138 protein-coding genes, 2 tRNA genes and 1 pseudogene are annotated in these 184,265 nt (G+C 56.1%); 75 read left to right on the forward strand and 66 right to left on the reverse strand.

Annotation, left to right across the window (positions count from 1 at the left end; all coding sequences use genetic code 11):
* The first annotated feature begins 24 nt into the window (after positions 1-24).
* A complete protein-coding gene (locus HMPREF3039_RS13300; protein ID WP_067571453.1) occupies positions 25-1,386 on the forward strand; it encodes an aspartate aminotransferase family protein in 1,362 nt (453 codons plus the stop codon).
* Here HMPREF3039_RS13300 and HMPREF3039_RS05920 read toward each other — a convergent pair.
* Entirely contained in the window at positions 1,366-5,010 is a 3,645-nt protein-coding gene (locus HMPREF3039_RS05920; protein WP_067571450.1) for an SIR2 family protein, read from the reverse strand. The two genes, HMPREF3039_RS13300 and HMPREF3039_RS05920, sit on opposite strands and share 21 nt — an antisense overlap.
* A gap of 29 nt (positions 5,011-5,039) precedes the next feature.
* On the reverse strand, positions 5,040-5,999 hold the full coding sequence (locus HMPREF3039_RS05925; protein ID WP_067571455.1) for a tyrosine-type recombinase/integrase: 960 nt from the start codon (positions 5,997-5,999) through the stop codon (positions 5,040-5,042).
* A gap of 773 nt (positions 6,000-6,772) precedes the next feature.
* Here HMPREF3039_RS05925 and HMPREF3039_RS05930 point away from each other — a divergent pair.
* From HMPREF3039_RS05930 to HMPREF3039_RS06000, 14 genes are all read left to right on the forward strand, one after another.
* A complete protein-coding gene (locus HMPREF3039_RS05930) occupies positions 6,773-7,480 on the forward strand; it encodes a prepilin-type N-terminal cleavage/methylation domain-containing protein (RefSeq protein WP_215841561.1) in 708 nt (235 codons plus the stop codon).
* Positions 7,481-7,500: 20 nt separating this feature from the next.
* Positions 7,501-8,304, forward strand: a complete 804-nt coding sequence (locus HMPREF3039_RS05935) for a prepilin-type N-terminal cleavage/methylation domain-containing protein (RefSeq protein ID WP_147549579.1) — start codon at positions 7,501-7,503, stop codon at positions 8,302-8,304.
* A gap of 27 nt (positions 8,305-8,331) precedes the next feature.
* Positions 8,332-9,402 (forward strand): PulJ/GspJ family protein, encoded by a 1,071-nt coding sequence (locus HMPREF3039_RS05940; protein ID WP_067571461.1) that lies wholly within the window; start codon positions 8,332-8,334, stop codon positions 9,400-9,402.
* A 146-nt stretch (positions 9,403-9,548) separates the two neighbouring features.
* Positions 9,549-10,238, forward strand: coding sequence for a lipoyl protein ligase domain-containing protein (locus tag HMPREF3039_RS05945; protein ID WP_067981932.1), 690 nt, complete (start codon positions 9,549-9,551; stop codon positions 10,236-10,238).
* Between the two features lie 24 nt (positions 10,239-10,262).
* Positions 10,263-11,249 carry an aldo/keto reductase gene (locus HMPREF3039_RS05950; protein ID WP_067571466.1) on the forward strand — a complete coding sequence of 329 codons (987 nt, stop codon included), beginning with the start codon at positions 10,263-10,265 and terminating at the stop codon, positions 11,247-11,249.
* Positions 11,250-11,660: 411 nt separating this feature from the next.
* Positions 11,661-13,889, forward strand: a complete 2,229-nt coding sequence (locus tag HMPREF3039_RS05955) for a sodium-translocating pyrophosphatase (RefSeq protein WP_197457891.1) — start codon at positions 11,661-11,663, stop codon at positions 13,887-13,889.
* Between the two features lie 147 nt (positions 13,890-14,036).
* Positions 14,037-14,264, forward strand: coding sequence for a hypothetical protein (locus tag HMPREF3039_RS05960; RefSeq protein WP_067571468.1), 228 nt, complete (start codon positions 14,037-14,039; stop codon positions 14,262-14,264).
* A 584-nt stretch (positions 14,265-14,848) separates the two neighbouring features.
* Positions 14,849-16,255, forward strand: a complete 1,407-nt coding sequence (locus HMPREF3039_RS05970; RefSeq protein ID WP_067571471.1) for an anthranilate synthase component I family protein — start codon at positions 14,849-14,851, stop codon at positions 16,253-16,255.
* Entirely contained in the window at positions 16,239-17,831 is a 1,593-nt protein-coding gene (gene trpD, locus HMPREF3039_RS05975) for an anthranilate phosphoribosyltransferase (protein ID WP_067571473.1), read from the forward strand. Before HMPREF3039_RS05970 ends, trpD begins: the two co-directional genes overlap by 17 nt.
* Positions 17,821-18,606: an indole-3-glycerol phosphate synthase TrpC gene (locus HMPREF3039_RS05980; protein ID WP_067571475.1), complete on the forward strand. Its 786-nt coding sequence runs from the start codon at positions 17,821-17,823 to the stop codon at positions 18,604-18,606. The genes trpD and HMPREF3039_RS05980 overlap by 11 nt, the downstream gene beginning before the upstream one ends.
* A complete protein-coding gene (locus tag HMPREF3039_RS05985; protein WP_067571478.1) occupies positions 18,603-19,250 on the forward strand; it encodes a phosphoribosylanthranilate isomerase in 648 nt (215 codons plus the stop codon). The genes HMPREF3039_RS05980 and HMPREF3039_RS05985 overlap by 4 nt, the downstream gene beginning before the upstream one ends.
* Positions 19,247-20,422: a tryptophan synthase subunit beta gene (gene trpB / locus HMPREF3039_RS05990; protein ID WP_067571480.1), complete on the forward strand. Its 1,176-nt coding sequence runs from the start codon at positions 19,247-19,249 to the stop codon at positions 20,420-20,422. Before HMPREF3039_RS05985 ends, trpB begins: the two co-directional genes overlap by 4 nt.
* A 13-nt stretch (positions 20,423-20,435) precedes the next feature.
* Positions 20,436-21,221 carry a tryptophan synthase subunit alpha gene (gene trpA / locus HMPREF3039_RS05995; RefSeq protein WP_067571482.1) on the forward strand — a complete coding sequence of 262 codons (786 nt, stop codon included), beginning with the start codon at positions 20,436-20,438 and terminating at the stop codon, positions 21,219-21,221.
* Between the two features lie 378 nt (positions 21,222-21,599).
* Positions 21,600-31,082: an autotransporter-associated beta strand repeat-containing protein gene (locus HMPREF3039_RS06000; protein WP_067571484.1), complete on the forward strand. Its 9,483-nt coding sequence runs from the start codon at positions 21,600-21,602 to the stop codon at positions 31,080-31,082.
* A 129-nt stretch (positions 31,083-31,211) separates the two neighbouring features.
* On the opposite strand, the gene HMPREF3039_RS06005 is transcribed toward HMPREF3039_RS06000, so the two are convergent.
* The 3 genes from HMPREF3039_RS06005 to ykgO form a co-directional block, all read right to left on the reverse strand.
* A complete protein-coding gene (locus tag HMPREF3039_RS06005; protein WP_067571486.1) occupies positions 31,212-31,625 on the reverse strand; it encodes an OsmC family protein in 414 nt (137 codons plus the stop codon).
* A gap of 406 nt (positions 31,626-32,031) precedes the next feature.
* Positions 32,032-33,171, reverse strand: a complete 1,140-nt coding sequence (metX, locus tag HMPREF3039_RS06010) for a homoserine O-acetyltransferase family protein (protein ID WP_067571719.1) — start codon at positions 33,169-33,171, stop codon at positions 32,032-32,034.
* An 86-nt stretch (positions 33,172-33,257) separates the two neighbouring features.
* On the reverse strand, positions 33,258-33,422 hold the full coding sequence (ykgO, locus tag HMPREF3039_RS06015; protein ID WP_065529996.1) for a type B 50S ribosomal protein L36: 165 nt from the start codon (positions 33,420-33,422) through the stop codon (positions 33,258-33,260).
* A gap of 318 nt (positions 33,423-33,740) precedes the next feature.
* On the opposite strand from ykgO, the gene HMPREF3039_RS06020 reads away from it, so the two are divergent.
* Together HMPREF3039_RS06020 and HMPREF3039_RS06025 are read left to right on the forward strand one after the other, a co-directional pair.
* Entirely contained in the window at positions 33,741-35,669 is a 1,929-nt protein-coding gene (locus HMPREF3039_RS06020) for an LpxL/LpxP family acyltransferase (protein WP_067571488.1), read from the forward strand.
* Positions 35,670-35,744: 75 nt separating this feature from the next.
* The gene (locus tag HMPREF3039_RS06025; RefSeq protein ID WP_067571490.1) at positions 35,745-36,044 is read left to right on the forward strand and encodes a hypothetical protein; all 300 of its coding nucleotides are present in this window, start codon (positions 35,745-35,747) and stop codon (positions 36,042-36,044) included.
* A gap of 19 nt (positions 36,045-36,063) precedes the next feature.
* On the opposite strand, the gene pflA is transcribed toward HMPREF3039_RS06025, so the two are convergent.
* Genes pflA through HMPREF3039_RS06040 form a run of 3 tightly spaced genes read right to left on the reverse strand, consistent with a single transcriptional unit; the run spans position 36,064 to position 42,052 of the window.
* Complete coding sequence (gene pflA / locus HMPREF3039_RS06030; RefSeq protein WP_067571492.1) at positions 36,064-36,852, reverse strand: pyruvate formate-lyase-activating protein; 789 nt, start codon at positions 36,850-36,852, stop codon at positions 36,064-36,066.
* 13 nt (positions 36,853-36,865) lie between these two features.
* Positions 36,866-39,133: a formate C-acetyltransferase gene (gene pflB, locus HMPREF3039_RS06035; protein WP_067571494.1), complete on the reverse strand. Its 2,268-nt coding sequence runs from the start codon at positions 39,131-39,133 to the stop codon at positions 36,866-36,868.
* 48 nt (positions 39,134-39,181) lie between these two features.
* The gene (locus tag HMPREF3039_RS06040) at positions 39,182-42,052 is read right to left on the reverse strand and encodes a glycosyl hydrolase 115 family protein (RefSeq protein ID WP_067571496.1); all 2,871 of its coding nucleotides are present in this window, start codon (positions 42,050-42,052) and stop codon (positions 39,182-39,184) included.
* Positions 42,053-42,373: 321 nt separating this feature from the next.
* Between HMPREF3039_RS06040 and HMPREF3039_RS06045 the strand changes: the two genes are divergently transcribed.
* A complete protein-coding gene (locus tag HMPREF3039_RS06045) occupies positions 42,374-43,153 on the forward strand; it encodes a GDSL-type esterase/lipase family protein (RefSeq protein ID WP_067571498.1) in 780 nt (259 codons plus the stop codon).
* 97 nt (positions 43,154-43,250) lie between these two features.
* Positions 43,251-45,038 (forward strand): sialidase family protein, encoded by a 1,788-nt coding sequence (locus HMPREF3039_RS06050; RefSeq protein ID WP_067571500.1) that lies wholly within the window; start codon positions 43,251-43,253, stop codon positions 45,036-45,038.
* A gap of 202 nt (positions 45,039-45,240) precedes the next feature.
* On the opposite strand, the gene HMPREF3039_RS06055 is transcribed toward HMPREF3039_RS06050, so the two are convergent.
* Complete coding sequence (locus HMPREF3039_RS06055; RefSeq protein WP_067981918.1) at positions 45,241-46,548, reverse strand: ankyrin repeat domain-containing protein; 1,308 nt, start codon at positions 46,546-46,548, stop codon at positions 45,241-45,243.
* A gap of 192 nt (positions 46,549-46,740) precedes the next feature.
* Here HMPREF3039_RS06055 and HMPREF3039_RS13675 point away from each other — a divergent pair, with 192 nt between their 5' ends.
* The 5 genes from HMPREF3039_RS13675 to HMPREF3039_RS06075 all read left to right on the forward strand — a co-directional run bounded on the left by HMPREF3039_RS13675 (position 46,741) and on the right by HMPREF3039_RS06075 (position 50,216).
* Entirely contained in the window at positions 46,741-47,049 is a 309-nt protein-coding gene (locus HMPREF3039_RS13675; protein WP_167506723.1) for a hypothetical protein, read from the forward strand.
* 125 nt (positions 47,050-47,174) lie between these two features.
* A complete protein-coding gene (locus HMPREF3039_RS06060) occupies positions 47,175-47,975 on the forward strand; it encodes a Cof-type HAD-IIB family hydrolase (protein ID WP_067571505.1) in 801 nt (266 codons plus the stop codon).
* Between the two features lie 82 nt (positions 47,976-48,057).
* Entirely contained in the window at positions 48,058-48,246 is a 189-nt protein-coding gene (locus HMPREF3039_RS13680; protein WP_067981915.1) for a hypothetical protein, read from the forward strand.
* Positions 48,247-48,439: 193 nt separating this feature from the next.
* Positions 48,440-48,820, forward strand: a complete 381-nt coding sequence (locus HMPREF3039_RS06070; protein WP_067571508.1) for an NADH-quinone oxidoreductase subunit A — start codon at positions 48,440-48,442, stop codon at positions 48,818-48,820.
* A gap of 235 nt (positions 48,821-49,055) precedes the next feature.
* A complete protein-coding gene (locus tag HMPREF3039_RS06075) occupies positions 49,056-50,216 on the forward strand; it encodes an MFS transporter (RefSeq protein WP_067571510.1) in 1,161 nt (386 codons plus the stop codon).
* Between the two features lie 223 nt (positions 50,217-50,439).
* Here the strand turns inward: HMPREF3039_RS06075 and HMPREF3039_RS06080 are convergent, their stop codons facing one another.
* Positions 50,440-51,900 carry a hypothetical protein gene (locus HMPREF3039_RS06080; RefSeq protein ID WP_197483318.1) on the reverse strand — a complete coding sequence of 487 codons (1,461 nt, stop codon included), beginning with the start codon at positions 51,898-51,900 and terminating at the stop codon, positions 50,440-50,442.
* A gap of 578 nt (positions 51,901-52,478) precedes the next feature.
* On the opposite strand from HMPREF3039_RS06080, the gene HMPREF3039_RS06085 reads away from it, so the two are divergent.
* The gene (locus tag HMPREF3039_RS06085; protein ID WP_147549568.1) at positions 52,479-52,709 is read left to right on the forward strand and encodes a hypothetical protein; all 231 of its coding nucleotides are present in this window, start codon (positions 52,479-52,481) and stop codon (positions 52,707-52,709) included.
* 525 nt (positions 52,710-53,234) lie between these two features.
* Positions 53,235-58,961 (forward strand): autotransporter outer membrane beta-barrel domain-containing protein, encoded by a 5,727-nt coding sequence (locus HMPREF3039_RS06095; RefSeq protein WP_167506722.1) that lies wholly within the window; start codon positions 53,235-53,237, stop codon positions 58,959-58,961.
* A 127-nt stretch (positions 58,962-59,088) separates the two neighbouring features.
* Here HMPREF3039_RS06095 and HMPREF3039_RS06100 read toward each other — a convergent pair whose 3' ends face one another.
* From HMPREF3039_RS06100 to HMPREF3039_RS06105, 3 genes are all read right to left on the reverse strand, one after another.
* Entirely contained in the window at positions 59,089-59,328 is a 240-nt protein-coding gene (locus tag HMPREF3039_RS06100; protein WP_067571518.1) for a hypothetical protein, read from the reverse strand.
* A 616-nt stretch (positions 59,329-59,944) separates the two neighbouring features.
* Entirely contained in the window at positions 59,945-60,286 is a 342-nt protein-coding gene (locus HMPREF3039_RS13690; protein WP_147549562.1) for a hypothetical protein, read from the reverse strand.
* A 333-nt stretch (positions 60,287-60,619) separates the two neighbouring features.
* Positions 60,620-60,704: transfer RNA gene (locus tag HMPREF3039_RS06105), tRNA-Leu, on the reverse strand.
* 103 nt (positions 60,705-60,807) lie between these two features.
* Between HMPREF3039_RS06105 and HMPREF3039_RS06110 the strand changes: the two genes are divergently transcribed.
* Entirely contained in the window at positions 60,808-61,263 is a 456-nt protein-coding gene (locus HMPREF3039_RS06110) for a hypothetical protein (RefSeq protein WP_067571520.1), read from the forward strand.
* 31 nt (positions 61,264-61,294) lie between these two features.
* Here the strand turns inward: HMPREF3039_RS06110 and HMPREF3039_RS06115 are convergent, their stop codons facing one another.
* Positions 61,295-61,675, reverse strand: coding sequence for a hypothetical protein (locus HMPREF3039_RS06115; RefSeq protein ID WP_067571522.1), 381 nt, complete (start codon positions 61,673-61,675; stop codon positions 61,295-61,297).
* A gap of 86 nt (positions 61,676-61,761) precedes the next feature.
* On the opposite strand from HMPREF3039_RS06115, the gene HMPREF3039_RS06120 reads away from it, so the two are divergent.
* The 13 genes from HMPREF3039_RS06120 (at position 61,762) to HMPREF3039_RS06180 (ending at position 80,852) form a co-directional block, all read left to right on the forward strand.
* Complete coding sequence (locus HMPREF3039_RS06120; RefSeq protein ID WP_067571524.1) at positions 61,762-63,894, forward strand: excinuclease ABC subunit UvrB; 2,133 nt, start codon at positions 61,762-61,764, stop codon at positions 63,892-63,894.
* A gap of 106 nt (positions 63,895-64,000) precedes the next feature.
* Positions 64,001-65,548 (forward strand): MGH1-like glycoside hydrolase domain-containing protein, encoded by a 1,548-nt coding sequence (locus tag HMPREF3039_RS06125; RefSeq protein WP_067951992.1) that lies wholly within the window; start codon positions 64,001-64,003, stop codon positions 65,546-65,548.
* Positions 65,549-65,647: 99 nt separating this feature from the next.
* On the forward strand, positions 65,648-65,857 hold the full coding sequence (gene rpmI, locus HMPREF3039_RS06130; protein WP_012420592.1) for a 50S ribosomal protein L35: 210 nt from the start codon (positions 65,648-65,650) through the stop codon (positions 65,855-65,857).
* 151 nt (positions 65,858-66,008) lie between these two features.
* Positions 66,009-66,392: a 50S ribosomal protein L20 gene (gene rplT, locus HMPREF3039_RS06135; protein ID WP_067571526.1), complete on the forward strand. Its 384-nt coding sequence runs from the start codon at positions 66,009-66,011 to the stop codon at positions 66,390-66,392.
* Positions 66,393-66,714: 322 nt separating this feature from the next.
* On the forward strand, positions 66,715-67,158 hold the full coding sequence (locus HMPREF3039_RS13695) for a hypothetical protein (protein WP_147549559.1): 444 nt from the start codon (positions 66,715-66,717) through the stop codon (positions 67,156-67,158).
* 246 nt (positions 67,159-67,404) lie between these two features.
* Entirely contained in the window at positions 67,405-69,213 is a 1,809-nt protein-coding gene (locus HMPREF3039_RS06145) for a hypothetical protein (RefSeq protein ID WP_067571530.1), read from the forward strand.
* A gap of 225 nt (positions 69,214-69,438) precedes the next feature.
* Positions 69,439-71,088, forward strand: a complete 1,650-nt coding sequence (locus tag HMPREF3039_RS06150; protein WP_067571532.1) for a hypothetical protein — start codon at positions 69,439-69,441, stop codon at positions 71,086-71,088.
* 63 nt (positions 71,089-71,151) lie between these two features.
* On the forward strand, positions 71,152-73,008 hold the full coding sequence (locus HMPREF3039_RS06155) for a hypothetical protein (RefSeq protein WP_147549556.1): 1,857 nt from the start codon (positions 71,152-71,154) through the stop codon (positions 73,006-73,008).
* 466 nt (positions 73,009-73,474) lie between these two features.
* On the forward strand, positions 73,475-74,824 hold the full coding sequence (locus tag HMPREF3039_RS06160; protein WP_231863858.1) for a hypothetical protein: 1,350 nt from the start codon (positions 73,475-73,477) through the stop codon (positions 74,822-74,824).
* 326 nt (positions 74,825-75,150) lie between these two features.
* Positions 75,151-76,731, forward strand: a complete 1,581-nt coding sequence (locus HMPREF3039_RS06165; RefSeq protein WP_147549550.1) for a hypothetical protein — start codon at positions 75,151-75,153, stop codon at positions 76,729-76,731.
* A 97-nt stretch (positions 76,732-76,828) separates the two neighbouring features.
* Positions 76,829-78,274, forward strand: a complete 1,446-nt coding sequence (gene rseP / locus HMPREF3039_RS06170) for an RIP metalloprotease RseP (protein ID WP_067981900.1) — start codon at positions 76,829-76,831, stop codon at positions 78,272-78,274.
* Between the two features lie 40 nt (positions 78,275-78,314).
* Positions 78,315-79,748 (forward strand): DUF6056 family protein, encoded by a 1,434-nt coding sequence (locus tag HMPREF3039_RS06175; RefSeq protein WP_067571540.1) that lies wholly within the window; start codon positions 78,315-78,317, stop codon positions 79,746-79,748.
* Positions 79,749-79,961: 213 nt separating this feature from the next.
* A complete protein-coding gene (locus HMPREF3039_RS06180) occupies positions 79,962-80,852 on the forward strand; it encodes a hypothetical protein (RefSeq protein ID WP_067981896.1) in 891 nt (296 codons plus the stop codon).
* Between the two features lie 63 nt (positions 80,853-80,915).
* Here HMPREF3039_RS06180 and HMPREF3039_RS06185 read toward each other — a convergent pair whose 3' ends face one another.
* Positions 80,916-84,068 (reverse strand): UvrD-helicase domain-containing protein, encoded by a 3,153-nt coding sequence (locus tag HMPREF3039_RS06185; RefSeq protein WP_067571544.1) that lies wholly within the window; start codon positions 84,066-84,068, stop codon positions 80,916-80,918.
* Position 84,069: 1 nt separating this feature from the next.
* A complete protein-coding gene (locus HMPREF3039_RS06190; RefSeq protein ID WP_067571546.1) occupies positions 84,070-86,949 on the reverse strand; it encodes a PD-(D/E)XK nuclease family protein in 2,880 nt (959 codons plus the stop codon).
* 357 nt (positions 86,950-87,306) lie between these two features.
* Between HMPREF3039_RS06190 and HMPREF3039_RS06195 the strand changes: the two genes are divergently transcribed.
* Positions 87,307-87,900 (forward strand): glycosyltransferase family 25 protein, encoded by a 594-nt coding sequence (locus tag HMPREF3039_RS06195; RefSeq protein WP_067571548.1) that lies wholly within the window; start codon positions 87,307-87,309, stop codon positions 87,898-87,900.
* Between the two features lie 135 nt (positions 87,901-88,035).
* Here the strand turns inward: HMPREF3039_RS06195 and HMPREF3039_RS06200 are convergent, their stop codons facing one another.
* The 4 genes from HMPREF3039_RS06200 to HMPREF3039_RS06215 all read right to left on the reverse strand — a co-directional run bounded on the left by HMPREF3039_RS06200 (position 88,036) and on the right by HMPREF3039_RS06215 (position 98,659).
* Positions 88,036-88,980, reverse strand: a complete 945-nt coding sequence (locus HMPREF3039_RS06200) for a DMT family transporter (protein ID WP_231863859.1) — start codon at positions 88,978-88,980, stop codon at positions 88,036-88,038.
* A gap of 118 nt (positions 88,981-89,098) precedes the next feature.
* On the reverse strand, positions 89,099-95,434 hold the full coding sequence (locus HMPREF3039_RS06205) for an alpha-2-macroglobulin family protein (RefSeq protein ID WP_067571550.1): 6,336 nt from the start codon (positions 95,432-95,434) through the stop codon (positions 89,099-89,101).
* Between the two features lie 315 nt (positions 95,435-95,749).
* Entirely contained in the window at positions 95,750-96,934 is a 1,185-nt protein-coding gene (locus HMPREF3039_RS06210; protein ID WP_067571552.1) for an iron-containing alcohol dehydrogenase, read from the reverse strand.
* Positions 96,935-96,985: 51 nt separating this feature from the next.
* On the reverse strand, positions 96,986-98,659 hold the full coding sequence (locus tag HMPREF3039_RS06215) for a hypothetical protein (RefSeq protein WP_147549547.1): 1,674 nt from the start codon (positions 98,657-98,659) through the stop codon (positions 96,986-96,988).
* A 114-nt stretch (positions 98,660-98,773) separates the two neighbouring features.
* Between HMPREF3039_RS06215 and HMPREF3039_RS06220 the strand changes: the two genes are divergently transcribed.
* The 3 genes from HMPREF3039_RS06220 (at position 98,774) to HMPREF3039_RS13700 (ending at position 100,606) form a co-directional block, all read left to right on the forward strand.
* Positions 98,774-98,848 (forward strand) — tRNA-Arg (locus HMPREF3039_RS06220).
* A 754-nt stretch (positions 98,849-99,602) separates the two neighbouring features.
* Positions 99,603-100,028: an RHS repeat domain-containing protein gene (locus tag HMPREF3039_RS06225; protein ID WP_067571556.1), complete on the forward strand. Its 426-nt coding sequence runs from the start codon at positions 99,603-99,605 to the stop codon at positions 100,026-100,028.
* 311 nt (positions 100,029-100,339) lie between these two features.
* Positions 100,340-100,606, forward strand: coding sequence for a hypothetical protein (locus HMPREF3039_RS13700; protein WP_147549544.1), 267 nt, complete (start codon positions 100,340-100,342; stop codon positions 100,604-100,606).
* A gap of 222 nt (positions 100,607-100,828) precedes the next feature.
* Here HMPREF3039_RS13700 and HMPREF3039_RS13705 read toward each other — a convergent pair whose 3' ends face one another.
* Positions 100,829-101,014, reverse strand: a complete 186-nt coding sequence (locus HMPREF3039_RS13705) for a hypothetical protein (protein WP_147549541.1) — start codon at positions 101,012-101,014, stop codon at positions 100,829-100,831.
* A 443-nt stretch (positions 101,015-101,457) separates the two neighbouring features.
* Here HMPREF3039_RS13705 and HMPREF3039_RS06235 point away from each other — a divergent pair, with 443 nt between their 5' ends.
* The 3 genes from HMPREF3039_RS06235 (at position 101,458) to HMPREF3039_RS06245 (ending at position 104,150) form a co-directional block, all read left to right on the forward strand.
* Positions 101,458-101,955 carry a hypothetical protein gene (locus HMPREF3039_RS06235; protein WP_067571559.1) on the forward strand — a complete coding sequence of 166 codons (498 nt, stop codon included), beginning with the start codon at positions 101,458-101,460 and terminating at the stop codon, positions 101,953-101,955.
* Positions 101,956-102,432: 477 nt separating this feature from the next.
* A complete protein-coding gene (locus HMPREF3039_RS06240; RefSeq protein ID WP_067571561.1) occupies positions 102,433-103,209 on the forward strand; it encodes a hypothetical protein in 777 nt (258 codons plus the stop codon).
* 17 nt (positions 103,210-103,226) lie between these two features.
* Positions 103,227-104,150, forward strand: a complete 924-nt coding sequence (locus tag HMPREF3039_RS06245) for a hypothetical protein (RefSeq protein ID WP_067571563.1) — start codon at positions 103,227-103,229, stop codon at positions 104,148-104,150.
* Positions 104,151-104,177: 27 nt separating this feature from the next.
* Here the strand turns inward: HMPREF3039_RS06245 and HMPREF3039_RS06250 are convergent, their stop codons facing one another.
* The 3 genes from HMPREF3039_RS06250 to HMPREF3039_RS06260 all read right to left on the reverse strand — a co-directional run bounded on the left by HMPREF3039_RS06250 (position 104,178) and on the right by HMPREF3039_RS06260 (position 106,251).
* Entirely contained in the window at positions 104,178-104,621 is a 444-nt protein-coding gene (locus tag HMPREF3039_RS06250; RefSeq protein WP_147549538.1) for a hypothetical protein, read from the reverse strand.
* A 116-nt stretch (positions 104,622-104,737) separates the two neighbouring features.
* On the reverse strand, positions 104,738-105,262 hold the full coding sequence (locus HMPREF3039_RS06255; protein WP_067981885.1) for a hypothetical protein: 525 nt from the start codon (positions 105,260-105,262) through the stop codon (positions 104,738-104,740).
* Between the two features lie 80 nt (positions 105,263-105,342).
* Complete coding sequence (locus tag HMPREF3039_RS06260; RefSeq protein WP_067571569.1) at positions 105,343-106,251, reverse strand: hypothetical protein; 909 nt, start codon at positions 106,249-106,251, stop codon at positions 105,343-105,345.
* Positions 106,252-106,376: 125 nt separating this feature from the next.
* On the opposite strand from HMPREF3039_RS06260, the gene tsaB reads away from it, so the two are divergent.
* From tsaB to HMPREF3039_RS06275, 3 genes are all read left to right on the forward strand, one after another.
* Positions 106,377-107,045: a tRNA (adenosine(37)-N6)-threonylcarbamoyltransferase complex dimerization subunit type 1 TsaB gene (tsaB, locus tag HMPREF3039_RS06265; protein WP_067571571.1), complete on the forward strand. Its 669-nt coding sequence runs from the start codon at positions 106,377-106,379 to the stop codon at positions 107,043-107,045.
* Positions 107,046-107,119: 74 nt separating this feature from the next.
* Positions 107,120-108,262, forward strand: a complete 1,143-nt coding sequence (locus HMPREF3039_RS06270; protein WP_067571573.1) for a citrate/2-methylcitrate synthase — start codon at positions 107,120-107,122, stop codon at positions 108,260-108,262.
* A gap of 73 nt (positions 108,263-108,335) precedes the next feature.
* Positions 108,336-108,983 carry a DUF2238 domain-containing protein gene (locus HMPREF3039_RS06275; protein ID WP_067571575.1) on the forward strand — a complete coding sequence of 216 codons (648 nt, stop codon included), beginning with the start codon at positions 108,336-108,338 and terminating at the stop codon, positions 108,981-108,983.
* A gap of 19 nt (positions 108,984-109,002) precedes the next feature.
* On the opposite strand, the gene HMPREF3039_RS06280 is transcribed toward HMPREF3039_RS06275, so the two are convergent.
* Positions 109,003-109,479 carry a TrmH family RNA methyltransferase gene (locus HMPREF3039_RS06280; protein WP_067571725.1) on the reverse strand — a complete coding sequence of 159 codons (477 nt, stop codon included), beginning with the start codon at positions 109,477-109,479 and terminating at the stop codon, positions 109,003-109,005.
* An 80-nt stretch (positions 109,480-109,559) separates the two neighbouring features.
* Between HMPREF3039_RS06280 and HMPREF3039_RS06285 the strand changes: the two genes are divergently transcribed.
* Complete coding sequence (locus tag HMPREF3039_RS06285) at positions 109,560-110,123, forward strand: ribonuclease H-like domain-containing protein (RefSeq protein WP_067571578.1); 564 nt, start codon at positions 109,560-109,562, stop codon at positions 110,121-110,123.
* A 20-nt stretch (positions 110,124-110,143) separates the two neighbouring features.
* Complete coding sequence (locus HMPREF3039_RS06290; protein WP_067571580.1) at positions 110,144-110,446, forward strand: hypothetical protein; 303 nt, start codon at positions 110,144-110,146, stop codon at positions 110,444-110,446.
* Between the two features lie 60 nt (positions 110,447-110,506).
* On the opposite strand, the gene smpB is transcribed toward HMPREF3039_RS06290, so the two are convergent.
* The 3 genes from smpB to HMPREF3039_RS06305 form a co-directional block, all read right to left on the reverse strand.
* Positions 110,507-110,965 carry an SsrA-binding protein SmpB gene (gene smpB / locus HMPREF3039_RS06295; protein ID WP_067571582.1) on the reverse strand — a complete coding sequence of 153 codons (459 nt, stop codon included), beginning with the start codon at positions 110,963-110,965 and terminating at the stop codon, positions 110,507-110,509.
* 93 nt (positions 110,966-111,058) lie between these two features.
* The gene (locus HMPREF3039_RS06300) at positions 111,059-111,280 is read right to left on the reverse strand and encodes a DNA-directed RNA polymerase subunit omega (RefSeq protein ID WP_067571584.1); all 222 of its coding nucleotides are present in this window, start codon (positions 111,278-111,280) and stop codon (positions 111,059-111,061) included.
* Between the two features lie 72 nt (positions 111,281-111,352).
* Positions 111,353-111,919, reverse strand: a complete 567-nt coding sequence (locus HMPREF3039_RS06305) for a pseudouridine synthase (protein ID WP_067571727.1) — start codon at positions 111,917-111,919, stop codon at positions 111,353-111,355.
* A gap of 93 nt (positions 111,920-112,012) precedes the next feature.
* On the opposite strand from HMPREF3039_RS06305, the gene HMPREF3039_RS06310 reads away from it, so the two are divergent.
* Together HMPREF3039_RS06310 and HMPREF3039_RS06315 are read left to right on the forward strand one after the other, a co-directional pair.
* The gene (locus HMPREF3039_RS06310) at positions 112,013-112,795 is read left to right on the forward strand and encodes a hypothetical protein (protein WP_067571586.1); all 783 of its coding nucleotides are present in this window, start codon (positions 112,013-112,015) and stop codon (positions 112,793-112,795) included.
* 103 nt (positions 112,796-112,898) lie between these two features.
* The gene (locus tag HMPREF3039_RS06315; protein ID WP_067571588.1) at positions 112,899-113,354 is read left to right on the forward strand and encodes a nucleoside-diphosphate kinase; all 456 of its coding nucleotides are present in this window, start codon (positions 112,899-112,901) and stop codon (positions 113,352-113,354) included.
* Positions 113,355-113,492: 138 nt separating this feature from the next.
* On the opposite strand, the gene HMPREF3039_RS06320 is transcribed toward HMPREF3039_RS06315, so the two are convergent.
* From HMPREF3039_RS06320 to dusB, 7 genes are all read right to left on the reverse strand, one after another.
* Positions 113,493-114,314, reverse strand: a complete 822-nt coding sequence (locus HMPREF3039_RS06320; protein WP_067571590.1) for a glycosyltransferase family 2 protein — start codon at positions 114,312-114,314, stop codon at positions 113,493-113,495.
* 24 nt (positions 114,315-114,338) lie between these two features.
* Positions 114,339-115,268, reverse strand: coding sequence for a glycosyltransferase family 2 protein (locus HMPREF3039_RS06325; RefSeq protein ID WP_067571729.1), 930 nt, complete (start codon positions 115,266-115,268; stop codon positions 114,339-114,341).
* A 131-nt stretch (positions 115,269-115,399) separates the two neighbouring features.
* Positions 115,400-116,065 carry a prepilin-type N-terminal cleavage/methylation domain-containing protein gene (locus HMPREF3039_RS06330; RefSeq protein ID WP_067571592.1) on the reverse strand — a complete coding sequence of 222 codons (666 nt, stop codon included), beginning with the start codon at positions 116,063-116,065 and terminating at the stop codon, positions 115,400-115,402.
* A gap of 20 nt (positions 116,066-116,085) precedes the next feature.
* Positions 116,086-117,354, reverse strand: a complete 1,269-nt coding sequence (locus HMPREF3039_RS06335) for a type II secretion system F family protein (protein ID WP_067571595.1) — start codon at positions 117,352-117,354, stop codon at positions 116,086-116,088.
* A 66-nt stretch (positions 117,355-117,420) separates the two neighbouring features.
* Positions 117,421-119,079, reverse strand: a complete 1,659-nt coding sequence (locus HMPREF3039_RS06340; protein WP_067571597.1) for a GspE/PulE family protein — start codon at positions 119,077-119,079, stop codon at positions 117,421-117,423.
* 28 nt (positions 119,080-119,107) lie between these two features.
* Positions 119,108-120,754 carry a GspE/PulE family protein gene (locus HMPREF3039_RS06345; RefSeq protein ID WP_067571599.1) on the reverse strand — a complete coding sequence of 549 codons (1,647 nt, stop codon included), beginning with the start codon at positions 120,752-120,754 and terminating at the stop codon, positions 119,108-119,110.
* Between the two features lie 220 nt (positions 120,755-120,974).
* Positions 120,975-121,976 (reverse strand): tRNA dihydrouridine synthase DusB, encoded by a 1,002-nt coding sequence (dusB, locus tag HMPREF3039_RS06350; protein ID WP_067571601.1) that lies wholly within the window; start codon positions 121,974-121,976, stop codon positions 120,975-120,977.
* 137 nt (positions 121,977-122,113) lie between these two features.
* Here dusB and HMPREF3039_RS06355 point away from each other — a divergent pair, with 137 nt between their 5' ends.
* Positions 122,114-122,746, forward strand: a complete 633-nt coding sequence (locus HMPREF3039_RS06355; RefSeq protein WP_197457892.1) for an ankyrin repeat domain-containing protein — start codon at positions 122,114-122,116, stop codon at positions 122,744-122,746.
* A gap of 131 nt (positions 122,747-122,877) precedes the next feature.
* Here the strand turns inward: HMPREF3039_RS06355 and HMPREF3039_RS06360 are convergent, their stop codons facing one another.
* The 10 genes from HMPREF3039_RS06360 to larC form a co-directional block, all read right to left on the reverse strand.
* The gene (locus HMPREF3039_RS06360; protein ID WP_067571605.1) at positions 122,878-123,393 is read right to left on the reverse strand and encodes a YlbF/YmcA family competence regulator; all 516 of its coding nucleotides are present in this window, start codon (positions 123,391-123,393) and stop codon (positions 122,878-122,880) included.
* A gap of 94 nt (positions 123,394-123,487) precedes the next feature.
* Positions 123,488-124,357, reverse strand: coding sequence for a hypothetical protein (locus HMPREF3039_RS06365; protein ID WP_147549535.1), 870 nt, complete (start codon positions 124,355-124,357; stop codon positions 123,488-123,490).
* A 302-nt stretch (positions 124,358-124,659) separates the two neighbouring features.
* Positions 124,660-125,826 carry a pyridoxal phosphate-dependent aminotransferase gene (locus HMPREF3039_RS06370; protein WP_067571608.1) on the reverse strand — a complete coding sequence of 389 codons (1,167 nt, stop codon included), beginning with the start codon at positions 125,824-125,826 and terminating at the stop codon, positions 124,660-124,662.
* Positions 125,827-125,996: 170 nt separating this feature from the next.
* Positions 125,997-127,562, reverse strand: a complete 1,566-nt coding sequence (gene murJ, locus HMPREF3039_RS06375) for a murein biosynthesis integral membrane protein MurJ (protein ID WP_067571610.1) — start codon at positions 127,560-127,562, stop codon at positions 125,997-125,999.
* A gap of 9 nt (positions 127,563-127,571) precedes the next feature.
* Positions 127,572-128,663, reverse strand: a complete 1,092-nt coding sequence (locus tag HMPREF3039_RS06380) for an adenylyltransferase/cytidyltransferase family protein (protein WP_067571612.1) — start codon at positions 128,661-128,663, stop codon at positions 127,572-127,574.
* A 149-nt stretch (positions 128,664-128,812) separates the two neighbouring features.
* A complete protein-coding gene (locus HMPREF3039_RS06385) occupies positions 128,813-129,457 on the reverse strand; it encodes a superoxide dismutase (protein WP_067571731.1) in 645 nt (214 codons plus the stop codon).
* 218 nt (positions 129,458-129,675) lie between these two features.
* Positions 129,676-131,166 (reverse strand): glycoside hydrolase family 10-like protein, encoded by a 1,491-nt coding sequence (locus HMPREF3039_RS06390; protein ID WP_231863864.1) that lies wholly within the window; start codon positions 131,164-131,166, stop codon positions 129,676-129,678.
* 75 nt (positions 131,167-131,241) lie between these two features.
* A complete protein-coding gene (larB, locus tag HMPREF3039_RS06395) occupies positions 131,242-131,997 on the reverse strand; it encodes a nickel pincer cofactor biosynthesis protein LarB (protein ID WP_067571614.1) in 756 nt (251 codons plus the stop codon).
* Positions 131,994-132,809, reverse strand: a complete 816-nt coding sequence (gene larE, locus HMPREF3039_RS06400) for an ATP-dependent sacrificial sulfur transferase LarE (protein ID WP_067571616.1) — start codon at positions 132,807-132,809, stop codon at positions 131,994-131,996. Before larE ends, larB begins: the two co-directional genes overlap by 4 nt.
* Positions 132,781-134,010: a nickel pincer cofactor biosynthesis protein LarC gene (gene larC / locus HMPREF3039_RS06405; protein ID WP_082780677.1), complete on the reverse strand. Its 1,230-nt coding sequence runs from the start codon at positions 134,008-134,010 to the stop codon at positions 132,781-132,783. Before larC ends, larE begins: the two co-directional genes overlap by 29 nt.
* A 267-nt stretch (positions 134,011-134,277) precedes the next feature.
* On the opposite strand from larC, the gene HMPREF3039_RS06410 reads away from it, so the two are divergent.
* Positions 134,278-135,222: a polyprenyl synthetase family protein gene (locus HMPREF3039_RS06410; RefSeq protein ID WP_197483321.1), complete on the forward strand. Its 945-nt coding sequence runs from the start codon at positions 134,278-134,280 to the stop codon at positions 135,220-135,222.
* A 358-nt stretch (positions 135,223-135,580) separates the two neighbouring features.
* Here HMPREF3039_RS06410 and HMPREF3039_RS06415 read toward each other — a convergent pair whose 3' ends face one another.
* Together HMPREF3039_RS06415 and HMPREF3039_RS06420 are read right to left on the reverse strand one after the other, a co-directional pair.
* Entirely contained in the window at positions 135,581-136,945 is a 1,365-nt protein-coding gene (locus HMPREF3039_RS06415; RefSeq protein ID WP_067571622.1) for a POT-type proton-dependent oligopeptide transporter, read from the reverse strand.
* A 152-nt stretch (positions 136,946-137,097) separates the two neighbouring features.
* On the reverse strand, positions 137,098-138,873 hold the full coding sequence (locus HMPREF3039_RS06420; protein WP_082770074.1) for a peptidylprolyl isomerase: 1,776 nt from the start codon (positions 138,871-138,873) through the stop codon (positions 137,098-137,100).
* A 317-nt stretch (positions 138,874-139,190) separates the two neighbouring features.
* Here HMPREF3039_RS06420 and sufT point away from each other — a divergent pair, with 317 nt between their 5' ends.
* Entirely contained in the window at positions 139,191-139,736 is a 546-nt protein-coding gene (gene sufT / locus HMPREF3039_RS06425) for a putative Fe-S cluster assembly protein SufT (protein ID WP_067571626.1), read from the forward strand.
* 4 nt (positions 139,737-139,740) lie between these two features.
* Complete coding sequence (locus tag HMPREF3039_RS06430; RefSeq protein WP_067571627.1) at positions 139,741-140,214, forward strand: hypothetical protein; 474 nt, start codon at positions 139,741-139,743, stop codon at positions 140,212-140,214.
* A 167-nt stretch (positions 140,215-140,381) separates the two neighbouring features.
* On the opposite strand, the gene HMPREF3039_RS13715 is transcribed toward HMPREF3039_RS06430, so the two are convergent.
* The 13 genes from HMPREF3039_RS13715 to nuoD all read right to left on the reverse strand — a co-directional run bounded on the left by HMPREF3039_RS13715 (position 140,382) and on the right by nuoD (position 154,629).
* Positions 140,382-140,534: a hypothetical protein gene (locus tag HMPREF3039_RS13715; RefSeq protein WP_156469846.1), complete on the reverse strand. Its 153-nt coding sequence runs from the start codon at positions 140,532-140,534 to the stop codon at positions 140,382-140,384.
* Positions 140,535-140,536: 2 nt separating this feature from the next.
* The gene (locus HMPREF3039_RS06435; RefSeq protein WP_067571629.1) at positions 140,537-141,424 is read right to left on the reverse strand and encodes a DUF3472 domain-containing protein; all 888 of its coding nucleotides are present in this window, start codon (positions 141,422-141,424) and stop codon (positions 140,537-140,539) included.
* A gap of 348 nt (positions 141,425-141,772) precedes the next feature.
* Positions 141,773-143,155 carry an NADH-quinone oxidoreductase subunit N gene (locus HMPREF3039_RS06440; RefSeq protein ID WP_067571631.1) on the reverse strand — a complete coding sequence of 461 codons (1,383 nt, stop codon included), beginning with the start codon at positions 143,153-143,155 and terminating at the stop codon, positions 141,773-141,775.
* A gap of 46 nt (positions 143,156-143,201) precedes the next feature.
* On the reverse strand, positions 143,202-144,626 hold the full coding sequence (locus HMPREF3039_RS06445) for a complex I subunit 4 family protein (protein ID WP_067571633.1): 1,425 nt from the start codon (positions 144,624-144,626) through the stop codon (positions 143,202-143,204).
* Between the two features lie 21 nt (positions 144,627-144,647).
* On the reverse strand, positions 144,648-146,480 hold the full coding sequence (gene nuoL, locus HMPREF3039_RS06450; protein ID WP_067571634.1) for an NADH-quinone oxidoreductase subunit L: 1,833 nt from the start codon (positions 146,478-146,480) through the stop codon (positions 144,648-144,650).
* Positions 146,481-146,504: 24 nt separating this feature from the next.
* Positions 146,505-146,822: an NADH-quinone oxidoreductase subunit NuoK gene (nuoK, locus tag HMPREF3039_RS06455; RefSeq protein ID WP_067571636.1), complete on the reverse strand. Its 318-nt coding sequence runs from the start codon at positions 146,820-146,822 to the stop codon at positions 146,505-146,507.
* Between the two features lie 26 nt (positions 146,823-146,848).
* Complete coding sequence (locus tag HMPREF3039_RS06460; RefSeq protein ID WP_067571638.1) at positions 146,849-147,604, reverse strand: NADH-quinone oxidoreductase subunit J; 756 nt, start codon at positions 147,602-147,604, stop codon at positions 146,849-146,851.
* Between the two features lie 36 nt (positions 147,605-147,640).
* Positions 147,641-148,204, reverse strand: a complete 564-nt coding sequence (locus HMPREF3039_RS06465) for a NuoI/complex I 23 kDa subunit family protein (RefSeq protein ID WP_067571640.1) — start codon at positions 148,202-148,204, stop codon at positions 147,641-147,643.
* A 30-nt stretch (positions 148,205-148,234) separates the two neighbouring features.
* Positions 148,235-149,503, reverse strand: a complete 1,269-nt coding sequence (locus HMPREF3039_RS06470; RefSeq protein ID WP_067571642.1) for a complex I subunit 1/NuoH family protein — start codon at positions 149,501-149,503, stop codon at positions 148,235-148,237.
* 35 nt (positions 149,504-149,538) lie between these two features.
* Positions 149,539-151,275 (reverse strand): NADH-quinone oxidoreductase subunit G, encoded by a 1,737-nt coding sequence (locus HMPREF3039_RS06475; RefSeq protein WP_067571643.1) that lies wholly within the window; start codon positions 151,273-151,275, stop codon positions 149,539-149,541.
* A 48-nt stretch (positions 151,276-151,323) separates the two neighbouring features.
* A complete protein-coding gene (gene nuoF, locus HMPREF3039_RS06480; RefSeq protein ID WP_067571645.1) occupies positions 151,324-152,724 on the reverse strand; it encodes an NADH-quinone oxidoreductase subunit NuoF in 1,401 nt (466 codons plus the stop codon).
* 30 nt (positions 152,725-152,754) lie between these two features.
* The gene (locus HMPREF3039_RS06485; protein WP_067952003.1) at positions 152,755-153,336 is read right to left on the reverse strand and encodes an NADH-quinone oxidoreductase subunit NuoE family protein; all 582 of its coding nucleotides are present in this window, start codon (positions 153,334-153,336) and stop codon (positions 152,755-152,757) included.
* 48 nt (positions 153,337-153,384) lie between these two features.
* A complete protein-coding gene (nuoD, locus tag HMPREF3039_RS06490; protein WP_067571736.1) occupies positions 153,385-154,629 on the reverse strand; it encodes an NADH dehydrogenase (quinone) subunit D in 1,245 nt (414 codons plus the stop codon).
* A 481-nt stretch (positions 154,630-155,110) separates the two neighbouring features.
* On the opposite strand from nuoD, the gene HMPREF3039_RS06495 reads away from it, so the two are divergent.
* The 10 genes and pseudogenes from HMPREF3039_RS06495 (at position 155,111) to HMPREF3039_RS06540 (ending at position 166,571) form a co-directional block, all read left to right on the forward strand.
* Positions 155,111-155,671 (forward strand): TerD family protein, encoded by a 561-nt coding sequence (locus HMPREF3039_RS06495; RefSeq protein ID WP_067571738.1) that lies wholly within the window; start codon positions 155,111-155,113, stop codon positions 155,669-155,671.
* A gap of 42 nt (positions 155,672-155,713) precedes the next feature.
* Positions 155,714-156,343, forward strand: a complete 630-nt coding sequence (locus HMPREF3039_RS06500) for a stress protein (RefSeq protein ID WP_082770073.1) — start codon at positions 155,714-155,716, stop codon at positions 156,341-156,343.
* Positions 156,344-156,501: 158 nt separating this feature from the next.
* The gene (locus HMPREF3039_RS06505; protein ID WP_067571649.1) at positions 156,502-157,053 is read left to right on the forward strand and encodes a TerD family protein; all 552 of its coding nucleotides are present in this window, start codon (positions 156,502-156,504) and stop codon (positions 157,051-157,053) included.
* 5 nt (positions 157,054-157,058) lie between these two features.
* A pseudogene (locus HMPREF3039_RS06510) lies at positions 157,059-157,717 on the forward strand (TerD family protein).
* A 6-nt stretch (positions 157,718-157,723) separates the two neighbouring features.
* On the forward strand, positions 157,724-158,362 hold the full coding sequence (locus tag HMPREF3039_RS06515) for a vWA domain-containing protein (RefSeq protein ID WP_067571651.1): 639 nt from the start codon (positions 157,724-157,726) through the stop codon (positions 158,360-158,362).
* Positions 158,363-158,761: 399 nt separating this feature from the next.
* Positions 158,762-159,400: a vWA domain-containing protein gene (locus HMPREF3039_RS06520; protein ID WP_067571653.1), complete on the forward strand. Its 639-nt coding sequence runs from the start codon at positions 158,762-158,764 to the stop codon at positions 159,398-159,400.
* A gap of 204 nt (positions 159,401-159,604) precedes the next feature.
* Positions 159,605-160,642, forward strand: a complete 1,038-nt coding sequence (locus HMPREF3039_RS06525) for a TerY-C metal binding domain-containing protein (RefSeq protein WP_067571655.1) — start codon at positions 159,605-159,607, stop codon at positions 160,640-160,642.
* A gap of 9 nt (positions 160,643-160,651) precedes the next feature.
* Positions 160,652-162,124 carry a PP2C family serine/threonine-protein phosphatase gene (locus HMPREF3039_RS06530; RefSeq protein ID WP_197457122.1) on the forward strand — a complete coding sequence of 491 codons (1,473 nt, stop codon included), beginning with the start codon at positions 160,652-160,654 and terminating at the stop codon, positions 162,122-162,124.
* Between the two features lies 1 nt (position 162,125).
* A complete protein-coding gene (locus HMPREF3039_RS06535; protein WP_067571657.1) occupies positions 162,126-163,601 on the forward strand; it encodes a helix-hairpin-helix domain-containing protein in 1,476 nt (491 codons plus the stop codon).
* A gap of 54 nt (positions 163,602-163,655) precedes the next feature.
* Positions 163,656-166,571, forward strand: a complete 2,916-nt coding sequence (locus tag HMPREF3039_RS06540) for a cation-translocating P-type ATPase (protein WP_067571659.1) — start codon at positions 163,656-163,658, stop codon at positions 166,569-166,571.
* Between the two features lie 945 nt (positions 166,572-167,516).
* Here the strand turns inward: HMPREF3039_RS06540 and HMPREF3039_RS06545 are convergent.
* Positions 167,517-168,938 (reverse strand): polysaccharide deacetylase family protein, encoded by a 1,422-nt coding sequence (locus HMPREF3039_RS06545; RefSeq protein ID WP_067571661.1) that lies wholly within the window; start codon positions 168,936-168,938, stop codon positions 167,517-167,519.
* A 226-nt stretch (positions 168,939-169,164) separates the two neighbouring features.
* Here HMPREF3039_RS06545 and HMPREF3039_RS06550 point away from each other — a divergent pair, with 226 nt between their 5' ends.
* Positions 169,165-170,778 (forward strand): putative Na+/H+ antiporter, encoded by a 1,614-nt coding sequence (locus tag HMPREF3039_RS06550; protein WP_067981868.1) that lies wholly within the window; start codon positions 169,165-169,167, stop codon positions 170,776-170,778.
* A gap of 23 nt (positions 170,779-170,801) precedes the next feature.
* Entirely contained in the window at positions 170,802-171,404 is a 603-nt protein-coding gene (locus tag HMPREF3039_RS06555; protein ID WP_067571663.1) for a riboflavin synthase, read from the forward strand.
* 28 nt (positions 171,405-171,432) lie between these two features.
* Here the strand turns inward: HMPREF3039_RS06555 and HMPREF3039_RS06560 are convergent, their stop codons facing one another.
* Together HMPREF3039_RS06560 and HMPREF3039_RS06565 are read right to left on the reverse strand one after the other, a co-directional pair.
* A complete protein-coding gene (locus HMPREF3039_RS06560) occupies positions 171,433-171,678 on the reverse strand; it encodes a hypothetical protein (RefSeq protein ID WP_067571665.1) in 246 nt (81 codons plus the stop codon).
* Positions 171,679-171,769: 91 nt separating this feature from the next.
* On the reverse strand, positions 171,770-172,645 hold the full coding sequence (locus HMPREF3039_RS06565; protein ID WP_067571667.1) for a 50S ribosomal protein L11 methyltransferase: 876 nt from the start codon (positions 172,643-172,645) through the stop codon (positions 171,770-171,772).
* A 71-nt stretch (positions 172,646-172,716) separates the two neighbouring features.
* Between HMPREF3039_RS06565 and HMPREF3039_RS14350 the strand changes: the two genes are divergently transcribed.
* Positions 172,717-172,890, forward strand: coding sequence for a hypothetical protein (locus HMPREF3039_RS14350; RefSeq protein WP_156469845.1), 174 nt, complete (start codon positions 172,717-172,719; stop codon positions 172,888-172,890).
* A 620-nt stretch (positions 172,891-173,510) separates the two neighbouring features.
* On the opposite strand, the gene HMPREF3039_RS06580 is transcribed toward HMPREF3039_RS14350, so the two are convergent.
* Positions 173,511-175,370: a 4-alpha-glucanotransferase gene (locus HMPREF3039_RS06580; protein ID WP_067571673.1), complete on the reverse strand. Its 1,860-nt coding sequence runs from the start codon at positions 175,368-175,370 to the stop codon at positions 173,511-173,513.
* Between the two features lie 212 nt (positions 175,371-175,582).
* On the opposite strand from HMPREF3039_RS06580, the gene HMPREF3039_RS06585 reads away from it, so the two are divergent.
* Entirely contained in the window at positions 175,583-176,200 is a 618-nt protein-coding gene (locus tag HMPREF3039_RS06585) for a hypothetical protein (RefSeq protein ID WP_067571675.1), read from the forward strand.
* Between the two features lie 134 nt (positions 176,201-176,334).
* Here the strand turns inward: HMPREF3039_RS06585 and rimO are convergent, their stop codons facing one another.
* Both rimO and HMPREF3039_RS06595 read right to left on the reverse strand, forming a co-directional pair.
* On the reverse strand, positions 176,335-177,693 hold the full coding sequence (gene rimO, locus HMPREF3039_RS06590) for a 30S ribosomal protein S12 methylthiotransferase RimO (protein WP_067571676.1): 1,359 nt from the start codon (positions 177,691-177,693) through the stop codon (positions 176,335-176,337).
* Positions 177,694-177,720: 27 nt separating this feature from the next.
* Entirely contained in the window at positions 177,721-179,157 is a 1,437-nt protein-coding gene (locus HMPREF3039_RS06595) for an NfeD family protein (RefSeq protein ID WP_067571678.1), read from the reverse strand.
* A 238-nt stretch (positions 179,158-179,395) separates the two neighbouring features.
* Between HMPREF3039_RS06595 and dnaG the strand changes: the two genes are divergently transcribed.
* Genes dnaG through HMPREF3039_RS06610 form a run of 3 tightly spaced genes read left to right on the forward strand, consistent with a single transcriptional unit; the run spans position 179,396 to position 184,097 of the window.
* Entirely contained in the window at positions 179,396-181,204 is a 1,809-nt protein-coding gene (gene dnaG / locus HMPREF3039_RS06600; RefSeq protein WP_067571680.1) for a DNA primase, read from the forward strand.
* Between the two features lie 59 nt (positions 181,205-181,263).
* Complete coding sequence (gene rpoD, locus HMPREF3039_RS14545) at positions 181,264-183,324, forward strand: RNA polymerase sigma factor RpoD (RefSeq protein ID WP_067571682.1); 2,061 nt, start codon at positions 181,264-181,266, stop codon at positions 183,322-183,324.
* A 38-nt stretch (positions 183,325-183,362) separates the two neighbouring features.
* Positions 183,363-184,097 (forward strand): M15 family metallopeptidase, encoded by a 735-nt coding sequence (locus tag HMPREF3039_RS06610; RefSeq protein WP_067952006.1) that lies wholly within the window; start codon positions 183,363-183,365, stop codon positions 184,095-184,097.
* The last annotated feature ends 168 nt before the right edge of the window (positions 184,098-184,265 follow it).

Consider the following 184,265-nt stretch of genomic DNA (forward strand, 5'->3'; position numbering starts at 1 on the left):
CTAAATGAGTGATAACTAAATATTATGGAGGAAAATGATTTAAATAGAATTGATAACACTTATGGTTCACAGGGAGACACTTCGTCCAAAAGAAATCCTAAAAAATTTTTCTATGGATCAACAGACCACTTCCTAATTGATGAAAAGGGAATTAAATACCTAGACTTCCAAATGTTCAATAGTGCTGCAAATTTTGGATATAGAAGTCCTATTCATATGAAAACTGTTCATGATCAAATAAAAAAATTACCCTGTCTCAGTTCTGAATTTTTGAGTGAGGAAAGAGTATTGCTATCTGAAAAAATCTGTCGTTCAATTGAGAAGAGTTTCAATCTACCCGGAAGAGTCCATTTCAGCGTAGGAGGTGCCCAAGCAATTGACACCTCTCTTATGGTTTTAGGTGCATATACAGGGAAAACAAGAGTGTTTGCTTTTGAAGGGAGTTATCATGGACGTACCATTGCAGCTACTCAAATAAGTGCGAGCTATAGATACCGTAGCAATTTCAGAGGAACTACAAACAGCATCTTCATACCATTTCCATATTGCTACAGATGCCCCTATAATAAAAAATATAATGACTGCAATTATTATTGTGTTGAACAAATTAGGCGCATGTTTTTATCGACATCTTTTGGTTTAACAGATTCTCAAGGGAGAACGGATATGGCCGCGTTTATTGCGGAACCTGTGTTGGGTAGAGGTGGCTATATTCCAGCACCCTCACTATATTTCAAAAAGTTAAAAGATATTCTAGAAGAATATCATATTTTATTCGTTGCTGATGAAATTCAAATGGGATTCTATAGGACAGGGACTATGTGGGCTTTCGAAAATTACGACATTGCTCCAGATCTCATTGTTTTTGGCAAGGCGCTTACGAATGGTTGCTACCCTCTATCAGGAGTATGGGCCAAAACTCCAATATTGGACCAAGAAAATTGGCCCTCAAGCTCTGCACAGGCAACTTATGGAGGATCTCCATTAGGTTGTGCCTTAGGCAACGCAACTTTCAATTTGTTGGAAAATCAGCCAATGAGATTCATTATTAAAGAAAAAAGTTCTAAAATTTACAAAATACTTCAGAATTTAAAAGAACAATATGACATCATAGGCAATATCAACAATCTGGGTTTTACATTCTCTTTAGATATTGAATACGAGGGTAAACCAGCACCTTCTCTGGCCAACTCAATAGTAGAAACGGCATTATTTCCTAAAAAACTGTCCCATGGTCTTATTATCACACAGGGGGGACTATATGATAATATGATCATGATGTCTCCCCCTATCTTTATCAAGGATGAAGAAATTAATTTATTCGGGCAACTCATTTTCAGTATCTTCGAACATGTCTATTCCGATTTAATGAAACGGTCGAAGTGAAAACACATGCCTGATAGCATCATGGATGCTCTGAGCCTCAATAATCTTCTTCAATATACTGTAGAATTGATTTCTATGATCAGATAACACGGTAAGAAAGAAATGGGCTATATTAGCCCATTCTAAATCTTCTATTTGCCTATATCCAATTTGCGGGTCAATACGAATCTTTAATTTTCCGATTTCATCATCGCTGAGCTCACAACCATGTGTTCTTAAATATTGCAATGTTTGAAGAGGGTATCTGTGATAACACTCGGCGAGCACTCTGATATACGCTCTTCGTATGAGAGGGTCATTGGATTTTGCAATAAGAGGCAAATAGGAAAAGCCTTCTTCAGGCCACAACATTATATGAGAGGACAATGCATGAATAATACGTAGCGCCTTGCTTATTTCTCCATTCTCCAAGAATTTCTTCAAGTACGAAAAATATAAGGAACCGTCTATCGGATGACAACTCTTCTGGTACCGGCAATAATTTAATGATTGTCTTCTTGCGGCAGGCTGAAGATAAATATAAGACGCTATCGGATTAAAGCCATCTTCAAAGATTTTGTCAAAATCGTCATTCATATTCCTCCATTGGCTCCTAATAAGTCCAGGTGCATACTCCAAAATCCGGGACCAGTGTTCAAGTACCCTTTCGAAATATGTATTAAAATCATGTGTATACAAAACTTCATTGACTACAAATAAGTAAAGAAGGGTAGCTAGCATAAAATCCACTTCTTCTGGAGAGGTATCTTTATTGAACGATTCAAATATTTTTTTCCAGAAATCTATTGTTTTTTCTAAATCATTCTTTGAAGATAAAATAAAGGCTAGTTTACAAAGATGAAATTCACAGTTATTACCTATTTTTGTTATATATTTTTTAAACCATTCATAATGATTTTCATTTAAAATATTACCATTTTCCAAATGTTCGAATAATGATATAAAATATTTTTTATTTTTTATATCACTATTAAAAAATGCTTGAATTTCTAATGACGATGCATTAAAAAATAATCGATTACAAAATTTCAAAATATAATCCGCAAACGATTTACAATCGTTTTCCGAATATGAATTTGCATAAAGAAATATGATGGGAGAAATTTCTTTAATCAATTTTTCATGTTCTGATTTATTCTGATTAAACGGTCCCAGTTTTTCAACAAAGCTAAAACACCGGATCATTTTTTTCCAGACAGGAAGACATGGATCGTTAAAATATCCGGCAAATGGTGCATCTAATAGTAGATTAACTTCTTTTTCCAATGAGCAGTAATAATCCAAAATGTAATCTGTTAAAAATATTTCCGCCTCCAGAGAAGAAAGATCCTCACGGTTATGGATGATTTTTTGAAATAGATGCATGCCATTTTCACGTGGAAGATGAACGATGATCAAATTAAGACTGCGAATTAGCTCTGTCTCTAATTCTTTGATTCTTTCCTCTTGCAACACATCTTCCAATAAATAATTTAATAATGGAGGATTATCAATAGATAATTCTATTAAAACTTCTTTAATGAACAGAAAAAGAGTATCCTTACTTATTAAGAAGTCATATTTATCTTGTGCAAAACAAGTATAAAGAGCATCTTCCAGAGTATTCACCTCATCTGGATTCAATAGGAAATACATTTTAGCAGCCGAAATCATCAAGGGTTCATCCTTATAATTGGCTATAAAATTCTGCAACCCTCGAAACGTAGAAATATCGGGAGCATCTCCAAATCCAAAAGATTTGGATAAAAAATATTCATGATACCTGTCATGCGAGAAACGCAATTTTCCCGCATCTGTTCTTGTCACAAAGCCCAGATCTATCAATTTTTGTTCTAATTCATCGGCTTTTGAAATACAGCAAAAATTTTTTAATGTAAAAGTTTTATTTTCACTAAAGCACTTGAGCGCTATGTTCGATAAGCTGCTTTTTATTAAATTTATATGAACAATGCTGCCACATGTAGCGAGCTTGTCCTCAATACTATATTCAAAGACATGTAAAAGAGATTGACGCATGTCCATCGTATCAATTTTGTTACAAATAGCATTGAAAAAGAACGGGTCTCGCAACTGTTCGTATCCCATTAATATGGCTGTTTTGTCCAAAACGTTTAAATTTGAATCGGACAACCTAGAAAGTGCTTCATTGAATTCTTCATGGGAATATGAAGTAATATTTATTACGGAATAAACTTTATCCACTCCTTCTCTGTTGAGAATCTTATTGAGAAAAAAATGATCTACATCTTGATAAACTTTGTGCCAGACTTCCTCTCGTATGGTAATAATAAGCCTTATAGGGCTGTTAGGTTTAAGTTGCAGTATAAGTCTTAATGTATTTCTGAAAAGATCGACACATTCTTTTATGGAAGAACAATATTCATTTAATCCATCGAGAAAGATGATTAGATGGTGGTTTGTTTCTACTAGCCAATTTTCAATGGAAAAAATAACAGAAGCTGCTTCACTTCCTATTCCTCCTAGACTTTCTGCTATATAAACATCAAGTTCTGGCTTATCCAGACTTTTAGCTTTTATAAAAAAGAAAAGATTACGATCGGAGTTTTTTTGCCAATTGCAAGTATTAATTCCAATAATTGATTTACCTACACCACTCTTACCCGTTATAATCAATAATGGACGATTCGATATTAAAAAATCATTTATATGAATTTCCGCTTTTTTTCTAGGTATAGGTTTCTTAAAAAATGCCAACGAAAGATGGTCATTATAAAATTGTTCTTTAAAATATTCTAATCTCCATTTAAAAAGTTTCTCAATAATCGTTGGAGAAAATCTCAAAAATGATGGTTTATTAAGTATGGACTTTGAGACATTTTCAATAAATGAATCAAAAGTTGACTGTACAAATCTAATTTTATGACCAAGTTTCAGAAATAAAGGAGATTTTTTATCTAATCTAATATTACAATCATATATATAATCCTTTTTTGCATTTTTTTCAATGATTTCAACAACTTTGTCATCAAAGCCACTATATCCCGCCATGATTAATGTATGAGATTTCAGTATTTCTTTAAACAAGATCAAGATGTCGTGGTCATAATTGCCCTTCTTTATTTCTTCTCTTGTAAGCACGATATGGCTTCGCGCTGAAAGATCTCCATGCAGTTTTATGTAGGGAACGAGAAAAGAATTGGAATGATGAAAATCATATGGCTTAGATATTCCAGGACTAAATATTTGAAATACTGGAAGTCCTAGAGATTCGGCTGCCCGTTCGAGCATGTTGTCAAAGTTTGTAGTGATGATGGCATTGATTATCCTTTTTTGAGCCATCAAAACTAAAATCTTATATGCATCGGACGGTTCGAGTTGTTTCAATCCTTGAAAGAGCTGATCAATAATATGAGCCCTGTTTTCAGGTTGAATTAGGTTTTCAAAATAGCTGTCGAATATTTCATCGATAGTCTGTTCTGGTGTATGAACAAAAATGGGACGATTCTTGGCGTATTGTTGGCAAAAGTTTCTTTTAAAAGTTGAAAAAGATATACCGCCGGAACTTATGTCTGCTCCGGCTCCTAAAAAAAGGGCTATTTTAGGACTTCCTAATGGATTTTTAAATTTTTCTAAGAATATGGAACTTAGCTCTTCAATAGTCATTTCCTCCATAATATTTAGTTATCACTCATTTAGGAGAAGATTCTTAACCTTCTCCTTGGATGAAAATTTTGGAGAATGACTTTTTGTTTGGCGGTGCTGACGTGGGTGTAGATTTGGGTGGTGGCGAGTGAGCTGTGGCCGAGAATGGTTTGGATGTATTTGATGTCTACCCCTTCTTCCAAGAGGAGGGTGGCGAAGGTATGGCGGAATGTATGGGGTGTTACGGGTTTGAGGATGCCGGATTTCAAGGCCAGTTTTTTGATCATGATTCTTACCGACTGGGAGGAGAGGTTATGGCCCCTCCGGTTGATGAAGAAGCATGTGTTTGGCCGCGATGAGGACAGGCAAAGGCGCTGGTATTCCCGCAGGGCTTCCAGAATGGCCTCCTGGCATATTTGGATGACACGCTCCTTGCCGCCTTTTCCATAGACTTTGATGAAGCCGTTAGCGAGGTTTACGGAGGAAAGGCGCAGGGCACATAGTTCCGATACCCGGATGCCGGTGCCGAATAAGAGTTCTACTACCGCAATGTTGCGGATGATTTCCTGATACTGGTATCCCGTTTTGCCGGAACAGGCGTTTTTTTCCCGGTAGAGTGTCGTCAGGATGGAAGTTACTTCCATGGAGTCCATCACGGGAGGGAGCAGGAAGGGGACCTTGATGTTGATTTTGAGTTTCCGCATGGGGTTGATGAAGTCGTCGTCTTCCATTTCAATGAAGTTCAGCATGGCTTTGAGCGTGGCCATTTTCCTTTTCATGGTTTTGGGCTGGAAGCAGGACAGCGATTTGACGTATTGCTTCAAGTCTTCCGCGGAGATGGAAGGCAGGGAGCAGACCGACCTTTGATTGATCATGAAGCCGGCGAATTGCCGCAAGTCGGTTGCGTAGGCTTTCAGGGTCTTTTCACTGAGGTTTTTTTCATATTGGGAATGGAACAGGAATCGTTCGATGGTTTTTTCCAATAGCGATGAGTGTGATGTATTTGGCATGACGGAACGGAATAGTGAGAGTGCCGCACGGGTGCAAGGTCCTTTTTGTGCCTGAATCAGGCAGGGAGGTTCGAGCCATCGGACAGGCGCAGTAAAAAAGCGGGAAATAAAGGGAAAAGGGTGGCCTGCAAAGTCGGGGAGGAGCGGTTTTCATGAATAGGACGAAAAAGAAAATGGCGGGCAGATTTTTACTTTTTCCCGCAAGCCGATTTTTCATGAAGCAAAGGAGGCATGAGGCCGTTGGTCCACGTCCTGCTGAGTTTATTTCCCCTGTTCTGCGTTTTCCGATGGAGAAAGGCTGCCTTCTTGTCCGGAAGAGAGTTGGGTAAATTAACTTCTTTAAACTGTTGTTGCCGTAAGGGAAGACGTTGCTTCCATCCGATTGCAGGAAAGGAAAAAGGAAGTTTCAGGGAGGGCTCCCCCCGGGCACCGCTGAGTAAGTTTGTGATTCTTTCCGGTCTGATTTTCTTTATCCCTGTTTTTTACGGGAAGACAGTGGCATGAAAGGATAGGGGAACTTCCGGAGAGGCCACATTAGGGGATATCGGAGAACTTTCCTTCCTATCCCCCTTGGATTGTGGGGATTGACCCAGCCGGAAATGTTGTTTTTCCGGACGGATGATGCCGGCAGGAGTTACCGGGTGATGAATACCCTGTGGAATTTTATTGGAGTGCGGACATTTTCGGCCTCCCCGTTTCTCAAAAAATGATTGCCGTGGCCGTGTGAAATGGGTAGCATACCAAAAATCGTTGTTCAATCCTGCATGACCTGTATGAGAAATTTTTCCGCACATTCCAGAGCTGCACATTTTCGTTTTTCCGCAGGGGGCAAAGGGTTTACCTTGGTGGAATTGATCGTCGTCATCACCATCATGGTTGCCATGATGGCTCTTGCCGCCAGCATGCTGAGAGGCGGCGGCCGGGCGCAGGGGCTCCAGTCCGCTGTTGAAATGGTGGACGGCATGGTGCAGGAGGCCCGGCTGGATGCCATGGGCAAGGGAACCTGGAGCCGCCTGATTATTGTCAGCACCCCCGACGACGCGAGCCGGAATATGCGCACCCTGGGCGTGATGTCCAAGAATACGCGCACCGGCAAGTGGCACCTTGTCAACCGCCTGCAGACGCTTCCCGCCGGATTTTATATCAGCCCCACCTACAGCACCCTGCTGGAAGGTTCGGGCAAGTCCAGGGCCAAAAGCACGTACAAGAGCTTTTCCAGCCGGGACGGACAGGATACCGTCAATCTGCCCGGCAACGGCCTGACCGATATTTATTTCATCGAGTTTGACGAGGAGGGCCGCATGTCCCAGCCGAATGCTCCCACCCGCCTGGTGGTGGTTTCCGGCTCTGCCGGGGACGGCAAGGAAGAACGCCCCTCCCCCATGACGGACGGCAAGCCGGGGCTGGCCGGCGGCATCGTGATTTATCCCAAGGGCAATATAAGCCGCCTGAGGACGGATGAGCAGGTGATTCCCCAATAATTTTACAGGATTTTATTACCATGTTGACCAATTGTATGAAACAGGTTCGTTCCAAAGGGTTTACCCTGACAGAGGTGGTGCTTGCCATCGGCGTGGTCGGGGTGCTGATCGTGGTGTTTATGGCCATGTTCATCCCGGCCAGGAGAACGGTCCAGGCCGCCCTGACCATTCGTGAGGCGGACCGCATCGTCCATGCCCTGACGGCGGAGCTTGGAGAGCTCCGCAATTCGGAACGGGCGGCGGGCAATGCAAAGAAGTCTTCCCCCGGCAGGTATGTTTCCGCCTTTGACAAGGCTTTTTACTGGATGCAGTTTACGGCAAAGCCCGCCACCACCATTCTGGTGTACAATTACCGGGCGGATTTGTCCAAGCCCGTGCGCAAGGACGGGACGCCCCAGCCCTGGCTGGAGGACGGCGGCAGCATTCCCGGCAAGAATTCCGCCGTGGTTACAGGCGTATGCCTGGCGAACAACAAGGACCGCTGGAATGATTTCAAGGCCCTGGTAGGGCCCGTGTTCGCGGTGCGCATGACCCAGCTGGTGGTGGAGCGCATGGATTCCAACGCCTACGGCTACAAGCTGGCTCCCAAGTACGCCGTGATTTCCAACCCCTACAACCGCGGCCGGATCATTACGGACCCGTCCCAGTACGTGTACACGGCGGAGAAGGGGGGCGGCGGCCTGAATCTGCCCTGGGGGGCGGAAGTGCTGTACCAGGCGGAGTTTTTCCAATTGCTGAATACGGACCCGGAACGTTTGCAGAATACAACGTGGGAGAATTTGAAGACGCCGGTGTTCACGCGCAATCTTGCTTTCCGCCGTTAACCGCATCATCAAGATACTGAAAGAATCATGAAGACATTTGCCAAAATCAAATCCGGCGCGTTTACTCTGATTGAACTGCTGGCGGCCATGACGATCACGACGATTCTTGTGCTTGTGATCGTGGCGCTGACGTCCCGCGGTGTGGATATCTGGAGATGGGTGCTTCAGGACGTGCGGACGACGACCCTCGCCCGTACGGCGATGGATACCATGACCAAGGATTTTGAGAGCATGCAGTTCCGCCCCGGAAACCCCTTTGAATGGATGCTCGTGCAGAGGGACAGCGATCTTGCCGGCCGTGGCGCCCGGACCGCCTCTTCCTCCCAGGGCAGGGGCCGCAGGCCTTCCGCCGCAGAGTCCCGCGTCAATATGATGACCATGGGGCCGGAAGGAGCCAAGATTACGAATGCCTCCCAGTTGATTTTCTTTACCACGCCCACGGACCGCAATCCGGCCAAGTCCAGCATGGACATGAGGAACGACCGCATCATCGGCGACGTGAATTGCGTGGGCTACAAGCTGCTTTACCGTGACCAGATTCTGGACCGGGACGCCACGTCCGAGTCGGACGGGTTCCCCGTATATGCCCTGTACCGCAATCTGGTGAGTGCGGAGGATACCGTGCGGGACCTTCTGGGCAAGGAGGACCTTTGGGCCGCCTATTCCCGCTTCCAGCAGGATGAAACCATTCCCGCCAATTTCCTGGTGGAGAATGTGGTGGAAATGACCCTCATTTTTGAGGTAGATTACCAGAAGAAGATCGGCAGTTCCGGCAGCAACAAGTCCGACAAGGATGCGACGCAGAGGGCGTCCGTCCTGATTCCCGTCATGACGACAGGCGCCAACCGCCTGGGGTCCTGCTCCCAGATGGACGTGTACGGCAACCGGCTGGACGTGATCGGCAGCGGCATGAATATTGACGATTTAAAGTCGGGCCGCGTCACCGGAGTGACTATTTCCATGACGGTGGTGACGGATGAAGGCATGGCCCTGGTGGACCAGATACGCAAGGGGCGTCCCGCTCCCTCTCCGGAGGAGTTTTTCGAACGTTATACCAGATCCTTCACCCAGCGCGTTTCCCTTCCCCTGAGCCATTAGGCCCAAGTCCGGAACAGCCGGCGGCCGCCTGTTTTCACGGTGCCCCGCCTTTTCCGGAGCGGCATTCCCTACCTTATTGTTAACCCTGTTTCCGATCTATGCCGGGATTTGCAGATGTTGTAGGCAATTTGCCTCCGTTGCCGGAGATGATTCTTTGGCGCGATCCCGTGGCCAGAAGCGCAGCGGAAGCCATGGCCGTGGATGAGGCCCTGCTGGAGTGGGGGGAATCCGCCGTTCTGCGGATATACCGGTGGGGGGAGCCTGCCGTGACGTTCGGCTATTTTGACGAGGAGGACACGGCCAGGAGGATTTTCCCCGGAGAGGAGTTGCATTTTGTCCGCCGCTGGACGGGCGGCGGCATTGTGGATCACCGGCAGGATATTCCCTTTACCCTGGCCATGCACCGTAGAGACGGGCAGGGGCGCCCTTCAAGCGCCACCTTGTACCGGTGGATTCACGGGGCGCTGGCCCGCGTGCTGAAGGATTGCGGCGTGGAGTGCGTGATGCTGGCCGGGGACGCGCCCGATGGAGGCCGCGCCTGTTTTTCCAGCCCCGTGACCAGTGACTTGGTATTGCCTTCCGGGGAAAAACTGGCGGGCGGGGGCCAGAGGCGCGTGCGCGACGGCGTCCTCCACCAGGGCAGCATCCAGAATTGCCGCCTGCCTGACGGCTGGGACGTGATGCTTGCCTCCCGCCTGGCGGATACGCATATGCTGCGTACGGATTCCTCCCTTTTCCCCGGCATGGCCGCCCGTGTGGCGGAACTGCTTTCATCCAAGTATTCCACTGAAGAGTGGAGAAACGGCGTTCGTCACGGCCGTTCCGCTCATTCCTGATTAATCCCATTGAATTGAAAGACCATGAGTTATTTGCCTGATCCGGAACGTTATGCCGGTACCGATTACCGCCGCTGCGGGCGATCGGGATTGCTGCTGCCCCCCGTGTCGCTGGGGCTGTGGCACAATTTCGGTGCGGAGTCCGATTACGAGAACGCGCGCCGTCTTGTTCACGGCGCTTTTGATTCCGGCATTACCTATTTTGACCTGGCAAATAATTACGGGCCGCCCCCCGGTTCCGCGGAAGAGTGCTTCGGGCGCATTTTCATGCAGGATTTGTGCCGTTACCGCGACGAATTGGTGATTGCGACCAAGGCGGGGCATTTGATGTGGGAGGGGCCGTACGGGGACTGGGGCTCCCGCAAGCACATGCTTGCCAGCCTGAATCAGTCCCTTTCCCGGATGAAGCTGGATTATGTGGATATTTTTTACGCGCACCGATATGATCCGGAAACTCCGCTGGAAGAGACGGCGGGGGCTCTCGTCACGGCGGTCCAGTCCGGAAAGGCCCTGTATGCCGGCATTTCCAAATTCCCGGCGGAACAGACCAGGCAGATCTGCGCCATGCTCCAGGAAGCCCGCGTGCCATGCCTGGTGCACCAGCTCCGGTACAATATGTTCAACCGGGAGCCGGAGGCGGGAGTTTTCTCCGCCATCCGGGAGGAAGGGCTCGGCTGTGTGGCATTTTCCCCTCTGGCGCAGGGAATGCTGACGGATCGTTATCTGGAGGGCATTCCCGCAGATTCCCGCGCGGCGGGGGCTTCCGTCTTCCTGACGGAAGAACGCGTGCTGCAGCATAGGGACAGAATCCGCCGCCTAGCAGCCCTGGCGCGGGATCGCGGCCAGAGCCTGGCGCAGATGGCCCTGGCCTGGGTATTGAGGGATCCGGTCGTGACCACCGCCCTTATCGGGGCCAGCCGCCCCGCCCAGATCAGGGATTGCCTGGGTGCGTTGAAGAATACGCGGTTTTCTCCGGAGGAACTGGCCGCCATTGACAGCACGGCTGATTGACGTACGGGGCTTTTCCTCCCGCGGTTTTGGGCTTTGCCTGCCGGGAAAGGGATAAACAGAATGCCTCAGTGGAGCGGAATGTTCCCGGAAAGCGGCTGGCAGGAATACCCTCCCTGCCCGGCGCGTGATGGATTTGCCGCATCGTGGACGACGGCGGAGGGTGGTCCACGCCCGGTTGCGCGTCCTGGGAGCAGAAGCGGCGGAAGCTTGGAAAAACAGTTTTCACGGAGGCAGGCCATGCTTTGGATTAATCCTCGCAGAACTTGCTTCTTCCTTGTTCCCTTCCGGTTTCGCATCCGTCCTGGTCTTTCCGCAGGAAGGTGAATTTTCCGTCCCGGACAGCGGTTTTTTCTTGGAGTAAAGCCGGGGGAGTGCTATTTTCCTACCACTTTAATTTAAAGTGTACTGACAATGATAACCATCCAGGATTTATTTTGGCTCATCCCATCGGCTTCCGTGCTGGCCCTCGTTTTCGCGGGCGTGTTTTTTTACCGCATGAAGGCCCAGGATGAGGGGAACGAGGTCATGAGAATGATCGCCAAGCATGTTCGCAGCGGTGCGATGGCCTACCTACGGCAGCAATACAAGATTGTTGCCATTTTTTTCGTGCTGATCACGGTCGTTTTCGCCTTTCTGGCCTACTGCCTGCACATTCAGAATCCCTGGGTGCCTTTCGCGTTTATTTCCGGCGGCTTTTTCTCCGGCCTTGCCGGGTATATCGGCATGAAGACGGCCACGTACGCTTCCGGCCGCGTGGCGAACGCCTGCCGCCATTCCCTGGACGCCGGCCTCCAGATTGCCTTCCGTTCCGGCGCCGTTCTCGGCCTGACCGTGGTGGGCCTCGCCATGCTGGACATCGGCGCCTGGTACTGGATTCTGGACTGGTTTTATGAGGACATGGAGCTTTCCACCCGCCTGGTGGTGATCACCACGACGATGCTGACCTTCGGCATGGGCGCCTCCCTCCAGGCCCTGTTCGCCCGCGTGGGCGGCGGTATTTTCACGAAGGCCGCGGACGTAGGCGCGGACCTGGTGGGCAAGGTGGAAGCGGGCATTCCTGAAGACGATCCCCGCAACCCCGCCACCATCGCGGATAACGTGGGCGACAACGTGGGCGACGTGGCCGGCATGGGCGCGGACCTTTACGAGTCCTACTGCGGTTCCATCCTGGCTTCCGCCGCCCTGGGCGCGGCGGCCTACATAGCCGTGCCGGACATGGCGATCAAGGCCGTTCTCACCCCCATGCTGATTGCCGCCCTCGGCACCATCCTTTCACTCCTGGGCGTGTATGCGGTGCGCGTGAAGCGCGGCGCTTCCCAAACGGAACTGATGGCCGCCCTGAACCGCGGCATCAACCTCAGCTCCTTCCTGATCGCCATTGCCTCCGCCTTCCTGCTCCAGCTCATCGGGCTGGACAACTGGGCCGGCATCTGGGGCGCGATCGTGACCGGCCTGGCGGTGGGCATCATCATCGGAAAGAGTACGGAGCATTACCCCTCCCATGATTCCTACCCCTGCCGCAAGATCGCCCACAGCGCGAAGACCGGCCCCGCCACCGTCATTATTTCCGGCATCGGCATCGGCATGATTTCCACCTGCATTCCCGTGATTACGATCGTGGTGGGCACCGTCCTGGCCTACGGCATGGCCTCCGGGGACTGGCATTTTACCGGGGCCGAGATGAGCAAGGGCCTGTACGGCATCGGCATCGCCGCCGTGGGGATGCTTTCCACGTTGGGCCTGACGCTGGCGACGGACGCCTACGGTCCCATTTCCGATAACGCCGGGGGCAATGCGGAGATGAGCAAGCTGGACCCGGAAGTACGCCGCCGCACGGACGCCCTGGACGCCCTGGGCAACACGACGGCCGCCACGGGCAAGGGCTTTGCCATCGGCTCCGCCGCCTTGACCGCCCTGGCCTTGCTGGCTTCCTATATTGAGGAATTGAAGATTTCCATCCTGCACTGGAGCGAGGCCACCGGAAATACCATGTACAAGATCAATGACGCCGTGAGCGTAGAGGTGTCCAAGATCACCACCTGCACCCTGTCCGAGTTCATGGGCTATTTCCAGGTGACCCTGATGAATCCGAAGGTGCTCATGGGCCTGTTCGTGGGCGCCATGATGTCCTTCCTGTTCTGCGGCCTGACCATGAACGCCGTGGGCCGTGCCGCTGAAAAGATGGTGAAGGAAGTGCGCCGCCAGTTCAAGGAAATCAAGGGCATTCTGACCGGGGAGGCGGAACCGGATTACGTGCGCTGCGTGGAGATTTCCACGGCGGGCGCCCAGCATGAGATGATTTGGCCGTCCGTGCTGGCGGTGATTACTCCCATTTGCATGGGGCTGGTGTTCGGTGTTCCCGGCGTGTTCGGCCTGCTGGCCGGCGGGCTGGCCTCCGGCTTCGTTCTGGCCGTGTTCATGGCGAATTCCGGCGGTGCGTGGGACAACGCCAAGAAGTACATTGAGCAGGGCCATGTGGGCGGCAAGGGCTCGGAAAGCCACAAGGCCGCCGTCATCGGCGACACGGTGGGCGACCCCTTCAAGGATACGTCCGGCCCCTCCCTGAATATCCTGATCAAGCTGATGAGCATGGTGGCCATTGTCACCGCCGGCGTCAATATCGCCGTGACCCTGTTCTAAACCGGGTGCTTGCTGCATCATGATAACGGGAGTGCCGGGTAACCGTCGGCGCTCCCGTTTTTTATATAGGGAAAGTATCTGCCGTTCAGGGAAGAACGCTGTTTTTTTCTTCTTGATTCGGTTTTCCTGCGGTGTACAAGGGGAGTCATGAGAACTACCCTGCTTTTATTGCTGACGGCCTGCCTTGCTTCCGCCTCTCCGGGAGAAGAAACGCTGAAATCCCTCCTTCAGGAACGGGAACAAATCCTGGTCAGGATGGATGACTTGATGAAGGAGCGCTACAAGTCCGGATTGTGCCATTGGACGGAGACTGTTTCCGCCAGATTGCAGCTTCTGGAGTTCCGCCGCGACCATGCCGCTTCCCTCAAGGAGTGAATAGCCTTCCAAAAGGAAATTGTGGCTCTCCGTGAAGAGAAATACCGTGTGTTTCAGAAGTCACTGGAGGCGGATCCTTCCCTCCGGCTGGAAGCATACCGCTCACAGGAGGCAGAGCTTGCCGCCAAATGCCGCCTTCTGGAAATGGAAAGCCGTGCGGGGGGAGAGAAACAGTAGCCGGTGCATCCGGGGCGGAAACAGGCGTCCGGAGACTGTGAATATTACGGCGGCCGGTTCTTCCGTTTTTTGACGTTCCTTTTTCCGCACCCTGTGGAGAGGGCTCTTTTTCGCCGGCTGGCAGGAAGGGCTGTCTGGATTTTTTTCTGCCATTGACGAAAAGTTTTTTTGACAAGGGCGGGGGAGAGGAGTAATAAACGCGCAGATGCCATTCAGCACAGTACAGCCCTTTTTTAGCAATACCCGTTATTACGGCAACGGGTATTGGTGGCGTGTACCCATGTCCGGACGGGGGAATCCCGATGTGCAGTAGTGGCGTTCAGCTATGATAATTTTCTAGAACTGCTTTGATTCCTCCGAGAGTCAAAGCAGTTTTTTTTATTTTCAACTTACACAATGATCCATCCATGCAACCACCATCCATCATCACCCTCCAACAACACAGCCGGCGCCTGAGCGCCGACCTGGAGACGCCCATCAGCCTGTTCCTGAGCCTCACCCGGGACCAAACCCCCGGTCTTCTGCTGGAAAGCGCGGAGGTGGACGGCAAGTGGGGCCGCTACAGTGTCATCGCCTGCGATTACCTGATGACCGTTTCCTGTGTGGACGCCCGACTTTCCCTGACCGTCAGCGACGAGCGGCTGGCCTCCTTGAAGGAGCTGGACGGCATGCCTTATCTGGACGGGCTGCGCGCCCTGATGCAGCGGCTGGAACTGGTGGGCGACGACAAGCGGCAGGCCCCCATCACACGGGCTTTGTATGGCTACTTCGGGTATGAAACGGCCGCCCTTTTCCAGCCCAAGCTGGCGCAGACCATTCCGCCCTCTTCCGCGGAGTCCTGCCTGGTGCTGGCCGGCACCGTGATCGTGTTTGACCACCTGTACAACCGCCTTACCCAGATCAGCCTGGGCGAACACCGCGACCTTGCCCACGCACCCCTGCACGAGACGGAAGAGCCCTCCATCGGGGAGGTCACGCGCACGCCGGACCAGGCGGACTACATGAAGGGCGTGGAGCATATCAAGGAGCTGCTGCACGACGGGGAGGCCATCCAGGTAGTGCTTTCCTCCCAGGCCTCCGCGGAGTTCCACGGGGACGCCTTCACGCTGTACCGCCGCATGCGCAGCATCAACCCTTCCCCGTACATGTTTTTCATGAGCCTGCCGGGCGTCACCCTGTTCGGTTCCTCCCCGGAGCTGATGGTGCGCTGCACGGACGGCAAGCTCCAGCTTTCCCCCATTGCCGGAACGCGCAAGCGCGGCAGGGACGACGAGGAAGACGCCGCCCTGGCCGCCGACCTGCTCAAGGACCCCAAGGAGTGTTCCGAACACGTGATGCTGGTGGACCTGGGCCGCAACGACCTGGGCCGCGTCGCCAAACCCGGCTCCGTGAAGCTGGAAAGGCTGATGGAGATTGAACGTTTTTCCCACGTGATGCACATGACTTCCCGCGTGACCGCCCAGGTGAACGACGGACTGGACGCCATCGACATTCTCGGCGCGGCCTTCCCCGCCGGAACGGTGAGCGGCGCACCCAAGGTGCGCGCCATGGAAATCCTGGCGGAGGAGGAACCCTTGCCGCGCGGCCCGTATGCCGGGTGCATCGGCTGGCTGGGGCTGGACAAGAATGGTGTGCATATGGATTCCGGCATCACCATCCGCAGCATGTGGGTGAAGAATGGCCGCATCCACTGGCAGGCGGGCGCCGGCATCGTGTATGATTCCGATCCGGCCGCCGAATGGCAGGAGTGCATGAATAAAGGCAGGATTATTGACGTGATTTTGAAAGGAGAAGACCATGTTTCTGTTCATTGATAATTACGATTCCTTTTCGTGGAATCTGGTGCAGGCGTTTTATTCCCTGGGCCGCAAGCCCGTGGTGTACGCGAACGACGATCCGCGCATTCTGGACCTGGCAGCCAGCCCGGAACTGGAAGCCGTGTGCATTTCCCCCGGCCCCAGCCATCCGCGCAACGCAGGGCTGTGCCTGGAGTTCCTGAAGCGCCTTCCCGCCGCCGTTCCCGTGCTGGGCGTATGCCTGGGCCACCAGCTTCTGGGTTATTTTGCCGGGGCGGAGGTTTCCCGCGCTCCGTACGTGATGCACGGCAAGAGTTCGGACATCATCCACGACGGCACCGGGTTGTTCACAGGACTTCCCAATCCCATGACCGTGGGCCGCTACCATTCCCTGGTGGTCCAGTCCAAGGAGGACGAACCGAATCCCCGGTTCACCGTCACTTCCCGCGGTCCGGAAGGGGAGGTTATGGCGCTGCGCTACAACGACCGCCCGTGGGTGGGCATCCAGTTCCATCCGGAATCCATCCTGACGCCGGACGGTCTCCAGCTTCTGGGCAATTTCCCGGACAATGTCGTTCCCGCCGGCCAGAAGGAGAAGCGGATCAACCGCATTCTGGATACGCTGGCCGCCGGGCAGGACCTGACGGCGGACATGGCCGCCGCCGGTTTTGCGGATATCATGGACGGGCGCATGACGCCGGCCCAGGCGGGCTGCTTCCTGATGGGCCTGCGCATGAAGGGGGAAACCCCGCTGGAAATGGCCCACGCCGTGGGCATTGCCCTGGGCCGCGCCAACCGCGTGGAAGGGCTGGAAGGCGACTGCATCGACGTAGTCGGCACGGGCGGCGACGGCCGCAGCTCCTTCAATTGCTCCACCGCCACGTCCCTGACGCTGGCGGGCATGGGCTACAAGGTGGTGAAGCACGGCAACCGCGCGGTGTCCTCCTCCTGCGGGTCCGCGGATGCGCTGGAAGGGCTGGGTTTCCCGCTGGACGTGGCTCCGGAGGATGTGCAGCATCTGCTGGACGAACGGAATTTCGCCTTCCTGTTCGCGCCGAATTTTCATCCCGCTTTCCGCAACGTGGGGCCCATCCGCAGGGAGCTGGGCATCCGCACCCTGTTCAACCTGCTGGGCCCCCTGATCAATCCGGCACGCCCCACCCACATTCTGCTGGGCGTGGCCCGTCCGGAACTGGTGGAACTGCTGGCGGAAACCCTCAGCCAGTCCCATATCCGCAGGGCGGCCGTGGTGTACGGCGCCGGAGGGTATGACGAGGTGACGCCACTGGGGCCCACCAAGATGATGATCGTGCACAACGGGAAGCTGACGCCCATGACGCTGGACCCCGCCGATTACGGAATCCAGCCCTGTGATCCCGGGGAGCTGGCCGTCCATTCCAAGGCGGAGGCGGTGGCCGTGCTGAAGGATATTCTGGCGGGCAGGGGCCCCCGCGCCATGATGGACATGGTGATTCTGAATGTGGGCGTAGCCATGTTCCTGCTGGAGGACCACATGGACCTGGCCGTCTGCATGGCGAAGGCCCGTGAGGCCGTGTGCGCCGGCGTAGGAAGGAGAACACTCCATGTTGCTTGACCGGTTCAGGGAGGCCAAGGCGGAGGAAATCGCCCTGCTCACGGACCTGGCGTCCCGCCGGGAACTGCCGCGCCCCTGGAAGGGGCGCAGGCCGGATTTCCTGAAAGCGATTGCGGAGACGCCCGCCGGGCAGCCCGTGGCCGTGATTGCGGAATTCAAGCAGGCGTCTCCGTCGCGCGGCGTCATTGCCCAGGGATTGAAGCCGGAAGATGTGGCGGAACAGTATGCCGCCGCCGGGGCCTCCTGCATTTCCGTGCTGACGGAGGAACAGTTTTTCGGCGGCCGCATCGGGTATCTGGAACGCATGCACCGCACCGGGGTTCCCATGCTCCGCAAGGATTTCATTTTCCACCAGCTTCAGGTGATGGAGACGGCTTCCACCCCGGCTTCCGCCCTGCTGCTCATCGTGCGCCTGACGCCGGACGCACGGGAACTACGTGTTTTGCGGGAACAGGCGGAAGCCTACGGCATGCAGGCCGTTGTGGAGATTTTTGACGAGGGGGACCTGGCGCTTGCCCGGGAATCCGGAGCACGCATCATCCAGGTGAACGCCCGTGACCTGGATACGCTGGAAACGGACAGGCAGGCCTGCCTGGACCTGGGGAAGCTCCGCCGGGACGGGGAAGTGTGGATAGCCGCCAGCGCCATGAGCGCCGGGGAGCATCTCAGGGAAGCCGCGGAAGCGGGCTTCCAGGCCGTACTGATGGGCACAGCCCTGATGGACGGCGGAAAGCCGGGTGAAAAACTGGCTGCAATTTTAGAAGAAACAAGATGAAGAAACATTCATTCGCAATCAAGGTGTGCGGGATTACCCGCCAGAGTGACCTGTCAACCGCCATGGGGATGGGGGCCCACTTCTGCGGGTTCGTATTCCACCCCAAAAGCCCGCGCTATATCGCGCCGGAACGCGCCGCGGCGCTGGATTCCGCGCTGATCCGCCGCGTGGGCGTGTTCGTGAACCAGGATGCGGAGCAGATCATGGACATCATGAAGACGGCCCGGCTGGAATTCGCCCAGCTCCACGGCACCCAGTCCCTGGACTGCGCGCGCCGGATCGGCGCGGGAAAAGTCATCCGCGTTCTGTGGCCGGACAGTTACGATTCCCTGGACGCCCTGCAACGGGAAATGGACCTCTGGGCGGACAGCTGCTCCTGGTTCCTGCTGGATGCCGGCAGGCAGGGCGGCGGCCACGGAACCGCGCTGGACTGGAAGGCGCTGGCTTCCCTGAAATCCCCGCGTCCCTGGTTCCTGGCCGGCGGTCTTTCCTCCGCCTCCCTGAACAGGGCGCTGGAACAGTGCACCCCGAACGGCATTGACCTGAATTCCGGCGTGGAGGCCATTCCCGGCCAGAAAAGCCCGCAAAAGCTGCTGGCGGCGCTCAAGCCCCTTATTTCCTACACACCTTACCACATCGCATGAATAACAAAGAAGGATACTTCGGCAATTTCGGCGGCCGTTTCGTTCCGGAGGCATTGCGCCCCCCCCTGATGGAACTGGAACAGGCCATGGATACCATCATGCAGTCCCCGGCGTACCGGGATGCGTTGCAGGACCTGCTGGTTAATTACGCGGGCAGGGAAACGCCCCTGACGTTCTGCCCCCACCTCTCGGAGAAACTGGGCTTCCGCCTGTGGCTGAAGCGTGAGGACCTGCTGCATACGGGCGCACACAAGATCAACAACGCCCTGGGCCAGGCCCTCCTTGCCCGGATGATGGGGAAGACGCGCCTCATCGCGGAGACCGGGGCGGGCCAGCACGGCGTGGCTACGGCCACGGCGGCGGCGCGCCTGAAGATGGCTTGCACCGTTTTCATGGGTGCGGAGGATGTGGAGCGCCAGTCCATGAACGTGATGCGCATGAAATTGCTGGGTGCGGAAGTCGTTCCCGTGGACAGCGGTTCCCGCACGCTGAAGGACGCCATCAACGCGGCCCTGCGCTACTGGATTTCCCATCAGGCGGACACTCTGTACTGTTTCGGTACGGCGGCGGGGCCCCATCCGTTCCCCACGCTGGTCAGGCAGCTTCAGTCCGTCATCGGCCGGGAGGCGCGCGCCCAGATGCTGGAGCGTGCCGGAAGGCTACCGGACGTGGTGGTGGCGTGCGTGGGCGGCGGCTCCAACGCCATCGGCATGCTCCACCCCTTTGTGGAGGATGAGGATGTGCGCCTCGTAGGCGTGGAGGCCGGCGGCACGGGCGAGCCCGGCTGCTACAATTCCGCCCCCATCAATCTGGGGAGCCCCGGCGTGCTGCACGGCCATGTGACCATGCTTTTGCAGGACGGGGACGGCCAGATACAGCCTTCCCATTCCATTTCCGCCGGCCTGGATTATCCCGGCGTGGGGCCGGAGCATTCCCATCTGGCGGAAATCGGCCGCGTGCATTACGGCGTCATTTGCGACGCTTCCGCCCTGAATGCCTTCCAGGCGCTCACGCGGGAGGAAGGCATCATTCCGGCGCTGGAATCCTCCCATGCCGTGGCGTGGGTGCTGGACCACGCGGAAGAGCTTCCCAAAGGGGGGGACGTGCTGGTCAACCTTTCCGGCCGCGGGGACAAGGACCTGGGAATCGTTAAAAAATATCTGAACATTTAATTGCCGCCTTTTCATGAATACTACGCAGAAATCACCGTTGCAGGAAGCCGTTGAACAGGCCCATGCCAGGGGGCGCCGCGCCGTCATTCCATTCATCACCGCCGGTTTTCCGGACATGGATTCCTTCTGGACGCATCTGGCGCGCATTGACGCGGCCGGGGCGGACATCATCGAGATAGGCGTTCCGTTTTCCGACCCGGTGGCGGACGGCCCCGTTATTGAAGACGCCTCCCGGGACGCGCTGGCCCGCGGGGTCAGCCTGAAATGGATTCTGGACGGCCTGAAAGCCCGCAAGGGCCAGTTTTCCGCCAGGCTGGCATTGATGGGCTACGTGAATCCCTTTTATCAATACGGCCTGGAAAATCTGGCACGGGACGCGGCGGAAGCGGGCGTTCACGGCTTCATCGTGCCGGACATGCCGCTGGAGGAATCCGGCATGTTCAGGAAGGCCTTTGCTCCTTACGGCCTGACGCTTGTGACGCTGGTGGCTCCCAACACCTCCGTGGAGCGCATGAAGGAATACAAGCCATGCACGGAGGGGTTTGTTTACGTGGTGTCCGTACTAGGCACTACGGGAGGGAAGACGGAGCTGGCGCAAAGCGTGGCGGAGACCATGCGCCGCGCCCGTTCCGTGTTTGACGTCCCGCTGGCGCTGGGTTTCGGCCTCCAGACGCCGGACCAGTTGGAGGCCCTCCCGGAAGACGCCCGTCCGGACGCCGCCGTGCTGGGAAGCGCCCTGCTGAAGCACATTGCCGCAGGGGGGGACGCGGGAGAATTCCTGAAGCCGTGGACGAGATAAGACGCTGACACTCCTGTTTTTTGACAGGTTTCCTTTCCGGGGCCTTGTGTGGGGGAAAACCGCACAAGGCCCCGTTTTTCTGGCACAGAGGAGGAAGTGGAGAGTCGGGTAAAAAAAGTTTGTCATACTTAGACAAAAGTCCGTCTATGATTAACGTGATAAACGTGAACTCATTGACTGGTATTTCAGCACTGGAAATATTTGTTAGATGAAGTGGGTATGTTTGTTTTCCTGTAAAATTTTTGGAGAATTTTTCGTGCCGGGGAAGTTTTCTTTTGACGGAAAAATGAGAGTTCCGTATTTATGACGATAAGCTATACGATTTGCCTCATTTAAGGTCGTTGTCTAACTTATAGAAATCTAGAAAACACACATCATATGAAATTGAAACTGCCTCTGCGTTTGCTGGCCGCACTAGTGACTTCCTTTACCGGAGTTACTGTCGGAACCGTTACTGTAACCGGTCTTGCCGGCATTGCCGTAACCGTGTCGCTCTCTCCGGCGCTTGGAGCGGACATCACATTTGACGGCACCCAGGTAACAGTGCCGGCTGGAGGCTCCGTGTCTTATGACGCAGGAAACGTAACCGCATCCACAACTCTCCAATTTTCCGGAGCGGGCACGGCCACGATCACGAATTTGAACGGCGACGCCGCGGACGCCGTCCTGAGGGTAAACCGGATAGCCAGTGGCGGCGCCAGTCTTTCTTCATTGATTTTGAATGGTCCGGGTACGTTCAACGGTGTGATTTCCATGTATTCCAACACGACCGGCGGTACCCGGAATAATATTCTGGAACTCAACCATGCCCTGGCGGCACAGAACGCCACCATCAGGCTGGGCGGCTACAGCTATGCGGCGGGGGCTTCCGTGCTGCAGGCGAACGTGGACACCAGCATCAGCAAGCTGGAACATGACAATGTGGCCGCCCTGATCACCGGGGAAGGAACCACTCTGACCATTACCGGAGATTCCTCTTCCTACGGCGGCAGTTTCGGCGGTTCCATCACGGTGGATTATGCGGGGGGAGGGATTTTTACGCTGGGCAACTCCAACAAGGATACGGCCCTGACGCCCGCCGCGTCTCCGGACGCCACCCTTAAAATCAGCAGCGGCACGCTTTCCCTGTATTCCGGGAACGTCAACTGGACACAGAAACTCGTCATGGGGGACAATACGGTGCTGACCGTGGAGGACGGACCGCCCGTCAGCGGGTACTATAGCTACGATGCCAATTCCATCAACGGCAACGGTTTTACGTTCTCCGGGGAAGCCACGTTCGGTAGCGGCGTCAACATGACGACCGAGTACGGCAAGAATATCAAGTTCACGGGAGTGCTCACGGCGGCCGACGGCTTCACGATCAGTGGCCCGGACAGTGAATACACGTATTACACGTTGTCCAATACGGAAAACCAGCTCGGGGGAACCATCGCCATCACCCGGAATTCCACCTCCCTGGGCATCAACGCCTCCGGTTCCCTGGGAACCGCGGCCGTCACCACTACTTCCGGCAGCCAGTACATTACGTATTACGGTACGGCGGGAGATGCGGTTGACGTCATTGACAATTCCATGACCGGAGCGGGCAATTTCATGGTACAGTCCGGCTGGGTGCATCTCACGGAGAATGTGGCGCTCACGGGAACTTATACGGTCAATTCCGGGGCGGTCCTTTCCAAGGCGGGAACCGTCAACGCCGTGCTTGCCGGAGGCAGGCTGGACGCGGGCAATGGCAATCTGACGGTAACGGGAATTAGCGGCAGCGGCATGATCGCAGCTTCCTCCGGAACTATGAATTTCCAGAATGCCCTTACTGTGGAAGAGGGCATGGGCATTCTCGCCAACGGCACGGGGAGCATCACGGGGAGCGTTACCGTGGACGGCGGCCGCCTGTATTATACGTCCATGGACAACGTTTCTTCCGTTCTGCAGAGTGTAACGTTTACGTCCGGCCTGATCGACTTTTCCCTTTTCCAGGAATTCCAGGACCTGTACGGTTCGGACGCCCTGATAGGCCAAACTTATGATCTGGGCGTCAACTTGGGCAACGGGTTCACGCTGGCGGACATTGATGAATCCCTGTACACCATCAGCAATTCCTCCGGAAAAACCGTCATCACGTTTACGGGCTCCGGCGCTTACGATACGGTGTGGGACCCCGCCTGGGGACTGGGGAGCGCTCCCTCTTCCGCGGCCGGCACTCTGGCGGACCAGCAGACCATGGCCCTGTACGGCATCCGCGGCTCTTCCATGCAGGACGGCTTCGGTTCCGTGAATGTCGTGACCGGAACGGGAGAAGGCCTGACGGGCGTGACCCTGGCCGGCGGCTATTATAATGCCGGCGCCACCGCCGAGGGAACGACTATCACCACAGGTATCTGGACGGATGTAAAAGCCGGGGATTATAACATCATCATCGGCGGCAGCTATGCCAACAACTGGGGCGGTACCGGCGCGTGGAACGTGACCGGGGACATCCATACCCAGATTCAGGGGGATTCGGTCGTGAACTGGGTGGTGGGCGGCAACTACAAGGACGGACTGAACGCAACCGTCACGGGGGATATTTACGTGTCCGTGGACGGCAATGCCGTGATCAAGGGCTCCCTGGTGGGCGGCGGCACGGCGGCCCACAATTCCATCAACACCATTGACGGCAGCACGTACGTCGTCGTGCGCAGCATGCAGAGCGAGACGGACGAGACCATCACACTCAGTTCCGTGGCCAGGGGCTTCATCATCGGCGGCAGCGCGTATGAAACCAATACCGTCTCCGGGGGAACGATCTCCGGAAGCACCAACGTGACGATTGATTTGGGGAATGCGACCGGCAATTTCGTCAAAAGCATTGTGGGCGGTTCCCATGCGGGGGGCACCGGCACCAGCACGACCAGGGCCTTTTCCATCGGCGGGGATACAAACGTGAGTATCATCGCCTCTTCGGGAGCCGTTTTCACGGGCAATATTTATGGCGGCTCCTATGCCGGGGGCGGCGGTACGGGGAACGCAACGGTAGGCGGCAATTCCACGCTGACCCTGGACGGCGGCACGTATGAAGGCGCCCTTTACGCCGGGGGCGGAGGCGCCAAGTCCGTCGTCAGCGGAAATGCCTCCCTTGTCGTGAAGAAGGCCGTGTTCCGGACAGGAAGCACGCTGAACGTCACGGAAGGGACGGTCAGGGGAACGTCTTCCCTGCTGCTGGGCGGTTACGGAAACACCTCGGACCATGCCATTTCCTTCTCCAATACGGTCGTTGCCGGGTTTGACATCGTCAAAATGTTCCAGGATTCCTTCTTTACGGGGAACCTGAACATGGACGGAGGCACGCTGGCGCTGGCCGGCGGCGCGGGGACATCCGTCCAGATGAACGGGAACTTCTCCCTGTCCGCGGAAGGGGAACTGAAGCTGGACCTGTCCGAATTCGGCGTCCTGACGGATGGCATGACTGTTCTGAGCACCACCGGGCTGAGCAATATTACTTCCATCCAGGCATCCTTTGCGGATGGCGTGGGAGGAACCATCTCCCTTTCACAGAACGGACGGGAACTGGTTTACACTGAAATTCCCATGCTGTTGTGGGCCGGCGGAGCCAGCGGCGCCTGGGGTGCGGAGAATATCTGGACGGATGGGGGAACTCCCGCCACTTATACAGCGGGACATGCCGTATCCTTCACGGACCAGGCGGGGGTGCCCGTCTCCAGCGTGCAGCTGGATTCTGAAGTTTCCCCCCTCTCCGTACTGGTCCGGAATTCCACGACCCGCTATGAGTTTGCAGGAACCGGAGCCCTGACCAACACTTCCGTAGTCAAGGAAGGAACGGGTACCCTGGTGATCGGTTCCGCCTCCGTACTGGGAACGGGCACCACGGTTTCCGTGGAACAAGGCATTCTGGCGTTCAGTTATGATACGGACGTGCCCGCTTCAGGCATCACGTGGGGAGCGGGTTCCTTCCTGGGAGCGGCCAACGGAGCGACGGTTACGGTGAATCTGGGTACTGTGACCAACCCGACGTTCTCCCTTTCTCCGGATGCGGGTTCCTTCATCAATCTGGTGGCTCCTTCCGCAATCACCTTTGCCAACAACATTACGGGGGCCGGCACCGTTTTGAAAACCGGAGCCGGATTGCTGAGGCTGACGGGGGCCAATTCCGGGCACATTGTGGTACAGGAGGGCAATCTTCAGGTGGGGGACAATACAGCTTCCATCAACTGGGGATCGGCCGGCTCCTCCGTCACGCTCCATGACGGGACGATGCTGAACGTCAGCGGCAGAAGCAATTCCCACCATGTGATCGGCTCCGACCTGGTGCTGGGTACCTCTGCCTCGGATGCCGTCTCCCTGAGATGGAATGACGCCTCCCAGGCAAACGCCACCAATTACCAGAATAATTTCACCGGAAACGTTACCGTCAACGGAAGTGTGACGGTTACCGGCATAGCGGGGTGGGCCAAGGAAATGGGCTTTACCGGTACGCTGACGGGGGACGGAACACTCACGTACAAGCGCGGCGAAGGAGACGGCAGGTATAACGCCAATGGGAAAATGATCATTAACGGAGATGCCTCGGGCTTCACCGGAACGGTCGTTGCAGACGCCACGCACGGCTATAGCGCGGGCCTGGATTTGTATTCTTCCATGACCCAGGGTTCCGTCGCGCTCACTTCCGGGGACAATACCACCGGGTTCGCTTTCATGCGGGTGCTGGGAGATATTGAAATTGCCTCCCTGGATGGCACCGCCAACTCCCAGGTGGGCGCGGTGGGGGGCGCCCGTACGCTTACGGTGGGCTCCGGCACGTACAACGGCTCCATTGTGGACAAGGGCGTAGCCATTGCCTACGGAGCTACCGCCATTTCCTATGACCAGAACGGGGTGCTTTCCCTGACCAAGGTCAGTGACGGAACGCTCACGCTGGGCGGGACGGTAGGCTATACGGGCCTTACCGATGTCCAGGGCGGCACGCTGGCCTTCACCGGGACAGGCGCCGTGGCCCTGGGCAACATCGCCATGGCCGCGGGTACCAGAATGAGCACCGCGGGCGCCCTGAATGTGACGACCGGTTCCAGCCTGACCCTGGATATCAGTTCCGCCATCACGGCGGGAGGAGCGTTCGGCCCCGGGACCTTCACCCTGACCCTGAACGGGCTGGAAGGAATTACGGAGGCCGGGGAATACACGCTGATTAGTGCCGCAAGCGGTCTTGACGCCGTGAACGCCATTTTCAACTGGAGCGGTTATATCGGGGATGAAACGCTGATTTACGCGCTCCAGCAGACGGGCACCGCCCTGAAACTGGTGGTGACTTCCGCTGGAGAAGTGTGGATCTGGCAGGGGACCTCCGGATTGGATTGGAGCGATTCCACCACCGGGGAACAGTGGGGGATTTCCGGGTCTTCGGAAACGGCCGCAGGAAAGAGCCTCGTTTTCAATAATACCGGGGCCGGAACCGTCACGATTTCCGGTCCGGTGACTCCGGCTTCCATCACCGTGAACAACGCCGCCGGGAACGATTATGAATTCGTCTCCGACGGCACCGGGAAGATTGCGGACGGCACCTTGACCAAGCGCGGCGAAGGAAAATTGACCCTGAATCTGGACAATACGGGCTGGACGGGGGATATTTCCATCCAGCAGGGGGAACTGGTGGCGCAGGTTGCCAATTCCCTGGGTTCCGGCGGCGTCACCATCGCCGGAGGCACGCTGACGCTGGCGACGGCGGATGTCCAGGCGGGGATGGGGATGATTTCCCTCCAGAGCGGAGCCCTGAATCTGGCCTCCGGCGATTTTGCCACGGCATTCACCAGCTCCACCATGGAGTGGACGGGAGGCGCCCTGATGCTGGGTGATGATGTGACGGCGACCGTTTCCAAGGAACTGGCCCATGAAAAGACGGTGGAACTGGCGGCTGGCTCCGTGCTGACCGTCAGCGGTACGAATGACAATACGGCCCTGACGCTGAATGCGTCCGGAACGGGTACCGTTTCCATGGGGCTGGGCACGAGCTATGGCCTGAATGTACTGAACATGAGTACGGAGTTCCAGGGCACCCTGGCGGTTACGGCGGGCTACTTCCAGCTCAACAATGTGACCATGGGGGCGGATGCCATTCTAAGCTTGGCGGATTCCAACGTCCGCACGGAATGGAACGGCACGGCGGGGGGAACCTTTGCCAACGACATTGTGTTTACGGGCAACCAGGTATTCGCCACCACTGATTTCACCCTGAGCGGCGATCTGAGCGGCACGGCGTTTTCCACGCAGGGAGCGGGCAATATCACGCTGACTGGCGGCGTCGATCTGGACGGCCAGCTCAAGGTGCACCGCGGCACGGTGACAGTGGATAGCTCCGCGGTGACGAGGCTGGGCGACAGCATCGACATCCAGAACAATTCCACGCTGGCCTTTGCCCGCGACTTTTCCTATGCGGGAGTGATTAGCGGAACGGCGGGCAGCACACTGGCCGTCCATGGAGGAACATTGGAACTCACCGGGGCGAATACCTTCCTGGGCTCCCTGGCGATTGCCGGCGGAGCCACGGCGCGCCTGGGGGACGGCGGTACATGGGCCGGAGTCATATCCGGCGCGGGCTCCCTGGTGATCGACACCACGGGGAATGTGACGCTGACCGGAGGCAATACCTCCTTCTCCGGATCAACGGCGCTTTCCGGCACGGGCACCGTGACCCTGACGGACGCCGATTCCCTGGGATCCGGCAGAGTGACCGTCAACAACGGCGCTCTGGACCTGGCCTCCACGAATATGGGCAACGCCATCCTGGTCACGAAGGGCAATCTGCTGAATGCCGGGAACAAAACCGCGGGGAATGTGGAAGTAGCCGCTTCCGCCGGAACGCAGGGTTCGCTGAACACCATCAGCCTGGGCGGCTTGTCCGGCAGCCTGGTGCAGTCCATCGTCATGGAGGATTTCACGCGTCTGACGGGGATCAGCGGTCCCCTGGACATGACCGGAAAAACAGTCACCCTGAAGCTGGACAGCGGCAGCCTGACGACGGGCGGCAACACGGGAACGGGCGTCATTGACGCGGACAGCCTCACACTTTCCTCCGCCACCACGACGATCAACCTGAGCAACCAGGCAGTGCTGGACCTGCTTGCCGCCAACCGGGAATCCATTGACGGCGTAGGGCTGGTGCTGACCACGGGAACCCTGTCCGTGGACAATTACAGGCAGATATCCTTCTCCCCGCTGCTGGCCTCCCTGGGCTATGCCGTCACGGAGGTGCTGGGAGCGGACGGAACGCTAATGGTCAGCGGCAATACGGACCTGACTTATCTGGTGGATACGACGCCCACTTCGGACAATCCCTACATCGACAATTACGCGACGCTGGACCCCTACAAGGCCGTCGGCATCAACGGCGCCACGCTCCATGTGAGCCTGGAGGGCGCTCCGGACGCTTCCCGGAACGGGGACGGCTTGAAGGTCAGCAACCTGATCGGCAGCAACGCCTCCCTGGTGGTGACGAATACGGCGGCGGATGCCGCGTCAAACCACGCCGTGGTGGACCTGGTCCAGAATATTGACGCCGGAAGCAACAGCTACGGAGGCACCATCAGCGGGGACCACGTGGACTTCATCAAGAAAGGAGCGGAAACGCTGACGGTGGAGGGCAATTTCACGGGGGACGATTCCATGCTGAGTTCCACGGAAGGGGAAATCGTGCTGAACGGCGCGGCCAACAGCCTTTCCACGCTGAACCTGGCCGGAGGAGACATCACGCTGGGCGGCCGGAATGACGGCGCCTCCCGCACGACGACGGTGGAAACCCTGTCTTCCGGAACGGGCGGCGGTACGCTGGACCTGGGCCGCGGAGCGCAGCTGGTTGTCACCGGACAGGCGGCGGGAAGCCATGTGACGGACGTCACCATTTCCGGGGACGGCACACTGACTCTGGGCGGAACGGGTACGGACTCCTCCCTGACGCTGGGGAACGGTTCCTCCCTGGACGGCGTTCTGCTGGATATTCGCGAGGGTTCCGCCCTTTCAACAGCCGCCGGCTCCACGAACAATGTTTCCGGTCTGGCGGGCGGCGGCGCGCTGAAGCTGGGCGGTGCGGAAATGACGGTCAATTCCAGTACGTCCCATACCTTCACGGGAACCCTGGACGGCGCTTCCGGCACGCTTAATTTCAAATCAGGCAACGGAAGCGTGCAGACCATCCAGGGAGCGGGCAACGCGGGCTATAACCTGAATGTCAGCGACGGCGGTTCGCTGACCCTGGCCGGGGCTGCCGCGGGAAGCGGAGACCCAGCCACGGCTTCCTACAAGGGCATTACCGTGAACGGCGGAACGCTCAATATAGGCAGCACGGACGTACCCAAGACCCAGTTGACGCTCGGCACGGACGGCCTGCGCGTGACGGGTAACAGCACGGTGACCATCACCACGTCCTCCACGACGGTGGACGGCCTGGGCGCTCCCTTCGTGACTTCCAGCGGCAGCATTGTGCTGGGGGACGGAACGGGGGAAGTCACGCTGGTCATGAACAATCTGGATACGCTGGTTTCCGGAGATACTTCCACGCTGAATCTGGAATTGTTCAAGACGACGGGCGGGGCGCTGGTCTCCCTGGGGGACAACGTCACTCTGCAGGACATGATCCTCAGCTCGCTGTACGACAATCTGGAGCTGACCACCAATGACAGCATGACGGCCATCATCGTCACCGGGGAGGCGCGCACGGAAAATATCTTCCGCGACTCCGCCCTGACGAGGAATGCCGGAACCGGATCCGACATTCTCTGGAATTCCCGGTACAACATGCCGGAAGGCTCCACGCTGCGCGACCTGTACACGTCCGTACTGGTTTCCCAGAACGGCGGGGATTACTCCGGAGCGGCCCGCAAGCTGGCCGCCGCCGCGGGTTCCACCGTCACCAGCCTGGGCATCGCGCAGCGGGATTCCCTGCGTGACCAGATGCTGTGGGTACGCAACCGCGTGGCCCAGATGGGAGTCAACCCCGCCTACGTCAACGAAGACATGCCCTACTTCCACATGTGGATGCAGGGCACGGGTTCCTATGCCAAGCTGGACACCAAGGGGGATGAAAGCGGCTACAAGCTCACCACCTGGGGAGGCACCGTGGGCATGGACGTGGACCTCAGCGACAGATTCACGCTGGGCGCGGCGTTCACGGCCAATTACGGCAGCCTGTCGGCCAGCGCGGCCGATACCGCGGACGGCGACCTGGACAGCTACTACGTGAACCTCTTTGCCCGCTACCAGTCCCGCAACTGGTCCCACCTGCTGGTGCTTACGGGAGGCTGGAACGACGCCAAGCTCACCCGCACGGTGGACTATGGCACGGGCAGTTACCAGGGGTACGGCAGTACGACGGGCGCGGGCTTCGGGGCCATGTATGAACTGGCGTACGACATTCCGCTGAATGAGGACAAGAGCGTGGTGCTCCAGCCTCTGTTCAACGCCTCCATCGTCACGACCCGCATGGACGGCTACCGTGAAAGCGGTTCCGCCGGAAATGCCGGGCTGCGCGTGGAAGACCAGGAATTGACCACGGGCGCCCTGGCCGTGGGCGCCAGGCTCTCCGGCCTGGTGGGTTCCAATATCTTCGGCCGCGAGGCGCTGGGCGAGGTGCGCGTCAACGTCTCCCAGGACATGGGCGACCGCCGCGGGCAGGCCAACGTGGGTTTCCTGGCCGATCCGGGCTACACGCGCCCGGTGTACGGAGCCAAGGTGGGCTCCACGGCGTTCCAGGCCGGAGTGGGCCTGAGCGTTCCGGTAGGGTACCAGGGAGTGATCTTCATGGAGGGGAACGCGGACATCCGCAGCGGTTCCAGCTCCCTGAACGGAAGCATCGGCTACCGCTACAATTTCTAGGGTGGTATTCAGAAAAGGAGAATCGGCAGAATTCTCCCATGGCTGGCAGGGCCGTCCCGGAGGAGCCGGGGCGGCCCTGACTTGATCAGCGGGCAGACTGTGCAGGCCTGCCCGGAGCAAGGGAAGTCCCTATTTCCTCCATTCCCATTCGATGGGGGTTTCCAGATCCGGATGCAGTGCCCGGCGGACCGGACAGGTCATGGCGGCTTTTTCCAGCATGGAGCGCAGCGGATGGCTGCCGTCCAGGGGCATGACGGCTTTCAGTTCGATTTTTTCAATGCCTTTTTCCGATTCCACGGCATGGGCCAGGATGCGCATCCCCCTCAAGTCGACTTCTTTTCTGGCCGCAATTACGGAAAGCAGGCTCATCATGCAGGAAGAGAGGGTAGCCCCCAGCAGCATGCCGGGAGTGGGGTACTTTTCCCTGCCTCCGTAACTGGCGGACAGGTCTGTAAACGTTTTTTCCTCAGAGCGGGCGTAGGTGGTTTCACAGCGGAATTGCCCCACGTTTTCCGTGCGGGAAGTATATTTATCATCAGTCATAATGGTATGACAGGAAATGCCGGGTGCGGACTCATCCGCAGTTTGTCAGTTTTGTCCCTGAATTATTAGGGAAGAAAACAGGGAAGGGGAGAGAATGCGGCCTGTTCCGGCGATTACGGTATCTCTCTGAGTCATGCTTCCTGTTCCGGACGGCCATAGCTTCGTGCCGGAAGAATTGCGGACGGGAAGGGCGGCAGTCCTGCCGCTCCCGGCGGGCGAGGTTGTAAAAAAACAGGGAAAACGCCGGCTTACCGCGGTTTATGTCTCCGGAGCCTGGGGACTTGGTAGCGGAAGGCTGCCGCTTTTCGAGGCCCGGAATTGTTGCGGAGCGGAGGCCGGAGAGCAATATCGCTGAAAATCCGTAAGGCCGCGGAATCGGCATTTCCGGACTGCGGCATACCGGGTATTATCCCAGAATGCGGCGGATCGGTTCCGCGTAAAGTTCCGGTTCCAGCAGGAAGGAGTCATGCCCCTTGGTGGAGATGATGGTATGGAATTCCGCGGGAATGCCGGCTTTTTCCATTTGGTCCGCAAAGTCCTGCTGTTCCGCCGGACGGAAACAGCAGTCCGTATCAATGGAAAAGATAAGGGCGGGAATTTTTTCCCGGCGGAATCCTTCCAGCGCGGCGGAAAACGTACCTTCCGGCGTGTGGTCGCGGATGTCGAATTCCGCCCACATGTCCGCAATGCGTAGGTAGGAGTTGGCGTCAAAGCGTTCCGCAAATTTGGTGCCCTGGTGCAGCATGTAGCTTTGCGTGCTGCGGGTGGGCTTCAGCCACGCAAGCATGCCGGACTGGCCGCCCACTTCCTTTCTGGCGCGCTGTTCCAGCCCTTCCTGGTAAACGAAGGATTTGTGGCCGATGATGCGGGCGAAGGCCAGCCCTTTTTTGGGGAAAGGGCCCTGGTAATAGTCTCCGCCCCGGAAATCCGGGTCCAGTTCAATGGCCAGGATTTGTTCAAACAGGGAGAGGCGGTGTTCGATGGAGGCCCTGTAGCCGGAACCGATGGAAATAAAGCTTTTGACGCGTTCCGGGAACTGGCAGGCAAGGCTCAGGGCAATCAGGCCGCCCACGGACGGACCGACCAGATGCACGCGTTCAATCCCCAGGCTGTCGAGCAGCAGCGCCTGCAAGCGGGCCTGGTCCGCCACTTCCACATGCGGGAAGCGGGAGCCGTAGGGCAGGCCGTCCGCGGGGCTGGGGCTGGCGGGGCCGGTCGTGCCGTAGCAGCCCCCCAGGTAGTTGGCGCAGATGATGCAGAAGCGGTCCGTGTCCAGAGGTTTTCCGGGGCCGATGATGCTGTTCCACCAGCCTTCATGGTTTTCCGGTTTCCAGAGGGCGCCGATGCCCGGCACGTCCGGGTTATAGCCGTAGGCGTGCTGGCTGCCGGAAAGGGCATGGAACAGCAGGATGACGTTGTCCTTTTTCGGCGACGGGGTTCCGTACTGCTCATAGGCGATGCGCACTTTCTCCACCACGGCGCCGTTCCTCAGGGGGAAGGAACCGGGAAGGTCCAGGAATCTGGTTTGGACGGAGGGAAGCTGCATGGGCATGTAGGAAGGAGTTCGGTCACCAAAAAAAGACCGGCACCCGGCGGGCGGCGGTCTTTTTTAAATCTGTGTTGGGCCAGGGTTTACTTGACGCCCTTCTTGGAAAGACGCGTACCTGCCGTGGCGCCCTGGCGGGCCTTGAATTTGGGATTGCTCTTGCAAATCACATACAGCGTGCCCTTGCGCTTCACGATTTGGCAGTCTGCGTGGCGGCGCTTCATAGAGGCTAAGGAAGAAAGAACTTTCATGGTGTATAACTCCGGTTTGGTGTTCGGTTCGGGAGACGGAATATACCGTTTGGTTAAGAATTGTAAAGTCATTTCTTTACCGAAAGGAAAATTGTTGCGGACCGCTCCCGGGCGCGCCGGGAAAAAGGAGTCTTCTTCAGCGGAGGAAGGGGTTGCCTTTTCCTCTCCAGGAACCAGGTGTCAGGAAGCAGGAAATGGCGGAAAAAGAGCCGTTTTTTCCGTAACGGTGCGCCGGAAAGTTCTGATGAAGCCCGGAGCTATTGAATAAAGGGTTTGTGGACCGGCGCGGATTTGTATAACATTCACTCCGGTTTTCTTATGGCGAGCTCTCTTTCATCCGATCCTCCCCCTTCCTTCCGGAAGGCGTTTGTCCATTATGCGGGGATGAAGGGATTCCTGCTGATGGAGGGGCTGCTGAAGTTTGTGGGCATGAAGACGCTGTTCCGCCTGGGGCGCATGGCTGGCGGCGCGGCATGGCATTTGCTGCCGCAGCGCCGGAAGATTGTGGAAAGGAATCTGCGCATCGTCCTGGACCCGGCCCTGCGCGGCGGGGAGCTGAAGAAGCTGGGCAAGGAGAATTTCCGGCGGACGATCGCCAATTTCCTGTGTTCCGCCAAGACGGCCATTCTGACGGATGACCAGTTGAAAAAGTGCGTGGAAATCACGGGGCACGAGGCCTTTGCCCGGCCCGTGCTGGAAGGGCGCGGGCAGGTGTGCGCCATTGCCCATTCCGGAAATTGGGAGGCGCTGGCGAGAATACGCGTGTTTTATCCGGAGATTGAGCGTTACGGCTCCATGTACCGCCAGTTTGACAATCCTCTGATGGAGGAATACATGTACAGGCGCCGCACGGAGCGGGGCACGCAGATGTTTTCCAAGGAGGGCGGCATCAAGGCGCCCATGAAGATGCTCAAGGAAGGGGGCGCGCTGGGCGTGCTGAGCGACCAGTTTGTCTGGGAAGGGGTGTATGTTCCCTTCTTCGGCAAGGTGACCGGAACGACGCCGCTGCCCGCCCTGCTGCGCAAGCGGGCCGGGGCGGACATGGTGGCGATTGCCGTGCGTACAGACAAGCCGGGCCACTGGATTGCGGATATGGGCAACGTGGTGGATTTTTCCGGTTCCGACGGTTCTCTGGCGGGAGATACCATGGAGGTGAACAGGCATTTGGAAGAGCTGATCGGCAGGTCCGTTCTGGACGTGTTCTGGATGCACCACCGCTGGAAGTCCATCGACCGTTTTGCTCCCAGGGATGAAAAGACGTTCAGGCTTCTGGAGAAGATGGAACTGAAACCGTACCGCATTCTGGTGGCCGTTCCCAGGGCCCTGGATGAAGCCTTGCTGACCGTTCCATTGATCAGGGCGCTGAAGGGCGCCAGGCCGGACATGCAGGTGAGCGTCATCTGCCCGTCCGGCCAGGCGGGTGTTTGGAAAACATTTGAGGAAGTGGCCCATGTCCTGCCGCACGATTCCCTGAAACAGCTCCGGGAAGCATTGGCCGCGGATGAGTTTTACAATGAAGGCCCCCTGGACCTGGGCGTCATGCTGGACCAGGATATGGAAACCCTCAAGGCTCTGGCACCGTATGGCCCCATGATGTTTTCCGGCCTGGATACTCATCCCGGATGCCGGAAGTACAAGTTCCGGGTAAAGGCTTCCGTCCTGAAAGCGGCTCCTCCCGTTCACCGCGTCCGGCCCTATTTGCACCTGGGGGATTTGCATGGCCTGGATATCTGGAACTCTTTCGTGTTTCCCGTGAAAAAGGCGCACGCCGGGGAGGGGGCTCCCGTTCTGATCGCTCCGTTTTCCACGCTGGGGCCAGCCAGCGAATGGGGGGAGGAACAATGGGAGGAACTGGTACGCTCCCTTCCGGGCAGGCCGGTGCTGGTGGCTCTGGAGGAAGACCGCGAGCGGGCTTCCGCTCTGGCGGAGCGGCTGCAGGTGGAGATGAAGGCCGGGGCGCCGGAAGACCTGTTCCCCGTCATGGATGCCGCGGCGGCAGCCATTGCCGTGGACGGCGTTATTCCCTCTCTCTGCTCCTGCCGCGGCCTTCCAACGGTGACCCTGTTTTCCACCAGGCTTCCGGACGTGTGCCGTCCGCTGGGGCAGTTCCACCGCTCCCTGTACAGTCACCAGTGCTGTTCCCCGTGTTTCCTGAGGGAATGCGACCGTGGCGTTCCCTGCAACCGCAGCATTTCCGTGCAGGAAGTGCTGGATGCCTTGCGGGAGATAAATACCTTTTCCAGTTAAGGGGTTTTCCTTTTCAGAAATGAAGATTTATTCATCCCGCTGCCATGGAGACATGCCGCCGGTAAATATAAGTTAATGATGTCCAGGGAAATTCATGTTAAAAAGTTGAGGAAGAAGACCCATTTAACCCTGGCTCGTCTTGCAGAACTATCCGGCTACGATATAACCTGCCTGGTTCGCCTGGAGCAGGGTGAAAAGGTTCCCTCGCGCATGAGGGAATCCGTGATTGCCCTTCTTTTGCAAGCGCGCGAGGAAGGGCTGGGGCTGGATGTCAGGATATGGCGTGAGCGTGCTTTAAAAGCTGAAAATAAGGTGGATATCTTGCTGGGAATGGTCAAAGGGGGAATGAATGCTTTGGACAGTTCCCGTGACTGAAGAAAATTTTTTCATCTTATCAATGTACTTCATACCTTGAATTTCCTTCCCGGCGGAAAATACTGCGGGCCTGTTCCGTCAGTTCCGCGGAGGGTTCGCGAACATCCCGGAGCGTGTAGTCCAGGTTCAGTTCATCCCATTTGAAGCGGCCCATCTGGTGGAAGGGAAGTACGTCCACGCGTTCTACGTTTCCCAGGCGGCGGGCGCAGCGGGCAAGCTGCGCCATGTCTTCCATGCCGTCCGTGAGGCCGGGCACCAGCACGTAGCGGAGCCATACGGGCTTGCGGAGGGCGGCCAGGCGCTCCGCGAATTCCAGGGTGGGGCGCAGTTCTCCGCCCGTCAGGTTCCGGTAGCGTTCCGGGTTCCATGCCTTGATGTCCAGCAGGACCAAGTCCGTGTGTTCCAGCAGTTCGCCGTCCGCATTCGCTCCCAGGTGGCCGGACGTGTCCAGGCAGGTGTGCAGGCCCATGGCTTTTCCTCCTTTCAACACGGCTTTGGCAAAGGCCGGCTGGAAGAGCGGGTCCCCGCCGGAGAGGGTAAGGCCGCCTCCGGCCGCTTGCAGGAAGTCCCGGTAGCGTGCAAGTTCCTCCAGAATGTCCGCGGCGCTTCTGGTTTGCCCCCGGCGGACGTAGGAGGCGTCCGGGTTGTGGCAGTACCGGCAGCGCAGGCTGCATCCGGACAGGAAGAGGACGAAGCGGATGCCGGGCCCGTCCACGGTGCCGCAGGATTCCACGGAATGGACCAGGCCCGTGACGGCGGCGACAGAGTTTCCGCCGGAGTCCGGTTGATGGAAGGGCGCCTGCGGCATCCGTGGAGATGGGTTAGCGGGTGTGGAAGGTGCGGTTGATGACTTCCTGCTGCTGTTCCCGGGTCAGCTTGATGAAGTTGACGGCATAGCCGGAAACGCGGATGGTGAGCTGCGGGTATTTTTCCGGGTGGTCCATGGCGTCCAGCAGGGTTTCCCGTTCCAGGACGTTCACGTTGATGTGGTGGCCGGTGGCGGCAAAGTAGGCGTCCAGCAGGGCGGAGAGCTTGGTACGGCGTTCCCCTTCCTCCTTGCCCAGGGCCTGGGGCACGATGGAGAAGGTGTAGGAGATGCCGTCCAGGGAGTCGTCATAGGACAGTTTGGCCACGGAAAGCATGGAGGCCACGGCTCCGTTCCTGTCCCGTCCGTGCATGGGGTTGGCCCCGGGTGCGAACGGTTCCCCGGCGCGGCGGCCGTCCGGGGTGTTGCCCGTTTTCTTGCCGTACACCACGTTGGAGGTGATGGTCAGGATGGACTGGGTGGGGAGGGAGTTGCGGTAGGTGTGCAGTTTGCGCAGCTTCTGCATGAAGTTGCTCACCAGGCTGCACGCGATGTCGTCCACGCGCGGGTCGTTGTTTCCGTAGCAGGGGAATTCGCCTTCCGTTTTGAAGTCCACGATCAGGCCGTCTTCATTGCGGACGGCCTTCACCGTGGCGTATTTGATGGCGGAGAGGGAGTCCGCCGCCACGGACAGCCCGGCGATGCCCGTGGCCATCGTGCGCAGAATTTCCGGATCATGCAGCGCCATTTCAATGCGTTCATAGCAGTATTTGTCGTGCATGTAGTGGATGATGTTCAGGGCGTCGATGTAGGTTTTGGCAAGCCAGTCCTGCATGTTGTCGTACAGGGCCATGACCTCGTCGTATTTGAGGATTTCCTCCGTGTAGCGCGGAGAGGGCGGGGCCACCTGTTTGCCCTTGAGTTCGTCCACGCCGCCGTTCAGGGCGTACAGCAGGCACTTGGCCAGGTTGGCGCGGGCTCCGAAGAATTGCATTTGCTTGCCGATGCGCATGGCGGAGACGCAGCAGGCAATGCCGTAGTCGTCCCCCCAGTGCGGGCGCATCAGGTCGTCGTTTTCGTACTGGACGGAGGACGTTTCTATGGAGACCCTGGCACAGAAGCTTTTGAAGGCTTCCGGCATGTCCCCGGACCACAGGACCGTCAGGTTCGGTTCCGGAGCCGGTCCCAGATTGTAAAGGGTCTGGAGCATGCGGAAGGAGCTGCGGGTGACCAGCGTGCGCCCGTCTTCCCCCATGCCGCCGATGGATTCCGTCACCCAGGTGGGGTCTCCGGAGAACAGGTTGTTGTAGTCGGGCGTGCGGATGAAGCGGACGATGCGCAGCTTCATCACGAACTGGTCCATGATTTCCTGAACTTCCTCTTCCGTGATCCGTCCCTGTTCCAGGTCGCGGGTGAAGTAGATGTCGAAAAAGGTGGAGACGCGGCCCAGGGACATGGCGGCGCCGTTTTGTTCCTTTACGGCGGCCAGGTAGCCCAGGTAGGTCCATTGCACGGCCTCGCGGGAATCGGCGGCGGGGCGGCTGAGGTCGCAGCCGTAGGAGGCGCCCAGCTGGGCAAGTTCCTCCAGGGCGCGGATTTGTTCGCTCATTTCTTCGCGCAGGCGGATCACGTCGTCCGTGAGGGGCCTGTTTTCGTAACTTTTCAGGTCCTTGCGGCGTTCGGCGGCCAGCCTGTCCGTGCCGTACAGGGCCACGCGGCGGTAGTCGCCGATGATGCGGCCGCGGCCATAGGCGTCCGGCAGCCCGGTGATGATTCCGGCGGAACGGGCCGCTCGGATATCGGAGGTGTAGGCGTCAAAAACGCCTTCATTGTGCGTCTTGCGGATTTTTTTGAAGATGGAAGAGGTTTTTTCACACATCTTGAACCCGTAGGATTCCAGGGCCTGCTGCGCCATGCGCAGGCCGCCGAAGGGCATCAGGGCGCGCTTCAGGGGGGCGTCCGTCTGGAGGCCCACGATTACTTCCAGTTCCTTGTCAATGTAGCCGGGCTTGTGGGATGTGATGGAAGAGACCACTTCTTCATCCGCATCCAGCACGCCGCCGTTGTCTATTTCCTGTTTCAGCAGGACTTTCAGCTCCTCCCATAAACGAAGCGTGCGCTGGGAGGGGCCGGAAAGAAACTCTTCATTGCCGGAATAGGGCGTGTAATTATGCTGGATGAAATCCCGTACGTCAATGGACTCCGTCCATGCTCCCGGCTTGAATCCCTGCCATTCCTGCGGCAGGGCGGGGGCCTCTTTCAAGTCTTTTATGATGCCGACCATAAACAAAAACCAATATAAAATGATGATGAAGGGAGGAAAGTGTGCCTATTATTTTTTTGTTGGCAAGCCCTTATTTTTAATAACAGGATTTTTGTTTATAATAGAATAAAATGGATTGTTGCAATAACTGCAAGGAATAGCGTAGAATTTTCTATTTTTCTTAAAATCAATCATGATTTGGTCCAAGTATAAGTCTTCGTCAAGCGCGTAAATCCGTATGGCATGCTTCCCCGGTTTTTCAATAATATGCTGGCTTGAGGTTAAAGACTGGTTTCTCAGGACATTCAAGTTCCACTTTTTTGTATGGAATTCCGCGTATGTTGACACAATGACAGGTGCTTGATTGTCAATGATAACGGCATATCTTAGCTTTTTCTCGTATTGCGGGTGGATAGGAATGCTTCCGATATATAAGTTGAATTGTCCTTTGCTGACGGAATAGAATTCGTAAAAGGCATGTTTGTTTTTATGATCTTCGGAAGATTTCGGAAGGACTATGGAGCTTCCACTATGCCCGAGAGAATCAATAACTTTTGTTTTTAAATGATTGTTTATTTGTTGTGCTGCGGGGAATGATATGTAAAATTGATTTTCAATAAATTGTTGAGGCATGTTTGTTTTGGCTGAAACGGCGGGACATATGAATTCATAATATTCTCCATTGAGTTTTATTTTAATGGTATTCCGTCCGTCTTGCGTGGTGGAATCCGCATATACGGCTATTTGAACTTCCCCGCCAGGAAGAGGATTTGTTTGAATTTGAAATCCTTTTGGAATATCGACGGCTTCATAGACAATGTTATCATTGTCTCTCTGGTAAACTGTAACGGTTGACGGCCTCTTTCCCCCTTTTGTTAAAGTGGGTAAGGTGACTTGGCGTTCTTCTGAGGGGGATGGATTCCCATCGACCCAAAGCAGCAAGCCTTTTTTTGTCGAAGTGATGAATTCCGGAAATTCGGGACATTTGAAAACAGATTGATTTCTCGGAGACATACTCATCATTCCGTTCCATTTGCCATTACTTATTTCCACATTGTAGTGATGGGTTAACTGGGATATTTTATCATATTCTTTTTTGGAAAGAGTGCTGTAGTTATTGGCTGCCGGGAGGTTATACACAGCCAGTTCTCTGGCTTTTTGAGCATACAGCACTTTTTTGTTCATGGAAGCTGCGGCTGAGACAGGATAGTGGACTAGCTGGAAATAAGAGTCTTTTCTTTCATGATCCATTTTTTTATAGATTTCTTCCGATAGATCGCTGATAACCTGATACCCATATATTCTTCTCCCTGCCTCGTCACCGAATTCGTGAAAATTGTATGGATTGGAAAATAGAATCCCTTTTTTTGAGGGCAGAAATTCCATATGCTCCGGTTTTCTTTGAGCGGCAAGGTCATAATAAAGATTTAAAAGCGGGGATATTTCATGTTCGTAACCGGGAAATTGCCGACTTACCCAGGAAGAAAGATGGGAACGAATTGTGTTTGAATCCATAGAATGGATATTCCATGCCATATCCAGGAAAAATTCCATCAGGTATTCCGCTGGTTTGATATCTCCCACATTCAATATCCATATTTTGCGCGCCTGGTTTTCCCACGCTCGTTGCATTTCCTGATAGATCAGGCCTGGCTGGGTGGATGCGAGCCAGAGATAATCCTGAGGGGCGCCCCAGTAAGAGATGTGATAGTATATTCCGGAACCTCCCGTTCTGGATTTTTCTTTGTCGCTGTTCAAGCGTGTCAGGTGTCCATGATTATCATCGCTCCACATGAGAGTTATATCATCGGGGAGGCTTAATCCGTTGTTATAAACCTTTAAAACTTCCTTATAAGGAACAAAAATTTGCGGTATTTTTTTTATATTGCCGTTAACATGCTTTGTTAAAAGTTCTCTCTGGCTACGGATAACTTGCTGCAAGACATTCTTTTCTTCTTCAAGGGAATTGACTCCTTGCATTCTGCCGTCATGCCGCCCTCGCATTCCGATCGTATAGATGTTCTCCTTTTGCCCTACTTCCAACAGGCGTTCTTTCCAGTAACGTATGACATTGTTTGAATTAGTGACAAAATTATAAGGTCCGTTCAATTGGTCGTTCCACTCTCCTGCACTATTCCTCATCATGGGTTCGCAATGCGATGTGCCTATGATAATACCATATTTTTCAGCCGTTTCCCTAGCATCCTTGACAAAATGGAAAGGAACGGTGCATTCGTGCATGGCCGGCCATAGCGTATTGGCCCGGAGCCTCATCATTAACTCAAAGATTTTGGAATATGTTCTTATTCCGATTTCTCCCGCCCGGTTGGTCGGATCATAATTTTTTGTGCTCCATGGCATGAGCCCCCAGTCTTCATCATTTAGGAATATGCCGCGGTATGGGACAGACGGGCCTTGCACGTGTTGAGGGGAGCGATTCCACAGAACAGAGTCTTTTTTTTCTGGAATGACATCAGCCCACCAAATCCAGGGGGATATTCCCATGCTCCTTGACAGCTCCAATATTCCGTATGCTGCGCCTCGTGTATCCGATCCGGCTATCAGAAGTTTTTTCTTGTTATCATGGGAACGTATGGGATGTATGAGAAAGGTTTCCCATTTCCCTTTCAGTTCCTTGTATTTCGGGTAATGTTGTGAACATAATGTATCGAATGTTTTATCTTCTCCGATAACGCCTACCAATATATCTCCTTCCTTTTCGGAGTCCGTCAAAGAAATTCCTTTTTTTCTACATACTTGTTGAGAATCTTTTATGAGAATGTCAATGGCTGTCTGGATAACTTTATTTTTCCCGCTGTAATAGATGGATGCTCCATTTCCATTTTCTATGACAGGAAATGGAATTTTATCTTCTGCTTTTATCAGCGGGACGGTGGATAATATGCAGAATATGATTTTAAATATGGCGAAGGATTTCATGGATGATAAAATTTTTCCAATTGCCTAGAAGTTACGCCCCGGCCGCGTTATCGTTATCAGTACATTGATGTTTTTCAAAATATATTGATTTTTTTAATAAACCGGGGTGGAAAAATGATTAGTACCGACTTTCAATTGTCGTCGGCTAGCTGCTTTTATCCATCTGATAGTTAAAAAGCCTTTGAGAAAAACGAGGTTTTTGCCTGCGAGGGGACCGTCATTGGGTAGTGGTCTTTTCCATCCGGAGAGGGGTGGAACCTCATGCGGTCTTGATATGCGGGAGGATTCGTTGAAACTATTGTTCAATTTCGCTCTTCCGCCATGAATTTTATGTTGTCCATCTTCACCTTGCTGCTGGGCGCCTCCTGCCTGGCGTTTCCCTCTCTTCCCGCCCCCGCCGCTTCTCTGCCCGCCACACTGAAGCCGGAGCCCCATCAGCGGGACCCGTATGATTGGAATGCCCGGCATGAAGCCGTTAAGAGAAGAAACCGGGTGGTGAAGCCGGAGTACGTGATGATCGGTGACAGCATTACCCATCACTGGGGCGGCGAGCCTTCCGGAGACAGCGGGAAAAGAGGGGAGGATTCATGGAAGAAATTGTTCGGCCCCCACAGGGCGACCAACATGGGCTTCGGATTCGATTACGTGGATAATGCCTATTACCGCGTGCAGAACGGAGAACTGGACGGCATTTCCCCACGGGTGGTTATTGTCCTGCTGGGGACCAATAATCTGGGGCACCGCAGGGATACGCCGCAGGCGTGCGCGGACAATATGGCGGCCTTTATACGGCTGGTGCGCCGGAAGTGTCCTTCTTCCAGAGTTCTGCTGCTGGGCATCCTGCCACGGAAGGAAAAGGATCTGGAACAACCCATTATTCAGACGAACAGGCTGCTGGCGAAGCTCCACGACGGAAAGGCGGTTTTCTTTGCCAATCCGGGGAAGGCCCTGTTGTCGGAAGACGGTGTTTCCCCGCGGCAGGACTTCATGAGGGACACGGTGCACCCGAATGGGAAGGGCTACGAGGTGCTGGGCCGGGAACTGGGAATACTGCTGAAAAAGATGGATTCCGCCTATCGCGGCGGGGAGGATTCCCGGTGATGGTCTGCCTGTGGTCTTTTTTATCATGCGGGGATTCGGCTTGATGGCCGGGATGCTTGCCTATAAGAATACTCTGCCTCTGGTTGCTGATTGATTTATGAAAAGTTCTCTGTTTTTTCTTTTTGCCGCTTCATTGTGTTGCTGTTATGCCCAGCAGAAGGCTGAACCGGCCCCGGAGCCCCGGATCGTCGCCACCCCGCCTTCCGATGCGGGGCGGGGCCTTGTTCGCGTGAATGCGCGGGAAATCCGCCATTATTCCGGCACCAGGAAAGAGCCGGATTACCTGGTGAGCACGGATAATGGAAAAACGTGGAAAATGAAGATGGCCCCGGCCAGTTATCCGCCCAATTATGGCGGCATTCCCAAGGAGTCCCCCGCCATCACGCGCAATCCGCTGACGGGAGAATTCATCCGCGTGCAGCCCATTGGCGGCTTCGTGTTCCTTTCCAAAGGAGGATTGGACGGCAAATGGTTTGCCGTCACCAACGACGGCAAGCTGGAGGAGGACTGGAAAGACCCTGAAAAGAGGAAAAATCTTAAGAAGCTGGGCGGCATCATGCGGTCCCCCATTTTTGTCGACAAGGGGAAGAGGGTGCTTATTCCGTTCCACAACATGGGCGGCGGGACCAAATTCCATATTTCCGACGACGGAGGCCTGACCTGGCGCGTGTCCAGGAGCGGCATTACTTCCCCCCGTCATGAAGCCAAGCCGCCCCACCAGGGCGTCAGATGGTTCAACAATGCCGTGGAAGCTACGGTTCTGGAAATGAAGGACGGCACCCTGTGGGCGCTCGCACGCACTTCCCAAGACCAGGCGTGGCAGGCTTTTTCAAAGGACCGTGGCGAGACATGGAGCAAGCCGGAACCGTCCCGCTTTTTCGGAACGCTGACCATGAATACGCTGGGCCGCCTGGATGACGGCACCATTGTTTCCCTGTGGACGAATACGATGGCCCTCCCCGAGAATGCCACGGCGGGCAACGGCACCTGGGAAGACGTGTTTACCAACCGTGATTCCCACCACATCGCCATGTCCGGCGATGAAGGAAAGACCTGGTACGGATTCCGGGAAATTATTCTGGACGAGCACCGCAACCATCCGGGGTACGCCACTCTTGACGGGCCGGAAGACCGTGGAAAGCACCAGAGCGAAATGGTGCAGCTGGACAAGAACCGCATTCTGGTTTCCCTGGGCCAGCACAAGAATCATCGCCGCCTGATGATCGTGGACCGCCGCTGGGTGGCCGCCAAGACGCGTTCCTCCCAGACGGGCAAGGATCTGGATTCCCAATGGACCATCCATACTTATATTCCGCAGAAGAAGGGGCATTGCAGCTACAACCGCAAGCCCTCCGCCAAATTGGTGCCGGACCCCGCGGGCGGTTCCAAAAAGGTTCTTCAGATCAAGCGTTTGAATGATCCGGAGCTGGTGAATGAAAAGTCCAATGTGGATTATCAGAACGGAGGCGCTACGTGGAATTTCCCGAACGGAACCACGGGACTGGTCAAGTTCCGCTTCCGTGTGGCGGACGGGGAACAGGCGGAGGATTCCGGCCTTCAGGTGTCCCTGACGGACCGTTTGTTCAACGCCTGCGATACCACGACGAAGGATTATGCCCTGTTCACGTTTCCCATCAAGCTGAAGCCTGCCCCCCATCTGCTGCTGGGCATGAAAAAGGTGCCTGTCACACCCGGGGCATGGCATGAGGTTTCCATCCTGTTCCAGGGGAGCCAGGCCGCCGTCTCTCTGGACGGCGCCAAGGCGGGAACGCTGAAGATGGCCAATCAGTCTCCCAACGGAGCCAGCTACATTCATTTCATCAGCACCGGGTCCAAGCCTGATTCCGGGGTGCTGCTGGATACGGTAAGCGCCCGTGTGAAGTGATCCGCCGGTGCGCGGGAAACCGCTGCGGGGAGGCCTCCGGGGCGGCCCGTTTCCGCAGGATGGAGGACTTCAAGGATGCGGAAGAATGGCTTTTCCGCGGCGCTTGGGAAGTGTCCGGCTGCGGATTCCGGAAGTTGTCGTAGAACGGAAGAACGGCGAAGGCAGGGGGAGAAGCGCCTTTCCATGTGGAATGGAAAGGTTTTTAATGGAGAACCTGGCGGGTAGAGGGGGAAGCGTTCAATTCCGGCAGGCTTTTCAGCACCATGTGGATGTGTTCGTTTTCCTGGCTGCCTATTTGCTGGAGAGCGGTGCGGCCATATCTGTCCCGCAGGAACGCCTTGGCGTTCCGGTCCAGCAGGAGTCTTGCTATTCCCAGTTTCACGGTGTCCAGGTTTCCGTCGCCCAGCAGCATGTCACGGCAGCAGAGCATCAGGGGTGTTTCCCCGACGGAGTTCTGGTGGTTGACGTCCGCTCCCTCATTAATCAGCAGATTGACCAGGTCCCGCATTTGGGGGAGCAGTTCTTCATCAATGGCGCCCAGCTGGCGGCACAGGTTCAGGAGGGCCGTGTCTCCTGCGGAATCCGGCGGCGCCGTGTCCACGGGCATGGCGGCGTTGACGTCCGCTCCGTACTGAATCAGTATTTGGGTGATCCGGAGAGCGGTGTCCGGGGCGTGCAGGTTCAGGCAGAGAAGAGGGGGACTCATTTCTCCGCGGAAGTTGGGATCATACCCCGCTTCACACAGCTTGCGGACAACATTCGGGTAACCGGCCGCGACCGCCCAGGAAAGCAGGCTGGTTTTTTTCCCCCTCAGTTCCGGGCAAATGGAAATATCCGCTCCGTGCTTGAGCAGAAGAAGCGCCGTTTCCTCATAAGGGGCTCCCCCGATACCCGCTACGCAGGACATGACGAGGGGCGGCCATCCTGCGGGGCCGATTTTGTCCACACTGGCTCCGTTCCGGATCAGCAGGGAAAGGCACGTCAGCCTGTTGCCCACGGGAAGAGGCGCGTCGTCGCCCAGGCCCGGACAGCAGGCGTATGTCATGGGGGTGTCTCCCAGCTCCGAGCCGTTCAGGAGCTGTGCCGCCTGCGGAGACATGATGATCTGGAGGTTGGGGTCCGCGTTCATCTGGAGCAGGCGGTTCAAAAGCTGGACGTGCCCCAGCCCGGCAGCCAGGTGCAGCAGGGATTCATGATGGGAGGAACGGCAGCGGCCATCTCCGTTTTCCGCTGTTTCCCGTATCATCTGGAGCCGTTCCCGGATTTCGTCCTTCATGTACTGGCTCATGGAAAATTCGGAAAACAGGTGCCAGTCAATATGACGGGAATTAGGTGAGAGGGACCTGAGAAGGAACCGTTCCGGACCGTGGCGCTCCATATAGTCCGCCACCATCAGGATTTGCTCTTTTTCCGTTTCCGACCACAGGGGGCTGAATTTCCATTCCCGTGGGGATGGTTCATTCCGCAGGAACCAGAAAATGGATGATCCGGCGACGAGGGCCGCAAACACACTTAGAGCACCAAGAAACCAGAGAGCCTTTTTTCCAAATGTCATGTGTATCATAAGCAGGGAACTGCAAAGCATGATGATGCAGGAATACGGAACCGGGAGCAATGAAAAAATAGAACGGTTTTCATCTGCCTCTGGGTAGAGATATAAAAAATCCCGAAGAATGGGCCGCGGATTAGGAATCCGGGAAGAATGGGAAACCTTGCAGGAAAAGGACGGATGCAAGAAAATACAAGCTTTCCTGGAGACGGACGGAAAGATCGTGTCATGGTGTTTTCTGCTTCCATTCCGCCGCATTCATCAGGGCCGTTATTTGCATTTATTTTAAGTTCAAATATTTTCGATTATTTCGGATTCCTAATCCGGCATGTCATCTTATCCATTGAGCATGTGGCTGAAATGTTAAAGAAGCGTGATTTCGAACGTTCCGGGCAAGAGGGGAAATCCACCGTTCCCGCATCCGGCTTTGCGGTGGATTTTTCAATGGGAAAGACGGCATGAAGCGAGAATATGCGGTTTGCGAATGGTTTTAAAGCGGACCTTGAGATTTTTCCGGTTTTCTGCTTCCGCACTGGCACAGCATGCGCTTGCCTTGAAGGAAGAGGTACCCGATGCTGTGGGCAGTTATGGATTCCGTCAGACTCATTGCATCCGACATGGACGGCACTCTGCTCAACGGACGGGGAGAACTGGATCCGGATTTTTTCACCATTTTCGAACAATTGGAGAAACACGGGATCCGTTTTGCGGCTGCCAGCGGGCGGCAATATGACGGGCTGCGGAAAACTTTTTCCCCTGTGGCGGACAGGATGCTGTTCATCGCAGAAAACGGAGCCTATGTGGCCGATGGCCGGGATGAATGGCTGGTGGCGGACATGGAGAGGGAGACCGCCGCGCCGCTGATTGTGCAGATCCGGGGCATTGAGGGGGCCTGCATCGTGCTGGCGGGCCGGGATTCCGCCTATATAGAGGATTCCCGGCCCGAGTTTGTCCGGGAGGCCCGCAGGTATTACGCCCGTTGCGAACAGGTGGATGACCTGCTTTCCGTCAAGGGCGACAGGCTGCTGAAGATAGCCGTGTACGATTTCCAGGGGGCCGTGAATAACAGCTATCCGCATTTGAAGCATCTGGCGGACCGTTTCCAGGTGGCCGTTTCCGGTGAACGGTGGATGGATATCAGCCGGAAGGGAGCCAACAAGGGAAATGCCCTGGAGCTGATTCAGCGGCGGCTGGGGATTTCTGCGGCGGAGACCATGGTCTTCGGCGACCAGATGAATGACGCCGAGATGATGAGGCAGGCCGGATTCAGCTATGCGGTAGCCAATGCCGTTCCGGAAATCCGGAAAATGGCTGCGTTTACGGCTCCGTCCAACGAGGACAACGGAGTGATTCACGTGCTCAGGAAGGTGCTGGCAGGCCGGAGTTAGGGGCGTAGAACCGTTTTTGTGGGAATGGCCGCGGTTTTATTCTTGCCGGAGGCGGTCAACCGATATACTGAATGCAGGAGCCATGTTGACGTCCGTGCTTGATTTCCTTTCCATGATCGCCGGCATGGTTATGGCCTGCGTAGCCGGGTTAGTGCTGGCTGGAGGCTTTGTGCTGCTGAAATTGCTGGGACTTCTTGTTTCCGTGCTGGTGGGGGGATGGTATTTGTGTTCCTGGCTATGGGGCTGGGCGGCTGGCTGGATGGGAGCGTGACTCCGCCGTACGCCGGAGTCGCGACCGGATGGAGGAGCAAAGCGGAAGGGAAACGTGCGTGCGGGAAAAAGCCCCGTAAATGGCGTTCTTTCCGCGTTTTCGGGAAAATAGGCGTCCATGTCAGCATGGTAACCGCGGCCCCTTTTTAGTTTTGCTTTTCCGGGATGGGTGTGGTACACCCGTGCCAGACGTCATGAATCAGGAATTCTTTTCAGTGCTTGTGCAGGTGGTGGCAGCCCTGGGGCTGGCCGGCATTATTTTGTTGCTCAGTATCTTGATGGGCAAGCGTTCTTCCGTTCGCAAGCCTGCGGACATTCCTTACGAATGCGGCATGATTCCCGTGGGTGAAGGGGCTCCCATGTTCTCTGTTAAGTTCTACATGGTGGCCATGCTTTTCGTGATTTTTGACCTGGAAGTGGTTTTCCTCTATCCCTGGGCCGTCAACTTCCGGGATTACGTGATGCTGAATCCGGAATCGTTCACGGCCATGTGCATTTTCATCGGCATTCTGCTGGTAGCCTACCTGTATGCCCTGGGCAAGGGCGCCCTGAACTGGCACCGCGATCCGCGCTGAGAAAATTTTCCGTTTTGTTTGAAGAAACGCCGTCCTCTCTGTGAGGACGGCGTTTTTTGTTTGCAGGGAGGAGTTTTTACGGTAAACAGTGCGGACCATGAATGGTCTGCCGGAAACGCCAGGCCCTTGCTCCTTTGCCGGTTCTGCATGGTCAAATCTTATTGTATGAGATATGATTTCTCTTGCCAGGGGCGGCAAATGAAGTTAGCTTTTTGCGCGATCCGGAAAATCCAGAATGAATCTCTCTCTTCCCAAAACGACCCAGGGCGTTTACCGGTTGTCGGTCAGTACCTTCTATTTTCTTCAGGGCCTGGTGTTCGCCAGTTGGGCCTGCCGCATTCCCGACGTGAAGAGCACCCTGGGGATGAACGATGCCGATCTGGGGTCCGTCCTCTTTGCCGTTCCCGTCGGGCAGATGTCCGCCATGGCCTTGTCCGGCTACCTGGTAGGCCGCTTCGGCAGCCGGAGGATACTCATGGCGTCTTCCGTTTTTTACCCCGCCGTACTCGTGTGCCTGGGGCTGGTTTCCTCCTTCTGGGAACTGGCCGGAGGGCTGTTTTTGTTCGGTGTGGCCGCCAATCTGACGAATATTTCCGTCAATACGCAGGGGGTGGGCGTGGAGCGGCTGTACCAGTGCAGCATCATGGCCCGCTTTCACGGCCTGTGGAGCCTGGCGGGGTTCTTCGGCGCGCTGCTGGGGGCCTTCATGGTGGACTGGAATGTGTCCACGGAAACGCATTTCATCGCCATTTTTCTGATATGCATGGTCATTCTGGCCGTTTTTTCCCGTTTCCTTTTGCCGCGGGACGCCCGGCGTTCCAGTTCCCAGAGCGGTGGCATGTTCCGGAGCATGGACGCCTATGTGCTGCTCATCGGGTTGATTGCGTTCGGAAGCATGGTCAGCGAGGGAACCATGTTCGATTGGAGCGGCGTATATTTTGAAAGCGTGGTCCAGCCAGGCCCGGGCCTGGTGCAGACGGGATATGTAGCGTTCATGAGCACGATGGCCCTGGGGCGTTTTACGGCGGACCGCATGGTGATGCGCTTTGGAGCCGTGCGCGTGCTGCGCGCGAGCGGCATCCTGATTGCCGCCGGGCTTCTGGTTGCCGTCCTGTTCCCGGTGCTGTGGTCCGCCACGCTAGGTTTTCTTCTGGTGGGGCTGGGCACCTCTTCCATTGTCCCTCTCTGCTACAGCATGGCTGGAAAGTCCAAAAAGATGATTCCCAGCGTGGCTCTGGCCTCCGTTTCCACGATCGGCTTTCTGGGCTTTCTGCTGGGGCCTCCGGTCATCGGGCATATTGCCCATGCGTCTTCTTTAAGATGGTCGTTCTCCCTCATTGCCCTGGTCGGTCTGGGAACGGCGTTGATCGCCCCGTTCCTGAAGAAGTTCAGATGACGGAGGGAATGCCCGCTTTTCCGGGGGTACGGCATGCCGGAAGATTCCGTTCATCCCCGTTTTTCCGGAGGTTTGCCGGGCGAGATTTCCCGGCAAGGGGAGGGGCAGCCATGGCCTGTGAAATGTTTTCTACCGCTGAGGCCTTATGATCTGGTTGGGAGAGACCTGCACTCGTCGTTTTTCAGGGGGGGTAAAAATTGTTGGGCGGCATGCCTTTGAGCCATTATTCAGATGGCGGAGACGGTACCATTCCTCCGGCTCCGAATTTCAGATTCAGCGGAACCCGTACCGTGCGGGGATTGATGTAAATGATCAGCTCCGCCGTAATGTTCCGGTCCCCAGGTTCCCAATAAGGTTCATAAATGCGTGTCACTCCCTGCGGGTGAGTGTCATGAACGACCGGTTCCGCCGGCGAATACTCCCGGTTGTTCGCGTCAATGAGAGTGAGGGAGCCGAAACAGGCGGAAGGAAGGGTGCTGCGGACATGCAGGAGCAGGGAGCTCCGTGAGGATTCGGATTTCATGTCCGTGACGGTGAGCGTCGTCTTGGCGTCATCCGGCAGTTTGATTCCCGGAATATCCTGAAGGGGGAGCGTGACCGTGCTTCCCATGACGGTAGGAAGCGGGAAGGATATGCGGCAGGCGCGACTGGCCATGATCATGTTTGCCGTTCCGGAGAGAGTCCAGCAGGAAGAGGTTTCCGGCAGCAGATCCGGGATGTTCAGGCTCAGGATGGGGATAGGGATTTCTTTTTCCCAGGGGGAGAAGCTCATATGGCTGGAAGCGGCAGCAAAAACCGGGGGTGATGTTTCATTGCCTCTCACGGTTAGTGGATTTTCCGGTGAAATGCTAATGGCCACAGGCCCGTTTTCCGGCGTTTCAGGCTGGAAATCAATTCTGGTGAAAGGTCCGTCGTAAACCAGGGAATGCCCGCTGGAGCCGGGGCCTTGGTTTTGATGGAAGTAATGCAGCCCAAACCGCACTTTTTCCTCCGGCAGACGCGGATCATGGACGAAAGGAATGGGGGACGGGGCAGGCAGGATGGTGAATTCCTGGCGGGAATGGCGGACAGGGGGGCCTTTGCGCGCGAGGTCTATTTCCATATCCACCGGAACCGCGACGCGCCGCATCTCCTCCGGGTTGATGTAGAAAAGTTTTACCTGGAGAAGGTTCCAATCCTGTTTTGAATAGTATTGCCGGTTAAAGATATATTCCTGATGCCCCTGATTGTTGAAATTAAAGGAGAACCGGGCAGGGGTGGCCTCCGCGGCCTTCCCCTTCTTGTCTACGAGGAGGAATTGTGCAAACTGGAACCGTGACGGATCGTACTTCAAAGTCATGTCCGCACAGCCCGAAGACGGGGTGGAGGAAGTGAACGTGGCGGTGTTCGGGGTATCGGAAAAGGCCAGGTCCCCTTCACGTTGTTCCGGGGAGGGGAGGGGGATATCCTGCGTTCGTCCCTTTCCTTCCTGGAGAAGGTTGAAAGGAGGCAGCGTATGGATTTGTCTGGCAAGGTAGAAAACGAGATGCCCCCTGATTCTGAATTTCGTTGTGGAGGGAGGCAGGTGGAATGGAGGGGAAGTGAGCCTCACGCACCAGTTTTTGATTCCTTTTCCGGGATTCAAAGAAGGGAGGCGCATTTGCGACAATTTGGCGGCAAGCGGTTCATGCTGATCAGTTTTCATTCCCGTATCAAGCGGAACGCTCCATGATCCTTCCGGATCCGACAGGGTCAGCTGGTGGGGGCCTTCCTGTTCAGTAAACGTTCCGTTGCCTTTCAGGAAGAAATGCAGAAACAGGGTGATGTCGCGTTTTTCCTCTTTTGCGTTATTTTCCGAAATGTAAAAGTAGTCTGTACGGACCTTTATCTCAGGTTGTTCCGACGGGTTGCCTTTTGTTTGCCGGGCCGGACACGGAAGTGTACAGAGGAGAAGGGGGAGAAGCAGGATTGTTTTCATAGGAAGATGGAAGCCTGCCTGCCATCTTCCCTCCGGCTAAGGGGATGATCAAGCTGAAAGAAGATGGACCGGAGAGAAAGAATGGCGCGCCTGGCGGGACGCGACCCCGTACGCCTTCCGGTATTAGATTCTGAGCCTGGCGCCATATTCTTGTTATCAATAAGTTAAATTACTGTTCTTTCTTTGGGGTTATCAATGAAAATGAAGCATGGAATACTTTCACCCGTAAGAAGATTCCGAGAAAACACGATGGTTTTCATGCTTCTTTTTCCCGGAGAATGCACCGGGGAAAGAAGAAATAGCTGGTGCGCGAGATGCCGGGAAATCGGCAAAGGCATTGGCTCTTTACTTTCCACGAAGAAGCGTTTGAAGCGTATCAACGAATTCAACATCAATCCGTGGATGGTATGTTGCCGGAGCATTTTTCTCTTCCTTTGTATTTTGTTTTCCGGAAAGCCTTGAAAAACCTGAAGCGGGAATATCCAGTGGAGCGAGTTATGGCCGGAAGCTCACGCCTGCTCTTGCAAGAAGTTTAATGAAGATCTCCCCCACGCTGCGGATGTCCCAAAACCATCAACCCATGATACGGTGATATGGGCATTCGGTTTTTGAGCTTTAAGGGTTTTGCCGAGGAAGGTGGAACTAAAGTGACCAAATTGACACGGACCCGCCATGCCGCAGCGTGAGAATACGCTTGACGCGGATTTCGATTATGTCTATTAAACCGATTGTATATGACCAATTAGCCATATCGATATGATTTCCTCTCCTGGAGATTTATTTGCGTTGTCTGCACCCGGCATGGGATGCATTGGGATGCTTGAGCATGCACATGTGGTTGGCCATATCAAATTTTCGAGAGATTCCATGCAAGCGTTTTCCTTTTCCCGGGGACTTTCCATGAGCATATCCATCTTTTTGCGGATGTGTTTTTATGTGCCGCCTCAAGTTTTCCTTGGGGTGGACTTGGCGCTTGACCTTCCTGTAAAACCCTTTGGAGTCAAATTACGATCAATGGGTTATAGATCGAATTGATCCTAATGATTTCCCCAACCCCCCTCATGAAAATAAATCCAAAACATACGACAATATTAACCGCCTTTTGCGCTTCGGCGTTCGCGCTGGGCGGCATCGCGCGGGCGGCCGACAAAGCCTGGTCCGTCACCAGCAATTTCGGCCTCTGGGATTACTCATCCCTGAATTGGAACGGATCCCAAGCCTTCGCCTCTGGAGACAACGCCATATTCTCGTCCTGGAATGGAACGGTTGAACTCAATTCGGACAACATCGACGTTGACTCCCTGTCCGTTTATTCTTCAAATGTTACTGTGCTGACAGGTGCCAGAACGTTGAACATTACAGGCGGCATAACGCTCAATAACTCGAATTTGGACATATCGGGGGTGAATGTGGGCTCGTCAATTGCAGGCACTGTCACCATAGGAGAGAATTCCGCATTGACGGTTCTCAACAGGGTTCCCGCTGCAAGCACGATCCAGATGACCGACTCCACTTCAAAAGTAGTGTTTTTGGGCAGTCCGTCGGGAGTTAAAACATACGACTTCACCGATGCCACCGGCGGCGGATTTGCTTCAGACTATGTTCATTTGGAATTCCAAGGCAGTGCGGCTTCTGCGTTTGCCAACCTGACGGGTGCGGACCATGGCGGCGCGATCAACAGCGCGAACAGCGTCAACATCACCGCCGCCGAGGGAAATGTGACATTTACCAACAATGCCGCCAATATGGAAGGAGGAGCCATATGGGCGGCCCATGATGTGGCGATAACCAGCGGCAAGGGCAATATTTCGTTTGACTCAAACACGGCCCTTTCCGGTTCCGGCGGCGCCATCTCATCCATGGGAGGGGTTACGCTTGAATCCGACGGCATGATTACGTTTACCGGAAATGTAGCAACCAAGGGATCCGGAGGCGCCATAGCAGCCGTATCAGATGTGAATATAACTGCTGCCGGCAATGTGGAATTTAGCGGGAATAAGGCGGAGGCGGAAAGGGCCCCATATGGCTCCGCTTATGGCGGCGCCATATATATAAATGGCGGGTCGGTCAATATGACGAGCGGGCACGACATCAGAGTGAAAGACAATGAAGCGTTTAGTTCGGGCGGCGCCATATGGGCGTCCTATCATGTGACAATTGAGTCCTCCGGCGATATTTTGTTTGAATCAAACAAGGTTTCAGGTGATTCCGGCGGCGCGCTGAACGCATTTAATGGCAACGTAATTGTCCATTCCGCCAACGGAAGCATAGAATTTAAAGGAAACGAAAGCGGCCGAAGCAACGGCGCGATATCTGCCTACGAGAAAGCCATCATTGAGGCTGTCGGAGACGGCGGCAGGATTGCGTTTACCGGCAACACAGCGAACTCTAACAGCGGCGCGATAGGAAGTAAATCCGTGGAAATAAACTCCTCGGGCGACATCGTGTTTCTGGATAACAAGGCCGGCGGCCTTGGCGGTTCCATCAATGCGTCTGGCAGCATCAACAGTGGCGACAAGGTAAGCATCATCTCCACGAACGGCAAAGTGTCGTTCGGTATGAGTGATTCCAGCGTAACGGCAGCCGATCAAGGCGGCGCCATTTACACAAACTCCGCCAAAGTCACGGTGGATGGTGCACAGGGAGTGGAGTTCAAGAATCTGAACGCCGCCACGGACGGCGGCGCCTTGCGCGTCTATGGGGCGGAAATAAAGTCCTCGGGTGACATCGTATTTCTGGACAACACGGCCGGAGGCAATGGCGGTTCCATTTTTTCGAGGACTGATACGATTGTGACGTCTACGGGCGGCAACGTGTTATTCGGCAGGACGGACTCGACTGCTCCGGCGGCCGTCACGGGCGGCGCCGTTTATTCCTTAAACGGATCGGTCAGGATAAAAGCCGCGCAGGGATTGGGGTTTGACCAGTTGAAAGCCAGCGAGAGCGGCGGTGCGATTTACACCAATAGCTCTGCTGAGCTTGAAACGACGCAGGCCGGCGGCAAGATCACATTCACGGACAATAACGCTGGCTCGGATGGCGGCGCCATCTATGCTTCCTATGATGTAAAAATAACGTCTGAGGATGGTATTCTTTTTGATTCCAACAGCATTGCCGGACTAAGCCAGGGCAGCAATGGCGGCGCCATTTACGCCGGCAGAAGTGTGGAAATAAGTTCGGCGGAAGCCATGGTGTTTGACTCCAACAGGGCGACAACCGGAAATGGCGGCGCAATTTATTCCGGAAGCGGCGTCAACATCAAAGCCGGTGCTGTCAGCAGTTTCACAAACAATCTTGCCGGCGGTTCCGGAGGCGCCATTTATCTGGAAGCAGATGTTGCCTCAAGCGCTCTTGCGTTGAACGCCGCAAATGGCAACATAACGTTCAGAGGCAACAAACAGGGTGTCGATTTCAGCGACCTCTTGAATCCAATCGGCGGTACGGCCAACTCCATTTATATCAATGACGGCTCCCATGCCGCAACGCTCAACCTCACCGCGGGCGGCGGTAGCGCGATATATTTCTACGACCCGATTGCCTCCTATAACGGTAATACAACCACCATCAATGTCAACGGAACGTCTGCCGCCACGGCCACGGAGGGTGAGGTTGTGTTCTCGGGTAAAGACTTTGCGGCCGGTTCCTCCGAGGTCAAAAGCGAAATTATCGCCAATACGACGGTGTGGGGAGGCAGCCTTGTTTTGGAAGACAACGCCGAGTTTGGGGTAAAAGGCGAGGGGACGCTCCTACTCAAGGACGGCGCCGTCCTCCTCTCACGGAGTACTGAAGATTTTTCCCTGAGCAGTCTCAGCGCCGGCACCATCACCATGGAAGGAATGTCGAAGATCAGCGCTGAAAATCAGTCATCCCTGTCCTTATCCGGAAACATGATATTGGCGGCCGGGGCGAATGCTGAATTTTCCTCCTCTGACGGAAGTGAAATATCATTGGGGGGCTTCGCGGGAGGGAGCCATGTGGTGAAAACCGGAGAAGGAAGTCTCTTATTGAATGAAATTTCCACGATGACCGGCAACTTCTCAGTGGAAAGTGGCGATGTTCTGATCAATAAGGAGAATTCCCTTCAGACGGCAGGCACAGTAAGCATTTCCAAGGACGCGCAAATCCGGAATGTGAATGATGGTACGGCGCAAGGCTTCAAGAACCTGCAGATGGAAGCGGGTTCCATCCTGGATATGTCCGCTTCCGATTTGACAATAGCCGGGGGCTCCGTTGCCGGATCTCTGCGGAATGTCTCCTCCCTGATCAAAAACGGTTCCGCGGCGGACATTCTCACGCTTAGGGGCAACGGCGCCCTTGACGGCATAAGCGCTTCTTCAAGCGGCGGAATAGACGTAACGGCCGGGACACTCGAACTTCGCGACATGATTGGAACCGGATCTTTTAATCATACCATTAACCTTGCAGACGATACAGTGCTTGACCTGAGCCTCGGCAACACGGACTCCCCCAATGAATGGGGGTTGAACATAACGGGAACAGGCACCGTGATAGGCTCCAACGACTATGTTGTCATCAATGAAAACAACATGGGGCTGCAAATGGCCGAAAATGTGTACGTAAGAGTTCAAGCGGATGATCCGTCTTCGCAAATCACGCTGAACGACAACAACGCGTACAAGGGAACCACCCAGGTTGAAAGCGGAATCCTGAACGTCTCGAAGAACTCGCAGCTGGGTGATACTTCACTCAACCGCCAGGTGATTCTCAACGGTGGCGGCATGAACGTTTCGGCCAGCTTTGACACTGCTCGCCACATGGAGCTTTGGCAGAACGGTTCTGTCAATGCCGCAGATGGCGTGACGACCAACTGGGGGAGCATCACCGGAAATAACGGCCTGACGTTCACGAAAACAGGCGCGGGCGAACTCGGCTTTACGGAAGCGTTTGACTACGGTCACATCAACGTGCACGAAGGCGTGCTGACATTCCGTTTCGCCGATCAGTCCGGCGGTGAAATTGCGACCGGCTCTATTGATTCGATGAATATCGAATCCGACGGAGCCGTGAACATCAACAAAGGCCGGGTATCTTTTAAAACCCTCACAAGCGATGGAGCCATAGACGTGTCCTCCGGCGCGTGGCTGGCCGTGGAAGGAGGCAATGGCGCCGGAAACGCGGTTGTGAGGGGAATTACCGGCAACGGCACTGTTTACAATGGACAGGGTTCCGTCTTTACAGTCAACGGAGATGTAGCGGCGGACGTCGTTTACAACGGTACCGGTTCGGTCTTCAACGCCGAAAGTGTAACGGTAACCACCGGCATCAATAATTCCGGCGCGTTTACCGCAAACAGCGTCATCGGCGATGTAGAGAACTACGGCGAGGCGAAGATAGGCTCGCATACCGGAGACCTTGTAAACAAGAGCGGCGGCGTCTACCATCTGGACACGCTTCACGGCAATCTGACCAATGAAAGCGGAGGCACGGTTAAGCTTGCCAGCGGCGGCGCCCATCTGACGGACGGCAATTTCACCAATTACGGCGCGTTGGATTTTGTAAACCTCGGTCTCACCAAAACGGTTACGGGCAAGCTCAGCGGCAACGGTTCCTATTATATGGAAGTGTCAACCGCCGACAGTAATCCCGCAACCAATGCAGACAGATTGCACATCCAGGGCGGCGCAAGCGGCACCCATATTTTTTATGTGACCAATACAACGCCGGGCAGTGACGCGGTAAAAACGATTACTGACATCGTCAAAATCGACGGCCCTCTTGATTCCGATTTTAAATGGGTAGACGGCAACAACGGCTTTGACGGCGGCGTGCTGCACTACGTCCTGACAGAAGGCACTGCCGCTTCCGGCTTTGTCCTCAATGCCGTCGCGAACGGATATTCCGATGCGTCCAGAGCCGCGATCAATACGATAGGCGCCATGTCCATGGGCTGGTTTTCGCAGCTTGACAGCCTCTCCAAGCGCATGGGAGAACTCAAGCTCGGCGGCGAGAGGCAAAACGGAGAGTTTGATGTCTGGGTGCGCAGCTACGGTTCGCAGGTGAACGCCAGCCTCGGAATCAGCGGCATGGGCAACTTCCGCGAATACCAGTACGGCTCGGACATTGGCGGTGACTGGGTATTCGCGCCGTCCAATAAAAAGCATATGCTGGCGCTCGGTGCGTTTGTGGGGTATCAGGGTGCCCAGCGCCGCTTCCATGACCGCTACGGCAGCAAGGGAGAAACGAATTCCGTCTATGGTGGCGTGTATGCCACCTACATGCACTCGGACGGCTGGTATTCCGACTTGGTTCTCAAAGGGCAGGGATTCGACAGTAATTTCGATTCCTATGGCACGGGCGAAAAAGGCGATTTTTCAAACGGAGGAGTCGGAGTTTCGCTTGAAGTCGGGAGATGCTTTTCCAATCAGGGAGGCTGGTTTCTCGAGCCCAGCGTCCAATTCGCGTACCTGCATGTCTTCTCTAAGGATTTTACCATGGAAAACTCGAATGTTCCGGTTCACACGACCGATTCGGACATCTACCGCTTCCAGGGCATGTTGAGAATGGGAAAGCTCTTTGACGTAAACGGCATGAAGTTGCAGCCCTACGCAAAAGTGGGTTTTGAAGCGCAGTTCAGCAGCGCTGGCGAAGTTTCCATGGCGGGCTACAAGTTCAGGCCGAACACCGACGGGGTACGGTTTGTGACCGGCGCGGGCATCGCATGGCAGACGACCCGCCGCGGCCAGGTATATTTCGACTACGAGGCGTCGGTCGGCGAGAAATACGACAGGCCCTGGGCCGTCAATCTTGGATACAGGTTCACATTCTAAGATAGGTAACCACATGAATGATTACGGCGTCCGTTTTCCGGACGCCGTTTTTTTAAAGATAGAAATGAGGGACGTTCAAAAACCGGGCCGATTTTTCGCCGGAGCCCGGAGAGAGGACTCGCAGAGATTACCCGGAAATTTCAATGAGGAAGTGTTCATTCCCGGAGTTGGAGTAGATGTAGGGAACGAGGCCGGAACGTTCCCGGGCCTCCGCGAGGGGGAGCATGCCCCTGCGGTAGCGGATGTCTCCCATCTGGGAAACGTCCCGGTTGATGAGGATGGAGGCGCCTCGGTGGAAGGTGTCCAGGCCGGAGCATTGGAGGAGTTCCGGGCTGAGTTCCCCGGCGTTCAAGGAGATGCGTTTCATTCCCTCGGCATGGGGGAGATTCCGGCTTCAAGGGAGTGCTTATTTCATGCAAGGGATGGATGGAAGATGTTGTGGGAGAAACCAAATGTCTCTGGACATTTGATGTTTTCATCTGCGTTTGTCTGATGACTTTTTATCAGTGAAGTTTGAACTGATAAGAGGGTAATCAACCTGTCATAAGTAATTTGGCCGCCGGAGTGAGGAGAGCCAAATCACAAAAAAGGTTTCTGCATAGTTAATTCCTCCATATAATTCAAGGGATGAGGAATTCCATGCATTTATTTCCCTTGGTAAAGAAGTTATCCGGCGCCTAATCTTTAATTCCCGAAATCGTAATATATTCGATATTAATGTGATGTTTTTTCAATTCATTAATTATACTTTCCAATTCGGATTGAGTTGATGCTTTCTTAACCGAAACAGCAAACTTAGTTTCAGGACCATTTTTTTTCAAGAAGTTATCAAAACGAACGATTTTCTTTTTTTGATATTCAAAAAGAAATCCTTCCGACAGCGGCGTTACATCAATTATTTTGGAATGCTTGTTTATATGATTTGGTCTCTTGCCAATATATAATCCAGGAACAGTTTCGTCGTTCAGTTCTCAGGATGTTTCTTAATTAAATAAATCATCCAATGTCTGGAATTCAACATTATAGCCTCCATTTTTTGCAGGGAGCCCGTTTCCGATAATTTCAATTTTGTATTCAGAAAATAAACGTTCAATTGTTTGGTTCTCCTCATTTGTAAATTTTCCGCTAAAGATCAATGAATTTTTCTTTGGTATTAACGATTTTATTTCATTCAATTCATATACATGTTTATCATCATCAGTAGCACTTGTGATTAAAAAATTATTTGATTCCTCATGATGATGAATTGAGAATACCGGGGTTTTTCTATTTTGTGAACAGTTGCAAAAACAGAAACAGAGAAATAACATGACGGCAGGCTTCATGATTTTTATTCTTACAGTAATACATTAAGGGAATCTTCCCTCCAAATACAGAGCGTTTTATCCAACCTCTTCACCTGATGACGGAGAGTATAAGGAGTTATAATTTAGCGCAACATTTTCATATTGAATCAATTATATATAAATTTAGAATTTTCCGTTTTACAAAGCAAGCCAAATGGATCGGTTAACAGAAATGCCTTATGCAATAAGCATAAAAACGGCCTTAAGGCGTATATACCTTGTACCCAGATCGGGGCCTTTTATGGAATTTGCGCCTATTTCAGCACAAAAAAGAAACCCTCTTCAAGTTGTTTACTTAAAGATGATTGTTGATGGTGCGCCTGGCAGGACTCGAACCTGTACGCCTTGCGGCACCAGATCCTAAGTCTGGCGCGTCTACCAATTCCGCCACAGGCGCGACGAATGCGTGGGGTACTCTGCCATGTCCCGTTCCGGCGTTCAAGGCTAAACAGGCGGCTTTTTCTTTGACATTGATTGGAAGCTTCTTACAGTGAAAGCCCATGAAAAAGTTAATTACCCTGTTGACCGTCTGCTCCCTGTCTGTCTTGTCCCAGGCGTGGGCGGACGTAAAATTGCCGAAAGGCACCTTTACCACAGACCGACTGGAGGAAGCGCTGAAGACTGCCCGTGAGCAGAAGAAGCCTGTGGCGTATCTTTACACGAATACGGCTACCACCTGTCCTCTGGCTTCAGGCGCGTCCGAGGGGTTTCTTGAGGCCGTGGGCCGCCGCTGCGTGCTGGTTTACCTGCCGGTGAAGGATGGAAAGAAGTCCGGCGTAAGCGATGCCGTGAAGACGGCCCTGAAGCAGGGGAAGTATTATCCCAAGCTGGTGCTGACCGATACGGACGGAGGCCGGGCGCAGTGCTTTACCTATGAGGCGTACAAGGCCGATTCCAAGAAAACGGGCCGCGAGATTAAAAGGCAGATTACTGCCCTGTCCAAAAAGCAGGGATAAGTCCGGAGTCCGTTTTTCCGGGGCCCGGATGTCAGTTGATGATTCCCGCCGGGAACGGGAAGAGCTTCACCAGGAGGAAGTCCAGCATGCCCAGGCAGAGCGCCGCGCAGATCGCCTGCTTGGGCGTCAGGCGCGGCGTCATTTTCAACCAGGCGATGATGCCGCCATGAACGGCCGCGGAGATTCCCACGGCCCACCAGAAGAAGGGGACGCCCGTCATGGCGAAGAGGGCGGCCAGAGGATAGGAGAACGCCAGGAAGATTTTCATGATGGCCTCCCATTCATGGCCGCGCACCATGTTCAGTTGTTCGGAGAGGAGGGAGAGGTACAGGCAGGAGGGGACCACGACGCACAGGATGAGGGATAGGAGCCCTTTTTTCGCGTACCGTTCTTCCTGCGTGGGGATGTACATGCCGCATATACTGGGTCAGCCGGGGGGAATTGTCAAACATTGTCCTAGCCCGGAGCAGGGGGTGCATTATACTGGAGGCATCACGTATGTCGTCTTTTGAATTGAATTCCTCCTTCAAGCCGTCCGGAGACCAGGAGCAGGCTATCGGCAAGCTTCTCAAGTCTCTGGAGGCCGGCAACAAGCACCAGGCCCTGCTGGGCGTGACGGGGAGCGGCAAGACGTTTACGATGGCGAATCTGATCGCCCGGATGAACAGGCCCACGCTGGTGATTTCCCACAATAAGACGCTCGCGGCCCAGCTTCATTCGGAATTGAAGAGTTTTTTCCCGAATAACGCGGTGGATTATTACGTCTCCTACTTCGATTATTACCAGCCGGAGGCGTATATCGCCAGCACGGATACTTATATTGAGAAGGATTCCGCCATTAACGACGAGCTGGACCGCCTGAGTCTGAACGCGATGAATTCCCTGATGACCCGCAGGGACGTGATCGTGGTGGCGTCCGTCTCCTGCATTTACGGCTTGTCCACTCCGGAGGATTACCGGAACCTGACCCTGCGCATCCGGGAGGGGGATATCATGGACCGGGACGTGTTCCTGCGCCAGTTGGTGGAACGCCTGTTCGAACGGCAGGATTTCGATTTCCTCCGCGGCACGTTCCGCGTGCGCGGCGAGGTGGTGGAGGTTTTTCCCGCCTATTCCGAGGGGGAGGCTATCCGCGTGGAGTTTTTCGGCGACGAGGTGGAACGGGTTTCCCTGATAGATTCCGTGTCCGGCCGCGTGCGTGAACGGCTGGGGAGCTATACGTTTTTCCCGGCCAAGCAGTATGTGGCCGCTCCGGAGAAGCGGGCCGCGGCGTTGAAGGCCATCCGCCAGGAGCTGGCGGACCGCGTTTCCTGGTTTGAGAAGGAGGGGCGCCTGCTGGAGGCGCAGCGGCTGAAGCTGCGCACGGATTACGATTTGGAATTGATCGAGGAGCTGGGGTTCTGCAAGGGGATTGAGAATTATTCCCGCCATTTGTCCGGACGCCTGCCGGGCAGCGCTCCTTCCACGCTGCTTGATTTCTTTCCCAAGGATTCCCTGACCCTGATCGACGAGAGCCACGCGGCCGTGCCCCAGATAGGCGGCATGTACGAGGGGGACCGCAGCCGCAAGAATATTCTGGTAGATCACGGTTTCCGCCTGCCCAGCGCCCTGGACAACAGGCCGTTGAAGTTCCATGAGTTCATGGAGAGGCAGAACCAGATCGTGTATGCTTCCGCCACGCCCGGACCGTTTGAGTTGATCAACTGCCGTGCGGATAACAAGACTTACATTCCCGTCAAGCGCGCCGCCCGCTCCGGGGAGAAGGCTCCGGAAGGCTTCAAGGGGATTTTGTTTTCCACCCCCAAGGAGATACGCGTCAGTCCCAGCCCTTCCTCCCAGCCCGTGGAGCAGTTTGACCCCACCAAGCGCTCCACGCCGCTTATTGTGGAGCAGATTATCCGTCCCACGGGGCTGGTGGAGCCGAAGATTACCATACGCCCGCTGAAGGGGCAGATTGACGAGACGATCGCCCTGTGCAACGAACGCGTTTCCAAGCATGAGCGTGTTCTGGTGACGACGCTGACCAAGAAGACGGCGGAGGATTTGACGGATTACCTGAGGGGTGTGGGCCTGAAGGTTTCCTATATTCATGCGGATGTGGACGCCATTGAGCGTGTGGAAATCCTGCGCGCCCTGCGCGCCCAGAAGATAGATGTGCTGGTGGGCATCAACCTGCTCCGGGAGGGCCTGGACCTGCCGGAAGTGTCTCTCGTGTGCATTCTGGATGCGGACAAGGAAGGGTTCCTGCGCAATGAAACGTCCCTGGTGCAGACGGCGGGCCGCGCCGCGCGCCATGTGCATGGCGAATGCGTGCTGTTTGCGGACGTGATGACGGATTCCATCAAGCGCCTGATTGAACTGACCGATTACCGCCGGGGAATTCAGGAAGAGTATAATCGCGAACACGGCATTGTTCCCCAGACCGTGAGCCGGTCGGAACAGGGCCAGTTGAAGCTGTATTCGGAAGAGGATGAAGAGTCTTTCCGCGTGGCGGAAAACGAGGCTCCGTATGGCCTGGAAGACCGTATTGCCAAGCTGGAGGCGGAGATGAAAGAGGCCGCCTCCCATCTGGAGTTCGAACGCGCGGCCCTGATCCGGGATGAAATACGGCAATTGAGGGAAGGCCGCTGAGGAAAGTGATTTTCAGGCCGCATTCCGGACGGTTTTCCCTTCCGTTGAGTGCGGATGAAGGGAAAACGGATGAATGAATTCCTGTCCAGAGGACGTATAGTCTTTTATGCGTGTCTCCCTTGTTTACGTCAATTTTTCCTGTCTGCTCGCGTTTGTGGCGGCGGGGACGATAGCTACGGCTCCCTTTTCCGCGGCAGCCCCCCATGCGGATACGGTCGCGACGGCATGGAGGGAGGAGATTCCTCTTCCCGTTTATCCGGATGCCGAATTGGTTGATTTGTATAAGAAAACGTGGGAGATAGCCGCAGAGAGGGTCAGAAAGGGCCCGGAGGGGCTGCCTGCCTCTCCCTATCTGGACGAGAATTGCTACGAAACGGATGTCTGGATTTGGGACACCTGTTTCATGGCCCTGTTTTCCAAGTATGCGCCCAAGTCCTTCCCCGGCAAGGAGAGCCTGGATAATTTTTATTTTCCCATGTACCGGGGCGTTTCTACGCCTCTGCGCATTCACATGAGGGACAATCCTCCCCTTTTTGCATGGCTGGAATGGGAGAATTACCGGTTTTCAGGAGACAAGGCCAGGGTGGAAGGAGTTCTTCTCCGGGAGCAGTTTCTCCAGCGGCATTTCCGCTGGTTCAATACGGCGCCCAAGGGGGAACGGGCGCCTTACAGCAGCAATCCCGTTTACCTCGGAGCGGCAGGGAAGGACGGGTTTACCTGGACGGGAAGAGCCAGCGGAATGGATAATACGCCGCGCGGACGGGATTCCGGCGGCTACGACAGGATTCTCTGGGTGGACGCCATTTCCCAGCAAGCGCTGGCCGCCCGCTGTATCAGCAGTTTGTATTCCTCCCTGGGGAAGAAGGAGGAAGCCCGGGAATGGGAAGGGGAGTATAAGGCCCTGGTCCGGAAGATTAACGAGTTGTACTGGGATGAGGAGGACGGGTTTTATTATGATGTGGATGTCGTTACGAAGAAGCCGTGCCGCGTGAAGACGATCGCCTCCTTCTGGCCCCTGTTTGCCGGAGCCGCCTCCCCGGAACAGGCCGCCCGCATGGTGGAGCATGTGAGGAAGGCCGACGGGTTCGGAGGAGAGTTCCCATGGCCCTCTTTGGCCCGGAGCGACAGGGATTTTGATGAAGAGACCGGCGATTACTGGCGCGGGGCCGTCTGGCTGCCTACGGCCTATATGGCGACCAAGGCCCTGGAAGACTACGGGTATGCCGACCTGGCGGATGAGCTGGCGGAAAAGGTTCTGATGCAGCAGCTGAGGACTTATCACGAAGTCATTCCTCATACGATCTGGGAGTGCTACAGTCCTTCCGCCAACCGGCCTTCCGTGGAACATGGCCGGCGCGTCAGGCAGGATTTCTGCGGCTGGTCCGCCCTGGGACCCATTTCCCTGTTTATTGAGAACGTGCTCGGCTTTCATGAAATCAGTGCCGAACGGCGGCAGGTACGCTGGCGGCTGCGCCCGGAGAAGGGAAGGCATGGCATTCGCCGCCTGACTTTCGGTCCTGTTACAACGGATATTGTTTTTGACGGGAAGAAGAGCATTACGGTGCGGAGCAATGTTCCTTATACGCTTTATGTCAATGATGTTTCTTATTCTGTACCGGAAGGGGAAAGCGTTATTTCCCTGCCTTCCGCATGACCGGGAGATGGTAGAGGAGGGAGGGGAGTTGGCCGGAAAAAAGAGTCAGCGGCATTTTCCACTTGCCAAGGACGGATTGGAGCCTATACTCCTTCCACCATGACCCGCAAAGGTGGTATCAACAAAACCCGCAAGGCAGTCGCCAAGCGTTTCAAGGTTACCGGCACGGGCAAGGTACTGCGCCGCAAACAGGGCAAGCGCCACATCCTCCAGAAGAAGTCCAGCAAGCGCAAGCGTCAGCTTGGCAAGGTGGCTCTGGTGGACGAAACGCAAGTCTGGGCAGTCAAGCAGAACCTGCCTTTCGCCTGAACCGCGAAAACGCTCGACCAACGCCGAGCTTTCCTCCCGCTGAACGGGGGGCCTTCATGCAGCCTTCTTCCGAAGAGGAAGATAAAGAACAGGCGAGACTGTAGGGAGGTGAGGAAGAACAGTCTGTTCAAGATAGAAATAGAAATAAGCTATGCCACGTGCCACTAATGGACCGGCCTCCCGCAAGCGCCGTAAGCGCATTCTTTTGCGTGCCAAGGGTTTCCGCGGTTTCCGCAGCAAACTCTTCCGCTACGCCAAGGATGCTGTTTATAAAGCTTGGCAGTATGAATACCGTGACCGCAAGAGAAGGAAGGGGCAGTTCCGCCGTCTCTGGATCGCCCGTATTTCCGCTGCCGTGCGTGACCGCGGTCTGACCTATTCCCGCTTTATGGAAGGCCTGAAAGCCGCCGACATCGACCTGGACCGCAAGGTTCTTGCCGATTTGGCCGTCTCCGACGAAAAGGCTTTCGACGCCATCTTCGCGCAAGCCAAGAAGGCCATTGAAGCCAAGGACGGCGCCGCTCTCCGCGCTTAAGACGCCGCAGAGCCCGCAGTTCAACGAACATTAGCAGACCAGCCCCGGAGTTTATCTCCGGGGCTGTTTTTGTTTATATAACGGAGATGGCTGCGGCTGTTCATGGTGGAACCGGGCCGTAGTTCCGGATATTTGTCCGGCGGTGTCCGGGACATCCATCTTTTTCTCCAGCTTTTCATCTGCCGGGAGAAGTATTGTTTCCGTTGGTGTTTGCCTGTACCGGGAAAGGGCGGGAGTTCGGATGTCTTGTGGGCCAGGGGCTCCTGTTGGTTACCGTGTGCAGTCTGACGGACAGAGAAAAGGGCAGTCTGTTTAACGGAGATTGGCCATTTTCGGGCTGGCCCGTACTGTGCTTCATGGCGCCCGTGGACATTTCCACATCCTTGCGGCCTGTGTTTTTTCCGGTGCATTCCCTGTTTTAGAGGCAGAGGCACAGGGTATCCTTCCCGGCTGGCGGATGATGGAGAATGAACGGTCAGGTTTTTCATTTGCCGTCTGCTTCTGTCACGCTTTCCTTCCTCTTTTCGCAATCCGCTTCCTTCCTCTGTTTTTCCTGCATTTCTTGCAGCAGGCGCATTTTCCTGTTTTCCTGAATTCAGACCGGGAGAGAGTACAAGATTTGAATCCGGCCATCGGAATGGCTGAAACGGAGGGCATGGGACAAGCCGTTCCGGGCTGTTATTGCCTCTTTTATTATTGTCCGGAATCATCATCAATAGTTTTTCGATCAAAGTTGATTGAACATAAGTATTATTCAATGTTATAAATGTTTTATATATAATATTTTATGATTTTTTCATGTATTTTCCCTTTGAAGTCGTTTTGATGGTGTTCCATGTCATGGGGACGTTTAATTTCATGATTGCCCTCCGTGAGATTTTTTATTTATTGAGGTGCTGAGGGCGGAAGATTTGCGTGCATTTTTTTCTTGTATGCAAGGTATCCTACTTTATGAAAAATGTTATTTCTTCTTGTGCTTCAAAGTATTTGTGCTAACACTCCAACATATCCTATGATGAAGTTTCTCTCTCTGCTGTCATTGGCTGCCGTGGCCAGCGGATTCGGCTTGTGTTCTTCCGTGATGGGAGAAGATTTTTCTTTGCCTCCTTTACGGCTGGCGATAAGAGCGCTGGAAATGAAAGAGAGCCCGTATATAGGGCTGGCAGTGAAGGATTCCCTCAATAAGTGGGTGTTTTTTCCCCAGGATGAAGGATTGGGGAGAAAGTGGGAGATGATGCTGAGGTGGGAGGTGTTTGAAACACCAGGCTGGAGGATTGACTGGTGTGAAGATGGATCAGCCCGGGTGGTCATGGAGGATTCTGCGGGAGGCAAGGTTTGGGATGCGTGTTCCTATTTCCGGGCCAACGTGCGGAAGAAGGTCTTGCTGGCGAGCCCTGGGGGGTGGTTTCCGGCGCCTGGCACGCAGTGGATAAGAGTGAAAGGAGAGATTCCGTTTGTCGTATCCCGCCAGGAGGCTGTGACGGACCCCGTGACGGTGAAATTTGAGAAGGGTGCTTCCGTTCCTGTGGTATTGAAAAGCGCTGGTATTGGGAAGGACGGCGGGGCAGAGGACGTGAAGGCACTTGTGACGGTGGAGGAAGTGACGGACTTCGGACCGAGCTGGAAAAGCGGGGTACAGAGTAGAAAGATGCTGGGTTTCAGGGTGGAGGCGACCGCGCCTGCAGGTATTCGCGGTGTTGAGCTGCAGACCGTGGACGGCATGGCCGTAGATGTGACGAATGAGTATGATATGGGAAGGATGGACAGGATATGGGTGATAAATCCTGTAAAAGATGAAAAACTTCAGGTTTCCGTCAGGTATTCGCGGAATTTGCAGCGGTACAGTGCTGTGATTGACGACAAGGTGTCACTGGCCGGTTTTTTCAGCGGCGGGGACGGGCATGATTCCCATGACGGAGTGAAGCCCCGTGAAGCGGAGCATTCTGCCCGAGCTATTCCGGCGGGGCTTTCTTCCGGAGGCATTGTCCCGGCAATAAAGGGAGGGGAGTCCGTCATGGCGGAACTGGCCGGCATGAGTATCGAAAGCGGAGCTACGCCGTGGGACGGCCCCGGCCCTGCACGGATCGGGTTTAAGGCGAAGCTGGAAGTAAAAAGGCCTGCTGTTTTCGGAGAGAGTGCGGATATGAGGCAACAGAGCCTGGAAGTGACGGATTCCACAGGACATGTTCTGGAACCGGCCGTGTTTGATTTGGCACGGATGAGTTCCCGGCGCACAGAGAAAGGAACGGATTTGGTTTTCATTAGCGGAGAGGGTCCGGAACCGGCCTTTTCCGGAGCAGAATGGCTGCGTGTCAAGGGTACTTTGCGCGTGCCTGTAGTTGTCGTTCAGGATAGCCCCGTCTATGAATTGCCGTTGCGGAAAAAGGCTGAATTGCAAATTCCCGTGCCGGGAATGCCTGATGCCGATGAGAACGGCCATGATGTGGCGATTCCCGGAGCCCTGCCTGTCTGCCTGTTGAGTGTGAAAGATGTGGAAGAACAGGAAAACGGAGACATCCATGTGATGGTTTCCCTGGAAACGGAAGGCGTGCCGTTTGACCTGGAGTGTTTTGAATTGGTGGATGGAAACGGCATGCCTTGGAAGGATGTTGAATCTTTCCAAACCAACCTCTTGCTTCAATCGAAAGAAAACAAATGGTGCTGGAATCAGAATTTTAAGATCAGGAATGCCTCGGGAGAGGAAAAATTCCGGGTTCTTCTGAAGTACAGGGCCAATAAGGAAACGGTGAACGTGCCCGTGGATTTCATGGTGGGCCTGGGAGGCCCCCTGCCTGCGGAGGTTCCCGTAAAGAAACCCTAGTCCAGTATGAGGAGTGCTACCTGTCAGGGTCCGGGACGCTTCAGATAATGAAAGAGTGATGTGCCGCGCCAGAAATGACATATACTTTATTATATTGTTAATTAAATATTTTTGATAAATTATCATCCTGTTTTTCCTCTAATGAGAATTCCTTTTTTGTTATTGCTGGTGTGTCTTGCCGCTAGTTTTTCCGGCTTGTGTTCCTTGCCGCCAGGTGAAGATGATTTGGTTCCATCCTTGCAGGTAGTGTGGAAGAAGCTGGAGGTGGGCCGGGAGCATCCGGAGGATGATCCGGAACGGAATTGGAGGATGGGGCTGGGGGGTGTTGTTCCTGTTCCGTCCGGCTGGGAGATCGACTGGGTGGAGGATGAGTTGACGGGCGTGGCAGTGGAGGATTCCACAGGCCGGAAGGCTTCCGAGACGAAATGTTATTCCGGCGGTTTTGACCGCAAGACTGTTCATTTGCTGGTGGAACCGCAGGATTGGCTGCCGTCCGCCGGGACGCAGTGGGTGGAAGTGAAGGGGAAGCTCCCACTTGTCATTTCCTTCCGGGAGGCCGTGTCGGAGCCTGTGGCGTTAAAGCTTGAGAAAGGCGCTTCCGTGCCTTTGGTCTTGAAAGGTGCAGGCATCGGGAAGGACGGAAAGGCGCGGGATGTGAGGGTAAAGCTGGTCATACGGAAATACGGGGATGTCGCGTTGGACAGGGAATGGGAAGGGGAGAATAAGAAAATGCTGAAGGTGGAAGTGGACGCTGATGAACCGCTGGGCATCCGTGATTTTATATTGCAGGCAGTGGATGGAACGCCGGTGGCGGCAGAGATGTGTGGATGGAGCACGCTGGGCAGGGAATGGAAGATTGCTCCTGTGATGGAAGGGAAGCTTCAAGTGGCCGTCCGGTATTCGCAACACCTGCAGCGGTGCAAGGCTCTGATTGACGGCAGGGCGTCACTGGCCGGTTTCCGTGAAGGGAAGACCGGAAAGGGGCGCGGCCCTGGCAGCGGGATTTCTAAAACGGGGCATTCAGCCATGAAATCCGGCGGGATTTCTTCTTCTGAAGGCAGGCTTCCGGTCGACGAGAGCCACCCGTCTGTTGCGGCGGAAGTGACCCGATTGATTGTGGAGAGAGTGGATGCAGAGGAGGCCGGCGAGGATGCCATGCAGATGGTTTTTGAGATTGAACTGACATCAAAGACTGCGGCGGTTTTCGGGGGAGGGGCGGATATGAGGGAACAGAGCCTGGAAGTGACCGATTCTACAGGGCGCGTATTGTCCCCGGCCATGTTTGACCTGACATGGTTGAGGTCTCGGAACCTGGAGAAGGGGCAGGCGATGATATCCCTTTGCGGCAAAAGTCCGGGGCCGGCTTCGCCCGGGGCGGAATGGGTACGCATCAGGGGAACGCTGCACGTGCCGGTGGGCGTCAAACGGGAAAGCCCCGTCTACGAATTGCCGCTCCAAAAGGGAGCGGAATTGCAGATTCCCGTGCCGGGAATGTCCGGATCCGGAGGGGAGGGGCATGATGTAGCGGCGTCCGGAGACGTACCCGTCTGCCGGTTGAAACTGGAAGGGGTGAAAGAACAGGGAAACGGGGATTTGCATGCGCAGGTTTCTCTGAGCGTGGAAGGCGTGCCGTTTGACCTGGAGTGTTTTGAAGTGGTGGATGGCAAGGGATTGCCTTTGAAAAATGCCGTATCTGCCGGTAGCAGCGTCTCCATGGGGCCTTTGGGACAGGAGCGGTTCTGGCACCAAAGGTTCAAGTTCAAGGGAGGCGCGGACGCGGAAAGGCTGCGTGTGCGGTTGAAGTACAGGGCGGATGCGGAAACAGTGGCCGTGCCTGTGGATTGCACCATCGGCCCGGAAGGTCCGTTATTATAGAAAATATCTTATTTTTATCGGCTTATAATTTTTTACAATAAACTATCGTACGCTTTTACCATCATGAAGATACCTACTCTCCTGCTGTCTGTTGCAACCGGTTTTTCCGGTTTGGGTTCCCTTCCTCCCGGGGAGGAAATTTCACCGCCTCCATTGCGCCTGGAGTTGAAGCAGATGATTTTGAAGGGAAAACGCCGCCCGGCGGATCGGAAGCAAACGTGGAGCATGATGCTGGGATGGCTGGCGCCGCAGGCACCCGGTTGGGAGATTTATTGCTGCCATGATGAGCCGGTCCGTGTAACCTTGAAGGATTCCGAGGGCCGGAAGGCCCCGGATGTGAAGTGCATGGTTCTGGATCTTGAGCGCAGGATTTTCGGGCGTATGGATACCCGGGGATGGCTGCCGTCCGCCGGGGCGCAGTGGGTGGAAGTAAAGGGGGAGCTGCCGGTTGTTATTTCCTGCCGGGAGGCTGTGACGGAGCCCGTGAAGGTAAAGCTTGTAAAAGGTGCTTCCGTGCCTCTGGTATTGAAAGATGCGGGAATGGGAAAGGATGGCCGGGCGGAAGAGGTAAAGGCGGAGCTGGTGGTGGAGGATTATTGTGATGACAAGTATTCCAGAAAGGGGAGGGAAAGAAAGAAGTTGATTCTGAAATTAGTATCGGATGCGCCGGCTGGCATTTGTGATTTTGAATTGCAGACCGTGGAAGGAATGCCGGTAATGACGGGGGAGAATGCTCCAAATATGAGAAAAATGCTGAGTTTTGGCGGGATTATTGATTTTTTGATGGATTTTGATATGGACCCTGACAAAATATTCCCGGAACAGCCGGAACCGGTGAGCTGGGGCTCAAAAATGATGACCAAGACATGGGCTATTGATCCTGTGGAGGAGGGGGAATTGCAAGTGTCCGTCAGCTACTCGCAGGGCTTGCGGCGTCATAGGATTTTAATTGACCAGAAGGCTTCCCTGTCGGGATTTTTTGAGGGGAAGGATGGCACGGAATTCAATGATAAATGCGAGTCTTCCGTTAAAAGGGCGCCAGCTACGGGTGATGCCGCCAGGCCTTTTTCCGGTGTTGTGAACACGGATGGGAAAAGGGTTTCGGCATGGCTGTCTCTTTTAAGTGTTGGAAACCGGGATGTGTTGGCGTCCGGGGCCGATTCCATATGGATGGATCTTGAGCTGGCAGTAAAGGCGCCTGCTGTTTTCGGAGTTCGTGCCGATGTGGAGAAACAAAATTTGGAAGTAACTGATTCCCTGGGCCATGTGATGCCCCCGGCCGTGTTTGACCTGACATGGCTGTTTTCCCAGACTGGAGAGGAAGGGATGGCATGGGCCACACTTTCCGGTGAATGTTCTGGACTGGCTTCCCCGGGAGCGGAATGGCTGCGTGTCAAAGGAACCTTGCGCGTGCCTGTAGCCGTCGTGCGGAATAGTCCCGTTTATGAATTGCCGTTAGGGACAAAGGCTGAATTGCAGATTCCCGTGCCGGGGATGGCTGATACCGGTGAGAATAGCCATGATGTAGCGGCTGTGGGAGATTCCCCTACCTGCCAGTTGAGTTTGGAAAACGTGGAAGAGCAGGAACATGGAGGCGTGCAGGTAACGGTTGCTCTGGAAGTGGAAGGCGTGCCGTTTGACCTGGAGTATTTTGAGTTGGTGGACGGCAACGATGTTCCCCTGAAAAACATTAAGTCTGTTGGATTCGGACGCTCATTCAGTCCCAACGATCAAAGGAGTTCCTGGGATCAGGATTTTAAAATCGGGAGTATTGACGGCATGGAAAAACTCCGGGTGCGCCTGAAGTACAAGGCCAATATGGAAACGGTGGATGTGCCCGTGGATTTCAAGATCGGACTTGGAGGCCTTCTGCCGCAGACTTCTGCCGTAAAGCAGCCGTCATGGAGGAAGACTGAATGATTGCAGAGTCCTTCGCTTCGATGTCCCGGACTGCCTGAGATTCTGAAAAAACATGGTATCCTTCTTGATGAAGTATCTTGTTGATCTTTGTGTTACGACTTTTTAATTTTTATACGCAACCTATCCTGTGATGAAAAAATCCATTTTGCTGTTATTGTCTGTCGTGACCGGTTTTTCCGGTTTGTGTTCCTCTCCGGCTGATGAAGATGTTCCTCCGCCGGAAATTCTTTTGGAAGTGAAGGGGCTGGAATTGCAAAAAGACAATCCGGATGAAGGGGGAGAATGGAATATATGTGTGAAAGGGATGGGGATTCGCATTCCTGGCTGGAATATTGACTGGTGTGAGGAGGAGGAGGCTTGTATGACGGTGTCGGATTCTACGGGACGGAAGGCTCCGAAAGTACAGTTTGTATCCTGGGTGTTTGTCCAGCAGGAAAACCGTGTAAGAGTGTTTCTCCCCGGGTGGATGCCTTCCGCCAGGTCTCAATGGGTGGCGGTAAAAGGGGAAGTTCCCTTTGTCGTTTCCTGTCGGGAAGCCGTGACTCCTCCCGTTGTCGTGAAGCTTGCCGAGGGCGCTTCCGTTCCTCTTGTGTTGAAGGAAGCGGCCATGGGCAAGGACGGTTCTCCGGTGGACGTGAATGCTACTCTCGTGGTGACTAGGTATAAAGATGTTGGATTTGCTGGAGGAGAGTATAAGAAGTTGCTGGAACTTGCAATGCGGACGGAGTTTCCCGTAAGTCTCCGTGATATTGAGTTAAAAACAACGGACGGGATGCCGGTGAAGCACAGCGAGTGGACTTACGGAAGACTGAGTAGGTCCTGGGGAATGGAGAAGGTGGAGGAGGGGGAACTTCAGGTGTCCGTCAGGTATTCCCAGGGGTTAAGGAGGTGCAGGGCCGTGATTGACGGTAAGGCCTCACTGGCTGGTTTTTCCATGGGAAAGAACGGCTGGGGCGCCCAGGGCGGCCGCAAGGCAGACGGTGCGCCTTTACCCGTTCCTATGAAAGCGAATGAGAAAACCGGCCTGTGCGTCGGGGCGGAGTTGATCGGCTTGAGCATTGAAAACGAAAGCAGGGAGGAAGAGGAGACTGATTCCCCACAAATGTTGTTTGATGTTGAATTGTCGGTAAATAGGCCTGCTGTTTTTGGAAGCAGTGCCGATATGGGGGAACAGAGCCTGCCAGTGACAGATTCCACCGGAAGGACGTTGTCTCCGGCCATGTTTAATTTGACGTCCCTGAGGTCGGAATATTGGAAGGAGGGACTGACGATTCTTCGGTGTCAGGGGAAGGTGGCTGGATTTGCTTCACCCGGAGCGGAATGGCTGCGTATCCAAGGAACGCTGCACGTGCCTGTGGCGACCATGCAGGAAAGCCCCGTCTATGAATTGCCGCTGCTGAACGGAGCGAAACGGCAAATTCCCATACCGGGAGCGACTTCAGCAGGCGGAGACGGCGTTGACGTGCTGGTAGCGGAAGATGCCCCCTCCTGCCAGTTGAGTCTGGAAAATGTGAAAGAGCAGAAACATGGAGGCGTAAGGGTAACGGTTGCTGTGGAAGTGGAAGGCGTGCCGTTTGACCTGGAGTGTTTTGAATTGGTGGACGGCAACGATGTTCCTCTGAAAAACATTGAGTCTGCCGGAACCGGACACTCATTCAGTCCCGAAGATCAAAAGAGTTCCTGGTATCAGAATTTTAAAATAGGGAATATTGACGGCATGGAAAAACTCCGGGTGCGCCTGAAGTACAAGGCCAATATGGAAACGGTGGAGGTACCCGTAGATTGCAAGATCGGACTTGGAGGCCTTCTGCCGTAAGGCAGCCGTCATGGAGGAAGATTGAATGATTGCAGAGTCCTTCGCTTCGATGTCCCGGACTGCCTGAGATTCTGAAAAACACGATTTTCTTCTTGATGAAGTATCTTGTTGCTATTTGTGTTACGATTTTTTAATTTTTATACTCAACCTATCCTGTGATGAAAAATTCCGCTCTGCTGTTATTGCTGTTTGTCGTGACCGGTTTTTCCGGTTTGTGTTCCACTCCGGCTGATGAAGATGTTTCTCCGCCGTCTTTGCAATTGACATTGGAGACTTTGAGTGTGGCAAAGAGGATTTGGGATAAAGATACGGAGAAAAATTGGAATATGATTCCGTGTTGGGCCGTATCCCATGCTCCCGGCTGGAAAATCGACTGGTGTGAAGACCAGTCAGTACGAGTGAGGATGGAGGATTCCAAAGGGAGGACGGCTCCGGATATGAAGGTTCCGGATATGAAGTGCCATTTTTTGACTTCTGACGACAAAAGCGTTTTGATTGTGGAATCCCTGGGCTGGATGCCGTCTGTCGGAGCGCAATGGGTGAGGATGAACGGAGAAGTTTCGTTTGCCGTCTCCCGGGAGGAGGCCGAGACCGACCCGGTAACGGTAAAACTGGTGGAGGGGACTTCCGCTTCGTTTGTATTGAAGGGAGGTGGTTTGGGGAAGGACGGCAGCGCAGAGGACGTGGAGGCAAGGATTGTGGTGAGCGAGTACCGGGATGCCCTGCCTGCCGAAGCGGAATTGAGAAGAGGTAAAAAGTTGTTGAGGCTGGAAGTGGAAGCGGATGTTCCGCTGAGCATTCGCGGCATGGAGCTGCAGACAACGGACGGAATACCGCTTGCAGCCTCAGAGGATTGGGAATGTGGAAGGTTGGGAGGAAGCTGGGATATCAATCCTGTGGAGGAAGGGGAATTGCGGGTGCTGGTCAGGCATTCACGGAATTTGCGGAGGTGCAAAGCACTGATGGACAGCAGGATGTCCCTGGCAGGCCTTGTCAGGGAGGGGAATGGGAAGAAGCCCGTTGAAGAGAAACCGGAAAAGCCTCCGGTTACGAATGCCGCCTGTATTCGGGCGGCAAAGGGGGAAAGGCCTGCAACGGCGGAACTGGCAGGATTGATTTTGGGTAGTGATGAAATATTTGCGCAGGGCGCTGATCATGGACAAATGGTATTTTTTATTGAAGCGAAGACGAAGGCTCCTGCGGTTTTCGGCAGAAGGAGTGATTTGAAAGAGCAGAGACTGGAAGTGACGGATTCCACCGGACGTACGCTGGCTCCGGCCGTGTTTGACCTGTACCACCTAAGTCATTGGAGGGGCAGAGGGGGAAACGGGGTGATTGGAGTGGACGGCAAGTGTTTGAGCCTGGCTTCACCCGGAGCGGAATGGCTGCGTATAAGGGGAACGTTGCGCTTGCCCGTAGCCGCCATGCAGGAAAGTCCCGTTTATGAATTACCCTTGATGGAAAGAGCGGAATTGCAGTTTCCGGTACCGGGAACGGAGAATACCGGAGAAGGGGAGCGGGATGTAGCAGACGCGGGGGAGGCCCCTTTCTGCCGTTTGAAGCTGCAAGATGTGAAGGAGTTGAAAAAAGGGTTCCTAGTGGTCTCCGTTTTCCTGGAAGTGGAAGGGGTTCCGTTTGACCTGGAGAGGTTTGAACTGGTGGACGGCAAAGGGAGGATTTGGGAAAACGCCGGACCTGAAACGAGAGCGAATTTGATCACATGGGGGTCTCAGGAAAAGAAACAGAGCTGGTACCAGAACTTTGAGATCAGGAACGCGGAGGATGTGCAAAGCCTGCGGATACGGATGAAGTACAGGACAGGCGTGAAGATGGTGGACGTGCCGGTGGACGACATGATCGGGCTGGGAGGTCCGGTTCCGCAGAAGACCGGCAGGAAAATGCCGTGAGGCGTCATGGCTGCCGCCCTTCCGTGTTTTTCCGTATGGCATGGTTGCCGCTTGAGCGAAATGGCAGCCGGGTATATTATTATTTGTACTTACTATCATGGATAGCGTTCTTTCTATTCTTACGACCTCCGCCATTATTTTTGGCGTTGTGATGTTGTTCAATTTCATGATTTTCGTTCATGAACTGGGGCATTTTTTTGCCGCGCGCTGGCGCGGCCTTTATGTGGACAGGTTCCAGATCTGGTTCGGCCGTCCCATTTGGAAGAAGACCATCAACGGCGTTCAGTGGGGGCTGGGCTGGATTCCGGCGGGGGGCTTCGTGTCCCTGCCGCAGATGGCTCCCATGGAGGCCATTGAAGGGTCCGTGGAACTTCCCAAGGATTTGAAGCCCGTCAAGCCGCTGGACAAGATTATTGTGGCCGCTGCCGGCCCCGTCGCCTCCTTCCTGCTGGCCGTGCTTTTTGCCGTAGCCGTCTGGCTGGTGGGCAAGCCGGATTTCGAGATGGGCGTAACGACCGTCGGATTCGTGGCTCCGGACAGTCCCGCCGCCCAGGCCGGCATTCTGCCCGGCGACAAGATCGTGAAGGTGGACGGCCGCCCCGTGACCAAGTGGGCGGGCAACATGGAAGGCGTGCGCGAGCTGATCATGCTGGGAGAAAAGGACAAGGTGACGTTCACGATTCAAAGGCCCGGAACACCGGGCGAGCTGGATATCGCCTGCGGGTTTAGGATTCCGGAAACGGAGTGGTGGCAGCGTTCCGGCATGCGCCAGGTGGGGCTGATGCAGGCCATTCCCTGCGTGGTGGGGGAAGTTCTGCCCAATTCCCCTGCGGCCCAGGCCGGTTTGAAGGCGGGGGATTCCATCACCGCCGTCAACGGCGTGCATGTCTGGAATCCGTCCGCGCTGGATGTCCCGTTGAAGAAGGGAGAGCCCCTGATGCTGGATGTGACGGGCAAGGATGGAGCCGTGCGCCAGGTGACCGTGCAGGGAAGGCTGCCTGAAAATTGGCACAACAGCCAGGACGGTTCCCTGCTGAAGGGCGCCCAGCCCATTCTGGGGGTGGTCTGGGATTTAAGCGCCGTGGGCCGCGATGTGACCGTGCATCCTACGCCGTGGGCCCAGATCAGGCAGAGCCTGAAATGGATGGGGGATACCCTGGCGAAAGTTGTTGCGCCCGGCAGCAACGTGGGCGTGGAGCATCTTTCCGGTCCCGTAGGAATCGCCAACCAGTTTTACAGGATGTTTTCCCTGGATGAAGGGTGGAAGCTGGCGCTGTGGTTTTCCGTGGTGCTGAACGTGAACCTGGCCATTCTGAATATCCTGCCCCTTCCCGTGGTGGACGGAGGCCACGTGGTGATGAACACGATTGAGCTGATTTTCCGGCGTCCCCTGAATGTGAAGGTTCTGGAGTTCGTCCAGTTCGGGTTCGTCTTCCTGCTGATGGGCTTTTTCCTGTTCGTGACGTTCAAGGACGTGGGAGAGTTTTTCGGCAAAAAGCCTTCCAAATTGCCTGATCCGGTGTTCAGGGCCGTGACGGATTAATTTCCCTCCGGCCGGGGTCTGCGGTTCCCGGCTTCCTGGTATGAAGGGTTCCTTTGCTGTGCGTGTCCTGTTCCGGTGCGTGGTGCTGGCGTTCCTGGTTTATGCCATGCTCCTGACTTGGTGGACTCCGTTTACCGGGGACAGTTTCATGCATTCCGTCTTTGGGGTGCAGCACCGCCTTTCCTTCTGGCCGGTGCTGGAACGCTGCTGGTGGTCCTACTTGAACTGGAATCCCAGGCTGGGGGAGTTTCTGGCTATTTTTACCGCGACGGCCGGGAAATGGCTGTTCTGCCTGGTTAATCCGTTTGTGGTTCTTTCCCTGGCGCTGATGATGTTTTATCTGGCGCGGGGGAGGCGGGTACGGCCTGGGGACTGGCGGGACGTGCTGCTGTTTACTGTGGGGGGGCTGCTGCTTCTGACTTCTTCTTCCAGGCCGGGCATCACGATGTTCTGGCTGTCCGGAGGGACGAATTACGCGTGGGCGGCCGCCGTATGGTTGGGATTTCTGTGCCTGTACCGCGGCTTGTGGGCGGGGAGTTCCCGGATTCAGGACAGGCTTTTTTCCTGGTTCTGGATTGGCGCGGCAGGGTTTGCCGCCGGAATGACCAATGAGAACCAGGTCCCGGCTTCCCTGGGCATGCTGTTTTTGTTCTGGCTGTATGCCCGCTGGAAGGGGCGCAGCCTGCCCCGCTGGTTTTTTGCGGGATGGGCCGCCCATGCCATAGGGGGAGCCTGCCTTCTGCTGGCGCCCGGCAATACGGCCCGCCTGCATTCGGAGACTGCCGGCGGGGCGGCCGTTCTTCAGTCCTGGGGGGAACGCTTCGGTTCCATTCCTGAATTGTTGAATGCCTTTTACGAGTTCATGCGGTTGCCGAAGGTTCTGCTTGCCGTCGCCGTACTGGCTCTGGCCTTGCTCGCGTGGCGGCAGGGGCGGCGTGTATGGAGTGGGACGGCGGGGCACCGTGTTTCCGCCAGCCTGTTGTTCATTCTGGTGGCCCATGCCATGGCCGTCAGCTTTTTCGTGCGCGTTGTTCCGGCATGGCATGCCATGTTTTCCGCCACTGTCCTGATGATGACGGGCGTGCTCGGATTGTACGGCGTGTGGATGGACCGGGCGCCCAGGCCCTGGGTTCCCGCCTGCATCCTGGCGGCGGCCGGAGGGCTGGCCCTGTGGATATGTGCCGGGTATCTGGACGCCTTTCCGCGCATCCACCGCCAGTGCGAGGAGAGGAGAGCCTTCATCCGCCATGAGTTGGCGCAGGGAAAAAGAAACATTGTGGTTCCTCCGTATGAACCGGTGCCTTTGGCGCCTTACGTTTCCGTCATGTGGCGGATGTGCAGCGGAGATCCGGATGAGTTCATCAACAGCTCGGTAGCGCGTTACCTGGGGATTGAGAGCATCCGTGTGGATGTATGCGGCGACCGGGTTCCCCAGTCGCGGCGTTGTTTTAAAGGTTCCGGGGAACGGGATTGAGGCCCGGGGAAATGGCTGCGTGACGCGTCCGGCGCATGCGGTTTTGCGTTAAACGTGGCAGGCGTGTTGATGCGGCGGCCATAAATTTGTTGGATGAGGTGGCCTTCCTGCCGCATTTCCATTTGTCCGCAAAACAATTGCCGTGCGCTCAGGGGCTTCTTCCTGCCGGAATCCGGCACAGGAATGAGTTCATCAACTATCGTCCTTAGCAACATGATCAAATTGATACATTTCTCCTGGCAGGATACCTGCCGCATTGAGAAGAACCGCCTGTTCCGGTCCCGCGGGCAGGATTCCGCCATTATTCTTGAATGGGAAGGCGGCATGCCTTCCCTGCTGTTCTGGCCCCGTTACCATTCCGTGGAACGTCTCGTTTACAATCCGGCAACGGATTCCTGTTTCGTGGTCAGCCGGGAAGGCTGCTTCAGGACGACGTGCTTTTCCGAGAGCGTTACGGGGCCGCATTTCACCCTGCATGAGGCTAGCCGGACCCTGTTCTACCTGATTCCCAAGAATGCCAACAGCACGCAGATGGGAACCATCCTCCACGAGCTGGGATTCCATCCCAACCAGAGCAGCCCGTCCAAGGTGTGGGACGATGTGGCCCGGCGCCACTTGGTGTACCACCAGGATTATGATGAGACGGTACACGGGGACTATAAGCACGTGGCGGTTTACCGGGATCCCCTGGACCGTTTCATCAACCTGGCGAATTACGCCTGGTGCATCGACCGTGGCCTTTTTCATCCTTATACCCGGGAGTGCAGCACGAAGAGCGCCCTGATTGATACGCTGCTCCTGCTCATTTCCATGAACCGGAGCAATCATCCCGGAGTTTTTGAGCAGCATCTTGAGGGGCAGGCCTGGTATTACCACCATGCTCCGCGCATTGACGTGGTCATACCCATTGAAAGGCTGAACGATTACATGCGGCAGGTCATGAAGGTGGAGCCGTTTTTCTGCAATGTGGATTCCCGCAGTGAGCTGACTGCCGGAGACATGAGTGCCGGACACATGGACATGCTGAGGGATGTGTGGAGCGAGGATTTCAACTTGAAGGAAGAGTACGGGCACCTGTTCTGGGAGGGAACGGAGAGGCCGTGAAGATGATGGAGGGAAAGGCTGAAGCTTCCTGCTGCCGGCGTTCTCTTCTTCCGCCTGACGTACCTATACCTGGATAACTGTTTTCAAGTGCGTTGAAATGATCATACGCCTGATGCGGTCACAGGGGATGCGGGTGATTTTGGAGACGATGCGGGCATAGGCCTGGAGCTGAGCTCCGTGGCGTTCCCGGAGCTGTTCCGCCGTGTCCGCATGGTCCGTCTTGAAGTCCACGATGCAGGCGGAATCTCCGTCAATGACCAGTCTGTCAATCACACCGGAAATCCAGACATTCCCGTCAATGGCTTCAATGCGCTGTTCCTTCATCACGATTGCCGTTTCCGCCGGCATGAAGAGTTCCCTGATGGCGGGTACATCCATGCATGCCGCCACGGTGCGTTCCGCTTCCGTGACGGGGTGAAGGACCCAGTGCGGTTTGTCCTCCCCATTCCAGCGGGTGATCCGTTCAAAAACGGCATGGACGGCGGACCCGAATGCGGCCGATTCCCGCAGGGCGGCATCGTGCATGCTGCGGAAAAGGCCGTTTTCCCCGTCCAGTCCGGAGGGGGAGACGCGCTGCCTGAGAAGCGGCTTGTGAACGGGCCATTCGGGAGCGTTTTCCGGTTCGGTCCGGGTGTCCTTTTCGGGAAGTTCCGCATACCATTCCGGTTCCCCCCGCGAGTAGAGGCATTCCGCGCCCGATTCCGGAAGCGTGTCTTCCGTACCGCATGAAGCGGCCAGAGCGGCGGAACGGATGATTTTCCACATGGATTCCGTCCTGAGTTCTCCCTTGCCTTCCCTGCCGGGCAGAATGATATGGCAGGCGCGCCTGGCGCGGGTGAGCGCTACGTAGAGTTTGCAGAATCCGTCGAATTGCTGTGTCGCCTTCCATGATTCGTACAGCGCGTGGAATTGGGGGACGGCGGTATATACCTGCTTGGAAGGGGCCATGACGATACCCTCAACGAGGCCGTTCCCGTCCCTTTTCACAAAGTGGGTCAGATGGCGGCTGTCCGCAAAGGGGGCGTCCTTGCCTATCTGGGGCAGGATGACCATGTCGAATCCGAGCCCCTTGGATTTATGGATGGTCATGATGCGGACAATTCCTCCGGAGGGATCCTCCCGGCGCGTCAGGTCTTCCATGCGGCGTATCCATTCGTCCAGGGATGCGCCGCGTTCGTCCACCTGTTCCGCTTCGTTCATCCAGACGGAGAGGCGGTCCCGGTGGAAGTCAGTCAGCTCCACCCCAGCCAGGGCCATTCTTTTTTCCAGTTCCGTCATGATGGCGGCGTATCCCTCGCGCTCCAGCACCATGTGCCAGCCGTTCCAGTCCATGCCCGGCCTGCGGTCCGGACTGATGAGGGGATGGAGGGGGGAATGGGAGAGCAGTCCGGAGATAAAGGCGTCCCCCGGCGAAAGAAGCCACCGGAAGAAGGACAGCAGGGTTTTCCCCAGCGGGGAGTCCTGCCCCACGGGCACGTCGTCGCATACTTCCGCCGGCCAGCCGTGGGAAGTCAGCCATTCCCGGACGATCAGGGCCTGGTTTCTCGTGCTGACCAGAACGGCGACGTCCAGGCCGCGCCTCAGGGCGTTTGACTGTTCCAGAATGTCGGCCATGGCCTGGCACACCAGGTCATTGGCGGAGGTTTCCTCCGCCCTGGGCGTCTGCCATATCCGGGCGCATCCCGTGCGGGAGGCCAGGGAGGGCGCGCAAACGTGGGGCGGGTAGTCTCCCCATTGTTCCAGCGCCGCCTGTCCGCAGTCCGCTGCCGTCCGGGCGTAGTCGCAGATGTCGTTGACCATGTCCAGCACGGGCTGCACGGAGCGGTAGGAGGTGGCCATGCCGCGCTCCTCCAGATGGAGCTGTCCGGCGACGGAGCGGAAAAGCGCCGGATCCCCTCCGCGCCATTGGTAAACGCTTTGCTTGAGGTCCCCCACCACGAAGATGCTGCCTTCCTGCTCCTCCCGGGTGTCTGTCAGGTCGTCCAGGAACGGCTTGATCACGCGCCACTGGGACTGGGAGGTGTCCTGGAATTCGTCCAGCATCCAGTGGTCGTAGCGGCAGTACATGCGGTACTGCAGGTCTCTTTTCAGTTCCGGAGTGACGGCTCCGTTCCCCAGCATGCGCGTGACGTCGTGGAACAGGAATCTGCCCTTGTTCCGGACCAGGGCGGAGTATTTATCCTCAAAGATGCGCATCAGGCCGTGCGTGGAGCGGGTACGGTGCAGCGCCTGAAGGGTTTCCATCCGCAGCCAGCTTTGAATGAGTTCATCCAGGGGGGGAGACCAGAAGTCCCGGAATTTCTCCCGCGCCTCTTCCATGGTGAGTTTTTTTTCCGTATCGTGGAATTTCAGCCGTCCCAGCTTGACGTATGTCGAGAATCCGTTCAGAAAACGCAGGAACATTTCTTTGTTTTTTGCTCCGTTCCTGCCTTCCGGCGCAGGCATGTCCCGCGCCCGGTCCATTAAGGCGTGCAGCGCGGCGTTGAACCGTTCCAGCGGAACGGGAGGGAGCAGTTCTTCCGGGGTGAAGCCCAGTGTGGCGGGATTGCCCCATTTTCCGGTATCCGACTCATCCAGGAAGAGTTCGTGGTAGGTGTTGAGCCTGCGGGCCATGGAGTCTTCCGCATCCGCGGCTTCAGCGTCGGAGTCCGCTCCGGAGAGGAAGGCGTCTTCAAAGCTTTGCTCCTGTTCCGGGTTCAGGGAACATTCCCGGTACAGGGTGAGCAGGGCTTCCCGGCGGGCAAGCTTTTCCGCGGTGGTGTCTATCATGCTGAAGCCGCTGACTCCCAGTTCAAAGGTGCTGGTCGCGGCAATTTGCGCGAACAGGCTGTCAATGGTGCAGAGGTTGAGGCGGGAGAGCTGCTGGACGAGCAGGCGGAGCATGTGCCGGAAACGTTCCTGGCAAAGGTGTTCCTTCTTCCAGGATTCCGCGGCCTGCGGCCAGAGTCCCGGTTCTTCCGGCGTTCCCTTGATGACGGCCCAGAGCCGGTCCCTGAGGCGGGCGGCCCCGGCGGAGTCCGTGGCACCGGCCGCCAGGTCCGTCAGAATGCGGTCCTTGAATTCCCCGGCGGCTTTCCGGGTGAAGGTAACGGCGATGAGCCGTTCCGGGTGGCTGCCGCGGTTCAGTACCAGCAGGGCCAGGAAGCGCAGGGAGAGCTGGTAGGTTTTTCCCGTGCCGGCCGAGGCGGAGATGAGGATGTTGGTCAGGGCGGACATGTCAGAACGGCAGGTGGGGTGTGATGTTCAGTCCCAGCAGGTCCTGAAGGGTTTCATGGCTGGAGGAGACGAGGTCCTTGAAGACATCATAGGAAGGGGTGTCCCAGCCCAGTTCTTCCGCCGTGATGAGGCCGCGCCCTTCACGGATGAGGCGCATGAGTTCCAGAATCCAGGACCGGGCGCTTTCCAGGGCGCACATGTCGCATCCGGGCTGGGGGTCATGCAGCGTGTCCCATTCGGAGATGCCGATGTCCAGCGGATTGGCGGGGAGTGCGTAATAGGCGGCGGTGGGCCGGCCGCAGTATTCCTCCATGGCCCAGAGTACATAGAGGGGCAGTTGCAGGTCCTTCCAGCGGAAGTGGACCGCCTTTCCGTTTTTTTGCCGTCTGGTGTAAGGGTGCAGGGCCGGGGAGAGCAGGGGCAGGGCATCCGGGCGCTTCATGGTCCCCAGATGCTTTTTTTCACAGGAGTCCGTCTTGCCCGTCTTGTAGTCGATGACCCGCAGGGAGCCGTCCGCATGGCGGTCAATGCGGTCAATGCGGAACCTCAGGCTGAAGTCTCCCAGCCGCCAGTTTTCCACCGATTGTTCAAAGGCGATGCATGTCCATCCGTTCCGGAGGTCCTCCAAATGCTGTTCCGCGTACACGTTCAGCCGCTGTTCCATGGAGCGCTTCTGCAGAAGCAGGGGCATGAGCGGGCGGCTGCCGTACTGGCGCGTGAATGTTTCATCCAGTATTTCCCCGATTTCCCTTTGCAGGGAAGCCGTAGTCATTCCGTCCTCCAGGGAGGGGTGAAGACGGCAGAATTGTTCCAGCACGTCGTGAAGCATGGTTCCCAGTTCGTTGGCGGCCATGTCTTCCTTGTCCGGCTGGAATTCGTCCGCATTCAGGTGCAGGGCTTCCCTCACCCAGAAGCGCATGGGGCAGGCCAGGAAGTTTTTCAGCGTGGTGGGGGAAAAGGCTTTTTCCCGCTCTTTCCACGGGTTCCGGTAGCCGGGCGCCATGGCGGTGATGTCCGTGGCCGTCTTCCAGCCTTCCGCGGGCTGGATGTGCCAGCCTCCGCGGCGGTAGGGCAGGGGCGGTTCCGGCGCGGAGCATTCCCGGAAGAGCAGTTCCACGCGGCGCGGCAGTTCTTCATCCGCACAGCGCATCAGCAGGGAGGAAGGCGTCAGGGGATCGTTTCTGCTGCTCGTGCGGGACAGGACGAAGAACAGGCTTCCCTCCCGTTCCCGGGAGTGGATCAGCGCCGTGAGCAGGAAGCTGTCCCGCGCCTTTTTCCGGGAAAAGGAGTCCATGCCCAGGGATTCCCGGAGCGGTTCCGGCATGAATTGGTCCGCCATGCCCCCTTCCGGGACGATACCCTCGTTCAGTCCGGTCACGATGAGGTTTTTTTCCGGGCGGAAATGGAGTTCCATCCATCCCAGGGCATCCAGCACCGCATGTTCCTTTCTGCCGTTCTTGACGCGGGCGGCGTGGAGGCACCGCATCAGCAGTTGAAGGGCCGTAGCCGGAGCGGAAAAGAGGCCGCTTTTTTTCTGGAGGCGGGCCAGGCCGGAGATGCAGGAATGGAAGGTTTCCGCCGCTTCCGTGTCCGCTCCATAGGCGGCAGCCAGCGCCGGATACCACGCGAGCAGGCGTTCCCCCAGCCGCCGCGGCTCTTTCATGCGGTCCCTCCATTCCAGAATTTTGCACACGGACGGGATGGCTCCCGGATGGTCGGTACGGAGGCGCTTGAGGAGGTATTCCTCCGTTTCCGGCAGGAATTTCTGCCGCACCCTGTCCAGGGAGGCGCAGCAGTATTGCTGGTCCCGGATGTCCAGGGAGGCGCAGAGCAGGGAGGAGCGCATGAGGTTGAATACGGGCCGCGCCTTTCCGTTTTCCTCCACGGCCAGCAGGAGGTGGCGCAGCAGGTCCATGATGCCCGTTCCGGCAAAAGGCCTGCCTTCCGGGTTGTACAGGCCCCAGCCGTATGACCTGAGCCGTGCGTCCAGAGCCACATTCATGTCCGGGTCGCACACGCCCAGGGCGACGTCCGTTTTTCCGGATTCCGCCGTTTGCGCGATGATGCGGCACGTTTCCGCGGCCAGTCTGCCGGGGCCGGGCGTTACGCGGATTTGTTCCTCGCGGATGGGGATGGCGCGTTCAGCCCAGATTTCCGGTCTGGGGCAGCCCCAGTCGTCAAAGGTGTCCCGTTCCTCTTCCGGGGCGTGTACCCAGATTTGCACGGGAATGCCCTGTTCTTCCGCATGGCGGAGGGCATGTTTCAATGGCCGGGGGATATCGGGCACGCAGGCGACGATGATTTGACCGCCCGTTTCCAGCAGGGTGGACGCCAGGTGGGAAGGGGCGGCTGCGTGAAGCAGGGATTCCGTCCGGTTCCGGAGCTGCCATCCGTCCAGATGTCCGCTGCACCGGGAAAAGAGGCGGGACAGGTCCGGCCAGCGTTCGTCCATGCCGGAGCAGGCGTCCGCAGCCTGTCCGCAGGTGACGCCGTGGTTCAGCATGGAATGGCTGAGGGTCTGGAGGGCCGCCGCCATGTCCAGAAGGCTGGAGAAGTCATCCGGCATGCGCTTCGGGAACAGGCGCGGGTAGAGCCGGTGGGGAGCGTCTCCAAGGGATTGCATCCAGGCGGCCAGTTCTTCCAGGCGGGTGGCTTCGTCTTCCTCCTCTTCCGGCTGGATGAATTGGTCCGCCGGCAGCACGTGCGGGGGAAACACGGCTTTCTCCGGGCAGGAGGCCGTCAGGAATTCCCTGAGCTGCCTGCCCGATTCGCGGGTAGGGACCAGTACCGCGTGCTTGTAGAAGTCCATTTCCACGGCAAGCAGGCGTTCCGCCACGGCGCAACAGGCTGGTTTGTCCCAGGATAGAAAAAAACGGTGCATGGGAGGGAGAATGGATACCGTTTCCGGAGAGGGCGGGCAGGGCAGGGAAACGGTACGGAAATGTTAACTGAAAAAGCGTCCTTTTCCATTCTTTTTTACCGCTGCCGGCGTTGTTTTGTTCTGCGGCGTTTCCTACTGACCGGGGCATGTCTTTGCATGGGGATTAAATGTTTATCCGTATGTTTTTCCTAATCATGCTGGTAATCAAACAGTCATGGATTTCAAGCCTGGAAAGAACATGGGGTATCTTCCTCATTCCCTTTACGATTTGTTGACTTTCCATGTTCCGGACCATATTTCCGGGGAATGTACAAGATACTCGTAGTCAGTTTTCCAGGTTCTCCAAAACGCAAAACCATGGCACAGCGTCTCTCTGCGCAGGGGCTTGCCTGGGAATGGGTGGATGGCGTGCGCATCGCCGCCATGGAAGACATTCCTCCGGAGGAACGGAATGATTTGGAAGCCTACGGCGTGGCCCGTCTCAAGCAGGCTCCGGAGTACGTCTGCCGGGTGACCGGATGCAAGCGGGCCATGCGCCGCGCCATTGAGCGGGCCTCCGCTTGCACGGAGGACTGGGTGCTCATTCTGCAGGATGATGCGGAGCCGGTGGAGTCCCTGGACGTGAAACTGAAGGAATTGTTCCGCCGGGTTCCTGATGAGGCCGCGTGCATGATGCTCCATCACGGGAAAAGAGGGGTGGAGGAGAGGGATGGGTGGATGCGCGTCACGGGAGACGTCCGCAGCATGACTGCCTTTGCCTTGCGCCCTTCGTTCGCTCCGGTCATGTCTCAGGCCCTGCGGCACTGGGGAGGAGAGGCGGACCGCATCTGGGAGCGCCTGGTCCGGAATGGGGCGTCCATTTTTTCCGTGGAACCCATGCTTGTCTCATGCAGCCAGAAGGGAAGCGATATTATCGGCGGGATTCCCGAATTGAAGAAGTTCTGGGAATGAGCACCCCCATTCCAGGTCTGGAAGTTTGTGCCTCCAATAACGCGTAAATAACGCGTGCGTAGGGAGGGCGTGCCTCCTCTTATCAGCATGTTTCCGGCGCGTTTGCTGTCGGTTTTCCGGGTAGAGCGGATTGGTCTATTGTTCCTGCATGGCTGCCGCCGCCTTGCCGCGCGTTACCAGGAAGACCCCCGTGAAGACCAGCAGGACGGAGAGCGTTTTCAGCCAGCCGAATTGGTCCATGCCCCACAGGACGGCCACGGAGGAAGCGATGACCGGCTGGCAGTAGTTGTACATGCTCACTGCGGTGGGCTTGAGACGCTGTTGTGCGAAGGAGAGGCAGATATAGCTGACGAAGGTGGCCAGCACGACCACATAGGCGATGCCCGTCCACGTTTGGAGGGGCAGGCTGGAGTAGGGAACGGAGGAGACTTCCCGGAAGGTGAAGGGCAGGCACGCGCATACGGCGTATGTGAACATCCATTTCATCAGCGTGACGGGGGAGTATTTGCCGATCAGCCTTTTGAAGAACACGAAGTAAACGGCCACGCTGCACTGGGATGCCAGGCAGAGGATGTCCCCCAGCAGGTTGTTGTCTCCTGGTGCGGCCGGAGCGTGGCTGCCCCCGGTAATCAGCAGGACGGCCCCGACGGCGCTGGCGCATACGCCCGCCGCCTTCCGGCCCGTGATCATTTCCCGGAGCACGAAGGCCGCCAGAATCATGGTCAGGATGGGGGTGATGGTCGTGATGATGGCGGCATCCGCCGGGGAGGTGAAACCCACGCCTACGGTAAAGGCCATCTGGTTGAAGATGATTCCGAACAGGGAGGCGTAAAACAGCTTCAGACGGTCGCGCGGGTCGATTTTTTCCCGGGGCACGAAGCAAGAAGCCAGCCAGAACAGCACGGCGGCGCCCAGCAGCCGGAACGTAGCCAGGGAGGCGGAGCTTACTTCTCCTCCCTGCATGACCAGCTTGCTGACCGGGGACATGAGCCCCCAGATGACGGCGGCCGCACCCATGGCGGCGTGTCCCTTCAAGGTTCCGGGTTCCATCTTGGCGTCCCGCGTTTGCGGGGGCGGCATTGTCCGCCTCTAGGGAAGGAATGCAAGAGTTTTTACCGTATTCCCTGTGGTACACTTGTGCCCTTCATGCAGTGCAGAGAACGCCGCAGGGGGATGCGGCGTTTCTTTGTTCCCGGAGTTACGGCTTCGGCATGGAAATGCTGATCTTGTGTTCCCGGCTGTTGCCGCGGAGTTCCGGAGCGTACATGGCTTCCAGAACGGCGGGGAGGGCACTGAACCTGCCCGGGCGTTCGGCGCGGAGGCGGTGGCTGATCTGGTATTCGCCCATCGGCAGGGAGGAGAGGAAGACGCGTATTTCCTCGTCGCCTATTTCCTTGTAGCCGGAGACGGTGCCCATCCAGGCGTATCCGCTGACGGTGTCCTGGGATTCGCAGCCAGCCGGCTTCGGGTCACTCAGCATCAGGTATTCCACGTCGTTTTTCGTTTTTACGCTCATCACCACTTCAATGATGTCTCCGCTGGCGATGATATCTCCGTCTTTCAGCAGTGTGCGGCGGGTCTGGTCGCGCCCGCGGGAGACGAGTTCCCCGGCGTCCGTCTGCGTATCCTTTACGGAGTCTTCCTTTACCGTTTCTTTTTCAATGCGGTAGTAGGAACGTTCCACGGTGACGGCGTTTCCTGCGGCGGGGATGGGATCTTCCAGGGAGAAGTAGCTGAGCGTGGAGCCGGCATAGATGTTGCCGTTCCCCTTTTTCCTGCGGATGGTGATGCGGTGCTGGCCGTCCGTCAGGTCCTTGCCGCTCATGTTCCATTCGTTGTCGAAGGTGAAGAGGGTTTCCTTGGTACTGGAAACGGTTTTCACCGGAACGCCGTCATAGAGGATTTCCGCCTCCATGTCTTCCATGCCTTCCCGGGTCTGGAAGAGATAGGCCGACAGGGCTTCCAGGCAGTCTGCCGTATCCTTCGTGGAATCCCAGTAGGAGCCGTTGGCGCGGTTGTTGAGCAGCCATTTGGCCAGCCGGGACGTGACTGGGTTTTTGGGATCGCTCTTGGCCATCAGTTTCAGGTAAGCCGCCTGGGTGGCTACATTGCTGCCGTACCAGCGCCACCAGTAGCCCTGGTTGGGGAGGCGCAGCCATGCGGTTTGCAGGGAGTCGTCCTGCTGAAGGAACTGGGAGATGACGGGCATGATTTCCTTGAAGTCGTCCATGCGGTGGGCGTCCAGCAGGATTTCCGCAAGCTGGATCTGGCTGATGACCGGGAGTTCCAGCCTGTCGCGGAACAGGTAGCGTTCCATTTGGAGGTCCCGGACGCCGTTTTCCGCAAGCACGGAATAAATCAGCACGTCTGACGCGGAGGCCGTCAGGCGGTAGTCTCCAAGTTCGCGGATGGCCTTTTGTTTTGCCGGGCTGTCAGGCTGTTTTTCCAGTTTCCGGTAGGCGTCCCCCTTGACGAGCAGGGCCAGCTGCCTGTTCTGGTGGCCGGTCAGCCATGACACGGCGCGGAGCAGCATGTTTCCCGGTATCTTGGCCGTGTTTCCGGCAATCTTGAGGCCGTGGACGACGTGGGCGGTCATCACCGGGTCTCCCTGGTCCGCTCCGCCGAACCATCCCCAGGAGCCGTTGGAAAGCTGTTTTTCCCGGAGGTCGCGGATGCCCTTTTCCGCCATGGCCTTCAATTTGCGTTCGCTGTATACGGGATTGCGTTCCAGACGTTTCATGACTCTATCATAGAACGCCTTGTCCCTGATGGTTTGCGGGTCCAGGTTGCGGTGGCTTTCCAGCGCCTGGCCGGGGTCCAGGCCCAGCTGCTTGAGCGTGTCCGCCACGATGACGGCGGGCAGGAAGCGGTTGAGTGTCTGCTCCACACAGCCGTAGGGGTATTCCGCTAGATAGGGCAGCGCTTCCACCATGCTCAGGGCGATGCTGGGGGAGACCTTCACGACGAGCCTGCTCTCCTCCCTGCGCCTTTGCTGCGGAAGGTTGACGGTGAGCTGCCGTTCCCGATCCTCGGGCAGCAGGACGGTACTGTCCGCGTGCAGCTGCTTCATGCCATGCACCAGCACGGGGAAATCCATCTGCATGGCGTCCCCCAGCGAGCCTGCGGCCGCTTCCATGGCAACGGTTGCGGTTCCCTCCCTGCGGGCCGTGGTCCACCAGTTCACGGTCACTTGCCCCTGGGCGGGAACGGTCACTTCCCTTATGGCGGCGTTGTCCGTTCCGGCGGCCAGTCCGTCTAGGGTGGGGGAATTGCCGGGCATCAGGCTCAGGCAGTCGTTTTTCAGGGTGATGGAAATGCGGGCCTGCACGTCCTTGTCCGTCCGGTTGCGGACGATGGCGCTGAGCATGACGATGTCCTTTTCCACGAAGAAGCGGGGCGCCTGCATGCTGACCATGAAGTCCTTCGTCGTCAGGAATTCCGCGGAAGCCTGCCCTACCTGCAGGGCGGAGGTGACCACCCAGGCAGCCGCCTTCCACGTGGTCAGGTTGTCCGGCATGTCCACCGGGACGGCGACCATTCCTTCTTCGTCCGTTGGGAGCGTGCCGCACCACTTGATGCTGTCCGCAAAGTTGGTGCGCAGTTGAATCGCGGGGGAGGAATCCTGCTGTCCGGCTGCCGCCTCCTCTCCTCCAAAGGCATCCGCCATTCCTGCTTCACCCATTGCCGCCATGGCTGGCGCTGCAAGAGGAGATGCTGCGGACTCTGCCAGCATTACCGATCGTTTGCTTATGGCAAAATCTCCCGATCTGTTTCCTCCGGTAACGAAGCCGTTGCCGCGGCCTATGAATGGTGTGGGCAGATCCGGTCTGAGGAGAAGTTGAAAGTAGGGCTGGTTCGGACCTTTCTGCGTTTCCGCCCTTCTGTTTTGCATGGCGCTGAGATTGACGAAACTGGTTTCATTCAACCTTCCCCACGTGGTTTTGGCGATGTCGGAGACGTTGGGCCGGGCAATGTATTCCAGCGCCTTGTCATAGACTGCCAGCGTGACAATGCCGTTTTTCACGGGGGCTCCATCCGGCCCCTTGACCTGTACGGTCACACGACCCTTTTCGCCCGGCTGGTACTGGGGTTTGGACGGAGAGACGGCAGGCTCCAGCATCTGGCTGGCCGGCGGCAGGAGCAATTCCGCGGATGCCTGGTGCAGTTCCCCGTTCCGTACGGTGAAGGCGTTGACGCCCATGTTGGGCATGTCTTCCCTGGTCAGGGGGCATTCCACCAGGGCCGTCTGCCTGTCCAGCGCGACCAAGCGGCGGGATTCGTTTTTCCATGAGTTGCGCAGGAAGGTCCAGACATGGGCGTCCGGATAGTCGGACGCAATGAGGAGGCTGGCTGTTTCTCCGGGGGCGTATTCCTTCTTGTCCGGAGTGATGGACAGGGGATTGATTTTAAAAGGATGCCGTTCACCCTTGCCGTAGGAGAGAAATTGGTGGGAGCCTTCCACCTTGCTGCCCTGGCTGTCCTCCAGCGTTGTTTGCAGGAGGTATAAGCCGGAATCTTCTGTCTGGAAAGTAAGGGAAGCCGTGCCTTCTTCATTGGTCGCCACGTTCCATTCCGCCAGGGGCTGGCGGCTGGAATCCTCATGGATGCGGTACAATACCGACTTTCCCTTCGCTTTCCCTATCTTGACACCGTCCGCCGTGGCTGCCGTGATGGTGGCCCGGACCGGAACTCCCGCGGGGGCGTATCCCCGGTTCAGGGAGGTGAAGATGTTGAACGGGCGGCAGGTGGCGATCACCTGACCGGAAGCGGAAACTTCCCTCAGGGAGGCGTCCGTGACGCTGACGGAAACACGGTAGGTTATGTCCTGGGAGGCGAAGTCCCTGGCGTCCTGTTCCGTGGACAGTTCCACGGAGGCTTTGCCCTCTTTGTTCAGGGGAATGGTTTTTTCCAGCACCGTGAGGGGAGGGTCGGGCGTGAAATAGATGTAATAGGGGCTGGACTCCCTGGAATACAGCCAACTCCATTTCCAGTAGGGGGTCCAGACATTCGCTCCCAGGGTACGGGTGATGGTGATGGTGGCTTTTCCTTCGTTCACCGGGCCTCCCGCATAATAGTCCGCCTGGACGGAAACGGGGATGGGCTGTCCCAGCCTGAGGGGCTTGTCCGGAGCGTCCATTTTGACGGTGAATTCCGGCTTCTTGTATTCTTCCATCCGGAATAGGGGGGCGTACAGGGTACGGTCCAACTCTCTGAAATCCAGTATTGCCCTGTACTGGCCCAGAGGCGCTCCGTTGGGAATGAGCAGTTCCAGGTCAAATCCGCCCGTGGCGTCCGTGGTGACTGTTTGTTCCGGAAAAATTCCCTTGTCCCCGGTGGGGCCGAGGATGGTCAGCGTCAATTTTTTTCCGGCACAGTCTTTCGTGCCGGGATTGGCGAAGTCCGGACGGAACAGGACCCCTCTGAACCGGGCCGTCTGGCCCGGCCGGTAAACGGGCTGGCTTTCCAGGAAGAAACAGCCATAGGAGTTGGAGGCCTTGTTGTTCAGGGACATTCGAGATTCACCGGAGTACCAAACATTCCTTTCTCCTGTTACTGTGTAGCTGTCTCCATGTGTGGCGATGCCCAGGAGATTATAGTAGGTGGGAGAATTGCTGTCGTTCGGAGACAGTGTTTCTACCAGAACACCGTTTTTGTCCGTGGTGCCCTTCACTTGTTTTGTTTGAAGTGTTTTGTCCTCCCTGTAGCGCAGCAGGCTGATTTTGCCGCCTTCCACGGGAGCTCCCGTTCTGGCTTCCGCCAGGAACCAGAGATTGCCTTCCGGAATGGAACGGCGAATCAGCACCAGATCGGACAGGGAGAGGAGGCGGTGGAACTGATAGCCGTTGTTCAGCGTGACGGTCAGGAGGTACCAGCCCGGCTGGGTGGCGGGGATGGGTAGCTGGGCGATCCGGTTCAGGTGCTGGTTTCCGGGGTCCAGGCTGATGCTTTCTCCCTTGATTTCCTTTCCCAGGTAACGGGCGGCTGACTTGTCCCTCAGAAGATTGGAAAGAAGGGTATTGAAATTGGAATATTTTTTTTCATATTTTTTCCCCAGTTTTTTTGAGGCAAGAAGGGTGTTCATGCGCTCCTCCTGCCACAGCCTGACATTGACGGGACGTGCCGTGATGGAGGCGCTGGCGGCGTTCCGGTAAATGAACGCCATGGAGACGGACTCTCCGGAAAGCAGCGTTCTTGCGTCCTCCTCAAATGCTCCGTTGGGTTCCGTAATGGAGGCAATTTCCGCCTGAAGAAAATCGGTAGCGTCATCCGTATATGTCACTGTAGTCTCTGCGTCTTCCTCCGTCGGTTTGGCGTTGCCGCGTTTGTGATGCGCCTGAAGCATGTCCTTGTAGACTTGCAGGGTCTTTTTCAGAACATCGGCGGCTGCCGGGCGCTGGTTGCGCGCCAGAAACTCTCCACTGATGAGCTTTGTGGCCTCCAGGTAGGGTTCCGCAGGATAGGGGGAAGGGGTCACCCGGGATGCAATCCGGATGAAGTCGTAATCCGGAGGCAGCGTGATGAGCATGAATTTGCCCTTGTCCGTCCGGTCCGTTCTGACGACGGTCTGGTCCGTTTTCAAATCCGCTGGGTTGATGCCCTCCACCGAGCCCGCATTGCCCGGACCGTACACGAATTCCTGGTACGGCTCCGTATTCGCGTAGGAAAGCAGGTCACGGCACCAGGATGCCGTAAACAGGTTGACCTCGTTTGCCAATTCCGGGTTCGCCCGGACGGCGGTGTCCAGCAGCCAGCGTACGCGTTCGCCGTCGTTCCCCGCCGTATCCCAGGATGAGGAGGCGTGGTAGAAAACGATTTCCGGTTTTCCCGTAGCCGGATTCACGGCAACGGGCAGCGTGGAAATGTTGCGTAGTTCGGAGGCTTCCTGGTTGGAAACGTAGCCTGGGAGTTTATCAAGTCCGGTCAGATTGGCCAGGGCCGCATAAGTTTGGAATGAGGAGGAAGAACGGTAATCATCATAGTTCTTCAGGAATGCCTTCGCCATCATGAACCGTGCGAGGCCGAGCAGTTTCATGTCCTTGTTCCGTTCCGCGATGTCCATGGCCTTCAAAAGGCAGCGCAGGGCTTCCACCTTGTCCCTCTTTTGTCCGGAATATTCGCCTTCCCAGGACCGGTTGACTCGGATGTACTTGCCGTCCGCCAGCTTGAACGTGTGGCTGGCTGTCTGATACAATTCGGCGGCGGCCATCAGGAACCACGGGTTTTCTCCATGGCGTTTCATTTGTTCCTGAAGAATGGTGTCCAGATTCGTGGAATCGTTCAGAGCGTTCAAATTTTGGAGGGCGCGGTAGTAGAGGGCCAGATCCTTTCCGCTGTATTGGTCGTTGTATTCGTTAAGCTGTTTCAGGGCCTGTTCCGCGGCCTGCTTGAAGAGCCTTTTATCCAGAAGTTTGTCCATGTCCTTGATGGACTGCTCCCGTTGCTCCGGAGCGAAGGCAGGAACGGCTGCCGTACACGGCACTCCGGAAACCAGAAAAGCCGCCGCCAAAAGAAGAGCGGAAAAGATTTTGTTCATTCCACCACATTACCTGACAAAAAGAGTTTGGCAAGTTACAAGTAGGTTACAAAATGGGGAAAGATGACGCGGGACGGAGGGAGGACACATATTCATGAAAGGCTGCCTGTCAACATGCAGCCCTGTTTCATTTCAAATGATTGATGGGTGACTGCATGCTCCGGACGGTATCTTCCCTGTCTTCCCTTTTTCCGGTCATGCTTCGGTTTCCGCACTGCCGGCGTGAGGTGCGCTGTTGCGGAGGGGGCCGCAGGCGTTCCGGCGGAGCAGGGTCAGAGCCGCTTCCCTGTACCGTTCTTTTCGGGCTGCCGGCGGTCAGTTCCCGCCATCACGGCAGGCCAGCCGGTAGATGTTCCGGACGTCTTCCGCATCCAGCCTTTCCAGTCCTCCGACGGGGCCGCGTACGCTGATGGCCTGTTCCGCCATCAGCGGAAAATCTTCAGGCCGGATTCCCAGTTCCTCCATGGATGTGGGCAGCCCCAGTTCCCTGTAAAATCCTTCCAGCCTGGCAATGCCTTCCCGGATGATGGTTTCCGTCTCCCGGCAGGAGCCTTCCACGCGCATCACGTTGAGGGAAAATTGAAGGAACATGTCCCGGTGCCGGGAGGAAACGTACTTCATCCAGGCGGGGGTGACGACGGCCAGGCCCGCTCCGTGGTCCACATGGTACAGGGCGCTGAGTTCGTGTTCCATGGCGTGACAGGCCCAGTCCTGCTCCCGGCCCACGCCCAGCAGGTTGTTATGGGCGATGTTGCCGGAGAAGGCTATTTCCGCCCAGGCATCGTAATCATGCAGGTTGCCGTTCAGGATGCGGGCGTTTCTCATGATGGTGCGCAGGGTGGCCTCGCACAGGCCGTCGGAAAGGTCCGTATGGAGGGTCCGGGTGAAATAGCGCTCGAAAATGTGGCTCATCATGTCGCTCACGCCGTTGGCCATCTGGCGGTGGGGAAGGGTGAAGAACAGCTCTGGATTGATGATGCTGAACACGGGCCGCAGGGCGGGAGCCCCGTAGCCCAGCTTCCTTCTGGTCTCTTCATTCGTAATGACCGTGTTGGGGCTGCTTTCGCTGCCGGCGGCGGGGATGGTCAGTACCGTGGCAACGGGCAGCGGTTCAAAGTCCGGCTGTTTTTTGGAAAGGTACAGATCCCAGACGTCTCCGCCGTAAGGAACGCCCAGGGCAATTGCCTTGGCGGAATCAATCACGCTGCCGCCTCCCACGGCCAGCACCATGCCCAGGCCGTGTTCCCGGCACAGGCGGATGCCTTCGTACACCAGGGGTAGCGTGGGGTTGGGCTGGACACCTCCAAGTTCCTCATATTCCACGCCTGCGGCTTTCAGGGATGCCGTAATGGAGTCGTACAGGCCGGAACGCCTGATGCTGCCGCCTCCGTAATGGAGCAGGATTTTTTTGCCGAACGGTTTCAGGAGCCTGCCTGCCTCATGCTGGGTTCCTTTACCGAAAATGAGCGTCGTCTTGTTGTCGTAAATGAAATTGAGCATGGCGGAACAGGGGGGATGATGAACCAACGCTACGTCTCTTCCATTCCCGGCTCAAGGCTTTTGTGCGCCCCGTTGCGTTGCGGGCGGGGCGTCCGCCTTCTTTGCCGGAAGATGTTTTCCCAAATACCGTTCCAGTTCCCTTCTGTCCTTCCGGAGCCGTTTCAGTTCTTCGGAGCCTTCCTGCAGATAATCCATTCTTACCCACCTCCGGAATCGGTAAATATCCGTCAGAATTCCTGATATTCCGGGTGCAAGGGAACCGGGATCATCATCCGGTCCTTGTCCGGAGTCTTCCTCCGGGTTTTCCTGAATCAGCCCCTCCTCTCCCAGATCCGTATGGAAGAGAATGTCCGGGAAGGTCTCCTGGAGTTTTTTGTTGCTCCTGGACCGGGCAAGCAGGCGGAGATAGGTTTTCAACTCCTTTTCCGCGGCAGGTTCCAGCTTCAAAAAGAAACGCTGGACCCTCATTCCCGTCCCGTCCCACCACAACTCATAAGGCGACATGGACGGGGGATTATCCATCCGGCTGAAATCGTGCATGCGGTAAAAGGGCAGTCCGAGCTCTGTGGTGGCTACATGCAAAAAGCCCTGGTGGATAAATGCGCCGCAGCATGGTCCTTCCGGATAAACGTGCATCCAGGCCGTGGTGACCTCCGGAGTATTGGGAAACAGGTCTTTCCACACCGGATTCCTTGAGAGGGGAAGAGCCATGCATTCTTTAATGGTATCTTCCTTCAGGTGCTTGTCATGGCGCAAAGGGGGATTTTTCCCTTCCCATAACTCGTATCCATCGTCCGGAAAGGGAGGGAAAAAATTGCTCATCAACTCCGAAATGGATATTCCATGCGGCGGTGCTTTTTTCATTTCAGCAGCAGTGCTGCGGGCATCAGCACACAGCTTCATCAGCATGCGCTGCGTACCGGGCGTGAAGTCATCCATGCTTGCCGCATCAAAAAGAATGCGGAAAATGTGGAACATCTGGCGTTTCAGAGGGAGTGTGCGGCGGGAAAACTGCAATTCCGTCGCCACCAGCCCTGGAGTTGCAGAATAATAGCAGTATCCCTGGTCGCAGTTTTCAAAAACTTCCACAGGCAGGTCAAGGACGGCAGTTTCCAGGCATTCCTTCCAGGTCGTTTTAAGTTCCTGCGCCAGAGTGGGCGGCAGGGCGGTAACGCCGCGGAGAACGTAATTCCTGCTGTATTCCTGCTGGAGCCGACGTGCGATATCATCATACATCCGGGCTTCCACCAGATCGAGATATGGATGAAACCAGGATGGGAAAGTTTCACTGGGGAAACAGGCCGGAAGATGGTCTCTGAGGATAGTGATCCACCTGCCTTTCCACAAGGGAGCGCTGTTGACATAATATGGAATGTTGGTTCCTTGAGCCGTCGCAGCCCAGTAGAGTTCATTCCCCCGGAGCGCAATGGAGGATTCCGGCTCCTGGAAGACGGAATAGGTGGCGGCCAGTTCATAATCTGAAGCGGCTTCCGGCAGAAGCGTGTGCAAAAAGGGAAGGGGGATGCGTTTGCTTTCCCAATAGAGGTGGTAGGGATAGTATTTGAAATTTTCCAGTTTTGCTCCCGTCTGGTCAGGGGTGAAGGGAGGATGGTAGGTGGCGCGTATGGCGGCGCGCGCATCGGGGAAAGTGGTATAGCCATAGGCACAGCATCCCGTGAAAGAGTACAGAAGCGACAGAAAACAGGCAGCGGAGAGAAACCTCATGAAAACCAAACTAGAAAAATAACCGTTCAAAATCAAGGTTTATGGCGCAATCGTGCCGCTTTTTGCTTGAGCCCCGGAATTTTCCCGTTTATTGTCCTGCACGGACAATGTCCGGTCCCCGTAGTTCAATGGATAGAACGGGTCTCTCCTAAAGACTAGATGTAGGTTCGATTCCTACCGGGGACGCCACTTATAAAGCTTATAAGTTAAGGTATTATATAGATTTTTTGTTCTGCAGCCTTGTTTGAAAGGCGTTAAAAGCCTGGGAAAGCATGCTAGAGCGGGAGGAAAACGGCCCTACTTTAACACCACCATGTTTGTTGCAGTGGCGGAAACCGCAGGAGAAAAGGGTCATTACCAGAATTACGAATAGCTGGCAGAAGAGCTGGAAAGTATGAAGACTTCTCGTAATTCTTGTAGACTTCGTAGATCATTAGGTCGTACAACACACCTATGCAGAGGGTATGTGAAAGGTATAACACACCCGGCAGCGGCAAAGTTTTTTATACTCGCGATTCATCGGAAGAAGTCGTCGGAATTGCAGATGAGAGGATGGGCTTAAGGCTCCAAAAATCGAAACTAGGTCTATAAATCGCACAATTTTAATGTTTAAAGAAAATTGGGTGAAAACAAACTACTGAGTCATCAAACATTCTTTTTTCATCGAATGGACTTTTTACGGGAACCTGACTAGTACAAACAAGAATTTAGCATTTATGGTAAATTTCCACCAAAAAATAGATAATATTTATATCGATAGTGGTAAGATGCTTAGTGTAAAAATTATATTCTTATTTTAATATAGAAAAAATTCACTATGTTTTGTAAGTAAACAGAAATTTTCAAATAAATTTTGTTGGTACTGAATCTGAAATAATGATATTGGAAAACGATCATTGAAGATTACCCACAGTTCGTTTCATTCATCAATTTTAACTCTTTAATGTCTTATGAATACTCCCATTACTTCTCCCAAAGGCAACCCCAGCCAGTGCAGTGGCCCAGAGAGATGAACGATGAAGAACTCGCACTGGTCTATTACAATTACCGCTATTATAATCCTACAGACGGCAGGTGCATCAACAGGGATCCCGTGCTGAAGAGGGGATGGAATTTGTACGGGTTCGTGAAAAATAATTTAAATATTGATAACCTCGGGTTATTATCCAATGATGGTAGCGGCATAGTCATTCCGAACACAGAAACAGAAGGTAATTGTATCGGAATTGCATGTGGAACGACAAAACCACTGTCTCCCGATCCAGAAAAGATACCTAAAAATGTAGATTTAAACATATTTCTTGATGTTATTCGAGAAGTTCTTATGGGAGATTGTACTCGAATGGAGAAAAAACAGTACACAAAATGAGACTCAATGCCAGGAATGTGAAAGAGAAATCATTTGCTTAGCATACTTTTCTCACGAAGCAGAGCAAATTGGAATTGAAGTTCATTGCGTAGGACGTACAATTCCATTAGTAATTTCAAAAAAATACCTCCTTTTGAATCTAAATTAGGAGTAGATGGGAATCGTGTCACAGGCATAACCAACCAAGGTTCAAAACTATATGATCAAGTATATTATTAAACTAGGGATGGATAAAATATACTTCCAAGATGGAAAAATGTCAGGACAATGGAGAACATATTGTCGTAAAGAAAAAAAGGAGGAGTGACAAGATGAATACAATGATAATAATTTTAAGTTTATTGTGCATAGATTCTATTAAAGATAATAGAATTTTCAATAAAATGGGAAAATATATAAATACTGTAGAAAATTCTCAACATGATAAAATAGTAAAATCTTTGCCAATATTTATAAAATGTAATTTAGATAATAGCTCATCAGTTAATATACAAGAGATTATTACTTTAAAGGATTTTTTAAAAGATAAAAATTTAGAAACTTTCGATTGGAAATCTATTTTACCGCCATTAAATTAACTATTAAAAGAAAAATAATTTCTATTCGAGTGGAATCCAAGAAAGTTTTATTTGATAAGATTCCAAACTAAAGCGAGAGCAACTGGATGATTGATTAACTTCACAACCGGGACGGAAGCATGGTGGTGGAATAATGCGGCTACGGCTCCCAGGGACGAAGGTATATGAGAAAGTTATCGTCAACGGGACAGTCACCAGCCATGAACACTATCTGTACCGCGGCTATTCGTAAATGACGACATTGAATATGCTCAATAGCTGGAACGTGCTTCGGACACTTTTGCGGGATTCCTTGGAACCGGCTGCCACGCTTCTCTTGGCCTTGAAGCAGGACAATGCCCCGTACTGGTACGGCATGGGCTTCAACAGGAACGTTCCGGAAGTCTTCGACGCACATGGAACGATCATGGCGGCTTATGACTACTCATTCTATGGGACCGTGACCGGCACTGGAGACCTTGCTCAGGCCAGTGCAGGGGGCCCAGAGCGATGGGCAATGAAGAACTGGCCCTCGTTTATTACATTATCGATACTCTAGTCCTGTAGACGACAGACGGATCGACAAGGGGGCTATCTACGAACTGAGTGAATGGAATTCGTATGACTCTGTGAATAATAGAATTATATGGATAACCGCGATCGTGGGAATTCTAGTTCTAAAATTATCATTGTCGTTCCTGATTCAGGAGATAAGGTTGGAAAAGGATGTAGAAAGTGGAATTTATTCTTGGAATAATCCCTTATACAGTTATTATAAACTATGATGAGCCTCAGTTCAGAACGTGCAAAACCAGGCGGCCAGAAAGATTTGCTCTGAATAAGCCGTGAAATTTTAATATTATTGTTCTATTATGAAGTCATTTTTTATTTTATTTTTAGTTGTTTTTTTTGGCAGCATTACAAGTGGTAAAATGCCAGATAAGGAGTATAGAGGATTTGACCTATATACAGAATCGTCATTTTATAAAGATGGGAAAAAATTTCAAGTTACAGAGTTATCTTTAAAGCAAAGTAATGAGCTGAGGGATATTTTGAGTAAATATAATTTGTTTGTGGAAGGAAAAACGGAAAGCACTTTTCCTTTTATAGGTACATTGGCTATATTCTACGTTACGATAGATAAAAAGCCCTATTTGTTGTGTATGATAAATAATACAAATCATATTTTTGCAGAAAAAGAAGTTGGGCGCCAGGAGTATCACAAAAAGTTATTTTGGATACAAGAAGTAGATGGAAATGATAATAATATGGAACAGCCAGAAATTAGGATATTTGAATCAGCTGCATTATATTTGGAGTTGGAGAAATTCTTGGAAAGGGCTGCATCTCCCGTCATGAAAAAAGACTGATGAGAGCCCTAACGTCGCCGCCTGTTGCACTTTGAACATGAGGCCAACACCGGTTGACGCCCAGGGCATTGTTACCACAGGCAATATCTGTGGAAGTTGAGATGCGGACAAATGACTTGTCTGGGATAAGCCGGCGTGATGGCATCCAGCCATAAACAGTGCGAATACTGACTCCGCTTTGTCCAGTTTACAGGCTATGAACGCCTTTATGATTGAAATAAGAAACGAGGAGGAATGGCCATTCAGTGCGATACGGAAGAAAAGTTCATTTCCGAAGATGATAATGTTTTAATGAAGCATGCAATTTACAGAACGAACAGGAAAAGATTCTGGAAGTTTTATAGGATGTCATGGCTGCCGGGGACGCCTTTGCATGTTGGAAAGGGGTGATCTTTTTTCTTGCCTGTTTTTGGCTGTTTGTTAGATTGCGCCTCGTTCTCTCCCATGAAGGCGCTGTGTGCATGTATTTTTTCCTGCATGGCGGTGGAAGCCGGCTGTCCTGCTCCCACGGCGGCGCTGCTGGGCCATCCGCGCCTGGAGTTGTGCGGCATGGATGTGCGCCCCGCCTTGCGTTTTTCCCTGCGGCCGCCCGTAATGATGCTGAGGCTGCTGTGTCGTTATGAAGACCAGCTTGGGGCTCCCGTTTATTACGAACAGAATCCGGAAGACATCACCTGTACGGATTCCAGCGGAAACGTGCTGAAGATTTCCCATGTTTGTTCGGAGTCGGAAAAGAGCCAGCGGCCTTTTCACGGAGATCCCGTCAGGATTTGCATGCGTTCTCCGGCTCCGGATTCTTCTGCCGAGTGGGTGCGCCTGCGGGGGAGCCTGCTCTTCGCCTTTGGAGAAGAGACCGCGGAGCTGGACCCGGTGACGTTTTTCCTGGAGAAAGAGGAGGCGAGGGTACGAGTTCCGCTTCCGGATTCTTCCGGAAAAGAGGTGACTCTTTCCCTGAAGAAATATCCGGAGGCCTGGGGATTGAAGGTGGAGGGGGATATGGATTTCCATTTTAGTTCGTTCCTTGTCAGGGACGAGGAGGGAATGGCCCTTCCGGAATATGCGTGGAGACAGGGAAGCAGCTTTTTTCCCAGTTCCGGGCAGGAAAGCGGAAAAAGCAGATTTTGGGAGACAGGGTATCTCGTACCGGAGAAGATCCGTTCTCTGAAGGTAACGGTGTCCTATTGGAACAAGGTTGCCTTGCGGCGGATTCCCCTGGATTTAAGAATCGGAGCGGGAGGTATGATGGCTCCGTGACCCGTGTTGATGCTTAAATGAAATTACCGGGAATATTACTGGCCGTCTGCTGGAGTTCCGCGCTCCTGGCGGCTTCCGATGCCCTGCCGCAGATTGCCCTCGCCGGGAAAGATGAAGGCGAAAAGATTTGCGTGGAGCTGGCTTCCCTGAGATTCCAGAAACGGAGCAACAGGCACGGCGATTCTTATCGGGTGTGCCAGATGCTGCTGCGTTGCGTATTTCCCGGTTCCGGGATGCTTGGGATGGAGCGGGCGGACCAGGATTTGACGGTGACCGGTTCCGACGGAACCGAACTGGAGATCACGAGAACGGAGCTTTCCGGGTTTTCTGTCAAGGACAGGCCGCTGGTGGGCGTGGAGGTGATGCTGGAGGTCGTTCTGCCCGCTTCCGATACGCCCCGCTGGTTTGAACTGAAGGGGAATTTTATTTTTCCCATCAGCGAGAGAATGGAGATTCTGGATTTCGGGACAGTTGAATTGAAAGAGTCCGGGAGTACCGTTTCCATGACTGATCCCGTTTCCGTAAGGGAGGGTATGGGCATTCTGGATGTCGTGGATATTTCCAAGCTGGGCAAGGTGCTCATGAAGGTGACCAGGAATAAGGAAGACAAAGTTCCGCATCTGGACAAGGTTCCGGGCACGAACTGGAGGTTCATGGTGTATTCCAACAGCATTTTCCACCCGAGGGGTTTTTTGTTTCACGATTTGGACGGAAAGAGGATAACGCCCAGGCCTACGTTCCAGCACATGGACCATGGAGGTATAGGCAGGTCCTACCTGTTTGATTCTTCCGTCAAGTTTGTGAATGTGGAAGTCCTGTACCAGGGGACGGTTCGCTGGATGACGATTCCGGTGGAGTTGCGGGTGGGGATAGGCGGTGTCATGCCGGATTTCCCTCCCGCTCCGGCGGACGTTGCGGAAGCGGGAAGGATTGCCCGCTGAGGTTTTTTGTCCTCAAGGGGTGGCAGCTTACCATTTAAGCAGAGAGTTGCCTCCTTGCGCGAAGCCGGAGAGCAGTGTGCCCGCTGCCGCCGTTTTCTGGGCCCTGGCATTGGAGCGGCCCATGTATTGTTCCATGTCCGCCCGGTTGTACAGGGCTTGCGCGTTTCTCATGGCTTGCGCCGCCTCATCCTGAATCTGAGTCTGGAGCCGTGTAGCCAGGGCCTGTTCCCGTACCGGCACGGAGCCTTCCCTGAGCAGGGAGGATTGTGCGGCGTCCAGCCGGGCTTCCCCCATTTGCCGTGCGGCGTCTTTCTGCATGCGCCTGATGTTTTCCAGGCCCGTCTGTTTTTGGAGCTGCGCCTCGTTCCTCAGCGTGGCGGCATTTGCGTCCGCCGCTTTTTTAGTCGCTTCCGCGCTTTTTTTCTGTGCTGCGGCGGAAGCGGTTCCCGCCGCAACGGAGGTGGCCGCCATGGCTATCATTCCTAAAGATACCGGATCAAATCCCATGCCCGGATGCTGATGCGGAAAACGGTCCAGGCGCAACACGCCTGAACCGTTGACATGAATCAGGGTCTGGCACGGAAAGTTTATTTTTCAATCACGATGCTTTCAATGTTGAGCACGGGGCGTTCCGGAGTGGAGTGGGGGTCAATGGTGCCGGTGATGATGACCGCGTCACGTTCCTTCAATCCGTTGACGCCTTTGGCGGATTGTTTGATCGGGTTACCCTGTTCGTCCACGAATTGGACGGTCATGGTGTTGTCCCTCCTGATTTCCACGGGGATGCTGTCGGCAGTCCATGTTCCGTGTTCCTGCATGTTGGCCAGAAGTTGGGCAGGGTCTCCAATGGTGAATGAGGCGATGTTTTCCGCAAAGACGGGTTCTTCGCCCAAAACGGCCCCTTTCACGGTGACTTTTTCACCGGGGGCGGCTTTCCTGGCGTCCGAGACAACGAGCGCTCGCGGAAGGCCGACCATGTTTTCCGCAAATCTTACGGCCATTTCCTGCGTGACGTTCTGGTCGGAGGCCAGGGCCTTCACGGTTTCCTTGGGGTTGCAGGCCACCAGGGAGGCGGCGGCCAGGGACAGGGCAATCAAGTGTGTGGTGTGCATGGGAACTCCTTTGTTCTGAATTATTGGATTCCTTTCCGGCTTCCGCCGTTCATCATTCCCCGCACGGGAAGAGGTGTTTTTTACAGGAATAGTCCCGCCGTAAACAGGGCCAGGTCCCTGGCCGTGTCCCACAGCCGTTCCGCATTATGAAGGCAGTCGGCCAGGAATCTGTTGATGCTTACCGCGTTGAACAGGCGCAGGAGGCCCAGGAACAGAAGCAGGTTGGCAAAGTAAACGAGGATCAGGGAGAAGAAGGTTCCGTTGCCGGCCAGGTCCGGCTGGTCCTTGGGAATGATCCATGCCGTCCAGAACAGATGGAAGCACCACCAGAACCCCAGGCCGGAGTAGAGTAGGGCCTCACAGGTGATGGTGGGCCAGAAGATATGAACGATTCCCCAGACCAGGCCCCACAACATGCCCCAAAGGGGCAGGAAATAGGGGGAAAGGGAGATGAACAGGTTGTTTTTGTCCGTTTGAATGTAGCCGCCGTCCAGGGAGGCGTTGAATTTGCTGACAGAACCCCGGCTGCAATAGACCGCCAGCACGTGCGTCAGTTCATGGCCCAGCACATACAGGTAGAGCAGGGAAGTGGTGAAGAGTCTGCTGCACCCCAGCACGATCCAGACGGACGCGCCCATCAGGGCGTACCAGACCGGAATGGAGAAAAGAATATTGAGGCTGCCCGACGCGTGGGCAAGCTGGTCGCACAGGGACATGGCCGTGATGAGGGCCAGCGGCAGGAGCAGGAAGGTGGCCACCGCGTGCCTGACGAACCGGGTTTTCCGGGGCAGGTCCATGAAAGAGAAGTCTTCGTATTCATCCTCCCAGCAGTCGGACGTAACCTGGGCGCGGTGTGTCTTGTCCCAGGCGTCCCGGTTGCATTGCCTCATCATGCTGCGAAGGCTTGCCGCGGAGCGCGGCCGGCTGGCGGTTTCTGCATACCGGCGCCAGTCGCGGCGTCCCGGTGTGTATTTTGGTGCCTTGGGCATGCGGTGGAAAGGTGCGGATTCAGGATAGCCGGATTTCCGGCGGAAGGCGAACCAAATTTGGTTCTTCGGAAAAGAGGGGCAAAAAATGTTTTATGAACGCTCCTCCCTGTTGTATGATTCGCCACATGCAAGAGGCGCTTCTGGTCCTGGAAACTTCCTGTGCGCGGCCTTCCGCCGCGGCATGGGCCGGAGGCGCCCTGTTGTACCGTGTGGAATGGGAGGCGGAACGCAATCATTCCTCAGCCATTTTTCAGGCCGTGCGCCAGGTTCTGGATTCCCTGGAAGGCCGCCGTCTGGCGGAAATCGTGGTGGGTTCCGGTCCCGGTTCCTACGGCGGAATCCGCGTGGCGCTGGCTGTGGCGGACGGCTTGTCCCTGGTGCATGGTTCGCGCGTGGCGGCGTTCAGTTCATGGAACGGCCTCGGCATCCATGCTCCGCTGGCCTGCGTGATGTCGGACGCCCGCCGCGGAGGCTGGGCATGGGCCCGCGTGGCTGCCGGAGTGCTGGAGGGCGCCCCGGAAGTGCTGCCCGGCGAGCAGGCCGCAGCCCGGGTGAGGGAATGCCTGGAGACCGGAGTTCCCGTGTATTCCACGGAGGCCGCCGGAACCCTGGCCGCCAGGGGCATGGAGGACGTCCTGCCCGTTTTGCCGCACGCGGAAGCGCTGGGTTCCGCCTGGATGGCCCTGGACACGGTGCGCCGGGAGGAACTTCTGGCGGCTCCGGCGGAACCGCTGTATGTCCGGGCTCCCCACATCACTTCCTCCAAACGCCCCGCCTGGGCCGTGAAGGCGTAATTAGGGTTTGACTTTCTGGAAGATTGTTAGACTTTTAATCGGTAATCTTCATCACTAGTAGTATTTTTTAAACCATGAGCAATGACACTTTTTCTGAACGACGCACATACCCCAAAGGATTAAAAGGCATCATCGCCAACGAATCCGCTTTGAGTGATGTGCGCGGTGAGGAAGGGCGCCTTTTGTATCTGGGATACGATATTGATGATCTTGTGGAAATGTGCTGTTTTGAGGAAGTCGTTTATCTGCTCCTCAACAAGCGCCTTCCCAACCGGGATGAATTGGAAGGCATCAAGAACCGCCTCCGTTCGGACCGCGATCTTCCCCAGCCCGTTCTCGACTTTTTCAAGACCGCTACGAAGTCCGCCCGTCCCATGTCCGCCCTCCGGACGGCGGTTTCCATGCTGGGCATGTACGATGACCGTACCAAGGACCCCGGCCAGTTGAAGGAGATAGGCCTCAGCCTGATTGCCAAGGTGCCCGTGATGGTGGCGTATTACTACCGCCTGTGCCAGGGGCTGGACCTGCCGCCCGTGCGGGAGGACCTGAGCGAATCCGAACATTTCCTGTGGCTGCTGAAGGGTGAGGAGCCCAATCCGGATGAAGCCCATATTCTGGACGTGGCCTATATTCTGCACGCGGACCACGGCATGAACGCCTCCACCTTTGCCGCGCGCGTGTGCATCGCCACCCTTTCCGACATGTATTCCGCGATTACCGCGGCCATCGGCACCCTGAAAGGCCCGCTGCACGGGGGCGCCAACGAGGGCGTGATTGAGATGCTCAAGGAGATAGGTACGGAAGACGGAGTGGATTCCTATATTGAGGACAAGCTTTCCCGCAAGGAGAAGATCATGGGCATGGGGCACCGCGTTTACCGCGTTCTGGACCCCCGCGCGCCGCATCTGCGCCGCATGGCCATCCGTCTTTCCTCCAAAATAGGGGAACCCAAGTGGATCCGCATGTCGGAACGCATCGCCAAGCTTGTCCGTGAACGCAAGGGACTCAATGCGAACGTGGATTTTTATTCCGCCACGGTTTATTACAGCATCGGCATTCCCACCAGGCTGTTTACGGCCATTTTCTCCATCGCCCGCTGTTCCGGGTGGGTGGCCCAGGTTCTGGAACAGATGGAGGACAATACGCTTTACAGGCCCCTGACCCTGTACACGGGGCCCAAGGACCGCATTCCCGTTCCCACGATCGACATGCGGTAGGGCATTTTTCCATGGAGAGGACGCCGGAGATTGAATTCCGGCGTCTTTTTCGTATGATGACTACCACTCTCTCATGAAGAAGTATCCCTGTTTTCTGCTGGCGGTTTTCCTCCTGTTGTTCCTTGTGATGGGCATATCCCCGGCCTCCCGGTCCGTTTGGGTGGCGGAGGTGATTCCCGTGGTTCTGGCGGCAGCGGTTCTGACAATATGGTCCCGGACCTTCCGTTTCAGCAACTGGTCCTACACGCTGATGTTTTTCTGGCTGGCGTGCCACACGGTAGGCGCCCATTACACGTTTGCGGAAGTTCCTTTCGAATGGTTCCGGGAACTGGTGGGCGCGCACAGGAACCCTTTTGACCGCATAGCTCACTTCACGGTGGGCTTTTATGCCTTCCCCGTGGCGGAATACCTGGTGCGCAAACAGTACGCGGGCAAGATTCTGGCGGGGATTTTCGGCCTTTTCTTCGTGATGGCCGTGGCGGCGGCCTATGAAATTATCGAATGGCAGTATGCGGTCATCGTGGGAGGGAATGACGCCAACGATTTCCTCGGTTCCCAGGGCGATGTCTGGGATGCCCAGAAGGACATGTTCTGCGATACCTGCGGCGCCATTGCGTCCCTTGCGCTTTTTTATCTGGTGCGTCCCTGGAAGGGGCGGGGGAAGGAGGAAGACGGCGGCGCGCCCGGCCTGATGGACATGTGCGGCGGCAGGGATGCCTGAGCGGCAGGACCGGAGGATGTCAAAAGCCGTTTTGTCCGCCCGTTTGCCGCAGCCCTTCATACAGGACGACGGCTACGGCGGTAGAAAGATTCAAGCTCCGGGAGCCTTCCCCCGGCATGGGTATGGTCAGGGCGGCGTCCGCATGCTCTTTCAGCATGCTTTCCGGCAATCCCCTGGATTCCGGGCCGAAGACCAGATAGTCCCCCCGGCGGAATTCCGTCTCCCAGTGCGTCCGCTTCGCCTTGGTGCTCAGGTACCAGAAGCGCGCTTCCGGACCGGCGTTCTGCTGTAATTCCTCCAGGCTTTCCCAGACGCGCAGGTCCACTTTCTCCCAGTAGTCCAGCCCCGTGCGCCTCACATGTTTTTCATCCAGGCTGAACCCCAGCGGCTTGACCAGGTGCAGCCTGGAGCCCGAGGCCAGCGCCAGACGCCCCGCGGCCCCGGTATTGTGGGGGATTTCCGGATGAAACATGACGATGTTGAAGCGCGGCGGCATGCGGCTGATCTCATCACAAACGGCCTTTCCTTTCAAGAGAGACTTGTTCCAGAGAAACAAATAATGTACCTTTCCCTCCGATGAGAGACATCGTGTATTTTGACTTGGAAACCCGCCACTCCGCTGCAGAGGTGGGAGGCTGGCACAACACGGCCGAGATGCGCATGTCCGTGGGCGTGACTTTTTCCACCGCTTCCGGCAAATACGCGATTTATTCCGAGGAAATGGTGGACGACCTCATCACGCAGCTCCGCCAGGCGGACCTGGTGGTGGGCTACAACCACGAACACTTCGACTACGGCGTGCTCCAGCGTTATACGATGTGGAACATGGCGGACATCACGAACAATCTGGACCTGTGCCGGGATATCGAGCAGCGCGGCGGAGTCCGCGTCAAGCTGGATTCCGTGGCCGCGGCCTCCATCGGCTCCTCCAAGACGGCGGTGGGCACCCAGGCCCTCAAGTGGTGGGCGGATTACGTGAAGACCGGAAATGTGGAACTGCTGATGGACATAGCGCGCTACTGCTGTTTTGACGTGAAGGTGACCCGCGACGTCCACTGGTACGGAGCGGAACACGGCTTCATCCGCTATGACGACAAGAAAGGGGGCACCGTGGAACTGCCCGTGGACTGGAAGCTGTAGCCCCTTTCCATCCGCATGGCATGAACGGGATGTGGAAATGGCTGGACCGTTACATGTGGCTGATCCCTCTGGGGCTTCCCGGCGTGGGTATTCTTGAAGGGGTAGGTTTCCATATCTTTGAACCGGCTGCGTTCAATGGCATGGTGATTGTTCTCTTCTCCGTGCTGCTGCTTTTCCACTGCCTTTTTGGGTTGCTGGCGTGCATTCTTTTGTTCCGGAAAGGTTTGTGGCTAATGGTTCCGGTATGCCTTCTGGTGTATGGAATGGCTTCCCTTATTTATTTTTCCATGCTGTGGGGACCGCTGAACGTTGTGCTGCGATAATGCTGAGAACGGTGATGCATCCCGCCTGAAAAGCAGGCTGAAGAAAAAGGGCGGCAATCCTTACCGCCTGTTGATGCGGGCCACTTCCCGCTGGGCTTCCCGCATTTCCACGCGGGCCTTGAGGTCGTAGCGCTGGTCGCGGTGGGTCTTGCCCTTGCCCAGCCCCAGGGCCAGCTTGACCTTGCCGTTTTTCCAGTACAGCTTGAGGGCTACAAGGGAACAGCCCTTCTGGGAGACCTGTTGTTCCAGCTTGAAGATTTCCCGCTTGTGGAGCAGCAGGCGGCGGGGGCGGCGCGCCTTGTGCTGGAAGAATTCCCCGGCCGTCTCCCACGGCTGGATGTCACAACCGTACAGGAGCATCTGGCCGTTTTCCACTCTGGCGAATGCATCGGAAATGTTCACCTTTCCGGCACGGATGGATTTGACTTCCGTGCCTTTGAGTTCCAGCCCGCATTCGCAGGTATCCAGGATTTCGTAGTCCCGGCGGGCTTTTTTGTTGGAGGATATGTCTGCGCTCATGTTCGGCGGGGATGAAAAAGCCCCGGGCCAAAAGAACCGGGGGCTTGATGAAGGGGATGGGTTCCGGATGGGAACGGGAGGGGGCAGGGGAAGTTACTGGGCGGCTTCCTGCAGGGTATCGGAGGGGACGTGATAGACAAGCTTGCCTTCAATGATCTCCGTCAGGGCGATGTTCGCGTTTCCCATATGGGGCGTGGTGGGAATCAGCGGAGCACGGCCGCTGTTGAGCTGGGCGACGCGGCGGGAAACCACGTTGATCAGCAGCTGGGGCTCGGGAATGATTTTGGAGGCTTGTTCGACAAGTTCGGCTTTCATGTAAAATAGATGTAGGATATCCTGATGCGGGAAAACATATAAATGTTTTTTTCGGGAAAAATCAACCCCATATTACGGCATGACGGCCTGCCGTTCACTCGGCGACAGCTCCTTCCATGTGCCCGGCTCCAGGCCGTCCAGCGGCAAATTCCCTATCCTGACACGCAGGAGCCTGAGCGTAGGAAAACCCATGGCGGCGGTCATGCGCCGCACCTGGCGGTTTTTGCCCTCCACCAGCGTGAGCTCCAGCCATGCGGTCGGAATATTGGCCCGGTAGCGGACGGGCGGTTCCCGCAGCGGGACGTCCGGTTCTCCGGGAATGATGCGCGCGCGGCACGGCAGGGTGCGGTAGTCCCGGATGAGGATGCCGCCGCGTTCCAGCGGGAGCAAGTCCCGCGGGGAAGGTCTGCCCTCCACTTGGCTCCAGTACGTTCTGGGATGCCTGTTCCGCGGATTCAGCAGGCGGTCCACCAGCTTTTTTTCATCGGAGAGCAGCAGGAGCCCTTCCGAATCCGAGTCTAGGCGCCCTACGGGATAGACGCCGGGCGGAAATCCGAATTCAGCCAGAGTCCTGTGGTGGGGCGCCTCCCGTGTGAATTGGGAAAGCACTCCGTAGGGTTTGTTGAAAGCCAGAATCATGCGGTGCGTGCGCAGTTTATCATGTTCCGAAAGCTTTGGCACGAGAAATGGAAGCGGCTTGACTTGCCTCCCCTTCGGCCTGAAAGTGTGCCCATGCAAGGAAGAATCCTGGGCTGCATATTGGCCTGCTGCCTCGTCGGCTGGGTGCAGGCCGCTCCCGATGCGGCGGAAGTGAAAGGGAAGATAGCGCGGAAGATCTGGCAGAACGAGTGTGCCGGAACCGTCCGGGGGCTGGTGTCCTGGAACCGCGGAGAGGCTTTTCCATCCCTGGGCATAGGGCATTTTATCTGGTTCCCGGCCGGAGTCCGGGAGAAGTTTGAAGAGAGTTTCCCTCCATTTGTCGAGTTTTGCAGGAAAAGGGGCGCCCGCCTGCCTGAATGGTGTTACGGCCCCGCGCCGTGGAAGACCCGTGAGGAATTTATCAGGGCGGACGTCCGGGGAGGCCTTCCGGACCGCATGCGCCAGTGGCTGTCCAGTCCGGCGGCCCTCCAAATGCAGACGGATTTTATCATCAACCGCTCTCTGGCGGCCCTGGACCGCATCAGGAAACAGTCCCGCCGCCCTGGTGAAATGGCGGCCAGGTACAATGCCGTGGCGTCGGCGCCCAATGGCATGTATGCCTTGATCGACTACGTCAATTTCAAGGGGGAGGGCACGAATCCCGCGGAACAGTACCGCGGGCAAGGCTGGGGGCTCAGGCAGGTTCTGGAGGAAATGCGCCCGGCTTCCCCCGGCCAGCCGGCCGCGGTTGAATTTGCGGAAGCGGCCAAGAGGGTGCTTCAACGGCGGGTGGACAACAGTCCTCCCGGGCGGGGCGAGGCTCGCTGGCTGGCCGGATGGAAGAACCGCTGCGACACCTACAAGAAGGGTCTGTGACGGAATATCCCCGTTCCGATAACGTTCCGGGCGTGTAATTATCCTTGACCTGTCGCGGTTTAGGGTGTAATTCCCTCACTCATTCTAAGACTTCGCTGAATTTATGCCAAACACCAAAGAAGAAACTACGCTGATTTTATTGAAACCCGACTGCGTCCGGAAAAATCTTTCCGGCACCATCCTGAAACGCTTGCTGTCTGAAGGGTTTCGCTTGCGCGGCATAAAGATGATTCAGCTTGATGAACCCATTCTCCGGGAACATTACGCCCATATCCTGGACCTTGTCGTCAATGGGGAGCCCCTGTTCCCCAAGTTGCTTGATTTCATGACCAGCTCCCCCGTCATCGCCATTGCGCTGAAAGGGCCGGGCGTCATCGTCCGCGTGCGGGAACTGCTGGGGCCCACCAATTCCCAGAAGGCCGACAAGGGCACTATCCGCGGCGATTACGGAACGGACAGCATGATGAACGTGTGTCATGCTTCCGACAGCTGCGAGTCAGCGGAAATAGAATTGAAGAGGTTTTTCAAGGAAGAGGAACTGTTCGACAGCCTCAATTAAAAATTTTCATCATCCGGTTATTTGGGGCCGCATCCGCTTTTGCCGGTGCGGCCCTGTTTTATAAAGGGAGTGCCTTGGCGGAAATGCCGGCCGTTTTCCTGGCGCCATGCGGCGGCCGCCGGGAACAGGGTGGGGCGGCTATTTTTCCCAGGGGGTGGTCAGGTACAGGAACGCCTTTTTCAGGCGGTAGGCTTCGCGGAGAAAGCCGTCCATGATGTTGTTGTAACTTTGCCTGGAGAAGGAATAGCCGTAAACGCGCTTGATGGCGGCATCTTCTCCGTGCTGCCTTTGGCGTTTCAGTTCAGACTCCATGTCCCGGCGCTCCACGTTTGGCGCGCTCAGATTGTCCCCGTGCCAGCGGAAGTCCGCCAGCAATTTGTTGTGATGGGCGAATTTCTTGCCGGCACGTCCCAGCCGCGCGTAATATTCCCCGTCCATGTCGTAATGGAAGCGCTCGTCCAGCAGGATTCCTTCGTCAATGGTTGTGGAACGGCGCAGGAACAGGGCGGTGGACGCCAAATAGGTGCCGTACCAGATATGCATGTTCAGGCTGTACGGCAGGGCTTTCATGGAACGCTGGATGCCGCCGTCCGGGCCGATGAAGTTCCAGGCGCCGTACACGACGTCCGCATCCGGGCGGGAATCGGCAAAAGCCTTGATGGCGGCCAGGGCTCCCGGAAGAAGCCTGTCGTCCGTGTTCAGCCACATGACCCACTTGCCGCAGGCCTTGAGGAAGCCTTTATTGATGCCTTCCGACATGCCGGAGTCCTTTTCCACATGCAGTTTCAGGTGGGGATATTCCCGCAGAATGTCCAGCGTGCCGTCCGTGGAGCCCGCATCCTGGATGATGTGTTCAAAGGTGGCCCCTTTCTGGTTGAGGACGCTTTCAATGCATTCCCGGACGTAGGCGGCGTAGTTGAAACTGGGGGTGACGATGGAAAAATCCGGTTCCGTGTCCATGGGGGAAAATGGTGGTTCAGATGCTCAGGAACGTTCTCTGGCTATGTAAATGGGGCGCCTTTTCACTTCCGTATAGGTCTTGGCTAGGTATTGTCCCAGAATGCCCAGGCACAGCAGGATGATGCCGCCCATCAGGCAGAAGACGCAGACCATGGAGGTCCAGCCATAGGCGGAATGGTGCCAGATGAGTTCCCGGACCATCAGGACGATGATGGAAAGGAAGGAGATGAAGGAGAGCATCACCCCGATGATGGACGCCAGCGCCAAAGGAACCGTGGAAAACGCGACAATGCCTTCAATGGAATACAGGAAGAGATTGAAGAAGGACCATTTGGTTTTTCCCGCTACACGCTCCACATTTTCATATTCAAACCATTTGGTGCGGAATCCCACCCATTCGTACAGCCCTTTGGAAAAACGGTTGTATTCCTTGAGGGAGAGCAGGGCTTCCAGAACGGGGCGCGTCATCAGCTTGTAGTCCCGGGCTCCGTCCACGATATGCGTGTCTGAAATCCTGTTGATGGTTTTGTAAAAGGCGCGGGCAAAGAAGGAGCGCAGCGCGGGTTCCCCTTCCCGGGTGGTCCGGCGCGTGCCGGCGGAGTCGTACCCTTCCTTCTCAATAGCTGCGAGCATGTCCGGGAGCAGGGAGGGCGGGTCCTGCAGGTCTACGTCCATCACGGCGGCATAATCGCCCGTAGCGGCTTCCAGTCCGGCGTAGATGGCCGCCTCCTTTCCGAAGTTGCGGGAAAAGGAGATGAATCTTATTTCCGGTGACTCCGCCGCCAGCTCCTTGATCGTTTGCAGGGTATGGTCCGTGGACCCGTCGTCCACGAAGATGAGTTCCCTCTCATAGCCGTTCAAGTGTTCGCTGAACACCCGGTCCACTTCTTTCTTGAATTCCGGGATGGCCTGTTCTTCATTCAGGCAGGGAATAATCAGGGAAATACGCTTCATACCAATGCCCACAGCATACGCCTGGCCCCCTGCGGATTCCAGAAAATAAGTGTTCTGGACGCACAACAGCCTTTCCCCCGCCGGGAGGGAAAGGCTGCCGGAAACCGTTCGACCGGGAAAAAGACCGGATTTTAGAATTTGGGCAGGTTGCCGATGTCGTCCTGGTTTTCAGGTGCGCGCGGATCTCTCAGGTCGCTGTCCCCGTCCTTGCCGAAGCTCCAGAAGTCGTAATCCGGGTTTTGTCCCGTTCCCATCTTCAGGTTTTTGGCGCTGGCGGACTTGGTGGGGAGGGCCTGCTCACTGCCCAGGCGGTAGCGGTAGGGGGAGCCCCATGGGTCCGTCAGGATGTACAGGGGTATCTGCTGCCCGGCCTTGGTCACGGTAATCTGCCGGACAAGCGGGTTGCTCTTGGGCTGGGTGCCGGGGTTCATCTCATCGTTGTAGATGGTGGCGTCCCTGGCGGGAGCGCCTTCATTCTTATAGTCGCCGAACAGGGCCATGTAAACAACGTTGGAGCTGAATTCCTCGCCGTCCGCCACGGCTGCCCCGTGGTTGCGGAAGGGGGTTTCCGTTCCGTAGGGATAGCGGTCGTGGTCGTTATGGTAGCTGGACAGCCCCATTTCAATCTTGCGGACGATGGATTCCGCGGCCTGCTCGTTCTTCCTGGTTTCAAGCCATGTGTAGATGGAGATGGTCAATGTGGCAAGCACCACGATGATGACCATGACCACCAGGATTTCCATGAGGGTGAAGCCCCTTGCCGCCCGCAGGCGGCTGTATGCGGTGCGAATCTTCATCTGCGTTTTCCGTAAGGGGGTTAACCCATCTTTTCAATGACCTGGAGAAGGGGCAGGAACATGGCGAACACGATGCCGCCGACGACCACGGCCAGGAACACGATCATGATGGGTTCCAGCATGGAGGTCATGGCGCCCACGGCGTTGTCCACTTCGTCGTCGTACACGTCCGCAACCTTGAGGAGCATGTCCGGGAGCTGGCCGGTTTCTTCACCCACGTCCACCATGGAGATCACCATGGGCGGGAAGAGCTTGGAGGAAGACATGGGCGTGACCACGGATTCCCCTTCCTTCACGGAATCGTGAATGAGGCCGATGGCGTCGCCGACGATCATGTTGCCCGCCGTGTCCTTTGTGATGGTGAGCGCCTGAAGGATGGGCACGCCGGAAGTAACCAGGGTGCCGAAGGTCCGGGCGAACCGCGCGATGGCGCTCTTGCTCTGCACGTTGCCGATAACCGGCATGGTCAGCAGGGCGGAGTCTATCTTGCGGCGGCCGTTGGGCGTTTTGCTCATGGCCACGAAGATGGAGTACAGGATGGCGACAATGGCCGCCAGAATGACGGCATTCGGCACGAAGAAGGGAGCGGCCATGAACCAGTCGCTGATGCCGAATACAAATTCGGAAATGGCGGGCAGTTCCTGGTTCTGTTCCGCGAACATGGTCTTGAACTTCGGCACGATGACCAGCATCAGGAAGATCACGATGCCTACCGCAATGAACAGTACGATGGAGGGGTACACCATGGCGGAAATGACCTTGCTTTTCAGCTTCTGGGCCTTTTCCTGGTATTCCGCCAGACGGTTGAGCACGACTTCCAGCACACCGCCGAGTTCCCCGGCCCTCACCATGTTGACGAACAGGCGGTCGAAAATGCGGGGATGCTGCGCCAGAGCCTCGGAGAACGTGGAGCCGCCCTGCACGGAGTCGCCCAAGGCTTCAATGGTCACGCGCAGGGTGGGGTTCGCTTCCTGCTTGGCCAGCACGTTCAAGCTCTGGAGCAGGGGGAGCCCCGCATCAATCAGGGTGGCGAGCTGGCGGGTGAAAATCATCAGGGCCTTGGCCTTGATTCTGCCGCCCAGCTTACCCTTCTTGCCCTTGGCTCCCTTGGCCTTCTTCTTGGAGGCGCCCGTTTCCTGGAGCTTGCCTTTTCCGGCTTCTACAATCTGGGTAGGGTACAGGCCGTGCGCCCGGATGGACTCCATGGCCTCCGCTTCCGAATTGGCCTCCAGGGTCCCCGTTTTCTGGTCGCCTTTATGGTCAAGTGCTGTATATTGATATTTAGGCATATATATTGTTTTTTAAGTGTTCGCTGCTTGATAGGTGAAATGGTGGTGTGGCTCTCCGCTGCTCCATTAAGTGTATTTCAGCACTTCTTCAATGGTGGTGTTTCCGTCGTAGATGTTCCTCAAGCCGTCTTCGCGCAGGGTGGACATGCCCATTTCAATGGCTTTCTGCTTCAGCACCACGGAAGGAGCGCGGTCCGTGATCATGTCCCGCAGGGTGTCGTTGATGTCCAGGAGTTCGTAAATGCCTTTCCGGCCCTTGTAGCCGGAGTTGGAGCATTTGTCACAGCCGCGGCCCGTGTAGAAGTGCTTGTCTCCCAGTTCGTAGGGAGAAACCCCAAGCTGGGAGAGGATGCTGGAGGAGGGTTCGTACGGCGTCCGGCAGTCCGGGCAGATGGTGCGCACGAGGCGCTGGGCCAGCACCCCTTCCAGGGAGGCGGCCACCAGGAAGGGCTCGCAGCCCATGTCCACTAGACGCGTGATGGCCCCGGCGGAGTCGTTCGTATGCAGGGTGGAAAGCACCAGGTGGCCCGTCAGGGATGCCTGGATGGCGATCTGGGCCGTGGCCATGTCTCGCATTTCCCCCACCAGGATGCGGTCCGGGTCCTGTCGCAGGAAGGCGCGGAGCACCATCGGGAAGTCCAGGCCGATGGCTTCGTTGATCGGAATCTGGATGATGCCGTCAATGTCGTATTCCACCGGGTCTTCCGCCGTCAGCACCTTGGAATCGATCGTGTTGATTTCCCTCAGCGCCGCGTACAGCGTGGTGGTTTTCCCGGCGCCGGTGGGGCCGGTGACGATGAAGATGCCGTTGGGCTTGTGGACCGTGTCCAGAATGTATTCGTGGATATGGGGGGGCAGGCCCAGGTTGTCCAGGTTCAGGTTCACGGAGGAGCGGTCCAGAACGCGGAGCACCACGGATTCCCCGTACTGGGTGGGCAGGGTGGAAACACGCATGTCCACGGACCGGTCGCCTATCTGCTTGACAATTCGGCCGTCCTGCGGCACGCGGCGTTCCGCGATGTTCATGTTGGACATGACCTTCACGCGGGAGATGACCGGGACGGACAGGTGGACGGGCGGCGGCTGCATTTCATAGAGGGCGCCGTCCACGCGGTAGCGGATTTTGAATTCCTTTTCAAAGGGCTCAAAGTGGATGTCGGAGGCTTTTTCCTTGATGGCCTGGGTGATGACCAGGTCCACGAAGCGGATCACGGGGGCAGCGGCGGAATCTTCCGTCTCATTGCTGACTTCCATGTTGTTGAGCTCCTGCATCAGGTCCTTCATGGCGGCGGATTCCCCGCCGTACAATTCGTTGATGCGGTCGGTAATCTGGTAGTCCGGCGCCACAAGGACGTGGATGTCCTGACCGAGGGCGAAGCGCAGGTCTTCCACCGTCTGGGGGTTCAGAGGGTCCACCAGGCAGACGTACAGGCCCTCAGGCCCGTAGCGTACGGGCAGGGCGCCGTGCAGCCGCACGAGCGTGGCGGGCATCATGTTTTGCACGTTGGGGTCCGGCTGGAAATTGTCCAGCGTGATGAATTCCGTGCCCAGGTCGCTGGCGATCATCTGCCAGATGTCGTCCTTGTTGCCAATGATGCCGAAGTCCGCGAGCACTTCCGGCAGTTCCTTGCCGGAGGTCGCCATTTCCTCCTTGATGTCCTTGGCAAGGGACTTGTCGATCATTCCCCGGCCGATGAAAAGTTCCAGTGTGAGATTGGTGTCCATAATGTTCTGAGTGGATTGCGGGGAAAAATCAGTTGGCGTCTCCCATGGTGACGTTCAGCACTTCTTCCGGAGAGGTGAGGCCGGCCAGCACCTTGCGCACGCCGTCTTCTCTCAGGGTTCTCATGCCCAGTTCCCGCGCGCGCTTGCGCAGCTGGGGGGAGGTGAGGTTTTCATTGATCATGCGGCGCACTTCGTCGTCGATTTCAAAAATCTCGAACAGGCCCATGCGTCCCTTGAAGCCTCCGCCGCGGCAGAAGTCGCAGCCGTGAGGCGCCTTGATCTGGCCCGGCGTGACGCGGGACATGTCGATGTTCAGCGTGTGGGCCTGCTTTTCCGTCAGGCTGCCGTCCACCTTGCAGCGGTCGCACAGCTTGCGGACGAGGCGCTGGGCCATGATGGCGCGAACGGAGGAGGCGATCAGGAAACGCTTGATGCCGATGTCCGCCAGACGGGCTACGGCGCTGGGGGCGTCATTGGTGTGCAGGGTGGAGAACACCAGGTGACCCGTCAGGGAAGCATTGATGGCGATACTGGCCGTTTCCATGTCTCGAATTTCCCCGATCATGATGATGTTGGGAGCCTGGCGCAGCATGGCGCGCAGAGCGGCGGCGAAGGTCATGCCGATGTCCGCCTTCACCATCACCTGGTTGATGCCGGAAAGTTCGTATTCCACGGGGTCTTCCACCGTGATGATCTTTTTGTCCGGACGGTTGATGTGGTTGAGGCACGCGTACAGCGTCGTCGTTTTACCGGAACCGGTGGGACCGGTCACCAGGATGATGCCGTCGGGCAGGGTGATCAGGCGGTCGAACACGGCTTCGTCGTCGGAGAAGAAGCCCAGCTGTGGAAGGCCGAGCACCAGGGCGGACTTGTCCAGAATACGCATGACGATGCTTTCCCCGTGGTTGCTGGGAACGGAAGAGACACGGAGGTCGATCTGGCGGTCTCCGATGGTCATCTGGATTCGGCCGTCCTGCGGCATGCGTTTTTCCGCAATGCTCATCGTGGTGCTCATCACCTTCAGGCGGGCGATGATGGGGCTGAGAAGCTTCTTGGGGTGGGTGGCTACTTCCACCAGCTTGCCGTCCACGCGGTAGCGGATGCGGAGCCGGTTTTCCATGGGTTCAATGTGAATGTCGGAGGCGCGCAGCTTGAACGCGTCCACCAGCATCTGCTGTACCAGGCGGATGATCGGGGCGTCCCCGTCCTCTCCGTCGATGTCGCTGCCGGCGTCCGGAAGGGTCATGTCCCGGTAGAATTCCTTCAGGCGGCTTTCCACCGCACTGCGCGTGGCTACGCTGAAAATTACGTCGCGGCCCAGCAACTGGGGCAGGCTGTCCATGGTTTCCAGGTTCAGCGGATCGTCAATGGCCACATTAACGGAAAAGCCGTCGTCGGAAATCGGAATGGCGCGGAAGCGCCGGGCCAGTTCCGGACTGACGATTTCCCTGACTTCCTGGGGTATGTGCATGGATCCCAGGTCCACTACGGGAAGCAGGGAATTGGAGGCGCTCACCTGCGCGATGACGTCTTCCGTGAGGTAATTGGATTGAATGAGAAAATCAATCAGGTCCTGGGTGGGAGATTTTTGGCTGCGTGCATATTGAAGAATCTCTTCATTCAAATACCCGGCCTGCGTAAGAAGTTCGATGAGATATGATTCGTTGGCGTACACGTCGATCTCTGGATTCTATTGTTGGAAATCTGCCGGAACGAATCGGCAGGATACTCCCCTATTTCTGACAGGTTCCGGGCGTAAAGTCAACTTAGCTTCCCTCAAAAGATCATTTTTTTTCAGGGATGACGGGGACGGGGTCCGGCCTTCTGCCCGCAGGGACGTTCCGGCTGCGTGCGGAAGGGCATGAAAGAAGGGCAGCTTCCCGTTTCCGGCACATTTACCGGGGGAGGCCGGAGAGCAGTTCCTCCAGTTCCCGCAGGCTGGAAACGCGCACCAGCCGGGAACGCATCTCCTTGGCTCCGGGAAACCCCTTCGTGTACGCCAGAATGCGGGACCTCATGTGGCGCATGGTGTGGAGCTCATCGCCGTAATGGCCGGAATCCAGGGCCATCCGCGTATGGCGCAGAATCAGGTCCGTTTTCTCCCGGGGCTGTCTGGCCGGCGGCAGGACGCCGTGCAGCAGGAAATACCTGGTATCCGCAAAGATCCACGGGTTCTCCATGGCCGCGCGGCCTATCATGACGCCGCTGACAGCGGTGTTCTCCTTCACATACGCTGCGGCCTGGGCCGTGGCAATGTCTCCGTTGCCGATGACCGGGACGGACATGGCACGCGCACATTCGTCAATAATGTCCCAGTTGGCGGCGCCGGAATACTGCTGGGAGCGGGTGCGGCCGTGAATGGTGATCATGGAGATGCCCGCATCCTCCAGCAGGCGGCAGGCATCCATCGCGCACAGGTTCTGGAAATCCCAGCCGATGCGTATCTTCGCCGTGACCGGGATGCGGTCGCCCACCGCCTTCACGACTCCGGCCGCCACGGAAGCCAGCAGGGGCAGGTCTTTCAGCAGGGAGGACCCGCCATTCTTGCCGACCACTTTCGGAACCGGGCATCCGAAGTTGATGTCAATGAAATCCGGTTTTTCGTGGTCCAGAATGATTCTGGCGGCTTCCCCCATGTGGGCGCCGTCCGCACCGAAAAGCTGGATGCCTATGGGGCGGTGCGATTCTTCAATTTTGGTGTACCTTCTGTTCCTTTCCCACGCCTGGAGGATGCCTTCCGCGGAAACGAACTCCGTCACCATCACGTCCGCTCCCAGTTCCTTGCAGATGGTGCGGAAAATGGGGTCCGTCACCCCGGCCATGGGAGCCAGGAACAGTGGGAAATCCGTTTTGATGAACGGCAGGGGGAAGGGGGATGTGGGTCCGGGAAAAGTCATGGTTCCTTAGAATGACGCTAACATGGCTGCACAGCCTGTTCAAGCGTCTTGACTGTTCCGGCGGAAACACAAAAAAGTAACCGTTTTGTAACTTGCCGGATACATGCAGGGAATTATACAATAACAGAATGAAACTGATGAATATTTGTTGTGTTGCCCTGTTTCCTCTTGCTGCGTGGGGAGCCGGGGCGTCTTCCGGGAACGCCGTCCAGGCCGCGCCGGACGCCGTGAAACCCGCCACCTATGAAAAGGCTTGCCAGATGGTGGAGGAATGGATTGATCAAATAGCCAGGAAAGGCGCCTTGCCTTCCAACAAGCTGTCCAACCTTCAGCAGGCTTTGAAAGCATTGAGCCAGGGGGCGGATATTCACGGACGGGAGGGACGCAGGGCCTTGATGGCCTCCGCGGCGCTGGGCAGGAAAGATATTTTTGACTTCCTGCTGGGCCGGGGAGCCGTTCCCGGAAAAGGGGAAAAATTGAATGCCCTGTTCCGGGAAGCTGTTTGCGGTAAAAATGCCGCGATTGCGGAATGGCTTTTCAAACAGGGAGCGGATGTCAACAGCGCCGGACGGATGGGAAGCACCCCTCTCATGCTGGCCGCCTGCCGGAATGACCGTGCCATGGTTGATTTGCTGCTCGGATGGAAGGCCGATCCCGACGCCGTCAACGAGCAGGGAGAAACCGCCGCTGATTATGCCCTCGGCAGCGGCTGCCGGGAACTGGGCCAATATCTCAAAAGCAACATGAAGGGGAAAGGGGCGGACAAATAACCTCATCACATGGAAAAAGGCCTTTGATTCGTCTTTTTCCTCCCTCTTCTGCCGGGGGCATAAAAAATCACCACCGGGCAAGCCTTGCCCAATGGTGAAAATTGGTGAAAATGATTGTCTGAAAAAAATGATCAGTGATTGCCGCAACCGCAGCCGCCGTCCTTGTGGTCGTGATCGTGGTCGCAATTGCCGTCGCAGTCGCAGCTTTCCTTGTTGCAGTCGCCTCCGCAGGAGCAGGAGGACTGGGCGCTCATGGCACGCTGGCGGGCTTCCTCGATTTCTTCAGGAGTGGGGGCGCGGCCGAGGTCGATGGACATGCCCAGATAGTGATTGATGGTGTTCAGGATTTCGTCAATGGTCTGGCGAGCTTCCAGGAAGCCGCGTGCGGCGTCGTTCTTGACCACGTTTTCACGCAGGGTGTCGAATTTGGCGATTTCCTCTTCCGTCGGCGGCATGCCGGCCAGGTGCTTGTTGCGCAGTTCTTCGCCATAGGCGTTCACTTCTTCAAAAAGCTTGGTGGCTTCCGGATTCTGGAAAAACAGGCCGATTTTGGCCTTGGAGGACACAACCTGGTCTTCCTTGGCAAGAAGGTTGCAAAGGGCTTCCGTAGCGGAACGCAGATTGTCATTGAGAACGGGAGTATTCATATAAGATTCATTCAACCATGACTTTCAAGACAGGACAACCCGGTTGCGAGGCATCACGCGCTTTTTTATGTCAACCCGGAGGATGCCGCCTTTTTTATTCCCTTCGTTCAGGCAAACCCTTGTACAAGTAGCCAGCTTCCGGAACCCTTCCAACGGTTCTGTTCAGCAAGGCCGGAATTTCCTTGTCTTCATACCCGGCCAGGTTGAGGTATTTTCTGACTTCCCGTGCCTTGGTCGGGAAGCAGGTCATCAATTCCCTGATGAATCCGCGTTCCTTGCTTTTGATGATGTACTGGGCGTTGTTGCTTCTCGCTCCGCGAGCGCTTGTGGTGTTGAACAGCCTGGTTTCCTGCTCGCCGGACATGTCGGAGGCGTAATCAATGAGCATGTCGGCGCAAATCTCCGTAGCTTTAAAAGCGTAGTCCACCTGGCTGTGGAATTGTTTGATCACCAGCGCGGCGGCGCTTAAATAAAGCCGCAGGGCTTCTTCCTTGTTCGGGAGTTTGCTGTTTTTGTCCGTCAGGGCGATGAACGGGATGCTGTTGGACATGAATTCTTTTACGGTGTGATCCAGATCAGTATGCTCGGAAACCCATTCGACATTGTTGTAGTCGCTGAGGTCAAGGAACGGTGCCTTGGCAATCATGTAACACAGAAAGAGTCCGTCCGTCAGTTCCTGGGGCGTCACGTCCTTCTTCCTGTAGCGTTTAGCTTCTTTCCGCATCTTGTCGGCCCCCCGGTAAAACAGGATAAGCTGGCCGCTGTCCAGCAGCTTCTGAAGCCGGAGGAGTTCCGGATTCCGCTTGTCCGGATTGCTGATGACGGAGGGGAGGGGGAACCGTTTCTGGGGCGGAGAGGCTGAACAGGGAGAAGATAGCAGGAAAGGAAGGTATGGCAGGAAGCAGAGGCAGGAATGGTTCATGGCGTTGTAAAAAGGGTTATGGAGAAGTGGCAGAGTTGGCATGCGGGGCATGGGACCTTATCAGCAGTTTACCCGGGATATGCATGGGGGTGAATCCTTCCGGCTCTTCCGCCCGTCCCATGAAGGAAATATTGATAAAGCTGGCGTTCAAAGGCAGAAAGGCGAATAACGGGAACGGTACTTATGATAGCCTGTCATGCATTCCAATGTCAATGAAGCCAAAAATATGTTGGTACTGTGTATTTAATTGCAGAGCGGCGGAATCGTATTTCCCGTTTGCAACAAAAAGGACCGCCCCATGAAGGAGGCGGTCCTTGAAAAGTGGTAAATAGCTGGGTCAGCGCTTAGTGCGCCTTGCAGAATTCTTCAAAGCGGTCCAGCGCTTCCTTCAGAATGTCCAGTGTGGTGCAGTAACTGATGCGGATGCCCTTGTCATTGCCGAAGGCGATGCCGGGAACGGCGGCCACCTTGTAGCGTTCCAGGAGCTTGTCGCACAGGTTCAGGGAGGTGAGGCCCAGCTTGCTGGTGTCCACAAAGAAGTAGAAGGCGCCCTGGGGTTCCACGACGCTGACGTTCGGGATGGCGCTGAGGCGGGAATAGACGTACTGGCGGCGCATGTCGTATTCGTCGCGCATGTCGCTGATGAAGCTCTGGTCTCCGGTAAGGGCCTCAATGCCGCCGTACTGGGCGAAGGTGCAGACGTTGGACGTAGTGTGGTCCTGAATCATCTGGATGGCCTTGGCGATGGGCGCCGGGGCGGCGGAGTAGCCCAGGCGCCAGCCGGTCATGGCGTAGCCCTTGGAGAAGCCGTTGATGGTGATGGTCAGGTCGTACAGTTCCGGGCTGAGGGAGGCGATGCTGACGTGCTTGACGTCCCCGTACACGAGGTGTTCGTAAATTTCGTCCGCCAGGATGAGGATGTCCTCGCTCACGGCCACTTCGCCCAGGGCGCGCAGTTCCTCTTCGGAATAAACGGCTCCGGTCGGGTTGTTCGGCGTGGTGAGAATGACCATCTTGGTGCGGGGGGTCATGGCTTCCTCAAACTGTTCAGCCGTCAGCTTCCAGCCGTTTTCCGGAGTGGTTTCCACGATGACGGGGACACCGCCGCACATGCGGACCATTTCCGGATAACTGACCCAGTAGGGAGCCGGGATGATGACTTCGTCCCCTTCGGAGACGGTGGCCATGATGGCGTTGAAGCAGGCGTGCTTGGCGCCCGCTCCCACCGTGATCTGGGAAGGATCGTATTCCAGGTTGTTTTCTCTCTTGAGCTTGTCGGCGATGGCCTGGCGCAGTGCGGGAAGGCCGGCGGAAGGGGTGTACTTGGTGGCGCCATTGTTCAGGGCGGTGATGGCTGCCTGCTTGATGTTGTCGGGGGTGTCCATTTCCGGTTCACCGCCCGCCAGACCGTAAACTTCTTCACCGGCGGCCTTCATGGCCTTGGCACGGTTGGTCACCTTGAGAGTCAGGGAAGGGGTTAATGCAGCAATGCTGGGGGAAATCATGTCCATTGTGGTGAGATCGTAGATTTTTGAATGCCGGCGCGGAAAACAGGCTATTTTCCGCTTAAGCGGGAGAACTTTACTCACTGAGCGCAGCTCTGGCAAGGAGAATGCTTGCAAGGGCCGTTCTTTTTCCTCCGCCGGGGCGTACGGCCTTTTCCGGATGGGAAATGCCGGGGTCAGCGTTTCATGAGTTTGGCCCGTGCCGCATCAAGTTCCGGCGTTTTCAGCAGGAAGGCGGCCAGCAGGTAAATGATGCCGGCGCACCCGCAGACCAGGGAAATGCCCAGCACCCTTGCCGGGAAGGACCAGTCCAGGAAGCCCTGGAGAAACCACGTTTTTCCGGCCCAGCAGACCGCCCCCAGAAGGGCCGCCGCCGCCAGGATTTTCACGAGGCCGGAAACCAGCGTCTTCCCGTCCATGCCGCCGAGCTGGCGGCGCAGGTAAAGGAAGTAGAAAAGGAAGTTGAAGGTGGTGACCACGGAGGTGGTGAATGCCAGCCACGCCGCATTTTTATGCAGCACGTACACGAAGTAGTAGTTGAGGCCGATGCTGATGGCCAGCGCCACGGCGGCTGCGATGAGGGGGACCCAGCGCTTTTCCAGGGCCAGGAAGACGGGCTGCACCACCTTGGTACCGGCGTAGCCCAGCAGGCCGAGGGAGTAGGCACCCAGCACCTCTCCCGTGTAGCGCACGGCATCCTGGTTGAAGCGCCCCCACTGGTACACGGAGGAGACGAATTCCGTCCCCAGGATGTACAGGATCAGGAAGGCCGGAACGGCGAAGAACGCCACCAGCCGCAGTCCCTTGGCGATGTGGGCCGCCACTTCCTTCCTCCCATCCCCCACCATCATGCGGGAGACGGCCGGGAGCACGACCATTCCGGTAGCCACGCCGAAGAGGCCGACGGGGAGCTGCCAGAGCCGGAATGCCGTCGTCAGCGCGGTGACGGACCCTTTTTGCAGGTTCAGCGCAAAGCCCGTATTGATGAAAATGGTGAACTGCGTGACGCCGGAGGCCAGCACGGAGGGCAGCATCAGACCCCAGATTTTTTTGATTTTAGGGTCGTTCCACTGGAAGTTGGGCTTCCAGCGGAAACCCGTTCTGCGGAGTTTGGGAAGCTGCACGGCAATCTGGGCCATGCCCCCGAGCGTCACCCCGCAGGCAAAGCCGTACAGGGCTTTGGGACCGAAGGAGGGGTCAATGAACCAGCCGATCAGCAGGCCCAGCAGGATGGACGTGACGTTGAAGGCGGCGGAGGCCAGCATGGGCAGTCCGAAGACGCCCACCATGTTCAGCGCGCCCATCACCAGGGCGGACAGGGAAGCGAAGCCGATGAAGGGCCACATGAGGCGGCTCAGGTCCGTGGCGAACAATTGGTCCGTCACGGAATGGTCCCCGCTGTAAAGGGCTTCCATGATGGGGCCGGCAAACAGGATGCCCAGCGTGACGATGGCGACCATCAGCGTGGAAAGCTGGGTGGCCACCTTGTTGGTCAGCTCCCAGGCGGCGGCGTCCCCCTCCGCCTCCCGGGTTTTGGAGGCCACGCTGGTGTAGGACTGGGAAAGGGCTCCTTCCGCGAACAGGTCCCGGAGCAGGTTGGGAATGCGGAAGGCCGTATAAAAGGCGTCCAGCGCGCCCGTGGCGCCGAACAGGGAGGTGTACACGATTTCCCTGGCCATGCCGGTCAGGCGGCATGCGAAGATGGCGCCGGAGGCGACCAGGCTGTTCCGCATCAGGGACATGGCAAAAGATTACTTGAACAGTTGGCGGCAATACGGTTCCACGCGCTTCATGTCCGGATGGTCCTTCACGGCCTGGTCACGGTCGTCCCGGCAGGAGAACAGGTACAGGGCATAGCCGCCGTAGCCGCCGCCCAGGTATTTCTTCGCCAGGGCGTTGGGAATGTCCGGAAGGGGGATCATGCCTTCGTCAAGCTGGACGCTGTAATACAGGGCCACGCCTGCGGCCAGGGTGTGGATGTTGTGTTCCAGGGCGCCCGTGCGGGCGATTAGGGAGGACTGGGCAATGCGCACGTAATCCCGGCGTTCGTCCGCCATTTTCGGGGTGTCGTGTTCGGAACCCGTGTAAAGAATGGCCATCCTTCCCTCCAGAAAGTCTCCGGTGCCCTTCATGTCCAGCACGGGGGAACTGCCGGAGCGCCATACGCACAGGCCCGTTTCCGCAATCACGGCGGGGTCCTGCCAGCCGACGCCCAGCGCCAGCTCGGAAGCCACGGGGTCTCGTCCTTCCAGCATGGCCCACGCGCCGCTGCCGCCCAGCCCGGAACGCTTTTCATAAGGCCACTCGCAGAGGGAAACCATCGGGGTGATGGCGCAGTTGACCACATAGGCGTCTTTTCTGGCGTAACGGGGAACGTCCAGCCATCCTCCGGCAAAGTCCACGCGGAGCGGCACGGAGGACGGAGCCTTGATCCGGTTGACCAGCATGGTGGTGGAAACGGGGGCGAATTTGGGCGGTGTCTTGGGAAGGACCACGTATTGAGCTCCTACGCGCGAGCACAGCTCCTTCTTGATGGGGCCGTACAGGTCGTCTTCCGTCACGGCCAGGATATCCGGTTTTTCCGCCAGGAATTCCTCCTCGAAGTCCAGCCCCTTCTTCATGCCCGTGCCCAGGATGACCTTGTCCACCATCCGCAGGCTTTCCAGAAGAACCTTCTTGTGTTCGTCCGGAATGGAGGGCTTGCGCTGCTTGTGGTGCCAGAGCACGGGTTCCGAGGCAAAGGAAACGATCAGATAGTCCCCCAGGGCGCGGGCTTCTTCAAAAAACTGGATGTGTCCGGCATGGACGATATCATAGCAACCTGAGACGAAAACTTTTTTCATGCAACGTGGGTGGTGTTAGATAATCAGCTCGCGGCAGTATGCCTCATCCCTTTTCAAGATGCAAGAGCCGGGAAACAGCATATAAAAAAACGGCACGGACCGTTAAACGTCCGTACCGTTGAAAAAAAGATCGGGATGTATGCGCCGGGTCAGGAGGCCATGGCGTCCTTGTAGCGTCCTTCCACGTCGTCCCAGTTGATGAGGCGGCAGAAGTCTTCAATATAGTTGGCCCTGGCGTTCTGGTGCTTCAGGTAATAGGCGTGTTCCCACACGTCGCAGACCAGGATGGGCACCAGGCCGGGAATTTCCACGTTCTGGTGCTTTTCCGCCCCGCAGATCACCAGCGTCTTGCTCATGGGGTCCACGCCCAGAATGCCCCAGCCGGAGCCTTCCACGCCCAGTGCCGCGGCTTTGAATTCCTTCATCATGCCGTCCAGGGAGCCGAATTTTTCCTTGATGGCGTCCATCAGGGGACCCTGGGGCTCCTTCTTGGGATCGGGGGTCATGTTGGTCCAGAAAATGGTATGGAGGACGTGGCCGGAAACGTTGAAGGAAAGGGAGCGCACCCAGTTGGTGGTGGCGGAGGCGTCCAGCTTGCCGTCTGCAATTTCCCGGAGCTTTTCTGCGGCGGTGTTCGCGCCGGCGACATAGGCCGCGTGGTGCTTGTCGTGATGAATGCGCACCGTCTTCTCATCCATCAGGGGTTCAAGGGCATCGTAGGCGTACGGAAGGGGGGGTAATACGTACTTGCCGTCGGCATAACCGACCGTGGAGGGATTTTGCTTCTTAGTCATCTTGTGCTGTTGTTGTATGAATGGCCCTGTTGCCCGGGCCTGGCTGATCGTTCCCAATGCCGCCAGTGAGGAAAGCGCGAGAAAGCGCCTTCTTTTCATGTCCGCACCATGGGAATTCATGGAAGTTTGGACATAGGTGGATTTGGAAGCGTTCAAAAAACTTCTTTGAAATTGTTTTTCCCGTTTTCTACGTAAGACTGGCGGAAAAGCCGCGGCGGCTATCTCCTGACGGCGGCCGCGGGCCCCTGCGCTCCGTACGCGCTTACGCCCCGTACCGCGATGGAACCGGCATCTCCCAGAAAGGATTTGGGCAGCGTCACGCGGGTCTGGCCGCCGGGCAGCAGGATGCGGGTGGCCCACTGGCTGCCGTAGCGCGCCTGAACGGCCCATTTCCGCACGGGATTGCCGGAAGGCTGCCAGGAAAGGGTCACCGTGGAGCCGTTGTCCGCCACCGTGAAATTCTGCGGCTGTCCGGGCGTTCCGGCGCCGCACCACGGCATGGCCGGGGGAACGGCCATGGAGGGGTACAGCTTGTTCAGGTAGCGCTGGATGCCCCCGGCGTTCCTCATGATGGACTTGACGCTCCAGAAGCACTGCCCCGGCGCGTTGCGGGCCAGGGAGCGGGAGTAGTTGACCTGCGCGGCGATTTCCGAGGCGGGGCGGCCCGGGTCCTCGCTGCTCATGATGCGCGCCGTGGCGATGCCGGGCCAGACCGGGCGGCCCGTGTTCTGGGCGGCCCACCACTGCATCAGGGCCGGGAAACTCTGCTTGGCCGGGCTGCACCGCCAGTAAAGCTGCGGGGCCAGGTAATCCACCCATCCTTTGGAAAGCCATTTGCGGGCGTCGCAGGCCAGGTGCTCGTAGGCATCCACTCCGGCCTCGATTCCTGCAGGCACGCCCGGGCGCCAGATGCCGAACGGGCTGATGCCCACGCGCACCCACGGCTTGGAGGATTTGACGGACTTGTACATGTCATGCACGAAGTCGTCAATGTAGGCCCGCCGCTGGGAGGGCGACTTGCCGTCCCCGAAGCTGCCGGGGGTCCAGCTTCTGCCCGGCGCGGGGTAGGGGTAGAAGTAGTCGTCCAGATGCACTCCGTCGATGTCGTAGCGGCGCACGACGTCCAGGATGACTTTCATGGCGTGGTCGCGGGAGGCGGAGGCGCTGGGGTTCATCAGCAGCACGGAGCCGCTGCGCTTCATCAGGTCCGGCCGCGTCAGGGAAATGTGGTTGCGGCCCACGGCGTGGTTCACGTTCGCCTTGGCGCGGAAGGGGTTGAACCACGCGTGCAGTTCAATGCCGCGGCGGTGGGCCTCCTGAATGGCGAAGGCCAGGGGGTCGTAGCCCGGGTTGACGCCGGGGCCGGAAAGCCACTGGCTCCAGGGCTCCAGGGAGGAACGGTACAGGGCGTCCGCGTTCGGACGCACCTGGAGGAACATGGCGTTCAGCTTCAACTGGGCGCAGGTGTTCAGGATATTCAGCAGTTCCGAGCGCTGGGCGGCGCCGGAAAGGCCGGAACGGGAGGGCCAGTCGATGTTGTGGACGGTGGAAATCCATGCGGCGCGGAACTCCTGCGGGGCGGGAGGCACGGTTTCTCCGGAAGGCTGCCAGGCCAGGGCCTGGGCCGTCAGCGCAAGCAGGGAACAGGCCAGGCCGTGGAAAAGGGGGGATAAGGTCATGATCTGGTGGCGGGGATGCTGTGCGTCCATTTAACGCCCATCGGGCATGCCTGTCCATGACAGATACCGGCGGTTCCGTCATGGAACGCGCGGCGGCCTCTCCGGTCACCGCGCGCTGGAAGCGAGGCTGTTGATGAGGTGGGCGTTGAATCCGGCGCCGAAGCCGTTGTCTATATTGACCACGGAAACGCCGTTGGCGCAGGAATTCATCATGGCCAGCAGCGTGGTCACGCCGCGGAAGTTGGCCCCGTACCCCACGCTGGTGGGCACCGCGATCACGGGAGCCTTCACCAGGCCCGCCAGCACGCTGGGGAGCGCTCCCTCCATGCCCGCCACGGCCACCAGGACGGTGGCCTCCCGGATGGAATCCAGATGGGACACCAGGCGGTGCAGCCCCGCCACGCCGCAGTCCCGGTAGCGGCGCACCCGGCTTCCCAGGAATTCCGCCGTCAATGCGGCTTCTTCCGCCACCGCCTGGTCGGACGTGCCCGCACTGACGATGCCGACGAAGCCCGCCGCCTGCGGAGCGGGGGAGGCGATGATGCGCATGAGGCGCGCCTCCGGATGCATGTCCGCTTCCGGAAAGGCCCCGGAAAGATGGAGCAAGGCGTCTTCATTCAGGCGGGTAGCCAGCACGTTCTGCCCGGCGTCCAGCAGGTTGCGGGCTATTTCTTCAATCTGGACGGGCGTCTTGCCCGCTCCGTAGATTACCTCCGGGCATCCCGTGCGTTCCAGGCGGTCGTAGTCGATGTCCGTATGGGAAAGTGCGGGGGACGCCGCGGCCCTGATCTTTTCCGCCGCCTCTTCCGTGGAAAGGCGGCCTTCCTCAAGCTGGCGCAGGATGGCGGTGATGTTGTTCATGACGGTTTGTTCATGCTTCCCCGGGAATACCCTTCCAGGTCCAGGGTGATGTGACGGAAGCCCAGGGCGCGGAGACGGTTCACGACGGCTTCCGACAGGCCGCCCTGGCGGAACAGGCCGAGTTCCGGGCCGGGAAGCTCAATGCGGGCCAGGTCTTCTCCATGCACCCGGACGCGGCAGCCCTTCAGCCCCAGGGAGCGCAGGAAGGTTTCCGCCTCGTCCACGCGCCGCAGCAGGCTTTCCGTAACGGGGCGGCCGTGTTCCAGGCGCGTCATCAGGCACGCATAGGCCGGTTTTTCACTGATGTCTTCCGGCAGGTTCAGGGAGCGGGCCAGAAGGCGTATGTCCGCCTTGCCCATTCCCGCTTCCAGAAAGGGGCTGATAATGCCGAGTTCTTCAAGGGCCTTGCGTCCCGGCCGGTAGTCGCCCAGGTCGTCCGTGTTGGACCCGTCCGCCATCCGGGGAAAACCAAGCTCCGCGGCCCGCCCGGCCAGGGCGGAAAACAGGGCGCGCTTGCACAGGTAGCAGCGCAGGGGGGGATTTTCCGCAATCTCCGGAAGAATGGGGAAGGCCAGTTTTTCCTGCCTGACGCCCAGGCGGCGGCACAGGGCGGCGCTGTCCCGGAGTTCCTCCCGCATGACGTAGGGTGTTTCCGCCGTCAGAGCCAGGCAGCAGTCCGCGCCCAGAATATCGGCTGCGGCAGCCAGCAGCACGCTGCTGTCCAGTCCTCCGGACAGGGCGACGGCGACGTGCTCCATGGGGAGCAGGACGGAGCGCAGCCGTTCAAAGGGAATCTTGGCGGGACTCGTCATGGTTGTCACGGTCGTCGTGGGGGAAAAGCCCCATCATCTGGCATTCTTCCAGCGGCAGCCCGGTCGCTTCCGCCAGGGCCTTGCAATCCTCGAACTCCGCCTTCCGGTGGTGGGGCCGTCCGTTCATGAAGGAGGTCTTTACGCCTACCGTGCCGTGGCGGGTCTGCACGGCGGAGCATTCCCGGCGCAGGATGTGGCGGCAGGCGTCATATTGGCGGATGCCCGGTGTGCTGCTGTTCCGGAAAAAGGCGGTTCTGACCCGGTCCGCATGTTCCGGCAGGCACAGCGCGCAGATCTTGAATGCCAGGCGTCCCTTCTTCATGCAGATGGACTCCTGCCATGCGTCCAGGGCGCCCGCCTCCATCAGCTTTTCCGCCAGGTAGGCGGTCTGTTCCGGCGTCATGTCGTCTATGTTGGCGCACAGTTCCGTCAGGCGTTCCGTGGCCGTATCCTGTTCCTCCGTCTCCACCAGCATCACCCGGAGGATGTTCGGGAGAGGCAGGCCTTGCCTGTGGCCGATGCCGTAGCCGGAGGCGGTGATGCGGCCGGAAAGCGGGGAAGGCGCGGGCTGTGCCACGGCGGCGATGTAGGCGGCCCCGGTGGGCGTGGTCGCCTCATGCGGCGTGCCGTTCAGGGTGGACTGGAAATGGCGCGCGAGCAGCGCGGTGGCGGGTGCCGGAACGGGCATCACGCCGTGCTGGCAGGTGACGCGGCCGCCGCCCAGCTCCACGGGGCCCGTAAAAACGGCATCCGCACGGAGCAGGTCCAGGCAGATGGCCGCGCCCACGATGTCGATGATGGAATCGACGGCGCCCACTTCGTGGAAATGCACCTGGTCCGGCGTAGTGCCGTGCACATGGGCCTCCGCTTCCGCCAGCAGGGAAAAAATGGAGAGAGCCGTCTTCTGTACAGCATCCGGAAGCTCGCTTTCCGTGATGATGCGCCTGATATCCGCCATCGTCCGGTGGTGGTGTTCGTGACTGTGGCCGGAATGGCCGTGTTCATGGGCCAGCACGTCAACCCGCGTGCCGTGGATGCCGGCCTGCGCGGCGCGGCGGCATTCCAGCTTCCACTCCCCGTGAACGTTCAATTTGGACAATTCCCGTTCCAGAATATCCCGGTCCGCGCCCAGGTCGATCAGGGCGGCCAGATTCATGTCTCCGCTGATGCCTGCGCTGCAATCATAGACCAAGACTCTCATGACAAGGTAGTGTAAAAGGAAAATGCCCGCGCTCAAGGTCAAAATGAGCCTTATCGTTCATCGGTTTTCAGGGTTTCCGTGACGGCGTTTCGGAAAAATCCTGTCTGTTCATGCACGGATATTCCGTGAAATACGTTGCTAGAGAACTCTAAATATGCAACAATTCCCCAGCGCTGACAGCGCGTCCCTCGTTCCCATATCATGTCCATTCCGTTCTTTTCGAAATTACGATCCCAGAAGCATTATCTCCAGTTGATCAAGCCGGAGTTGAAGCAGGTCTCTGAATTTGTGGAAGCCCAGGCAGCATGTTTTGATCCCGAAGTCACCGACTACATGGAAACCGTCTGCCAGTCAAAGGGCAAGATGCTGCGGCCCGCGCTGACGCTGCTGGTGGGCGGGGCCACGGGAGGAATCAAGCCGGAGCACATCCGCCTGGGCGCGCTGCTGGAAATGGTGCATCTGGCCTCCCTGGTGCATGACGACGTGATTGACGAGGCCGACAAGCGCCGGGACGAAGCCACGGCCAACGCCCTGTGGGGCAACAGCCTGGCCGTGCTGCTGGGGGACGTTCTCTTCTCCCACGCCATGGTGCTGGGCACCGAATTCGGCAGCACGGAATTCTGCCGCAAGCTTGCGCAGACCGTCAGGAACGTCTGCCAGGGGGAAGTGGCGCAGTCCAGCCGGCTGTACGACCTGAGCATGACGCGCGAGGAATACTTTGAAATCATCCGCAAGAAGACCGCCTCCCTGTTCTCCGCCGCCACGGGCGGCGCGGGCTGGATATCCGGTGTTTCCCCGGAAGTGGAGGAATCCCTGTACCAGCTGGGCGATCTGCTGGGCGTGGCGTATCAGATCTACGACGACTGCCTGGACATGGTGGGTGATGAGGACGATGCCGGCAAGACCCTTCATACGGACGCCGGAAAGGGCAAGCTGACCCTCCCCATCTTCAATCTGCTGGAATGCGGCGACAGGAATGTGGAAGCTACCCTGCGCGACGCTATTGAAAACCGGGAAGCGGTGGATTATTCCGAATTCCATGACAACCCCGTCTTTGCGGAATCCCTGGACAAGGCGATCCAGGTGGCCTTGGAGAAAAACGAGGCCGCCCGTGAAATCCTGTGGCTCCTGCCGCAGACGGAATACCGGGAAGCCCTGGCGGAAATGACCTTCTACATGGACGAACTGCTCAACGATTGCAGAATATCCTGACGCCGCAACCGCGGCGGCCGGCCGTTGACGGAATGGCTTCCTTCCGTTGAGCCTTGTTTTTTCCTCTTCCTGTCCTTTCCCGGTGCTTCGGGGACGGACGGATTCTTTCGACCTGTTTTTACCGGCCTGTACCCTTTTTGCCTCATTCTCTGCCGTAAGAAACCGGGCGAAGGAATGAGACAAGGCGGCTTCCCTGTGCCTCGGCAACGGTTCCACGGTTCCCGGATGTTGCCGGAATCCGCAACGCACGGTTGACGGGTGCCGCAGGCAATTGGGAGCCCTGCCGCGGCGAGGGCAAGGCCCGGCTTGGCGGAGAAGAAGCCCGCAATGCTTTGTATTGGAGGAACCCGGATAGGGTTTATGCCGGGTCTGTTGCCCCGTACCGGCGCGCCCGGAAGAAGTAGGCCACGGCTACGATCCCGGCGAGGGCGGAGTACAGCAGGAAGCGGTCTGTGGAAATGGCGTTGGAAGCCTGGCCGTTGGAAAGGAAGAACGTGATGGCCGCCACCAGCATGTTCCCGGCAAAGATGGTGAGGTTCCAGAAGCTGGTGATGACGCTTTTTAAATGGAGGGGAGCCTGCGTATAGGCGAATTCAAGGCCGGTGGTGCTGACCAGAATCTCGGAAATCGTCAGCACGCAGTAGGGAATGAGCTGCCAGGCAATAGACATGACGGCTCCCGACTCCAGCCTGTGCTGAAGCCACGCCACGATCAGGAAAGTGACGGAACTCAGGGCGATGCCCGTGCCGAGCCGGACAAGCGGTTTGGCGAGCCTCACCACGTTCGGATAAACGAAAACGGTGATGAGCGGGATGAAAATCATCACGAAAACGGGATTGGCCGCCTGTATCTCCTCCGGGCCGATGGACCATGTTCCGGAACCCGGCAGGGGAATGGAGATGGGAATCATGTTGTTGCCCTGGGCCACCCAGGAGGAAGCCGTCTGGTCAAAAATGGACCAGAACGGGATGACGAACGCGAAGATGGAAAGGATTTTCAGGATGTGCCGCGTGTCCGTAACGGCGTTTTCCCCGCAAACCAGGGTTGCCTTGTTCCAGCCCCCGCGGAAAAGGACGGTAAAGAGCACCTGCCAGAAGCCGCCGCGGCTTGCACTCCGTGAGGGCGGTATTTTGTTGTATTTGCGGCGTCCCAGCCAGAAAACGAAGGTGGCGATCCCCATGAAGATGCCTGGCACGGCAAAGGCCCAGCTGTAGCCGTAATGCTGTTCCATGGCCGGGATCACCAGGAAGGAGAAGAAGGAACCGAGGTTGATGGCCCAGTAAAAGGCGTTGAACGCCTTGGTCATCAGCCGCGGGGACTTGTCCGGAATCTGGTCCCCCATGAAGGCGGAAACGCACGGCTTGATGCCGCCGGCCCCCAGGGCGATGATCAAGAGGCCCGCCATCAGGATGTAGCGGCGCGCCTCAATGGTGTGGAACAGGTCCGCGGTGGCCAGCACCCCGTGTCCCACGCAGTAAAGCAGGGAAATGTACAGGATGGTCTTGTACCGTCCCCATACCTTGTCCGCCAGCCATGCTCCCGCCACCGGCAGCAGGTACACCATGCCCACGAAGATGTGCAGCGTGGAGGTGGCCCAGTTCTCGCTCATCAGCAGGTGGCCGGTCATGTACAGCATCAGGATGGATTTCATGCCGTAGAAGCTGAAGCGTTCGCAGGCTTCCGTGCCGATGATGAACCTGGACTGGGAGGGAAGGGCGTTCATGGGGTGGAGGACGGTTGTCAGAAAGTGCCGGAAAGGGCAATAAAAATGATGGCCCCTGGAAGAGGGCCATCATGAAAACGGTGCCGGGATGCAATGCGCCGCGTGCAGACCAGGGCTGGATGCGAAACGGCGGCAGTCATGACCGGGGAGGGTTAGCGCTGCTGGTTGGCGATGGGGGCTATTTCCACCTTGTACTTGGCGATGCAGGCTTTCAGCCAGTCCATCATCAGCATGGCCCTGGTCTGGGCGGAAAGAACGGGTGCATACTGCTGCGTGGCCTTGATCTGGAATTCGGGCGTATCTTCCAGTTCGCGCTTGACCAGCTGGACCAGCAGGATTCCGTCCCCCGTATCGATGGGCTGGGCCATTTTCCCGGGATTGATGAGAGCGCTGGCTCCGAAAACTTCCAGGGGAACGGGAAGCTCCTTGGGAGGAGCCAGACGGGAGCTCATGGCCTGGTCCATGATGGCCTGGAATTCTTCCGGACTCTTCGCGTTCTGGCTGTAAATGCTGTTGAGAAGGATGTTCGGATTGATGAAGGGGCCGTAAGCGGCGGTTTTCGCCCCTGCCTTGGAGGCAATGGCATTGAATTGTTCAATGGCGTCCGGGGCCTTGTCCAGTTCCGTCCTGAGTTCGGAGGCCGCCTTGTTCAGGGATTCCTCGGTCATGGTGTCCAGCAGGTCCGCCCGCGCGCTGTTGCGCGCCATGTCGTAGGGCAGGGCTTTCACGGGAGTGATGCCTTCCAGCTTCACCAGAACCACCTGGCCGTCTTCCAGAACCTGCATGGTGCTGATCTGTTCGGCTCCGGACTTGGCGCGCGCTTCTTCAATGGCCTTGGCGTCTGCATCGGCGTTCAGGGCCGGTGCGCCGGTCAGGGAAAAGACCACGTCCAGCAGGGTGGCGCTGCGTCCGTCGGAAGCGGACTGGTTGATGGGCTGGTTGATTTCTTCCGGCGCGTTCTTGCGGGTAACGGCCGCGTAGGTTTTCTTCTCCATCTTGCACACGTTGGGAGTCTTGGCCAGGGCTTCGCCGATGGTCTGGTCCATGTTTCTTCCGTTGGTGGCGTTCAGGGGTTCCCAGATGTCGTTTTCCACCAGGTTCATGGTTTCCATGGTGGCGTTGGAAATGTCGCCGGGCTTGGGAGCCTTGGCATCTCCTTCCGGAGTGAAGGTATATACGGTGAAGAAGCGGGCTTCCTCATTCTTGTAATTCTCCTTGTGCTTGTCCCAGAACGTCTTGATTTCCTCTTCACCGGGATCCGTCTTGGGGCGGAAGGCGCTCTTTTCCAGGAAGGCGGTGTTGATCGTGATCTGCTGGTTTTCAGATTCCGCCACGGCCTGGGCAAAATTGGATTCCACGGCAGCGCCGCCGGCGATGACATCCTCAATGCGCACCAGGCTCATGGTGTCTCCCATCAGGCCGCGCAGGATTTCTTCCTGGAGCTTCTTGCCCTGGTTGCCGCGCATGGAAATGAAATCGTCGTACTTCTTGGGATCGAACACGCCCTTGTCATCCAGGAATTCCGGAATGTTGCAGATGGCTTCGTCAATCTCCGCATTGCTGGGAGTGAGGCCTAGGCGTTCCGCCTCCCGGCGGATGATGCCGCGGTAGGCCAGGAAGGCGGCATTGGGATTATTGGTCTTCATCAGGTAGCAGATATTCCGCAAATCCTGTTCCGTGGCAAAGTGGTTCTGAAGCAGGGGCGCGAAGCTGGAGGAGAAGGAATAGGCCAGGTTGCGGCCCGTTTGACCCATATTCACGTAATCCTTTTCTCCGTAGGACTTTCCGTCCACGGTCACGAAAGTCTGCTTGAACATGCCGGACAGGGAACCGCCGCTTACGTCCCCGCCGATGAACATGAGGCCCACGAACACCAGGGCCATGGCCGCCATGATGACGATTGTATGTTTGCGTAAAAAATCTAACATGGAATATGATGTTGAATATGCGTGTGTCACCGGTCCCGGACTGACGGCAGTCTGGACAGCCCGGACCTTTTACACCTTTTCATACGGGTAGGCAAGTACGAAGCTTTCCGCTTCCGGCGGCTTTTCCAAAACATTGCGGCATGCGCTTTCCTGTCATGAAGAATGTTCCGGGCAGGGGCAGAACAGTATTTGACCTAGACGGTAGTGCAAATACGCCGTATGTTTTCCGTGCGCGGACGGAACCGGGCGGCAGCGGCCGTCTTCCGCAGAGCGCTGCGCATGTCCGCAGCCGGACGGCCTTTTAAACGCAAGGATTTATGCTGAACCAGGTAGTAGAACTCAAAAGAGAAGTGACGGCGGTGCAGATCCCCAGCGGGGATGTGCTTACCCTGCCGGAAGGGGAGCGCGTGTACATCACCCAGATTCTGGGCGGCACCTATACCGTGGCTACGGACTACGGCCTGGCCCGCATTTCCAGGGAAGACGCGGACGCGCTGGGCGCCGAACCCGTGGAAAATTCCCAGGAAACGGCCGGACTGGACGAGAACGCCACACTTGAGGAACGCGTCTGGGACACGCTCAAATGCATTTACGATCCGGAAATTCCCGTGGACATCGTGGACCTGGGCCTGATTTACGACGTAACCGTGACGGAACTGGAAAACGGCCTGCATCACGTGGCCGTGAAGATGACCCTTACCGCCCCCGGCTGCGGCATGGGGCCCCACCTGGTGATGGAGGCCAAGGACCGCATTGAAGCCCTGGAAGGCGTGGAAGCCGCGGATGTGGACATGGTCTGGGACCCTCCGTGGAACCAGGAAATGGTGAGCGAGGAAGGGAAAATGAAACTCGGACTGATTTGATCCCATGCCGGTTACTCTGAAATTATCCGACGAAGAGGCGCGGCATCTGGCGGAAATGCTTTCAACCGCCGCTGCCGTAGCTGCCGCCAACCAGCAGGACGGAGCGGAGGGAGGCCTGGTGGCGTGGGGAAAGCTCATCTCCCGCCTGATGAAGGACCTGTCGGAAACCCCCAGACTGAAAGGGCGCATTGCCTATGCGGAGGATCTGGGAGCCTACGCCTTTACCCGGGAATATGAGGAAAACGCCTTTTACCAGGACTGTCTGGACGAATACCGGGACAACGTCTTCTGGGCGGACCTGGTGACGCGCATGGCGGACAAGGCCATCAGCGAACACCTGGGACCGGAATACTTTGAGAACATGTCGGAGGAAGAGCGCCGCCATACCGCGGAGGCCCTGGAAAAATCCCTGTGGCAGGAATGCGCCAGATACGGCATTGACCGCCTGGGCTTCATCCTCCCTCCTTCGGATGGGTAAAACGGCCTCTTTTTTCTCCTTCTCTCTTTGTCCTTCTCTCTTTGTCCTTCTCCCGTTGGAAGAAGAGGACGCCTCACGGATGTGAGAAGCCCTCTTTTGCGAAACTCTGCGCATGGACGCCGAGCTTTTGGAAACTGCCTGTTCCTCGCTCTCCCGTATGGACTGGTTTACTGGTCCGGGTCTTCCGGCAGGGGCGGGGTGGGACTGAGCAGGTGTTCCGTCTCCCGGGGAGTGGAGAGCACTTTGTAATAAGCCCATACAGCGGCGGTCAGAACACCGCTGATGGAAAAAATCATCGTAAGCCAGCCGGTAAGGGACATAATTATTTGATGTGCTCCTGCACGAGCCGGGTGACGTCTTCACCGGGCGGTACAGGCCTTACATCCTGAGGCAGGGGGCGGCTTTCAAACAGCTTGAAATCCGTCATCACCGTTTCGCCGCCCGTCTGGAGCAGGACGGAACCGTTCGGCTGGATTTCCGCCATGACGTTGGTGGAGGGGGTGGGGTCGCCCGTAAAGGTAACGCCGGTGCTGGGGAACCATTTGCCGTCCTTGTACGCAAAGCCGGGACCGAAGAACGCGCCGCGCGCTTTCTTGGCGGATTCAAAATTGCGCATGAAATCCTCCACAAACCCTACGGAGTAGGAAAGCTCCTTTTTGGAGGAATGGGTTTTCCACTTGGAAATGAGGTCCCAGGAGTTGGTCTTGTTATTGAAGTAAAAGCCGCTGATTTCCTTGAACGCCCCCATTTTTTTGATGCAGACGAGAAAGCGCATGTTTTCCCCCACTTCCCAGGGATAATCCACAAAGCTCTGGCCGCCCGTCCCCTCGCCGCCGAAGCGTCCGGCCCTGGCGTTTTCTCCCAGCTTCAGCAGCTTGGTGCGTTCTTCTTCCGGGACGCTGTTGGGGTTGTCTCCGTGGGAAACCGGGTCCCAGATGGAAAAAATAATCACTTTTCTGCCGTTGGACTGTTCCTGGAAGCCGATGTAGCCATCGTCAAAGTTCATGGCGCAGAAATAAGTGCCGGGAACGGAGGTGCGGGCCTTCACCTCGTTGTACAGGGCGGCCGCCTGGGCCGGATGGCCGTCCTGCCTGATATGCACGGAGCGGCATTGCCGCTTCGCCAGAACTTCCGGGGACTGGGCGTGGACGAATGATACTGCGGCAAGCAGGGAGGCGCAGACGACGGCTGTTGCGGAAAAAAGACGCATGGGAATGATTGGTGTTGACGGTTTGCTCCGGGCACGCCCGTTCGGGCGCTCCGCGGTGCATGGTTAGTACGGACTAATTACGTTTCCGTTTTATTCAATCTCTCACGCCTTTCCGTTTTTTTCAGGGTTTTTCCGGCATGGTGCGCCGTCTGAAGATGGAGAAGACGCGGGTTTTTCCGGCAATGAAAATTTTATGGCTGAAAGGCCGTCAAACATTTCATTCGTTTCCGCTCCATTCCTTCCAGCCATTTCAAAAGGCTACGGCGTTCCCGCCGGAGGAAGAAAGGAAAGGCCGCTCCGCAGGATGCGGAAGCGGCCTTCACAGGATGATGAACGGAAGGAAGGTTTTTAACGGATCGGGTTGATGAACAGGGGCATCAGGCCGCCGATCACGATGAAGACGGAGAAGGCCGCCAGCATCACGCCGGAGATGACGGGCACCTGCACGGGTTCCATGCCTTCTTCCGGCTTGTCCCAGTACATGGAGCGGATGACCTTGAAGTAATAATAGAAGCCTGCGGCGGCGCAGATGATCATGATGGGCAGCATCCAGTTCAGGTACAGGCCCGTGTTGATGACGTGGACGAAGGAGATCATTTTGGCGAAGAAGCCGGCCGTCAGCGGAACGCCTGCCAGGGAGGCGAACATGATCGTGATGGCGAGGGCCAGGCGGGGATTGGTTTTGCCCAGGCCCCGGAAGGCGGAGATTTCCTCGCTGCCGCGCTGGGTTCGGATCATGGCGAGTGCGAAGAAGGCCCCGAAGGTCATGACCAGGTACACCGCCAAATAGAAGGGCGCGTTGGGTGCCAGCTGCCCCTTCACCGTGCCGATGAAGAGGGGCAGGATGAAGCCGGCCTGAGCGATGGAGGAATACCCCATCAGGCGTTTCAGGTTGGTTTGGGGAATGGCTCCCAGGTTGCCCACCAGCAACGTGGCCGCGGCCATCAGGGCGATGACGAACTGGACGGCGGGAATGCCGGCGAAGGGCGCCAGGATGATGCTCAGCAGGGCGAAGCCCGCCACCTTGGACGCTACGGAGAGGAAGGCCGTCACCGGGGTGGGTGCGCCCTGGTACACGTCCGGAATCCACAACTGCATGGGAACGGCGCCGATCTTGAAGGCGGTGCCGAGCAGGAGCAGGGCCAGGGCAAAGAACATGCCCGGTGCCGTCTGTCCGGAAAGGGCGGCCATGACGATGGCGTGGTTGTATTCAAAGGTGCCGGTCATGCCGAAGTACCATGCCAGGCCGAAGACGAGGAAGCCCGTGCTGACGGCTCCCAGGATCAGATACTTGATGCCCGCTTCCGTGGAGCCGAGGTTCCGGCGGAAATAGCCCACCATGATGAAGGAGCTCAGCGTGAGCACTTCCAGGGAAACGAAGAGTTCCACCAGGTTGGCGGCCTTGCACAGGGAAGTGATCCCCACGCAGGCGAGCAGCGGCAGGATGTAGAATTCCCCGGTGCCGTCCTGCGTCTTGGAGTCGTTGGAAGACAGGTTGATGACGGCGCGGAAGTCCACGGAAAGGAGCAGGGTGATCGCCGTGGCGACCAGGGCCAGGATGATGTAGGTATTGGCGTAGAGGCTTTCCATGTAGAAGGGAAGCATCGCCAGGGCGCCCGCCGCCCCGATCAGGCCGAAGACGAATTTGGGAGCCTTCTTGAAGAAAGTTTCAGCCAGGAGCAGGATCATCGCCAGGCCGGCCAGGATGAATTCCGGAATGTACGCTTGCATGGGTAAAAGAAGATCAGGTTAAGCTTGGATTGTATTCAGGGGATGATCAGGAGAAGAATTGGAGAACCAGGTCCGGCAGGAAGCCGAAGACGACCAGGGTGATGACCAGGAAGTAGTTGGCCGCGCGTTCGGCGGGCAGCAGTTCCGTCGCGTAGGCGGCGGCCTTGGACAGGTCGCCCTGGAAGATGTTGCGGTAGGCCCTCAGCATGTACACGGCGCCGATGACCAGGCCCCACAGGCAGAGGATCGTGGCGATCTGCACGGGGCCGAAGCCGTTCTCGAACCCGGCGAAACCGGAGAAGAAGACCATGAACTCGCCCGGGAAGTTCGCCAGGCCGGGGAGGCCGATGGAGGCCATGCCCGCCAGGCCGAAGACGAAGGCCATGCGGGGCAGCCTGGTTCCCAGGCCGCCCAGGGAATTGATTTCCAGCGTGCCGGTCTGCTTTTCAATCTGGCCGCAGAGCATGAAGAGCAGGGCGATGGAAAGGCCGTGGGCCAGCATCAGCAGGGCCGCTCCTTTCACGGCCCAGGGGTTGGCTTCCGCGGAACCGGATACGATCAGGGCGGCGAAGGCCAGGAAGATGTAGCCCATGTGCATCACGGAGGAGTTGCCCAGCAGCAGGTCCAGCCGCTTCTGGTTCACCGTCACGTAGCCCACCCAGATCACGTTGCACACCAGCAGGACAAGCAGGATGTTCGTCCAGGGCAGAAAGCCCGCTTCCATCAGGGGCTGGAACATGAACAGGCCGTACAGGCCGAATTTTTTCAGAACGCCCGCGTGCATCATCGCCACCGGAGCGGGGGCGGAGGCATAGGCGGGGGCGGCCCAGGAATGGAACGGGAACAGGGAGATCAGGGTGCCGAATCCGGCGATCAGCAGGGCGCCGATCAGTTCCGCATTTTCCAGGGGCTGTCCGCTCTGGATGAAGTCCTGGAGGCCGGAGAAGGTGAACCCGGCCTGCGTTCCGATCATCAGCAGGGCCGCGAGCAACACCATGGAGGCCAGCCCCAGGTACAGGGTGGCGCGCCAGGCGGTGGTGCGCTTGTCCCCCCTGCCGTACAGGCCGATCATCACGAAGGTGGGGATCAGCGCCAGTTCATGGAAGGCGAAGAAGGAAATGATGTTGTTGGACAGGAAGGCCCCGGTGGCGCCCGCGGAGATCAGCAGGGCGGAATTGTACCAGGAGGCTTCCCCTCCCTTGGGAGGATTGGTGCCCAGGACCGTGGCGAAAGTGACCAGGATGGTCAGCAGCAGCATCACCTTGGCCATGGCGGGGGCCAGGGTCAGCTGGAGGTCCAGCCCCTGGAAGCGGGACCAGCAGGAAGCGCAGTCGTCAAAGCTAACCAGGGCCCAGATGCCCAGGGCCAGCGTCAGCGTTGCGCTGAGCAGGGCCGTCGGGCGCGCGGGCGCCTTGCACAGACCGATGAGGGCTGAGGCAATCAGAGGAATGAGAACAAGCCAGATAAGCATGGTGTGTGATTGGTTGGGAGGTTAGCAGGAATAGAAGACGGTGAAGTAAATAACCAGAAGAAGGCCGACGCCGAACAGGACCGTGTAGGCGGCCATGTTGCCGGATTGCAGGCGGCGGAGCAGGGATCCGACGGCGGCGGTGAGCCGGGCCAGGCCGCCCACGATGAGGCCGGAAATGATGAACTGGTCGATGAAGTCGATGACGGAGGCCAGAATGCCCTGCACGCCTTTAACGAGCACCTTGTCGTAGAACCAGTCGATGTAGAGACGGTTGGCGAGGGCGCGGGAGACGGCGTTGCCGGAGAGCTTGTCGGAGGCCGGAGAGCCCGCATAAAACACGGCCGCCAGCAGAATGCCCAGGACGAGGGCGCCCATGGATACGTAGAAGGGCATGCCCATGTGGAAGTCCGCCACTGCAAAGCCGTTGAAGGGAACCAGCCTGTCCGCGATGAAGCCGTAGCCGGAGATGACGGCGAGCACGGCCAGGATCAGCAGGGGAATGAGCATGACGCCGCCCACTTCCCGCGCGTGTTCCGCGCTGTGGCTGCGTTCCCTGCCGAAGAAGACCACGAAGATGACCCTCATCATGTAGAAGGTGGTCAGCAGGGCCACGCCGCCGCCGATCCAGAAGAACACCGGGTTCTTGTGCAGGGCGGCTTCCAGGATGGCTTCCTTGGAGAAGAAGCCGGACGTGAACGGAATGGCGATCAGGGCCATGGTGCCGATGATGAAGGTCAGGGAAGTCAGCTTCATGCGCTTCATGATGCCGCCCATCTTCCAGATATCCTGCTCATGGTGGCAGGCGAAGATGATGGCGCCCGCTCCGAGGAAGAGCAGCGCCTTGAACCAGGCGTGGGTGAACAGGTGGAACATGGCCGCTTCCCCGGCCAGCAGTCCCAGGGCCATGACCATGTACCCGAGCTGGGACAGGGTGGAGTAGGCCAGCACGCGCTTGATGTCGTTTTGCTGGGTTGCCATGAAGGCGGCGATGATGGCCGTGATGGCGCCGATGATGGCGATCACGTCGCAGGAGAGGGAGGGGAACGCTTCCACGCCGATGGAGAGCTGGACGCGCACCATCATGTACACCCCGGCGGCGACCATCGTGGCGGCATGGATCAGGGCGGAAACGGGGGTGGGGCCTTCCATGGCGTCCGGCAGCCACACGTGCAGCGGGAACTGGGCGGACTTGCCCACCGCGCCGCAGAACAGGCACAGCACCGTGATGTTCAGCAGGGTTTCACTGATGCCGGCGGGCATTTCCATCAGGCTGAAATTGAGCGTATTGGTCAGCGCCCAGAGGGTCAGAATGCCGATCAGGAAGCCGAAGTCCCCCACGCGGTTGCAGATGAAGGCCTTCTTGGCGGCGTCCGCGGCGGCTGACCTGGTGTACCAGTGGCCGATGAGCAGGTAGGAGGAAAGGCCCACCAGCTCCCAGAAGATGAAGGTCATGGCGATGTTGCTGGCCAGGACGATGCCCGTCATGGAGAACATGAACAGGCTCAGGCAGGCGAAGTAGCGGGCCTTGGCCTTGTCATCCGCCATGTATCCCAGGGAGAAGATATGCACCAGCAGGCCGATGCCCGTGACCACCAGCATCATGCGCGTGGACAGGGGGTCCAGCACGAAGCCGAGGTCAATGGAGAAGACGCTGGAAATGGAAAGCCAGGTGAAGGCATCCGTTCCGGTCTTGTCCAGCAGGGCCAGGGAAAGAACGAAGGTGACCAGGCAGGAGAAGGTGGAGGTGAGGGCCGCCACGTTCGCGCGCTTAGTCAGGAAAAACCAGTTGAAAGCCGCCACGACCAGGGGCAGAAAGAGCAGGAGCCAGGTATATTGGATGTCGATGTCTAACATGTTCGTGTGAGGTTCGGGTTGCTCTTAGTCTTTCAGCGTATGGAGGTCCTGGGTGCTGGCCGTGCGCCGCGCGCGGTACAGGGAAACGATCAGGGCCAGGCCGATGGCCACTTCCGCCGCGGCGATGGTCAGGACGAAGATGGACAGGGACTGGCCGTCATAGTTGGGCAGTCCCATGGAGCCCTGGGCCCGGGAGAAGGCCACCAGGGAAAGGTTGGCCGCGCTGAGCATCATTTCCAGGCACATGAAAATGACGATGATGTCGCGCCGGACGATCACCCCCACCAGGCCGATGGCAAACAGAATGCCGGAGAGGATCAGATAATGCGTAAGAGGTATCATGATGATTGGCTGTATTGAGATGTTCGTTATTTGCCGGAGGGGCGACGGCTCAGGACCACGACCCCGATGGAGGCCACCAGCAGGGCCAGCCCCGCGATGACCAGCGTGCGGTTGTACTTGTCAAACAGGGTGCGGCCCAGCAGGGCGGTGTCCGGAAATTCTCCGTTGTCAATCTCGGCGCGGATGGTGGTCCCTTCCGGAAAACGTTCCGCCGAGCATTGGGGGGAAATGGGAGGAAGAACCGCGAAACGGGAAGAGGATTGCATCAGATTGTCCAGTTGCTTCTTGGTTATGCAGTAGCTTGAGAACCGGGGTCCCTGTTCGCATGCCGTGTTGCACGCAGCATCGTTTTCAGGCGCATCCTGTCCGATTTTCAGATCGTTCCAGGCCTGTTCCGCGCTGGCCATCGGGCAGCGGCCGCAGTCCCTGGCGCCGGGCAGGGAGTAGATGATGCCGATGAGCTGGCCGAGGAACAGCCCCGCAATGATGACGCCCACGGCAACGGAAACGGGGCGCCGGAAGGGGGAGGTTTCCAGCTTTACGTTCAGCAGCATGATGATGAACGCAAAGAGAACCATGATGGCCCCGGCGTACACGAGGATTTGCAGAATGCCCAGGAAGTGGGCGCCCAGCCCGATCATGACGGCGGCCGTCGCCCCGAAGGAGAGGGCCATCATCATGGCGGAAGAAACGGGGTTGCGCATGAAGACGACCATCAGGGACAGGATCACGGCCAGGGCCCCGAAGACGTAAAAGAGTATGTCACTGGCAAAAATGTTCATAACGTGCAGAATGTGGAGTGAGGAGTTCGGGGTGTGTTATTTGTATTGGTTCCACTTGTTGACCAGCCCCTTGCGGGTGCCGCCCAGTTCGTAAAGCCTGGCCTTGTTGTGGATGGACTGCGTCCGGTCCGTGGGGGTGAGCAGGTAGTCCTGGCTCATGAAGATGGCTTGTTCCGGGCAGGCTTCCTCGCACATGCCGCAGTAGATGCAGCGGAGCATGTCGATCTCGAATTCCTTGGGGGCTTTTTCCACCTTGTCCCAGTCGCCTTCCTTGACAGTGCCGGGCGTGATGGTGATGGCGCGGGCGGGGCAGATGAATTCGCAGAGCTGACAGGAGACGCAGCGTTCGCGCCCGTCCTCGCCCTTCACCAGCACGGGGTAGCCGCGGTAATAGGGAGGCAGGTGCTTGTCCCAGCGGAATTCCGGGTACTGCATGGTGACGCCGATTCCGGAGCCGGCCAGTTCCTTCTTGTTGCGGGACTTGCCCACCAGGGCCAGGGCCAGGTGCTTGATGGTGATCCAGAGACCGCCCAGGATGGATTGCAAGTAGAACCGCTCTCCGAGGGAAATCTTCGGGCGCTTGATCGTTTTGAAGGCCATAATATTTGTGTATCGGGATAAAGGGTTGGTTTACTGGACGAAGTACAGGATGGCGGCCGTGATGAAGATGTTGATGACGGCCAGTTCAAAGAAGACCATCCAGCCGAGCTTCATCACCTGGTCATAGCGGAAGCGGGGCAGCGTCCAGCGCACCCAGACGAAGAAGAAGGCGAAGAAGAGGAGCTTGAGCACGTAGGCGACCAGCTGGCAGAGCACCGCCACCCAGTTGGCGACGTGTTCGTTCAGCCAGCCGTCTAGGCCGAAGCCGATGGACCAGCCGCCCAGGAAGAGCGTGATGACCAGGGAGGAGCCCACCACCATGGCGGCGTATTCGCCCATGAAGAACTGCGCGAATTTCATGGAGGAGTATTCCGTGTGGTAGCCGCCCACGAGGTCCGTCTCGCATTCGGACATGTCAAAGGGGGTGCGGTTGGCTTCCGCGAAGATGGAAGTCAGGAAGATGAGGAAGCTGATGGCCACGGGCACCAGCAGAATCCAGCGCTGCCAGCTCAGGCCCTCTCCCCACACGGGAAGCAGCAGCCAGCCGTTGGCCGCCTGGTATTCCACGATGTTGGACAGGTCCAGCGTGCTGTAAATCATCAGAACGGGGATGATGGACAGCCCCATGCTGATTTCATAGGAGATCATCTGCGCGGAGGAGCGCACGCCGCCCAGGAACGGGAATTTGGAGTTGGAGGACCAGCCCGCCAGCACAAGGCCGTACACGGAAAGTGAGGAGATGGCGAACACCCACAGCGGCCCCACGCTCAGGTTGGCCACGGCCATGTTCACATTGCCGTAGGAGGTATGCAGGTCTCCGGCAAAGGGGATGACGGCAGCCGTCATCAGAGGCGGGGCAAGCACCAGCATCGGGGCGATCCAGAAATAGACGCGGCGCACGAAAGGCGGCGTGAAGTCCTGCTTCAGGAACAGCTTGCCGCCGTCCACCATAGGCTGGACGAGGCCGAAGATGGGAATGTCCCGGTCCAGGCGGAAGAAGCGGCACAGGTTGGCGATCTTGCCGTCGTGGGGCAGGCCGAAGTAGTCCAGCGTCTTCTTGAACGGCAGGTCGGACTTCACGCCGAAGCGGCGGAAGATGCTCAGCGGGATGCCGGCGCGGTTGGGGCCCACGCGGTCCTGGATCCAGGCGGCCACCCGGCGTTCGATGTACACGCAGATCGGAATGAACAGGATGGTGATGGCAAAGCAGATGACGATCTTGATCAGCAGGGTGATGACGTAGAACCAGATGGGGTTGCTGAGCACCTCGTCGCAGAAGGTTAGAATCGAATCAATCATGGCGGATTAACGGGTTGTATGCGTGTGAAGTGTTGTTAGCGGGACTGGTTCCTTTCGCGTTCCACCACGGGAATGGTGACGCCCGTTTCCAGAATGGGCCGGCCGCCGTCTCCGATGGAACCCCAGGTAAGGCCGTTCAGCGCCTCGTATTCGGTGCTCATGACCGTCAGGATATCCAGGGCGGAGGAGAAGTCCTTCAGGGCGGGATTGCCGCCCAGGGCCACGGTGATGTCCCTCAGGATCTGCCAGTCGTCGCGGGAATAGCCCACGGGCCGGATGGCGCGGTTCAGGCGCTGGATGCGGCCCGCCACATTGATCATGGTTCCGAATTTTTCGGCATAGGTGACGCCGGGGAGCACCAGGTCCGCATGGCGGCCCGTTTCATTGGCGCTGTGGGCGATCATGAAGAGGTAGTCCAGCTTCTTGAGGTCTTCCGGCGTGAATCCGGCTTCCGGAGCGGTGAGGTCTTCCCCCAGGGCGAGGACGGCCTTGACGGAGCCGTTGCGCACCCCTTCCCGGATGGCGTCCAGTCTGGAACCGGGTTCGATGCCCAGCACCAGCTTCGCGCCGTTCGTGTTCGGGTTGCGGTCCGCGGAAATCAGCATTCCGTCGCTTTCCCCCGTGCGGGGTACGATGTCCACCCTGTCCGTGCCGATCTGGGCGGCCAGGTGGCGCACCATGTAAAGTTCTTCATTGGTCATCCGTCCGGAGGCGATGATCGCGATTTTGTCTGGGGAAATGCGCTTGAAGGCTTCAGCGGCGGAGGCCAGGGCCGGTTCCCAGGTGGCCGGGCGGTGGGGAGCTCCGGCGTCCGTGCGGATCACGGGCTGCGGGATGCGCTGGGGAGAATTGATGTATTTGTAATTCAGGCGGTGGGAGTCCGGCATCCAGCAGGAGTTCACGGCGTCGTTCGGGCGCGGGGTGATGCGGTACACCCGGTCTTCTCTGGTCCACAGGGTGATGTTGGTGCCGGTGCCGCAGTCCACGTCAATGGTCTTGGTCTCCTTCAGGAACCATACGCGCATCTTGAAGCGGAAGTCCTTGGAGGTCAGGGCGCCCACCGGGCAAAGGTCCACGGTGTTCAGGGAATAGTTGCTGTCCAGTTCCCGGCCGGGATAAACCGTGATGGCGTTGTACGTGCCGCGCTGGGACATCGTGAGCACTTCGTCGTGCATGATGTCGCGCATGAAGCGCACGCAGCGGCCGCAGAGCACGCAGCGTTCCTGGTCCAGGTTGACGCGCGGGCCGATGCTGAGGTTCTTGCCCTTCTTGGTTTTCCTTTCCTCGTAGCGGCCTTCAATTTGACCGTAGTCGTTGGAGTATTCCTGAAGCTTGCATTCCCCGGCCTGGTCGCAGATGGGGCAGTCCAGCGGATGGCTGGTGAGCAGGAATTCCAGCACGCCGCGGCGCGCCTCGGCCGCCAGCGGGCTGTCCGTGCGTACGCCCATGTTTTCCGCCACCGTATTCGCGCAGGAGATGATGGGGCGGGGCATCCACTGGATAGGCTGGAAACCCTGTTCGTCGTAGGAAGGGGTCTGCCCCGGAGCCAGCCTGGGCGGCATGCCCTGTTCCACCAGGCACATGCGGCAGGAGCCGACGACGGCCAGCTTGGGATGGTAGCAGAAGCAGGGAATCGGCACGCCCACGGAGCGGCAGGCGTCTGCAATCCTGGTGCCGCGCGGGAAACGGTACCACGTGCCGTTGATCTGGACGTTCACCTTGCCTTCCGCGGCAGCGGCGTCTTTGGGGAGTTTGTAAGCTTCTTCGCTCATGATGACGTGATGGGAGGGAATGGAATTGAAACTGGGGACGTGGTGAGGTTACCGGATGAAATAGCGGCGCTGTTCCCTGCCTTCCGCAGAGTGGGGCAGGCAGGCGTTGAAGGGATCCGTCAGGGCCACGAATTCCTCCTTGAACTTGGAGACCATGGCCTGGGTGGGCCAGGAGGCGGCTTCCCCGAAGGCGCAGACCGTCTTGCCTTCGATCTGGTTGGCTACCTGGATGAGGAGGTCTACGTCCGAGGGGGCTCCCTTGCCTTCCAGGATGCGCGTGCTGAGCTTCATCATCCACGGGCATCCTTCGCGGCACGGAGTGCACTGGCCGCAGGATTCGTGGGCGTAAAAGCGGTTGATGTTGTTCAGCGCCCAGGGCATGGAGCGGGAGTCGTCCATGACGATGACCGCGCCGGAACCGGACATGGAGCCGTACTGGGCGATGCTGTCCAGGTCCAGAGGGATGTCGAAGAAGGAGATTTTGCCCGTGGTGCCGTCCGGATTCCGGGTCTTGTACTCCACGTCCGTGCGCATGACCTTGGAGGAGGAGCCGCCGGGAATGACCGCCTTGAATTCGCGGCCTTCACGAGGACCGCCGCAGACGTCGTACAGCAGTTCGCCGAAGGTCATGGAACCGGAAACGATTTCATAATAGCCGGGGCGCCGCACGTCGCCGGAGACGCCGATGATGCGCGTGCCGGGGGAACGTTTGGCGCCTTCCTGTCCGTAGGCTTCGCCGCCCATGGCGATGACGTGCTTCACCTGGCACAGGGATTCCACGTTGTTCACGATGGTGGGGCAGCCGTACAGGCCGATGGCGGCCGGGAAGTAGGGGGGCTTGATGCGGGGGTAGGGGCGCACGCCTTCCAGGGAGTTAAGCAGGGCCGTTTCCTCACCGCAGATGTAGGCGCCCGCGCCGCGGTGCAGGTGGATTTCCAGATCGTAGCCGGACCCCAGGATGTTCTTGCCCAGGAAGCCGCGTTCGCGCGCCTCCTGCAGGGCCTTGAGCATGGTTTCCGCGGCAATGGGGAATTCCTCGCGCATGTAGATGTACGCTAGGTGGGCGCCCACCGCGTAGCTGGAAATGACCATCCCCTCAATGAGCTGGTGGGGGTCCTGGTGGACGATGTAGCGGTCCTTGAAGGTGCCGGGTTCGGATTCGTCGCAGTTGCAGACCAGATAGACGGGCTTCGTGTTGTTCGGCGGGATGAAGGTCCACTTGACGCCGGTGGGGAAGCCCGCGCCGCCGCGGCCGCGCAGGCCGGATTTCTTCACCTCGTCAATGACGGCCTTCGGCTCCATGCCGAGCGCCTTTTTCAACTCTTCATAGCCGCCGTCGGCCAGGTAACAGTCAATGGACGTGTTCCACCCTTCGCGGTTGATGTTTTTAAGAATGCGGCGCGTTTCCCTGGGGTGGGGCTCTTTACCGGGAAGATAGGTAATGCTCATGACGGGTGATCTGGTGCGTGGTGGGGAAAATTAAGCGTTCTGGTATTTGAGGATCACTTCCTCCAGCAGTTCCGGCGTGACTTTTTCATACAGGATGTCGTTGACCATCATGTTGGGGCCGAATCCGCAGTTGGCGAGGCATTCCACGCCTTCCACACTCCACAGGCCCGAGGGGCTGACGCCGATGGGGTGGTGGTGGTCGATGCTGCTCTTGTCGATTCCCAGGCGCGTGCAGATGGTGTTGAAGAGGCTGTCCGCCCCCGCCATGGCGCAGGAAAGCGTGCGGCAGACGCGGATGTGGTTCTTGCCGGGGCAGGTCTGGCGCAGGCCGGGATAGAAAGTGACCACGCCCAGTACATGGGCGGCGGTGAGTCCCAGCTTTTCCGCCGTCCAGGTGATGGCGTCCGCGCTGATGTAGCCGAATTTCTTTTGAATCTCATGCAAAATGGGGAGAACGGCGGACTGCTGCTTGCCCTCCGGATAATGCGTGATGTATTCGCTTGCGGCGGCATCAAGTTCCGGCGTGGCTTCAAAGGCCGGGTAGAATTGTTCGCCGGGGCTGGGATGATGGGCGATGAGCGCGTCAATGGCGTTTTCAGCGTAATCGGACATGGGGATGGAAATATGTGTTAAGGTTGGCGGAAAAGGTGCGGGTTCGTGTTAGCGGTCGCATTCGCCCATCACGAAGTCAAAGGAGCCGAGAATGGCCGGAACGTCGGAAACCAGGTGCCCCGGCAGAAGCTCCGGCAGGATGGAAAGGTTGCAGAAGGAGGGGGAGCGCATGCGCAGGCGGTTGGGAAGACCGCCGCCCTTGGAATCCAGGAAGAAGCCCAGTTCTCCCTTCGGGTTTTCCGCGGCAAAGTAAACCTGGCCCGCGGGGGCGTTCACGCCCATTGTGGTGGTCATAAACTGGCGGATCAGGGACTCCATGTCCGTCAGCGCTTTTTCCTTGGGCGGAAGCGTGCCTTTCTTGTCCACCACGTTGATGGGCCCCTCCGGCATGGTGGCGACCACCTGGCGGATGATGCGCAGGGACTGGCGCATTTCCTCAATGCGGACGGTGAAACGGTCGTAGCAGTCTCCGTGTTCGCCGATCGGGACATCGAATTCGTACTGTTCGTAGCCCAGGTAGGGATTGGTCTTGCGCAGGTCGCGCTTGACGCCGCTGGCGCGCAGGTTGGCTCCGGTAAGGCCCCAGGAAAGGGCTTTTTCACGGGGAATGATGCCCACGCCCTGGAGGCGGTCGATGAAAATCTTGTTCTTGAGCAGCAGGGCTTCCGTTTCGTCAACGGTCTTTTCCGCCTGGTCGCAGAAGGCGAGCACTTCCTTCAGCATTTCCTGCGGCACGTCGCGCGTCTGGCCGCCGATGCGGGTGTAGGAGGACGTGAAGCGCGCACCCGTAAGCTGTTCGTAAAAGTTGTGGATTTTTTCGCGTTCCTCATAGCAGTACAGGAACACGGTCATGGCGCCCACATCCATGGCGTATACGCCCACTCCCAGAATGTGGGAGGAAAAACGGGAAAGCTCCAGGGCGAGCACGCGCAGGGCCTGGCCGCGGGGCGGAAGTTCCCAGCCCATCAGCTTTTCCACGGCGCAGGCATAGGCGATGTTGTTGGACAGGGGGGCCAGGTAGTCAAAACGGTCGGTGTAGGGGACGAACTGGTTGTACTGGATCGTCTCCCCGATCTTCTCCATGCCGCGGTGCAGGTGGCCCACTACGGGATCGCAGCTGATGATTTCTTCGCCGTCAAGCTCCAGAACCAGGCGGAGCACGCCGTGGGTGGCGGGGTGGGAGGGGCCCACGTTCAGGGTCATCGTTTCTCCGAGCGGTTCGGATGTATTGGTGAGATAATCGGCGTTGGCGGCTGTATCTGCAACGGTGAAGGTTTTGGTGCTCGTGTTCATGGAATGTCCTGCCTGGCTGAACCTGATAATGGTGCTGAACAATTATGCCACTTCACACCATGCGGGCAAGCCAAATGTCAGTTTTTTTGGTATTCCGGGAAGGTGGTGCGGGAGTCTCCTCAATTGATGAATGTTAGCTTCTTCTAACAATAAGCTTTTATCTGGAACCTGCCGAATATGGGAAAAAGCGGATTTGAAATCCGAAGTCAACCTACAAATTTGAGAAAAAATAATTTAATGCAAATTTGCTCAGTTATTTCCACAGGTCGGATGCCGGAAAAACAGGACAGCCGAACCTTATGGCTGAATGTACCCAAACGCAATGAGAGAGGGAGATAGGGAAGATTTGTGGTCGGTTCTCGGCATATCCCTTTTCAGGATTCACTTTATATGCGGATTTCAAATCCGTTAGAAAAATGTTGCACGACGGAGTGTATTGCAGATTAGTAAGAAAATAAAAAGGAGAAATCTATATAATATTATGGCTATCAACTTACAAAAAGGGCAGCGCATAGGTATCGGCCTTCAGAAGGTTGGTGTAGGTCTTGGCTGGGATCCCAATACAAGTACAGGTTATGATTTCGACCTCGATGCTTCCGCATTCATGCTTGGAGCTAACGGTAAACTACCTCAAGACGAATTCTTCGTATTCTACAACAATCAAAATTCTCCGGATAAAGCTGTTGAATCGTCAGGCGATGACTTGACCGGCGGAAACAGTAATGGTGGAGATGATGAAACTCTAACCGTGAATCTAGCGAAAGTGGATTCTCGCGTGCAAGAGATTTTGTTCACCGTGACTATTCACGATGCTGAACAACGCCGTCAGAATTTCGGCCAAGTCCACAACTCCTATATCCGCATCTACAATGCGCTCACCAATGAGGAGATTGCAAAGTATGAGCTTGATGAGGATTTCTCAACGGAAACAGCAGTAGAGTTCGGTCGTCTTTATCGCTACAATGGAGAGTGGAAATTCGAAGCTATGGGCAACGGTTTCAAAGGCGGGCTTCAATACCTTGTTAATAAATATGTAGGGTAAAGGAGACTTTGACGAATTTGTTTCTAAATATATGTAATCGTCATGGCTATTGTACTTGAAAAGAGCGGTGACAAACATCGCATAAACCTTGATAAGGCAATACGTACGCCAGGGGAGATTAAAATCAATCTTGGCTGGAGTAAAGGCAGTTTCCTCAAACGAATGTTCGGTGGCGATATAGACTTGGATCTCGGCTGTTTCTATGAAATGAGAGATGGCTCAAAGACTCTCATCGATGGGCTACAGTTCTCTCACGGTAGAGGCGGTCGCAGAGACCAGCAAACTCGGCAGGGATGCTATACACAAGCCCCTTATATTTGGCATAGAGGTGATGACCGTGGAGGCGGTGCAGAGTCAGGTGAGACAATTTTTGTCAACCCTCAGGGTATATCGCAAATTAAGAGAATTGTGGTCTACACTTTTATTTACGATGGAGTTGCCAAATGGGCCGACACCAATGCTGTAGTAAAAGTCTCAGTTCCCGGATGTGAGGATGTCATAGTGAAGATGGGGCAACAAAGCAGTATTAGGAAATTCTGCGCTATCGCTTCCATAGAAATTGGTACAGACAACTCAATGACTGTGCAAAAGCTTGTGACATTTCATGACGGGCATTCAGACTGCGACCGCAGATATGGTTGGGGATTCAATTATTCTCCCGGAAGCAAGTAATTAGTTGTAATTTTTGATATTTTGGTTTTTTGTGCTCAGGAAATTACTCAGATGGAAAACAGAGAAGATCAATGAAACAAAGCTGAAGTAAACAATTTCGTTTGATTTATTTTTAGATAGAATTGATATAATAATTCAAAAATTAAACAATTTTCACAATGATTAATCTGGAAAAAGGACAAAGGATTAATGTTGATTTCCAAAAATTTTCCATCGGATTGGGATGGGATACCAACCAGTCCGATACAGGTCAAGACTTTGACTTGGATGCATCAGCATTCATTCTTGGAGAAAACAAGAAAATTCTCAGTGACGAGTACTTTGTATTCTACAATAACCTAAAATCGCCCGACGAAGCAGTAGAGCATACCGGAGATAATCTTACTGGAGAAGGAGATGGAGATGATGAAAGCATCCGCATCGATTTAAGTAAAATCAACTCCCGTGCTACTGAAATCTGTTTCGTGGTCACAATCCATAAGGCAGATGAACGTCGTCAGAACTTCGGCCAAGTTCGTAACTCGTTTATCCGAATTTACAAAACCAACACAGGAGAAGAAATAGCCAAGTACGAATTGGAGGAAGATTTCAGTGTGGAAACAGCTGTAGAGTTTGGGCGTCTCTATAAGCGCAACGGAACATGGAAATTTGAGGCTGTGGGTATTGGTTACAAACAGGGGCTTGAATCCTTTCTCAACAAATACAGCTAATAATTATGGCAATACGATTAGAAAAAGGCCAGCGAATCAATTTAGAAAAAAATAATGGTTCGAAACTTACACAGTTCTGTGTAGGTTGTAACTGGGGGGGTATAAAAAAAATGGATTTCTTGAACTTGGCAACTCAGTACAGGATGTAGACCTCGATTTAAGTTGTGTAATGCTTGATGCCAACGGCAATCTCTGCGACCACATCTATTCGCCTCTTTATCGTAAAGAGTTCCTTGATCAATATGATATGCCTCCCGGCAAAGTCGATTCCAATGACCGTGCATTACATCATTCCGGCGATGATCTTAAAGGCGACCAAGACGGTGATGATGGCCTTGATAACGAGGTTATCACAGTCGACCTTAACAAAATATCCTCTAGTGTTGAGCAAATTTTCTTTTTCCTCAATAATTGTGGAACGGAAGACTTCTCCCAGATACCTTATGCCTCAATCAGAATGTATGAAGGAACACCTGAATGGGTGAAGGAGATATTCGCGCAATATGATGTTGCTGCTGAGCCTCAATACCAAGGTAAAACCGCCGTAATTATGGGCAAATTATATCGCCGTGGTGGCGAATGGAAATTTTCTGCCATAGGAGATGCCTATCCTGATGGGAATCTCTGTGAAACCATAAAAAGAATAATAACGAATTACAAATAATCCATCATGAGAAAACTCCCTGTATATCTCCTCCTCGATACATCCGGCTCCATGTACGGAGAACCTATTGAGGCTGTTAAGAACGGTGTTCAAGTCCTTGTCAGCACTCTTCGCAGTGATCCCTACGCGCTTGAAACGGCTTACCTTAGTATCATTACATTCAATAATACAGCACAGCAAGTTACACCGCTGACTGAACTTGCCAATTTTCAGCAGCCTAACATAGATGCCAGCGGTTGTACGGCATTGGGCGAGGCTTTAAATCTTCTTGCCAATAAAGTGGACCAGGAGGTAACCAAGACCACTATCGATGTCAAGGGTGACTGGAAGCCGCTTGTATTTATCATGACCGATGGTGTTCCTACCGATGATATTCGCAAAGGGCTCGACGAGTTCCGCAAACGCAAATTCGGCATGATAGTAGCATGTGCTGCCGGACAAGGGGCAGATACAAGCGTGTTGAAACAAATTACTGAGTGCGTAGTATCGCTGGATACCGCAGATTCAGCAACAATCAAGTCTTTCTTCAAGTGGGTTTCCGCCTCGGTGAGCGCAGGCTCGATGAAAGTAGAAGAGACTGGTAAAGAAATGGGGACGCTCAGCGAGCTTCCGCCGCCGCCTCCAGAAGTTAACATCGTAGTTTAACTTCAATATGTATTCCGAAAGAACTTGAAGAACTACTTGGTTAGAGACAATAAGTCACTTCAGGTTCTTATCTGACAGGAGGTGTATTTTTATCTGTACGACGAATTTTTGTTGATATCTCATTATTAATGAGAAGTGAGCTGATAGAAGCAACCAAATGTGAATCCAATGAGTTAAAGCAATCATTGAGTCTGGGGACTTATGTGTATAAAACTGCATTCTCAAGTATAATAACGTACAATACCGAAGTGCGGCAGTTGATTCCTCTTACTGAGATATATCAATTTCGTCTCCTTGAATTAGAGGCAAAAGGCAGATCAGCTCCCAGATGTGCGATAAATTTGCAAGAGTCACCTCCTTTTCTCGCAGGGATAATGATATATAAACCAACAAAATATTATGTCACGTAGATTACCAGTATATTTACTTATAGATACTTCCGGTTCAATGAAAGGGGAACCTATTGAGTCTGTAAAGGTTGGCATTGAAGCGATGCTTAGTACCCTGCGTACTAACCCGTATGCGTTGGATACTGTAAGCATAAGTATTATAACATACGACCGCGAGGTAAAACAAATCCTGCCTCTCACACCCATAGACCAAATACAGATGCCGGAAATAACAGTTCCGGAAAGTGGACCAACTTTTACTGGCTCTGCATTGGAAATGCTTTGTAAGAGAGTTGATTCAGAAGTTCAAAAAGGTACACCCGATCAGAAAGGTGATTGGATGCCAATCCTTTTTGTTATGACCGATGGAAAACCATCAGATATACAAGTTTACAAGGGTGTATTATCCCAAATAAAACAACGACAATTTACAAACATTGTTGCACTCGCAGCCGGACCAAAGGCCAAGACGGAAGAATTGCGTTTGTTAACTGACAAAGTGTTTCAGATTGACACGATGGACAGTACCGCCTTTATGAAATTTTTTAAATGGGTTAGTGGCATTATTGAAGAAGGTGGCAAGTCGATGGGTGCTACAGAAGATATAGCCCTTCCTCCTCCTCCAGATGAGGTCAATGTTGTAATCTAATAATTATGAACGCCAAACAAGTAAGCAATTTTATCCAGTTCCTTGAAGTTGAGTTGTTATCCGGTAATGATTTTCAGTATTGTTTACTTTAGTCCTGTTTTATTCATTTTCTCTGTTGTTCATTAAGCAATTTACTGAATATCAACAACCAGAATTTTTGAAAATCTTACGGCAAGATTATTCTATATAATTCCGAAATGTAATATGAGAAGACTACCAGTATATTTTCTTATCGATGTTTCCGAGTCGATGGTTGGACAGCCAATTGAGGAGGTCCAAAACGGTATGCGTACTATCATCCAAGAGTTGCGCGTCGATCCGTATGCATTGGAGACCGTGTTTGTATCTATTCTTGCTTTTGCGGGAAAAGCCAAAACTCTTTCGGAATTGACTGAATTGTATAAGTTCTATCCTCCTACATTCCCAGTAGGTAGTGGCACCTCACTCGGTGTGGGTATGAATTATCTGATGGATTGCATTGAGCGTGATATTCAAAAGACAACGATGGAAGTTAAAGGCGATTGGAAACCTATTATCTTCCTGTTCACTGACGGTACTCCCACCGATGATTATCTTGCCTCTTTCCGACGGTGGAATGACAAGTACCGTCTCTTCTGCAATCTCGTGGCAATCTCTATCGGTGATAATGTGAATACGTCCATTCTTGAGCAACTTACCGAGAATGTGCTGCTTCTTAGAAAAACTGACAAGGAATCTTTCCGACAGTTTTTCAAGTGGATAACTGCCTCAATCAAAGCCACAAGTATGTCGGTAAGCGAACAGCATAGTGACGAGATGCAGTTTCCGGAGACTACTGGTATAAGTCTTGAAAAGGCCAATTCCAGCGAATCCAAACGTATTGATGAGAATTTTGCTGTTGTGATGGGAAAATGTCAAACAACCAACAAGCCTTACCTCATCAAATACGCTCGTAATTCCAAAGATATGGAAAATCTGTTTATGGACGGTTTCCGTCTTGTTGGAACTTATCCAATCGACGAGAAACAATATCAGGAACTATCTGATGGGAGGAATTTAGGCAAGAATATCAATACTAATCAGCTTTATGGCCGTCCTACCTGTCCCTGTTGCGGAAATCAATTCGGATTCGTGATTTGCGAGTGCGGAAATATCTTCTGTGCCGGTAAAAATGCAAACGATCATTGTCCCTGGTGTGGTCTGCACGGAGAATTGTCGTCAGTGAGTGGAGGAGGAATAGATGTATCACGTACACAGGGCTAATGCACAATAATGATGAGTCAGCATAAGAAGAATAAAGAGTTCTGGCGGTCGAAAAATGACCTGATAAAGGTAGATATGAGCCGACAAATAGCCGCTCTATTGACTTCGAATCAAATATTAACTTCTGCCGCCGAAGCGTCTGACTTTATCAATTGGGCGGTCAGAGATGCTTGGGACAGATACCAACAATATGTCATGGATCAAAGAAGAGTTATTGAAAACGAAATAAACGCGCTCCCTTTGAAGATATCTAATGCAACAAGGGGGAAAGAATACCTTTCAGAGAACATTCAACTTCCTTCTGACAAGGTCACTGTTGTGAGCATTGAAGGTCTGGACGAAGTCGGCCTGAATGCGGTGACTACGGATGACGGTATCATTAGGGTACAAGGTATACCAACTGAAGCGGGGGATTTTATAATAACCATTCTATATAAATATATTGGATGGTTTGACGGTCAGCCTTTGCTTGAACGAAAGATTCCATTTGCCGTAAATCACAACCCCCGTGATTTATGGAAAGATATTCCGACTTCAAAAGATGTGCCATACTTTAAGGAAGATAAAGTGTGCGAATATGTCAAGGTTGAGGCCGGACCTGACGGGACTCCACTAAAGGATATGGTTGCAGCTTCTAACCGTGGCCGCAGTCATGCACAGGAGGGGAAGCCGCGCGATGACCACTTCCAGCTTTTTCATTCCAATGACAATGGCTGGTATATCATAGCCGTGGCCGATGGTGCTGGTTCCGCAAAATTTTCTCGTAAGGGGTCAGAAATCGCCTGTCGGTCTGTTGTCGATTATTGCAAGGGAAAACTTACGGGCGATTCAGACTTGGAGGAAAAAATCCAGGATTACTATGGTGCTGAAAACGAAACATCGTTACGTAAAACCGTTGGTGATGTTGTGTATGGTATTGTCGGCAATGCTGCATACTCGGCGCATAAAGCTATTGCTGAGGCGGCTAAACAGGCAGAAGATGCTAACTTGAAAGATTTTGCTACTACACTTTTGCTTTCTATCTGCAAGAAGTTTGATTTCGGTTGGTTTGTTGCTTCTTTCTGGGTTGGTGACGGAGCCATGTGTATCTACAATAAAGAGGCACAGACATTCAAATTACTTGGTACTCCTGATGAAGGAGAGTTCTCCGGTCAAACTCGTTTCCTCACAATGCCGGAGATATTTGCCGACACAGCATCGCTCTACAAGCGCTTGCGCTTCGAAATTGTGGATGATTTCACAGCTTTGATGATGATGACCGATGGCGTGAGCGACCCGATGTTCGGTACTGATGCAAATCTTAATGACATTAACAAGTGGAATGAGTTTTGGGACTCTCTGCAAACCGGTTTTGCCGAGGATGAAATTCCCGGAGTTGAGCTCACTGACAATAACGAAGCCTCAAAAGACCAACTGCTGCGTTGGTTGGACTTCTGGAGCCCGGGCGAACATGATGACAGAACAATAGCAATACTCTACTGATATGGCGCAGACAATCACACTCACGGCGGTTGACGGGTCCACTGTGCAGTTTGTAGACGAAGTGATTGGTTCAGGAGCGATGAAAGATGTGTATTTCAGCCTGGACAAAAGCTACGTTATCGGTTTCTTTCGTACATCGCAGGATGCTAATGCGAAAGATCGTCTTCAAAACATCACAGGCATCTATCGTGACCGTATATTCAACCGACCGGGGGGCGACTATTGGGAGAAACTCTTTTGTTGGCCAACAAAATTGGTCGAATGGAACGGCAAACTTGGTGTGGTAGTGCCAACATATCAGAAGCATTTTTTCTTTGAAGGAGGTCGCTTTCAAGGGGAGGAGAAGATTGGCAAATGGTTCGCATCAGCAAAACTTCGTAACAAATTTGTGGAGCCGGAGTTCAAAGGCTCATGGCTGACACATTTCCATATGCTGATACAAATAACCCGTGCCGTTAAGCGTCTGCACGCGGCAGGATTGGCACATTCTGACTTATCGTATAACAATGTGCTTGTAGACCCCAAGAGTGGGACGGCGTGTGTCATTGATTGCGATGGACTTGTGGTGCCGGGCAAATACCCTCCGGATGTGGTGGGAACACCCGACTTTATTGCTCCGGAGGTGCTTGGTACACGCGCTTTGCAAATTGGAGATCCCAACAAGAAGCTTCCGAATATACAGACTGACCGCCATGCTCTTGCCGTTATGATATATATGTATCTTCTATATCGCCACCCTTTGCGCGGCGGTAAGGTAAACGACCTTGATCCGGCGAAGGATGAGGAGCTCTCAATGGGGAGCAAAGCCCTCTTTATTGAACACCCCGCAAATAAAAGCAATCGCCCGAACGTGACAAATATGGGTCCGTCCGAGTTGCCGCAAGGAGATGTGTCCAAATTGCCTTATTCTATCTGTGGACCCTATCTGAAGCAGCTTTTCGACAAGGCTTTCATTGAAGGTTTGCATAATCCCCCTATGCGCCCGACAGCAGACGAATGGCTGACTGCATTAGTGAAAACGACCGACCTCATTCAGCCGTGTCAAAATCCGAAGTGCGAAGCCAAGTGGTTTGTGTTTGACAACTCAACCAGACCGCGATGTCCGTTCTGCGGTACGGAATATCACGGTCAACTTCCCGTACTAAATTTCTACTATTCTCCTAAAACCGGTACGTTCAAACCAGAAAATTACCGTTTGATGGTATATAGTAAGCAATCGCTTTATATGTGGCATGTTAACCGGTTCATTTTTCCCAACGAAAAACTTACTCCAGAAGAGAAAAAGCCGGTGGGCGATTTCCACTTCCATAATGGTAAATGGATACTTATCAACCGTCGGCTTCCTAGTCTTTGGGATAAAGACTCTGACACCAAGATAGAGATAGGGCAAGCCGTAGAGCTAACCGAAGGAAAAAAGATTCTTCTCGGCAAAAATGACGGTGACCGCCTCATCATTGTACAACTCGTCAGCAACTGATCCTCAAGACCATTAACTATACCTTAGAATTAATTATAAATATCCAACAATCATATGTCACAGCAAAAGTATGCAGGTTTAACCGATGTGCAGGTTTCGGAGAGTCGAAAAAAGAATGGCGTTAATGTCTTGACGCCTCCTCTGAAAGATCCTTGGTGGAAGGAGTTTTTTGAGAAATTTTCTGACCCGCTCATCATTATCCTTTTGGTTGCCGGAGTTTTCTCAATCGGCATTTCATTCTACGAATATTTCGGATTGGAACAGGACTGGAAAGTGTTTTTTGAGCCTATAGGCATCTTTGCTGCTATCGGACTTGCTACCACCTTGGCATTCATTTTTGAACAACGTGCAAACAAAGCTTTCAGGATTCTCAATCAGGTTAATGATGATGAGCTGGTGGAAGTGATACGAAATGGTTCTACGACTACTATTCCTCGCAAAGATGTAGTTGTGGGCGACATCGTTATACTAAACACTGGCGATGAAATCCCGGCCGATGGTGAATTGATTGATGCTGTAATTCTCAGCGTTGACGAGTCAACGCTGACAGGTGAGCCTTTGTGCGTTAAAACAACAGATCCGGCACATTGCGATGAAGACGCTACCTATCCTTCTAACCAGGTGATGCGTGGTACTAAAATTATGGAAGGACACGGCGTAATGCGTGTATTGAAAGTAGGCGATGTCACCGAGATGGGCAAAGTCTATGAGGAAGCTCAAATCGACGATTCTGTTAAGACTCCGCTTAATGAGCAGCTTGACGGTCTTGCCAATTGGATCACCAATGTTAGCTATATCTTTGCCGGTTTAATTATTGTTGGACAATTGATCCATTTTTTTGGATGGGCTTCATGGCCGGCATATTCTCTCATCATCCCGGTTGTTGTATTCTTTTGGATGGTCATCAAAAGGTTCCCGGAATGGGTAGGAGATGAGAAGGAAAAATCACAGGCGGAAATAGAAGCACAAAAGAATAATCAAGGCACAGCTAAAGTAATCACTAGTATCATCGTGTTTGTCATCATATTTTTTGCGATGGTAATCGGAGTTTTTTATCTCCTTAATCCCGGAGTAGATGAAGCCGCGTGGCTGGCGCTTCTGGGTCATACGCTGAAGACGATGATGGTTGCTGTCACTCTTATAGTTGTTGCTGTACCTGAAGGCCTGCCTATGGCAGTTACCCTCTCGCTTGCCTACAGCATGAGTCGGATGCTCAAAACCAACAACCTCGTGCGCAAGATGCATGCTTGTGAAACAATGGGAGCAACAACCGTTATCTGTACTGATAAAACAGGTACTCTCACACAAAACCAAATGCAGGTCTACAAGACTAACTTTTTTGGCAAGCCGTCCGACGAAATACTATATGAAGGCATTGCTGTCAACTCTACAGCTCAACTTGATTTGTCAGGCGACAAAGTACAAGTGCTTGGTAATCCCACCGAAGGAGCTCTTCTGCTATGGTTGAAAGCACGCAATGCTGACTATCAACTTTTACGGACAAATGCGTTCCGAATTGAAGAACTGCCATTCACTACGGAGCGTAAATATATGGCTATCGTTGTCAGGTCGGCCTCCGGCAAGAATATCCTATATGTCAAAGGTGCTCCGGAGATTATATTCTCAATGTGTGAAAACACATGCGGCGTGACAAAATCGGAAATAGATGATCAACTTTTTGAATATCAAAATGAAGCAATGCGTGTTCTTGGGTTTGCTTATCAGGAACTCAATGACGGTGATGCCACAATCGCAGATGGCAAGATTGTGGCAGAGAAATTGACGTTCCTTGGAATCGTTGCCATCTCAGACCCTGTTCGCATTGACGTGCCTCCTGCTGTAAACGAGGTTATCGCCGCTGGCATCAAAGTCAAGATTGTCACTGGTGACACTCCTGGCACAGCAAAGGAAATTGGTCGTCAGATCGGACTTTGGAATGACGCGATTGACGGAGACCAAAACATCATAACGGGCGCTGAGTTTGCCGAACTATCCGACGGTCAGCTTCGTGAGCGTGTAGGCGACCTCAAAATCATAGCGCGAGCTCGTCCTATGGACAAAAAGAGACTTGTTGAGGCTCTTCAGGCTAACAATGAAGTGGTGGCCGTGACTGGAGATGGAACCAATGATGCGCCAGCACTCAAAGCGGCTCATGTAGGTCTTTCGATGGGAGATGGCACATCCGTGGCAAAAGAATCTTCTGACATCACAATCATTGACAATTCATTCTCTTCCATTGGCCGGGCAGTGATGTGGGGCCGTTCTCTTTACAAGAACATCCAACGTTTTTTGCTGTTTCAGCTCACCGTGAATGTAGCGGCTTGCTTCCTCGTGCTGTTCGGCTCGTTTATGGGTTCGGAATCTCCTCTCACGGTGACGCAGATGCTATGGGTTAACCTCATCATGGACACATTCGGTGCAATGGCACTCGCTTCGCTTCCCCCTTCTTCGGAGGTCATGAACGATCGTCCTCGTCGCCGGGAGGCTTCAATACTTACTCGCCCCATGCTGAGTGAACTGTTTGGCGTAGGCATTTTCTTCTTTGCCCTGACACTTGGTTTCTATTGGTTCTTCAACCACGCCGAAGTGACATCAATTCCACAAATATTCCATGCAGTCATAGGCTCAACCGGCACAATGACCGCGTATGAGGCCACTCTATTGTTCTCAATATTTGTTTGGACACATTTTTGGTATATGTTCAACGCCCGTGTGTTTGAGACCAGCGAAAGCATATTCCGCATAAAAATGAGTAGTGGATTCTGGACAATTGTCGGAATAATTGTAATCGGGCAGTTATTCATTACCGAGATCGCCTACGAGTTCTTTAACGTTGAGCCGATGCTCCATACACTTGATTGGGAGTTCAACCCTTCCGGCACTCTGGATTTATTGATAATCATTGGTGCATCCTCTCTTGTCTTATGGATTCGTGAACTTTGGCACACAATAACCGAATCTGCAAAATAGTTTTGTATGGCGGGGGCGTTTAATCCCCTGCCATACGCAAATTTCTATTAAGCATTCTATATATCTGAAAGGGTGGACGAGTGCCCGTTTGAAAGGGTGAACCGAGGCGTGGCACGTATTACAAACACGAAAGGAAATACTTCTGGCGAACATCCTCGCCTCCGCAGTTAATCAGCGAGTTTGGCTAACCTGTCCCTAGCGAGAAGGACAAGGCACCACTTGGTTTCATTGAGATTCATTTTCAGAAAGTTGGTAGAATATCTCATCAATTCAAGAGTCAGTCTTGATGAGATAAGAAAGTGTGTTTTACTTCTAAAAAAATTGGTTCCTGTAAAAGAAAACGCGAGGAGGGTAAATATCTTATAAAAAATCAACCTTCTTTACTGATGTCAGAATTTAATAAGCATATCTTCTGAAAATGCGGTTAACGCCATATTTAATAACAAAGGCAATATTTATTCTTTCTGCTTAAGAGTATTATTTGAAGAAGGGATAGTATGTTTATTGTTTTCGGAATTTCGGCCGGAGCTCGACAAGGGAATTGTCTGATTGAAGAAATATGTCAATAAAATAGAAAATATTGAAATACTTTTAAAATGTATTTATATTTTCGAGTTAAATAATCCTACAATGGGCGATATCCCCGGTTTGTGTTGTAAAAAGGTTATTGTCAATCTGATTCATGATAGATTAGTTCTGACTTTTTTGTCGAACAAAGGTTGGAAGGAATACATGAACATTGATATACTTAATCACGGAGCTGATTTTACAAATGTATGTCTTTAGAAATTATTAAAAAATTAATTCCAATGAATTCATTTTTTCAATAGTAAGCGTCTTATCATCTCAATTAAATTTAAACTGAGATTTTCAAAAGTGCGCGAATATATATTATAAATTATAAGCCTTGGTCTTGGAATTTACCGGAATGATATTGGCGGAGAGTTATTTTATGACGTTCCGGGGAGTGAAGTGCATTTCCTGCTCCGCAATCCCGAATTGCCAGGTGGCGGTTTGCCAGATGTTGCCGCCGGGAACCTTCCACCGTACCTGGACGGTGACCGGGCTGACGCGCAGGGGACGGGAGGGCGCCCATTTCAGGACTTTTTCCCTGGCGTCATACTTGGCATTTACCAGGCCGAAGCCGGAGACGCGCATCTCCATGTCCTTGGGATTGAGCTGCGGTTCCCGTGCAAGGGAAATGGAAATGTCCGGATTCTGGCTGCGGACCACGGTGTTGGCTGCCGGGAAGACGGGCTGGGCGGGCGCCGGATAGGACCCCAGCCCCTGTTCATGGCCCGCGGGAGCGGGGGAGGGCGTCTCCGGCGCGCTGGGAGTATTGAAATTCACGGCTCTGGTGAACGTCTTGGGATCCTTGCCGAATACCATGTAACGGTGAATTCTCCAGCGGTCCGTGTCCTTGGTCACTTTTCTGGGAATGACGGTAAACGCCGCCCGGAAGCCGGCTTCCTCCGCCTTGGTGATCATTTCCGGCAGGACGAAACCGCCCGGGTAGCAATAGGCTTCCACGTCGGAACCGGGGAATCTCTCCTGGAGAATTTTCCTGGATTCCCCTATTTCCTTGGCGGCCAGGTCCAGGACGGCCTGCGTGCCCTTTCTCTGGGCTGCGCGCCAGGACCTGGGGTACAGGTGGCTGACGGAATGACTGCCCAGAGTGGCTCCGTTGTTCAGCATTTCCTGAATCTGCTCCCGGCTCATGGCGGACCCGCGGCCTGTGATGAACTTGGTGTAGGGGAAAACGGTGAAGGGGATTTTCATTTCCCGGAGAATGGGGTAGGCGTCCGTGTAAACGCTCTTCCATCCGTCGTCAATGGTGATCAGGACGCACTTGGCGGGCAGTTGCTTGTCGCCCAGTTTCCAGTCCAGGAAATCCTTCATGGTGATGATGGGCACGCCTGCGGTTTTCAGCGCCTGCATCTGGGCCCGGAACGTGTCCGTATTCATGCGCATCTCCGTGGCGGGCAGCGTGCGGCTGAAATCATGGTAGCCCAGGATGGCCACCCGTGTTTCATGCTGAGGGACGGGAACGGGAGAAAAGGCGGAGGGCGGAATGGAAGGGGCGCCCTGGGATGGGAGCTGGAGGTGCGTCTCGCCAGGAATGGGTTCCGCATTCGGGATGGATTCGTCCGGCGCGGACGGAGCCGCCGTTTCTCCGGGGATGGGCTCGGCCATGGGAATATCTTCATCCCTCCGGTTGGCTTCAATCAGTTCCCGGACGGGCACGATTCCTGCTGCGGAGTCACCCTTAATGGTGCCGCCCGTCACCGGACCGGGTGCGAGCGGCAGGGGTGTCATGGGAGGCAGTTCGGGCGGAAGCTCCGCACAGGCGACACCGGCTGAGATCATGAGAACGGAAAGAAAACCAAGGGCGGAGCGCATATCTGCAACTACTATTTTTGAGAGTCCTGTTCAATCTTAAACTCCGGCAGGCATGACAGCCGTTCCTTTTCGTTTCACTGCCCGTTCTCTCTCTGCGGATTTTTCCGTTTTCCGGGCATGCTCTCCTTAAAAAGCGTGCAGACTCATTTTCCGCTCGCTCAAAAAAGTGGACATGTTTAGTCTGTGCGCAGACATGAGCAGCATTTGTCATTTTACCAAAGCTCTGACACTCCGTTTTGGTCGGCTTGCCGCAGTGGCGGCAGCCGTCTTTTTCATGGCCGCCGGAGCGGGAGAGGCTGCCGTGCGTGCGGCGGAGCCCGCCTATCCCGCCACGGAAATTGGAGGAGAATCCCAATACAGCCATTTCCCGATTCCGCTCAGCCAGTACAAGCAGCTGCCCCCGGACGCCAGCCTGTCCCAGGTGCTCAGCGAACGCAACGAACAGTCCGGCGGCTTCAACTTGGCCGTGACGCTGGTATTCCTGGGCGCCATCATACATACGTTCCTGGCGGGGCGCTTTGAACGCTACTCCCACAAGCTGGCCCTGCGCTACAAGGAAAAGCTGAAGGAATCCAACTTCCGCGTGATGCATCCGGAAGAACGGCTGCCGGTCTCCTTTGCCTCCGCCATCTTTCATTTCCTGGGGGAAGTGGAAGCCGTGTTCGGCATCTGGATCATCCCCTTCATGTTCGTGTGCTGGAAATACTATTCCTTTGAAGACTTTTCAGCCTACTTGAATTACGACTGCTCGTTCACGGAGCCCATGTTCGTGATGATCATCATGATCATCGCTTCCTCCCGCCCCATCTTCAAGCTGGCGGAATCCGTAGTCAACTGCGGCGCCAGACTGGGGAAGGCCACTCCAGGCGCCTGGTGGATTTCCGTCATGTGCCTGGCTCCGCTGCTGGGTTCCCTGATTACGGAACCGGCCGCCATGACGATCGGCGCGCTGATCCTGAGCAAGAAGTTCTATGACCTCAAGCCGAAGCGTTCCCTGATGTACGCCACGCTGGGCCTGCTGTTCGTGAACATCTCCATCGGCGGAACCCTGACCCACTTTGCCGCTCCTCCCGTCGTGATGGTTGCGGAAAAATGGGACTGGGGTTTGGCGCACATGATCCAGCATTTCGGCTGGAAAGCCGTGTGCGCCATCATCATATCCAACCTGATCTATTTCCTGATGTTCCGCAAGGAATTCGCCCGTCTGGCCACCCAGCAGCGCGAATTCAGCGAGTTTGACGATGCCATCCCCCAGTCCTGGGAAGACCGCAACGACCGGATTCCCGTGTGGGTGACGCTGGCGCACGTCTGCTTCCTGACCTGGACGGTGCTCTTCTCCCATGAACCGGTGATGTTCATCGGCAGTTTCCTCTTCTTCATCGGCTTTACGGTTGCCACGCCGCAGTACCAGAACCAGATGTCCCTGCGCGTTCCGATGATGGTGGGCTTCTTCCTGGCCGGGCTGGTGATTCTGGGCGGCGTGCAGGCCTGGTGGCTGGAACCAGTGCTGACGCGCCTGGGGGACTACGCCATGATCGGCGCCACCTTGCTGACGGCGTTCAACGACAATGCCGCCGTCACTTTCCTGGCTTCCACCGTTCCCAACCTGCCGGAGGCCGTCAAATACTCCGTGGTGGCCGGCGCTGTCACGGGCGGCGGCCTGACTGTGATCGCCAACGCCCCCAACCCGGCGGGGCAGGCCATTCTGGGCAAATACTTCAAGGGGATCAATCCCCTGTGGCTGTTCACGTGGGCGGCCCTTCCCACGGCGATCGTGTTCATCTTCTTCACCTGTTTCGGCCATTGAACGCCGAATCCTGATTGACTCTTATGTTTACCGGACTTGTTGAAACAACTGGAACCGTGGTGGGGTTCACCCCCATTGACGGCGGAGCCAGGCTGACGCTGGACATCCCTTTCGGCAGCGAACTCTCCCTGGGGGATTCCGTGGCCGTGAACGGATGCTGCCTGACGGTGGATGCCCTGGATGGGAACCGTGTCTCCTTCGACCTGCTTTCCCAGACCATCCGGGTGACCAGCTTAGGGAATCTGAAACCCGGCAGCCTGGTGAATCTGGAACGCGCCATGTCCGCCATGGACCGTTTCGGCGGCCACTTTGTGATGGGGCACGTGGACAACACCGGAACGATCACGGCGCTGGAACCCGTGGGGCAGGATCACAGGCTGGAAGTGCGCATCCCCGATGAACTGGCCCGCTACTGTATCGACAAGGGCTCCATCACCATTGACGGCATTTCCCTGACCATTTCCAATCTCAACGGAACCCTGCTGGAATTCTGGATTACCCCTCATACCTTCGGCCGCACCAATCTTCAGGACGCCGCTGTAGGACAGCCCGTAAACCTGGAAGTGGACATGCTGGCCAAATACGTGGAAAAGCTGTTCACGGCCCGTGAAAGCGCAGGCATTTGATGTCCCCAAATGGTGAACTGTTCCCTGTTTATACAAGCCAGCAGGTGATCATGGGCAGAATAATACTGGCGGCGATCAGCGTATTGACGATGAGCAGCAGCAGGTAAAAGACGCCTATGGTCTTATTCGTCTTCCCGTTCCAGTAACTCCGGAAATGGTACAGGGCATGGAAATACAGCAGGAAATTGATGGCCATGTAGGAATATTCCGCGATTCGGCTCATGAAGCCGGCCAGATACAGTCCCATGATCAGGCCCGCCAGCGGATAGCCCAAAAGGCTTAATACCCAGGCTCCCGTGAGCAGGTTTTTCCAGTCGTCGCTGTTTTTTCTCCCGTCGTTTTCTTTTATGGCCGTGTCCGCGGGATTATACGCGGGCCGTTGATGCCCTCAGTCCTCCTTTGGCCGTCACCCATTTCCCTCGTTTGATTACTTTGTCAAACGTGAGTCCGCGGCGTTCCGCGGACGCCTTCGTTTCCTCCCACTGGGAGGCCAGAATACCGGAAATGACCAGCACGGCATTTTGCTTCATGGCCGTGATGATGCGCGGAAAAGCCTTCTGCAGAATGGTGGAAAACAGGTTGGCGACAACCAGGTCGCCCTTCTGCCCGACCGTGGGAGTCCATTCAAACACGTCCCCCACAAACAAATCCAGCCGGGCATCGGTAATGCCGTTGCGTTCCATGTTGTGCCGGGCCACTTCAATGGCCATCGGGTCGAAGTCGAAGGCGGCGGCGCGGACCGCCCCCAGTTCCAGCGCGGCCATGGCCAGTACGGCGGTGCCGCAACCGATGTCCGTCATGCTCCAGTCCGCTCCCTTGCGGGACTTGGCAAAATCGCAGATGAAGCGCAGGCAGGCGGATGTGGTGGCATGGTCTCCGGTGCCGAAGGCCATTTCCGCCGGGACGCTCAGGATGCGGCGTTTGGGAAACTGCTGTTGCAGCGCTTTCAGCTTTTCGGCATCCGTTTGTTCCGTGATGAGGAGGGAATCCCTGATTTTCAGGGGAGGGCGCGGCACTTTGTTTTGCGCGGCTACCCAGTCCTGTGTCTTGACTTCCCGGACGGACCCTCCGAAATGTTCTTTCAATATAAGGGCATCTTGTTCCGTATCGCAGTAAACGACAATTCTGATGGTCTTGCCTCCCTTGATTTGCGTAATGACGGCATTTGGATTTCCGGCAATGCGTTCGCTCCAGGCGTCTTCCCATTTGGCGGCGGACAATTTGTTCCAGCTCCAGCTCATGGGGTGAGTATGAAGACTTTTTTCTTTGGAGGCAAGAATGGATGCGGAAAGGGAAGCTGCTTGGAATTATTTTGATGAGGGCTCTCCGCATTCGGACAGGAAAGTATGATGAAGAGTCCGGTATTTCTCCTGGATTTTCTACAGAAGAAACTGTTGTTCAAACCATGATTTCTATCGTGGAGCTTCACTGGCGGATTTGGAATCCGGAGTCAAGCTACGATTCTGAAGAAAAAGCATTTGGATAATTTTTCCCCTGTTTTCCTTCCATGCCGAATGCCCGGAAATGGCGGCATTCCGGCTTTGGCAGTGGAAACATTTCCGAAGCACAGGGAAGGGAAAATGCTCCTTCGTTTTTTGCTGTCCGGGACTTTGCAAGGGGCTGATTTATTTGATCTCATGAATTTATGGCGCTTCTGCAAGGACGGAAGGTGTATGCCGGACCATGGAAGCCTGAAACTCTGATTCACCGATACACCTGCCTGTTTCTCCCCTTGAGAAATGCATTTCGGATTCCAAATCCGTTAAAGATATCTCGTACAGTATTGATGTACTTTTGTTTATTTTAACTGAATCCAAAATAATGATAAAAATATTATTGATAGGCGCCCGCAGATTGATGTTCGGTTCCGCGTCCTCAGCCTCCCTTGCCTGGAATAGCGGGAAATCCGGGATTTGGGTGCGCCGGAAACCTGATTAATACAGGGACGGGCGGCGTCCTGTCCTTCCTGCCTTCCGGAACCTGGCACAGCCCCTCCTAACCTGCCTGGGCAGGCTTTCCAAGCGTTCCGGCTCGGAAGAGGACGAGCCCGCATCCTTTTTGCGTACCGGGTGAAGCATATTTTCCGGGGTTTTTCCCGGCGTCCCGTTAAAGCGATTTGCCGTTGGGCCACATCAGCATCCGTTTCAGGAAGCGTTCGTTGTTCACGGTTACCTTCGGGAAAATGCGCTTGCTGGATGCCTTGAGGGCGTTGATGGCGTCTTCCCCCTGGAGCGGCGTGCGGTCGGAGTCGTCGATGATGGAGCGCAGCCACGCGGTCTGCGGCATGGCACAGGCTTCCACGGCCTTGAAGGGCATGCGTTCCCTCCAGTTGGTGCCTCCGGTGGTGCCGGGAATGTTCAGGCGCTTGTTGATATCGAACAGGGAGGGCCAGAGAATGGCGGAATAACGGGATTTGGAGCGGAACAGGGCGCGGTACATGGCCGTCTTGATCTCCAGGTTCCAGTAGGACATCCAGGTTTCCGGCTGCATGCCGCAGTAGTCGGCAAACCATTTCAGCAGGCGTGCGCCGTCTTCCGCTTCCTTGATGATGTGTTCCTGTTCCGGATTGGCGGGAGTTTTAGGAACGCCCCCCATCCACAGATTCAGCTTGCGGGCGCGTTCGATCTTGGCATAACTGTCGTTCCACGTCTGCATGAGCGTTTCAAAATCATGCGTGCCGAATGCGGCGAAAGAGCATTCGTGATATTCCTTGCCCAGGATGATGGAGCCGTCCGGCTTGATCTCCCAGTGGGGAATCTTGAAGCCGGGAATATCGAGCTGGCGCATGTTCGGGCGCACGTAGTCCGGCACGCAGCCCAGGTCTTCCCCCACCACGCTGACGCCGGGGGCGGCGGACAGCACAAGGCGCAGGTACAAGTCCCCGTCCGCCAGATTCATGTTGCGTTCCCACGCCTGGTCGTCGCCGCGCGGCTTGAAGGCGGGCAGACGGCCTCCGGTTCTTTCGGCGGCCTGCTCCCGTGTCAGGGGCAGGAAAACGTCGTTCTCCGTGGGTTTCCACGGGAAGGAGTAAATACGGTAGAAGCCCAGGATGTGGTCGATCCTGTACATGCTGAAAATCTTGGTGCAGTACTTCACCCTGCGGCGCCACCAGGCGAAATTGTCCTGGGCCATCACGTCCCACTTGTACAGGGGAATGCCCCAGTTCTGGCCCCATTTGGCCGTAAACGGGTCCGCGGCATAATTGCCTTCCGCCGGAGCGCCGCCGCACCAGTCCGTATTGAACAGATGGCGCTCAAAGAAAACGTCGGAACTGGACAGGGAAACGCCGATGGGAATATCCCCCATCAGCTTCACGTTGCGTTCGTCCGCATAAACCCGGATGAATTCCCACTGCTTCTCGCAGAGCCATTGAAGCCAGCGGGAGAAATCCTTCTCTTCCTCATAGTCGGCGGCAATGGCCTTGGCGCGCGCCGGGTCCTGTTCCGGCCAGTGCCACCAGATCGCCGTGCCGAACAGGTCGCAGAGCACCTGGAAGCACACGAAGTCTTCCAGCCAGCTTCCCTGTTCCTTCACCCATTCCCGGAACTTGGGCATGATGCCCGCATATTCCGGCTTGGTCCGGAAATTGTGCCACGCGCCGCGCAGAATCCACATCTTCCAGGAGCGTACCTTGGGATAGTCCACCAGGTCCGGGCCGGAAGGCTGTTCCCAGGGCGGCGTGTCTCCCGTCTCGTTAAAGACGCGTTCCTCCAGGCCGGGTATGGTCCAGGGTTCCAGGGAAAGGTACAGGGGTTCCAGCGCAATGGAACTGATGGCGGAATAGGGGGAGGGACATTCGTCCCGGCCCAGGGCGTTGACGGGCAGCAACTGAAGAAATCCCACATGGGCGTCCGCCGCCCAGTCTATCCACTGGCGCAGGGCCGTCAGATCCCCGATGCCGTGGTCATTATTGCGGCGCAGGGAAAATAAAGGCAGAACGACGCCGGCTAGTCTCTTTTCTTCCATAGCAGATTTTCTGGTGCGAGCCTTCATCCGCCGTGGAACATGGTTCGGAGACAGGCTGGAAAAGAAGGTAGCATTCCAAAGGGGAAAGCGGCAAGTCTAATGCGCATGCATACGCCCTGATGTGTGGCAGTGTCATGAGCGGCTTATGAAGGAGGGTGGAGCATGAAATTTCTGCTTTCCTAGGACGGGGACTGTGACTATGATGCGGGACAATGAAACTTGCATTGCTTCCTTCCGCTCTGTTGCTGGTGCTGGCATCCTGCAGTACGAACAAGCACGTGAATCCGTGGGAACGCCAGAGTTCCGCCCTTGACCCGGTAGGCATCACATCCAAGAAAATGGCGGCGAAGGCCAATGCGGAACAGGCTGTTTACAAGCCGGGGGATTCCGTCACCTTCAAGAAGGAAAAACTGGTGGTATTTGAGCAGAATCCCGAGAACAGCTTCTCCACCAGCGGGAAAGTCATGAGCGGGTCCGGTTCCGCGAAAGTGCTTGTCTGCGGTGAACTGTTCGCCAAGGTGGAATTTGAGGACGGGCGGCAGGGATATGTAAGTCTTTCGGAAATCGTCAATCCGCAGGAAGCCATGGGATTCTTCCCCGTTTCCGGTACCGATATGTTCGGCCAGGAAGGCGGTCTGCTGCCGCTGCCCGCCAATATGGGCGCCGTCAGTCCGGAAGCCGCAGCCGCTTCCCGGGAACTGGATTTGAATACTTCCCTGGTCCCTGTCCAGCCGGGAAATTCCGGTTCTCCGGCTCCCTCCGTCATTCCCCGCCCGTCGCCCGCACCTGTGGAAAACATGCCGCTGCCCGAATCCAGCGTGAAGCAGTGACGCTCCTTTGGGGCAGAGATGGAGCATTCAGAGACTGACTGCTGAAGATTGCGGAAAGCCGCAGTATTTGGAAAAAGCGGCTTTCGGTCTTTAGTATTTAATCTTCAGTATTTGAATCCAGCCGCCTTAGGCGGTTATTCCGCCGTCAGCTCATAGGCCACGGCATCCGTCACCGTGACCGTTGCAAATTCGCCCACGGGCAGTGTGAGGGGGACGGAAACGGTTCCGTCAATGTCCGGGGCGTCCCACTCCGTTCTGGCCGTGCCGGGAGCATCTACCAAAACCCGGATTTGCCGGCCGATCTGCTTTTGGCCGATCTCCGAGGCAATACGCGTGAGAAGCATGGTCGCCTCATTGTAGCGGCGCGCCTTCGTGCGGTGGTGGACCTGGTCGGGCATGTTGTAGGCCCTGGTTCCCTCTTCCCGTGAAAAGGTGAAAATGCCGGCGCGTTCAAAGCGGAATTCCTCGATAAACTCCATCAGTTCCTGGTGGTCGTCTTCCGTCTCTCCGGGGAAGCCGGTGATGAAAGTGGTGCGGATGGCGATGCCCGGAACGGCCTTCCGAATGTTCCGGAGAAGGTTGCGGATGTAGTCCCCGTCCGTCACGCGCTGCATGGCGCTGAGCATGTTGTCGGAAATATGCTGAAGGGGAATGTCCACGTACCGCGCCACCTTCGGGCTTTCTGCGATGGCGGCTGTCAATTCGTCGCTCCAGTGGGCGGGGTGGGTGTAAAGCAGGCGGATCCAGAATTCCCCTTCAATCGCATTCAGGGCGCGGATCAGGGAGGCCAGGGATTCCCCGCGGGAGGAATCCACCGCGCTGCGGCGGTTCGGGCGCGCGTCCGTCCACTTGTCCATGCCGTAGTACGTGATATCCTGGGCAATAAGGTTGATTTCCTTCACGCCGGCTCTGACCAGGGCTTCCGCCTCACGCACCACGTCCTCCTGGGAACGGCTGCGGTGGCGTCCGCGGATCATCGGGATAATGCAGTAGGCGCATCCGTGGTTGCAGCCCTCCGCTATCTTGATGTAGGCGGTGTGGGGAGGTGTCAGGCGGTAGCGCGGCGTTTCCCTGTCCGGAACGTACTTGCATTTGCCTTCCACGAAATTCTTGTTCCGCACGGTCCGGTTCATCACTTCCGTGATGATCTCCGGCAGGCGGGTGATCTGGTCCGGGCCGATAAAGGCGTCCACCTCCGGCAGCAGGGCGGGAAGTTCCTTGTGGAAACGCTGGGACAGGCATCCCGCCACAATCAGCTTCTGGTTTTCCGGATAGGTTCCGCTTTCCCTGGCGCGCACCACATCCAGAATGGCGTCTATGGCTTCCTGCTTGGCCTGGTCGATGAACGCGCAGGTATTGACCACCATCACGTCCGCCAGTTCCGCGTCCGGCGTCATCGTCATGCCCGCCTTCTGCAGGTGGCCGATCATGATTTCGGAATCGATCAAATTCTTGGGACAACCCAGGGAAATGAGTCCAACGGTGAGAGACATGGCAGTAGTGGAAAAGAGTGATGCGGATTATTCCCCGGCGGGGGATTCGTCCCTGACGACGACGAGGTCGAACGGACGTATGTCCACGACGCGCACAGGGGTACCCTTAATCAGTATGCCTTGTCGAGAGAAAACCTCGCATATTTCGCCATTGATCATGGCCTTGCCGTTGGGCTTCAGTTCCGTGACGGCGTTCCCCCGGTCACCGACCTGGACGCGCGTGATGCTCACGGCCTCCCCGGCGGGGCCGCCGCTTACGGTGGCGTTGGTCACGCGGCGCATCAGCACGGAATCAGGCAGGTACTTCATCAGGATGGTGATGACAATGGCGCCGCCCGTCAAGCCCAGCACCAGCTTCAGCAGGGGAACGCCCAGGACCAGGGCGACGGTGTTGAAGTCTTCCCACTGGCCTCCGCGGATGACGTTATCCCATTCCCAGGAACTGATCATGCCGCCGAACAGCGCCAGGAAGATGCAGATGCCGCCCGCAATGGCGGCGATGAACGTGCCGGGAATGACGAAAAACTCCACGCACAGCAGAATGACCCCCAGCACGAGCAGGGCGGCCGTTTCATATCCGGCCAGGTTCCCGGCGATGTTGTTGCCGAAAAAGAACAGGGCGAACGCGGCAATGGCCACGATGCCCCCGATGCCGAATCCCGGTGTCTTGAACTCCATGTAAATGCCGCCGATGCCCAGCAGAATCAGGAGGGGGGAGGCCCACGCAATCCACAGGCCGATCTTTTCAAAGGCGGTAGGCACTGCCGTGACCACGGGGGCGTCCACTTTCTCCTGCGCCAGCAGGTCCGCCACGGAGGTGGCCGTTCCCTGGGCCAGCAGGGGCTTTCCGTCATCCAGCCGGGTGGCGGCCTCCTTGCCCGTCAGGGTCAGCAGGGCTCCCTTTTCCAGCTTGACGGGGCCGAACTCCTGCGCCTCTTCGGACGAAATCATCATGGCCTTGATCACTTCCGGGCGGTATCCCTTCTCCGTCACTACGGAGCGCGTGAAGGCCCAGAAGGCGCTCTCCGCCTTCTTGCGCGTCACGGGGTCCATCTCCTCCCCGGAGGAGGTGATGATGCCCGCCGCCCCGATGGAGGAAACGGGAGCCATATAAATCTTGTCGCACGCCGCGGAAATGAGGGCCCCCGCGGACATTGCCTTGGGGTTCACATAGGCATAGGTGGGGATGGTCAGCGGCTGGATGCTCTTCATCATCATTTCGCTGGTTTCCCAGGCCAGGCCGCCGGGCGTGTTCATCTCAAACACCACGGCGCGGGCCTGTTCCTTCTGCGCCCGTTCCAGAATGCGGTTCATGAAGCCGAAGCTCTGCTTGCTGGTCAGGGCGTCCTCCCCCACGGGGATGAGGACAACCTTGTCGCGGAAAGATTCTTTCGCGGCCGCCCGGAACGGAGCGCCCGCAAACAAGGCGAGAAAAGCCAGCAACAGGAGGTGGATGTGCTTCATGGTGAAATGCTATCACGGCGGGTCTTTTTTCTCAATGGGGAAATGCATCCTCCCTGCCATGGTGGCTGCGTGGGAAATGGCGGCTTCCGGAAAACAGGCAGGGTCCGGAAACCGGATGCGGGTCCGGTTTTAAAGGAGCGCAAGCTGAGGTTCGGGATGATTCAAGCGCCTGATGGAAGGAGCTTCTCTTCTGTCTCCTTGTATCAAGCCGGTTCTTGTGATAGTCTGGGCGGGTCGTATGGGAAGGATTGATGAAGACAGCATCAGGCGCGTTCTGGAAGCCACTGACATTGTGGATGTGGTGGGCTCCTATCTGTCCCTGAAGCGCGCCGGGTCCCGCTGGAAGGCATGTTGCCCGTTCCATAATGAGAAAACGCCGTCCTTCATTGTGGACCAGACCAGGCAGAACTTCAAATGCTTCGGCTGCGGGGAAGGAGGGTCCGCGATCACCTTCGTGATGAAGATGGAAAACCTGGGTTTTGCGGATACGGTTCGGCGTCTGGCGGAAAAGGCGGGTATCACGCTTGTGGAGGAGGTGTACGACGCCGCGGAGGAAAAACGCCGCAAGGCGCGCACGGCCCTGCTGGTAGCGCACAAAAAGGCGGCGGATTTTTTTCACAAGCTTCTCCTGCGCTCTCCAAAAGCGGCGGAAGCCAGGGCCTACCTGAATTCCCGCGGCTACGGCGCGGAGATGGCCAAACGCTGGCAGGTGGGCTGGGCTCCGGATTCCTCCCGCGAGTTCCTGGCATGGGCGAGGAAGGAAGGAATTGCGGACCAGGTGCTGATTGACTCCGGCCTTGCCAACCGGGGGGAACGCGGGGATATCTACGCCCGTTTCCGGGACAGGCTCATGTTCCCAATCAACAACGTGTACGGAGAGTGCGTGGCCTTTTCCGGCCGCATTCTGAGGCCCCAGGAGAATGCAGGCAAATACGTCAACTCCCCTGAAACGGCCATCTTTAAGAAGGGGGACGTCGTGTTCGCTCTGGACAAGGCCCGCGGTCCGATGGGCAAGAGCGGAAAGGCCCTGCTGTGCGAAGGGCAGATCGACGTCATCGCCTGCCATGAAGCCGGGCTGTCCTTTGCCGTCGCTCCGCTGGGAACGGCATTTACGCCGGAGCATGCCCGGACGCTTTCCCGTTATGCGTCCCAAATTGTGCTGTGTTTTGACGCGGACAAGGCGGGTATGTCCGCGGCGGACCGCGCCTTCCGGGAACTGGCCCCCCTGGGCAAGGATGTTTATCTCGTGAACCTGCCGCCGGGAGACGACCCGGATTCCTTCATGAAGAGGGAAGGGCGGGAATCTTTTACGGCGATGGTGGAACAGGCCAGGCCCTTCTTCGAGGTGCGCGTGGAGCGTGCCAAAAGCCAGGGACTGCTGGAAGACGCAGGAGCCAGCGCCTCCTTTGCGCGGGACATGACGGCCCTGCTGGCCTGCATGAGTGATCCGGTGGCCCGTGACCTGGCCACGACGGACCTCGCCACCCGGATGCGCATGACCATCGGCAATTTGCGCAGCGCCGTGAAGACGGCCGGACGCCGCAAGGAGCGCGAACAAGTGCGTGCCGCGGACCGGGCCGGGGAAGCTGCCGGAAATGCGCCGGAAGAACTGCCGCCCGTAAAGATGAACCGCGCCGTGGCCGTTTTATGCGAACTGGCCCTGCAGAATACGCAGGCGCAGGAGCTGATCGTGGACCGCATTGAAGAATTGCTGGAGCCGATGCGCCTGCTGCCGGGCGGGGGCATCCTGAAAAAAATCCTGGCCCGCATGCCGAAGCCGGACAATCCGGCCTCCATCCACGCGTTTCTGGAATCCCTGCCTCAGCCGGAGAAGGACGCCCTGGCCATGCTCAGTCTGGACCCTATCCCCATTGCGGACGTAAGCCGGTGCGTGCAGGAGGCCTGTTCCGGCATCGCAAAGGCGGCCCTGGAAAAGCACATTGCCTCCCTGATGGCGGAAATTGCGGACCCCTCCACGGATGCTTCAAGAAGGGTGGAATTATCGAAACTTAGTGTTGACTTGAAACGTCTTTTGGGTACAATGTAACGCCTCGATACCTGCGGGTGTTGATATAATGGTGAATTGTGCCCTCTTCCTTTCAAGATATGTCCAAATCCGGTGACCCATCCTCCTCTTCTCCCAAGAAGACCTCTGCCAGCAAAAAAGCTTCCGAAACCAGGGAAAAAGTAGCGGCCAAACCTGCCGCCAAAGCTTCCAAACCCGCCCCGAAGGCGGCTCCCGCCAAAAAAACTGCTGCCAAGCCATCCGCTCCTGCGGCTGCTAAAAAGGCGGCGCCTGCGGCTAAATCCACGGCCAAGGCTCCCAAGGCGGTGCCTGCTGCTTCCGCCGCCAAACCCGCGGAAAAGAAGGCCCCGGCCAAAAAGGCCGCTCCCGTTCCCGCCAAGAAGGCCCCCGCAAAAGCGGCAGAAAAGAAGCCGGCGAAACCTGCCAAACCCGCGTCCAAGCCTTCCAAGAATGAAACTCCCAAAAAATTGAGCGAAATTCTGGAAGAGGAACGCAAGAAGGCCGCCAGCCGCAAGATTACGAACCCGATTGACGCCCCGGAAATCCAGGAAAAAATCCGCGAACTGATCAAGCTTGCCAAGGAACAGGGCTACCTGACCTTTGACGACATTAACGATTCCCTTCCGAACGACATCGTAGATCAGCAGGATTACGAGGCCATCATGGACCGCTTGCGCAGCATGGCGTTCGATATCATCGACGCTTCCGACGTGGACAGTTACACGGACCGCACCCGCATCAACACGGAGGAAGAGGATGAAGAGGAAAAGCTGGAAGCCAAGATGGACATTCTGGACGACCCCGTCCGCATGTACCTCAAGCAGATGGGGCAGGTCTCCCTGCTCACCCGTGAAGAGGAAGTGGCTATCTCCAAGAGGATTGAGGACGCGGAACAGAACGTCCAGCGCTCCGTCCACCGCTTCGGCTTCATCGCCAACGCCTATCTGGACGTGGCCTACCGACTGCTTGACAATGAGGAACGCTTTGATCGCGTGATTCTGGACAAGAAGATCGACTCGAGGGAACGCTACATGAAGGGGCTGGCCCAGCTTTGCGCCCAGATCCAGCAGACGCACCAGGACGCCTCAAGCGCCTTCCGCAAGCTGTACCGTAGCAAGGAAGCGGCCAAGGCCGTCAAGGCCCGCCAAGCTGAATTCGACAAAATCACCGGCGTTCTGGTGAAGCTGTTCGGCCGCTTGTACTTCAAGCACAAGGTGATTGAAGACTTCTGCTCCGTGATTGACGAAGCCCGCGACCGCGTGCTGCGCCTGCAGAAAAAGATTGAAAAAGACCCCGGCAACAAGGAACTCAAGGAGCATCTTGCGGAACTGGAACTGCGCATGTGGATGACGGCGGATGAAATGGGCGAAGCCTACCAGGAGCTCAGGAAATGGCTCCGCGAGGCCCGCAAGGCCAAGGATGAAATGGTGGAAGCCAACTTGCGGCTGGTCATCTCCATTGCCAAAAAATACACCAACCGCGGCCTTTCCTTCCTGGACCTGATTCAGGAGGGCAACATGGGCCTCATGAAGGCGGTGGAAAAATTCGAATACCGCCGCGGCTATAAATTCTCCACGTACGCCACCTGGTGGATTCGCCAGGCCATCACCCGTTCCATTGCGGACCAGGCCCGCACCATCCGCATTCCCGTGCACATGATTGAAACCATCAACAAATTGATGCGCGTTCAAAAGCAGCTGGTGCAGGAATACGGACGCGAACCTACGCCGGAGGAAATCGCGGAAGAAATCCACCTTCCCGTGGAGCGCGTGCGCTCCGTGCTGAAAATGGCCCAGCAGCCCATTTCCCTCCAGGCTCCGGTGGGCGACTCCGACGATACCTCCTTCGGCGACTTCATTGAAGACAAGGCGGCGGAAAATCCCATGGAAGAAGCCTCCTTCTCCTTCCTGAAAGAAAAAATCAAGGACGTGCTGGACACCCTCACGGACCGCGAACGCGAAGTCATTGAACAGCGCTTCGGTCTCCGGGACGGCAGTCCCCGCACCCTGGAGGAAGTAGGACGCCAGTTCAGCGTCACCCGCGAACGCATCCGCCAGATTGAAGCCAAGGCCTTGCGGAAGCTGCGCCACCCCACGCGCATCAGCAAGATCAAGGGCTTCCTGGAAATGACGGAATCCTGACCGGATTTGCGCCGCATGCCGTGCTAGGCTCACGGGTCATGAAGACCCGCCTGGCCGCGGTATGCGGCATTTTTATTTTATTGGCTTCCTGCTCAGGGAGCAAGGAATTCAAGCCTGAATTCAACCAGCCTTTGCAGCCCGTGATGCAGCCGGGCTTTGTTTATGTGGACCGGGTGGCCCCCCTCGTGCGGACCAATCTTAAATACGCCGGATATGACAACTTTGTGGGGCGTCCGCTGGACGGCTACCACGGCAAGCGGGCCATTCTGCGCACCCAGACGGCCCAGGCGTTGAAAAAGGTATCGGAAGACTTGTACAAACAGGGGTATCTGCTGGAAATCTACGACGCCTACCGCCCCCATACCGCCGTGCTGGACATCTGCAAATGGGGCAGGGATACCGGGGACCAGAAGATGAAGGCACGCTATTATCCGAACATTGACAAGTCCAGAGTATTCGGCGACCACTACGTGCGCGACTTCTCGGAACATTCCCGCGGCGTGGCCGTGGATGTCACCCTGCTGCATGCCCGCACGGGCAAACCCGTGGACATGGGAGGGCATCATGATCTGCTGGACCCCAGTTCGGCCACGGACAGTCCGCTGGTAACTCCGCAGCAGCGCAAAAACCGGATGATCCTGAAAACCGCCTTTGAAAAGCGCGGCTTCCTGAACTATTCCCCGGAATGGTGGCACTACCGTCTGGCCAATGAACCCGCCCCCTCCCTGCATTACTATTTCCCGGTATGGGACGGAATGGTTTCCAGAGGGTAGGGGAGGAACATTTTCCTGTTTTTAGAATTTGCTCCTTTTTTAAGCTGTTTTTTCCTCTGTAGAGTTTTTTCCTTGCCGGTGTTCATAGGGATTATAGGGATTATAGGGACCATTAAGTCCACCTTGTCCATTCCGTCCATTAAGTCCATTAAGTCCATTAAGTCCATT

It is taken from the genome of Akkermansia sp. KLE1798, assembly GCF_001580195.1.
Taxonomy (GTDB): domain Bacteria; phylum Verrucomicrobiota; class Verrucomicrobiia; order Verrucomicrobiales; family Akkermansiaceae; genus Akkermansia; species Akkermansia biwaensis.

Bases quoted from the DNA above. Each gene is read 5' to 3' on its own strand.
- HMPREF3039_RS13300 (WP_067571453.1), top strand. From the start codon at position 25: ATGGAGGAAAATGATTTAAATAGAATTGATAACACTTATGGTTCACAG.
- HMPREF3039_RS05920 (WP_067571450.1), bottom strand. From the start codon at position 5,010: ATGACTATTGAAGAGCTAAGTTCCATATTCTTAGAAAAATTTAAAAAT.
- HMPREF3039_RS05925 (WP_067571455.1), bottom strand. From the start codon at position 5,999: ATGCCAAATACATCACACTCATCGCTATTGGAAAAAACCATCGAACGA.
- HMPREF3039_RS05930 (WP_215841561.1), top strand. From the start codon at position 6,773: ATGAGAAATTTTTCCGCACATTCCAGAGCTGCACATTTTCGTTTTTCC.
- HMPREF3039_RS05935 (WP_147549579.1), top strand. From the start codon at position 7,501: ATGTTGACCAATTGTATGAAACAGGTTCGTTCCAAAGGGTTTACCCTG.
- HMPREF3039_RS05940 (WP_067571461.1), top strand. From the start codon at position 8,332: ATGAAGACATTTGCCAAAATCAAATCCGGCGCGTTTACTCTGATTGAA.
- HMPREF3039_RS05945 (WP_067981932.1), top strand. From the start codon at position 9,549: ATGATTCTTTGGCGCGATCCCGTGGCCAGAAGCGCAGCGGAAGCCATG.
- HMPREF3039_RS05950 (WP_067571466.1), top strand. From the start codon at position 10,263: ATGAGTTATTTGCCTGATCCGGAACGTTATGCCGGTACCGATTACCGC.
- HMPREF3039_RS05955 (WP_197457891.1), top strand. From the start codon at position 11,661: ATGATAACCATCCAGGATTTATTTTGGCTCATCCCATCGGCTTCCGTG.
- HMPREF3039_RS05960 (WP_067571468.1), top strand. From the start codon at position 14,037: ATGAGAACTACCCTGCTTTTATTGCTGACGGCCTGCCTTGCTTCCGCC.
- HMPREF3039_RS05970 (WP_067571471.1), top strand. From the start codon at position 14,849: ATGCAACCACCATCCATCATCACCCTCCAACAACACAGCCGGCGCCTG.
- trpD (WP_067571473.1), top strand. From the start codon at position 16,239: ATGTTTCTGTTCATTGATAATTACGATTCCTTTTCGTGGAATCTGGTG.
- HMPREF3039_RS05980 (WP_067571475.1), top strand. From the start codon at position 17,821: ATGTTGCTTGACCGGTTCAGGGAGGCCAAGGCGGAGGAAATCGCCCTG.
- HMPREF3039_RS05985 (WP_067571478.1), top strand. From the start codon at position 18,603: ATGAAGAAACATTCATTCGCAATCAAGGTGTGCGGGATTACCCGCCAG.
- trpB (WP_067571480.1), top strand. From the start codon at position 19,247: ATGAATAACAAAGAAGGATACTTCGGCAATTTCGGCGGCCGTTTCGTT.
- trpA (WP_067571482.1), top strand. From the start codon at position 20,436: ATGAATACTACGCAGAAATCACCGTTGCAGGAAGCCGTTGAACAGGCC.
- HMPREF3039_RS06000 (WP_067571484.1), top strand. From the start codon at position 21,600: ATGAAATTGAAACTGCCTCTGCGTTTGCTGGCCGCACTAGTGACTTCC.
- HMPREF3039_RS06005 (WP_067571486.1), bottom strand. From the start codon at position 31,625: ATGACTGATGATAAATATACTTCCCGCACGGAAAACGTGGGGCAATTC.
- metX (WP_067571719.1), bottom strand. From the start codon at position 33,171: ATGCAGCTTCCCTCCGTCCAAACCAGATTCCTGGACCTTCCCGGTTCC.
- ykgO (WP_065529996.1), bottom strand. From the start codon at position 33,422: ATGAAAGTTCTTTCTTCCTTAGCCTCTATGAAGCGCCGCCACGCAGAC.
- HMPREF3039_RS06020 (WP_067571488.1), top strand. From the start codon at position 33,741: ATGGCGAGCTCTCTTTCATCCGATCCTCCCCCTTCCTTCCGGAAGGCG.
- HMPREF3039_RS06025 (WP_067571490.1), top strand. From the start codon at position 35,745: ATGATGTCCAGGGAAATTCATGTTAAAAAGTTGAGGAAGAAGACCCAT.
- pflA (WP_067571492.1), bottom strand. From the start codon at position 36,852: ATGCCGCAGGCGCCCTTCCATCAACCGGACTCCGGCGGAAACTCTGTC.
- pflB (WP_067571494.1), bottom strand. From the start codon at position 39,133: ATGGTCGGCATCATAAAAGACTTGAAAGAGGCCCCCGCCCTGCCGCAG.
- HMPREF3039_RS06040 (WP_067571496.1), bottom strand. From the start codon at position 42,052: ATGAAATCCTTCGCCATATTTAAAATCATATTCTGCATATTATCCACC.
- HMPREF3039_RS06045 (WP_067571498.1), top strand. From the start codon at position 42,374: ATGAATTTTATGTTGTCCATCTTCACCTTGCTGCTGGGCGCCTCCTGC.
- HMPREF3039_RS06050 (WP_067571500.1), top strand. From the start codon at position 43,251: ATGAAAAGTTCTCTGTTTTTTCTTTTTGCCGCTTCATTGTGTTGCTGT.
- HMPREF3039_RS13675 (WP_167506723.1), top strand. From the start codon at position 46,741: ATGGGAAACCTTGCAGGAAAAGGACGGATGCAAGAAAATACAAGCTTT.
- HMPREF3039_RS06060 (WP_067571505.1), top strand. From the start codon at position 47,175: ATGGATTCCGTCAGACTCATTGCATCCGACATGGACGGCACTCTGCTC.
- HMPREF3039_RS13680 (WP_067981915.1), top strand. From the start codon at position 48,058: ATGTTGACGTCCGTGCTTGATTTCCTTTCCATGATCGCCGGCATGGTT.
- HMPREF3039_RS06070 (WP_067571508.1), top strand. From the start codon at position 48,440: ATGAATCAGGAATTCTTTTCAGTGCTTGTGCAGGTGGTGGCAGCCCTG.
- HMPREF3039_RS06075 (WP_067571510.1), top strand. From the start codon at position 49,056: ATGAATCTCTCTCTTCCCAAAACGACCCAGGGCGTTTACCGGTTGTCG.
- HMPREF3039_RS06080 (WP_197483318.1), bottom strand. From the start codon at position 51,900: ATGAAAACTGATCAGCATGAACCGCTTGCCGCCAAATTGTCGCAAATG.
- HMPREF3039_RS06095 (WP_167506722.1), top strand. From the start codon at position 53,235: ATGAAAATAAATCCAAAACATACGACAATATTAACCGCCTTTTGCGCT.
- HMPREF3039_RS06100 (WP_067571518.1), bottom strand. From the start codon at position 59,328: ATGAAACGCATCTCCTTGAACGCCGGGGAACTCAGCCCGGAACTCCTC.
- HMPREF3039_RS13690 (WP_147549562.1), bottom strand. From the start codon at position 60,286: ATGAAGCCTGCCGTCATGTTATTTCTCTGTTTCTGTTTTTGCAACTGT.
- HMPREF3039_RS06110 (WP_067571520.1), top strand. From the start codon at position 60,808: ATGAAAAAGTTAATTACCCTGTTGACCGTCTGCTCCCTGTCTGTCTTG.
- HMPREF3039_RS06115 (WP_067571522.1), bottom strand. From the start codon at position 61,675: ATGTACATCCCCACGCAGGAAGAACGGTACGCGAAAAAAGGGCTCCTA.
- HMPREF3039_RS06120 (WP_067571524.1), top strand. From the start codon at position 61,762: ATGTCGTCTTTTGAATTGAATTCCTCCTTCAAGCCGTCCGGAGACCAG.
- HMPREF3039_RS06125 (WP_067951992.1), top strand. From the start codon at position 64,001: ATGCGTGTCTCCCTTGTTTACGTCAATTTTTCCTGTCTGCTCGCGTTT.
- rpmI (WP_012420592.1), top strand. From the start codon at position 65,648: ATGACCCGCAAAGGTGGTATCAACAAAACCCGCAAGGCAGTCGCCAAG.
- rplT (WP_067571526.1), top strand. From the start codon at position 66,009: ATGCCACGTGCCACTAATGGACCGGCCTCCCGCAAGCGCCGTAAGCGC.
- HMPREF3039_RS06145 (WP_067571530.1), top strand. From the start codon at position 67,405: ATGATGAAGTTTCTCTCTCTGCTGTCATTGGCTGCCGTGGCCAGCGGA.
- HMPREF3039_RS06155 (WP_147549556.1), top strand. From the start codon at position 71,152: ATGAAGATACCTACTCTCCTGCTGTCTGTTGCAACCGGTTTTTCCGGT.
- HMPREF3039_RS06160 (WP_231863858.1), top strand. From the start codon at position 73,475: ATGCCTTCCGCCAGGTCTCAATGGGTGGCGGTAAAAGGGGAAGTTCCC.
- HMPREF3039_RS06165 (WP_147549550.1), top strand. From the start codon at position 75,151: ATGATTCCGTGTTGGGCCGTATCCCATGCTCCCGGCTGGAAAATCGAC.
- rseP (WP_067981900.1), top strand. From the start codon at position 76,829: ATGGATAGCGTTCTTTCTATTCTTACGACCTCCGCCATTATTTTTGGC.
- HMPREF3039_RS06175 (WP_067571540.1), top strand. From the start codon at position 78,315: ATGAAGGGTTCCTTTGCTGTGCGTGTCCTGTTCCGGTGCGTGGTGCTG.
- HMPREF3039_RS06180 (WP_067981896.1), top strand. From the start codon at position 79,962: ATGATCAAATTGATACATTTCTCCTGGCAGGATACCTGCCGCATTGAG.
- HMPREF3039_RS06185 (WP_067571544.1), bottom strand. From the start codon at position 84,068: ATGTCCGCCCTGACCAACATCCTCATCTCCGCCTCGGCCGGCACGGGA.
- HMPREF3039_RS06190 (WP_067571546.1), bottom strand. From the start codon at position 86,949: ATGCACCGTTTTTTTCTATCCTGGGACAAACCAGCCTGTTGCGCCGTG.
- HMPREF3039_RS06195 (WP_067571548.1), top strand. From the start codon at position 87,307: ATGGCACAGCGTCTCTCTGCGCAGGGGCTTGCCTGGGAATGGGTGGAT.
- HMPREF3039_RS06200 (WP_231863859.1), bottom strand. From the start codon at position 88,980: ATGCCGCCCCCGCAAACGCGGGACGCCAAGATGGAACCCGGAACCTTG.
- HMPREF3039_RS06205 (WP_067571550.1), bottom strand. From the start codon at position 95,434: ATGAACAAAATCTTTTCCGCTCTTCTTTTGGCGGCGGCTTTTCTGGTT.
- HMPREF3039_RS06210 (WP_067571552.1), bottom strand. From the start codon at position 96,934: ATGCTCAATTTCATTTACGACAACAAGACGACGCTCATTTTCGGTAAA.
- HMPREF3039_RS06215 (WP_147549547.1), bottom strand. From the start codon at position 98,659: ATGAGGTTTCTCTCCGCTGCCTGTTTTCTGTCGCTTCTGTACTCTTTC.
- HMPREF3039_RS06225 (WP_067571556.1), top strand. From the start codon at position 99,603: ATGTCTTATGAATACTCCCATTACTTCTCCCAAAGGCAACCCCAGCCA.
- HMPREF3039_RS13700 (WP_147549544.1), top strand. From the start codon at position 100,340: ATGAATACAATGATAATAATTTTAAGTTTATTGTGCATAGATTCTATT.
- HMPREF3039_RS13705 (WP_147549541.1), bottom strand. From the start codon at position 101,014: ATGATCGTTCCATGTGCGTCGAAGACTTCCGGAACGTTCCTGTTGAAG.
- HMPREF3039_RS06235 (WP_067571559.1), top strand. From the start codon at position 101,458: ATGAAGTCATTTTTTATTTTATTTTTAGTTGTTTTTTTTGGCAGCATT.
- HMPREF3039_RS06240 (WP_067571561.1), top strand. From the start codon at position 102,433: ATGGCGGTGGAAGCCGGCTGTCCTGCTCCCACGGCGGCGCTGCTGGGC.
- HMPREF3039_RS06245 (WP_067571563.1), top strand. From the start codon at position 103,227: ATGAAATTACCGGGAATATTACTGGCCGTCTGCTGGAGTTCCGCGCTC.
- HMPREF3039_RS06250 (WP_147549538.1), bottom strand. From the start codon at position 104,621: ATGGCGGCCACCTCCGTTGCGGCGGGAACCGCTTCCGCCGCAGCACAG.
- HMPREF3039_RS06255 (WP_067981885.1), bottom strand. From the start codon at position 105,262: ATGCACACCACACACTTGATTGCCCTGTCCCTGGCCGCCGCCTCCCTG.
- HMPREF3039_RS06260 (WP_067571569.1), bottom strand. From the start codon at position 106,251: ATGCCCAAGGCACCAAAATACACACCGGGACGCCGCGACTGGCGCCGG.
- tsaB (WP_067571571.1), top strand. From the start codon at position 106,377: ATGCAAGAGGCGCTTCTGGTCCTGGAAACTTCCTGTGCGCGGCCTTCC.
- HMPREF3039_RS06270 (WP_067571573.1), top strand. From the start codon at position 107,120: ATGAGCAATGACACTTTTTCTGAACGACGCACATACCCCAAAGGATTA.
- HMPREF3039_RS06275 (WP_067571575.1), top strand. From the start codon at position 108,336: ATGAAGAAGTATCCCTGTTTTCTGCTGGCGGTTTTCCTCCTGTTGTTC.
- HMPREF3039_RS06280 (WP_067571725.1), bottom strand. From the start codon at position 109,479: ATGCCGCCGCGCTTCAACATCGTCATGTTTCATCCGGAAATCCCCCAC.
- HMPREF3039_RS06285 (WP_067571578.1), top strand. From the start codon at position 109,560: ATGAGAGACATCGTGTATTTTGACTTGGAAACCCGCCACTCCGCTGCA.
- HMPREF3039_RS06290 (WP_067571580.1), top strand. From the start codon at position 110,144: ATGAACGGGATGTGGAAATGGCTGGACCGTTACATGTGGCTGATCCCT.
- smpB (WP_067571582.1), bottom strand. From the start codon at position 110,965: ATGAGCGCAGACATATCCTCCAACAAAAAAGCCCGCCGGGACTACGAA.
- HMPREF3039_RS06300 (WP_067571584.1), bottom strand. From the start codon at position 111,280: ATGAAAGCCGAACTTGTCGAACAAGCCTCCAAAATCATTCCCGAGCCC.
- HMPREF3039_RS06305 (WP_067571727.1), bottom strand. From the start codon at position 111,919: ATGATTCTGGCTTTCAACAAACCCTACGGAGTGCTTTCCCAATTCACA.
- HMPREF3039_RS06310 (WP_067571586.1), top strand. From the start codon at position 112,013: ATGCAAGGAAGAATCCTGGGCTGCATATTGGCCTGCTGCCTCGTCGGC.
- HMPREF3039_RS06315 (WP_067571588.1), top strand. From the start codon at position 112,899: ATGCCAAACACCAAAGAAGAAACTACGCTGATTTTATTGAAACCCGAC.
- HMPREF3039_RS06320 (WP_067571590.1), bottom strand. From the start codon at position 114,314: ATGGACACGGAACCGGATTTTTCCATCGTCACCCCCAGTTTCAACTAC.
- HMPREF3039_RS06325 (WP_067571729.1), bottom strand. From the start codon at position 115,268: ATGAAGCGTATTTCCCTGATTATTCCCTGCCTGAATGAAGAACAGGCC.
- HMPREF3039_RS06330 (WP_067571592.1), bottom strand. From the start codon at position 116,065: ATGAAGATTCGCACCGCATACAGCCGCCTGCGGGCGGCAAGGGGCTTC.
- HMPREF3039_RS06335 (WP_067571595.1), bottom strand. From the start codon at position 117,354: ATGCCTAAATATCAATATACAGCACTTGACCATAAAGGCGACCAGAAA.
- HMPREF3039_RS06340 (WP_067571597.1), bottom strand. From the start codon at position 119,079: ATGGACACCAATCTCACACTGGAACTTTTCATCGGCCGGGGAATGATC.
- dusB (WP_067571601.1), bottom strand. From the start codon at position 121,976: ATGACTTTTCCCGGACCCACATCCCCCTTCCCCCTGCCGTTCATCAAA.
- HMPREF3039_RS06355 (WP_197457892.1), top strand. From the start codon at position 122,114: ATGAATATTTGTTGTGTTGCCCTGTTTCCTCTTGCTGCGTGGGGAGCC.
- HMPREF3039_RS06360 (WP_067571605.1), bottom strand. From the start codon at position 123,393: ATGAATACTCCCGTTCTCAATGACAATCTGCGTTCCGCTACGGAAGCC.
- HMPREF3039_RS06365 (WP_147549535.1), bottom strand. From the start codon at position 124,357: ATGCCAACTCTGCCACTTCTCCATAACCCTTTTTACAACGCCATGAAC.
- HMPREF3039_RS06370 (WP_067571608.1), bottom strand. From the start codon at position 125,826: ATGGACATGATTTCCCCCAGCATTGCTGCATTAACCCCTTCCCTGACT.
- murJ (WP_067571610.1), bottom strand. From the start codon at position 127,562: ATGTCCCTGATGCGGAACAGCCTGGTCGCCTCCGGCGCCATCTTCGCA.
- HMPREF3039_RS06380 (WP_067571612.1), bottom strand. From the start codon at position 128,663: ATGAAAAAAGTTTTCGTCTCAGGTTGCTATGATATCGTCCATGCCGGA.
- HMPREF3039_RS06385 (WP_067571731.1), bottom strand. From the start codon at position 129,457: ATGACTAAGAAGCAAAATCCCTCCACGGTCGGTTATGCCGACGGCAAG.
- HMPREF3039_RS06390 (WP_231863864.1), bottom strand. From the start codon at position 131,166: ATGGACGCACAGCATCCCCGCCACCAGATCATGACCTTATCCCCCCTT.
- larB (WP_067571614.1), bottom strand. From the start codon at position 131,997: ATGAACAACATCACCGCCATCCTGCGCCAGCTTGAGGAAGGCCGCCTT.
- larE (WP_067571616.1), bottom strand. From the start codon at position 132,809: ATGACGAGTCCCGCCAAGATTCCCTTTGAACGGCTGCGCTCCGTCCTG.
- larC (WP_082780677.1), bottom strand. From the start codon at position 134,010: ATGAGAGTCTTGGTCTATGATTGCAGCGCAGGCATCAGCGGAGACATG.
- HMPREF3039_RS06415 (WP_067571622.1), bottom strand. From the start codon at position 136,945: ATGAACGCCCTTCCCTCCCAGTCCAGGTTCATCATCGGCACGGAAGCC.
- HMPREF3039_RS06420 (WP_082770074.1), bottom strand. From the start codon at position 138,873: ATGTTAGATTTTTTACGCAAACATACAATCGTCATCATGGCGGCCATG.
- sufT (WP_067571626.1), top strand. From the start codon at position 139,191: ATGCTGAACCAGGTAGTAGAACTCAAAAGAGAAGTGACGGCGGTGCAG.
- HMPREF3039_RS06430 (WP_067571627.1), top strand. From the start codon at position 139,741: ATGCCGGTTACTCTGAAATTATCCGACGAAGAGGCGCGGCATCTGGCG.
- HMPREF3039_RS13715 (WP_156469846.1), bottom strand. From the start codon at position 140,534: ATGTCCCTTACCGGCTGGCTTACGATGATTTTTTCCATCAGCGGTGTT.
- HMPREF3039_RS06435 (WP_067571629.1), bottom strand. From the start codon at position 141,424: ATGCGTCTTTTTTCCGCAACAGCCGTCGTCTGCGCCTCCCTGCTTGCC.
- HMPREF3039_RS06440 (WP_067571631.1), bottom strand. From the start codon at position 143,155: ATGCAAGCGTACATTCCGGAATTCATCCTGGCCGGCCTGGCGATGATC.
- HMPREF3039_RS06445 (WP_067571633.1), bottom strand. From the start codon at position 144,626: ATGCTTATCTGGCTTGTTCTCATTCCTCTGATTGCCTCAGCCCTCATC.
- nuoL (WP_067571634.1), bottom strand. From the start codon at position 146,480: ATGTTAGACATCGACATCCAATATACCTGGCTCCTGCTCTTTCTGCCC.
- nuoK (WP_067571636.1), bottom strand. From the start codon at position 146,822: ATGATACCTCTTACGCATTATCTGATCCTCTCCGGCATTCTGTTTGCC.
- HMPREF3039_RS06460 (WP_067571638.1), bottom strand. From the start codon at position 147,604: ATGAACATTTTTGCCAGTGACATACTCTTTTACGTCTTCGGGGCCCTG.
- HMPREF3039_RS06465 (WP_067571640.1), bottom strand. From the start codon at position 148,204: ATGGCCTTCAAAACGATCAAGCGCCCGAAGATTTCCCTCGGAGAGCGG.
- HMPREF3039_RS06470 (WP_067571642.1), bottom strand. From the start codon at position 149,503: ATGATTGATTCGATTCTAACCTTCTGCGACGAGGTGCTCAGCAACCCC.
- HMPREF3039_RS06475 (WP_067571643.1), bottom strand. From the start codon at position 151,275: ATGAGCGAAGAAGCTTACAAACTCCCCAAAGACGCCGCTGCCGCGGAA.
- nuoF (WP_067571645.1), bottom strand. From the start codon at position 152,724: ATGAGCATTACCTATCTTCCCGGTAAAGAGCCCCACCCCAGGGAAACG.
- HMPREF3039_RS06485 (WP_067952003.1), bottom strand. From the start codon at position 153,336: ATGTCCGATTACGCTGAAAACGCCATTGACGCGCTCATCGCCCATCAT.
- nuoD (WP_067571736.1), bottom strand. From the start codon at position 154,629: ATGAACACGAGCACCAAAACCTTCACCGTTGCAGATACAGCCGCCAAC.
- HMPREF3039_RS06495 (WP_067571738.1), top strand. From the start codon at position 155,111: ATGGCTATCAACTTACAAAAAGGGCAGCGCATAGGTATCGGCCTTCAG.
- HMPREF3039_RS06500 (WP_082770073.1), top strand. From the start codon at position 155,714: ATGGCTATTGTACTTGAAAAGAGCGGTGACAAACATCGCATAAACCTT.
- HMPREF3039_RS06505 (WP_067571649.1), top strand. From the start codon at position 156,502: ATGATTAATCTGGAAAAAGGACAAAGGATTAATGTTGATTTCCAAAAA.
- HMPREF3039_RS06515 (WP_067571651.1), top strand. From the start codon at position 157,724: ATGAGAAAACTCCCTGTATATCTCCTCCTCGATACATCCGGCTCCATG.
- HMPREF3039_RS06520 (WP_067571653.1), top strand. From the start codon at position 158,762: ATGTCACGTAGATTACCAGTATATTTACTTATAGATACTTCCGGTTCA.
- HMPREF3039_RS06525 (WP_067571655.1), top strand. From the start codon at position 159,605: ATGAGAAGACTACCAGTATATTTTCTTATCGATGTTTCCGAGTCGATG.
- HMPREF3039_RS06530 (WP_197457122.1), top strand. From the start codon at position 160,652: ATGATGAGTCAGCATAAGAAGAATAAAGAGTTCTGGCGGTCGAAAAAT.
- HMPREF3039_RS06535 (WP_067571657.1), top strand. From the start codon at position 162,126: ATGGCGCAGACAATCACACTCACGGCGGTTGACGGGTCCACTGTGCAG.
- HMPREF3039_RS06540 (WP_067571659.1), top strand. From the start codon at position 163,656: ATGTCACAGCAAAAGTATGCAGGTTTAACCGATGTGCAGGTTTCGGAG.
- HMPREF3039_RS06545 (WP_067571661.1), bottom strand. From the start codon at position 168,938: ATGATCTCAGCCGGTGTCGCCTGTGCGGAGCTTCCGCCCGAACTGCCT.
- HMPREF3039_RS06550 (WP_067981868.1), top strand. From the start codon at position 169,165: ATGAGCAGCATTTGTCATTTTACCAAAGCTCTGACACTCCGTTTTGGT.
- HMPREF3039_RS06555 (WP_067571663.1), top strand. From the start codon at position 170,802: ATGTTTACCGGACTTGTTGAAACAACTGGAACCGTGGTGGGGTTCACC.
- HMPREF3039_RS06565 (WP_067571667.1), bottom strand. From the start codon at position 172,645: ATGAGCTGGAGCTGGAACAAATTGTCCGCCGCCAAATGGGAAGACGCC.
- HMPREF3039_RS06580 (WP_067571673.1), bottom strand. From the start codon at position 175,370: ATGGAAGAAAAGAGACTAGCCGGCGTCGTTCTGCCTTTATTTTCCCTG.
- HMPREF3039_RS06585 (WP_067571675.1), top strand. From the start codon at position 175,583: ATGAAACTTGCATTGCTTCCTTCCGCTCTGTTGCTGGTGCTGGCATCC.
- rimO (WP_067571676.1), bottom strand. From the start codon at position 177,693: ATGTCTCTCACCGTTGGACTCATTTCCCTGGGTTGTCCCAAGAATTTG.
- HMPREF3039_RS06595 (WP_067571678.1), bottom strand. From the start codon at position 179,157: ATGAAGCACATCCACCTCCTGTTGCTGGCTTTTCTCGCCTTGTTTGCG.
- dnaG (WP_067571680.1), top strand. From the start codon at position 179,396: ATGGGAAGGATTGATGAAGACAGCATCAGGCGCGTTCTGGAAGCCACT.
- rpoD (WP_067571682.1), top strand. From the start codon at position 181,264: ATGTCCAAATCCGGTGACCCATCCTCCTCTTCTCCCAAGAAGACCTCT.
- HMPREF3039_RS06610 (WP_067952006.1), top strand. From the start codon at position 183,363: ATGAAGACCCGCCTGGCCGCGGTATGCGGCATTTTTATTTTATTGGCT.